215 protein-coding genes, 2 tRNA genes, 6 pseudogenes and 1 riboswitch (2 of these 224 running past the window's edge) are annotated in these 225,205 nt (G+C 63.1%); of the genes and pseudogenes, 96 read left to right on the forward strand and 127 right to left on the reverse strand.

Going from position 1 to position 225,205, the window contains the following annotated elements; all coding sequences use genetic code 11:
- The 4 genes in view from ACZ89F_RS16555 to ACZ89F_RS16570 are tightly spaced (at most 2 nt apart) and all read right to left on the reverse strand, a layout consistent with a single transcriptional unit that may run on beyond the window.
- A protein-coding gene (locus ACZ89F_RS16555; protein ID WP_476093004.1) for a GNAT family N-acetyltransferase crosses the window boundary here: on the reverse strand, positions 1-49 show its 5' portion. The gene continues 716 nt to the left of window position 1, outside the view; 49 of the gene's 765 nt are visible here — the first part of the coding sequence; its start codon is at positions 47-49; its stop codon lies beyond the left edge, outside the window.
- The gene (locus ACZ89F_RS16560) at positions 46-828 is read right to left on the reverse strand and encodes an AAA family ATPase (protein WP_476093005.1); all 783 of its coding nucleotides are present in this window, start codon (positions 826-828) and stop codon (positions 46-48) included. The genes ACZ89F_RS16555 and ACZ89F_RS16560 overlap by 4 nt, the downstream gene beginning before the upstream one ends.
- The gene (locus tag ACZ89F_RS16565) at positions 828-1,250 is read right to left on the reverse strand and encodes a VOC family protein (RefSeq protein ID WP_476093006.1); all 423 of its coding nucleotides are present in this window, start codon (positions 1,248-1,250) and stop codon (positions 828-830) included. Before ACZ89F_RS16565 ends, ACZ89F_RS16560 begins: the two co-directional genes overlap by 1 nt.
- A 2-nt stretch (positions 1,251-1,252) precedes the next feature.
- Entirely contained in the window at positions 1,253-2,074 is an 822-nt protein-coding gene (locus tag ACZ89F_RS16570; protein ID WP_476093007.1) for an enoyl-CoA hydratase, read from the reverse strand.
- Positions 2,075-2,226: 152 nt separating this feature from the next.
- Here ACZ89F_RS16570 and ACZ89F_RS16575 point away from each other — a divergent pair, with 152 nt between their 5' ends.
- From ACZ89F_RS16575 to rpsI, 5 genes are all read left to right on the forward strand, one after another.
- Positions 2,227-2,676 carry a PaaI family thioesterase gene (locus tag ACZ89F_RS16575; protein WP_476093008.1) on the forward strand — a complete coding sequence of 150 codons (450 nt, stop codon included), beginning with the start codon at positions 2,227-2,229 and terminating at the stop codon, positions 2,674-2,676.
- Between the two features lie 47 nt (positions 2,677-2,723).
- On the forward strand, positions 2,724-2,912 hold the full coding sequence (locus tag ACZ89F_RS16580) for a type II toxin-antitoxin system HicA family toxin (RefSeq protein WP_476093009.1): 189 nt from the start codon (positions 2,724-2,726) through the stop codon (positions 2,910-2,912).
- Positions 2,913-2,934: 22 nt separating this feature from the next.
- Positions 2,935-3,333: a type II toxin-antitoxin system HicB family antitoxin gene (locus ACZ89F_RS16585; protein ID WP_476093010.1), complete on the forward strand. Its 399-nt coding sequence runs from the start codon at positions 2,935-2,937 to the stop codon at positions 3,331-3,333.
- A 259-nt stretch (positions 3,334-3,592) separates the two neighbouring features.
- Complete coding sequence (gene rplM / locus ACZ89F_RS16590) at positions 3,593-4,057, forward strand: 50S ribosomal protein L13 (protein WP_013532205.1); 465 nt, start codon at positions 3,593-3,595, stop codon at positions 4,055-4,057.
- Position 4,058: 1 nt separating this feature from the next.
- Positions 4,059-4,541 carry a 30S ribosomal protein S9 gene (gene rpsI / locus ACZ89F_RS16595; RefSeq protein WP_023810272.1) on the forward strand — a complete coding sequence of 161 codons (483 nt, stop codon included), beginning with the start codon at positions 4,059-4,061 and terminating at the stop codon, positions 4,539-4,541.
- A 98-nt stretch (positions 4,542-4,639) separates the two neighbouring features.
- On the opposite strand, the gene ACZ89F_RS16600 is transcribed toward rpsI, so the two are convergent.
- The gene (locus tag ACZ89F_RS16600) at positions 4,640-5,539 is read right to left on the reverse strand and encodes a LysR family transcriptional regulator (RefSeq protein ID WP_476093011.1); all 900 of its coding nucleotides are present in this window, start codon (positions 5,537-5,539) and stop codon (positions 4,640-4,642) included.
- A 91-nt stretch (positions 5,540-5,630) separates the two neighbouring features.
- Between ACZ89F_RS16600 and ACZ89F_RS16605 the strand changes: the two genes are divergently transcribed.
- Positions 5,631-6,503, forward strand: a complete 873-nt coding sequence (locus tag ACZ89F_RS16605) for an aldo/keto reductase family oxidoreductase (protein ID WP_476093012.1) — start codon at positions 5,631-5,633, stop codon at positions 6,501-6,503.
- 51 nt (positions 6,504-6,554) lie between these two features.
- On the opposite strand, the gene ACZ89F_RS16610 is transcribed toward ACZ89F_RS16605, so the two are convergent.
- On the reverse strand, positions 6,555-7,613 hold the full coding sequence (locus tag ACZ89F_RS16610; protein WP_476093013.1) for a glycerophosphodiester phosphodiesterase family protein: 1,059 nt from the start codon (positions 7,611-7,613) through the stop codon (positions 6,555-6,557).
- A gap of 96 nt (positions 7,614-7,709) precedes the next feature.
- Positions 7,710-8,918, reverse strand: coding sequence for an acyltransferase family protein (locus ACZ89F_RS16615; protein ID WP_476093014.1), 1,209 nt, complete (start codon positions 8,916-8,918; stop codon positions 7,710-7,712).
- A gap of 124 nt (positions 8,919-9,042) precedes the next feature.
- On the opposite strand from ACZ89F_RS16615, the gene speB reads away from it, so the two are divergent.
- From speB to ACZ89F_RS16635, 4 genes are all read left to right on the forward strand, one after another.
- Complete coding sequence (gene speB / locus ACZ89F_RS16620) at positions 9,043-10,050, forward strand: agmatinase (protein ID WP_109669467.1); 1,008 nt, start codon at positions 9,043-9,045, stop codon at positions 10,048-10,050.
- A 30-nt stretch (positions 10,051-10,080) separates the two neighbouring features.
- Complete coding sequence (gene argC / locus ACZ89F_RS16625) at positions 10,081-11,007, forward strand: N-acetyl-gamma-glutamyl-phosphate reductase (protein ID WP_476093015.1); 927 nt, start codon at positions 10,081-10,083, stop codon at positions 11,005-11,007.
- Positions 11,007-11,846, forward strand: a complete 840-nt coding sequence (locus ACZ89F_RS16630; RefSeq protein WP_476093016.1) for an aminoglycoside phosphotransferase family protein — start codon at positions 11,007-11,009, stop codon at positions 11,844-11,846. Before argC ends, ACZ89F_RS16630 begins: the two co-directional genes overlap by 1 nt.
- An 81-nt stretch (positions 11,847-11,927) precedes the next feature.
- Positions 11,928-12,245, forward strand: coding sequence for a hypothetical protein (locus ACZ89F_RS16635; protein WP_476093017.1), 318 nt, complete (start codon positions 11,928-11,930; stop codon positions 12,243-12,245).
- A 19-nt stretch (positions 12,246-12,264) separates the two neighbouring features.
- On the opposite strand, the gene ACZ89F_RS16640 is transcribed toward ACZ89F_RS16635, so the two are convergent.
- Complete coding sequence (locus ACZ89F_RS16640; protein ID WP_476093018.1) at positions 12,265-13,356, reverse strand: COX15/CtaA family protein; 1,092 nt, start codon at positions 13,354-13,356, stop codon at positions 12,265-12,267.
- 198 nt (positions 13,357-13,554) lie between these two features.
- Between ACZ89F_RS16640 and ACZ89F_RS16645 the strand changes: the two genes are divergently transcribed.
- Positions 13,555-13,770: a DUF2842 domain-containing protein gene (locus ACZ89F_RS16645; RefSeq protein ID WP_013532215.1), complete on the forward strand. Its 216-nt coding sequence runs from the start codon at positions 13,555-13,557 to the stop codon at positions 13,768-13,770.
- Between the two features lie 16 nt (positions 13,771-13,786).
- Here the strand turns inward: ACZ89F_RS16645 and ACZ89F_RS16650 are convergent, their stop codons facing one another.
- Positions 13,787-14,845: a polysaccharide deacetylase family protein gene (locus ACZ89F_RS16650; RefSeq protein WP_476093019.1), complete on the reverse strand. Its 1,059-nt coding sequence runs from the start codon at positions 14,843-14,845 to the stop codon at positions 13,787-13,789.
- A 91-nt stretch (positions 14,846-14,936) separates the two neighbouring features.
- On the opposite strand from ACZ89F_RS16650, the gene ACZ89F_RS16655 reads away from it, so the two are divergent.
- Positions 14,937-16,166: a GNAT family N-acetyltransferase gene (locus ACZ89F_RS16655; RefSeq protein ID WP_476093020.1), complete on the forward strand. Its 1,230-nt coding sequence runs from the start codon at positions 14,937-14,939 to the stop codon at positions 16,164-16,166.
- A gap of 3 nt (positions 16,167-16,169) precedes the next feature.
- Here the strand turns inward: ACZ89F_RS16655 and ACZ89F_RS16660 are convergent.
- A pseudogene (locus tag ACZ89F_RS16660) lies at positions 16,170-16,884 on the reverse strand (GntR family transcriptional regulator).
- A gap of 263 nt (positions 16,885-17,147) precedes the next feature.
- Here ACZ89F_RS16660 and ACZ89F_RS16665 point away from each other — a divergent pair.
- The 6 genes and pseudogenes from ACZ89F_RS16665 (at position 17,148) to ACZ89F_RS16690 (ending at position 22,971) form a co-directional block, all read left to right on the forward strand.
- Positions 17,148-18,236, forward strand: a complete 1,089-nt coding sequence (locus ACZ89F_RS16665; protein WP_476093021.1) for an ABC transporter ATP-binding protein — start codon at positions 17,148-17,150, stop codon at positions 18,234-18,236.
- 34 nt (positions 18,237-18,270) lie between these two features.
- The gene (locus ACZ89F_RS16670; protein WP_476093022.1) at positions 18,271-19,560 is read left to right on the forward strand and encodes an ABC transporter substrate-binding protein; all 1,290 of its coding nucleotides are present in this window, start codon (positions 18,271-18,273) and stop codon (positions 19,558-19,560) included.
- 153 nt (positions 19,561-19,713) lie between these two features.
- Positions 19,714-20,559 carry an ABC transporter permease gene (locus ACZ89F_RS16675; protein ID WP_476097296.1) on the forward strand — a complete coding sequence of 282 codons (846 nt, stop codon included), beginning with the start codon at positions 19,714-19,716 and terminating at the stop codon, positions 20,557-20,559.
- A gap of 1 nt (position 20,560) precedes the next feature.
- Positions 20,561-21,379: an ABC transporter permease gene (locus ACZ89F_RS16680; RefSeq protein ID WP_476093023.1), complete on the forward strand. Its 819-nt coding sequence runs from the start codon at positions 20,561-20,563 to the stop codon at positions 21,377-21,379.
- A gap of 2 nt (positions 21,380-21,381) precedes the next feature.
- A pseudogene (locus ACZ89F_RS16685) lies at positions 21,382-22,129 on the forward strand (aspartate/glutamate racemase family protein).
- A 5-nt stretch (positions 22,130-22,134) separates the two neighbouring features.
- A complete protein-coding gene (locus ACZ89F_RS16690) occupies positions 22,135-22,971 on the forward strand; it encodes a GNAT family N-acetyltransferase (protein ID WP_476093024.1) in 837 nt (278 codons plus the stop codon).
- A 49-nt stretch (positions 22,972-23,020) separates the two neighbouring features.
- Here ACZ89F_RS16690 and ACZ89F_RS16695 read toward each other — a convergent pair whose 3' ends face one another.
- Positions 23,021-25,294 (reverse strand): GumC family protein, encoded by a 2,274-nt coding sequence (locus tag ACZ89F_RS16695; RefSeq protein WP_476093025.1) that lies wholly within the window; start codon positions 25,292-25,294, stop codon positions 23,021-23,023.
- A 258-nt stretch (positions 25,295-25,552) separates the two neighbouring features.
- Between ACZ89F_RS16695 and ACZ89F_RS16700 the strand changes: the two genes are divergently transcribed.
- From ACZ89F_RS16700 to ACZ89F_RS16720, 5 genes are all read left to right on the forward strand, one after another.
- Positions 25,553-26,116, forward strand: a complete 564-nt coding sequence (locus ACZ89F_RS16700) for a polysaccharide biosynthesis/export family protein (protein ID WP_109669803.1) — start codon at positions 25,553-25,555, stop codon at positions 26,114-26,116.
- Positions 26,117-26,126: 10 nt separating this feature from the next.
- On the forward strand, positions 26,127-27,257 hold the full coding sequence (locus tag ACZ89F_RS16705) for a glycosyltransferase (protein WP_476093026.1): 1,131 nt from the start codon (positions 26,127-26,129) through the stop codon (positions 27,255-27,257).
- A 94-nt stretch (positions 27,258-27,351) separates the two neighbouring features.
- Positions 27,352-28,887 carry an undecaprenyl-phosphate glucose phosphotransferase gene (locus ACZ89F_RS16710; protein ID WP_476093027.1) on the forward strand — a complete coding sequence of 512 codons (1,536 nt, stop codon included), beginning with the start codon at positions 27,352-27,354 and terminating at the stop codon, positions 28,885-28,887.
- Positions 28,884-30,152, forward strand: a complete 1,269-nt coding sequence (locus ACZ89F_RS16715) for an O-antigen ligase family protein (RefSeq protein ID WP_476093028.1) — start codon at positions 28,884-28,886, stop codon at positions 30,150-30,152. Before ACZ89F_RS16710 ends, ACZ89F_RS16715 begins: the two co-directional genes overlap by 4 nt.
- 56 nt (positions 30,153-30,208) lie before the next feature.
- Positions 30,209-30,285 (forward strand) — tRNA-Pro (locus tag ACZ89F_RS16720).
- A gap of 124 nt (positions 30,286-30,409) precedes the next feature.
- Here the strand turns inward: ACZ89F_RS16720 and ACZ89F_RS16725 are convergent.
- Positions 30,410-30,871, reverse strand: coding sequence for a YbaK/EbsC family protein (locus ACZ89F_RS16725; protein ID WP_476093029.1), 462 nt, complete (start codon positions 30,869-30,871; stop codon positions 30,410-30,412).
- Positions 30,872-31,056: 185 nt separating this feature from the next.
- Positions 31,057-31,476 carry a helix-turn-helix domain-containing protein gene (locus ACZ89F_RS16730; RefSeq protein ID WP_476093030.1) on the reverse strand — a complete coding sequence of 140 codons (420 nt, stop codon included), beginning with the start codon at positions 31,474-31,476 and terminating at the stop codon, positions 31,057-31,059.
- 136 nt (positions 31,477-31,612) lie between these two features.
- Between ACZ89F_RS16730 and ACZ89F_RS16735 the strand changes: the two genes are divergently transcribed.
- From ACZ89F_RS16735 to ACZ89F_RS16745, 3 genes are all read left to right on the forward strand, one after another.
- Positions 31,613-32,227 (forward strand): hypothetical protein, encoded by a 615-nt coding sequence (locus ACZ89F_RS16735; RefSeq protein WP_476093031.1) that lies wholly within the window; start codon positions 31,613-31,615, stop codon positions 32,225-32,227.
- A 199-nt stretch (positions 32,228-32,426) separates the two neighbouring features.
- Complete coding sequence (locus ACZ89F_RS16740) at positions 32,427-32,621, forward strand: hypothetical protein (protein ID WP_476093032.1); 195 nt, start codon at positions 32,427-32,429, stop codon at positions 32,619-32,621.
- Between the two features lie 224 nt (positions 32,622-32,845).
- A complete protein-coding gene (locus tag ACZ89F_RS16745; protein ID WP_476093033.1) occupies positions 32,846-33,808 on the forward strand; it encodes an ATP-grasp fold amidoligase family protein in 963 nt (320 codons plus the stop codon).
- A 92-nt stretch (positions 33,809-33,900) separates the two neighbouring features.
- Here ACZ89F_RS16745 and ACZ89F_RS16750 read toward each other — a convergent pair whose 3' ends face one another.
- The 7 genes from ACZ89F_RS16750 to ACZ89F_RS16780 form a co-directional block, all read right to left on the reverse strand.
- On the reverse strand, positions 33,901-34,203 hold the full coding sequence (locus ACZ89F_RS16750; RefSeq protein WP_476093034.1) for a hypothetical protein: 303 nt from the start codon (positions 34,201-34,203) through the stop codon (positions 33,901-33,903).
- Positions 34,204-34,288: 85 nt separating this feature from the next.
- Complete coding sequence (locus ACZ89F_RS16755) at positions 34,289-34,828, reverse strand: MerR family transcriptional regulator (RefSeq protein ID WP_023810244.1); 540 nt, start codon at positions 34,826-34,828, stop codon at positions 34,289-34,291.
- 126 nt (positions 34,829-34,954) lie between these two features.
- Positions 34,955-35,278: an integration host factor subunit alpha gene (locus ACZ89F_RS16760; protein WP_013532231.1), complete on the reverse strand. Its 324-nt coding sequence runs from the start codon at positions 35,276-35,278 to the stop codon at positions 34,955-34,957.
- A gap of 103 nt (positions 35,279-35,381) precedes the next feature.
- Positions 35,382-36,353, reverse strand: a complete 972-nt coding sequence (locus tag ACZ89F_RS16765; protein ID WP_183453277.1) for a beta-ketoacyl-ACP synthase III — start codon at positions 36,351-36,353, stop codon at positions 35,382-35,384.
- A 9-nt stretch (positions 36,354-36,362) separates the two neighbouring features.
- Positions 36,363-37,433 carry a phosphate acyltransferase PlsX gene (plsX, locus tag ACZ89F_RS16770; protein WP_476093035.1) on the reverse strand — a complete coding sequence of 357 codons (1,071 nt, stop codon included), beginning with the start codon at positions 37,431-37,433 and terminating at the stop codon, positions 36,363-36,365.
- A 114-nt stretch (positions 37,434-37,547) separates the two neighbouring features.
- The gene (locus tag ACZ89F_RS16775) at positions 37,548-38,096 is read right to left on the reverse strand and encodes a YceD family protein (protein ID WP_476093036.1); all 549 of its coding nucleotides are present in this window, start codon (positions 38,094-38,096) and stop codon (positions 37,548-37,550) included.
- Complete coding sequence (locus ACZ89F_RS16780; RefSeq protein WP_476097297.1) at positions 38,093-38,641, reverse strand: ubiquinol-cytochrome C chaperone family protein; 549 nt, start codon at positions 38,639-38,641, stop codon at positions 38,093-38,095. The genes ACZ89F_RS16775 and ACZ89F_RS16780 overlap by 4 nt, the downstream gene beginning before the upstream one ends.
- 114 nt (positions 38,642-38,755) lie before the next feature.
- On the opposite strand from ACZ89F_RS16780, the gene ACZ89F_RS16785 reads away from it, so the two are divergent.
- Complete coding sequence (locus ACZ89F_RS16785; protein WP_109668931.1) at positions 38,756-39,271, forward strand: outer membrane protein assembly factor BamE; 516 nt, start codon at positions 38,756-38,758, stop codon at positions 39,269-39,271.
- Positions 39,272-39,546: 275 nt separating this feature from the next.
- On the opposite strand, the gene ACZ89F_RS16790 is transcribed toward ACZ89F_RS16785, so the two are convergent.
- Positions 39,547-41,688, reverse strand: coding sequence for a sodium-translocating pyrophosphatase (locus ACZ89F_RS16790; protein WP_476093037.1), 2,142 nt, complete (start codon positions 41,686-41,688; stop codon positions 39,547-39,549).
- A gap of 710 nt (positions 41,689-42,398) precedes the next feature.
- Here ACZ89F_RS16790 and ACZ89F_RS16795 point away from each other — a divergent pair.
- Positions 42,399-42,884, forward strand: coding sequence for a CatB-related O-acetyltransferase (locus tag ACZ89F_RS16795; RefSeq protein ID WP_476093038.1), 486 nt, complete (start codon positions 42,399-42,401; stop codon positions 42,882-42,884).
- 14 nt (positions 42,885-42,898) lie between these two features.
- Here the strand turns inward: ACZ89F_RS16795 and ACZ89F_RS16800 are convergent, their stop codons facing one another.
- The 20 genes from ACZ89F_RS16800 to ACZ89F_RS16895 all read right to left on the reverse strand — a co-directional run bounded on the left by ACZ89F_RS16800 (position 42,899) and on the right by ACZ89F_RS16895 (position 60,405).
- Positions 42,899-43,126 (reverse strand): hypothetical protein, encoded by a 228-nt coding sequence (locus tag ACZ89F_RS16800; protein ID WP_476093039.1) that lies wholly within the window; start codon positions 43,124-43,126, stop codon positions 42,899-42,901.
- A 39-nt stretch (positions 43,127-43,165) separates the two neighbouring features.
- Positions 43,166-43,915, reverse strand: coding sequence for an ABC transporter permease (locus tag ACZ89F_RS16805; protein WP_023810236.1), 750 nt, complete (start codon positions 43,913-43,915; stop codon positions 43,166-43,168).
- On the reverse strand, positions 43,912-44,850 hold the full coding sequence (locus tag ACZ89F_RS16810; RefSeq protein WP_378979243.1) for an ABC transporter ATP-binding protein: 939 nt from the start codon (positions 44,848-44,850) through the stop codon (positions 43,912-43,914). The genes ACZ89F_RS16805 and ACZ89F_RS16810 overlap by 4 nt, the downstream gene beginning before the upstream one ends.
- A complete protein-coding gene (locus tag ACZ89F_RS16815) occupies positions 44,847-46,010 on the reverse strand; it encodes an ABC transporter permease (protein ID WP_476093040.1) in 1,164 nt (387 codons plus the stop codon). Before ACZ89F_RS16815 ends, ACZ89F_RS16810 begins: the two co-directional genes overlap by 4 nt.
- A gap of 56 nt (positions 46,011-46,066) precedes the next feature.
- Positions 46,067-46,978 (reverse strand): glycine betaine ABC transporter substrate-binding protein OsmF, encoded by a 912-nt coding sequence (osmF, locus tag ACZ89F_RS16820; protein WP_476093041.1) that lies wholly within the window; start codon positions 46,976-46,978, stop codon positions 46,067-46,069.
- Positions 46,979-47,156: 178 nt separating this feature from the next.
- Positions 47,157-48,374, reverse strand: coding sequence for an MFS transporter (locus tag ACZ89F_RS16825; protein ID WP_476093042.1), 1,218 nt, complete (start codon positions 48,372-48,374; stop codon positions 47,157-47,159).
- Positions 48,371-48,871 carry a transcription antitermination factor NusB gene (gene nusB / locus ACZ89F_RS16830; RefSeq protein WP_476093043.1) on the reverse strand — a complete coding sequence of 167 codons (501 nt, stop codon included), beginning with the start codon at positions 48,869-48,871 and terminating at the stop codon, positions 48,371-48,373. Before nusB ends, ACZ89F_RS16825 begins: the two co-directional genes overlap by 4 nt.
- Complete coding sequence (gene ribH, locus ACZ89F_RS16835; RefSeq protein ID WP_476093044.1) at positions 48,868-49,359, reverse strand: 6,7-dimethyl-8-ribityllumazine synthase; 492 nt, start codon at positions 49,357-49,359, stop codon at positions 48,868-48,870. Before ribH ends, nusB begins: the two co-directional genes overlap by 4 nt.
- Before the next feature lie 81 nt (positions 49,360-49,440).
- A complete protein-coding gene (locus ACZ89F_RS16840; protein WP_476093045.1) occupies positions 49,441-49,716 on the reverse strand; it encodes a type II toxin-antitoxin system RelE/ParE family toxin in 276 nt (91 codons plus the stop codon).
- Complete coding sequence (locus ACZ89F_RS16845) at positions 49,716-49,976, reverse strand: CopG family ribbon-helix-helix protein (RefSeq protein WP_128308812.1); 261 nt, start codon at positions 49,974-49,976, stop codon at positions 49,716-49,718. The genes ACZ89F_RS16840 and ACZ89F_RS16845 overlap by 1 nt, the downstream gene beginning before the upstream one ends.
- Positions 49,977-50,046: 70 nt before the next feature.
- A complete protein-coding gene (locus ACZ89F_RS16850) occupies positions 50,047-50,664 on the reverse strand; it encodes a riboflavin synthase (protein ID WP_476093046.1) in 618 nt (205 codons plus the stop codon).
- Positions 50,665-50,675: 11 nt separating this feature from the next.
- Positions 50,676-51,791 carry a bifunctional diaminohydroxyphosphoribosylaminopyrimidine deaminase/5-amino-6-(5-phosphoribosylamino)uracil reductase RibD gene (ribD, locus tag ACZ89F_RS16855; protein WP_476093047.1) on the reverse strand — a complete coding sequence of 372 codons (1,116 nt, stop codon included), beginning with the start codon at positions 51,789-51,791 and terminating at the stop codon, positions 50,676-50,678.
- 2 nt (positions 51,792-51,793) lie between these two features.
- On the reverse strand, positions 51,794-52,273 hold the full coding sequence (gene nrdR / locus ACZ89F_RS16860) for a transcriptional regulator NrdR (RefSeq protein ID WP_056594062.1): 480 nt from the start codon (positions 52,271-52,273) through the stop codon (positions 51,794-51,796).
- 163 nt (positions 52,274-52,436) lie between these two features.
- The gene (locus tag ACZ89F_RS16865) at positions 52,437-53,090 is read right to left on the reverse strand and encodes a hypothetical protein (protein ID WP_476093048.1); all 654 of its coding nucleotides are present in this window, start codon (positions 53,088-53,090) and stop codon (positions 52,437-52,439) included.
- A gap of 76 nt (positions 53,091-53,166) precedes the next feature.
- Positions 53,167-54,480: a serine hydroxymethyltransferase gene (glyA, locus tag ACZ89F_RS16870; protein WP_476093049.1), complete on the reverse strand. Its 1,314-nt coding sequence runs from the start codon at positions 54,478-54,480 to the stop codon at positions 53,167-53,169.
- Between the two features lie 179 nt (positions 54,481-54,659).
- Positions 54,660-56,306: a Na+/H+ antiporter gene (locus tag ACZ89F_RS16875; protein WP_476097298.1), complete on the reverse strand. Its 1,647-nt coding sequence runs from the start codon at positions 56,304-56,306 to the stop codon at positions 54,660-54,662.
- Positions 56,307-56,449: 143 nt separating this feature from the next.
- The gene (locus ACZ89F_RS16880; protein WP_476093050.1) at positions 56,450-57,703 is read right to left on the reverse strand and encodes a L,D-transpeptidase family protein; all 1,254 of its coding nucleotides are present in this window, start codon (positions 57,701-57,703) and stop codon (positions 56,450-56,452) included.
- Positions 57,704-58,188: 485 nt separating this feature from the next.
- The gene (gene ldtR / locus ACZ89F_RS16885) at positions 58,189-58,704 is read right to left on the reverse strand and encodes a transcriptional regulator LdtR (RefSeq protein WP_008875359.1); all 516 of its coding nucleotides are present in this window, start codon (positions 58,702-58,704) and stop codon (positions 58,189-58,191) included.
- Between the two features lie 238 nt (positions 58,705-58,942).
- Complete coding sequence (locus ACZ89F_RS16890; RefSeq protein WP_476093051.1) at positions 58,943-59,365, reverse strand: DUF6163 family protein; 423 nt, start codon at positions 59,363-59,365, stop codon at positions 58,943-58,945.
- Positions 59,362-60,405 (reverse strand): enoyl-CoA hydratase/isomerase family protein, encoded by a 1,044-nt coding sequence (locus ACZ89F_RS16895; RefSeq protein ID WP_476093052.1) that lies wholly within the window; start codon positions 60,403-60,405, stop codon positions 59,362-59,364. Before ACZ89F_RS16895 ends, ACZ89F_RS16890 begins: the two co-directional genes overlap by 4 nt.
- 148 nt (positions 60,406-60,553) lie before the next feature.
- Between ACZ89F_RS16895 and ACZ89F_RS16900 the strand changes: the two genes are divergently transcribed.
- The 5 genes from ACZ89F_RS16900 (at position 60,554) to ACZ89F_RS16920 (ending at position 64,951) form a co-directional block, all read left to right on the forward strand.
- Entirely contained in the window at positions 60,554-61,411 is an 858-nt protein-coding gene (locus ACZ89F_RS16900) for an NAD(P)H-binding protein (RefSeq protein ID WP_476093053.1), read from the forward strand.
- Positions 61,412-61,429: 18 nt separating this feature from the next.
- On the forward strand, positions 61,430-62,047 hold the full coding sequence (locus ACZ89F_RS16905; RefSeq protein ID WP_476093054.1) for a hypothetical protein: 618 nt from the start codon (positions 61,430-61,432) through the stop codon (positions 62,045-62,047).
- Positions 62,048-62,136: 89 nt separating this feature from the next.
- Positions 62,137-62,958, forward strand: coding sequence for a DUF2066 domain-containing protein (locus tag ACZ89F_RS16910; protein WP_476093055.1), 822 nt, complete (start codon positions 62,137-62,139; stop codon positions 62,956-62,958).
- A gap of 99 nt (positions 62,959-63,057) precedes the next feature.
- The gene (gene hemB, locus ACZ89F_RS16915; protein ID WP_476093056.1) at positions 63,058-64,089 is read left to right on the forward strand and encodes a porphobilinogen synthase; all 1,032 of its coding nucleotides are present in this window, start codon (positions 63,058-63,060) and stop codon (positions 64,087-64,089) included.
- A 217-nt stretch (positions 64,090-64,306) separates the two neighbouring features.
- Entirely contained in the window at positions 64,307-64,951 is a 645-nt protein-coding gene (locus ACZ89F_RS16920) for a dihydrofolate reductase family protein (protein ID WP_476093057.1), read from the forward strand.
- A 195-nt stretch (positions 64,952-65,146) separates the two neighbouring features.
- On the opposite strand, the gene ppk2 is transcribed toward ACZ89F_RS16920, so the two are convergent.
- Positions 65,147-66,067 carry a polyphosphate kinase 2 gene (gene ppk2, locus ACZ89F_RS16925; protein WP_056594030.1) on the reverse strand — a complete coding sequence of 307 codons (921 nt, stop codon included), beginning with the start codon at positions 66,065-66,067 and terminating at the stop codon, positions 65,147-65,149.
- 278 nt (positions 66,068-66,345) lie between these two features.
- Here ppk2 and ACZ89F_RS16930 point away from each other — a divergent pair, with 278 nt between their 5' ends.
- The gene (locus ACZ89F_RS16930) at positions 66,346-67,389 is read left to right on the forward strand and encodes an aldo/keto reductase (RefSeq protein ID WP_476093058.1); all 1,044 of its coding nucleotides are present in this window, start codon (positions 66,346-66,348) and stop codon (positions 67,387-67,389) included.
- Between the two features lie 129 nt (positions 67,390-67,518).
- Here ACZ89F_RS16930 and ACZ89F_RS16935 read toward each other — a convergent pair whose 3' ends face one another.
- On the reverse strand, positions 67,519-68,490 hold the full coding sequence (locus ACZ89F_RS16935; protein WP_476093059.1) for a glycosyl transferase family 90: 972 nt from the start codon (positions 68,488-68,490) through the stop codon (positions 67,519-67,521).
- A 204-nt stretch (positions 68,491-68,694) separates the two neighbouring features.
- Between ACZ89F_RS16935 and ACZ89F_RS16940 the strand changes: the two genes are divergently transcribed.
- Positions 68,695-68,847 (forward strand): hypothetical protein, encoded by a 153-nt coding sequence (locus tag ACZ89F_RS16940; RefSeq protein WP_081738829.1) that lies wholly within the window; start codon positions 68,695-68,697, stop codon positions 68,845-68,847.
- Positions 68,848-68,913: 66 nt separating this feature from the next.
- On the opposite strand, the gene ACZ89F_RS16945 is transcribed toward ACZ89F_RS16940, so the two are convergent.
- Positions 68,914-69,108 carry a DUF982 domain-containing protein gene (locus ACZ89F_RS16945; RefSeq protein ID WP_244497772.1) on the reverse strand — a complete coding sequence of 65 codons (195 nt, stop codon included), beginning with the start codon at positions 69,106-69,108 and terminating at the stop codon, positions 68,914-68,916.
- A gap of 255 nt (positions 69,109-69,363) precedes the next feature.
- On the reverse strand, positions 69,364-70,029 hold the full coding sequence (locus ACZ89F_RS16950; protein WP_476093060.1) for a GntR family transcriptional regulator: 666 nt from the start codon (positions 70,027-70,029) through the stop codon (positions 69,364-69,366).
- A 179-nt stretch (positions 70,030-70,208) separates the two neighbouring features.
- On the opposite strand from ACZ89F_RS16950, the gene ACZ89F_RS16955 reads away from it, so the two are divergent.
- Together ACZ89F_RS16955 and ACZ89F_RS16960 are read left to right on the forward strand one after the other, a co-directional pair.
- Positions 70,209-71,468 (forward strand): multidrug efflux MFS transporter, encoded by a 1,260-nt coding sequence (locus ACZ89F_RS16955; protein WP_476093061.1) that lies wholly within the window; start codon positions 70,209-70,211, stop codon positions 71,466-71,468.
- A gap of 41 nt (positions 71,469-71,509) precedes the next feature.
- Positions 71,510-71,884, forward strand: coding sequence for a DUF423 domain-containing protein (locus ACZ89F_RS16960; protein ID WP_476093062.1), 375 nt, complete (start codon positions 71,510-71,512; stop codon positions 71,882-71,884).
- A gap of 61 nt (positions 71,885-71,945) precedes the next feature.
- On the opposite strand, the gene ACZ89F_RS16965 is transcribed toward ACZ89F_RS16960, so the two are convergent.
- Both ACZ89F_RS16965 and ACZ89F_RS16970 read right to left on the reverse strand, forming a co-directional pair.
- The gene (locus ACZ89F_RS16965; RefSeq protein WP_476093063.1) at positions 71,946-72,092 is read right to left on the reverse strand and encodes a hypothetical protein; all 147 of its coding nucleotides are present in this window, start codon (positions 72,090-72,092) and stop codon (positions 71,946-71,948) included.
- A 61-nt stretch (positions 72,093-72,153) separates the two neighbouring features.
- Positions 72,154-72,297 (reverse strand): hypothetical protein, encoded by a 144-nt coding sequence (locus ACZ89F_RS16970; RefSeq protein WP_136622053.1) that lies wholly within the window; start codon positions 72,295-72,297, stop codon positions 72,154-72,156.
- A gap of 155 nt (positions 72,298-72,452) precedes the next feature.
- On the opposite strand from ACZ89F_RS16970, the gene ACZ89F_RS16975 reads away from it, so the two are divergent.
- Positions 72,453-73,532 (forward strand): LacI family DNA-binding transcriptional regulator, encoded by a 1,080-nt coding sequence (locus ACZ89F_RS16975; RefSeq protein ID WP_476093064.1) that lies wholly within the window; start codon positions 72,453-72,455, stop codon positions 73,530-73,532.
- Between the two features lie 13 nt (positions 73,533-73,545).
- On the opposite strand, the gene ACZ89F_RS16980 is transcribed toward ACZ89F_RS16975, so the two are convergent.
- Positions 73,546-74,769: an OpgC family protein gene (locus ACZ89F_RS16980; protein WP_476093065.1), complete on the reverse strand. Its 1,224-nt coding sequence runs from the start codon at positions 74,767-74,769 to the stop codon at positions 73,546-73,548.
- A gap of 203 nt (positions 74,770-74,972) precedes the next feature.
- Between ACZ89F_RS16980 and ACZ89F_RS16985 the strand changes: the two genes are divergently transcribed.
- Complete coding sequence (locus ACZ89F_RS16985; RefSeq protein WP_476093066.1) at positions 74,973-75,641, forward strand: alpha/beta hydrolase; 669 nt, start codon at positions 74,973-74,975, stop codon at positions 75,639-75,641.
- A gap of 45 nt (positions 75,642-75,686) precedes the next feature.
- On the opposite strand, the gene sthA is transcribed toward ACZ89F_RS16985, so the two are convergent.
- On the reverse strand, positions 75,687-77,075 hold the full coding sequence (gene sthA / locus ACZ89F_RS16990; protein ID WP_476093067.1) for a Si-specific NAD(P)(+) transhydrogenase: 1,389 nt from the start codon (positions 77,073-77,075) through the stop codon (positions 75,687-75,689).
- A gap of 227 nt (positions 77,076-77,302) precedes the next feature.
- On the opposite strand from sthA, the gene ACZ89F_RS16995 reads away from it, so the two are divergent.
- From ACZ89F_RS16995 to ACZ89F_RS17005, 3 genes are all read left to right on the forward strand, one after another.
- Positions 77,303-77,773: an RDD family protein gene (locus ACZ89F_RS16995; RefSeq protein WP_183453364.1), complete on the forward strand. Its 471-nt coding sequence runs from the start codon at positions 77,303-77,305 to the stop codon at positions 77,771-77,773.
- A 139-nt stretch (positions 77,774-77,912) separates the two neighbouring features.
- Entirely contained in the window at positions 77,913-78,677 is a 765-nt protein-coding gene (locus ACZ89F_RS17000; RefSeq protein WP_109668555.1) for an arginyltransferase, read from the forward strand.
- A 129-nt stretch (positions 78,678-78,806) separates the two neighbouring features.
- Positions 78,807-79,706: a DMT family transporter gene (locus tag ACZ89F_RS17005; RefSeq protein WP_476093068.1), complete on the forward strand. Its 900-nt coding sequence runs from the start codon at positions 78,807-78,809 to the stop codon at positions 79,704-79,706.
- Between the two features lie 18 nt (positions 79,707-79,724).
- Here the strand turns inward: ACZ89F_RS17005 and ACZ89F_RS17010 are convergent, their stop codons facing one another.
- From ACZ89F_RS17010 to parC, 3 genes are all read right to left on the reverse strand, one after another.
- Positions 79,725-80,939: an AI-2E family transporter gene (locus ACZ89F_RS17010; RefSeq protein WP_476093069.1), complete on the reverse strand. Its 1,215-nt coding sequence runs from the start codon at positions 80,937-80,939 to the stop codon at positions 79,725-79,727.
- 412 nt (positions 80,940-81,351) lie between these two features.
- Positions 81,352-82,434, reverse strand: coding sequence for a transposase (locus tag ACZ89F_RS17015; protein ID WP_123150424.1), 1,083 nt, complete (start codon positions 82,432-82,434; stop codon positions 81,352-81,354).
- Positions 82,435-82,509: 75 nt separating this feature from the next.
- Positions 82,510-84,762, reverse strand: coding sequence for a DNA topoisomerase IV subunit A (parC, locus tag ACZ89F_RS17020; RefSeq protein WP_476093070.1), 2,253 nt, complete (start codon positions 84,760-84,762; stop codon positions 82,510-82,512).
- On the opposite strand from parC, the gene ACZ89F_RS17025 reads away from it, so the two are divergent.
- Positions 84,718-84,987: a hypothetical protein gene (locus ACZ89F_RS17025; RefSeq protein WP_476097472.1), complete on the forward strand. Its 270-nt coding sequence runs from the start codon at positions 84,718-84,720 to the stop codon at positions 84,985-84,987. The genes parC and ACZ89F_RS17025 overlap by 45 nt on opposite strands.
- Positions 84,988-85,089: 102 nt before the next feature.
- On the forward strand, positions 85,090-86,280 hold the full coding sequence (locus tag ACZ89F_RS17030; RefSeq protein ID WP_476093071.1) for a hypothetical protein: 1,191 nt from the start codon (positions 85,090-85,092) through the stop codon (positions 86,278-86,280).
- 113 nt (positions 86,281-86,393) lie between these two features.
- Here the strand turns inward: ACZ89F_RS17030 and aspS are convergent, their stop codons facing one another.
- The 3 genes from aspS to ACZ89F_RS17045 all read right to left on the reverse strand — a co-directional run bounded on the left by aspS (position 86,394) and on the right by ACZ89F_RS17045 (position 90,047).
- Positions 86,394-88,184: an aspartate--tRNA ligase gene (aspS, locus tag ACZ89F_RS17035; protein ID WP_476097299.1), complete on the reverse strand. Its 1,791-nt coding sequence runs from the start codon at positions 88,182-88,184 to the stop codon at positions 86,394-86,396.
- Positions 88,185-88,545: 361 nt separating this feature from the next.
- A complete protein-coding gene (locus ACZ89F_RS17040) occupies positions 88,546-88,968 on the reverse strand; it encodes a hypothetical protein (RefSeq protein WP_476093072.1) in 423 nt (140 codons plus the stop codon).
- A gap of 74 nt (positions 88,969-89,042) precedes the next feature.
- Positions 89,043-90,047: an NADP-dependent oxidoreductase gene (locus ACZ89F_RS17045; RefSeq protein ID WP_476097300.1), complete on the reverse strand. Its 1,005-nt coding sequence runs from the start codon at positions 90,045-90,047 to the stop codon at positions 89,043-89,045.
- Positions 90,048-90,150: 103 nt separating this feature from the next.
- Here ACZ89F_RS17045 and ACZ89F_RS17050 point away from each other — a divergent pair, with 103 nt between their 5' ends.
- The 3 genes from ACZ89F_RS17050 (at position 90,151) to rnd (ending at position 93,707) form a co-directional block, all read left to right on the forward strand.
- Entirely contained in the window at positions 90,151-91,089 is a 939-nt protein-coding gene (locus tag ACZ89F_RS17050; RefSeq protein WP_476093073.1) for a LysR family transcriptional regulator, read from the forward strand.
- Positions 91,090-91,235: 146 nt separating this feature from the next.
- Complete coding sequence (locus ACZ89F_RS17055) at positions 91,236-92,480, forward strand: MFS transporter (RefSeq protein ID WP_476093074.1); 1,245 nt, start codon at positions 91,236-91,238, stop codon at positions 92,478-92,480.
- A 75-nt stretch (positions 92,481-92,555) separates the two neighbouring features.
- Positions 92,556-93,707 carry a ribonuclease D gene (gene rnd, locus ACZ89F_RS17060; RefSeq protein WP_476093075.1) on the forward strand — a complete coding sequence of 384 codons (1,152 nt, stop codon included), beginning with the start codon at positions 92,556-92,558 and terminating at the stop codon, positions 93,705-93,707.
- A 64-nt stretch (positions 93,708-93,771) separates the two neighbouring features.
- On the opposite strand, the gene ACZ89F_RS17065 is transcribed toward rnd, so the two are convergent.
- The 3 genes from ACZ89F_RS17065 to guaB are packed head-to-tail and all read right to left on the reverse strand — an operon-like array spanning position 93,772 to position 96,305.
- Entirely contained in the window at positions 93,772-94,191 is a 420-nt protein-coding gene (locus tag ACZ89F_RS17065) for an MAPEG family protein (RefSeq protein ID WP_476093076.1), read from the reverse strand.
- A gap of 37 nt (positions 94,192-94,228) precedes the next feature.
- A complete protein-coding gene (locus ACZ89F_RS17070) occupies positions 94,229-94,852 on the reverse strand; it encodes a hypothetical protein (protein WP_476093077.1) in 624 nt (207 codons plus the stop codon).
- Positions 94,803-96,305 carry an IMP dehydrogenase gene (gene guaB / locus ACZ89F_RS17075; protein ID WP_476093078.1) on the reverse strand — a complete coding sequence of 501 codons (1,503 nt, stop codon included), beginning with the start codon at positions 96,303-96,305 and terminating at the stop codon, positions 94,803-94,805. The genes ACZ89F_RS17070 and guaB overlap by 50 nt, the downstream gene beginning before the upstream one ends.
- 288 nt (positions 96,306-96,593) lie before the next feature.
- Here guaB and ACZ89F_RS17080 point away from each other — a divergent pair, with 288 nt between their 5' ends.
- Complete coding sequence (locus ACZ89F_RS17080) at positions 96,594-98,015, forward strand: MFS transporter (RefSeq protein ID WP_476093079.1); 1,422 nt, start codon at positions 96,594-96,596, stop codon at positions 98,013-98,015.
- 139 nt (positions 98,016-98,154) lie between these two features.
- Here the strand turns inward: ACZ89F_RS17080 and ACZ89F_RS17085 are convergent, their stop codons facing one another.
- Together ACZ89F_RS17085 and ACZ89F_RS17090 are read right to left on the reverse strand one after the other, a co-directional pair.
- Entirely contained in the window at positions 98,155-98,952 is a 798-nt protein-coding gene (locus ACZ89F_RS17085) for an RlmE family RNA methyltransferase (protein ID WP_476093080.1), read from the reverse strand.
- Between the two features lie 237 nt (positions 98,953-99,189).
- A complete protein-coding gene (locus ACZ89F_RS17090) occupies positions 99,190-100,626 on the reverse strand; it encodes a Ppx/GppA phosphatase family protein (RefSeq protein ID WP_476097301.1) in 1,437 nt (478 codons plus the stop codon).
- A gap of 302 nt (positions 100,627-100,928) precedes the next feature.
- On the opposite strand from ACZ89F_RS17090, the gene ACZ89F_RS17095 reads away from it, so the two are divergent.
- The 4 genes from ACZ89F_RS17095 to ACZ89F_RS17110 all read left to right on the forward strand — a co-directional run bounded on the left by ACZ89F_RS17095 (position 100,929) and on the right by ACZ89F_RS17110 (position 104,923).
- Positions 100,929-101,861: a lysylphosphatidylglycerol synthase domain-containing protein gene (locus ACZ89F_RS17095; RefSeq protein ID WP_476093081.1), complete on the forward strand. Its 933-nt coding sequence runs from the start codon at positions 100,929-100,931 to the stop codon at positions 101,859-101,861.
- Positions 101,862-102,037: 176 nt separating this feature from the next.
- Positions 102,038-102,111: transfer RNA gene (locus ACZ89F_RS17100), tRNA-Gln, on the forward strand.
- 387 nt (positions 102,112-102,498) lie between these two features.
- Complete coding sequence (locus tag ACZ89F_RS17105; protein WP_476093082.1) at positions 102,499-103,128, forward strand: hypothetical protein; 630 nt, start codon at positions 102,499-102,501, stop codon at positions 103,126-103,128.
- Positions 103,129-103,237: 109 nt separating this feature from the next.
- Complete coding sequence (locus ACZ89F_RS17110) at positions 103,238-104,923, forward strand: hypothetical protein (protein WP_476093083.1); 1,686 nt, start codon at positions 103,238-103,240, stop codon at positions 104,921-104,923.
- 28 nt (positions 104,924-104,951) lie between these two features.
- On the opposite strand, the gene ACZ89F_RS17115 is transcribed toward ACZ89F_RS17110, so the two are convergent.
- The gene (locus ACZ89F_RS17115; RefSeq protein ID WP_476093084.1) at positions 104,952-105,638 is read right to left on the reverse strand and encodes a D-lyxose/D-mannose family sugar isomerase; all 687 of its coding nucleotides are present in this window, start codon (positions 105,636-105,638) and stop codon (positions 104,952-104,954) included.
- A gap of 188 nt (positions 105,639-105,826) precedes the next feature.
- Between ACZ89F_RS17115 and ACZ89F_RS17120 the strand changes: the two genes are divergently transcribed.
- The gene (locus tag ACZ89F_RS17120; RefSeq protein ID WP_476093085.1) at positions 105,827-106,885 is read left to right on the forward strand and encodes a D-TA family PLP-dependent enzyme; all 1,059 of its coding nucleotides are present in this window, start codon (positions 105,827-105,829) and stop codon (positions 106,883-106,885) included.
- Positions 106,886-106,912: 27 nt separating this feature from the next.
- Here ACZ89F_RS17120 and ACZ89F_RS17125 read toward each other — a convergent pair whose 3' ends face one another.
- From ACZ89F_RS17125 to hutI, 8 genes and pseudogenes are all read right to left on the reverse strand, one after another.
- Positions 106,913-107,677 (reverse strand): heme ABC transporter permease, encoded by a 765-nt coding sequence (locus tag ACZ89F_RS17125; protein WP_476093086.1) that lies wholly within the window; start codon positions 107,675-107,677, stop codon positions 106,913-106,915.
- 280 nt (positions 107,678-107,957) lie between these two features.
- On the reverse strand, positions 107,958-109,739 hold the full coding sequence (locus ACZ89F_RS17130; RefSeq protein ID WP_476093087.1) for a glucan ABC transporter ATP-binding protein/ permease: 1,782 nt from the start codon (positions 109,737-109,739) through the stop codon (positions 107,958-107,960).
- A 517-nt stretch (positions 109,740-110,256) separates the two neighbouring features.
- Positions 110,257-118,863, reverse strand: coding sequence for a glycoside hydrolase family 94 protein (locus ACZ89F_RS17135; RefSeq protein WP_476093088.1), 8,607 nt, complete (start codon positions 118,861-118,863; stop codon positions 110,257-110,259).
- Positions 118,864-119,131: 268 nt separating this feature from the next.
- A complete protein-coding gene (locus ACZ89F_RS17140; protein ID WP_476093089.1) occupies positions 119,132-119,719 on the reverse strand; it encodes a HutD/Ves family protein in 588 nt (195 codons plus the stop codon).
- 12 nt (positions 119,720-119,731) lie between these two features.
- Positions 119,732-121,402 carry a urocanate hydratase gene (gene hutU, locus ACZ89F_RS17145; RefSeq protein WP_476093090.1) on the reverse strand — a complete coding sequence of 557 codons (1,671 nt, stop codon included), beginning with the start codon at positions 121,400-121,402 and terminating at the stop codon, positions 119,732-119,734.
- Between the two features lie 27 nt (positions 121,403-121,429).
- Positions 121,430-122,249, reverse strand: a pseudogene (gene hutG / locus ACZ89F_RS17150) (N-formylglutamate deformylase).
- Positions 122,249-123,790, reverse strand: a complete 1,542-nt coding sequence (hutH, locus tag ACZ89F_RS17155) for a histidine ammonia-lyase (RefSeq protein WP_476093091.1) — start codon at positions 123,788-123,790, stop codon at positions 122,249-122,251. The pseudogene hutG and the gene hutH overlap by 1 nt, the downstream one beginning before the upstream one ends.
- Positions 123,787-125,022, reverse strand: a complete 1,236-nt coding sequence (hutI, locus tag ACZ89F_RS17160) for an imidazolonepropionase (RefSeq protein WP_476093092.1) — start codon at positions 125,020-125,022, stop codon at positions 123,787-123,789. Before hutI ends, hutH begins: the two co-directional genes overlap by 4 nt.
- A 98-nt stretch (positions 125,023-125,120) precedes the next feature.
- Here hutI and ACZ89F_RS17165 point away from each other — a divergent pair, with 98 nt between their 5' ends.
- Together ACZ89F_RS17165 and hutC are read left to right on the forward strand one after the other, a co-directional pair.
- Positions 125,121-126,473: a formimidoylglutamate deiminase gene (locus tag ACZ89F_RS17165; protein ID WP_476093093.1), complete on the forward strand. Its 1,353-nt coding sequence runs from the start codon at positions 125,121-125,123 to the stop codon at positions 126,471-126,473.
- Positions 126,470-127,210: a histidine utilization repressor gene (hutC, locus tag ACZ89F_RS17170; RefSeq protein ID WP_476093094.1), complete on the forward strand. Its 741-nt coding sequence runs from the start codon at positions 126,470-126,472 to the stop codon at positions 127,208-127,210. The genes ACZ89F_RS17165 and hutC overlap by 4 nt, the downstream gene beginning before the upstream one ends.
- A gap of 145 nt (positions 127,211-127,355) precedes the next feature.
- Here hutC and ACZ89F_RS17175 read toward each other — a convergent pair whose 3' ends face one another.
- Positions 127,356-127,700, reverse strand: coding sequence for a RidA family protein (locus ACZ89F_RS17175; RefSeq protein ID WP_056593903.1), 345 nt, complete (start codon positions 127,698-127,700; stop codon positions 127,356-127,358).
- 228 nt (positions 127,701-127,928) lie between these two features.
- Here ACZ89F_RS17175 and aztA point away from each other — a divergent pair, with 228 nt between their 5' ends.
- The 6 genes from aztA (at position 127,929) to ACZ89F_RS17205 (ending at position 131,992) form a co-directional block, all read left to right on the forward strand.
- Positions 127,929-128,723, forward strand: coding sequence for a zinc ABC transporter ATP-binding protein AztA (aztA, locus tag ACZ89F_RS17180; protein WP_476093095.1), 795 nt, complete (start codon positions 127,929-127,931; stop codon positions 128,721-128,723).
- Complete coding sequence (aztB, locus tag ACZ89F_RS17185) at positions 128,723-129,598, forward strand: zinc ABC transporter permease AztB (protein ID WP_476093096.1); 876 nt, start codon at positions 128,723-128,725, stop codon at positions 129,596-129,598. Before aztA ends, aztB begins: the two co-directional genes overlap by 1 nt.
- A 26-nt stretch (positions 129,599-129,624) precedes the next feature.
- Entirely contained in the window at positions 129,625-130,566 is a 942-nt protein-coding gene (gene aztC, locus ACZ89F_RS17190) for a zinc ABC transporter substrate-binding protein AztC (RefSeq protein ID WP_476093097.1), read from the forward strand.
- 154 nt (positions 130,567-130,720) lie between these two features.
- Positions 130,721-131,143: a YeeE/YedE family protein gene (locus tag ACZ89F_RS17195; protein ID WP_476093098.1), complete on the forward strand. Its 423-nt coding sequence runs from the start codon at positions 130,721-130,723 to the stop codon at positions 131,141-131,143.
- 4 nt (positions 131,144-131,147) lie between these two features.
- On the forward strand, positions 131,148-131,585 hold the full coding sequence (locus ACZ89F_RS17200) for a DUF6691 family protein (protein ID WP_476093099.1): 438 nt from the start codon (positions 131,148-131,150) through the stop codon (positions 131,583-131,585).
- Positions 131,586-131,653: 68 nt separating this feature from the next.
- Entirely contained in the window at positions 131,654-131,992 is a 339-nt protein-coding gene (locus tag ACZ89F_RS17205; protein ID WP_476093100.1) for a protein tyrosine phosphatase family protein, read from the forward strand.
- A 26-nt stretch (positions 131,993-132,018) separates the two neighbouring features.
- Here the strand turns inward: ACZ89F_RS17205 and ACZ89F_RS17210 are convergent, their stop codons facing one another.
- Positions 132,019-132,486 carry an Lrp/AsnC family transcriptional regulator gene (locus ACZ89F_RS17210; RefSeq protein ID WP_476093101.1) on the reverse strand — a complete coding sequence of 156 codons (468 nt, stop codon included), beginning with the start codon at positions 132,484-132,486 and terminating at the stop codon, positions 132,019-132,021.
- A 139-nt stretch (positions 132,487-132,625) separates the two neighbouring features.
- Here ACZ89F_RS17210 and hppD point away from each other — a divergent pair, with 139 nt between their 5' ends.
- A complete protein-coding gene (gene hppD, locus ACZ89F_RS17215; RefSeq protein WP_476093102.1) occupies positions 132,626-133,738 on the forward strand; it encodes a 4-hydroxyphenylpyruvate dioxygenase in 1,113 nt (370 codons plus the stop codon).
- A 24-nt stretch (positions 133,739-133,762) separates the two neighbouring features.
- On the opposite strand, the gene ACZ89F_RS17220 is transcribed toward hppD, so the two are convergent.
- The 7 genes and pseudogenes from ACZ89F_RS17220 to hmgA all read right to left on the reverse strand — a co-directional run bounded on the left by ACZ89F_RS17220 (position 133,763) and on the right by hmgA (position 138,457).
- The gene (locus ACZ89F_RS17220) at positions 133,763-134,089 is read right to left on the reverse strand and encodes a BrnA antitoxin family protein (protein WP_476093103.1); all 327 of its coding nucleotides are present in this window, start codon (positions 134,087-134,089) and stop codon (positions 133,763-133,765) included.
- Positions 134,076-134,333: a BrnT family toxin gene (locus tag ACZ89F_RS17225; protein WP_476093104.1), complete on the reverse strand. Its 258-nt coding sequence runs from the start codon at positions 134,331-134,333 to the stop codon at positions 134,076-134,078. The genes ACZ89F_RS17220 and ACZ89F_RS17225 overlap by 14 nt, the downstream gene beginning before the upstream one ends.
- Positions 134,334-134,386: 53 nt before the next feature.
- Positions 134,387-134,935 (reverse strand): DinB family protein, encoded by a 549-nt coding sequence (locus tag ACZ89F_RS17230; protein WP_476093105.1) that lies wholly within the window; start codon positions 134,933-134,935, stop codon positions 134,387-134,389.
- Positions 134,932-135,228, reverse strand: coding sequence for a hypothetical protein (locus ACZ89F_RS17235; protein WP_476093106.1), 297 nt, complete (start codon positions 135,226-135,228; stop codon positions 134,932-134,934). Before ACZ89F_RS17235 ends, ACZ89F_RS17230 begins: the two co-directional genes overlap by 4 nt.
- Before the next feature lie 4 nt (positions 135,229-135,232).
- Positions 135,233-136,248, reverse strand: a pseudogene (locus tag ACZ89F_RS17240) (fumarylacetoacetate hydrolase family protein).
- Positions 136,245-137,132: an MBL fold metallo-hydrolase gene (locus ACZ89F_RS17245; RefSeq protein WP_476097302.1), complete on the reverse strand. Its 888-nt coding sequence runs from the start codon at positions 137,130-137,132 to the stop codon at positions 136,245-136,247. Before ACZ89F_RS17245 ends, ACZ89F_RS17240 begins: the two are co-directional and overlap by 4 nt.
- Positions 137,133-137,143: 11 nt before the next feature.
- Positions 137,144-138,457, reverse strand: a complete 1,314-nt coding sequence (gene hmgA, locus ACZ89F_RS17250) for a homogentisate 1,2-dioxygenase (RefSeq protein WP_476093107.1) — start codon at positions 138,455-138,457, stop codon at positions 137,144-137,146.
- Positions 138,458-138,482: 25 nt separating this feature from the next.
- Between hmgA and ACZ89F_RS17255 the strand changes: the two genes are divergently transcribed.
- From ACZ89F_RS17255 to ACZ89F_RS17265, 3 genes are all read left to right on the forward strand, one after another.
- Complete coding sequence (locus ACZ89F_RS17255) at positions 138,483-138,680, forward strand: hypothetical protein (RefSeq protein ID WP_476097473.1); 198 nt, start codon at positions 138,483-138,485, stop codon at positions 138,678-138,680.
- Positions 138,602-139,015, forward strand: a complete 414-nt coding sequence (locus ACZ89F_RS17260) for a MarR family winged helix-turn-helix transcriptional regulator (RefSeq protein WP_476097303.1) — start codon at positions 138,602-138,604, stop codon at positions 139,013-139,015. Before ACZ89F_RS17255 ends, ACZ89F_RS17260 begins: the two co-directional genes overlap by 79 nt.
- 173 nt (positions 139,016-139,188) lie before the next feature.
- The gene (locus ACZ89F_RS17265) at positions 139,189-139,986 is read left to right on the forward strand and encodes a hypothetical protein (protein WP_476093108.1); all 798 of its coding nucleotides are present in this window, start codon (positions 139,189-139,191) and stop codon (positions 139,984-139,986) included.
- 27 nt (positions 139,987-140,013) lie between these two features.
- Here ACZ89F_RS17265 and tdh read toward each other — a convergent pair whose 3' ends face one another.
- A complete protein-coding gene (gene tdh, locus ACZ89F_RS17270; protein ID WP_109672387.1) occupies positions 140,014-141,048 on the reverse strand; it encodes an L-threonine 3-dehydrogenase in 1,035 nt (344 codons plus the stop codon).
- Between the two features lie 52 nt (positions 141,049-141,100).
- A complete protein-coding gene (locus ACZ89F_RS17275; protein WP_476093109.1) occupies positions 141,101-142,288 on the reverse strand; it encodes a glycine C-acetyltransferase in 1,188 nt (395 codons plus the stop codon).
- Positions 142,289-142,606: 318 nt separating this feature from the next.
- On the opposite strand from ACZ89F_RS17275, the gene ACZ89F_RS17280 reads away from it, so the two are divergent.
- Positions 142,607-144,670, forward strand: a complete 2,064-nt coding sequence (locus tag ACZ89F_RS17280) for a putative bifunctional diguanylate cyclase/phosphodiesterase (RefSeq protein WP_476093110.1) — start codon at positions 142,607-142,609, stop codon at positions 144,668-144,670.
- A 134-nt stretch (positions 144,671-144,804) separates the two neighbouring features.
- A complete protein-coding gene (locus tag ACZ89F_RS17285; RefSeq protein WP_476093111.1) occupies positions 144,805-145,545 on the forward strand; it encodes a polysaccharide deacetylase family protein in 741 nt (246 codons plus the stop codon).
- A gap of 21 nt (positions 145,546-145,566) precedes the next feature.
- On the opposite strand, the gene ACZ89F_RS17290 is transcribed toward ACZ89F_RS17285, so the two are convergent.
- Positions 145,567-145,995 carry a MarR family winged helix-turn-helix transcriptional regulator gene (locus ACZ89F_RS17290; RefSeq protein WP_476093112.1) on the reverse strand — a complete coding sequence of 143 codons (429 nt, stop codon included), beginning with the start codon at positions 145,993-145,995 and terminating at the stop codon, positions 145,567-145,569.
- A gap of 117 nt (positions 145,996-146,112) precedes the next feature.
- Here ACZ89F_RS17290 and ACZ89F_RS17295 point away from each other — a divergent pair, with 117 nt between their 5' ends.
- Positions 146,113-146,520: a hypothetical protein gene (locus tag ACZ89F_RS17295; protein ID WP_127258021.1), complete on the forward strand. Its 408-nt coding sequence runs from the start codon at positions 146,113-146,115 to the stop codon at positions 146,518-146,520.
- A gap of 143 nt (positions 146,521-146,663) precedes the next feature.
- On the opposite strand, the gene ACZ89F_RS17300 is transcribed toward ACZ89F_RS17295, so the two are convergent.
- The gene (locus ACZ89F_RS17300; protein ID WP_476093113.1) at positions 146,664-148,706 is read right to left on the reverse strand and encodes an oxidoreductase; all 2,043 of its coding nucleotides are present in this window, start codon (positions 148,704-148,706) and stop codon (positions 146,664-146,666) included.
- 141 nt (positions 148,707-148,847) lie between these two features.
- Between ACZ89F_RS17300 and queF the strand changes: the two genes are divergently transcribed.
- A complete protein-coding gene (gene queF / locus ACZ89F_RS17305) occupies positions 148,848-149,309 on the forward strand; it encodes a preQ(1) synthase (protein ID WP_476093114.1) in 462 nt (153 codons plus the stop codon).
- Positions 149,310-149,317: 8 nt separating this feature from the next.
- Here queF and ACZ89F_RS17310 read toward each other — a convergent pair whose 3' ends face one another.
- The 4 genes from ACZ89F_RS17310 to ACZ89F_RS17325 form a co-directional block, all read right to left on the reverse strand.
- The gene (locus tag ACZ89F_RS17310) at positions 149,318-149,932 is read right to left on the reverse strand and encodes a YqhG/Tai3 family protein (protein ID WP_476093115.1); all 615 of its coding nucleotides are present in this window, start codon (positions 149,930-149,932) and stop codon (positions 149,318-149,320) included.
- A gap of 4 nt (positions 149,933-149,936) precedes the next feature.
- Positions 149,937-150,416 carry a DUF3828 domain-containing protein gene (locus ACZ89F_RS17315; RefSeq protein WP_476093116.1) on the reverse strand — a complete coding sequence of 160 codons (480 nt, stop codon included), beginning with the start codon at positions 150,414-150,416 and terminating at the stop codon, positions 149,937-149,939.
- Between the two features lie 97 nt (positions 150,417-150,513).
- The gene (locus ACZ89F_RS17320; protein ID WP_476093117.1) at positions 150,514-152,163 is read right to left on the reverse strand and encodes an ABC transporter substrate-binding protein; all 1,650 of its coding nucleotides are present in this window, start codon (positions 152,161-152,163) and stop codon (positions 150,514-150,516) included.
- A gap of 60 nt (positions 152,164-152,223) precedes the next feature.
- Entirely contained in the window at positions 152,224-153,792 is a 1,569-nt protein-coding gene (locus ACZ89F_RS17325) for a trimethylamine methyltransferase family protein (protein ID WP_476093118.1), read from the reverse strand.
- A gap of 92 nt (positions 153,793-153,884) precedes the next feature.
- On the opposite strand from ACZ89F_RS17325, the gene ACZ89F_RS17330 reads away from it, so the two are divergent.
- Both ACZ89F_RS17330 and mutL read left to right on the forward strand, forming a co-directional pair.
- Positions 153,885-154,787: a LysR substrate-binding domain-containing protein gene (locus tag ACZ89F_RS17330; protein ID WP_476093119.1), complete on the forward strand. Its 903-nt coding sequence runs from the start codon at positions 153,885-153,887 to the stop codon at positions 154,785-154,787.
- A gap of 74 nt (positions 154,788-154,861) precedes the next feature.
- Positions 154,862-156,730 (forward strand): DNA mismatch repair endonuclease MutL, encoded by a 1,869-nt coding sequence (gene mutL / locus ACZ89F_RS17335; protein WP_476093120.1) that lies wholly within the window; start codon positions 154,862-154,864, stop codon positions 156,728-156,730.
- 23 nt (positions 156,731-156,753) lie between these two features.
- On the opposite strand, the gene ACZ89F_RS17340 is transcribed toward mutL, so the two are convergent.
- Positions 156,754-157,179: a hypothetical protein gene (locus tag ACZ89F_RS17340; protein ID WP_476093121.1), complete on the reverse strand. Its 426-nt coding sequence runs from the start codon at positions 157,177-157,179 to the stop codon at positions 156,754-156,756.
- Positions 157,180-157,625: 446 nt separating this feature from the next.
- Positions 157,626-158,519, reverse strand: a complete 894-nt coding sequence (locus ACZ89F_RS17345) for a DMT family transporter (protein ID WP_476093122.1) — start codon at positions 158,517-158,519, stop codon at positions 157,626-157,628.
- A gap of 91 nt (positions 158,520-158,610) precedes the next feature.
- Here ACZ89F_RS17345 and ACZ89F_RS17350 point away from each other — a divergent pair, with 91 nt between their 5' ends.
- Positions 158,611-159,537 (forward strand): LysR family transcriptional regulator, encoded by a 927-nt coding sequence (locus ACZ89F_RS17350; RefSeq protein WP_476093123.1) that lies wholly within the window; start codon positions 158,611-158,613, stop codon positions 159,535-159,537.
- Between the two features lie 40 nt (positions 159,538-159,577).
- Here ACZ89F_RS17350 and ACZ89F_RS17355 read toward each other — a convergent pair whose 3' ends face one another.
- On the reverse strand, positions 159,578-160,168 hold the full coding sequence (locus ACZ89F_RS17355; protein WP_476093124.1) for a hypothetical protein: 591 nt from the start codon (positions 160,166-160,168) through the stop codon (positions 159,578-159,580).
- A 125-nt stretch (positions 160,169-160,293) separates the two neighbouring features.
- Between ACZ89F_RS17355 and ACZ89F_RS17360 the strand changes: the two genes are divergently transcribed.
- On the forward strand, positions 160,294-160,527 hold the full coding sequence (locus ACZ89F_RS17360) for a DUF2093 domain-containing protein (protein WP_476093125.1): 234 nt from the start codon (positions 160,294-160,296) through the stop codon (positions 160,525-160,527).
- Here the strand turns inward: ACZ89F_RS17360 and lpxK are convergent.
- The 6 genes and pseudogenes from lpxK to ACZ89F_RS17390 all read right to left on the reverse strand — a co-directional run bounded on the left by lpxK (position 160,524) and on the right by ACZ89F_RS17390 (position 166,161).
- Positions 160,524-161,549 (reverse strand): tetraacyldisaccharide 4'-kinase, encoded by a 1,026-nt coding sequence (gene lpxK, locus ACZ89F_RS17365; protein ID WP_476093126.1) that lies wholly within the window; start codon positions 161,547-161,549, stop codon positions 160,524-160,526. The two genes, ACZ89F_RS17360 and lpxK, sit on opposite strands and share 4 nt — an antisense overlap.
- Before the next feature lies 1 nt (position 161,550).
- A complete protein-coding gene (waaA, locus tag ACZ89F_RS17370; RefSeq protein WP_476093127.1) occupies positions 161,551-162,867 on the reverse strand; it encodes a lipid IV(A) 3-deoxy-D-manno-octulosonic acid transferase in 1,317 nt (438 codons plus the stop codon).
- Positions 162,864-163,655 carry a lysophospholipid acyltransferase family protein gene (locus ACZ89F_RS17375; protein WP_476093128.1) on the reverse strand — a complete coding sequence of 264 codons (792 nt, stop codon included), beginning with the start codon at positions 163,653-163,655 and terminating at the stop codon, positions 162,864-162,866. The genes waaA and ACZ89F_RS17375 overlap by 4 nt, the downstream gene beginning before the upstream one ends.
- Positions 163,656-163,660: 5 nt before the next feature.
- Positions 163,661-163,906, reverse strand: coding sequence for a DUF4170 domain-containing protein (locus tag ACZ89F_RS17380; RefSeq protein WP_127257990.1), 246 nt, complete (start codon positions 163,904-163,906; stop codon positions 163,661-163,663).
- A gap of 120 nt (positions 163,907-164,026) precedes the next feature.
- Positions 164,027-164,831 (reverse strand): annotated as a pseudogene (locus ACZ89F_RS17385) (3'(2'),5'-bisphosphate nucleotidase CysQ).
- A complete protein-coding gene (locus tag ACZ89F_RS17390; protein WP_476093129.1) occupies positions 164,818-166,161 on the reverse strand; it encodes a TldD/PmbA family protein in 1,344 nt (447 codons plus the stop codon). Before ACZ89F_RS17390 ends, ACZ89F_RS17385 begins: the two are co-directional and overlap by 14 nt.
- Before the next feature lie 167 nt (positions 166,162-166,328).
- Between ACZ89F_RS17390 and ACZ89F_RS17395 the strand changes: the two genes are divergently transcribed.
- Positions 166,329-166,745: a VOC family protein gene (locus tag ACZ89F_RS17395; RefSeq protein WP_476093130.1), complete on the forward strand. Its 417-nt coding sequence runs from the start codon at positions 166,329-166,331 to the stop codon at positions 166,743-166,745.
- A 22-nt stretch (positions 166,746-166,767) separates the two neighbouring features.
- On the opposite strand, the gene ACZ89F_RS17400 is transcribed toward ACZ89F_RS17395, so the two are convergent.
- Positions 166,768-168,042 carry an NAD(P)/FAD-dependent oxidoreductase gene (locus tag ACZ89F_RS17400; protein WP_476093131.1) on the reverse strand — a complete coding sequence of 425 codons (1,275 nt, stop codon included), beginning with the start codon at positions 168,040-168,042 and terminating at the stop codon, positions 166,768-166,770.
- 105 nt (positions 168,043-168,147) lie between these two features.
- Positions 168,148-169,188 carry an EF-P lysine aminoacylase EpmA gene (epmA, locus tag ACZ89F_RS17405; RefSeq protein WP_476093132.1) on the reverse strand — a complete coding sequence of 347 codons (1,041 nt, stop codon included), beginning with the start codon at positions 169,186-169,188 and terminating at the stop codon, positions 168,148-168,150.
- Positions 169,189-169,305: 117 nt separating this feature from the next.
- Here epmA and efp point away from each other — a divergent pair, with 117 nt between their 5' ends.
- The 3 genes from efp (at position 169,306) to ACZ89F_RS17420 (ending at position 172,489) form a co-directional block, all read left to right on the forward strand.
- Positions 169,306-169,875: an elongation factor P gene (efp, locus tag ACZ89F_RS17410; protein WP_027038615.1), complete on the forward strand. Its 570-nt coding sequence runs from the start codon at positions 169,306-169,308 to the stop codon at positions 169,873-169,875.
- 249 nt (positions 169,876-170,124) lie between these two features.
- Entirely contained in the window at positions 170,125-171,282 is a 1,158-nt protein-coding gene (locus ACZ89F_RS17415) for a helix-turn-helix transcriptional regulator (protein WP_476093133.1), read from the forward strand.
- A 172-nt stretch (positions 171,283-171,454) separates the two neighbouring features.
- Positions 171,455-172,489 (forward strand): hypothetical protein, encoded by a 1,035-nt coding sequence (locus tag ACZ89F_RS17420; protein ID WP_476093134.1) that lies wholly within the window; start codon positions 171,455-171,457, stop codon positions 172,487-172,489.
- 138 nt (positions 172,490-172,627) lie between these two features.
- On the opposite strand, the gene ACZ89F_RS17425 is transcribed toward ACZ89F_RS17420, so the two are convergent.
- The 5 genes from ACZ89F_RS17425 to ACZ89F_RS17445 all read right to left on the reverse strand — a co-directional run bounded on the left by ACZ89F_RS17425 (position 172,628) and on the right by ACZ89F_RS17445 (position 179,203).
- Positions 172,628-173,491 carry a patatin-like phospholipase family protein gene (locus tag ACZ89F_RS17425; protein WP_476093135.1) on the reverse strand — a complete coding sequence of 288 codons (864 nt, stop codon included), beginning with the start codon at positions 173,489-173,491 and terminating at the stop codon, positions 172,628-172,630.
- Positions 173,488-174,834 carry a M16 family metallopeptidase gene (locus tag ACZ89F_RS17430; protein WP_476093136.1) on the reverse strand — a complete coding sequence of 449 codons (1,347 nt, stop codon included), beginning with the start codon at positions 174,832-174,834 and terminating at the stop codon, positions 173,488-173,490. Before ACZ89F_RS17430 ends, ACZ89F_RS17425 begins: the two co-directional genes overlap by 4 nt.
- Before the next feature lie 2 nt (positions 174,835-174,836).
- A complete protein-coding gene (locus tag ACZ89F_RS17435; RefSeq protein ID WP_476093137.1) occupies positions 174,837-176,207 on the reverse strand; it encodes a M16 family metallopeptidase in 1,371 nt (456 codons plus the stop codon).
- A 235-nt stretch (positions 176,208-176,442) separates the two neighbouring features.
- Positions 176,443-176,997: a 16S rRNA (guanine(966)-N(2))-methyltransferase RsmD gene (gene rsmD, locus ACZ89F_RS17440; RefSeq protein ID WP_476093138.1), complete on the reverse strand. Its 555-nt coding sequence runs from the start codon at positions 176,995-176,997 to the stop codon at positions 176,443-176,445.
- 13 nt (positions 176,998-177,010) lie between these two features.
- Positions 177,011-179,203: a pseudouridine synthase gene (locus ACZ89F_RS17445; RefSeq protein WP_476093139.1), complete on the reverse strand. Its 2,193-nt coding sequence runs from the start codon at positions 179,201-179,203 to the stop codon at positions 177,011-177,013.
- 182 nt (positions 179,204-179,385) lie between these two features.
- Here ACZ89F_RS17445 and ACZ89F_RS17450 point away from each other — a divergent pair, with 182 nt between their 5' ends.
- The gene (locus tag ACZ89F_RS17450; RefSeq protein WP_476093140.1) at positions 179,386-179,835 is read left to right on the forward strand and encodes a nucleoside deaminase; all 450 of its coding nucleotides are present in this window, start codon (positions 179,386-179,388) and stop codon (positions 179,833-179,835) included.
- Between the two features lie 40 nt (positions 179,836-179,875).
- On the opposite strand, the gene ACZ89F_RS17455 is transcribed toward ACZ89F_RS17450, so the two are convergent.
- The 3 genes from ACZ89F_RS17455 to ACZ89F_RS17465 form a co-directional block, all read right to left on the reverse strand.
- On the reverse strand, positions 179,876-180,556 hold the full coding sequence (locus ACZ89F_RS17455; protein ID WP_476093141.1) for a hypothetical protein: 681 nt from the start codon (positions 180,554-180,556) through the stop codon (positions 179,876-179,878).
- Between the two features lie 211 nt (positions 180,557-180,767).
- Entirely contained in the window at positions 180,768-183,746 is a 2,979-nt protein-coding gene (ileS, locus tag ACZ89F_RS17460) for an isoleucine--tRNA ligase (protein ID WP_476093142.1), read from the reverse strand.
- Between the two features lie 459 nt (positions 183,747-184,205).
- Positions 184,206-185,012, reverse strand: a complete 807-nt coding sequence (locus ACZ89F_RS17465) for a MipA/OmpV family protein (RefSeq protein ID WP_476093143.1) — start codon at positions 185,010-185,012, stop codon at positions 184,206-184,208.
- 195 nt (positions 185,013-185,207) lie between these two features.
- Between ACZ89F_RS17465 and ACZ89F_RS17470 the strand changes: the two genes are divergently transcribed.
- Positions 185,208-185,762, forward strand: a complete 555-nt coding sequence (locus ACZ89F_RS17470; RefSeq protein ID WP_126068689.1) for an HdeD family acid-resistance protein — start codon at positions 185,208-185,210, stop codon at positions 185,760-185,762.
- On the opposite strand, the gene ACZ89F_RS17475 is transcribed toward ACZ89F_RS17470, so the two are convergent.
- The 3 genes from ACZ89F_RS17475 to ACZ89F_RS17485 all read right to left on the reverse strand — a co-directional run bounded on the left by ACZ89F_RS17475 (position 185,763) and on the right by ACZ89F_RS17485 (position 188,011).
- The gene (locus ACZ89F_RS17475) at positions 185,763-186,089 is read right to left on the reverse strand and encodes a hypothetical protein (RefSeq protein ID WP_476093144.1); all 327 of its coding nucleotides are present in this window, start codon (positions 186,087-186,089) and stop codon (positions 185,763-185,765) included. It lies immediately after the preceding gene.
- A gap of 74 nt (positions 186,090-186,163) precedes the next feature.
- Entirely contained in the window at positions 186,164-187,144 is a 981-nt protein-coding gene (locus tag ACZ89F_RS17480) for a bifunctional riboflavin kinase/FAD synthetase (RefSeq protein ID WP_476097304.1), read from the reverse strand.
- Between the two features lie 6 nt (positions 187,145-187,150).
- Complete coding sequence (locus ACZ89F_RS17485; RefSeq protein WP_476093145.1) at positions 187,151-188,011, reverse strand: TIGR01459 family HAD-type hydrolase; 861 nt, start codon at positions 188,009-188,011, stop codon at positions 187,151-187,153.
- Positions 188,012-188,317: 306 nt separating this feature from the next.
- Between ACZ89F_RS17485 and ACZ89F_RS17490 the strand changes: the two genes are divergently transcribed.
- Positions 188,318-190,303, forward strand: a complete 1,986-nt coding sequence (locus ACZ89F_RS17490) for a TadE/TadG family type IV pilus assembly protein (protein ID WP_476093146.1) — start codon at positions 188,318-188,320, stop codon at positions 190,301-190,303.
- Positions 190,304-190,537: 234 nt separating this feature from the next.
- Entirely contained in the window at positions 190,538-191,170 is a 633-nt protein-coding gene (locus ACZ89F_RS17495; RefSeq protein WP_476093147.1) for a LysE family translocator, read from the forward strand.
- A gap of 10 nt (positions 191,171-191,180) precedes the next feature.
- On the opposite strand, the gene ACZ89F_RS17500 is transcribed toward ACZ89F_RS17495, so the two are convergent.
- The gene (locus ACZ89F_RS17500) at positions 191,181-192,005 is read right to left on the reverse strand and encodes a DUF2189 domain-containing protein (RefSeq protein WP_476093148.1); all 825 of its coding nucleotides are present in this window, start codon (positions 192,003-192,005) and stop codon (positions 191,181-191,183) included.
- A 190-nt stretch (positions 192,006-192,195) separates the two neighbouring features.
- On the opposite strand from ACZ89F_RS17500, the pseudogene ACZ89F_RS17505 reads away from it, so the two are divergent.
- A pseudogene (locus tag ACZ89F_RS17505) lies at positions 192,196-192,468 on the forward strand (winged helix-turn-helix transcriptional regulator); the annotation flags it as partial.
- Here the strand turns inward: ACZ89F_RS17505 and ACZ89F_RS17510 are convergent.
- Together ACZ89F_RS17510 and ACZ89F_RS17515 are read right to left on the reverse strand one after the other, a co-directional pair.
- Positions 192,452-192,850 carry a VOC family protein gene (locus tag ACZ89F_RS17510; protein WP_476093149.1) on the reverse strand — a complete coding sequence of 133 codons (399 nt, stop codon included), beginning with the start codon at positions 192,848-192,850 and terminating at the stop codon, positions 192,452-192,454. The pseudogene ACZ89F_RS17505 and the gene ACZ89F_RS17510 overlap by 17 nt on opposite strands.
- A 57-nt stretch (positions 192,851-192,907) precedes the next feature.
- Entirely contained in the window at positions 192,908-193,471 is a 564-nt protein-coding gene (locus tag ACZ89F_RS17515; protein ID WP_476093150.1) for a GNAT family N-acetyltransferase, read from the reverse strand.
- 218 nt (positions 193,472-193,689) lie between these two features.
- On the opposite strand from ACZ89F_RS17515, the gene ACZ89F_RS17520 reads away from it, so the two are divergent.
- Positions 193,690-194,148 carry a CAP domain-containing protein gene (locus tag ACZ89F_RS17520; RefSeq protein WP_476093151.1) on the forward strand — a complete coding sequence of 153 codons (459 nt, stop codon included), beginning with the start codon at positions 193,690-193,692 and terminating at the stop codon, positions 194,146-194,148.
- A 30-nt stretch (positions 194,149-194,178) separates the two neighbouring features.
- Here ACZ89F_RS17520 and ACZ89F_RS17525 read toward each other — a convergent pair whose 3' ends face one another.
- From ACZ89F_RS17525 to ACZ89F_RS17540, 4 genes are all read right to left on the reverse strand, one after another.
- Positions 194,179-195,156, reverse strand: coding sequence for an isopenicillin N synthase family dioxygenase (locus tag ACZ89F_RS17525; protein ID WP_476093152.1), 978 nt, complete (start codon positions 195,154-195,156; stop codon positions 194,179-194,181).
- Positions 195,157-195,213: 57 nt separating this feature from the next.
- On the reverse strand, positions 195,214-196,746 hold the full coding sequence (locus ACZ89F_RS17530) for a DHA2 family efflux MFS transporter permease subunit (protein ID WP_476093153.1): 1,533 nt from the start codon (positions 196,744-196,746) through the stop codon (positions 195,214-195,216).
- A gap of 309 nt (positions 196,747-197,055) precedes the next feature.
- A complete protein-coding gene (locus ACZ89F_RS17535; protein WP_476093154.1) occupies positions 197,056-198,231 on the reverse strand; it encodes an HlyD family secretion protein in 1,176 nt (391 codons plus the stop codon).
- Complete coding sequence (locus tag ACZ89F_RS17540; RefSeq protein WP_476093155.1) at positions 198,228-198,707, reverse strand: MarR family winged helix-turn-helix transcriptional regulator; 480 nt, start codon at positions 198,705-198,707, stop codon at positions 198,228-198,230. Before ACZ89F_RS17540 ends, ACZ89F_RS17535 begins: the two co-directional genes overlap by 4 nt.
- Positions 198,708-198,923: 216 nt before the next feature.
- Between ACZ89F_RS17540 and ACZ89F_RS17545 the strand changes: the two genes are divergently transcribed.
- From ACZ89F_RS17545 to ACZ89F_RS17570, 6 genes are read left to right on the forward strand one after another with little or no spacing between them, the layout of a single operon-like run.
- Positions 198,924-199,532 carry a CDP-alcohol phosphatidyltransferase family protein gene (locus tag ACZ89F_RS17545; protein ID WP_476093156.1) on the forward strand — a complete coding sequence of 203 codons (609 nt, stop codon included), beginning with the start codon at positions 198,924-198,926 and terminating at the stop codon, positions 199,530-199,532.
- 39 nt (positions 199,533-199,571) lie between these two features.
- Entirely contained in the window at positions 199,572-201,356 is a 1,785-nt protein-coding gene (locus ACZ89F_RS17550) for a bifunctional alpha/beta hydrolase/class I SAM-dependent methyltransferase (RefSeq protein WP_476097305.1), read from the forward strand.
- Between the two features lie 5 nt (positions 201,357-201,361).
- A complete protein-coding gene (locus tag ACZ89F_RS17555; RefSeq protein WP_476093157.1) occupies positions 201,362-202,687 on the forward strand; it encodes a phosphatase PAP2/dual specificity phosphatase family protein in 1,326 nt (441 codons plus the stop codon).
- On the forward strand, positions 202,684-203,127 hold the full coding sequence (locus tag ACZ89F_RS17560) for a hypothetical protein (RefSeq protein WP_109663079.1): 444 nt from the start codon (positions 202,684-202,686) through the stop codon (positions 203,125-203,127). The genes ACZ89F_RS17555 and ACZ89F_RS17560 overlap by 4 nt, the downstream gene beginning before the upstream one ends.
- Entirely contained in the window at positions 203,124-203,786 is a 663-nt protein-coding gene (locus ACZ89F_RS17565; protein WP_476093158.1) for a lysophospholipid acyltransferase family protein, read from the forward strand. Before ACZ89F_RS17560 ends, ACZ89F_RS17565 begins: the two co-directional genes overlap by 4 nt.
- Complete coding sequence (locus ACZ89F_RS17570) at positions 203,786-204,721, forward strand: phosphatidate cytidylyltransferase (RefSeq protein WP_476093159.1); 936 nt, start codon at positions 203,786-203,788, stop codon at positions 204,719-204,721. Before ACZ89F_RS17565 ends, ACZ89F_RS17570 begins: the two co-directional genes overlap by 1 nt.
- A gap of 22 nt (positions 204,722-204,743) precedes the next feature.
- On the opposite strand, the gene ACZ89F_RS17575 is transcribed toward ACZ89F_RS17570, so the two are convergent.
- The 5 genes from ACZ89F_RS17575 to ACZ89F_RS17595 form a co-directional block, all read right to left on the reverse strand.
- On the reverse strand, positions 204,744-205,730 hold the full coding sequence (locus ACZ89F_RS17575; protein ID WP_352629816.1) for a FecCD family ABC transporter permease: 987 nt from the start codon (positions 205,728-205,730) through the stop codon (positions 204,744-204,746).
- Positions 205,731-205,759: 29 nt separating this feature from the next.
- Positions 205,760-206,707: an ABC transporter substrate-binding protein gene (locus tag ACZ89F_RS17580; RefSeq protein ID WP_476093160.1), complete on the reverse strand. Its 948-nt coding sequence runs from the start codon at positions 206,705-206,707 to the stop codon at positions 205,760-205,762.
- A gap of 42 nt (positions 206,708-206,749) precedes the next feature.
- The gene (locus tag ACZ89F_RS17585) at positions 206,750-207,541 is read right to left on the reverse strand and encodes an ABC transporter ATP-binding protein (protein WP_476093161.1); all 792 of its coding nucleotides are present in this window, start codon (positions 207,539-207,541) and stop codon (positions 206,750-206,752) included.
- On the reverse strand, positions 207,538-208,017 hold the full coding sequence (locus ACZ89F_RS17590; RefSeq protein ID WP_476093162.1) for a DUF1636 family protein: 480 nt from the start codon (positions 208,015-208,017) through the stop codon (positions 207,538-207,540). The genes ACZ89F_RS17585 and ACZ89F_RS17590 overlap by 4 nt, the downstream gene beginning before the upstream one ends.
- A gap of 7 nt (positions 208,018-208,024) precedes the next feature.
- Positions 208,025-208,231: riboswitch (cobalamin riboswitch) on the reverse strand.
- 228 nt (positions 208,232-208,459) lie between these two features.
- Positions 208,460-213,394, reverse strand: a complete 4,935-nt coding sequence (locus tag ACZ89F_RS17595; RefSeq protein WP_476093163.1) for an HYR domain-containing protein — start codon at positions 213,392-213,394, stop codon at positions 208,460-208,462.
- Positions 213,395-213,797: 403 nt separating this feature from the next.
- Here ACZ89F_RS17595 and ACZ89F_RS17600 point away from each other — a divergent pair, with 403 nt between their 5' ends.
- On the forward strand, positions 213,798-214,631 hold the full coding sequence (locus ACZ89F_RS17600) for an AraC family transcriptional regulator (RefSeq protein WP_476093164.1): 834 nt from the start codon (positions 213,798-213,800) through the stop codon (positions 214,629-214,631).
- 4 nt (positions 214,632-214,635) lie between these two features.
- Here ACZ89F_RS17600 and ACZ89F_RS17605 read toward each other — a convergent pair whose 3' ends face one another.
- From ACZ89F_RS17605 to ACZ89F_RS17615, 3 genes are all read right to left on the reverse strand, one after another.
- Positions 214,636-215,781, reverse strand: a complete 1,146-nt coding sequence (locus tag ACZ89F_RS17605) for a DSD1 family PLP-dependent enzyme (protein WP_476093165.1) — start codon at positions 215,779-215,781, stop codon at positions 214,636-214,638.
- The gene (locus ACZ89F_RS17610; RefSeq protein WP_476093166.1) at positions 215,778-217,058 is read right to left on the reverse strand and encodes a D-arabinono-1,4-lactone oxidase; all 1,281 of its coding nucleotides are present in this window, start codon (positions 217,056-217,058) and stop codon (positions 215,778-215,780) included. The genes ACZ89F_RS17605 and ACZ89F_RS17610 overlap by 4 nt, the downstream gene beginning before the upstream one ends.
- Positions 217,059-217,127: 69 nt before the next feature.
- Positions 217,128-218,315, reverse strand: a complete 1,188-nt coding sequence (locus tag ACZ89F_RS17615; RefSeq protein ID WP_476093167.1) for an MFS transporter — start codon at positions 218,313-218,315, stop codon at positions 217,128-217,130.
- A 124-nt stretch (positions 218,316-218,439) separates the two neighbouring features.
- Here ACZ89F_RS17615 and ACZ89F_RS17620 point away from each other — a divergent pair, with 124 nt between their 5' ends.
- The 5 genes from ACZ89F_RS17620 to ACZ89F_RS17640 all read left to right on the forward strand — a co-directional run bounded on the left by ACZ89F_RS17620 (position 218,440) and on the right by ACZ89F_RS17640 (position 222,117).
- Entirely contained in the window at positions 218,440-219,066 is a 627-nt protein-coding gene (locus ACZ89F_RS17620; RefSeq protein WP_476093168.1) for a TetR family transcriptional regulator, read from the forward strand.
- A gap of 176 nt (positions 219,067-219,242) precedes the next feature.
- On the forward strand, positions 219,243-219,539 hold the full coding sequence (groES, locus tag ACZ89F_RS17625; RefSeq protein WP_006203049.1) for a co-chaperone GroES: 297 nt from the start codon (positions 219,243-219,245) through the stop codon (positions 219,537-219,539).
- A 62-nt stretch (positions 219,540-219,601) separates the two neighbouring features.
- A complete protein-coding gene (gene groL / locus ACZ89F_RS17630; protein ID WP_136620452.1) occupies positions 219,602-221,257 on the forward strand; it encodes a chaperonin GroEL in 1,656 nt (551 codons plus the stop codon).
- 255 nt (positions 221,258-221,512) lie between these two features.
- A complete protein-coding gene (locus tag ACZ89F_RS17635) occupies positions 221,513-221,710 on the forward strand; it encodes a type II toxin-antitoxin system HicA family toxin (RefSeq protein WP_183453634.1) in 198 nt (65 codons plus the stop codon).
- Positions 221,707-222,117, forward strand: a complete 411-nt coding sequence (locus ACZ89F_RS17640; RefSeq protein WP_476093169.1) for a type II toxin-antitoxin system HicB family antitoxin — start codon at positions 221,707-221,709, stop codon at positions 222,115-222,117. The genes ACZ89F_RS17635 and ACZ89F_RS17640 overlap by 4 nt, the downstream gene beginning before the upstream one ends.
- Before the next feature lie 62 nt (positions 222,118-222,179).
- Here the strand turns inward: ACZ89F_RS17640 and ACZ89F_RS17645 are convergent, their stop codons facing one another.
- Complete coding sequence (locus ACZ89F_RS17645; RefSeq protein WP_476093170.1) at positions 222,180-222,332, reverse strand: hypothetical protein; 153 nt, start codon at positions 222,330-222,332, stop codon at positions 222,180-222,182.
- Positions 222,333-222,540: 208 nt separating this feature from the next.
- A complete protein-coding gene (locus ACZ89F_RS17650) occupies positions 222,541-223,335 on the reverse strand; it encodes a GNAT family N-acetyltransferase (protein WP_476093171.1) in 795 nt (264 codons plus the stop codon).
- Positions 223,336-223,598: 263 nt separating this feature from the next.
- Between ACZ89F_RS17650 and ACZ89F_RS17655 the strand changes: the two genes are divergently transcribed.
- Positions 223,599-223,877, forward strand: a complete 279-nt coding sequence (locus tag ACZ89F_RS17655) for a hypothetical protein (protein ID WP_476093172.1) — start codon at positions 223,599-223,601, stop codon at positions 223,875-223,877.
- 212 nt (positions 223,878-224,089) lie between these two features.
- On the opposite strand, the gene ACZ89F_RS17660 is transcribed toward ACZ89F_RS17655, so the two are convergent.
- Positions 224,090-224,701 carry a LysE family translocator gene (locus ACZ89F_RS17660; RefSeq protein ID WP_457150662.1) on the reverse strand — a complete coding sequence of 204 codons (612 nt, stop codon included), beginning with the start codon at positions 224,699-224,701 and terminating at the stop codon, positions 224,090-224,092.
- A gap of 215 nt (positions 224,702-224,916) precedes the next feature.
- Positions 224,917-225,205, reverse strand: partial view of a YkgJ family cysteine cluster protein gene (locus ACZ89F_RS17665; RefSeq protein ID WP_476093173.1) — the 3' portion only. Its footprint extends 107 nt past the window's final position; only the last 289 of its 396 coding nucleotides appear in the window; its start codon lies off the right edge, out of view; the stop codon is at positions 224,917-224,919.

A 225,205-nucleotide genomic window follows, 5' to 3' on the forward strand; every position in this document is an offset into this window, starting at 1 on the left:
GGCACGCCTGCTCGATACGCCAGTTGAGATCATCGGTGGCGGCGCTCACGCGTCATCCTCCCGCAGCGCTTCCTCGATAAAGGCCTGCGGATCGGTGCAGAAGTCGCGCATCATGCGAAAATGATCGGTATCGCTGAAATCGGTGGGATCGAGTCCGAAGCGGCTGATCCGGAACAGCCGCGCTCCGGGACAAGCCATCAGCAGCGGCGAATGCGTCGCCATGATCACCTGCGCGGTGCCCGACTGGTCCATGCGGCGCAGCATCTTGAGCAGTTCGATCTGGCGCGACGGAGACAGTGCGCTCTCGGGTTCGTCGAGGATGTAGATGCCTTGCCTGCGGCAGCGCTCCTCGAAAAAGCGAATAAATCCCTCGCCATGCGACCAGGACAGGAAGTCCGGCGGTGGCGGCCTGAAGGGGTCTTCCAGCGCCGCCTGATCGAGATAGCGAGCCACGGAGTAGAAGGATTCGGCGCGAAAGAACCAGCCGGCGGTGACTTTTGGCAACCAGTGGCCACGGAATGTGTTTGCCAATGCGGCGCCACTTTTGTCGATGGCGCTGGAATGGTCGACCGGCCGGTAGCCCTTGCCGCCGCCGGCTTCGTCGTAGCCGGCCAGTGCGCCGATGGCCTCGAGCAGCGTCGATTTGCCGGTGCCGTTCTCGCCGACAATGATGGTGATCGGCGTGGTGAACTCGAGTTCGAACTCGTGGCCGCGAAACAGCGGCAGGTTCCAGGGATATTTTTCCCAATCCTCGACCCGCGCCGGATCAAGCAGGATGCGCTTGAGATAGGGGGCCTTGAGCCGCGTCAGCTGCTTGCGATGGGCCATCAGCCAGGTAGCGAAATCGTGCCGTCTTCCGCGATCGGAAAGGCCGGATTGTGCGCCACTTCCCAGACATGCCCGTCCGCATCGGCGAAATAGCCGTACCAGCCGCCCCAGAAGGCACGGCCGGCCGGCTTGACGATGCGGCCGCCGGCCTTTTCCGCCATGGCGAGCAGCTCGTCGACCTCGGCGTCGGAGCGGGTGTTGTAGGCGAGGTAGACAGCCGACGGCGCCCCAGCGAAAGCAATGCCGGAATCCTCCTCGGCGCTGGGGCGCGGAAACAGGCCGAGAATGACGCCGCCCATCTGGAAGAAGGCGACACCGTCGGTTATGCCGGCATGACGTGTCAGGCCCATCGCCTTATAGAAGCGCACGGCGCGGTCGAGATCGTCGGTGGCGATCGTTATGATGGAGATGCGTGGTTCCACGATTACTCGTCCATCCATTCCGGCTTGCGCTTGCCGATGAAGGCGCCGATGCCTTCCTCGGCGTCACGCGCCAGCATGTTTTCAACCATGATGTTGCCGGTATAGGCATAGGCGTCCGCCAGGCTCATTTCGGCCTGTGCGTAAAAGGCCTCCTTGCCGGTCTTGATCACCAAAGATGATTTGGAAGCAATGGTTTGCGCGTATTTGGTGACGATCTGATTCAGGTATTCGCGCGGCACGACGCGGTTGACCAGGCCGAACTCCTTGGCGGTTGCCGCATCGATCGTCTCGCCGGTCAACAGCATCTCCATCGCATGCTTGCGCGAGACGTTGCGCGACAGCGCCACCATCGGCGTCGAACAGAACAGGCCGATGTTGACGCCCGGCGTGCAGAAGGTCGCCTCGTGCGAGGCGATCGCCAGATCGCAGCTGGCGACCAGTTGCAGCCCGGCGGCGGTGGCCAGGCCGTCGACCTCGGCGATGATAGGCAAGGGATGACGCACGATCGCCGGCATCAGCGTCGCACAAGCCGCGAACGTCTCTGCAAAAAAGGCCTTGCCACGATCGTCGTCAGCACGGCGCGCTGTCATTTCCTTGAGGTCGTGGCCGGCGCAGAACACCTTGCCGGCCGCCGACAAAACGATGACGCGAACGGCCTTGTTGGTCTTGGCGCCCTCGAGTTCCGCCGTCAGCGCCGCCATAACCGCCAGCGACAGGGCGTTGGCGGGCGGATTGGCGAGCGTGAGGCGCAGCACGCCCTTGTCCAGTTGTGCGACAACCGGACCTTCAATGGCGGCAGGCTTGATGGCAAGGATTTCGGCCATGGATAAGGTCTCCGCGATTCCGCTCGGGGCTGCCAGAGTATCTAATACCGGATCGGGTTCCGTCCAACACCCCATCGCTTGCGCCAGGGGACGAAGGTTGCCAGAAATGCCGCGCTGCGCCCATACAGCTACGCATAAAACGAGAGACCCACATGCCCGCCCAGACCAATTTGAAGCCGGTGCTGACCGCCCAACAAGTCAATGCGCTGATGGAAACCGTCTATCCGCAGCTTAATGAGCAGTTCAAATATTTCGAGGCGATCGACGTGTTCCCTGGCGGCTGCACCGTGCGGCTCAATGCCGGTGAACGGCATCTGCGTCCCGGCGGTACCGTATCCGGCCCGTCGCTGTTCACGCTGGCCGACATCGGCGGATACGTCTGCGTGCTCAGCCATGCCGGGCCGGATGCGCTTTCCGTCACCGTCAACCTCGACATCAACTTCGTCCGCAAGGCCGAGGCTGGACCGATCGACGGCCATTGCCGCATCCTGAAGCTGGGGAGGAGCCTGATGGTGTTCGACATCGACATCGTCGCCGGCCCGGACGGACACACGGTGGCGCACGCCACCGGCACCTATTCGATCCCGCCGAAACGATCCTGACGATTGAATTTTCGCTCGATGTGTATATATATGCGCACAGGTGACTTTTGCTCGAACGTGACAGCCGTAAGATCGTAAAGCGTCTCAAGGAGGATGGGTTCGAGCTGATTTCCGTACGCGGCTCGCACCACAAATTCCGGAAGGGCGAGATCGTGTTGATTGTTCCGCATCCCGAGAAAGATCTACCAACCGGCACCGCTCGCGCGATCGCCAAGCAAGCTGGTTGGATCAGGTAGGCTGACGTGCCTGGAGGCCGTAATGAAGAACTATTTCGCCTTGGTCGACAAAGATTCCGACAGCGCGTTTGGTATCCGCTTTCCGGACATTCCCGGCTGCTTTTCGGCTGCGGACGCGGCGGAAGATATCGTGCCCAATGCCGTTGAGGCCTTGCAATTGTGGGCAGAGGACATGCCCGTTCCCGAACCGTCCAGCCACGAAGCAATTGTCACCCTCCCCGACATACGCAACGCACTTGCCGAAGGTGGCTATCTGGTCTCCGTGCCGCTCATCGACAATGACAGTGCCGTCGTCAGGGCGAACGTCACTTTCGAGCGAGGTGTTTTGCGGGCGATCGACGCCGCCGCCCGCGAGCGCGGAATTACGCGATCAGCGTTCCTTTCGAGCGCCGCACGCAGAGAAATCGAGGCGAAGCACTGAGGCTGCCCCAGGCAAGCGGTCGCGGATCGGTGCGGTAAAATAATACCGTTTATCTAAGGCATTGTTTTCAATGAACTTTACCTACTATCAGCCTTTTCGCGTGTCTTGACGCCACAACCGCCCTCGCCTATAAGCCCCTCACAAAGCAGCGGCCCGCAAAGGCCGCCGTTTTGTTATTGGCTGCGGGCAAGCGCTTTTCGCCAATCCAAGCAACAAGAAACGCCTTCCCTTATGAAGGTCACAACCGAGAGCAGAAAACATGACAACCTTTTCGCAGAAGCCTGCGGATGTGGTGAAGAAGTGGATCCTGATCGACGCCGAGGGTCTCGTCGTCGGCCGTCTCGCCACTGTCATCGCCAATCATCTTCGCGGCAAGCACAAGCCGACCTTCACCCCGCATGTCGACGACGGCGACAACGTCATCGTCATCAATGCCGACAAGGTGGTGTTCACCGGCAAGAAATTCACCGACAAGGTCTATTACTGGCACACCGGCCACCCAGGCGGCATCAAGGAGCGCACCGCGCGCCAGCTGCTCGAGGGTCGTTTCCCCGAGCGTGTCGTCGAGAAGGCCGTTGAGCGCATGGTCCCGCGTGGCCCGCTCGGCCGTCGCCAGATGAAGAACCTGCGCGTCTATGCAGGCGCCGAGCATCCGCATGTCGCCCAGCAGCCAGTCGTGCTCGACGTGGCCAAGCTGAACGCCAAGAACAAGAAGGTCGCATAAGATGGCTGAGCTTTCCTCGCTCGCAGAACTGGGCGCCGCCACCGGCAACACCAACACGCAGCCGGCAGCCCCCGTCCACGTCCAGAAGCTCGACAAGTCGGGCCGCGCCTATGCCACCGGCAAGCGCAAGAACGCCATTGCGCGCGTCTGGGTGAAGCCGGGTTCCGGCAAGATCATCGTCAACGACAAGGAATTCGCGACCTATTTCGCGCGTCCGGTCCTGCAGATGATCCTCAACCAGCCGATCATCGCCTCCAACCGCGCCGGCCAGTACGACATCGTCGCGACCGTTGTCGGCGGCGGTCTCTCCGGCCAGGCGGGCGCCGTGCGTCACGGCATCTCCAAGGCGCTGACCTACTACGAGCCGACGCTGCGCGCCGTGCTCAAGAAGGGCGGCTTCCTGACCCGCGACAGCCGCGTCGTCGAGCGCAAGAAGTACGGCAAGGCGAAGGCCCGTCGTTCGTTCCAGTTCTCGAAGCGCTAAGCGTTCCGAAACTTCAGACAATCGAAAAGGCCGCCTCCGGGCGGCCTTTTTTGCTTGTGGGGTGACGGCTCCGGGGTGGCAATGCCTGGCGGCAGACCTCAGGACCTGCCGGCCTTGATGAAATCAATAAACGCCCGCAGCGGGGCTGGCACCAGGCGCCGGCCGGGATAATAGAGAAACGGCCCGGGAAAACTCGGCCACCACGGTTCGAGAATGGGCTCAAGCGCGCCGCTGTCGAAGTAAGGGCGAAGCCAGCCCTCGAAGAGGCCGATGATGCCGGTGCCGGCGATAGCCGCGTCGACGGCAAGATCGGTTGCCCCACCGATCCGCACGATCAGCGGCCCCGTCGGATCGACCCGCACCACCTCGCCGTCGCGCTCGAATTCCCAAGGCAGCATCGCACCGCTGGCAAAGCGTCCACGCACGCAAGAGTGGCCAAGCAGGTCGCTCGGGTGTTCCGGGCGCCCATGGCGTTCGAGATAGGCTGGGCTGGCGGCGGTGGCGAAATGCTGAACGCGCGGCCCGATCGGCACCGCGATCATGTCCTGTTCCAGCCGCTCGTCATAGCGGATGCCGGCGTCGCAGCCGGCTGCCAGCACGTCGACAAAGTTCTCGTCGGCGATCACCTCCAGCCGGATACCGGGATAGGCGGCGAGGAACCCCGGGACGATATCGGGCAATATCAATCGCGCGGCGCTGACCGGCACATTGAGACGCAACGAGCCCGCCGGCCTGTCGCGAAAGCCGTTCACCACGTCCAGCGCCGCCTCCACCTCCGACAGCGCCGGGCCGAGCCGTTCCAGCAGGCTGAGGCCCGCCTCGGTCGGGACGACGCTGCGCGTCGTGCGGTTGAACAGCCTGACACCGAGCTGCACTTCCAGGCGACGCACTGCCTCGCTCAAGCCGGAGGCGCTGCCGCCGCTCGCACGCGCGCCGTCGCGGAAGCCGCCGGCGCGCGCCACCGCCACGAAAGCGTTCAGATCACTGAGGTCCATCATTGTTCGTAATTCCGCACAGCCTGTGTGGATTGTACCTGATTATCACGAGGTTGAGCAGCGCCTATCTCTGTCTCCTCAAAGGAGATCAATCATGTCCAATATTCAACAGGCCGGCACCTTCACCCTTGGCAGCCACACCGTGAAGCGGCTCGGCTACGGTGCCATGCAGCTCGCCGGACCCGGCGTGTTCGGGCCACCCAAAGACCATGACGCGGCCTTGGCCGTGCTGCGCGAGGCCGTTGCGCAGGGGATCGACCACATCGACACCAGCGACTTCTACGGTCCGCACGTCACCAACAGGCTGATCCGCGAGGCGCTGGCGCCCTACAAGGACGATCTGGTCATCGTCACCAAGATCGGCGCCCGCCGCGGCACGGATGGATCGTGGTTGCCGGCCTTTTCTCCCCAAGCGCTGACCCAGGCGGTGCATGACAATCTGAACAATCTCGGCCTCGAAGTGCTCGATGTGGTCAATTTGCGCATCATGTTCGATACCCATGGTCCCGCCGAAGGGTCGATCGAAGCGCCGCTCGCCGTGCTGGCCGGACTTCAACAACAGGGTCTGATCAGGCACATCGGGCTGAGCAATGTGACACCGGTGCAGATCGCTGAAGGGCGCCGGATCACCGAGATCGTCTGCGTGCAGAACCAGTACAATCTGGCGCATCGCGGCGACGACGCCCTGATCGACGACCTTGCCCGCGACGGCATCGCCTATGTGCCGTTCTTCCCGCTCGGCGGCTTCAATCCGCTGCAATCCTCCACCCTGTTGGACGTCGCAGCGCGACTCGGCGCCACCCCTATGCAGGTCGCGCTCGCCTGGCTGCTGCGCCGCGCGCCCAATATCCTGCTGATCCCCGGCACATCGTCGGTCGGGCATCTGCGGGAGAACCTCGCCTCTGCCGAACTCGCGCTTTCGGACGATGTGCTCAGGGAACTAGAGGGCGTGGCGATGGCCGCTTGAGATTAGCCAATCTCCCCCCTCGTGGGGGAGATTGGCTGCTGCAGCGGCCGCTTAGTTGATGCTTGCCGTGTTGGCAGGCTCAGTCGGCCGCGTCTCGTCGGCATATGGCACGCGAAAACCATTCGCCGCCAGCCAGTCGATGGCCGCCTTCGGCTCGTCGGTCTGAATGATGGTGGCGCCGCGATCGGCCCAGAAACCCCAGCTTTCGCGTGGCAGGCTGGCCTGCACCGCCAGTTCGTCGCCGCGGCCGCCAGCAAGGAAGCCGCCCGGCTTGTTGACGATGGCATAGGTGTCGGCCCAGATGTGCCAGTCGCCCCGCACCGCAGCCGCTCGCATGCGCGTGCTGAACAACGGTCCGCCGGTCTCGGTCAATTTCTCGGCGCCTGCCCGCCAGTTGATCAACTCGATCGCCCGCGGCGAGAACGCGTGGTCGACGGTCTCGGCGAAACCGGCATCATGGACCGCGTCATCGGCGATGATCGGCATGAACTGGAAGCCGCCGCCGATGACATCCATGGCGGCCTTCACCGTGGAAATCCGGGTAGAGTTCCACAGGTTCTCCTTGACGATGACCTGCTCGGCCATGCCGAGATCGCGGGCAACCGCGATCATGCCTGGGAGATCGCCGACGTCGAGTTTGTTGTCGAGGTTGATGAGGATCCTGTCCCTGGTCGCCATCAGCATCTCGCGCAGCGTCGAGACCTTTTCACCTGTCACCGCACCGGTGCCTTCGACCACCAGGCTGCAGGTCTTCAGTTCGGCCAGCGTGTATTTGACCACCTCGCCCTTGCAGGTCGTGGTGCGGTCGAGCCAACTGTCATGCATGACGACGAACTCGCCGTCCTTCGAGCGCCTTATGTCGACCTCGATGATTTCGGCGCCCATGGCGACCGAGCCTTCGACAGCAGCAATCGAATTTTCCGCATAGAGCGTCTTGCCGGCCTGCATGCTGCCGGCGCGATGCGCGGCCACCATCACGTGGTCGCGCCATTGGTTAGCATGCTCGAAGCGGTCGAGGATCTGTCTGGCGCGGCTTTCGCCGGCCAAGGCTTGGCCAGAGGCAGCCGCCAGGGCCGTGGAAAGCAGAAGGCTCAGCCAGATGGTCCGCATCGAGAATCGCTCCTTGCCGGATCGAAACCCGGATAGGCGATGCCCGTGACATCTGGGTGAACGAAGCCGGCTAGCAGCTTTCGCAAAATGCTCGCGTCAGATGCGTTTCGAGAGCCGGCGGAACCACGCCATGGCCGGCATCTCAATGAGGCGCCACGTGATCCAGGAGGCGGCGATGGTGGCGGCGAGCATGACGACGATCGCTACCGATCCCGTCCAGCCGGCACCGAAGCCGGTGGCAGGCTGGCCGCGCAACATGAAGTCGCCGATCAGACCGAGACCGAGCTTGCGCTCGACGAGCCCCGCAACGTTGATCAGCCGCGCCTGGACGAAGATGTGGACCATGTAGATCGAGTAGGACAGCGCGCCGAGCGTCAGCATGAACGGCATCTTGAGCAAGGCGCTGATCCAGCCGCCCTCATGGGCGAACAGAAACAGCGCCAGCGCGAACACCAGGGGTGCCGCGATGCCGAAATCATTGCCGCCGGCCAGCGAAACGAAAAGCACGATGACGGCCACCATGACGATCTCGGCGAGGGTCCAGTCCATCCGCGGGCCGCTCCTGGCGAGGGCCTGTCGTGCCCCTGCAATGGAATCATGCTGAAACCAGGCCAGCAAGGCGCCGAGCGAGAAGCCGTACAGGCAGCGGATGAAGCCGAAATCGAAGGACACATCCATATGATGGGTCGAGAAGCCGAGCAGGAACAGCGGCGCGGTGACGGCGGCCGCAACGAACCATATCCAGGCGCGTGCGCCAGCGACGAAGACCACGCCAGCGAACAGGAGATAGGCGAAGAACTCGGCCGAAATGCTCCAGCTTGGCGCATTCCAGGTCAATTGATCCTCGAAGCCGACACCCTGCAGCAGGAGAAGATTGGCAAGCAGACTCCTAGGGTCGAAGCCGCCGGTGAAGGGAGCAGCCCCGGTGCCGTGCAGTTGCGGCAACATCAGCCGCAGCAGCTCGAAGCCGGCAAAGGCGGCAAGCATGAGCAGATGCAGCGGGTAGATGCGGCCGAAACGGACCAGGGCGAAACGAGCGACCTGTTCCGGCTGATTGAGCCGATCGCCGTAGCTGCTGGCAATGACGAAGCCGGACAGAACGAAGAAGAAATCGACGAAAAGGTAGGACGAACCGATGAAGGCGCTTTGCGAAACCGTCGAACCGGTCGGGAAGTGAAACAGCGCCACCAGAAGCGCGCAGATGCCGCGCCACGAATCGAGGACCAGGAAGCGTTCACCGGCGATCGTACCGGTGTGGGTCGACACCGCCGCTCGGGGAGGATTGAGAAACGCGACCTGCGTCATGATGATACAAATCCTGTCTTGCCGTGGCACTCGCGCAGCGCCATCCCGTCTCGCCAAGCTGTGACTGGCATCTTCCGTGCCGGTTCTGTAGTTGTTGCACCCCGACGAAAAACGAGGATCCGTAATGGCGAACAACAACATCGACAACGCCTTCACCGCCCGTTCCAAAACGGGCGCCGCGTTCGAGCCGACCTATTCCGGCGCGCTGTCGTTCATGCGGCGCAAATACACCAAGGACGTGAAGGGCGCGGATGCGGTGGTGTGGGGTATTCCCTTCGATGCCGCCGTCACCAACCGGCCCGGCGCTCGATTCGGGCCGCAGGCTATACGCCGCGCCTCGGCGATCCTCGACAACGACCCGCAATATCCGTTCTCGCGTGATCTGTTCGAACATCTGGCGGTCGTCGACTATGGCGATTGCCTGCTCGACTCGGGCAACCACCAGAAGACGCCCGGAACGATCGAGCGCGAAGCGGCCAAGATCCTCAAATCCGGTGCCTTCCTGCTGACGCTCGGCGGCGACCATTTCGTCACCTGGCCGCTGCTCAAGGCGCATGCCGCCATCCATGGACCGCTTGCCCTGGTGCAGTTCGATGCGCATCAGGATACCTGGCCGGACGACGGCAAGCGCATCGACCACGGATCCTTCGTCGGCCGCGCCGTCAAGGAAGGCATCATCGATCCCGACCGTTCGATCCAGATCGGCATCCGCACCCATGCCCCCGACACGTTCGGCATCAAGATCCTCTACGGCCATGAAATCGAGGAGATGCGGGCGTCCGATATCGCCTACGCCATCGTCGACCGCACCGGCGGCAAGAAGACCTATCTCACCTTCGACATCGACTGCCTCGATCCGGCCTATGCGCCGGGAACCGGCACGCCGGTTGCCGGCGGACCGTCCTCGGCGAAGATACTGTCGACGCTGCGCCAACTCAACCAGATCGATATTGTCGGCGCCGATGTCGTAGAGGTTGCGCCGGCCTATGATCACGCCGATATAACGGCGATCGCCGGCTCGATGGTGGCCATGCAGTATCTCGGCCTGCTGGCGGAGCGAAAGGCACGGCTTGAAGAGCTGAACAACGGCCATCACAACGGTGCCGCAGTGAATCACGGCAACGGCATATAGTCCTAGAATATCAGGGAATTTGATCAATCCATGAAACCGAAAATCTTCATCGACGGCGAACACGGCACCACCGGCCTGCAGATCCGGGCGTTGCTGGCCGAGCGCGGCGACCTGGAAATCATCTCGGTTCCCGCCGAGCGCCGCAAGGAAACGGCTGCGCGCGCCGAGTTCCTCAATGCCGCCGATGTCGCTATCCTGTGCCTGCCCGACGATGCGGCGAAGGAAAGCGTCTCGCTGATCGCCAACGACACCACCAAGGTCATCGATGCGTCGACCGCGCATCGCGTGGCGGAAGGCTGGGCCTATGGTTTCGCCGAGATGGACAAGAGGCAGGCGAAGACAATTGCCTCGGCAAAACGCGTCGCCAACCCCGGCTGCTGGCCGCAGGGACCGATCGCAACGCTGCGGCCGCTGGTCACATCAGGCTTGTTGCCTGCCGATTTCCCGATCACCGTCAACGGCATTTCGGGCTATTCGGGCGGCGGACGGCCGATGATCGAGGACTATGTCGCCAAGGGCGAGGACGCCTCGGAATTCCTGCCCTACGGCCTCACTCTGCAGCACAAGCACGTGCCGGAACTGAGGGCCTATGCCAGGCTGTCGCATGATCCGATCATGCAGCCGGCGGTCGGCAATTTCGCGCAGGGCATGATCACGGTGGTGCCGCTGCAGCTTGGCGGCCTCGACCATGTGCCGACGGGTGCGGAGCTGCATGCGGCAATTGCCGACCATTTCGCCGCGATCAAGGGCGGCGTGGTCGAGGTGGCGCCCTATGCGCATTCAGAGCGCATGCCGGAGATCGATCCGGAGATCTACAACGGCACCAACCGGATGAAGGTCTACGTCTTCGCCAACGACAAACGGGCGCAGGCCCTGCTGCTGGCGGTCTATGACAATCTCGGCAAGGGCGCCTCGGGTGCCGCTGTCCAGAACATGGACCTGATGCTCGGCCTCTGATGGACGCGCCAGCCTTTCCACCGCGCTGGAAGGTCAGCGCGCCCGAACTCATTGCCGAGACCTTTTCGAGCCGCATCTGGAAGGTTTTGCGCGAAGACGGCTCTCCAGCGATCGTCAAGGCACTCAAGCCTTTCGATGATGTCGCCGACGAGTTGCGCGGCGAGCATTTCCTTGCCTGGCGGCGTGGCGAAGGCGCGGTGCGCCTGCTCGGCCGCGACGGCCACAACATGCTGCTCGAATATGCCGGTGAAACCCTTCTGCAGCAGGTTCTTGACGAACAGGGCGACTTAGCGGCGACCGCAATTGTGGCCGACGTGATGGCAAAACTGTTTTCGCCTGGGAAAGACCCCTTCCCGCCCGAGCTTCAGCCGCTGAGGGAGCGTTTTTCAAGCCTGTTCAAGAAGGCCAATACCGACCGAGACGCCGGCCATGACAGCCTCTATGTCGAGGCCGCCGTCATCGCCGATCGGTTGCTGGCCAATCCGCACGATATCAGGCCCCTGCATGGCGACCTGCATCACGAAAACATCCTGCACGGGCCGCGCGGCTGGCTGGCCATCGATCCCAAGGGCGTTCTCGGCGATCCCGGCTTCGACGCCGCGAACATGTTCTACAACCCGCTCGACCGCGATGAGCTCTGCCTCGATCCGGAACGGATCGCGCATATGGCGGAAGTCTTTGCCAAGACGCTTGGCCAGACACCGCCAGCCATCCTCGATCATGCCATCGCCTATGGGTGCCTGTCGGCATCCTGGCATCATGAAGACGACAATGCCGTCGAGGAGAACCGCGAATTGTCGATCGCCGAGGTGATCCGGGCGGTGCAGGCAAGCTTCTGATCGCACAGGCAACGGCGCGGTAACCGCTTCTTCACCACGATAGGCTACTAACTGATCTTCGGCTCCACTTCGGGATTTGTCATGGTCAGCGCGATTTCGGGTTCCTCGCAGGCAACCCAGTATTCCTCGTCCAGTTCGTCGAGCAATGCAGCCCAGGAGGCCGCGCTCGAAAAGCAGATCCAGGACCTGAAAGACCAGGCCAAGGCGATCACGGATCAGGTCAAGGCCGCCCAGGTACAGCAGGATATCGCCGTGGCCCAGGCCAAGCTTGATGCGCTCAAGGCCGCCGACAAGGCAGCCAAAGCCGATCAGGGCCAGTCCGCACAATCCGCCGCGGCGTTGCGCCAGGCGGAATTCGACGGCGAGAAGACGACATCTTCAAACGAATTCTGGATGTGACTGGCCGATCGGCTCGGGATCAGTTCCTGAGCGCGATATCGTGCGGCAAGGGATAGGCGCCCTTGGTGCCGCGCCAATGGGCTGTTGCAAAGCCCAGCACGATGAGCGCAAATCCCTGATGGGTCAGCGCCATATGCAGCGGCACATGCATCAGCAGCGTGCCGATGCCGATCGAGGCCTGCACCAGCACCAGCAGAAACAGCAACGTCGCGCGCCGCGCATGCGTTGAGCCCGGCAGCCGCCGGCGCGTGGCGATCATGTGCCACAAGGCCATGATGAACACCATGTAGGCACCGAGCCGATGGATGAACTGCACCGTCTTCGGATTCTCGAAGAAGTTACGCCATGCCGGCTCGAGGATCAGCAGATCGCCCGGGATGATCTTGCCATCCATCAATGGCCAGGTGTTGTAGCTCAGGCCCGCGTCGAGCCCGGCAACCAGGCCGCCGAGATAGATCTGGACCAGCGCCAGAAGCACGATGAAGCCGGCCAGCCTCTGCGTCGACCGATCGGCGGCGGGCTCGGAATGCGGCGCCAGCCCACGCGCGACCACCATGGTCGCGGTGAAGATCAGCGCGGCGAGCGTCAGGTGGGTCGCCAGCCGGTACTGGCTGACGGAGACCCGGTCGACCAGGCCGGAGGCCACCATCCACCAGCCAATGGCGCCTTGCAGGCCGCCGAGCAGGAGAATGCCCACGAGTTTCGGACCCAGGCCGCGCTCGATGCGGCGCGTCGCCCAGAAAAACAGCAGCGGCAAGGCAAAGACCAGGCCGACGCTGCGCGCCAGGATGCGGTGCGCCCATTCCCACCAGAAGATCGACTTGAAGGCCTCGATGGTCATGCCCTTGTTAAGCTCGGCATATTGCGGGATCTGCTGATAGAGCTGGAATTCCTCCTGCCACTCGACGTCGTTGAGCGGCGGGATCACGCCGTGGAGCGGCTTCCACTCCGTGATCGACAGGCCGGAATCGGTGAGCCTGGTGGCGCCGCCGACCAGCACCAGCGCAAACAGCACCAGAAGCACCACATAGAGCCAGCCGCGCAGCAGCGCCCGGTTATGCAGGTCGCGGTCGCGGGCGACGTATGGCGCGGCAGCTGATATGGCAGCCATGATCTTGTCCCGGCAGGTTGGTTTGGCGGATTGGTGGACCATCGCACCCGCGCTGGCAAGGCCATGCGGCGCGGCACGCCGTCGCGCCGCGCCTCACCGGTTGCACAGCCTCGCGCCAAGGCCTATGCGAAGCCAACACCCTTGAGCCTGCCAGGCCGTCTGTGCGAATTGCCGGCATGCTCTACCAGGAGACCAACCATGCCCCTGCGCCTGAAAAAGCTGATCGGAATGTTTCTGCTGGTGGCGCTGGTCATCATCTATGCGCTGGTCGCATCGATCTTCGCGGTGGCCCGGCTGTCGGAATCGGGCCCGTGGGTGCATTTCCTGTTCTTCCTGCTCAGCGGCCTGCTCTGGGTGCTGCCGGCGATGGGCATCATCAAATGGCTGATGCTGGAGCCGAGGGCCAAGCGCTGAGCGAAACCTGCCACCGTCAGATGGTAACGACCATCTTGCCGGCATTGGCGAGCGGCGTCGTCACGCCCGACAGCATGGTGCGGATGTGGGCGAGGCTCTGGTAGCGGCCATTGACTGAAATGCGCGGCAAGGCATGCAGGAACCCGGCATGCTCGGCGCGCAGCACACCGTGGCGCGTGGTCACGGCAGAGGTGTAGCCGGCGTCGCGGACAAAGCCGACTTCGCGGCAGCCGACAGCACTTGCATAGCCATACGGGTAGGCGAAATGGCTGGACTTTTCGCCCAGTTCGGCCTGCAAGATGGCGCGCACGGCGCCGATCTCGTGCCGGGCATCGGCCTCGGAAAGCCGCTTCAGATTGCTGTGGTTGATCGTATGGGCGCCGATCGTCACCAGCGGATGCGCGGCGATACGGCGGATTTCGTCCCAGTTCATCAATGTCCGCAGGCGCGGGCCGTCGGCGTCGACGCCATTTGTGCGAGCCAGATCGCGCAACACCGCCTGCAGATCCTCTTCGCGGACTTCGGAGGTGAGATAGGCGTGCAGGCGTGCATTGGCCTGCAGTTTCTTCGCAGGTGTCGAGCAATCGATCGTTAGGGGACCATTCGGTCGCGTCAGAGTGAGGCTATCGCGAGCTTTGACGATATCCTCGACCACATCCCACCACAGGTCGGCCGTGCCGTTGATCAGCCCCGGCGCGACATAGATGGTGATCGGCGCGCCGTGCTTCGCCAGCACCGGCAGCGCCTCGGTCATGTTGTCGCGATAAGCGTCGTCGGCGGTGATGGTGGCAAACTCGCCGCCCTTGCCGCCTGCCTTGATGCGTTCAACGGCTTCGTCCATGGAGACAAAGGCATAACCATGCGCCTTCATGTCGGCGATCATGGCATCGAGGAACCCGGGCGCGATGTTGAGATGCCGGTTGACGCTGTCCGGCTTTTCCGGCGTCGCGGTAACGCGGTGCAGCATCAAGATGGCGCCAATGCCGCCGATGAACGGTTTGGCCAGCGGTGCGAGACCGGTATAGCGGGCGACGTTCAGCGCCAGTTTCCGGATTGTCTCCCCGCCGTCGATCATTCATTCACCTTTTGCGCCTAGGCTGATCCAAGCACGGAATGCGCCTACGCGAACCCCCAAATCGCGATCAATACGCCCTAAGGATTGAGGTATGGTTGACGCTGCAGCGTCATTTGACGGCAATCGGCTTGCGGCGACCGAGGCGTCGTCGCGCGCCTTGCCACGGGACCATGCCGGCCTGTCGATTTCAGTGGCATCCAAGGACGGACTCACGGCCTATGCCGAGTTCTGCCGCTCGGCCCTGTTTGCGCCGCCACAGAGTGCCGCCTGGATCCTGAACTGGGCGGCTGAGGTCGAACCGGATCTGCTTGTCGCGACGCTGAGCGCCGAAGGCAAGCCGGTCTTTTCGCTGGCCCTGGAGGTCACCGCCAGCGGTCCGTTCCGCGTCGCCCGCTTCATGGGTGGCCGCCACGCCAATGGTAACTTCGTCGCCGCGCATCCGCACTGGCTGGCAAGAGCGGATATCCCGGCCATCCGAGCAATGCTGGCGGCCATCGCCAAGGCACGTCGCGACATCGATCTCGTCGCGCTCGAGCGATTGCTGCCCGATCTCGATGGCATCGCCAATCCCCTCGCCTCGCTTGACCATTTTGCCAGCCCCAATCTGTCGCTGGCCGTCGACCTCGCCGGCGGCTTCGATGCGCTGCTTTCTCGCGCCAGCGGCAAACGCAAGCGCAAGAAGCACCGTTCGCAGATCCGGAAATTCGAGGCCGTCGGCAGCCATCGGCGCATCGAGGCTCGCACCGCAGACGAGGTGGACAGGCTGCTCGACGCCTTTTTTGAGATGAAGGAACTCCGCTTCCGCAAGATGGGCATCGCCAACGTCTTCGGCGACGGGCAGGTACGCGGCTTCTTCCGCGCGCTGTTTTCGCAAGCACTTAGGGAGGACAAGCCTCCCTTCGTGCTGCACGGACTCGAGGTTGCCGGCAAGCTGCGCGCCATCACCGGGTCGAGCCGCTCGGGCAAGCGGCTGATCTGCGAGTTCGGCGCGATCGCCGAGGACGATCTCGGCCACACCAGCCCCGGCGATTTCCTGTTCTTCGACAACATCCAGGAAGCCTGCGAGACCGGCTTCGAAGTCTATGATTTCTCCGTCGGTGACGAGCCTTACAAGCGGCTGTGGTGCGATCTCGAAACCCGGCATTTCGAGGTGCTGATCCCATTGACGCTTAAGGGCCGCGCGCTGGCGCTGATGCTTCGGCAAGGTGCATGGCTCAAGGCCTTCATCAAGAACAGCCCGACGATATGGAAGCTGACCAAGATGCTGCGCCGCAAGGCGGTCGGACAGGCGGCATCCACTGCCGGCGAAGACGACAGCTAGCTCTCAGAAATTGAGGGCTTCCCGGAGCGCCGGACCGGCCCTGACACGCAGATCGAGATCGGCCTCGATATGATCGATGTGGTGCAGCATCAACCGGCTCGCCAGCCCGCAATCGCCGCTGCCCAGTGCGCCGACAATTTCCGTGTGCTCGCTGTGCCCACAGGCCGATATGCCAGACCGCCCGTAAAGGGCGATGACCAATGACGAGCGCGCCACCAGTTCCTCCATGAAGCGCTGCAGGATGGCGTTGCCGGCAACGGCGGCGAGCAGCAGGTGGAAGTCGCCCGACGCCTTGATTTCGGAACGCCGCGCGGTCGGGCCGCGCTCAGCGATGAAGCGGCCCTCCTCGTCGAGCTGCGCCTTGAAGGCAGCGATGTCGGCGGCGGTGACGCGCCCGCAGGCGGCGATGGCAATGCCCGGCTCGATCAGCCTGCGCGAGGCGAACACCTGGCGCGCTTCCTCTGGCGACGGGTTGGCCACGAAGGCGCCACGGTTGCGCTCGGTGCGCACAAGGCCCTCAAAAGGACAGCATCTGCAACGCCGCGCGCGCCACCGTGCGGCTGACGTCGAACAGCGTGCCGACCTCGCCTTCCGACAGTTTGGTGCCCGGAGCCAGCCGGCGGTCGACGATGGCGTCGCGCAACTGGTCGCGGATCGCTTGCGCGCGGTCCTGCGTGGCGCTGTCGGTAGCGGAATAGATCTGGTCGGCGATGTTCATGGCGGCAATTCTTTCCGTCCCCTTCTAACGCGACTCCCGACGCCAGGACGAGAGGCAAAGTGGACACGAAGGTAAAAAAGATTGCATACGATTTATGTGCATATCGCGGACAATCGCCCATAATTTGTGCAATGCACAAAACAGCTCACCTGATAGGCGTCGCCCAAAAATCCTGATTTTCCCGACGATTCAAGCGCTTGGCCGGTCATCTCGCGATTGGCACGCATGATGCATTGGTTAGTGCGACTAAACGGGGAAGCCTGATGTCCAAAGCCGCCGAAATCGACATTGTGTCCGTTTCGAAAGTCTATGGAACGACGACCGCCGTCGAGGATATCAGCCTGAAGATCCCGGCGGGAACCTATTGCTGCCTGCTCGGCCCTTCCGGCTGCGGCAAGACATCGACGCTGCGCATGATCGCCGGCCACGAGAGCATTTCATCAGGCGATGTCCGCCTCGGCAATGTGGTGGTGACGGACCTGCCGCCGGCCAGGCGCGGCACGGCGATGATGTTCCAATCCTATGCGCTATTCCCGCATCTCGACCTCATCGACAATGTTGCCTTCAGCCTGAAGATGAAGGGCGTCGACAAGGAAAAGCGCCGTACCAAGGCGCTGGACATGCTGAAGCTGATGCAGATGGAGGCCTATGCCACGCGCCGGCCCGCGCAGCTTTCCGGCGGCCAGCAGCAGCGCGTCGCGCTGGCGCGTGCGCTGATCACCGATCCCGAGGCGCTGCTGCTCGACGAACCGCTGTCGGCGCTCGACCCGTTCCTGAAGATCCGCATGCGCGCCGAGCTGAAGAAGCTGCAGACCTCGCTTGGCATCACCTTCGTCCACGTCACCCACAGCCAGGAGGAGGCGATGGCGCTCGCCGACCTGATCGTGGTGATGAATGACGGCCGCATCGAACAGGCGGCCCCGCCGCGCGATGTGTTCGAGCGGCCGGCGACAGCCTTCGTCGCGCGTTTCATGGGCGACCACAACGTCATCTCCGGCCGGGTCACCGGTGAGCGCAACGGCATGGTCGTCTTCGACATCAATGGCGGCGCCTCGCTTGCCGCCAGCGGCCAGCCACAGGAAGTGGGGGCGCCGATCGACATCGCCATCCGCACCGACCATGTGCGCATCGGCGAGCCGCCCTCGCCCGGCCTCGGCTTCACCGGCATCGTCTCCAACATCGAATATCGCGGCGCCACGGTAAAGCTCTCCGTCACCGGCGCCGGCATCGACGATTTCACCGTCATTGTCGACGATTCCGACTTCTTCGCCAGACCCGTCGCCATTGGCGACGCCGTACCGCTGGCCTGGGATTGCGAGGACGCCATCGTTCTCGGCCGCCTTCATTCATGACGTCAACGAAGCACAACAAGACAGGGGAATAGGCATGACAAACACTGCGCAAACCAAGACCGGCATTTCGCGCCGTTCGCTGCTCAAGACGGGTGCCGCTGCCGTCGGCCTGGCCGCCGGCTCAGGTGCCATAACAGGTTTTCCGACCATCTGGGCCCAGTCCAACATCACGCTGCGCCAGTTCGGCACCGGCGTGTCGAACCTCAACGCCATCGCCGACAAGTGCAAGGCCGACCTTGGCATCACGCTGGAAATGACCGCGACCGATTCAGATGCGGCCGCCCAGCGCGCCGTCACCCAGCCCGACAGCTACGACATCGCCGACATCGAATATTGGATCTGCAAGAAAGTGTTCCCGAGCGGCGTGCTGCAGCCGATGGATGTCAGCAAGCTGAAATATTACGACGAGCTGGTGCCGCTGTTCAAAACCGGCAAGCTGACGCCCGACAGCGTCATCGCCCAGGGCACCGCGCCGCACACGGTCGGCTTTGTCGAGGCGCAGGACTCGAAGGTCTTCGCCAAGGCGCCGACCAACTGGTTCACCATGGTGCCGACCATCTACAACGCCGACACGCTGGGCATCCGCCCCGACCTCGTCGGCCGCGACATCACCACCTGGGCCGACATCATGGATCCGGCCTTCAAGGGCAAGACCGCGATCCTCAACATCCCCTCCATCGGCATCATGGACGCGGCGATGATCATGGAAGCCATGGGCAACATCAAATATGCCGACAAGGGCAACATGACCAAGGAGGAGATCGACAAGACGATCGACTTCCTGATCAAGGCCAAGCAGGACGGCCAGTTCCGCGCCTTCTGGAAGTCCTTCGACGAGAGCGTCAACCTGATGGCGTCGGGCGAAGTCGTCATCCAGTCGATGTGGTCACCGGCCGTCGCCGCCGTCCGTTCCAAGGGCATCGCCTGCCGCTTCCAGCCGCTCAAGGAAGGCTACCGCTCATGGGGCGGCGGCCTCGGCCTTGCGGCACATCTCTCGGGCGCGCAGCTCGATGCGGCCTATGAGTACATCAACTGGTACACGTCGGGCTGGGTCGGCGGTTATCTCAACCGCCAAGGCTACTATTCGGCCAACATGGTCTCGGCCAAGAAGTTCATGACCGAGGACGAATGGGGCTACTGGATCGAAGGCAAGCCTGCCAAGGGCGACATCAAGGCGCCCGACGGCACGGTCATGGAAAAGGCCGGTGCCTTGCGTGACGGCGGCTCGTTCGAAGAGCGCATGGGCCATGTCGCCTGCTGGAACTCGGTCATGGACGAAGACCGCTACATGGTGAAGCGCTGGAACGAGTTCATCGCGGCGTAAGGCAAAGCCAGCGCCTCCTTCTTCCCTTCTCCCTTGCGGGAGAAGGGAACGCAGTTCAAGCCGCATCGCCAAATCCGAGAATATTGATGACAGTCGCGCTCGAACGCCCCGCAATAGCGACCGCCAAAACCGACCAGGCGCCGCCGCTTCTCCATCGGCGCCGTCACGCCCTACCTGCAATCCGCACCGCTGGCCCTTATCCTCGGTGCGTTCCTGCTCCTGCCCATCATCATGATCGTCGTCGTCTCCTTTTGGGACTACGACTTCGCCGCCATGTATCCGGATTTCCTGACCACCAACTATTCCGACGTGCTGGGCTCCTGGGTCACCTGGAAGACCTATCTCAACACACTGAAATTCGCGGCCATCGTCTGGGCGCTGACCTTGTTCATCGGCTTCTGGGTCGCCTATTTCCTCGCCTTCCACATCCGCACCACGGCCATGCAGATGGTGCTGTTCCTGGTCTGCACGGTGCCGTTCCTGACCTCCAACATCATCCGCATGATCTCGTGGATCCCGGTGCTCGGTCGCAACGGGCTGATCAACTCGACGCTGGTGCATCTGGGCCTGGTGCCGAAGCCGATCGAATGGTTGCTCTATTCGGAATTCGCGGTGGTGCTGGCCATGGTGCATCTCTACACGCTGTTCATGGTGACGCCGATCTTCAACACGCTGATGCGCATCGACCGCTCGCTGGTCGAGGCCGCGCGCGACGCCGGCGCTTCCGGCTGGCAGGTGCTGTGGAACGTCATCCTTCCGCTGGCAAAACCAGGCATGGCGATCGGCACCATCTTCGTCGTCACCCTGGTCATGGCCGACTTCTCCACCGTGCAAGTGATGTCGGGCGGGCAGAGCGCGTCCGTCGCGCTGATGATGAAGAACCAGATGTCGCTGCTGCAATATCCGGCCGCCGCCGCCAACGCGGTTGTCCTTTTGGTGCTGGTGCTTTTGATGGTCGCCGGCATCCTGCGCATCGTCGACATCCGCAAGGAGCTGTGACGTGAACCACGAAAAGCGCAGCTTCGAATTCTACGTGCTGGCGGTGTTCTTCACGCTCTTCGTGCTGTTCCTCTACGGCCCGCTGTCGGCGATCCTGATCCTGTCCTTCCAGGGCGAAACCGGCGGCCTCACCTTCCCGCTCAACGGCGTGTCGCTGCACTGGTTCGCCAACCTGTTCGAGCGCCAGGCGGTCGGCGATTTCGGCGGCAGCTTCAAGCGCTCGCTGGTGCTGGGCGTCATGGTGATGATCGTTACCGTCGCTGTCTCGCTGCTTGCCGGCCTCGCCTTCCGCCGGAAATTCCGCGGCGCCACCGCGCTGTTCTACCTGGCGGTGGCCAGCCTCGTCGTGCCCTCGATCATCATTTCACTGGGCATCGGCGTCGTCTTCCAGCAGATCGGCTTCCGCCCGGCCTGGTACACGTCGGCCTTTGGCGCGCATCTGACCTGGACGCTGCCCTTCGGCGTGCTGATCATGTTCGCCGTCTTCAACCGCTTCTCGCCAGCCTATGAGGAAGCCGCACGTGACCTCGGCGCCACCTCCTGGCAGACCTTCGCCCATGTCGTGCTGCCGATGATCGCGCCGAGCCTGATCGGCGTCGGCCTGTTCGGCTTCACGCTCTCCTACGACGAGTTTGCCCGCACGCTAATGACCTCAGGGACCTTCAACACGCTGCCACTCGAGATCTACGGCATGACCACCAATGTGACGACACCGGTGCTGTACGCGCTGGGCACGGTGACGACCGTGTTCTCGTTCCTGGTGATCCTGGCAACGCTGGGCGCCATCCTCTATGTCGGCCGTCGCAGGGTCCGGGCCTGATCGTGCAGATATTGATAGTGAACCCCAACACGACGGCCAGCATGACCGAGACCATAGGTGCTGCGGCGCGCGGCGTCGCCGGCGCCTGGACGGAGGTCATCGCCGTCACCTCGTCCATGGGACCGGTCTCGATCGAAGGCTATTATGACGAGGCGCTGGCCGTGCCCGGCCTTTTGATGGAGATCGCCGCTGGTGAACGGCGCGGCGCGCAGGCTGCCATCATCGCCTGTTTCGATGATACCGGTCTGGATGCCGCGCGCGCGATGGCCAATATCCCCATCATCGGCATCTGCGAGGCAGCGCTCACCCATGGCTGCCTTCATCGCCCAGCGCTTCACAGTCGTGACCACCACAGAACGCTCGCGTGTCCCTGTCGAAGGACTGGTGCAGCGCTACGGCATGTCGGGACGCGCCCGTGTGCGCGCCGCCGACATTCCGGTGCTTGCGCTCGAAGATCCTGCATCGGGCGCGGTCGGCAAACTGCGCGACGAAATCGCCCGGGCCATCGACGAGGACCGCGCTGAGGCCATCGTGCTCGGCTGCGCCGGCATGGCCGATCTTGCACACCGGCTGCGAGCGGAATTCGGACTGCCGGTCATCGACGGCGTCGGCGCCGCACTCAAGCAGGCCGAAGCGCTGATCGCACTCGGCCTGTCGACGTCGAAGCGCGGCGCCTATGCGAGCCCGCTGGCCAAGCCCTATCGCGGTGTGCTGAAATCCTTCTCACCTGGAGCCGTTGCCGCGGAGTGAGCGCCATGAAGCCGACCATCCGCACATTGTCGCTGCAGGAGCTGGCTGTTCTTGTCGACTGGGCGGCCGCAGAAGGCTGGAACCCAGGCCTTGAAGACGCGGCGATGTTCCAGACCGCGGACCCCGAAGGCTTCATCGGCGCCTTTGTCGGCAACGAAATGGTCGCCGCAATCTCGGCCGTGGCCTATGGAAGCGAGTTCGGTTTCATAGGCCTCTACATCTGCCGGCCGGACATGCGCGGCAAAGGCTATGGCAAGGCGGTGTGGAACGCTGGAATGACGAGACTTGCCGGTCGCACCATCGGCCTCGACGGCGTCGCCGAGCAGCAGGCCAATTACCGGAGCAAGGGCTTCAGGCCGGCTTACGAGACCATCCGCTTCAGTGGGCGCAAGGCAGGCCCGGCGGTCAGGGCCGATGGGTTGCGCATGATAACGACGCAGCTCGTGCCCGACATCATTGCCTATGACTCATCTTGTTTTCCGGCGCCGCGGCGGGCCTTCCTGCAGCGATGGCTGCAGGCACCGCATCACGGGCTGGCGGCGATCAGTTCGCGCGGCACCACCGGCTACGCCGTGGCGCGGCCGTGCCGCTCCGGCTTCAAGATCGGCCCGCTGTTTGCCGACGACCTGGAAATCGCCCTGCAGTTGCTGGACGGACTGGCTGGTGCCTGCGGGGGCGGCGACCTGCATATCGACGTCCCCGCCGACAACATCGGTTTCATAGCTGCACTCGAGGCGGACGGCTTTGCGCCGACCTTCACCACCACCCGCATGTACAAAGGCCCGGCTCCCAAGCTCGGGTTGCAGCGGCTGTTCTGCGTAACGACCCTGGAACTGGGATGAAATCAGACGGCCCCCTGAACAGGCCTGCGCCAAGCGATCCGCGGCTCTCTCAGGCGGCGGCGGTGCGCCGTCCCGGCACCGGATTGCCGGGCGGTTCGTGGCCGAGCGGCGTCACCAGCGTCAGGTCGGGATAGCCGTTCTCGATCAGCTTGACCGCGGCCTGCGTCACCTCGTCGTCCGGCTCCAGCATGGACAGGAACACCTCGGTGGCATCGCCGGCCAGACGGCCGATGCCTTGCGTGTCGGCCGGCCCGCACTCGACCACGACCAGATCATAGGCTGTTGTCAGCGACTGCATGATGATCGGCAGCCGGTCTGCGGCACGCATGGCGCGGACCGGATCGGCGGTGCCGACCGGGATGACGTGACAGTCCGAATAGAGATCAGCGTGGATGACGTCGCTGAACTGCGCTTCCGAAGCGAGCAGGTTGGTGATGCCGGGGAAAAGGCCGCTGTCCAGCATCGGCCGCGAGGCCGCTCCCGAAGCGGTGAGGTCCAGCAACAGGACGCGCAGGCCGGCGTCCGCGACCTCGCGCGCCACCAGGATCGCGGACGCAGCTGCCTCGTCGCCCTCCGGCGAGACGAATATGGCGCGCGCCGCACCGCTGGCGATCAGCTTTTCGGCGGCCTTCTCGACGTCGATCTCGCCCAGGGTGGAACGCACCGGTTCGGGCTCGGCAGCCGTCTGTTCGGCCGCGGCCTCTGGCATCGCGACCATATCAGGCGCCTCGGCCCTATAGGGCATCGCGGCCATGTAGGGCTCGGCCTCCGCTTCAGCCAGACGGTCCCCCATTTCCTGACGAACGACAGAATCCTGAAGGATGGCAGGTTCCTGGCGGACAACCGGCATTGCGACCCCACCAGGCGCCTGCGCCACATGGGGCATCGCGACCTCATCGATCCGTTCGAAGCGGGAACCGGTGGCCGGGCGCATCGCTCGGCCGGAAAACAGCTCCCGCAGAAGCGTCACGATGGCCATGATCAGCAGCGATGCGGCGAAAGCGGCGCCAACGATCGGCCCGACCTTCGGGAAATAGGCCTCCGAGGGAACCGAAGCCTTCGAGGCGATCCGGGCATCGACCGGCAGATAGTTGCGATCCTGGCGCGAAGCCGCTTCGCGGTAGTTGGTGAGATAGAGTTCGAGCTGCTGCCGTTTGGCGGTCGCGTCGCGCTGCAGCGCGTCGAGATCGACCTGCTGCTCACCGGCCTGCGCCGACGCCGCCTTCAACGTGTTGACGTCGGCGACAAGCTGGTTCTCGCGGGCCTTTGCCGTCTCGGCCTGCATCAACAGGCCTTTCATGATCTTCTGGGCCTCGCTGCGGATCTGCGCGTCGAGATCGGCCAGTTGCGATTTCAGCGCCCGAATACGCGGATGATTGCCAAGCAGCGTCGTCGACAGATCGGCGATGTTGGAGCGCAATTCGACCTGGCGCTCGCGCAAGCGCTGGATCAGGTCCGATGACAGAACCTCCGGCACGGCATCCAGCGAACCGCCATTCTGCAGCGCCCTGCGCACACCGTCAGCCGTCGCTTCGGCCGCGGCGCGATTGGCGCGCACTTTCGACAGTTCGCTCGACAGCTCCGAAAGCTGCTGGGTGGCCAGCACCGAATTGTTGCCACCCATCAGAAGATCGGACTGTGAGCGGTAGGCGGCGACCTTCGCCTCGGCAGCCTTGACCTGCTGCTGCAGGTCGGCGATCTCGGGTGCCAGAAAGTCGGCGGCGGCGTTGTTCGATTCGAGCTTTGCCGCTCCTTGCCCTGCTATATAGGCGGCGGCAATGGCGTCCGGTATGGCGGCCGCCAGCTTGGGATCTTCCGATGAGAACTCGATGGCAATGATGCGGGTCTTCTCGACGCCATAGACGTTGAGCTTCTCGTGCATTTTCTTGAGGACGCGCTCTTCCGTCGGAATTTCCATCGGGTCGCTTTTCAAGCCGACGAGAACCAGAGCGCGGCTCAACGGTGACATATCGAGCGCATCGTCGAACTCGGGCAGTTTTTCCAGACCAAGCTTTTGCGCGACCTGCTTGAGGATTTCGTTGGAGGAAATGATCTGGACCTGGGTGGCGACGCCTTGTTCGTCGAGAATTGGCTTGTCGGTGTCGTTGTTGTTGCTGGCCGGCCGCGTATAGACGGATTCACGCGGAGCGATCTCCACTTGCGTCTCGGCCTTGTAGTGCCGGGTTGCCAGCGAGGCGAAGGCGAAGGCCAGCCCCGTCGCCACCAGGACGACGACGACTATGCGCAGCCAGTTCCTTGCCAGGCTGGCGAAGAGCTGCCTGAGATCGACGTCGACATCTGCGGCCGCGGACTGAACGGACATGCATCCCTACTCCGATACTGGGTCAGCACGCACCGTAAACAACTATGGTAACTCAGCCGTTAAGATCGCGGTAAGTTTCCGTTAGGGTTTACTGGCAGGCGATAAACAAAACCGCCAAAAATCGTAAAACTCTTGCCGATGCACCGCGTGTCGGCCGCTCCCTTTACCGGCCATTAACCCTAACAGGATGATAACGGACCTCGATCCCTGATGTTTGCTGCGACGCCGCAGCGGCCAGTCGAAGGTACCTGTCCGGTCATGAAAAGCACTGCTTCCCTGTTTCGCGCTCTGCTTGCCGTATCGATGCTTGCTGGCTGTTCCAGTTACCGGCCGACACCGGCGGCCTTCCATGAGGTGCTCGATCAGCCCTATCGCCTTGGCGCCGGCGACCGCGTCCGCGTCACCGTGTTCGAGCAAGACGGGCTGACCAACACCTATAGCGTCGACCAATCCGGCTACCTCTCCTTCCCGCTTGTCGGCGCCATACCCGCGCGCGGCCACACCGCCCAGCAGATGGAAAAGGCAATCGCCGACAAATTGCGGCAAGGCTACCTGCGCGATCCCGACGTTTCGGTCGAGATCGACCGCTACCGGCCGATCTTCGTCATGGGCGAAGTCGGAGCCGCGGGCCAATACTCTTACGTCCCCGGCCTGACGGTGCAGAAGGCAATCGCCATTGCCGGCGGTTTCTCGCCGCGCGCCAATCAGGAAAGCGTCGACATCACCCGCGACATCAACGGCAAGGTGATGACCGGCCGCGTGGTCACCTCCGACCCGCTGCTGCCCGGCGACACCGTCTACGTCCGCGAACGTCTGTTCTGACAGATACCAAGTGGCGGACACACTCAGGATCGTCCATTGCTTTCGTTCACCCGTCGGAGGAATCTTCCGGCATGTGCGCGATCTGACCGAGGCGCAGGTCGCCGCCGGGCATTCCGTCGGCATCGTCTGCGATTCGACGACGGGCGGCGAGTTCGAGGAACGCCTGTTCGAGCAGATGAAGGACATGCTGGCGCTCGGCATCCATCGCACGCCGATGCAGCGTCATGTCGGTCCGGGCGATCTTGCCTCGGCCTGGCGCACCTACAGGATCATCAAGGAATTGAGGCCGGACGTGTTGCACGGGCACGGCGCCAAGGGTGGCGCCTATGCCCGTCTGTTCGGCTCATTGTTGCGGGTATCAAGGTCTCGCGTAGCCCGCCTTTATTCACCGCATGGTGGCTCTCTCCACTATGACGAGAACACGACCACCGGAAAGCTGTTCTTCGCGCTCGAGCGCTTCATGGCCCGCTTCACCGACTGCCTGCTGTTTGTCTCCGACTATGAACGGCAAACCTATCGCAGGAAGGTCGGCGAGCCACCCATTCCCAACGCCCTGGTCTATAACGGCCTGCGCGCCATTGAATTCGAACCGGTGGTCACCGAGCCCGACGCGGCCGATCTGCTCTATATAGGCATGATGCGCGACCTGAAGGGACCGGACATCTTCATTGATGCACTGGCCCTCGCCGGCCCCCAGTTCGGCCGCGCACTGACCGCGGTGATGGTCGGCGACGGCGACGACCTGCCGCGTTACCACGCGCAAGTGAAGCGTCTAGGGCTTGAGCGCCATGTCCGCTTCCTGCCGCCGATGCCGGCCAGGGAGGCCTTTGCGCTGGCGGCGCTCGTCATCGTTCCCTCGCGCGCCGAGGCCATGCCCTATATCGTGCTGGAAACACTTGCCGCGGGAAAGCCGATGATCGCCACCGCGGTCGGCGGCATTCCGGAGATCTTCGGCACCGGTTCCCCCGCCCTGATCCGGCCCGACCCGGTCGAGCTTGCCGACAAGATGAGCCAGGCGCTGGCCGACCCCGCCGCCTATCGCGACCTGATGCCCGATGACGCCGACCTCAAGGCGCGCTTCGGCGCCGATGTGATGGCCGCCGACATCGAGAAGGCCTACTTCGCCGCGCTCGGCAAATAGACGCAAGGCCAAGCCGTTTCAAAGCCACGGGTTGTTTCAAGGGTTTCTTAGCTCTCTTTTGCTATTCACCGTAGGGAAGCTTGCGGAAAGCCCCATGAACGAGATCGACCCCGCGCGCCGCTTTTCACCAGAGGCGGTGCGTAAATTCGACGGCCCGGCCGATGGCGACACGCCCGGCGGCATGAACGATGTCGCCCGCCAGGTCGCTTCGCAGTACAGGCGCGATACCATGTCGCCGATCATGGTCAGCGGCGTCCTGCGCATGGTCGAATTCGGGTTGTTGCTGCTGTCCGGGCTCGCCGTCTATTTCCATTATGTCGGGTTCTTCAACTATCTCGCCTGGCAATATCCGCTGACGATCGCGGCCGCGTCGTTCCTTGCCGTTGTGCTGCTCGACGTCACCGACTGCTACCAGATCGTCGCCCTGATGCGGCCCATCGCCAATTTCAGCCGCGTGCTGCTGGCCTGGGCTGGCGCCTTCGCGCTGATGGCGTTGACCGCGTTCGCCATGAAAATGTCGGAAGACTATTCGCGCCTTTTGTTCGGCACCTGGTTCGTCATCGGCTTCGTTCTCATCTTCGGCCTCAGGCTGGTGATGTCGAAGCTGATCCGGGCCTGGGCGCGCGATGGCCGCATGGAGCGGCGCGCCGTCATCGTCGGCGGCGGCAAGGCGGCGGAAATCCTGATCCGCTCGGTCGAAAAGCAGCCTTACAACGACATTCGCATCTGCGGCATCTTCGATGATCGCGGCGACAAGCGCTCGCCGCCGATTGTCGCCGGTTATCCCAAGCTCGGCACCATTTCGGAACTGATCGAATTCGCCCGCATCGCCCGCATCGACATGCTGATCGTGTCGCTGCCGCTGACCGCCGAATCGCGCGTGCTGCAGTTGCTGAAGAAGCTGTGGGTGCTGCCGGTCGACATCCGGCTGTCGGCGCATTCCAACGCGCTGCAGTTTCGCCCGCGCGCCTATTCCTACATCGGCTCGGTGCCGATGCTCGACATCTTCGACAAGCCGATCAACGACTGGGATTCGGTCGCCAAGCGCGCCTTCGACATCGTCTTCAGTCTCATCGGCATCGTGGTGTTCTCGCCGGTGATGCTGGCGACCGCCATCGCCATCAAGCTCGACAGCAAGGGGCCGGTGCTGTTTCACCAGAAGCGGCACGGTTTCAACAACGAGATCATCGAGGTCTACAAATTCCGTTCGATGTATACGGACAAGGCCGACCCGACCGCCAAGCAGACGGTGACCAAGAACGATCCGCGCGTCACCCGCGTCGGCCGCTTCATCCGCAAGACCTCGATCGACGAGCTGCCGCAGTTCTTCAACTCGCTCTTTGGTTCGCTGTCGCTGGTCGGTCCGCGCCCGCATGCCATCGCCGCGCAATCGCATAATTTGCTCTACAACGAAGTGGTCGACGGCTATTTCGCCCGCCACAAGGTCAAGCCCGGCGTCACCGGCTGGGCGCAGATCAATGGCTGGCGCGGCGAGATGGACACCAACGAGAAGATCCGCATGCGGACGGAGTATGACCTCTACTACATCGAGAACTGGTCGCTGCTGTTCGATTTGCGGATCCTGTTCCTGACGCCGCTCCGGCTCTTGAACACGGAAAACGCCTATTGAGCGCGATCAGCCATGATGTGCCGCGCGCGGCGGTCAACGCCAAGCTGATCGCGCTGATTTCCTCGGGCGCGGTCTTCCTCGGCATTCTGCTGTCCGGCTTCGTCATCAGCGAGCCGGCGCCCTATGAACTCTACATGGCCGGGCTGATCGCCATCTGGGCGCTTTTCGGATTGCGGATTTCCCGCGCGGCCACCCCACTCCTGGTGCTGCTGGTGACGATGAACATTGGCGGCATGATCTCGATGACGCAGATGGCGGATCTCGCCAACACGCCGCTCTATCTCGCCGTGTCGCTGTTTCTCGCCTTCAGCGCGGTGTTCTTCGCATCGATCACCGCCGTGCAGCCTAACCTCTACCGGCTGATCTTCATTGCCTATGTGGTTTCTGCCGTGGCGACCTCGCTGCTTGGCATTGCCGGCTACTTCCACGCCTTTCCGGGCGCGGAGATGTTCACCAAATACGACCGCGCCGCCGGCGCCTTCCAGGACCCGAACGTGTTCGGCCCGTTCCTGGTTCTGCCCGGCATCTATCTGCTCTATCTGCTTTTGACCGGACCGGTGACGCGCATGCCGCTTTTGGCGGTGCCGCTGCTGATCATCACGGCGGGCATTTTCTTCTCATTCTCGCGCGGCGCCTGGGGCATGTTCGCGGTCTCGGCCGTCCTGCTCACCGGCTGCCTGTTCCTGCAAAGCGCCAGCGGAAAATTCCGGCTGCGCGTGGTGGTGATGACGATCGCGGCGCTGGCGCTGCTGGTCGTCGCCATGATCGTCATCCTGCAGCTGCCCGGCGTGTCGGAGATGTTTTCCAACCGCGCCCATCTCGAGCAGAGCTATGACACCGCCCGCCTCGGCCGCTTCGCCCGCTACGGGATCGGCTTCCAGATGGCGATGGAGCATCCGTTCGGCATCGGCCCGCTGGTCTTCGGCACGATCTTCGGCGAAGACACCCACGACATCTGGCTGAAGATGCTGATGGACTATGGCTGGCTCGGCTTCGTGTCGTTCCTGGCGCTCATCGCCTGGACGATGGCAGCCGGATTCCGCATCCTGCTGCGCGACCGGCCGTGGCAGCCCTACCTCCTGTGCGCCTATGTCGCCTTCATCGGCAATATCGGGCTCGGCACCTTCATCGATATCGACCACTGGCGCCACGTCTACCTGCTGCTCGGGCTGATCTGGGGTGCCATCGCGCTGGAATACAGGCACCAGCGGCTGTTGCGGCCCGCCTTGCAGGACTCGCCGGCACCCGCAATCGCAGCAGGATAAAAGTCGCGGAATTCGGTTGACCCGCACGGGGTTATCACGATACATCGCGACCGGTCCGGAGTGTAGCGCAGCCCGGTAGCGCACTTGACTGGGGGTCAAGGGGTCGTCGGTTCGAATCCGGCCACTCCGACCAATTTAAGCAGGACTTTCCCCCAAAGTCCGCCTCTCCAGATACGCCGGTCAGACCGGCCAAATCGGATCAGGACAAAATCCCGGAACGTGTCCTCTCAGGCTTGAGCTCGGGGTTGGGTCCTGACCTAACCTTGGCAGACATCCACCCATTCGGCGCCGGTGAGGTTAACCATGCGCTGTGGCGCAATCCGAACGGCAGCATTGGTAGCGCCTGCCGCAGGCACCACCTCTTCGAATTCGCGCAGCGATACGTCGCAATAGACCGGCAGCGGCGCCGGCAGGCCGAACGGGCAGACACCGCCGACCGGGTGGCTCGTGGCTTCGACAACCTCCGCGGCGTCGAGCATGCGCGGCTTGCCGCCGAACTGGTCCTTGAACTTGCGGTTGTCCAGCCTGGCGATGCCGCTGGTCACCACCAGCATGGTGCGGTCGCCGACGCGCAGGCAGATCGTCTTGGCGATCTGTGCCGGCAGCACGCCATGCGCCTCAGCCGCCAATGCCACGGTAGCCGAGCTCGCCTCGGTCACGATGACATCGATGTCGGGTGCGTGGGCGGCGAAGAAGGCACGAACGGAGTCCAGGCTCATATCGAAAAACCCATGGTTCAAAACTTGATGGACGGCAGATTACGGTTCAGCAGCCGAGGCCGCAGCGTGCATAAGCACGTGCGATACACAGATCGGCAAGCGCCAGGCTGAAGCAGAACGCTGCGGCAGGTACAAGAAACCCGCCAAGGGGCCTTGGCGGGTTCTCTGAAATGCCTGGTGCTGATTTATGCCAGGGATCGACCTTGCGCCGCCGGCGTCGGCACAGCCGGGGTGATCAGAGCCTCCTGGGGAAGTCGAAGCGCGGACACAATACGACGCAGCTTCGACGGATCCGTTATCCTGCCGTTCTCGATATCCTCAATCTCGTCGACCGCCAGACCGCATGTCAGGGAAAGCTTTTCCACGCTGTAGCCGCGGGTCTCCCGCATCGCTCTGAGGGTGCTGTAGTCTGGCCCGCTCCCGTTGGTTGCCGGTTCGGAGAGGGCTTCGCTTCTTGCATTATGGGGCATTGGCAACTCCATGACTGAAAGAGTTTGATCAAATGAGGAGTGTTGCCTGAGACGATCGGGAAGATGCCCGCTCGGCAGCGATTTGCCAAGAGCCAAACGGACCGTCACGGGATCGTGAACCACGGGATCGCGCACACGTCGCGATCAAGTTGTTTTGACCGTCCAATCGCCCTGTGCCCCGGCAGTTTCGCCCCGCTCGTTCGTTATCCCCAAGTCGCTGGCGTGAAAACCATCCGGTTCCAGCCAGCTCGTTCCCGGAAGGATCTCTGCAATGAACTTGAAGACACTCATGGTCGTGCTCGGCACGATCTCCAGCCTTTCCATTGCCGGTATGGGCAGCGCTCAAGCGGCGGACGCGCAGCGGGTGCGCGGCACTGTGGTCAGTTTCGAGCCATCGCTGCTGACCGTGAAAACCCGCCAGGGCGATACTTCAGCGATCAAGCTCAATGCCGACTGGAAGATCTCGGGCGTCGCCAACGCATCCGTAAAAGACATCAAGCAGGGCGATTTCCTCGGCATTGCCTCCGTGTCGAAAGCGGATGGCGGCAGCGGTGCCCTGGAGGTGGTGGTTTTCCCGGCCGCGTTGAAAGGCACTGGCGAGGGTGACCGTCCCTGGGACCTGCAGCCAAACAGCCGGATGACAAACGGTACCGTCGCCGACGTCACCGACATAAGCGGGCGAGCGGTCACGCTGACCTATGACAATGGCCAGACCAAGAAGATTTCGATCCCCGACAACACGCCTGTCGTCACCTTCGCGCCGGCCACGCCGACCGATCTCAAGCCGGGCGCTACGGTCTTCGTTACCGCTCAGCGGGACAGCGACGGCACGCTGAGCAGCAGTCGCGTCGTGGTCGGAAACAATGGTGTCGTTCCGCCGATGTAGTCAAAACAGGCGGCCAAGTCGCCGCCCTTCGACCTTGCCGCGGATGGTGGTGGCAGCCCGGATTCCCCAGAAACAGTCCAGAAACAAAATTCTACAATCGGGAAATACTGACGAAAAAATTCGGGAGCGTAATCCCATTCGCGGCGGCCGGGCTATCGCCCCGATTCATAGACGCCCGCGAAAGAAAAGGAAACGATCCATGAAGAAGTCCCTCCTCTCGGCCCTCGGGCTTGCAGTCGCATTGGCTTTCACGGTGCCGGTGATCGGCGCAACGAGCGCGGATGCGGCCCCGATGGCCAAGCATCATCGTCATCATCGTCATCATCACCACTACGTTCGCCATCACCACCACCATCATCATCACCACGTGAAGAAGATGAGCCACAAGGCCTAAATACCGCTGACTACCAACGAGAAGACCGGCCTTGGCTTGTTGTTCGGGCCGGCCTTCTCTGATCCTTGAGGCTCGATCGCGGACTGGATCGATAATTCACGCAAATCCGACGCCGCGGCGCCTGCGAAACCTTTTGCGAAAGCGCAAATCGCGATACGGATGGGATATATCTGACCGGCGATCTCCCCGGATCGGACTCAGCCAATAACGGCCGGGTATCCCTGATGACGGCCAAGGCCAATTCTTCCTGGACAGGACGGATTATTCTGTCGGTCGCGCGGCTGTTGCTGACCGTTCGCCATCCCGCGCTTACGGTGCGGTTCGTGAAAAAACTCGGTTACCTGCCCAATCCGGCCGTGCCCGAAACATACCATGAAATGTTGCTCTGGCGAAAAATCCTCGATCGCAATCCACTGTTCGTAACACTGACCGACAAGCTCGCTGCCAAGGCTCATATAAGCAGCGCCTGCCCCGAACTTGCCTTGCCACGAACGCTCTGGTCCGGGCGCGACCCTGCCGACATTCCTCTCGACCTGCTGGCCGGCGATGTCGTCGTCAAGACAAACCACGGCTGCGCGATGAACATATTCGTTGCCAGTGGCGACCCCAATCGCGGCCACATCATCGCCAAGGCGAGGCACTGGCTGAGAAAACGTTATGGCCGCCGCGATGGCGAATGGGCCTATTGGCCTGTCGTTCGCACCGTTTTCGTGGAAGAGCGGCTGGCGCTTTCCGGCACAAGGATCGCAACCGACATCAAGGTGCATGTTTGCGGCGGCGTGGTCACGCATGCCTGGGTCGAGGACAAGACCGCGCAGCGTTCGCTGCTTTTGGATCGGGAAGCCAATCCACTGCCCGGGCGCGATCCGGACTATCCTCGCGAGGATCAGGCGGTGCCCGTCAATGCGCGACTTCTCGACTATGTCCGCCAGGCGGTATCGATCGTCCCTGCCATCGCCGGCAACCTCGACTACATCCGCATCGACTTCCTGGTCACCGACAATTGTCTCTACGCTGGCGAGATCGTCGTCTATCCCGGCGCTGGCTATGGCACCTGCACCAATCCGGCGTTCGCCGGCGAAATCGAGCGGCTCTGGCGGCTCGACCAATCCGACTTCCTGCGCCGGCAGCACAAGGGGGCTGTGCGCCTCTATGCCGACGCGCTTCGCGCCAAGCTCGCGAACTAGGCAGAACCCGATAAAGATGACAGCGACCGCTCCGAAGGGCGGCCGCTATCTTCTTCCGTCATTGTTCCGGAAAGGATACCAAGGGTCGCAGCTCAGCGCCGGCTGAACAGCAGGCTGGCAACAAGACCGAGCACCACAAGACCGACCGCGGCGGCGGCCGCCGGATGGTCGCGGGCCGACTTCTCAATCACCCTGCCCTGTTTGCGGATTGCCGGCATGGCATCGCGCAAATGCCCGGCAAGATCGGAATAGGTGTCGAGCGCGGCATCGCGGCCGTCTTCGTAGTAGGCGCCGCCTCGCTTGGCCACAGCCCTCTTCAAGCTGGCCAGTTCCTTGGTGAGAGCCGCGACCTGCCTGTCGAGATCGATGTCCGAGAGGGTCGAAAATGATGCCATGATGTGTTTCCTTCACTTGCAGAAGGAAACGTAACGCCTCACCGGAAAACGGGTTCCGGTTTTCGAAATATCGATGCCGCTTCTGTCAGCGCACCTGGTCGAGCAGGCGCTTGCATTCCAGGAGATCGAACAGCGCCTCCTGCAGCAACGCTCGATTGTCGCGCGAGAGTTTCGATGCGTCCGGTTGCACCGGACCGTCCTCGTCGCTCTTGCCCAGGCCGAAAAAGCGGCGGCTGGGTTTGACCCGCGGCTGGCCAACCAGTTCGTCGTCCATGCCGCGCGGCTGGGCTGCAGGCGTCAGCGGCACCTGATCGGCCTGCCTGCGCTGCGAGATCGCCTCGACGGCGGCCATGTCGCCATTGCCGATGGCGACCAGGAAATGATTGCCGTTCTCGCGCAACAGCTTCTGCACGCCCTTGATGGTGTAACCCTGGTCGTAAAGCATGTGGCGGATGCCCTTGATCAGTTCGACATCCTGCGGCCGGTAGTAACGACGGCCGCCGCCGCGCTTCATCGGCTTGATCTGATTGAAACGCGTTTCCCAGAAGCGCAGCACATGCTGCGGCAGATCGAGATCTTCGGCGACCTCGCTGATGGTTCGAAAGGCGTCCGGGCTCTTGTCCATGGGCGAATCCTCACGCTGGACGATGATCCGGCTTACCCTGCCGAATCGGGCCTTATTTCAGCGGTTTATGAAGCAATATTCAAGCCCGGCGTCATGGCGGCGGCGGTTTTCAACCGCGCAGTGGCGTTACTTGCCGCTTTTGGCCTTGCCGCTTTGGTGCGAGCGAAGAATACGGCTCTTCAGCACGTTCGACGACTTGAAGGTCATCACCCGGCGCGGCAGGATCGGCACTTCTTCGCCGGTCTTGGGGTTGCGGCCGATGCGCTCGTTCTTGGAGCGGACGTGGAATGTCGCGAAGGACGACAGCTTCACAGTCTCGCCGCGGACGATCGCTTCACAGATTTCGTCCAGCACCGCTTCGACGAGTTCGGCCGATTCAGTGCGCGACAGGCCGACCTTCCGGTAAACTGCCTCGGCAAGGTCGGCGCGCGTAAGTGTCTTTCCCCCCATGCGACCGTCCCATCAGCTCAAAACATAAAATTCTGCACAACAGCGGCAGAGCCTAAGTAATTGATCCGGCAAGGTCAAGGACCGAAACCGGACCGTTCGGCACTTACCAGCGAACCAGAACAGCGCCCCAGGTGAAGCCGCCGCCCATCGCTTCCAGAAGGACGAGATCGCCCTTCTTGATGCGGCCGTCGGCGACGGCCACCGAAAGCGCCAGCGGCACGGAAGCTGCCGAGGTGTTACCGTGCAAATCGACCGTAACCACCACCTTTTGCTCAGCTATCCCGAGCTTCTTGGCGGAAGCGTCAATAATTCGTTTATTGGCCTGGTGCGGCACGAACCAGTCGAGATCATCGGCCGATATGCCGGCTTGCGAGAACGTCGCCTCGATGACGTCGGTGATCATGCCTACCGCATGCTTGAAGACTTCGCGGCCCTCCATCCGGAGGTGGCCGACCGTGCCCGTGGTCGACGGCCCGCCGTCGACGAAAAGCTTGTCCTTGTGCGTACCGTCGGAGCGCAGGCTGGCCGCCAGGACGCCATGGTCGGCGATCGTGCCAGCGCCCTCGCCTGCTTCCAGGATCAAGGCACCGGCGCCGTCGCCGAACAACACGCAGGTCGAGCGGTCGCTCCAGTCGAGGATGCGCGAGAATGTTTCCGAGCCGATCACCAGGACGCGCTTGGCCTGGCCGCCGCGGATGTAGAGATCGGCGGTGGCCACGGCATAGACGAAGCCGGAGCAGACCGCCTGCATGTCGAAGGCAAAGCCGTGATGCATGCCGAGCCGGTTCTGGATCTCGACAGCGGTGGCCGGAAATGTGTTGTTGGGCGTCGAGGTCGCCAGCACGATCAGATCGATGTCGGCGGGCGTAAGACCCGCATTGGCAAGTGCGGCACGCGCCGCCGCTTCTCCCAGCGAAGCCGTCGTCTCGTCATCGGCTGCGATATGGCGCTGGCGAATACCGGTGCGCTGGGCGATCCACTCGTCGGAGGTTTCGACCATGCCTTCGAAATCGGCATTCTTCATGATTCGGCGGGGCAGCGCGGCGCCCGTGCCGCGCACGACTGATCTGATCAAGGTTCTTTCCTATTCCTTTGCGTCGGTGACGACGTCGGATTTCCTAGCTGTCAGGGCATGCGGGTTGCGCGCATGGAACAGGTCGAGGTCGGCTTCGATGCGGTCGAGCAGATTGTTGCGCACCATGTCGTAGCCGAGTTCGATCGCCGCGGCGAAACCGTCCGAGTCGGCGCCACCATGGCTTTTCACCACGATGCCGTTCAGCCCCAGGAAGACGCCGCCATTGGAGCGACCGACGTCCATTTTTTCGCGCAGGCGATCGAAGGCGCCCTTGGCGAAGATATAGCCGATCCTGGCCATCAGGGTCCGGCTCATTGCCGCGCGCAGATAGCCGGAGATCTGACGCACCGTGCCTTCCGCCGTCTTCAGCGCGATGTTGCCGGCAAAGCCTTCAGTCACGACAACGTCGACCACGCCCTTGCCGATGTCGTCGCCCTCGACGAAACCATGATAGTTCATCGAGGCCATATTGGCTTCGCGCAGCATGCGCCCGGCCTCCTTGACCTCTTCCTGGCCCTTGATCTCCTCGACGCCGACATTGAGCAGGCCGACGCTGGGCCGGGCAATGCCGAAGACCGAGCGCGCCATGCCGGTGCCGAGAATGGCAAAATCGATCAGCTGGTGCGCATCGGCGCCGATGGTGGCGCCGACGTCCAGCACCACGCTCTCGCCGCGCAATGTCGGCCAAAGTGCCGCGATCGCCGGGCGATCGATGGTGGCCATGGTACGCAGGCAGAATTTAGACATCGCCATCAGCGCGCCGGTGTTGCCGGCCGAGATGCAGGCGTCCGCCGTGCCCGCCTTGACCGCTTCGACGGCCTTCCACATCGACGACTTCCAGCGGCCGTGGCGCAGCGCCTGGCTCGGCTTGTCGTCCATCCTGACCGCTATCTCGCAATGGACGAACTCGCTGACCTCGGCGAGCTTGGGAAACTTGGCGAGTTCGGGGCGTACCACTTCCTCACGCCCGAAGATGACGAAGCGGATATCGGGACGGCGGGTCGCGACCGTCATGAGCGCTGGAATGACCACGGCTGGTCCGTGATCGCCGCCCATGGCATCGATGGAAATCCTGATCACGCGGTTATTTATCTCACGGTTAGGCGGCAGGTCGCTTTAGCGACCGCGAAGGTTCGGCGAAAATAACGGTTTTGGGCTGCCGCACAACCGACTTTTCCGTCGCGGGCGAGGTTTTCAGGATTTTCCCAGCAAGGATCGCAGTTTTTGCTGGAATTCATTCTCCGCCGGTTCGGTCTCGCTGCCGGCATTCAGCGAGGCGCCCTGCTTGCGCGGATAAGGGTCGATGGCCAGTCCGAAGTACTGTTCGGCAAGTGCCCCGACATCGATCGTGTCACCGGAAAATGTTTCGGGACTGTCAGGGCCTTCCGCGTCGAGCAGGATCTCGCCACCACCATCGAAACCCTGCCGTCCAAGCTTGGAGTCCTCGGGCAGCAACAGAGCTTCGACCGGTTCGTCGATATGCGCTTCGACAGGCTCGAGCGTGACGATGCAGGCCTGGGTGATGTCGGCTTCGATGCGACCGCTGATCTTCACGCCATTGCGCTTCCATGACGCCACCAGAAGCTCGGCGCGATAGGATTCGACCGAAATCAGCCCGTGCTCCTCGGCCAGCGCCGCACGCTGTGCGGCATCGGCCTCGATAACCACCGGCAGACCCTTCTGCGGCAGGCGAGTGACATTAGCGCGGAAGGATACCGGGCTTTGCGGGTCAACGTGCTTCATTGTTCACCTCCCTTGGCGACGGGAAAGGCCAACGTGCCGGAGACAATCGATTCGGGTGTCTGAGCGGCCAGCTGGTTGCAGGCGTCGGTGACATAGTCAGCCAGCAGCGATGCTTCCGGCCAGACGCCGGCGTCGGGCCTGACATTACGGGCAAGGGCTGCGGTGAGCCCATCATGGTCGTTTCTTTCCAGGGCATCGTCATAGGCGGCGGTTCGGCCATAAAACATCTTTGCCAGCTTTTTCATGCGTTTGGGCACACCAACGTCGCCAATTCCCAACTCCCGCAGCGAATGATCGACGTCGAGGAAGAACTCGTCGATCAGCACCTGAGCGACCTCTTGCGCCACGCCGCCCTCACCGCGCAACCGATGCTGGAACAGGAACATGTGTAGCGACAGCATCTCGAAACGGCCGAGCGGCGTGTCGGGCACATTCCAGTGGGAATAAAACACGGTCTGCCGCGCCGCCGCCACGATTTGTGCGTAAAGCGCCTCGGTGATAGCGCGGTTGGCGTGGCGTTCGCGGCCAAAAAAGCGCTGGAACATTGGGGATGGTCTCCTGGGGACCGTTTGTTGAAGTGGCCTTGTTGCATCGGCAAGCAAGCTGGTTTACCGGTTTCGCGGCCCAGCGCAAGTTGCGGCCAGCTAATGGAGTTGTTGTTGCGCGCGCTGAATTTCAAGTCGACCTTCTCGTCCAGGCCCGCTGGCGCAATCTCGCTGCTGGTGATTGTTTCGGCGCTGTCCGCCTGCCACACCAACAAGATGATCGGTGACCTCAGCCCCAGCGAGACGCTGACGCAGGGTTACGTCATCGACCAGCAGGCAATCGATTCGGTGCCCGTCGGTTCCAGCCGCGAGCAAGTGCTTCTGGCGCTCGGCACGCCATCGACGACGGCGACCTTCGACAACGAGGCCTTCTATTACATTTCGCAAACGCGCAAGCGCTACGTCGCCTTCGACAAGCCGCGGCTCATCGATCAGAAGGTGCTGGCGGTCTATTTCGGCGCCGACGGTCGCGTCACCCAGATAGCCAATTACGGGCTGAAGGACGGCAAGATGTTCGACTTCGTCTCGCGCACCACCCCAACCGGCGGCAAGGACCAGAACTTCCTCAGCCAGATCATCAACGGCGCCAGCAAGCTGGCCCCCGGCATTCCCGGCGGCGGCACTCCCTGATCTCAGGCCTGCCTCCCCTTTGAGGAGGGCAGCATTATCTCAGGCGACCAAAAACCCGCGGGAGCGATCCTGTGGGTTTTTGTTTTGGCCCACGGTCAAGGCAAGGCCATGCCTGCCAGTGTGCCTCCAGTCGCCAAAACACGAGACCTGGATGAGATGCCGGCGTATCACCGCACGCACTGCGAAGGTCGAAATGAATCGTCGACGTCGGCTTCGCTCAACGAAAAACCCGCGGGATCGCTCCCGCGGGTTTTGTCTCGACCAATGCTCCGTGATCAGCCGTGTGCGAGCACGGCCAGCAGCAGGAGCGCCACGATGTTGGTGATCTTGATCGCCGGGTTGACGGCCGGACCGGCGGTGTCCTTGTAGGGATCGCCGACCGTGTCGCCGGTCACCGAGGCCTTGTGCGCCTCGGAACCCTTGAGATGCTTGACGCCGTCCTTGTCGACAAAGCCGTCTTCGAAGGACTTCTTGGCGTTGTCCCAGGCGCCGCCGCCCGAGGTCATCGAGATGGCGACGAACAGGCCATTGACGATGACGCCGAGCAGCGAGGCGCCAAGGGCCGCAAAGGCGGACGCCTTCGAGCCCGAGATCAGCAGCACGCCGAAATAGACGACGAGCGGTGCCAGCACCGGCAGCAGCGACGGGATGATCATCTCGCGGATGGCCGCCTTGGTCAGCAGATCGACCGCACGGGCGTAGTTCGGCTTCGAGGTGCCGGCCATGATGCCCGGATCCTCGCGGAACTGCTTGCGCACTTCCTCGACGATGGCGCCCGCCGCACGGCCGACAGCCGTCATGGCGATGCCGCCGAACAGATACGGGATGAGGCCGCCGAAGATCAGGCCGGCGACGACGTAAGGGTTGGAGAGATCGAAGGAGATCTCGCCCATGCCCTGGAAGTATGGATATTTGTCGCCGTTGGCGGCAAAGAACTTCAGGTCGTTCGAGTAGGCGGCAAACAGCACCAATGCGCCGAGACCGGCCGAACCGATGGCGTAACCCTTGGTCACCGCCTTGGTGGTGTTGCCGACCGCGTCGAGCGCGTCGGTGGACTGACGCACTTCCTTGGGCAGGCCGGCCATTTCGGCAATGCCGCCGGCATTGTCGGTGACCGGGCCGAAGGCGTCGAGCGCAACGATCATGCCGGCAAGCCCGAGCATCGTCGTGACCGCGATCGCCGTGCCGAAGAGGCCGGCGAGCTGATAGGTCGAGATGATACCGCCGACGATGACGATCGCCGGCAGCGCCGTCGATTCCAGCGAGACCGCAAGGCCCTGGATGACGTTGGTGCCGTGACCGGTGACCGACGCCTGGGCGATGGAGTTGACCGGGCGCTTGTTGGTGCCGGTGTAGTACTCGGTGATCACGACGATGAGACCGGTCACCACGAGGCCGATCAGGCCGCAGATGAACAGGTTCTTGCCGGTGATGGCCATGCCGGCGACGGTGCCGATCTCGCCCCAGCCGAGGCACACCGAGGTGGCGACGCCGAGACCGACGATGGACAAGAGGCCGGTGACGATCAGGCCCTTGTAGAGTGCGCCCATGATCGAGCCGTTGGAGCCGAGCTTGACGAAGAAGGTGCCGACGATCGAGGTCAGGATGCAGGCGCCGCAGATCGCGAGCGGATAGAGCATGACGGCACCCAGAACGGCGGTGCCACCGAAGAAGATGGCGCCGAGAACCATGGTGGCGACGACCGTCACCGCATAGGTTTCGAACAGGTCGGCGGCCATGCCGGCGCAGTCGCCGACATTGTCGCCGACATTGTCGGCGATGGTGGCCGGGTTGCGCGGATCATCTTCGGGAATACCGGCTTCAACCTTGCCGACGAGATCGCCGCCGACATCCGCACCCTTGGTGAAGATGCCGCCGCCGAGACGGGCGAAGATCGAGATCAGCGATGCGCCGAAGCCGAGCGAGACCAGCGAGTCGATGACGATGCGGTCATTGGGCTGAAGGCCCATGAAGTGGGTCAGGACGAGGTAGTAGATCGAGACGCCGAGCAGGGCCAGGCCAGCAACCAGCATACCGGTGATGGCGCCCGATTTGAACGCGATGTCGAGGCCGGCGGCGAGGCTGTTCGATGCGGCCTGCGCCGTGCGAACGTTGGCGCGAACGGAGACATGCATGCCGATGAAGCCGGCGGCGCCCGAAAGCACGGCGCCGATCAGGAAGCCGATCGCGGCGGTGATGGACAGCAACCACCAGGCGAGCACGAGGACGACGACGCCAACGATGGCGATGGTGGTGTACTGACGCGCCAGATAGGCTTGTGCGCCCTCGCGGATAGCCGCGGAGATTTCCTGCATGCGTGCATTGCCCTGATCGGCCGCAAGGACCGAACGTGTCGCCCAGATGGCGTAAAGGATTGAAAGCAGGCCGCAGGCGATGACGGCGGAAATAATTGTCATTGCCGGATTTTCCTCGATTGATGGCCCAAAAGAACCCCTCCCTGGGCCGTTGAGACAGAGACCGGATTCCTCAGACGGAATCCGACCCTTCGCAGCGGTGTATGCGAAACGGGGCTGCGAACGTCAAGATATTGTTCGGTTTTTGCCCGGCTTTCGCCGTAATGCCTTCTTGCAAACCGATTGAATTTATTCAGGTCGGACCATGCCCGGCACTGAAGGGCTTGTGGCGGCCCTGAAAGCGCAGTCCGCTGAGTCCAGCCAGTTGCTCGTTCGTTGGTTAGGTCAGAACAGGTGCAACACGACCAATGCCCGCGCTCTGCGGCCAGGCCCAGCTCGCTTCTGAGAGCAACGGCCCTGCGAACTTGATCCAATTCGCTCGGTCGCCCACAGAAAGTAGCGGGTCACTGACAGAATCCAGGCAGAGACGACTCGCGTCTTCGGATATCTTCGAAATAGAAACTTCTTGGCGACGAACAAGGTCGACGCCGTGCCGTTGCGTTTCCGTTGGCGGTGTAGGGCCAAATAGGTGCCGCGACGTGTCCGCTTCGTGTAGAAACGTTGAGCGCATGAACGAAGTCAAACCTCCAACCAAAATGGCTTAGGCACAAATGGGATTTGCAAGAGAACTTATGACCAAGCTTGGGCTTAGACGAGTTCCAAATCCGGAAGCTCTGCCGCAACATGCATCAGTTGGGCGCAGGACATACAGCGTGAAGACCAGCAATATCTATTGGTGCGATGAAACCTCGCCGCTAAGAATAGGAGCATTCTGCTCTATAGCGGAGGAAGTCCTATTCCTTGGTCGCGCTAATCATCCGACGCACTTTGTCTCAACTTTCCCGTTCCGAGCTCTCATGACAAAGTCGATGGTTGCCTATAGTGATCTGGTGGTCAACGGACCGACCGAAATCGGCAACGATGTATGGATCGGACGACGCGCAATCATCATGCCAGGAATAACGATTGGTGATGGTGCCGTTGTCGGAGCAGGCTCGATCGTAACGAAGGACGTAGCACCCTACGCGATCGTCGCCGGAAATCCTGCTAAGTTCATCCGGAACAGGTTTACTGACGACCAGATTGCGAGATTGCTTGCTATCCGCTGGTGGGAATGGAGCGACGAGAAGATCATAGCAGAACAGCCGAGGTTCTTTGGCCCGATTGACGCCTTCATTGCCGCGAGTAGCGCGCCATAGCGCATCAGCTTCAATCAGAGGTCGATCTGATCACTCAACTGCATGACTGCAGCCATGACGAGCACCCAAGGAGTGTCCCAATAGTACTCACTCGAGCCGAGAAGCTGCATCTTCGCTTCCCATTTTGCTGCCTCGTTGGACATACCATCCACGATGCCCTGAAGAGACGATGGCAGTGAGCCAACGGCCACGGCGGCAAGAGTTTCCTCTTTCGCACCCATACCGACATTGGCCGCATGCATATAGAACTGCTTCCTGCGAACGCCAGGTGAGTTCGCGAACTACTCTGCCTCCCGGCCCATGCGGCGCGCCGTGTAGCGCTCGATCGCCGACAGACCGTCATAGATCAGCACGGCAAGGGCTGCCACGATCAGGCCACCCTGCAGGATGAAGGCGAGATTATTCGACAACAGCCCGGCGATGATCACTTCGCCGAGCGTCTTGGCCGCCACGGTCGAGCCGATGGTGGCAGTGGCAAGGCTGATCACCACCGACAGCCTGATGCCGCCCAGGATGATCGGGGCGCTGAGCGGCAGCTCGACCTTGGTGAGCCTTTGCCAACCGGTCATGCCCGCACCGCGCGCCGCCTCGACGACATTGGCAGGCAGCGTCGTCAGGCCGGTCAGCGCATTCTCGAAGATCGGCAGCAGGCCGTAGAGAAACAGCGCGATAAGCGTCGGCTTCTCGCCAAAGCCTACGGCCGGCACCGCGAGCGCCAGCACCGCCACCGGCGGAAAGGTCTGGCCGATGTTGACCAGGCTGCGCGACAGCGGCAGGAATTCGGCGCCGGCGGGCCTGGTGACCAGAATGGCAAGCGCGACCGCTACGATGGTCGCGGCCACGGTGGCGATCAGAACGGTGCGCAGATGCAGCAATGTCAACGTCAGCAGGCTGCCCTGGTTGTAGATCACCGGCGCATTGTTCTCGGTCAGCGGCTTCAGCAGCGGCTCGAACCAGCCGGGATTGGTGACGAAGGCGACGAGCAGCACCACCAGGGCAAGCCTGAGCAGCGATGGAAGCCAGGCTTTCATGCCGGCCTCGCCGCGCGTTTCACCAAACCGTCGACCGTGACGCGGCCAAGCGGCTTGCCGTCGGCCCCTTTGACCGGCAGGGCCGGCCGGCCCGACCATAGCAGTTCGGCCAGCGCGTCGCGCTGGCTGGCGTCGCCGGGGATCGCCTCGCCTTCGGCTGAGCCCTTCTCCACGGCATCGCGGACGCGGCCGAGCGAAAGCAACCGGAATGGCCTTTCGCTGGCGCCTACAAGGGTCTCGACGAAGGCGCTTGCCGGCTTTGCCAGGATCTCGGCGGGTTTGGCGTATTGCACCAGCTTGCCGGCATCCATCACCGCGATCTTGTCACCCATATGCACGGCCTCTTCCATGTCGTGGGTGACGAGGATGATGGTGGTGCCGAAGCGCTTCTGGATCGCCAGCAGATCCTCCTGCGCCTTGGTGCGGATGATCGGGTCTAACGCGCCGAACGGTTCGTCCATCAACAGCACGTTGGGCTCGGCGGCGAGCGCGCGGGCAACGCCGACGCGCTGCTGTTGGCCGCCGGACAGTTCGTGCGGGTAGCGCGGCCCGAACGCTTCGGGATCAAGCTGATAGAGGGTCATCAGTTCGTCGACCCGGGCCTTGATGCGGGCCTTGTCCCAGCCGAGCAACACCGGCACGGTGGCAATGTTCTGCGCCACCGTGCGATGCGGAAACAGGCCGTGGCCCTGGATGGCGTAGCCGATGCTGCGGCGCAGTTCGTAACCGGGCAGCGAACGATTGTCGGCGCCGTCGAGCTTGATGATGCCCGAGGTCGGCTCGACCAGCCGGTTGATCATGCGCAGCAGCGTCGTCTTGCCGGAACCGGACGTGCCGACAATGACGGCGATGGTGCGCGGCTCGATGACCATCGAAACGTCATCGACCACCGTTGTCGCGTCATAGCGCTTGGTAATGCCTTCGATCTCGATCATGCCGTTTCAACCCTGCGCTTGGTGGCAGTCATTTCGATCACCGCATCGAGGATGATGGCGGCGGCAAAGGCGAGTGCGACCGTCGGCACCGCGCCGAGCAGCACCAGGTCCATCGCCGTCTGGCCGACGCCCTGGAAAACGAAAACGCCGAACCCGCCACCACCGATCAGCGCGGCAATGGTGGCAAGGCCGATGTTCTGAACCAAAACGATGCGGATGCCGGTGAGGATGACAGGAAAAGCCAGCGGAAACTCGACGCCGAACAGGCGCTGCCTGTCGGTCATGCCCATGCCGCGCGCCGCGTCGTTGGCGGCCCGTGGCACGCCGGCGAGACCGACCACGGTGTTGGCCACCACCGGCAGCAGCGAATAAAGAAACAGCGCGACGAAAGCCGGTGCCGTGCCGATGCCGCGAATGCCGAGCGCGGCAGCCCCCGGCACATGCGTGGCAACCCAGCCGAGCGGCGCGATCAGCAGGCCGAACAGCGCGATCGAGGGAATGGTCTGGATGATGTTGAGCACGTTGAGCACGCCGGCGCGCAGCCTTTCGACGCGATGGCACAGGATTCCGAGCGGCAGACCGACGATCACCGCGGCAGCCAGCGAACCGAGCGCCAGCGTCACGTGCTTGGAGCCTTCGGCCCAGAAACTGTCGGCGCGGTTGGCGTATTCCTTCAGGATGGAAAGGTCGTTCCAGCTGCCCGAAATCAGCAAAAGACCGATCGCCGCGCTGGCCGCGACCAGCACGCCAACCCGTGCCAATGGCGACAGGTTCAGCCTTGTCAGCACGTCGGCCAGCAAAAGCGTGAAAGCAAAGATGAGAATCCAGAAACCGGAGGCCGGCGAAATTCTCGCAAAGGTGTTGCCCGCCGGCGTGAGAAATGTACCGGCGACGCCGATCAGCAGCGCGAGCGCGGCAAGCGCCACCACGCTGGCGGCAAGGCGCAGCACAAGCGGTGTCTTGAACAGAGCAATGAGTGCGGCAACGACAATGATGGCGAGCAGCAGCATCCCGGTCGTTGCCGGCAGCGCGTCGAGAATCGAGCGCGCCTGGCCGGGGACGATGCGGTTGGCGCGGAATGTGGCAAAGGGCGCGGCAAAAGTCGCGTAGGCCGATATCGCGGCAATGACCACGCCGAGCTTGTCGAAGCGGATGTTCACGCCCTCCCCCCGTCAGTCGATCCGGCGCGCCACGAAAGCGCCGCGCCGGAATCGTCCTACTTCAGGAAGCCGTTCTTCTTCAGGAAGTCTTCGGCGACGCCCTTGACCGGCTCGCCGCCGACCTGCACGCGGCCGTTCAGTTCCTGCAGCGTGACGAGGTCGAGCTTGGCGAAGACCGGCTTCAGCAGCGTCTCGATCTCGGGATGTTCCTTCAGCACCGCTTCGCGGATGATCGGCGCCGGCTGGTAGACCGGCTGCACGCCCTTGTCGTCGTCGAGCACGACGAGCCCGGACGGTGCGATGCCGCCATCGGTGCCGTAGACCATGGCTGCATTGGCGCCATTGGTCTGGTTGGCGGCTGCGGCGATGGTTGCCGCCGTGTCGCCGCCCGAGAGGGTGATCAGCTGCTCAGGCTTCAGTGTGAAGCCATAGGTGGTCTGGAAGGCCGGCAGGGCGGCAGCCGAGTTGACGAACTCAGCGGAAGCCGCCAGCACCACCTGACCGCCGCCCGCGACATATTTGCCGAAGTCGGTGAGCGTGGCGAGCTTGTTGGTTTCGGCGACTTCCTTTCGCAGCGCGATCGCCCAGGTGTTGTTGGCGGGCGACGGCGACAGCCAGACGATCTTGTTGGCGTCGTAGTCGAGCTTCTTGGCTGTCTCATAGGCCTTGGCGGCATCTTTCCAGACCGGGTCGTCGGCCTTCTCGAAGAAGAAGGCGGCGTTGCCTGTGTATTCGGGATAGATGTCGATCTCACCGGCGGTGATCGCCTTGCGCACCACCGGCGTGCCGCCGAGCTGGATACGGTCTGATGTCTTGATGTTGTTGGCGTTGAGAACGAGCTGGATGATGTTGCCGAGCACGCCGCCCTCGGTGTCGATCTTGGAAGAGACAACCACCTGGGCACTGGCGGAAACCGCCGTGATGCCGAGCGCCAATGCCGCGCCGGCCAGAACCTTGACTGAAAACATCGTGAAAACCCCTTGCTATGAACCGAAATGCGGTGGCCGCATATGAGCATGGCTTCAACGGCCAGTCGGGGCACACGGTTTCATAACAATAGGCACAGACGCAATATTTTTGTTCCGGCGCGGGAAATTCGGCCGGGATCATGCTGACAGCGCCGTGTCAGGTGAAGCGGCGGAGGGATCAGGCGTCGGCTTTGCGCAAGCCCGTCAGCTTGAGTGCGCCGAGCGCCACGAAGCACAAAACGGTGACCGGGAAGACCATCCAGTTCAGCATTTCCCAACCCCAGGCGTTGTACACCATGCCCGACATCAGCGAGGCGCAGGCGACGGAGCCAAACAGGACGAAGTCGTGGAAGCCTTGCACCTTGCCCTTTTCCGACGGCCGGTAACTGGCCGCCACCATCGCCGTGGCGCCGATGAAGCCAAAATTCCAGCCAAGGCCGAGCAGGATCAGCGACGTCCAGAATTGCCACAGCGCCAGGCCCGACAGAGCGACAATGGCGCAGCCGATGAGCAGGACCAGGCCGGTAGCCACAATGCGTTCGGCGCCGAAGCGATGGATCAGCGAGCCGGTGAAGAAGCTTGGCGCGAACATCGCCATGACGTGCCAGGAGATGCCGAGCGTCGCATCGGTCTCCGACAGGCCGCAACCGACCATGGCCAGCGGAGCGCCGGTCATGACGAAGCTCATCAGCGCGTAGCTGCCGACGGCGCAGAAAAGCGCGGCGACGAAACGCGGCTGCGTGACGATTTCGGCCAATGGCCTGGCGTCGCCTTCGGCGATCTCCACCTTGCCGGATACTTTCGCCGGCAGCCGCAGGAACGACAGGATGATGGCGCCGACCGCGGCCAGCGGCAGGATGGAGACGAACGAACCGGCAAACATCACCGGCGCCAACAATTCGCGGGTGAAGATGACGATCTGCGGCCCGAGGATGGCAGTGATGATACCACCGGCCAGCACGAAGGAGATTGCGCGCGCCTTGAACTCCGGCGGCGCGTTGTCGGCGGCGGCGAAGCGGAACTGCTGGACGAAGGCGCCACCCAGACCGATCGTGAGCAGGCCAAAGGCAAACAGCCAGAAGCTGCCTTGAAAAAGCGCCAGAGTGGCAACGAGCCCGCCAAGCGCCGTGACGATCGTGCCGGTCATGAAGCCGCCGCGCTGGCCCATCCTGCGGATGATGGCCGCCGCAGGCAGCGCGCCGAGCGCCACGCCGATGTTGAAGCCGGTGATCGGCGCCGTCGCCAATGATTTGTCGGGACCAAGCAGGTATTGCCCGGCCAGCGCGCCCATGGAGATTGCGATGGGGGCTGCCGAGCCGATGATCGCCTGCGAGGCGGCGAGGATCAGCGCGGTGCGACGCGCCTCCTTGCCTGCCTCGACGGCGATTGCCGTCATGATGCGTCCTTGCCGCGCCCCTCGCCACGCACCCGGCGTGACACACGGTCGAGCACGGCATTGACCAGCTTCGGCTCGTCTTCTTCGTAGAAAGCCTTGGCGATGTCGACATATTCGGAGACGATAACCGCGACGGGAACATCCTCGCGCTTCATCAGCTCATAGACGCCGGCGCGCAGAATCGCGCGCAGCGTCGAGTCGAGCCTCGACAGCGGCCAGTCCTCGGTCAGCGCCTGGCGAATGACCGGATCGATGGTCGTCTGGTTCTCGACGACACCCGCCAGGATGGCGCGAAACCATTGCGCATCGGCCTCGCGGTAGAGCGCGCCATCGACTTCCTTGCCAAGGCGAAACGCCTCGTATTCGGCGGTGATCTCGAAGACGCCGCTGCCGGCGACATCCATCTGGTAGAGCGCCTGCACGGCGGCCAGACGGGCAGCGCCGCGCTTGTTGGCGTGGCGCACCGCGGGCTGGCCGGGCGAAGCGGGTTCGCTCACGATCGCGCTCCCAGTTGTTCCTTGAGGGCAATCATGGTCAGCGCCGCACGCGCGGCAAAACCGCCCTTGTCGCCTTCCGAGCGCTTTGCGCGAGTCCAGGCCTGAGCATCATTCTCGGTGGTCAGGATGCCGTTGCCGATGCAGATCGAGTCCTGCACGCTCAGGTCCATGAGCGCGCGGCTGGATTCATTGGCGACAATGTCGAAATGATAGGTGTCACCGCGGATGATGGTGCCGAGCGCAACAAAGCCGTCATAGTGTGTGCCGCCTTCCGCACCGTCCAGCGCGAAGGTAATCACCGCGGGAATCTCGAGCGAACCTGGAACGGTGACGACGTCGTAAGTCGCGCCCGCTTCATCGAGCGCGCTTGTCGCGCCGTCGAGCAGCGCGTCGGCAAGGTCGTCATGAAAGCGCGCTTCGACAATGAGCAGATGCGCTTTCGTCTTCGGGCGAATGAAGGCTTTGCCGTGTTGGGATGTGCCAGCCATAAAAGTCTCCGGGGATCGCCGGTGACTTAGGCCGAAGCCGGGTTGACCGCAAGCGGAAGATTGCTGAAGGCGAAGCCCGCCCTATCGATCCTCTCGCGTGTGCCATAGGCGCAGCACAGAAATCGTATCATTTCGTATTTCGTAGCGAATTTCGTAGTTGCCTACCAAAATGCGTCGCACTTCGCTCGGCTCGAACTCTTCCAGTCTCTCACCGATGCGCGGATACTCGACTAGCCGTGCGGGCGCAGCAGTGAGTGCCTGCACAGTACGTGCGGCTGCCTGGCTATTTGCTGGCGCGAGAAAATCATGAAGCCTGACCAGGTCGGACAAAGCCTTGCTGGTCCACTTCAACTCCATCAACGTGGCACAGGCAGCGGCTTTTCAGTGCCAAGACTGTCAGCCCATGCCTGCACCGCTTGATGATCGATAACTCGCCCGGCATCCACATCGGCCAGCGCTTCGAGCGTCAGCCGCCGGCGCTCTTCCTCCAAATCGACCCAGGCGGAAAGGGCCTGTTTGACAATCCAACCGCGTGGGCGCTCAAGGCGAGCAGCTAGCTGATCTACCTTTTCTGCAAGTGGAAGCGGAACATGAGCGGTGATCACCTTTGTGTCCATTTGAACCTCACAATCAGATTTAATCATAACGATTAAGGTTGATTAAGTCGAGGTTCGATTGGCTAGTGGCTCAAAACCCCTTTTTCGCGGCCTCCACCAGCCGCGCCGCGTAGCGGGCCATGGTGTCGATCTCGAGATTGACACGGTCGCCGACCTTGCGCTCGCCCCAGGTGGTCACGGTCAGCGAATGATGGATCAGCAGCACGTCGAATCGCGTGCCTTCCACCTTGTTGACGGTGAGCGAGGTGCCGTCGAGCGCGACGGAGCCCTTGGGCGCAATGAACTTCGCCAGGTCGCGCGGCGCCTCCAGCGTGAAGCGCACCGCGTCGCCCTCGTCCTTGCGCTCGATGATCTCGGCCATGCCGTCGACATGGCCCGAAACGATGTGGCCGCCAAGTTCGTCGCCGATCTTCAGCGCCCGCTCCAGATTGATCCGCGTGCCCGACATCCAGCCCATCGCCGTCGTCAGCCTGAGCGCCTCTTCCCAGGCCTCGACCTCGAACCAGCGCGCGTTCGAGCCGCTGTCGGGCAAGGCGGTAACCGTTAGGCAGACGCCGCCGCAGGAGATCGAGGCACCAATCGCGATGGTCTGCGGATCATAGGCGGTGTCGATGCGCAACCCCACCCCTTCCCGCAGTGGCTTGACGGACGCGACAGTGCCGACATCGGTGACAATTCCGGTAAACATGGGGGTTGATCCTAAATGTCTCTTATCCACTCGGCGTAACTATCTTCGCCAAAGCGCATCTCGCGCAGCTTGCGAAATCCTGCCGGGATATGGTCAGCGTCGATCGGCGATGCAATGCCGTCATTGCCGATCGCTTCCGGCCCCCGGAACAGCACGATGCGGTCGACCAGCCCATCGGCCAGGAAGGCGCTTGCCACCTTGGCGCCGCCCTCGACCAGCACGCTTGCCATGCCGAGCGCGGCCAGATCCTCGAGCAGTTCCGGCAGCGCGACGCCGCCTTCATGCGTCTCGGTGCCGATGAAACGCACGCCGGCGCGTTCGAGTGCTGCCCGCCGCAGCGGATCGGCCTCCAGGCAAGCGGCGACATAGAGCGGTACCCGGTCGACGCCCGAAACCAGTTTCGAGTCCTCCGGCAACCTGATCTGGCGGTCGAGCACAATGCGTGCAGGCGAACGGTTCTCCAGCCCCGGCAAGCGCACCGTCAGGGCCGGATCATCCTCAAGGGCCGTGCCGATACCAACCAGTATGCCGTCGGCCTCGGCCCGCATCAGATACACTTCACGGCGCGCGATATCGCCGGTGATCGACACCTGTCCCCCGCCTTCCCGACCGATCTTGCCGTCGCTGGAAAGTGCAAGCTTGAGAATCACTTCAGGGCGTTTTCTCAATGATCGGATCAAATAGCCGGCCATCTGCTCGGCGGCTTCCGCCGCCAGCACCTTCTCGACCACCTCGACACCGGCGGCACGCAGGATCGCGTAACCCTTGCCGGACACGCGCGAATCGGGATCGCTGGCGGCGCCGACGACGCGCGCGACGCCGGCATTGACCAGCGCGTTGGCGCAAGGCGGCGTGCGGCCGTGATGGGCGCAAGGTTCGAGAGTGACATACGCGGTGGCGCCGCGGGCGAGCGCGCCGGCCTCGGCCAGGGCCTCGGTCTCGGCATGCGGACGGCCGCCGACAGCGGTGACGCCGGTGCCGACGATCATCGGACCGTTGCCGTCATCGCGCACGATCAGCGTGCCGACAGACGGGTTGGTCGCGGTACGCCCGGCATTTTTTCGCGACAGTCTGAGTGCCGCCGCCATGAAGCGGCGATCAAGGGCGGCCTGTTCGCTTGCAGTCATGCTCAACTGGCGTCCTCTTCACCCTTGATTTCGTCTCCCTTGAGCTCGCCCAGCAATTCGTGGAAATCCTTGGCCTCGCGAAAATTGCGGTAGACCGAGGCGAAACGGACATAGGCGACATCGTCGAGCGATTTCAGCGCTTCCATGACCAGCCGGCCGACCTCTCCGGAGGCGACTTCGGTCTCGCCGGAGCTTTCGAGCTGGCGCACGATGCCGGTCACCGCGCGATCGATGCGCTCGGGATCGACATTGCGCTTGCGCACGGCGATCTCCACCGAGCGCAACAGCTTGTCGCGGTCGAACGGCACTTTGCGGCCCGATTTCTTGACCACGACAAGGTCACGCAACTGCACACGCTCGAAGGTGGTGAAGCGGCCGCCGCAATCGGGGCAGACGCGCCGTCGGCGGATCGCCGCGCCATCCTCGGCGGGGCGCGAATCCTTCACCTGCGTATCTTCTGACTGGCAATAGGGACAGCGCATGGAGGAGCCTTTGGTTGGCGAATCTGGTGAAGCGAAAGGCTTAGAGGTTTTTGCAACGATGGCAAAGTATCGCCACCAACCCCTCGCCTCTCAGCCACAGAGATAGCGAGGCGCACGCAAGATTGCCAGCCTCGCCAAGCAGCCAGACTGCGTGCCGATGTCGTCAGGGCGCGACGTCGGTGGTCGGAAATCCGCACGATGCACCGAGGCTGCGATAGGCCTTGGTGAAGCCGTCCATGGATATGCTTCCAACCGGCGCATCGCCAAAGGAGACTTCAAGCACCGATGCCCGGCGCATGGCGCGCAAGAGCGCCAGGCTGGTCTTGGCCTGGTTGTCCACCGTCCAGCTGAGCCGGCCGTTGACGGCGCCATCGGAATGGAGCTTGGCAGTGACGCGGCCCTTGTCATCGCCGAAGGTGGCGGCGACGGACTTGCCGGCCGGCAGATCCTTGTTGTCGACGGCGATCGTTACGGACGGGTAGGCATCCGGCGGCAGTGCATCGCCGTTCGTGATGACGAGCGTCAGGGTACCGGGCGCGCCACCGGCGCCGATAAAGGCGGTCGAGGCCGCGCAGGTCTTGCGGAGATCCTCACCGGTGTCGACCTCGTCGACCAGGGTCGACCACCTGCCGAAGGTTTCGAGCTTGGGTGCCGCCTGGGCGGGCGAAGCGGGTGCGGCCTGGGCAGGAGCGGGTTGCGCGGGCGCGGCTTGAGCAGGGGCAGTTTGCGCCAAGGCGATGCTGGAGAGCGGCAAAGCCATCAAAGCGGCCAGAGCGCCAACGGCGCCAAGGTCGGCGAAACGAAATGGTCGCATCATCAAGGCTCCTGCCGGTCGCCCCGGCCTGCTGAAACGACGCTTGTCGTTGCAGCAGGCGGCAAGACTTCCTATCGCGTCAGCCGAGATAGGGATAGAGCGGGAAACGGTCGGTCAGCGCCACGACCTTGGCCTTGACCGCTGCTTCGACAGCGGCATTGCCGTCGTCGGAGTTGGCGACCTTGAGACCATCCAGCACTTCGGCGATCAGCTTGCCGATCTCGCGAAACTCGGCCTGGCCGAAGCCGCGCGTGGTGCCGGCCGGGGTGCCGAGACGCACGCCCGAAGTGACGAAAGGCTTTTCCGGATCGAACGGGATGCCGTTCTTGTTGCAGGTGATGTTGGCACGGCCGAGCGCCGCCTCGGCGCGCTTGCCGGTGGCGTTCTTGGGCCTGAGGTCGACCAGCATCAGATGGTTGTCGGTGCCGCCGGAGACGATGTCGAGCCCGGTTTCCTTGAGACTGGAGGCAAGCGCCTTGGCATTGGCGGCGACGCTCTCTGCATAGACCTTGAAGCTCGGCTTCAGCGCTTCGCCGAAGGCAACAGCCTTGGCGGCGATGACATGCATCAGCGGGCCGCCCTGCAAGCCGGGGAACACCGCCGAATTCATCTTCTTGGCGATGTCCTCGTCATTGCACAGGATCATGCCGCCGCGCGGGCCGCGCAGCGACTTGTGCGTCGTGGTGGTCACGACATGGGCATGCGGCAGCGGCGACGGATGCACGCCGCCGGCGACCAGGCCAGCGATGTGCGCCATGTCGACCATCAGATAGGCGCCGACCGCATCGGCGATCTCGCGAAACCGCTTCCAGTCCCAGACGCGCGAATAGGCGGTGCCGCCGGCCAGGATCAGCTTCGGCTTGGTCTCATGCGCTGTCTTCTCGATGGCGTCCATGTCGAGCAGATGGTCGTCCTGGCGTACGCCATAGGAGACGACCTTGAACCATTTGCCGCTCATGTTTACCGGCGAACCGTGGGTCAGATGGCCGCCGGAATTGAGATCGAGGCCCATGAAAGTGTCGCCTGGCTGCAAGAGCGCCAGGAACACTGCCTGGTTCATCTGGCTGCCGGAATTCGGCTGAACGTTGGCGAAGTTGCAGCCGAACAGCTTCTTGGCCCGCTCGATGGCCAGTTCCTCGGCCACGTCGACGAACTGGCAGCCGCCGTAGTAGCGCTTGCCCGGATAGCCCTCGGCGTATTTGTTGGTCATGATCGAGCCCTGCGCTTCAAGCACGGCACGGGACACAATGTTTTCCGAGGCGATCAGCTCGATCTCGTGGCGCTGGCGGCCGAGTTCGTTGCGGATGGCGCCGAAAATCTCCGGATCGGCGTCGGCCAGCGTGGTTTCGAAGAAGGATTCGAATTTGTTCGACACTGCCGCTGCTGTTGCCATGGCCTGAAATCCTCGGGGTTCGGGGGCAATTTTTGATTTATGAAGGCCGTTGTCCCAAAACCGCTGCACACTTTTGGGCGACCTGCATTCGCCGCGCCATTAACACAGTTGTTTTCGCCCCGCCACGTTTGCGGCGCGAAATTTGCTGGCCGGATTGCGCCAGCGGAGCCCGCCGGTCGCTATTTCCTGGCCTTGCGGCCTTTCAGCAAGGCCTCGGTGAGCGTGATCTCGGTAAACAGCGCCCGAGACGTATGGTCGTTGATCTCGCCCCGGCGAAACATGGCGCGCACGGCCTCGCGCTCGGCTTCGATGCCTGCAAATCTGAGTTCAAGTTCCAGCCTTCCGGCTTCGCGAGCCTCGGCGCGGGCCTCATCGGCTTCATCGGAGGCGGCGATGCGGCGCCGGTAACCGGCGACAATGCTGTCGGCGGCGGCAAGCCTGGCGCCAGGCACCTCGCCTCCCTCATCATCAGCAGTTCCGGCGATGCTCTCGATGCGCGCGATCGCGGCCTTGGCGGCGCCGACACGCGCCAGGCGCTCCTCGGCGGCACCGACATCCTCACCGGGCTCGACCAGCCCCCTGGCGATCGTCGGCAGAGCGAGACTGGCAAAGACCAGCGAGCAGATGATGACGCCGGCGGCGAGGAAAATGACCAGGTCGCGCGCCGGAAACGGCGAGCCGTCCGGCATGGCGAGCGGCAGCGACAATATGCCGGCCAGCGTGATCGCACCACGTACACCGGCCACCGAACCGGCGAGCCGCACGCGCAGCCCGAACGGCTCCACCTTGCGCTTGCCCAGACGCGCGGCAATGCCGGCAGCGATATCGCCGACCCATATCCACAGGAAGCGCAGCGCGATCAGGCACAGCGTCAGCGCGATGACGGTCGCGATGGGCTGGATGATCGGATGCAGGCTCATCAGTTCCGGCGGCACGTGGCGGATGATGTCGGGAAGCTGCAGCCCGAGCACGATGAAGAGAGCGCCGTTGAAAACAAAGGAAAGCGTCGTCCATAGCGACATCGTCTGCATGCGCGCCGAAACGCCGAGGAAGCGGAACACGCCGGAGCCACCAGTGAGCAGGCCGGCGGTGACCGCCGCCAGGATGCCGGACGCTCCGACGTGCTCGGCGCCGAGATAGGCGATGAAGGGCAGCAGGATCATCACCAGCACCTGCGCCTCGGCCGGCACGCCGCCGATGCGGTTGAGCAATTGCAGCAGCTTGGCGGCGACGAACAGCGCCGCCACGCCGATCAGGATGCCGGCGGCGACAGCATAGAGGAAACTGAGCGAAGCCGCGGCGAAGGAAAAGCTCCCGGTCAGCACTGCTGCCACGGCAAAGCGGAACATGACGAGGCCCGACGCATCGTTGAGCAGCGACTCGCCTTCCAGAATGTGCATCAGCCGCGCCGGAACGACATTCTTGTCGACGATCGAGGATACTGCCACCGCGTCGGTCGGCGACAGCACCGCGGCGAGCGCGAAGGCGACGACCAGCGGGATGCTCGGTACAAGCCAGTGCAAGGCGTAGCCGAAGCCGACGATGGTGAAGAACACGAGCCCGATGGCAAGATCCAGGATCGGTCCGCGCAGCGCCATCAATTCACGCTTCGGTGCGCCATAGGCATCGGCAAACAGCAGCGGCGGAATGAACACCAGCAGGAACAGTTCCGGATCAATCTCGACATGGATGCCGCGCACCGGCCAGGCGAGTGCGGCACCTATTGCAATCTGCAGCACCGGCAGTGGCACCCGCACTAGACGCACCAGCGCGCCGGAAAGCGCGACGAAGACGAGCACGACCAGAATGAAGACGGCGACTTCCATGGTCCGGTTCCAGACTTTCCTGCCGACCATGCGCAAAGCCAGCCGATCCGTCCAGCCGCCCCTCCAGCGAAAATCGCAGCGGCACCCGAGCAACGAAAAAGGCCGCCCTGAACGACGGCCTTTTTTATAAAGAAATCAGCTGCTTAAAGCGATGACGTAATCTGCAGCTCGTTGTTGCCATCGAGCGCGTAGACGTCGTCGCGGAACTGTACGACGCCCGGGCCCGTCGACCAGGCCGAGAGATAGAGGAAATGGACCGGCACCGGGTTGGTGACCTGGATCGGCGTGTTTTGGCCGGTCTTGATCGCCGCCTCGAAATGCTGGCGGTCCCAGCCGGGCGTGTCGCGCAGGATCCAGGTGACGAGGTCGCGCACATTCTGCACGCGCACGCAGCCCGAGGAATCGAAGCGCATCATCTTGCCGAACAGGCTCTGCTGCGGCGTGTCGTGCATGTAGACACCGTCCGGGCTCGGGAAGTTGATCTTGACCGACGCCATGGCGTTTTCCGAGCCGGGGTCCTGGCGGAAACGGTACTTCTCCGCGTCGTCGGTCGACCAGTCCACATTCATCGGATCGACTTCGCTGCCATCCGGCGCGAACAGGCGGATATGGCTGTCCTTCAGATAATCGGGATTCTTCCGCATCAACGGAATGATGTCCTTGCGCACGATCGAGACAGGCGCATTCCAGTACGGATTGACGATGATCTCGTTGATCTTGGAATTGACGATCGGCGTCTGGCGATCGATCTTGCCGACGATCGCGGTGTGGCGAAGCACGACGCGGTCGTTTTCGACCGCTTCGATCTGCGCCGCTGGAATGTCGACCAGCACATAACGACTGCCCAGCGTGCCGGCCTTCTCGCGCAGCCGCTGCAGATTGGTCTGCAACTGGCCAAGCCTTATCTGCGCCGACACATTCATCGCCGCGTAGGTGTATTTGCCCAAGGCGCCGTCGGCAGGCAGGCCGTGACGCAACTGGAAGCGCTTGACCGCCGAGTCGACGTAGGAGTCGAAAGCTGTCGAAATGCCGGCGCTCTGCGACAGGTCGCCAGAAACCATCAGCCGCTTGCGCAACGGCACCACATCGGGATCATCGACGCCGAGCTGCAGTTTCTTGGTCGCGGGAACCTCTACCCAACCGCCCTGCCCGGCGATGTTCTGATATTGCGCGACCGCCTGTTCGGTGAAAGCAACGGTCTGTGGGCTGAAGATCGGCAGCGTCGAGGCCACCTTGCCGCCCTCGCTGGCGCGGGCGTCGAACTGGTCGTCCCAATTGCCGCGCGTCGAGGATTTCAGGATGTCACCGATCACGTCCTGCGCATTGGCGCCGCCAGCGACCACCGCAGCAGCGAGCGCGGAGGCTCCGGAAAGGAAAAAACGGCGGCTGGTTTTCATGGACGTTCCAGACATTCTTCTAGCAGTTCGATCACTTGCTGCGTTGATCACCGGGCGATCTCGCCCGCACTCTAAAATTGGCAATCTTAACAATTAGCCAACCATGGTCCGTATCACCTTGGTGTGACAACGCACAGGCGCGATACGGGTTGCGGGTGAACGCATGGTCTTCACCACAGCATCACTGCCACTCTCGGTTCCATTGGAATATGGCGGCAACGTGGCTTTCGGCCGAATTTGGCCCGGCTGGCGCAGCGAAGTGAAAAGACCCGTGCTTTTTCGGCACCGATCCGCGATCGCCCGCCAATATTGACCGGTGAACCACAAGCACTTGATAATACACCGACAGCTCACCCAACGCGAGGAACGAGGGCCATGCTGTGGGATCAGGAAAAGAAAAGGCCGGTGCTTTCGGCACCGGCCCTGACTGAAGGTCGACATTTCGGCCGCGTTTCTGTGACGCGGGCCGGATTCGATGCTGCGCCTTACATCCGGTAGGCGATGGTGTCGTTCCAGAAGCGGTCGAGCCGCTGCAAAGCGCGGTTCATCTGCTTGAACTCGTCGGTGTTGATGCCGCCGACCTGCTCGATCGAGCCTACATGACGCTCGTAAAGGCCGGCGACGACCTCCGCCACCTCGTTGCCCTTCGGCGTCAGCGAGACGCGGACCGAACGGCGGTCGATGCGCGAGCGCTGGTGGTTGATGAAGCCGAGATCGACCAGCTTCTTCAGATTGTAGGAGACGTTGGAGCCGAGATAGTAGCCACGCGAGCGCAGCTCGCCCGCGGTCAGCTCGGAATTGCCGATGTTGAACAGCAGCAGCGCCTGGATGGCATTGATGTCGGAACGGCCGTTGCGGTCGAATTCGTCCTTGATCACATCAAGCAGGCGGCGGTGCAGCCGCTCAACAAGCTGCAGCGATTCCATGTACAGGGAACGGATAGCCTCGCGGCGATCGTCTGAAACGTTGGCGGTCTTCGCCGCCGGACGCGAATTGATCATTGTCTTTGCCTCTCGTTTGTCGCCCTGGTGATTTTTTGTTTTTCACCTTGATCGCGACACTATCGAATACTCATAAAATTCGACTTAAACGCTAGGGCTAACAAGAGCTTACCGGTAACAGGTTTCGAAAGAGGCTTAACGAACGGTCACCCGAGCAAGGATAATTAACCTAAAGATTTCGGCAACAATTTGGGGGCCAAATCCAGGCAGAAGCCAGGTCGCCAATGTGCTCAATGGCTTAGTGGCGGACAGGGCGCTTCTGCAGGTAGATGACGACGCGAAAGACGATGTAGAGCACCGCCACCGCGGCATGCGAGATAACAATCAGCAGGCGGTGGCCGAAAAGCTCGGGAAAGCCAGCATACATGACTGTCTCGGTCACCGCGCAAATGAACCAGATCACCGGCCCCCAGGATGCCAGCATCCACAGGCCGGCAGCGGCGAAGGGAAAGAACACGGCCAGCACCACCGCCGCGACCTGCCAGTGCACGGGCATCAGGTCGAAACGCCACAGCGAGCCCGGATAGAAGCCGATCAGCTTGATCCAGTAGAGAATGCCGAACAGCAGGCAGTAGCCTGATATGACGCGCTGGAACCAGGCGAAGATCACCTCCACCCCCGAGGGCTGCAGCACGACGCGTCTCGAAGTGACCTCGCTCACAGCTCGAGCTCCCGTTCGCCGAGAGGAGCGAAATAGGCGTCGACATCGGCCTCACTGACCGCATCGAGGCTCGCCGGCCGCCATTGCGGCTTCGAGCCCTTGTCGATGATGGCGGCGCGGATGCCTTCGTAGAAATCATGGCCGGCCAGCATCCGGTTGAGGATGCGGAACTCCATCTTCATGCAGGCGTCCATGGACAGTGTCAGCCCGGCGCTGATCTGGCGCCAGGCGACGCGCAGGCTGGTCGGCGAGCGGGTGCGGATCGTTGCCAGCGTCTTTGCCGCGAACTCGTCGGCATCCGCCGCGCGCTCCAGGCTGTCGATGACACGTTTCAGGGACGGTTGCGAAAAATGGCTGGATATCGCCTCCAGCGTCGGCCTGTCGGTCTCTCGCCTTGCCTGGACGAAGAAACCGCGCAGCACCGATTCCGGGTCGCCGGTCAGGGTCAGCCGGTCGAGGAAGCCGCCCTGGTCCTCGGCCTTGATGGTATGGGTGGCAAGGCCCGACCACAGCGCATCGCCATAGCGGATGCGGTTGCCGGTCAGCGCCAGATACATGCCGAAGGAGCCGCCGAGATCGGGCAGCAGGTGGCTGGCGCCGACATCCGGAAAAAAGCCGATGCCGACCTCCGGCATGGCGAACTGGGCATTCTCGGTCATGACCCGGTGCGAGCCGTGGAAGGAAATGCCGACGCCACCACCCATGACGATGCCGTCGATCAAGGCGACATAGGGTTTCCTAGAGCTGTTGATGCGAGCGTTGAGCCGGTATTCGTCGGCGAAGAACTCGACCGGCGGCTTTCCCGCACGTCCGGTCTCATAGACATGCAGGATGTCGCCGCCGGCCGAAAAGGCCCTGCCTTCGGCCTTGACGACGACGACATCGACACCTTGGTCAATCTCCCAGGCGCAGAGAGCAGCGTCGAGCGCCCTGATCATGCGGTGCGTCAAGGCATTGAGCGCCTGCGGCCGCGTCAACGTGACGACGCCGGCCCGGCCCAGATGTTCGAAGCGGATCTCGTCGCCGCCGCCAAAATCCATCGTGAAAGAATCCCCTCCCCCGCGCCGGCGGGACTGAAGTGCTAAAGCGTGGCGCATGGGTGCGTCAATGCCAAGCCCGGCCGCTATCCTTTGCGTCCCGGCCAAATGGGTGCAACTTTATCCGTCTGTATGGCTCAAGAGCGAATGCATGATCCTTGTAACCGGGGCGTCGGGATATGTCGGGGGTAAGGCGCTTGCCGCACTATCGCGCCAGAGCTTTCCGGCAGCGGGGATGGTCAGGACCACCGGAAAGCGTGTAGCGGGCCTGCCTGCCGAAACACCGTTGCGGATCGCGGACTACGACGATCCCAGGAGTTTGTTGCGCGCATTCGAAGGCGTCTCGGCGCTGCTGTTCGTCTCGAGCGACGGAGACGGCCGCGATCTCCTTCGTCACCATGCCAATGCCATAAAAGCTGCCGCTTCCCGGAAAGTGTCTTCAATCGTCTTTACCAGCATCATCGATATCGACGCGGACTCGCCGTTCTATTTCACGCCTGTCCACCGGGATGCGGAGCGCAGGTTGCGCGAGAGCGGGCTGGCTTGGACGATCCTGAGATGCGGCCTGTATTCGGATCTCGTTCTGGACAGCTGGATCAAGCCTGCCTTTCCGTCGGGAACGCTTTCGCTTCCCACGGGCGCTGGAGAGGTTGCGCCAATATCGCGACAGGATGTTGCCCTGGCCGCAGCGGCAGTGGTCGCGTCGCCAATGAAGCACGCAGGAAAGATCTATGAGCTGACGGGGCCACGGAAGCTGTCGTTTCACGAAATGGCCGCGGCCGCAGGTTCGGCCTTCGGCCGTCGTCTTGAGTTCGCTCCCTGTTCGCCCGCGGACTACCTTCAACGCGCATGGGCGGAAATGCAGGATCCTTGGCCGCATGCCTTTTCGACCTTGTGCCGATCCATAGAAGAGGGCCGCTATCAACGGGTTACGGACGCCTGCGAGCATTTGGTCGGGCACCCGCCAACCGACTTCACGAGATTTGTTCAGGACGCGGCCGCGACTTAGAATGCAAGGGGACGGAGGGTGGCGAAGATGATTGCAAAACAGTTTCTTGCGACAGGTTTTTTGACAGCCGCTCTGGCCATAGGATGCTCGCCCGCAGAACCGGCATCAGGCGAAACGTGGGATACCGTCAACGCCAAGCTGTCAAAATTCAACGAAATCAACGACTGCGACGGGGCTTGGCATTTGTTTTGGTCGACCCGGGAAAACAATGAGACATATTCGTATCTTATGCTCTCGGCTCTCGCGGCCAGAGGAGAGCATCCTTGGCAACCAGCAGACGCACAGCAAAATGACGACATTGCTTTTTCCCTGGCGGCTCTGGCTCACCGCTACGGGCAAATTCCTAAATTGGAAGAATTAGGTGAAGGCTATAAGGCTGACTCTTTGCTTGTCCCTCTAACTCTTGTTCAAGCCCTCATTATGCGCGTTTCCTCCAGCGAGAACGCAAAATACCATGATGCACAATTTGTTTCTTGCTTTGAATCCGCAATCGAACTCAACACCGATAAATTTGACGAGTGCTTTGGGCCCTTATTGGAAGATCTGGCGAAAAGAGACGCCATAACAACCCTTCCACCAATCCCAGCGGGTGCTCATGTACAGTGTGTCGAATCTAAAGGATTTGACTTTAGATAAGGCTGACATGCCTTGTACCTGCCGCCGTCGCTGCTGGATGCAGAGTGATCCAGCATATGGATGACAGGCCTCAAACCGAGCGGAGAGCCATGCGGTATCTTTTGCGCGTAGCCCTTGTTCTGGCTGGAGTTCTCTTAGCCGCCAATAGTCCGGCCAGGGCGGCTGATATCGAGGACCTCTACAGCTCTCAGACCATCGTCACCGGCCAGGGCGAGCCAAACCGCCAGGCAGGTTTCAAGATCTGCCTCGATGCGGTTCTGGTCCGGGTTTCCGGCGACCAACGCCTGCTGGAAAAACCGGAGATGACGGCACTGCGCGACAAGGCCGGCGGCTTCGTCACTGGCTTCCGTTACCGCGACCGCATGGAAGGCATTCCGGTTCATGACGAGCAAGGTACGCATGACCGGCCGCATGACCTTTATTGCCAGTACACGCCGGCGACGATCGACCCGGTGCTGGCTTCGCTCGGCAGCAAGCCCTGGCTGGCCGAACGGCCGACGCTCTCGGTCGTCCTAGCTGTGGATGACTCGCGCCGACATTTCGTCCTTACCCGTGACGGGGACGAAAACCCGTACATGATAGAGTCTTTTCAATCGGCCGCAGGCCCCATGGCGATGTCGATTGTCGTTCCGAACAGGGCCGCGCTCGCCAAGGCCGGACTCACTTTCGACGAGGTGGGGCCTATCTCACCCGAACTGCTAGGCAGTGTTGCAAGAAGTATTGGCAGCCGCCAAGTCTTGGCCGGCAGCCTCGTGTGGAGCGACAAGGAACTGGGCTGGATCGCCGATTGGCGGCTTAAAGAGGACGGGAAGACCTATCATTGGCAAGTGCGCGGCGTTAGTTTCGACGAAGCGTTTCGTGTCGCCATGCGCGGTGCTGCTCAGGTCCTTTCGGGCAATGGATCGCCTTGACAGGCCGTGCTGCCCTCAGGGCGATTTGCTGGCACAAACGTGTCGCATTGGTCAGCGGCAAGGGCTCGTGATAAAAGCCGCCGATCTGGAGTTTTGGCGATGAACAAATTCACCCCGACAAAGCCAGCCGGCGCGCGCAGCGTCGACGACATCACCGGCAGCCGCCGCTTGCGCCGCATGCGCAAGGCCGACTGGTCGCGCCGTCTGGTGCAAGAGAACAGGCTTTCGGTTGACGACCTGATCTGGCCGATCTTCGTCGTTGACGGCAAGAATATCCGCGAGCCGATCGCCGCTATGCCGGGCGTCTTCCGCCTGTCGATCGATCTCGCCGTCAAGGAGGCCGAACGCGCGGCAAAACTCGGCATTCCCGCCCTCGCCACCTTCCCCAATGTCGACATCTCGCTGCGCGACCAGACCGGTTCGCACATCCTCGACCCCAACAACGTCATCAACCGCGCCACCCGCGCGATCAAGGATGCGGTGCCGGAGATCGGCATCATCACCGACGCCGCGCTCGACCCGTTCACCAGCCACGGCCATGACGGCATCCTGCGCGACGGCATCATCGTCAATGACGAGACGGTGGAACAGGTGACCGCCGCGGCCGTCATCCAGGCGGCGGCCGGCGCCGACATCATTGCGCCGTCCGACATGATGGACGGCCGCATCGGCGCCATCCGCGACGCGCTCGACGCCAACGGTTTCCAGGATGTGGCGATCATGTCCTATGCGACCAAATTCGCCTCGGCCTTCTACGGCCCCTATCGCGAGGCGGTGGGCACCGCCGGCCTGCTCAAGGGCGACAAGAAGACCTACTACATCGACCACGCCAATTCCGACGAGGCGGTGCGCGAAGCCGAGCAGGATATCGCCGAAGGCGCCGACATGCTGATGGTCAAGCCCGGCCTGCCCTATCTCGACATCATCCGGCGGCTCAAGGACGAATTCCAGATGCCGACCTTCGCCTATCAGGTGTCGGGCGAGTATTCGATGATCAAGGCTGCCGGTGCCAATGGCTGGATCGATGGCGAGAAGGCGATGCTGGAATCACTGCTCGCCTTCAAGCGCGCCGGCTGCGACGGCATCTTGACCTATTTCGCGCCCGAAGTGGCGGAACTGCTGAAGGGATAATTTCTCTTCCGACGAAGGCCGGTCGCGGCGACCGATGTCGGCGAATCCGCTTCGACATCCCTAACAATTTCCGGCTCCTGGCCGGGGAATCCACAGGAGGGTCGCTTGACCCATAGCCTGGGCTTCGTTCGAACTTGAAAATACCGCTTGCAATTCACAATCAGTTTGCTACAAAACAACTGCTTGCAAAATACAACTGGTTATCGAGGAGACTCGCATGTCCAAACTTCGCGTCAACGCTTTCAGCCTGTCGCTCGACGGCTACGGCGCCGGTCCCGATCAAGATCTGACCAATCCGCTCGGCGTCGGCGGGGAATCCCTGCACAAATGGGCTTTCGGCACCCGCACCTTCCGAAAGATGTTCGGCGAGGAAGGCGGCGCGGACGGCATTGACGAGGACTTTGCCGCGCGCAGCTTCGAGAATGTCGGCGCTTGGATCCTCGGCCGCAACATGTTCGGGCCGATCCGCGGCGAATGGCCTGACGATAGCTGGAAGGGCTGGTGGGGCGACAACCCGCCATACCACGTGCCGGTTTTCGTGCTGACCCACCACAAGCGCGAACCGATCGTCATGGAGGGCGGCACGACCTTTTATTTCATCACCGACGGCATCCATTCGGCGCTTGAACAGGCAAAAGCAGCGGCTGATAGCAAGGACGTGCGGGTGGGCGGCGGCGTCGCCACCATCCAGCAATACCTTCAGGAGAAGCTGATCGACGAGATGCATCTGGCGATCGCGCCGGTGCTGCTCGGCGCGGGCGAGAACCTTTTTGCCGGCCTCGACATGCTCAAGCTCGGTTATGTCTGCAGCGAGCAGGTGGCGACGCCGCTCGCCACGCATGTGGTCATCAAGCGGGTTTAGGTGGAGAGCCAATCTCCCCCCGTGTGGGGGAGATGGCCGGCAGGCCAGAGGGGGGCGCTGTCCCTCCAGCGCTTCAATCCATAGCGGCTTTGCGTTTGGCCTGTTTTCGACAGGCTGTGGAGAGGCTGGCGATCCTGCACGCCCCCCTCTGCCCTGCCGGGCATCTCCCCCACGGGGATCGCAGCTTCGTCTATCTCAATACTTCTCCGGCACGTAGAGCTCGCGCGGCAGCGTCTGGCGCTCGTATTCGGGATTGAAAACGCGTTCCGGCAACGTGATCTCTTCGTGTGGGACCTCTTCATAGGGCATCTGCTTGAGCAGGTGGTCGATGCAGTTCAGCCGCGCCCGCTTCTTGTCGTTGCCTTCGACGATGAACCAGGGGGCTTCCGGGATGTTGGTGCGCACGAAGGTCTCTTCCTTGGCCTTGGTGTACTGCTCCCAGCGCACGCGCGACTGCAGGTCCATCGGCGACAGTTTCCACTGCTTCATCGGATCGTGGATGCGCATCAGGAAGCGCATCTGCTGTTCCTCGTCGGTGATCGAGAACCAGTATTTGACCACGGTGATGCCCGAGCGGACCAGCATGCGCTCGAACTCCGGCACGTCGCGAAAGAACTCTTCCACCTGATCAGGCTGGGCAAAACCCATCACCCGCTCGACGCCCGAGCGGTTGTACCAGGAGCGGTCGAACAGCACGATCTCGCCGCCAGCCGGCAGATGCGGCACGTAGCGCTGGAAATACCATTGCGATTTCTCGCGCTCGGTCGGCGCCGGCAGTGCCACGACACGGCAGATGCGCGGGTTGAGCCGCTGGGTGATCCGCTTGATGACGCCGCCCTTGCCGGCCGAGTCGCGCCCCTCGAAGATCACCACCAGCTTCTTCTTGTGGTAGGCGACCCAGGACTGCAGCTTGATCAATTCGGACTGCAAGGTGATCAACTCGCGAAAATACTGCATGCGATCGATCGAAGGCGGATGCGCGTTCTTGTAGATCTTGGCGATCTCCATCGACAGCGCCGGCTCCGACATTTCGAGCTCATAGTCCTCGTCGAGCGTGTCGGCGAGCTCGGCTTCAAGCCAGTCCTTGGCAGGAGAATTCTGTTTTAGCTCGGTCATATCAGCTGCTCCGCTTGCACGCTCTGTCGATCCACGTCCGGCGCCCCAAACTCCCGGCTTATGGCCGGAACGGCAACACCCTGAGCCGACTTCAATATAGGCCGGCAATGACGGTTTTATTGCAGCCCGAGCGCGATCACGGCGGCCGCCAATCCGTCGAGACATGATCGATCCGTCGTCGTGGCATGGAGACAAGCCGCCCAAATTGTCCTACAAATAGCGGCCACATTCGGGGCACCCTCCCCAGCCCCCTTCCCAACGCAATCGCGAGGACTGACATGGAATACCGCACCCTCGGCCGTTCCGGCCTGAAAGTTTCGACACTGACCATGGGCACCATGACCTTCGGCGGCGCCGGCGCGTTTTCGGCGGTCGGCAAGACCGACCTCGACGAGGCGCGCCGGATGATCGACCTCTGTATCGATGCCGGCATCAACGTCATCGACACCGCCAATGTCTATTCGAACGGCATTTCGGAAGAGATCATCGGTGAAGCGCTCGGCGGCAAGCGCAAGGGCGACGTGCTGATCGCCTCCAAGGCGCGGATGCGGATCGGCAAAGGTCCGAACGATGAAGGCCTGTCGCGCCACCATCTGATCCGCGAATGCGAGAAGAGCCTGAAGCGGCTTAGGACCGACGTCATCGACATCTACTTCCTGCACGAATGGGATGGCGTGACACCGCTGGAGGAAACCATCGCCGCGCTCGATACTTTGGTTGCCCAAGGCAAGATCCGCTATGTCGGCTGCTCCAACTATTCCGGCTGGCAGGTGATGAAGGCGCTCGGCATCAGCGACAGCCATCACCAGCCGCGCTTCGTCACCCAGCAGATCCACTACACGCTGGAAGCGCGCGAGGCGGAGTATGAATTGCTGCCGATTTCCGTCGACCAGGGGCTGGGCGTTCTGGTCTGGAGCCCGCTTGCCGGCGGATTGCTGTCCGGCAAATACCGCCGCGACAGCCCCACCGCCCGCCAGCTCGCCGGCTGGTCGGAACCGCCGATCCGCGACGAGGACCGGCTGTGGCGGATCGTCGATGTGCTTGTCGAGATCGGCACCCAGCGCGGCGTGTCGGCGGCGCAGGTGGCACTGGCCTGGCTGCTTGGCCGGCCGGCCGTCAGTTCACTGGTGATCGGCGGCAGGACCGAAACGCAGTTCCGGGACAATATCGCGGCGGCAAGCCTGGTGCTCGCCGACGACGAACGCAGCCGCCTCGACGCGGTCAGCCGGCCACCCCTGCTCTATCCCTACTGGCACCAGCAACTGACCGCAAAGGACCGCTTCGGCCCCGCTGATCTCGTTCTTGACCGCAGCGGCATCTGACGAGCGGGTGCCGAGGCACGCGGCGTTCTAAAGCGCGGCGCGGTTGAACGGATTTAGGCACCGCGCTTTAGGTTTCTGTTGTCATACACGTCGTCCTCCCAAAACCGGCGCCACTTTTGGGCGCATGCATTAACCCTGGATGAAACGCCAGACCTCGGGATCAGGGTCGATCTGGCCGCTGAGCACGAAATATTTGTAGAGCACGAGCAGGGAGATCGCCTGCTCGTCCTGCTCGTTGGAGAATTGGCGGCAATAGGCATTGGCCGCGGCGATGATGCGTTGCGCCTCGGCCGGGTGGTGTTCGAAATAGCGCACCTTGTCCGCGACATCGGCGAAATCCGGCTCGAGCGGCACATAGTGGACACCGGCCTCGAGTTGCTTTTCCGCAAACCATGTCTCGTATGTCGGCAACGGCATCAGGCAGAGCGAATTGGAATTCAGGATCCATTTGAGATTGGTCGCCACGTCGTTGCCTTCGAGCGAGACGATGTAGCGGCAACGCAGCTGTTGGCTGATGCTGAGAAAAGGTTTGCTGTACTCGGCCGGCGCATACGGCTTGTGTGAGCCAGCGTCGCAGAACGGCAGATCGCGCACGGCGTCCAGGAACCTCGTCCGTATCGGATTGTTGAGATCGCCGCGCCAGACTACGACCGGGCGTTTGTCGGCGAATGCAGCTGCGTCGGCCGGCATGTGAAAATGCCGGAACTTGTTGAATTTCATGATCACCGCATTGCTGTCGTCCGCGCGGATCGGCCGATCCTTGACGAGCGTCGGCACCTTCGGCACCTCGATGACGTCGCCGAATTCGACGTCGACGAGCAATGCCGGGTCGAAATAGCGGGCAAACTCCCTGAGGTCGTAATAGTACATGGTCGGCGTGGAGGGCAGCTCGTCGAGACGCACCGCAGCCGGGCTGGGCGAAAACGCATGCTGCAGCTTGTTGTAGTAGTTCAGCCGCCGCCGCACCGCCTCATCCGAGAGCCTGGCCTGTTCGAGGCGGCTCGCCAGCCGGCGACGGAAGAGTGCCTGCGGGGCGATGTCGCGCAAGACGTTGCGCGCATAGTAGAAAACCCTTGCCGTCGTTCGTTGTATGGTGGCCATGGTTCACTTGATCAAAACAAACGGGCAGATCGCTGCGCAGTGTGTTGGCGCCCCTGTTCTCCCCTACACCATTGTGCCGCCGATCTTGCAAGCCCCGGACCATCATCGACGCGAACCGCAGGGGACCATCGCTTCAGCTGTTGTGTTTGACGGCTAATGCTCCTAGGCAGGACCATAGCCGCGAGGCAGTGAAAAGGAGCCGATATGGCGCGACCACCAAATTACGATCAGGAACGCAAGGAACGCGACCGCCAGAAAGCGGCCAAAAAGGCCGAGAAGCTGGCAGCCAAGGTTGCGGCGCGGGAACGTTCGAAGCCCGAGGACGAGACCGAAGGCGAAACCGAAACGGCGAAGTGACGGCAAAAGGCCCGCAGATGCGGGCCATGCCTCAATCCAGATCGCCGCCCAGATCGCCGCCTTGTATCAGGCGGGCGCCTTGTCGCTGACAAACACGTCCACTTCGCGCGCTGCCGCAATGAAGGCGCGCCTGGCATTCATCGCCGGCTTGTCGCCGGCCAGCGCGTCATGGCAGGCCTGCAGCGCCGCGCGATGCTTGGGGCTGCGCTTGCCGGGCCAGCTGTTGAGGAGGTAGTCGGAAGCCTCACGCGCCGTACGCAAGAGCTGAGTGCTTCCCGCCGCGACTGACTTCACAGTCACAGGTGTTTCAAATCGGTTGTTTTCCATCGCCGCTCCTTACGCCATCGGCGTCTGCGAAGCGAGGCCGAAAGTGCGCATACGTCCCGAGGCCGCCCTTTGCGCGGCGCGTACCCTGCCCTGCACTGATCGTTTGGAGCACTTTTCCTGGAATTGCCCTGTCCCTTTGTTGACGCAATTCCGGACGGAAAACCGTTTCACACTTTTCCTGTAATTGCTCTAAGCGGCGACCACGGCAAAGCCTCTGGCACGAAGACCACGGCGATCGTTGGCGAGCGACGTCACCAGCCGGTCGCGGCTGCCGACGATGTGGCCCGAAAGCAGGCGCACGGCTTCATCGGCATCGCCAAGGCGTGCGGCCGCCAGAATGGCGCGATGTTCAGCCCAGGCGCGAGCAAGGGCCGCTTCGTCGCGAACCTCCAGCCAGCGCGCCCGCGACAGGCGCGTCATGGCATCGCGGACCGCCCGGAACAGGAATTCGTTGCCCGACAGCCGCGCCAGTTCGATGTGAAAATCCATGCCAACACGATGCCATTCCTCGCGCGGCGTGTCGTTGTCGCAGGACTCGAGCATCGCCTCGATGACATCGACGGCGCTCCGGTCCGCCAAGCCGCATGTCAAGCGAAGTGCCGCAACCTCGACCGCCTCCCTGTAGACGGCGATCTGCTCGAGTTCAGCCAGATTGATGGGCGACACCGTCCAGCCACGTCCTTCCCTGCCGACAAGGCCCTCGGTCTCGAGCCGCAGAAGTGCCGCCCTGACCGGGGTTCGCGACGCACCGAAGCGGCTTTCGATCCAGCGCTCGGTCAGCTTCTCGCCGGGACCGATCTCGAGGCCCAGGATCATCTGCCGAAGCTGTTTTTCGACGCTCTGCATCTGCGACATGGTCGTTTCCGTTTTCCGGCTGTTTGCTGGCGATCGGCCTGTCGGCCGCGTTTCCCGATCACGTTTGACAGGTCGCATTGACAGCGGCCAGGCTTGCGTCCATGACGGGCGCCATCTTGGTATCCCAAATTGGTATCCGCAGCAAGCATCGATAAAGTTGCTCGGACAGGACATATGACATGCCGCAAAACACACCCCCGGCGACCGACAGCACCTACAACATCCATTGGCGGCGCAATCTGTTCGTGTGCTTTGCCGGTTCGTTCTCGACGCTTGTCGCCATGACGCTGCTCTTGCCCTTCCTGCCGCTCTACATCGAGCAGCTCGGCGCCGAGGGCCACGCGGCGATCGTGCAATGGTCGGGGATCGCCTATGGCGCGACCTTCTTCGCGGCAGCGCTGGTGGCGCCGCTCTGGGGACGTCTCGGGGACCGTTACGGCCGCAAGGTCATGCTGGTTCGCGCCAGCTTCGGCATGGCCATATGCATGTCGCTGACCGGCATGGTGCAGACCGTCTGGCAGCTGGTGCTGCTGCGGCTGCTGATCGGTTTTGCCGGCGGCTATTCCTCGGGATCGACCATCCTCGTCGCCATGCAGACGCCAAAGGAACGTTCCGGCTGGGCGCTCGGCCTGCTGTCTGCCGGCATCACGGCTGGGGCATTGGTCGGCCCACTGGTTGGCGGTATCTTGCCGCCGCTGATCGGCATCCGCGCCACCTTCCTCTTGTCCGGCGGCGTCATCTTCCTGGCGTTCCTGGCGACCACGTTTCTCATCAAGGAAAATCCCCGGCCGAAAACAGCGGAAGCCGCGTCCAAGCAGAAGCCGAAAGGCGGCTGGGCACAAATCCCCGACAAACGGCCTGTTGTCGCCATGCTGGCGACCGGCATGCTGTTGAGTTTCGCCACCATGTCGATCGAGCCGATCATCACCGTCTATGTGCAGCAGCTCATCGAAGACCAGAGCCGCGTCACGCTGATATCAGGCGTCGTCATGTCGGCGGCGGCCCTTGGCGCCATCCTGTCGGCCTCGCGCCTCGGCAAGCTCGCCGACCGGGTCGGCCATTGGAACGTCATCATCGGCGCGCTTGCCGTCTCCGCGCTGCTGCTGATCCCGCAGGCCTTCGTCACGCAGAGCTGGCAACTCATCGGCCTGCGCTTCCTGATGGGCCTGGCGCTGGGCGGTCTCCTGCCCTGCATCACCAGCGTGATCCGTCATAATGTGCCTGATGGCGTCGGCGGCAACGTGCTCGGGCTGTCGATCTCCGCCCAGTATGTCGGGCAGGTCGCCGGCCCCTTGCTTGGCGGCTTTGCCGGTGGCCATTTCGGCATGCGTTCTGTGTTTCTGGGCACATCCGTCTTGATGGCCGGGGGCGCGGTGTATAACTGGCTGGCACAGTCACGCCGCGAGCAGGACATGCTCGCCAACGCCGGCAAGCCCTGACGGGGTTGGGCGTATCCCTCTGATATCACGGAGCCACGGACATGAGTACGGCCGAGCAATTTTCCGGCAACATCGGCCGCATCCTCGTCCTGGCAGGCGGCCTCTGTGGCGCCGCCGGCGTGGCGCTGTCGGCCGCGGCGGCACATCTGGGCGGCGCCTTTGTTGGCACCGCCGCATCCTTCCTGCTCATGCATGCGCCGGTCTTCCTCGCAGCCGGATTGCTTGGCGCGAACCGGATCCTGCACATCGGCAGCCTCGTGCTGCTGGTTGGGCTTCTGTTATTCTGCGGCGATCTGCTGGCCCGCGATTTTATCGGTTCGCGGCTGTTCCCGCTGTCGGCGCCGATCGGCGGCACCTTGCTTATCGCCGGCTGGCTGGCGATCGCTGCTTCGGCGCTGGTGCGCGTGCGTTCCTGACGCCTCTGGGCGCCCTGCCCGATACCAGGCCTGCGCCCGTCAAGCGTCGTTTGCGGAGCAGTCAATCCTGCCGGCGCTCGGGCTGGACAAGCGATTCGCGATTGCGTCGCCGCAACCTCGCCAACCGACGGCCCTCCGGCCGTTCGGTCGGCGCGATGCCCCAGTAGTTGCGGTAGATGTCTTCGAAGAGATAGCTCACGGGATGCATGATGGGCACTCCTTTCAGCGCTTGAATCGATCCAATCGGCGGATGTCAAAGACAACCCCGATCAGATCCGCTTGCGCTCCACAAGGAATCGCAGATCGCGGACCCATGGACTGGCCTTGCCGCGGCGCCTCTGCGTCGTGGTGTTCGACGAGATGCTCCAGTCGTTGCGATAGATGTCTTCGAACAGAAAATTGACGGGGTGCATGACACATCTCCCTTTCCAAGGCTTGAATCGATCCAATCAAAAGATCAGATACGGATTGGATCGATTCAAATATACACTTCGCCGATCCCATGATCAAGCCAAAATTTGAACCGATCCAACGAAAGTGTTAGAGGGGAATAATTCAGGAGACGAAGATGGCGCCACTGACCTCTGGAAAGACCAGGCCGATCCGGCTGGCAGACATTGCCAAAGCGGCCGGCGTGTCGCACGGCACCGCGTCCAACGTGTTCGCCCGCCCGGAGATCGTGCGCGAGGAGGTCCGCGAACGGGTCAAGGCGGCAGCCGAGGCCATGGGATATGGCGGGCCTGACCCCAAGGGCCGGCTGCTGCGTGCCGGCAAGGTCAACGCCATCGGTGTCGCGACCGCGGAGCCGTTATCCTATTTCTTCGACGACCCTTTCGCCCGGGTGATGATGGCCAGCATCTCGCAGGCTTGTGATGCGACCGGTGCGGGGATCTCGCTGGTCTCGGCCGCCAACAATGAGCAACTCGCCTGGAACATCCAGAGCGCGCTTGTCGATGGCTTCATCGTGTTCTGCGTCGATGGCGGTTCAAAGCTGGTCGAGCTGGCGCGTGAACGCAAGCTGCCCTTTGTGGCGCTGGATCTCGATTCAGACGATGACGAGGCGGTCGCCGCCATCGGTGTCGACAACATCGCCGGGGCCGGCCTGGCGGCCCGACATCTGACCGAGCTCGGGCATCGTCGCTTTGCAGTGCTTGCCCTGCCCGTCGCGGACTCCGGCTTCGGCCCCACCACACAGGAGCAAGTGGAGAAGGCCCTCTATTCCGGGACGCGCGACCGCCTGCGTGGCTACTTCGCGGAACTCTCCCGCGTCGACATCGACGTCTCGCGTGTGCCGATCTACGAAACGGTCAACGACGAGGAGAGCGTATGGGCCGGTCTAGACCATATTTTCGCAGGCGCCGAGACACCGACCGCCATCCTGGCCATGTCGGACAGGATCGCCTTGCATACATTGGACTGGCTGCGGCAGCGTGACATCGCGGTACCGGGCGACGTTTCGATCATCGGCTTCGACGGTGTTCCGGAGGGAGCGGTTTCCAAGCCGCCGCTGACCACAATCGTCCAGCCGATCGCCGAGATGGGCCGCCTTGCCGTCAAGGCGATCCTCGAGAATGACGGCTCGTTCAGCCGGCAATCGCTGCCCGTCAACCTCTTGGTGCGGGCTTCATCCGGCCCCTCGCCCGCCTGAGCCGCCTGACGCTTCAGCGCCCCATTCTTGTCGCCATCGACGACATGCCGAAGGACGCATAGACGGGCGGTGCCGCGTTGTGAACCGGCCTGCTTTTCCCGGACCAGCCGAGACCCGAAAGCCATTCGAGATAATAGGCGAGCGCGAACTGCATGACGATGCCAGCCGATATCAACAGGCTGTCATAGGCAAATCCGCCCGGATTGATCAGCTTCAGCACCTGCGCCGCCATTGCGAGCACCGTGCCGGCAATGAAGACCGGCAGCGAGCGTTTGCCCAAGATGGCAAGCGGATGATCGCGTCCGGTGCGAAACAGGTTCGAAATGGCGGGGAATGCCACGATCAGGTAACTCACCGCCAATATATGCAGCAGCCTCGGCAGTGACAGGAACGTCTTGTCGAAGCCGGTCAGAACCGCAGGCAGGCCAAACCAGGAGATCTGGCCCCAGAGCGGGCTGTGCACCCAGACCAGAGCCGTGGCGGTGTAGACCAACGCCGCGCCAACCAGCCAGCGATTGACCGGGATGGTGCCGCCGCGACGCACACGCAGCGTGCCTGCCAGGCCGATGTTGAAAAGGAACTGCCACGACAACGGATTGAGAAACCAGAAGCCGGGCTCGGGATAGTTGGGCGGAGCAATCTGGTAGATCCCCGCGACCAGCCACAGTGCGCCGGACGCGACCAGTGCCAGGACCGGCCGATAGCTGACGAAGAGCAGGAAGACCGGCGTCAGCAACAGCAGCACTGCATAGACCGGCAGGATGTTGTTGTAGCCGAGCTGGTGGCCGAGCGTCACGATGCCGATCAGCACTTGCGGCGTGTTCTTGATCAACGGCTCGATGTTGATCATCGTCAAAAGCTCCGGCCGCCTCGCGAACACCGCGGCGGCGCAGAAGATGGCCATCACCACCATGGTGGTGACAATGTGGGCGGCATAGAGCACACCGGCGCGACGCCACATCTTCAACGTTGCCAGCAGCCGGTTTCCAGGCTGGAATTTCTTGCCGTAAGCGAGCGCAACCGAGATGCCGGAGATCAGCACGAAGACCTCCGCGGCGTCCGAAAAGCCCAAGTTCTTGTAGGTCAGAGACTCGAAGGCGGTGCCCGGCACATGGTCGACAAAGATGGTCAGCAGAGCGAGAGCGCGCAACACATCTATGCGCGTGTCACGATCCGAGACACGCACATCGCGGTCTTGGACACGCGAATGGCGGTCCGGGGAAATCTGGGTGGTCATCGACAAAAAGGCCTCAAAGCTGGTTGTTCATGCCGGCAATGCGACCCCCGGCGCACCGCTTCGATTCCTCCCGAAGGAATGGTATCGGCGAAGAAACGGACTGTAATGCGCCCGGTTCAATCAACTTTCGCGGAGCTTGAAAATATTGCGTTTTGAAGCCGGCAAACTGATGGGAATCATCATGGAATCAAAAGGATGAGGCCATGACCGAAAGGACCTCACAAGATGGTACGCTGCTGCGTGATCTCGCGTTCAGCTACCGCCTTTACAATCCCGGGGATTCAACCGGCGAATGCTTCTTCCTGCTGCATGGATCGGGCGTCGACGAGACGACATTGATGCCGCTGGCAAGAGAGATCGCGCCACATGCCGTGCTGATCGCCGTGCGCGGCCGCATCGTCCAGGAAGACGGTTTCCGCTGGTTCGCGCGCATCACGCCGACGCGCTTCGAGCAGCAGAGCATCCGCACCGAAACCGAGGCCTTTGCGGGCTTCGTCGCTGACGCGGCCGCACGCCATCATCTCGACCTCTCCCGCACGACGTTCCTCGGCTATTCGAACGGCGCCAATCTGGTTTCGAGCCTGATGCTGCTGCATCCGGGCCTGGTCGAACGCGCCGCGCTACTGCGACCGATGCCGGTGCTCGATGATGTGCCGGCGACGGATTTGTCAAAGGTGCGAGCGCTGATCGTCGCCGGCGCCGCAGATCTTACCTACGCGCCCTTCGCGCCGGCTCTGGTGACATTGCTCAGCCAGCACGGCGCGGAGATCGACGCCCGGATTGTTGCATCGGGTCATGAATTCGGCAGCGCCGACGCCGCGATCGTCAGGCAATGGCTGACGGGATCGGCGGCATTGGCGCAGGCAGGCTGAGGGGCCCTTCGATACTCGGCCTGCTTCTCCATCACTGCAGCCCTGCTACCCCCGTCCCATCCTGTTCCAGGCATCCAGCCCGGCGATCTTGTAGGCTTCGGCAAGTGTCGGATAGTTGAAGGTGTTGTTGACGAAGAAGTCGACGGTGCCGCCGAGATTGATCACCGCCTGGCCGATGTGGATGAGTTCGGTGGCGCCCTCGCCGATGATGTGCGCGCCGAGCAGACGGCGCGTTTCGATCGAGAACAAGAGCTTCAGGAAGCCGGTGTTGACGCCCATGATGTGGCCGCGCGAGGTCTCGCGAAAACGAGCCACGCCGACCTCATAGGCCGCGCCGCTCTCGCGCACCTGTTCCTCGGACTGGCCGACCGTCGAGATTTCCGGCACCGCGTAGATGCCGTAGGGAAAGGTTTCCGGCGGCGGCGGCAAGGGCACGCCGAAAGCATGGCAGGCCGCCACCCTGCCCTGCTCCATCGAAGTCGAGGCCAGGCTCGGAAAGCCAATGACGTCGCCTGCGGCATAGATGTTGGGCACGCTGGTCTGGAAGGATTGCGGATCGACCTTGATACGCCCTCTGGAGTCGGCGTCGATGCCGACGACATCCAGGCCCAGGCTGCCGACATTGCCGGTGCGGCCGGCGGCGTAGAGCACGACCTCGGAACGGATGGTGCGGCCATCGGCCAGTTCGACCTCGGCGGCGTCCGGCTTGGAGCGGATTTCCTTCACCGAGCTGCCCAGCCGGATGGTCATGCCGCGATCGCGCATCTGGTGGATGAAATCGTCGACGATTTCGCGGTCGACGAAATCGAGGATGGAGTTGCGCGGCTCGACCAGCGTCACCGGCACGTCGAGCGCGGAAAAGATCGTCGCATATTCGACCCCGATGACGCCGGCGCCGATCACGGTCAGCGTGCGCGGCAGCCGGTCGAGTTCCAGCATCTCGTCGCTGTCGAAGATGCGGGTCTTGTCGAAAGGCACATCGCGCGGCCGATGCGGCCTGGTGCCGACCGCGATCAACGCGTTGGCAAAACCAACCTCGCTGTAGTCGCCGGTGTCGGTGGTCAGGCTGACCTTGTTGGGGCCGAGAAACTTCACCGCGGCGCGGGCGCTCTTGACCGTGTTGCGCATGAACTGGTGCTGCAGGACCTCGACCTCGTGGTCGAGCGTCTTGTGCAGGCGCTCGACCAGATCGCCGACCGAGATATCCTGCTTGACCCGGTAACCGCGCCCGTAAAAGCCGCGCTCGCGCCAGCCCGAGAGGTTGAGCACGGTTTCGCGCAGCGTTTTCGATGGAATGGTGCCGGTATGCACCGAGACACCGCCCAGACGCCGGCCGCGGTCGACCACCAGCACCGATTTGCCGAGCTTGGCCGACTGCACCGCGGCACGGCGACCGGAAGGGCCGCTGCCGATGACCAGCATGTCGTAGTCCATCTTGCCCCGTCCCCTACCCTGAGCGCTGTTGCGCCACCTGAGCGCTTTGTTGCGCCGCAGCAAGCTAATGCCATCCGCGCCGCAAATTCAACCGGTTCAGATTGCATCCCGCGCTGTTTGAGCTTGCGCGCCGCAAAAAGCCCGATCTTGATTCCGCGACAGGCCCTCACCATTTCATGCTCAAGCGGCCCGCACCCTATGCAGGGTCCCTGTTACGAGGAAATGACATGAACGCGCGCGTTCTCGACGGCGAAATCATCACCAGCAGGCTTGACGATGTCAGGGCCTATGACGGCGTGCGCACGAAGCGCATCCTGGCCTTCGTGATCGACTACATCATCGTCGCGCTGCTCACCATTCCGTTTGCCATACTGGTGTTCTTTCTCGGGCTTTTGACCCTCGGCCTTGGTTGGATGCTGTTCGGTATCCTGGTGCCGGCCGTCGCCATCCTCTACATCTGGAACACTCTGGGCAGCACCGACCAAGCCACCACGGGCATGAAGATGATGGGCATCCGCCTCGACCGGCTGGATGGCAGGCCGATCGACGGCCTCACCGCGGTCGTCCATTCGGTGCTGTTCTGGGCCGGCAACGTCATCCTGTCGCCGCTCGTGCTGCTGGTGACGCTGTTTTCCGACCGCAAGCGCACCTTGCACGACCTTTTGCTTGGCACGGTCGTCAGCCGCACCGACCGCTGAAACGGCCTTCTAAGAGCAGCCGAAACCGATTGAGCGCAAATATGAAGGCGTCCGGTCAACCACGCCTCCACAATCCTGTTGAATTTTTCGCCGTCCGAGCCAAAGGTAGAGCGATTCGAAGGAGTGTTTCCAAGGCTCGATGACGCAGCATCCGACCCAGTCGCCGCAATTCTTCCTGACCGCGCCGTCGCCGTGTCCCTATCTCGACGGCCAGTTCGAGCGCAAGGTGTTCACGCACCTGGTCGGCGACAAGGCGGCGGAGATGAATGACCTCCTGACGCAAGGTGGTTTCCGGCGCTCGCAGAACATCGCCTACAGGCCGGCATGTGAGACCTGCCGCGCCTGCGTTTCGGTACGCATCCTGGCCCAGGAATTCGTCGCCAGCCGCAACATGAAGCGCGTGCTGCAGCACAATTCCGACCTCGTCGGCCACATGCACAATGCCGAACCCTCGACCGAACAATATTCCTTGTTCCGCAGCTACCTCGATGCCCGCCACCGCCGTGGCGGCATGTCCGACATGACGGTGCTCGACTACGCGATGATGGTCGAGGACACCCATGTCGACACCAAGGTGATCGAGTATCGGCGGCGCGGGCCTGACACCTTCATCACCGGCAAGGGACAGGGCGAGCTGATCGCGGTGGCGCTCACCGACAAGATGGCCGATGGCCTGTCGATGGTCTATTCCTACTTCAATCCCGATTTCGAGGAGCGGTCGCTCGGCACGTTCATGATCCTCGACCACATCGCCCGCGCCAGGGCGATGGGCCTGCCCCATGTCTACCTCGGCTACTGGGTCAACGGCTCGCGCAAGATGAATTATAAGATGCGCTTCATGCCGCAGGAGCATCTCGGCCCGAAAGGCTGGGAGCGCTACACCAACGAAGCGGTCACGCGCTAACTATCCTTTCCCAAGTCCGGGCCTAAACATTTTCAACTGAGATGATGCTGGTCTTTCCGCTGGTTGGCGGAGAGTGTGCGATTGCGCCAATCCGCCGTCCTCTCCCGAATTCATTGCGAAAGCCGCTGCATGTCGTCTCACGATGCACACACCAAAGGACTTATGCTCACCGCACTTGGCGGGCTGACGCTGACCGTGGATATCCCGCTGATCCGGCTCGCCCATGGCGAGGCGTGGACGATCTTGCTGCTGCGCACTGGCTGCACCTTGGCTGCGGCACTGATCATGTGGACCGTCTGGCGCTCGTTCAGCAAAAATGCGCCGCAGCTCATTCCGGGCTGGTCTGGCCTGATCGTTGCCGCGATCTACGGGCTGGGCGCGATTGCCTTCATCACCGGCGTCTACAACACCTCGACCGCCAACCTGGTTTTCATCCTGGCCTTCACCACCATGTTCGCCGCGCTGCTGTCGTGGGTATTCCTGAAGGAGCGGCCGCGGCCGCTGACCCTTGCGGCAATGGCAACGATGATCGTCGGCGTCGTCATCATCGTCGGCGATTCCGTCGGAACCGGATATCTGTTCGGCGACCTGATGGCATTGTGTTCGGCCTTCCTGATCGCTTGCGCCATCACCATCTCGCGCGCCAGCGGCAAGGACATGGGCTTTACCGCGCTGATCGGCGTCATCCTGCCTTTTGGGCTGGCGGCGTTTATGGTCTCCAAGACCGGCTTTCAGGTGGAGGCGCCAGGGTGGATCATCCTCAACGGCGCCGTCATCATGCCGATAGCGTTCTTCTGCCTCGCCAACGGACCGAAATACATTTCGGGCCCTGAAGTGGCGATGTTCTACCTGCTCGAAACCGTGCTGGCGCCGGTCTGGGTGTGGATAATCTTTGCCGAGACGCCGACGCGCAACAGCCTGATCGGCGGCGCGATCCTGATCGTCACGCTGATTGCGCATTCGCTGTGGCAACTGCACGAGGGGCGCAAGCGCCGCAGCGACGACCTTGCGGTGCATCATCCGGTGTAGCGCAAGCGGCTTTCGAGATCAGGCGTTGGCCTTCTTCGCCACGTCAGGTTCCGGCACGACTTCGATTTGCGGACCGGCTTCGATTTCGGCAGGCGAGCCAGGGACGATTTCTTCGGTCAGTTCCACCTCGCGCAGCCATTCGCGCCAGATCGCGACCAGCAGGGCCATCAGCACCGGGCCGATGAACAGGCCGAGAAAACCCATGGTCTTGACGCCGCCGATCAGACCGAAAAAGGTCGGCAGGAAGGGCAGCTTTATCGGCCCGCCGACAAGCTTCGGACGCAAAGTCTTGTCGACGATGAACAGCTCGACCGCCCCCCAGAGGAACAGCGCCAGCCCGGCCATCGGCGATCCGCTGGCGGCGAGGTAGATCGAGACCAGCGTGAAGGACAGTGGTGCACCGCCGGGGATCAGCGCCATGACGCCGGTCAAGGCGCCGAGTGTTACCGGCGACGGTACGCCGGCCAGCCAGTAGGCAATGCCCAGCACCAGCCCCTCGCCGATAGCGATGACCGTCATGCCGGTCACGGTCGAAGAGATCGTCGCCGGCACGACGCGCGAGATCCGTTCCCATCTGGTCGGCAGGATGCGTTCGCCAAGGCGGTCGACCTGGCCGGCAAAATGCTCGCCGTCGCGATAGGCGAAGAACAGCGCGATCATCATGAACAGCAGCGTCAGGAGCAGACCGAAAGCACTGCCGCCGGCGGCCAGCACGCCGCGATAGATGCTGCCGATGTTGGCGCCGCTGACCAGCTGGATCAGCTCGCCAATGCCGCCGGGATGGCCAAAATTGGTCGTCCACTGCTCGTTCAACCACTCGCCCACGACAGGCATGGTGGCGATCCAGTGCGGTGTCACCGCACCGTGACGGTTGGTCTCGATCGCCCAGGCGACCCACTCGCGAACCTCGTTGATCGCGTAGGTGCCGGCCAGCGCGATCGGTATCACCAGGAAGGCGAGGATGAACAATATGGCAAAGGTCGCGGCGATGGTGCGATTGCCGCTGACTGCTACAAGCAGTCGCCGGTAGAGCGGCCAGCTGGCGAAGGCGATGACGAGCGCCGCCAGCACAGGAAACAGGAAGCCGTGGAAGAAATAGACGCCGGCGGCGACGATCAGCACCAGCAGCCAGCGCGCCGCCGACAGCGGCGGAATGACGGCTGCCCGCAGCGGCGTCGACAGGCCGAACAGGCGCTGCTGCCGTTCCGGTTTCTGGATTCTGGATTCCTTCAAACGCCTGGCTCTCCCAAACACCCCTCCCGCTTATGCACCGATATAGTGCAGCAATCGTGACGATAGTCCAAATGATTGGGGATCTCCCCCCTTGAGGGGGAGATGGCCGGCAGGCCAGAGGGGGTCGCCGCGCATGAAGCGCTGACCCTCCTTATGTCTGCAAAGAGAGGTCGCGTCCCGTCGTTCCGACCCCCTCTGTCGCCTCTGGCGACATCTCCCCCTCGAGGGCATATGCGCTAAGATAGTTTTGGCATGGACTGAAATTTGCGCTTTCGTGGTGGCTCACGCCATCGATGTCGCAAGGCAGGGAGATTTTGGCGCAGGATTGCCAAGGGAGGTTGAGCAAAGATCGCTGCGATCAGAGAGGCGACGATCTGGCGGGTGGCGCGCCACAGTAGCGGGCGCCCGTCGCTCAAGGGGGAGAGACACCAAACTCCTGCGAGAGGGGTTCGGTCACAAGCGCGATGAGGAAGTGGGCAAGAATCCAAGGCTTTGCGATCCTTGGGTCTTTGGCGGGGGGAGCGCGCAGTCCGATCAGGCTCTTCAGACGTTTGAAGGCGAGCTCGATGCGCCAGCGCATGCGATAGAGCTTGAGAACTGTGTCGGCGTCAAACTCATCCTGGTCGAGCGAGGTCACAAGGATCACGAAGCCGGCAGCAATCAGCGTCTCCTGTCGAACCTGCGTGCCCTTGGCCTTGGCTTCCTTGTTGATCTTGCGTCGTGCTTCTTGTGCCGCGGCCTCGGATTTGCGCAAGGCGATCAGGCGCATCTTCAGGGGATCGCCCTTCTTGAGGCCCAGCCAGACAGGCGTTTCGATGACCTCCTCGCGGCAGCTCTTCAGGTGGCCGATGAGATCGAACGCCGTGCCGCTGGCGTCGAGCCATCGCACATTCTTCCACGCCGCGCGCACGAGAACGTCGCCGCCTTGCGCCAGGACCTTTGCGATCCGCTCGGCCTGCAGATAGGCGCGGTCGCCGATGCGGATCTCGCCCGGTATCACCGGCACGCGGTCGATCAGCTCGGCCTCGCTCTGGTCGGTGATCTCGATGAAATCGAACTGCTCGCGCTCAAGCTCGAAGGCGCAGTGCATCCGCCAAAGGCCATTGTTCTTCTTCTCATGCACACCGGCCTTGGCAACCGCCGTCGCATCGAGGATGCGGATCAGCCGGCCTTTGGCCAGGCCTTTCTCCTCGCGCTTCAAAAGATACCCAATCAACTGCTGCAGCCACGGCCCTGCATTGCGCAGCCGGCCGAGCAACGCCACATCCGAGATGTCGGCGATCCCGCTTGCCGCCGCCCAGGCCACGACGCCCCGCATGCCCACCTTGCCAAGGCAATAAGCCAGCGTCAGGCGCAACAGATCAGTAGCCGACCTGACACCCCGCGGCCGCAGGAACGCCCTCGTCTCGCGAGCACTCCCTGTGATCAACTCTTCACCGCCGAGGAGTTCAATCGTCTCGGCCCAGCCGTCATCTACAAGCGATTCGTGAGTCATCGCAGCGTAGAATCACAACCGATTCCCCGCTGCAACACCTATCTTAGCGCATATGCCCTCGAGGGGGGAGATCAGCTACCCAAACTTCCCCGTCCTTGGGAATCCCTTCGGCACCATGCGGCCAGCCGATGCACGGGCGCCGATCCATTCGGCCAGTTCCTCGCGCGACCGGGTGAAGGTGCGGTCGGCTGAATCCTGCCAGGAAAGGCCGCTCTCCAGCGTGAACGGCTTGAGGTCGAGAAGGCCGCCGTCCTTGTATTTCTGCAGCCGCACGCCCTTGCCGCGGCCCATCTCCGGAATCTCGGAGAGCGCGAACACCAGCATCTTGCGGTTCTCGCCGACGATGGCGAGATGGTCGCCGGTGACCGGGATGCAGCGCTTGGCTTCGTCCGGCGCCTTGACGTTCATCACCTGCTTGCCCTTGCGGGTGTTGGCGACGACTTCCTCCTCCGACACGATGAAACCATTGGCGTCATGCGAGGCCAGCAGCAGCTTGCGCTTCGGGTCGTGAACGAAGGCGGTGACGATGTCCTGATCATTGTCCATGTCGACGATGATGCGGATCGGCTCGCCATGGCCGCGGCCACCGGGCAGCCGGTCGGCGCCGATGGTGTAGAACTTGCCACCGGTGGTGAAGACCAGCACCTTGTCGGTGGTCTGGGCATGGAAGGCGAGCTTGAGGCTGTCGCCCTCCTTGAAGGTCAGCGTCGAAAGGTCGGCCAGATGTCCCTTCATCGCCCGCAGCCAGCCCTTTTCCGAGACGACCACGGTGACCGGCTCGCGCTCGATCATGGCGTGGGCGATGTCGGTCAGATCATGCTCGGGCGCGTCGGCGAATTGCGTGCGGCGCTTGCCGAGCTCGGTCTCCGGACCGAATTTGTCGCGGATGTTGGTAACTTCCCACTTGATCGTCGCCCACTGCTTCTCGTTTGAAGCAAGCAGCGCCTCGATCTGCTTCTTCTCGGCGCTCAGGCCGTCGAATTCCTTGCGGATCTCGAATTCTTCAAGCTTGCGCAGAGCGCGCAGCCGCATATTGAGGATGGCTTCGGCCTGGGTGTCGGTGAGCGACCAGCGGGCCATCATGACCTGCTTTGGCTCATCCTCCTCGCGGATGATCCTGATCACCTCGTCGATGTTGAGGTAAGCGATCAGATAGCCGGCAAGAATCTCCAGCCGTCTTTCGATCTCGCCAAGCCGGTGTTTCGAGCGGCGGACCAAAACCTCACGACGGTGATCGAGCCATTCCTGCAGCACGCCCTTCAGCGACAGCACGTTCGGCACCTTGCCGCGCGACAGGACGTTCATGTTGAGCGGGAAGCGGCTTTCGAGCTCGGTAAGCTTGAACAGCGATTCCATCAGGATGCCGGGGTCGACCGACCGGCTCTTCGGCACCAGCACGACGCGGACGTCCTCGGCGCTCTCGTCCCTGATATCCTCAAGCAGCGGCAGCTTGCGCGCCATCAGCAGCTCGGCGATCTTCTCGATCAGCCGCGCCTTCTGCACGCCATAAGGGATTTCGGTGACGACGATGCTCCAGGTGCCCCTGCCCTGGTCCTCCTGGATCCACTTCGACCGCACGCGGAAGCCGCCACGGCCGGTTTCATAGGCTTCGAGGATAGAGGCACGGCTGTCGACGATGATGCCGCCGGTCGGGAAATCCGGCCCCTGGACGAAATCCATCAGCTTCGCCACCGGCGCGTCGCGATGCTCGATCAGGTGAAGCGCCGCGTCGCACAGCTCGGCCGCATTATGGGGCGGAATCGATGTCGCCATGCCCACCGCAATACCGGACGAGCCGTTGGCCAGCAGGTTCGGGAAGGCGCCGGGCAAAACCACCGGCTCTTCGTCTTCTTCATTATAGGTCGGCCGATAGTCGACGGCGTCCTCGGTGATGCCGGACAACAATTCGGTCGCCACATCGGTCATGCGCGCTTCGGTGTAGCGCATGGCGGCAGCATTATCGCCGTCGATGTTGCCGAAATTGCCTTGCCCGTCGACCAAGGGGTAGCGCATCGAAAAGTCCTGCGCCAACCGCACCAGCGCGTCATAGATCGACTGGTCGCCATGTGGGTGGAACTTGCCCATCACCTCGCCGACGATGCGGGCGCATTTGGCAAAGCCCTGGTCCGGATTGAGCCGCAGCAGGCGCATGGCGTGCATGATGCGGCGATGGACCGGCTTCAGTCCGTCGCGCACGTCGGGCAGCGCCCGGTGCATGATGGTCGACAGCGCATAGGCAAGATAGCGCTCTTCCAGCGCCTTCTTCAGATCGACCGGCTCGATATGATCGCCACCGCCATTTTCAGGCGGCAAAAGCCTTTTTCCCATGGGCTGGGACTAGCCGAGCGGGTGATTCGCGGCAAGAGGCAGACAGCCATGCCGACCCTTCTGCAACATGAAACCATACGCCAGGGCATGTCGACCAACATCAGCCTGTTACATGCGGGTTCTAAGGCCAAGCACGATGATATCAGGCAACCGGCTCTTCATGACAAATTCACCGGTTTGCGCAAAGACGGTGGGATCGAGTTTGCCTTTCACCGTGATTTTTGACCATTGTGCCGGGACACGCCTTTTTCCCGTCCAGTTCGTCACGGAATGGTGACGGCGCAAAGAATTGAAAAACAATTTCAGGACACTCTCAGGGACCTTGCGATGACAATCAAACGCTCAACTCTTAGGAAATTCGCTCTTTCGACCTTTTTGCTCACCCTGCCGCTGAATGCGGCCCTCGCACAGGATGCGGCGGTTGCCGACCGGCTGAAGGCGGCACTTTCCGCCCAGGGCGTCGACATCACCTGGACCGGCGTGACCGGCGACAACACCAGCATGGTGCTGCAGGGCGTTGCCATCAAGCCGGCTGCGGAAAAGGAAGCGCTCACCATCGGCGACGTCAAGCTGGAAGGCGTCACCGAGGCAAATGGCGGCTATGACATTGCCACCGTGTCGACGGCTGCCTTCGCGCACAGCAAGGACGGCGTCACCCTCGATCTCAGCCCCTTCGTCATCCATGACATGACCGTTCCGGCCGACGGCGCCACCGGCCCGCTCGGCTCGCTGATGATGTACAAGTCCGCCGAGCTCTCGAACATGACCGTCAAGGTCGCCGACAAGACCGCCTTCTCGATGGACGGCCTTGCCATCGAGATCACGCCGCCGGCGGACGGCAAGGCGATGGAATTCACCGCCACCACGGAAAAGTTCAACGCTGACCTGACGCTGGTCGACGATCCCAAGTCCAAGGAAGTCATCAACGCGCTCGGCTACCAGAATATCGCGGGCAATCTCGAGATGGCCGGCACCTGGCAGCCTTCGGACGGCAAGATGGAACTGTCGAAATACGACATCTCCGTCGAGAATGCCGGCACGCTCGGCATGACCTTCGATCTCGGCGGCTACACGATGGACTTCATCAAGTCGCTGCAGGAAACCCAGAAGAAGATGGCGGCACAGCCTGAAGGCGCCGACAATTCGGCGCAAGGCATGGCGATGCTCGGCCTGTTGCAGCAGCTTTCGTTCAACAGCGCCTCGATCCGCTTCGACGACGATTCGCTGACCAACAAGGTGCTGGACTATGTCGGCAAGCAGCAAGGCATGTCCGGTAAGGACATCGCCAATCAGGCCAAGGCGATCGTGCCGTTCGGCATGGCGCAGCTCAACAATCCCGAGCTGACGGCACAGGTCACGGCCGCTGTCAGCAAGTATCTCGACGATCCGAAGAGCCTCGAAGTCTCGGCCGAGCCGCCGGCATCGGTGCCGTTCGCGCTGATCATGGCGGGCGCCATGTCCAACCCGCTCGACCTGCCGAAGACGCTCGGCGTCACCGTCAAGGCCAACGAAGACTGATCGAAGCGATCCCGATATGCGAAAAGCCCGGCAGCGATGCCGGGCTTTTTTATGGGATTAGCGAATCGAAAGAATCGGTTCGGGCGGTTCTTTAAAGCATCGCCAGAGCGCGATCAGGCGTCCCTCTTGGGCACCGCGACGCGCAGTGCCAGGTCGCGAAGCTGCTGCGGGCTCGCTTCCGAGGGCGCGTTCATCAACAAGTCATAGGCCTGCTGGTTCATCGGGAACATGGTGATCTCGCGCAGGTTCTTCGCCCCGAGCAGCAGCATGACGACGCGGTCGACGCCGGCAGCCATGCCGCCATGCGGCGGCGCGCCATATTGGAAGGCGCGGTAGAGGCCGCCAAAGCGCTCCTCGACCGTGGCGCGATCCAGTCCGACCGTCTCGAATGCCTTGACCATGGTTTCAGGCAGATGGTTGCGGATACCGCCGCTGGCGATCTCGAAGCCGTTGCAGACCATGTCGTACTGGAAAGCCTTGATGCCGAGCAGATCCTCGCCATTGAGCGCGTCGATACCACCTTGCGGCATCGAGAACGGGTTGTGGGCGAAGTCGATCTTCTTCTCCTCCTCGTTCCATTCGAAGAACGGGAAGTCGACGATCCAGCACAGCTCGAAACGCTCGCGGTCGACAAGGTTCAGCTCCTCGCCGGCGCGGGTGCGCGCAGCCCCTGCAAAGGAGACGAACTTCTTCGGATCGCCGGCGACGAAGAAGGCGGCGTCGCCATCGGCAAGGCCGAGCTGAAGGCGGAGCGCCTCGGTGCGCTCCTCGCCGATGTTCTTGGCGAGCGGGCCGGCGCCTTCGAGCTTGTCGCCCTCCTTGCGCCAGAAGATGTAACCCAGCCCCGGCTGGCCCTCGCCCTGCGCCCAGGAATTCATGCGGTCGCAGAAAGCACGGCTGCCGCCGGTCTTGGCCGGAATGCCCCATACCTCGGCCTTCGGGTCGTTGGCCAGGATGTTGGCGAACACCTTGAAGCCGGAATCGCGAAAATGCTCGGAGACGGCCTGCATTTCGATCGGGTTGCGCAGGTCCGGCTTGTCGGAACCGTATTTGCGCATGGAGACATCATAGGGAATGCGCTGGAACTTCTGCGTCACCGGCTTGCCATTGGCGAAGGTCTCGAAGACCCCGCGCATGACCGGTTCCATGGTCGACAGCACGTCGTCCTGCTCGACGAAGCTCATTTCGAGGTCGAGCTGGTAGAATTCGCCGGGCAGACGGTCGGCGCGCGGATCCTCGTCGCGGAAACATGGCGCGATCTGGAAGTAGCGGTCAAAGCCCGACACCATGATCAGCTGCTTGTACTGCTGCGGTGCCTGCGGCAGCGCGTAGAAGGTGCCGGGGTGGATGCGCGACGGCACCAGGAAGTCGCGCGCGCCTTCCGGCGACGACGCAGTGAGAATCGGCGTCGAGAATTCGGTGAAGCCGACATCCGTCATGCGCCTGCGCATCTCGGCGATGATTTTTGTCCGCGCAATGATGTTCTTGTGCAGCGTCTCGCGGCGCAGGTCGAGGAAGCGGTATTTCAGGCGGATATCCTCGGGATAGTCCGGCTCACCGAACACCGGCAGCGGCAATTCCTTGGCCGCCGACAACACCTCGATCTCGCGGGCGAAAATCTCGATCTCGCCGGTCGGCAAATTGGCGTTGGTGGTCTCGGGCAAGCGCGCCTTGACCTCGCCGTCGACACGAATGACCCACTCGCCGCGCACGGTCTCGGCAACCTTGAAGGCCGGCGAGTCCGGATCGGCGACGATTTGGGTCAGGCCATAATTGTCGCGCAGGTCGATGAAGAGCAGGCCGCCATGATCGCGCACGCGATGCACCCAGCCCGACAGGCGAACGGTCGAGCCGACGTCGCTCTTCCTCAACTGGGCACAGGTATGGCTGCGGTAACGGTGCATTGTCATTGGTAAAGTCCGGGGTGCTGGGTTACGGGGCCGACGGGCCGGCTCGAAATTTGCGCGAAAAGCGCATGAGAGGCCGCCTTTGTCAAGGCAAGCGGTCTTGGGCAGCATCTCAGTTTGAACTTCGGATTTCGACCCCCAGTCGGCGTTCCGCACGGATGGGAGGTAATCCGAAAGCGGCCGTCGTTCAGCGCCAGTGCCCGGATCAAAGTGATCGTTGCAAGACGGTCGCCTTCCGAGAACAAGATTGCAAAGGGAGCACGCCTCCACGTTGCTCTCCTCTACTCCCTCCAGTCTTCCTGGTGAGGATAATCCGCGATCAGCAGTTCAGGCAGAAGTTCCGTCCCCATCTCGCGCGCTAAATTGTACGCTTCACGATCCGATCGTGCACCGCGTTCAGCCAGCCACCCATGCGCGAAGGGTCGCCCTGCACCCGCATCTCACCCGTGCTCAAAAAGCCTTCGAGCGCGGCGGTATAGTTCGGATCGGCGCTGCGTAGCCTGTTCAACTTCCGCGCCGCCGCGGCCGTTATCCCGATCATCACGTCCGCCCACTCGTCCCGCCGCGCCCCAACCCTGAACGACGGCTTGCCGCTGAGGATGTCGAAGCGAAGGCCTTGAACAAGGCCTTCGGACAGTTCGACTCCGTCAGTGTAGCGCTCAACCAGCGAAAGATTGAGTTCTGGCGAAAGTCCGGACTGCGAAGCCATCTCGCTCATCAACGTTCCCACCATCTCAAACCAAGCCGTCGTTCCTTGGCAGATCTTTGCGTCCGTGGTCATCAAGCTGCTTCTTCCATAGCTGTCACTTTCGCGACGAGGCGCCAGCGAAAGGACGATCCTTCAAGCTTCGGCCTTCAATCCACGTTGAGCACGATCTTGCCTTGAATGTGCCCTTGGGCTGCCCGCGCGTGGGCCTTGCGAGCGTCGGCAAGCGGATAGACGCTGTCCAGGACGACGCGGATCGTCCCGTCATCGAGCAAGCGGGCGACTTCCCTCAACTGAGCCCCGCTCGAACGGACCTGGGTGGCTGAAACCGTGACGCCCAGCTTCTCGGCCTCCTCCGCAGCGGAGAAGCCCAGGGGGAACACTGGGAACAATGCACCGCCGCGCTTCAGCGTGCGCAGGAAACGACCGGTGCTCGGTCCGCCAAGGGCATCGACGACAAGGTCGATGTCATGCGCCGCGTCCTCGGGCGGCGTTTTGGTGTAGTCGATGAACTCGTCGGCGCCGAGATCGCGTAGCAGCGACTCATGTTTGCCCGATGCCACGGCGATGACGTGCGTACCTTTCAGTTTTGCTATTTGCACGGCGAAGTGCCCCACACCGCCTGCGGCGCCGTTTACCAGGACGGTCTTCCCCTTGAGTGGCACCGGCTCATGCTGGTTCGGCTGAAGCGGGTTCGGTTCATTGTGCCCCAACTCGATCAGGAACTGCCACGCGGTGAGCAGCGACATCGGCGCTCCGGCGGCATGCACATGATCAATGCCGGCCGGCTTGAGCGCAAGTTCCAACGCCGGCACGCTGACATACTCGGCATAAGCCTTGCTGCCCCCCGCAAGGCCCACGGGGAAGCGAACCATCGAGTACACTTCGTCTCCGACGGAGAAGATCTCAACATCCTTGGCGACCGCTACGACAACCCCCGATATGTCCGTTCCCGGAATGATGGGAAACGACACCTGCGGTTGCCACTCGGGAGGAAGCATCTTGTACCCGTCGCGCAGGTACCAGTCGGGAGGATTGATACCGATGGCGTGAACGCGGACGAGCACCTCGCCCGAATCTAGCTCAGGTTTCGGCGCATCTTCATAGCGCAGCACCTCGGGACCGCCGAATACGTGTAGCCGGACCGCCTTCATTATATCGCTCACAGGAACCTCCATGGGACAGCATCATTGCTGAAGGCACATATGTCCAAGGCGCAAGGTTGTTAATTGCTGCGGAATTCGTTTCAATAGTCCCATGAAGGAACATATCGCTTTGGATCGATTGACTGGCTTGGTCGCATTCGCCCGTGCTGGGTCGACCGGGAGCTACACCGCTGCTGCCCGTTCCCTGTCGATCTCGCCCTCGGCCGTCAGCAAGAGCGTGCAGCGGCTCGAACAGCATTTGGGGATTTCGCTCTTCACACGCACGACCCGCTCGCTGACCCTCACGCCAGAGGGCCGCGAGCTGCATGAGCGCGCGCTCAGACTGCTGCGCGATGTGGAAGAGATAGAGCAGGTCGCAATGACGGCGCGCTCCGAGCCTTCAGGCACCTTGCGGATAGCAGCGCCGCTGCCGATCGGCCTCCATGTGATAGCGCCCGCGCTGCCGGCGTTCCGCAAGCTCTATCCCAAGGTGACGGTAGATCTGCGGCTGAACGACCAGATCGTAGATATCATCGAGCAAGGGATCGACATCGCGGTACGCATTGGCGACCTCGCAGACTCGCGGCTGTTGTCGCGCAGGCTCGCACCGCATCGGCTCTGCGCCTTCGCATCGCCAGCCTATCTGGCAGCGCGTGGCGCCCCGATGCACCCGGACGAACTGGAGGGGCACGACACCGTCAACCTCCGCTACCAGAGCACGGGCCAGGCTTTGCGCTGGCCTTTTCGGATCGGCGATCGAATGATCGAGATCGTGCCGCCGTCCGGCATCGTTGTCGACATGAGCGATGCGCTGGTCGCGACACTCGCGGCCGGCGGCGGGATCGGCATCAGCGCGACCTTTATTGCAGCGCCCTATGTGGCGCGTGGCGAGCTAGTACCGGTGCTGTCCGAATTCGCTGTGGAGCGGCACAATATCACCGCACTCTGGCCGGAAAGCCGCCGCACCAACCCGGCCGTGCGGGCCTTCCTCACTCGGTTGCATGAGGTCTTTCAAGAGCGGATGGAGGCCGTGGCCAGATTGCGGGTCTGACCGCGCCCGCGAACCAACCACCCCAAGGCCGAAATCCAAACTGAGGCGCCGATAACCCTTGTTGGGCCCCATACCGCCGGGAATTGCCGCTGGCATTGGCCAAGGCGATGGTCCAAGAAGGGATCACCGACACGTGATCACCCTTCATGTCCTCCATCCGCCCATTGATCCCGCTCCTTCTCGCCGCCGGCATCCTGCTTGGCGGCAACGGGCTGCAGAGCACGCTGATCGCGCTGCGTGGCGCGCAGGAAGGGTTTTCGGCCTCCGACATCGGCCTGATGGGCACCTTCTATTTCGCCGGCTTCCTGCTCGGCTGCCTGGCCATCACCCGCATCATGAAGGCGGTCGGCCATATCAGGGCATTTTCGGCGCTGGCGGCGATCGCCTCGGTCGGCACCTTGCTGCTGGTGCTGGTTCTCGATCCGGTGATGTGGTGCGCGGTACGCTTTGCCGGCGGTTTCTGCTTCGCCGGGCTGTTCACCATCGTCGAAAGCTGGCTGAATTCCGGCGTCGCCAACAAGGATCGCGCCCGTGTGCTGGCGATCTACCGGATGGTCGACACCGGGTCCGTGACCGGCGCCCAGTTCCTGATCCCGGTCTTCGGCGCCGGCGGTTTCGCCATCTTCGCCATCATGTCGATGATGATCACGCTGTCGCTGGTGCCGGTCTCGCTCGGCGACCGCTCCAACCCGACGCCGCCCGAGGACGTCAAGCTCGACCTGGCGCGCGTCTGGCGGATTTCGCCGCTGGGCTGCTTCGGCTGCATCGCCGTCGGCGTCACCAACAGCGCCTTTCGCACATTGTCGCCGGTCTATGCCGAGCAGATCGGCATGTCGGTCGCCGATGTCGTCACCTTCGTCAGCGTCGGCATCTTCGGCGGCGCCATCATCCAGTATCCGCTCGGCTACCTCTCCGACCGCTGGGACCGGCGCCGGGTGCTGCTGATAACGACCTGCTGCGCGATGGTTTCAGCGCTGGCGCTTGTTTTCATTGCCGGCAGCAATCCGCTGCTCAACTTCGTCATCATCTTCATCTTCGGCTGTTTCGCCATGCCGCTCTATTCGCTGTCGGCGGCGCATTCCAACGATCGTGCCGACACGGGCGAGTTCGTGCTGATCAATGCGGCCTTGATGCTGTTCTATTCCTTCGGCGCCATTGGCGGGCCGTTCGCCGCCTCGACGGCGATGCAATATTTCGGACCGAGCGCTTTGTTCATGTTCAGCGCCGTGGTCTATGCGATCTTCATCGCCGTCATCCTCTACCGGATGCAGGCCCGATCGAGCGTGCCGGCAGGCAGGCGCAGCCGCTTCACCGCGCTGTTGCGCACCTCGACGGTTTTCGCACGGCTGGCCAGGAGAAACAGCGATTCCGACGGGCCTACGGAGTCGTGACGATGGCGCCAAAGCTTGACGAAAGCCCCGCCGGCTGAAATCTAGGAAGACCTTACTCCTGCCAAAAGCGATTTGATGAACGTCATCACCACCCAGAAAGAACTCGAGACCGTTCTCGCCGCTTTCGAAAAGTCGGATTTCGTCACCGTCGACACCGAATTCATTCGAGAAACGACCTTTTGGCCGATCCTGTGCCTTATCCAGATGGCCGCACCCGGCGTAACGGCGCTGATCGATCCGCTGGCGCCCGACATCGACCTGAAGCCGTTCTTCAAGCTGATGGCCAATGAAGCGGTGGTCAAAGTCTTCCACGCCGCCAGGCAGGACATCGAAATCATCGTCCACCTTGGCGATCTGGTTCCACATCCGGTGTTCGACACGCAAGTTGCGGCGATGGTCTGCGGCTTCGGCGACAGTGTTTCCTACGATCAGCTCGTGCAGCGGATCACCGGCGCGCGGCTCGACAAGTCATCGCGCTTCACCGACTGGCGCCACCGGCCGCTTTCCGACAAGCAGCTCGACTACGCGCTGGCCGACGTCACCCATCTGATCGAGGTCTACCAGCACCTCAACGCCGAACTGGAGCGGGAAAACCGCGCCCATTGGCTCAACGAGGAAATGGAGGTCCTGACCTCGCGCGAGACCTATGATCCGCACCCCGAGGACGCCTGGAAGCGGCTGAAGATGCGGTTGCGCAAGCCACAGGAACTGGCGATCGTGCAGGGCGTGGCGGCGTGGCGCGAGCGCGAGGCGCGTGAACGCGACGTGCCGCGCGGCCGCGTGCTCAAGGACGACGCGATCTACGAGGTGGCGCAGCAGGCGCCGCGCGACGCGGCAGCCCTTGGCAAGCTGCGCACGACGCCGAAGGGCTGGGAGCGCTCCTCGACGGCGACGGCGCTGCTCGGCGCGGTCAACACCGCACTTGCCTTGCCCAAGGAGCAGATGCCGAAACTGCCGAAGAATTTCCAGCCGCCCGAGGGCTCGAGCGCCGCGGCGGAACTGTTGAAGGTGCTGCTGCGGATCATCGCCGAAAAGGAAGGCGTCGCCTCGAAAGTGCTGGCCTCCAGCGACGACATCGACCGTATCGCCGCCGAAGGCGAGGATGCCGACGTGCCGGCCCTGCAGGGCTGGCGGCGCGCGGTGTTCGGCGAGGCGGCGCTCAAGCTGGTGCGCGGCGAGATCGGCATCAAGTTCGACAAGCGCAAGATCGCCGTGTTTGATCTTTAGGCGCCTGTCGGCGCGCGGCCTTCCCTTCTCCCACCAGGGTGAAGGCTAGCGAAGGCGGCGCGGTTCAAACCACGCCGAGCAGATGCAGCGCGAACCAGATCCATCCCAGCAAGAGAATCACCGCGCCGACGAAGAAAGAGCGGCTGCGCAGCAGCAGATTGTTGCTGGTCAGGTGAACCCAGGCATGGAAATAGCGCGACGCGACAAAAATCCACATCAGCGCCAGTGTCAGATAGTTGACGCCGTTGGTGACGTGCAGCGTCAGGCACAGCACATAGAAAAGCACCGGTAGTTCGAACTGGTTGCTTAGATTGGCAGCGACGGTGGTGCTGGAAGCCGGCTCGGTCGAGCGCACCTTGTATTGGCCGGGCTTGGCTTCGCCTGACCTGATTGCACCGTATCTGCGCCGACCCAGGACGCCGTAGACGATGTAGATCAGTAGTACATGCGCCAGAACGGGCCAGAAGATCGTGGTCTGGTTCATGAAGTGCCCCCTGCCCGGTCGGGCTTTGCGTGCGGCATCAAGCCTGGCGTTTCTGGCCTGCCAGCCAGAAGGCGGCAATGACGATCGCCGGGATGGCTAGAAGCGCGAATTTGGTGACGATCAGCGACGAGGCGAAAGACAGCGAGTCCGGGTTCGCCGACAGGAAATCGGACAGAAGGCGCGCTACCGCGATGTTCTGGACGTAGTCGGCAAGCGTGTAGGGCAGCACCAGAATCAGCGCGAAGATCGACTGCAACTGCCCCGGCAGCACTCGGAAAGCCTTCAATCGCCGACCGGTGGCCAGGATCAGGCTCACCAGCGTCACCGACAGCAGCGCCGGGAACAGCAGATCGAAGGTCAGATAGTGCCAGACCAGTATGATCTCGCCACCGCGTCGGCCGAGCGCCGTCAGCCAGGCCATGCCTTCGTCCGGCGTGAACCCGAAAATACGCATATCGAGTGACGGCAAGCCACCGCTCAACTGGCGGAAGTAGACGAATTCCAGCGCCGTCATGGCGATGAAAACCACCGCCGACAGGAAACAGAGCGCGCCCACATGGCGCGACAGCCGCAGGATCGTCGCCGTCAGGCTCCGCCCGAGCCCGTACTGGTCAGACTCCGCCGGGATAGTTCGGGCTTTCGCGGGTAATCGTGACGTCATGGGCGTGGCTTTCACGAAGTCCGGCATTGGATATGCGCACAAAAGTGGCGCGCTCGCGGAAATCTGCAAGGTCGCGGCCACCAACATAACCCATAGCGGCTTTCAGCCCGCCTGCAAGCTGGTGCAGCACGCCAGACACAGGTCCTTTATAGGGAACCTGCCCTTCGATGCCTTCCGGGACCAGTTTCAGCGTGTCGCGAACCTCGGCCTGGAAGTAGCGATCGGCGGAGCCGCGGGCCATGGCGCCGACCGAGCCCATGCCGCGATACGCCTTGAAGGAGCGGCCCTGATGCAGATAGACCTCGCCCGGGCTTTCGTCGGTTCCGGCCAGCAACGAGCCGATCATGGCGGCACTTGCGCCGGCGGCGAGAGCCTTGGCCAGATCGCCGGAATATTTGATGCCGCCATCGGCGATCACCGAGACGCCTGATTTGTGCGCCGTCTCGACCGCCGACATGATGGCCGAGAGCTGCGGCACGCCGACGCCGGCAACGATGCGGGTGGTGCAGATGGAACCTGGACCGATGCCGACCTTGACGGCGTCGGCGCCGGCGTCGATCAGCGCCTGCGTGCCCGCGGCGGTGGCGACGTTGCCGGCCAGGATGCGGACCGAATTGGAGAGTTTCTTGGCGCGCGTCACCGCGTCCAGCACGCGCTGCGAGTGGCCATGCGCGGTGTCGATCACCAGAAGGTCGACGCCGGCATCGATGAGGCGTTCGGCGCGCTCGAAACCGTCATCGCCGACGCTGGTGGCGGCGGCGGCGCGCAAGCGGCCCTGCGCGTCCTTGGTGGCGTGCGGGTTGAGCTGCGACTTCTCGATGTCCTTGACGGTGATCAGCCCGACGCAATTGCCCTGCCTGTCGACAACGACCAGCTTTTCGATCCTGTGCTGATGGAGAAGCCGTTTGGCTTCATCCTGGTCGACGTTCTCCTTGACCGTGATCAGGTTGTCACGGGTCATCAGTTCATGGACCTTCTGTGCCGGATCGGACGCAAAGCGCACGTCGCGATTGGTCAGGATGCCGATAAGCCGTCCGATCTTGTGGCCGCCGCTGCCGCCGTTCTCGACCACCGGAATGCCCGAGATCGAATAGCTGCGCATCAGGCCCAGTGCGTCGGCGAGCGTCGCGTCGGGGCCGATGGTGACGGGATTGACCACCATGCCGGATTCGAATTTCTTGACCTGCCGCACCTGCTCGGCCTGTTCGGCCGGCGAGAAATTGCGGTGGATGACGCCAATGCCGCCAGCCTGGGCCATGGCGATGGCAAGCCGCGCCTCGGTGACGGTGTCCATCGCCGCAGAGAGGATCGGCACGTTGAGGTCGATGTCGCCGGCGATGCGGGTGCGGACATCGGTCTCGCCGGGCATGACCTCGGAATGACCCGGCTGCAACAGCACGTCATCAAAGGTCAGCGCCAATGCGCCGGTGGATGTTTCGATGATTTTTGCCATGGCCAGCCCTCGGAATACAAAAAAGCGCTGGACCGGAATGGACAGCGCCGACTCGTTTCTTCCCTTTCAGGATTGGCGCTGGCTGGTACCACGTCCAGGCGCCGATGAAAAGCCGATGATTTCACACTCCCGGAAAGGTGACTTTTCGGCGAAGAGATGCCACCTGTGGTTGCCGGTCGCACAAAAGTGACAGCAAATTAATGCGACATCCCGGCGAAGGCATGGTAACCGCCCGCCTCAAGGCCGACATGCAACCGGCAACGCAACATTCAAGTCTGGACGCGTTCCTTGAACCGCACCATCCCGCTCATACTGGCGGTCGCCCTTTTCATGGAAAACATGGATTCGACCGTTATCGCCACATCGCTGCCGGCGATTGCAATCGACATCCACACCAGCCCGATCGCGCTCAAGCTCGCGCTGACTGCCTATCTGGTATCGCTGGCGATCTTCATTCCGATCAGCGGCTGGATGGCCGACCGTTTCGGCGCCAAGAATATCTTTCGTGCCGCGATCGCGGTCTTCATCGTCGGCTCGATCGCCTGCGCGCTTTCCGGTTCGCTGCCGGCTTTCGTGGTGTCGCGCTTCCTGCAAGGCATTGGCGGCGCCATGATGACACCGGTCGGACGGCTGGTGCTGGTGCGTGCGACACCGAAAAGCGAACTCGTCGCGGCAATGTCCTGGCTGACCGTTCCGGCGCTGGTCGGGCCGTTGGTCGGGCCGCCCGTCGGCGGCTTCATCACCACCTATTTCACCTGGCACTGGATTTTCCTGATCAATGTGCCGATCGGCCTGGTCGGCATCTGGCTGGCGACGCGTTTCCTGCCGGAGACCGAACCCGCGCAGACCCCGCCACTTGATTTCATCGGCTTCGTGCTGAGTGGGCTGGCGGCATCCGGCGTGGTGTTCGGCCTGTCGGTGGTCAGCTTGCCCTATCTGCCGCCAATCGTCGGTGTCATCACCGTAGCCGTTGGCCTGCTGTCGGGCGCGCTCTATCTGCTGCATGCGCGCCACGCCAAAAACCCGCTGCTGGCGCTCGATCTGTTTCGCAACCAGGTGTTCCGCTCCTCGGTGCTCGGCGGCGGGCTGTTCCGCATCGGCATTGGCGCCGTGCCCTTCCTGCTGCCGCTGATGTTCCAGATCGGCTTCGGGCTGACGCCATTCCAATCCGGCATGATCACCTTCGTCTCTGCGATCGGCGCCATCGGCATGAAATTCGTCACCGCGCTGATCTTCCGCGTCGCCGGCTTCCGCCGCGTGCTGGTTGTCGGTTCGCTGGTCGCCGCGGCCTCGATCGCCATCAACGGCCTGTTCACACCCGACACACCCTATCTGCTCATGCTGGCCATGCTGCTCGTCGGCGGCTTCATCCGCTCGATGTTCTTCACCGGCGTCAATGCGCTCGCCTATGCCGAGGTTTCGGCTGAAGACACCAGCAAGGCGACGCCGATTACCGCGGTCTTCCAGCAGCTGTCGATCGCGCTCGGCGTGGCGCTGGCCGGCGGAATCCTGGAAGTGTCGACGTCAGTCCATGGCGGCCCGCTGTCGCTGGACGACTTCCACATTGCCTTCTTCATCGTTGCAGTGGTCTCGGCGGCGGCATCGCTGTCCTTCATCCGGCTGGCGCCCGATGCCGGCAACGCTGTATCCGGGCATGGCCGGCTGACCACACCCAAGACATTGCAAGCGGCGAGATCGCCGGGGGAGTGAGGCGGCCGTCGCACTAGCTAGGCAGATCAGTCTTCGGCGTCCTCCGGCCCTTCGCTAAGGCTCCGGGCGCTCGAGTCCTTCGGAACGTCCACTGGACGTTCCGATCCGCCTGGCGGCGGACCGGCGGTGGGTTGACTTGTCAGTCTTCGTATTCCCCCGGCCCTTCGCCATGGCTCCGGGCGCTCGAGTCCTTCGGAACGTCCACCGGACGTTCCGATCCGCCTGGCGGCGGACCGGACTCTCGCCCCTTGAAGTCCTTAGCCAGCAGGTAGAGCTCGACCGATTCGTCGCGTGACGCCGGTGGCTTGACGTGATGGACGGAACGGAAGTTCTTCTTGAGCATGGACAGCAGCTCGTTTTCGGCGCCGCCCTGGAAGGTCTTGGCCAGGAAATGCCCGCCCGGCTTCAGCACCGATAGCGCGAAGTCGGCCGCCACCTCGCACAGATGCATGGTGCGGATATGGTCGGTCCGCTTGTGGCCGGTGGTGGGTGCCGCCATGTCGGACAGCACGATGTCCGGATCGCCACCCAGCGCCTCGGCAAGCTTTTGCGGCGCCAGCGGATCGAGGAAATCCATCAACAGCACCGGCGCGCCGGGCACGGCGTCCATTTCGAGATAATCGATGCCGATGACATGCGGCTTGTCGGCCGTCGATTTCGTGCGGGCGGCGGCGACCTGGCACCAGCCGCCGGGGGCGGCGCCCAGATCGATCACCTTCATGCCGGGTTTCAGGAGATGGTGCTTGTCGTCGATCTCGATCAGCTTGTAGGCCGCGCGCGAGCGATAGCCGTCAGCCTTGGAGCGCTGGACATAGGGATCGTTGATGTGGCGCTGCAGCCAGCGGCGCGACGATTCCTTCAGGCCGCTCTTCTTCTTGATCCGCGTCTTCAGCACGCGAATGCTGGCAGACCCTGGTTTTTCCGGTTTCTTGGTCATTGCCTGATTTCTTGTCCGAGTTTTCTCGCTCGCCGAGTTGTGGTCGTTTTTCCACGTCTGCGCGTTTCGTGAACGGTTTCCCCCACTCCGTCGCTGCTTCGCAGCGCCACCGCTCCCCCCTCCGGAGGGAGAGGAAGGGTGCCAGCCCGCATAAGCCCGCGCCTTTCCTCTCCCCCGTCGATCGGGGGAGAGGTGTCGAGCGAAGCTTGACGGAGTGGGGGTCGACTGTTCACTGAATCATGCCCTGACACGTCCATCATTGCGCCAGACGCCGTCATCGGCCATCAGTTCGCTCAATATGCCTTCGCGCAGGCCACGATCGGCGACGCGCAATCGCTCCGACGGCCACACGGCGCGGATCGCTTCGAGGATCGCGCAGCCGGCCAGCACCAGATCGGCGCGATCGGCACCGATGCAAGGATTGGCGCAGCGCTGCTGGAAATCCCAGCCAACCAGCTTTTCGACCATGCGGTCGACGCTGTCGCGGTCCATCCACAGCCCGTCGACACGACGGCGGTCGTAGCGTTCCAGGTCAAGGTGCACTCCGGCCAGCGTCGTCACCGTTCCGGACGTGCCCAGCAGATGGAAATTTGGGCTCGCCTTGAGATGGCTCAGCCGGTCGCGACCGTCGAAATTGGCCAGCCGGCCGGCGACATCGTCGACCATGGCGGCGAAGATCTCGCGCGTCACCGTGCGGCCACCGAAACGCTCGGCCAGCGAGACGACGCCGACGGGCAGCGAGGTCCACGACACGATATGGTTGGCGAGCCTTGGCGAGCGGCGGCCGGCGAGATCGATCAGTGCGATTTCGGAGGAGCCGCCGCCGATGTCGAACAGCACGACGCCTTGCGTGTCGCGCTCGACCAGCGAGCCGCAGCCGGAAACCGCCAGCCGCGCTTCGGTCTGGCGATCGATGATCTCAAGCTTCAGGCCGGCCTCGCGTTCGACGCGGTCGAGGAACTCGACGCCATTGTCGGCCGTGCGACAGGCTTCGGTGGCGATCAATCGGGCTTTTCGGATCTTGCGGTTGCGCAGCTTGTCGCCGCAGATCTTCAACGCCTCGACCGCGCGGTCCATCGCCGGCTGGCCGAGCCGGCCATTGGCGGTGAGCCCCTCGCCCAGCCGGACGATGCGCGAAAAGGCGTCGATGACGCGGAACTGGCCATGCCGCGTCGGCACGGCGACCAGCAGCCGGCAGTTGTTGGTGCCGAGGTCAAGCGCCGCAAACACCGGAAGCTCGTACACTGGCGGCCGACGGGTGCCCTGTTCGGGACGCGCCACCACAGCGGCGGGCGAGGCCACCGATTCCGCCGGCCTGTGCGCTTCCGCCGCCGGGGCACCGGTTTTGCCTGGTGCCGGCGATCGATTCTCCGGACGCGCGTCGTCGCGCGCAAAAACCTTGCGCCCGCGCCTTCGCTTGCGCCGCTTCTTGGGCTTGCCCTTCTGGGGCGCGTCGCCCGCCTGCCCGTCTGCGGAGCGGGGCTCCGTCGGGCGGCGTTGCTGCCAGCTGGCGGTCCCCGGGCCAGATGGCCCCCGGGAAGTGCTGGACACGCCCACCTCCGGCGCGCCGGCGCCGGTGTCGTGGTCTTCCACTGTCGTTCCTTCCGGCGCCGCGCGAACCGATGACGGACGCAGCAGGCGCTTCAGTGTTTTAAGTTGCCGCCAGACTAACAGTGCCGCGCCGGATCACCAAGAGCCGCGTGCCGAATTTTGCCGGCTGGGCCAGCAAACCATCGTTTCGGCAGCATTGCGTAATGTATCCGCAAGCCTGGATTGGTACGCGCAACGTCTGCCGGCTCCCTTTCAGCTTGCAACACGGACAAATCCTGCCGGTTGTCGCGGCGAAAAACGTTCGCGGTTGAATAGCCGGCTTCAATGAGGCATTTCTGAAATGGGCGGAAGAATCCGGCGGTAGCCGGCCTCCTCCCATCACCAACAGAAAAGAAAGCGGATCCGCAACGCATGGCAGTCAGGCAATGAACTGGAGACGCTATTTCTGGCCGGTCGTCGGCATCGCGGCGGTGATCTTCTCGCTGCTGCTGCTCTGGCACGAACTGCGCGGCATTTCGCTCGACGATGTCTGGGACGGCATCACTGCTATCCCTGCCCGCGGCTGGATCCTTGCGGCCGTGAGTTCGGTCATCGCCTATGCCTCGCTCGCCGGATACGACCACATCGCGCTCCTGCACATCGGCAAGAAAGTGTCGTGGCTGTTCGTCACGCTCTGCTCCTTCACCACCTATGCGCTGTCGCACAACATCGGCGGTTCGGTGTTTTCCGGCGCCGTCATCCGATACCGCGCCTATGGCACTAGGGGCCTGACCGGCCAGGATGTCGGCGTGCTGGTGGCGGTCTGCTGGATCACCTTCGTGCTGTCGACGATTCTCGCCTCCGGCCTCGTGCTGGTGTTCGAGCCTGAGATCATCGACCGCTTTTCGGGAATTGCGCACCATGGCCTGTCGGAGGCGGCCGGCATCGCCATGCTGCTGCTCGTCGCCGCCTACATATTCGGCAGCTGGCTGCATCTGCGCCCGCTGAAGATCGCCGGCTTTCAGCTGCACTATCCGGCGCTGCCGATCGTCGCACGGCAATTGCTGATTGGCCCGATCGAACTGCTGGCGGCGGCCGCGATCATCTTCTTTGCCCTGCCCGAAACCCACAATCCCGGCTATTTCGTCGTGCTCGGCGTCTTCCTCGTCTCCTTCTCGATCGCCCAGATCTCACACGCGCCGGGCGGGCTCGGCGTCTTCGAGGTGGTGTTCCTCGCCGGCCTTTCCGACATGGACCCGGTCGGCGTGCTGGCGGCGCTATTGGTGTTCCGGCTGTTCTACCTGATCATCCCGCTGATTCTGGGCCTGGGCGTGGTGTTGTTCTTCGAGCGCTCACAGTTCGGCCGGACGGAGACTTGAGGCGTGGGATTGGACTTGGAGCCCCGCGCAGCGTTTGAAACCTGACGCCTGAACCCCGCAGACAAAACGTGGCGATTGAACTGTCGAGCAGGCTTGACTATTTTCCTCTGGCGGCTACAAGGCAGCGCTCACAGCGGCTCGGCCGCTCGGCCCGCACGGTCCATGATCGTGCCTGCTGGGGAATAGGTTAACGGTAGACCCACGGACTCTGACTCCGTTAGTCCTGGTTCGAATCCAGGTTCCCCAGCCAGACATCTGTCGAAAACAGCCGATTTACTCATCGCGGAAATTCTGCGGCGTTTCAGGGCGCAAGTGACCGTTGTGACGCGCGCCGTCCAATCTGGCCTGGGAAAACGGAACAATGGTCCTTTAATTAAATTAGCAGCAATGCATAAAAGGGCTTATAATTCGGGACAGCCGGCACTCCCCCAAGCCGGTCAGGCTCGGCGCCAGTCCCCTCGATACCCCCCGACGCCGGGCCGCTGCTCCTAAGCCGCTGGTCAGGATGAGCGCGTGAGCGCGAGCGATATGACGCGTCATCGGCGTCTATGCGACGGAATCATGGAAGACGAGATTGCCCGGTCGTTGCATGCGCCTTGGCGAAGCTTCATGAAGGGTTCCCGCACGAGGCCGCAAAATGCCAACTGACAGCCAGTACATTCTCGAACGCATCAGCCAAGGCTGCGCGGCGCTCTCCGACGACGAGTTCGTCATCGACAGGCTGGTGAAGTATTTCGGCAACGGGAGGATCCGATGGCACGTCGAATTCCGTGGGCATCGCATCGAGCTGACGACAGGCCAGCTCAAGAAGCAGCCTACCTTCCGCAGGAAGATACTCGAACAGGCTGGTGTGCTGCCGCCCCAGCGTGCGGGGACCAGCTACAGGCGATGGGCTCTCGATCTGAGGAAGAATGCCATCGAGCTTCCTTGGCGGGACAGGCCAGTCGATGTCGGTTTCGCCATCGACAGGCTCACCAGCCATGGGGATGAGCGCTGGACGGTCGAATACCAGGGCAAGGCAATCAAATTCACGACGACCAAACTCCGCAGGCAGGTTAGTTTCCGCAAACGCATGCTGGCCAAGGCCAAGGTGTTGCCGCCTCAGTTGGACCCGGTTGCCTATCGGAAGTGGATGGACTGGCTCATTCAAAACGCCGCCGAAGCTGCCCCGCAGGCCAGCGATGCCCTGACAGAAAAAAGTTGGCTGGACGACCTTCCTGAGCTAGCCGGCTGGCAAAATGAAGCACCGCCCCAAGGGACCAGCTAAGGGCGGTACGCGTTGCGTTTGCCATGCCTGGAGATTTCGTCACACACTGATGACGAAGGAATCTGACCAGAGCCTGGCTCGCTGGCGATCAGAATTGAAATGAGACCCCATGGACCGCTTCAACCTCGGCACCTATCGCCGCCCCATCTCCACTCGCTCAACCGAAACGCAGCGCTGGTTCGATATCGGCCTCAACTGGTGCTACGGCTTCAACCATGAGGAAGGCATCAAGTGCTTTGAGAAGGCGCTGGACACGGACCCTCACTGTTCGATGGTGCATTGGGGCATCGCCTATGCCGCCGGGCCTTTCTACAATCTGACCTGGAAGGAACATGGCGAGGCCGAGGCCAACAGCGCGACCAAGCGCTGCTTCGAGCATGTCCAGCTTGCGCGCGCCAACGCGGCTTCCGCCAGCGAGGTCGAAAGGCGCCTGATCGAGGCGCTGGCGTGCCGTTTCCAGAAACCGCACCGGGTGACGCCGCAGGAATTCGAGCAGTGGGATGACGCCTATGCCGCGGCGATGCGGCTTGTGTACCGGGACTTTCCGGACGACCACGATGTGATGGCGCTTTTCGTCGAGGCGCTGATGATGCGCACGGTGCGGCGGCTATGGAACCTCAAGACCGGCGCGCCGGCGCCGAATTCGGATGTCGTCGAGGCGCTCGACGTTTGCGAGCGGTCGATCCGGCTTGCAGACGAGACTGGCGCGGCGCAACACCCGGCGATCGTCCACTTGCACATCCACCTCCTGGAAATGTCCACGATGCCGGAACGTGGCATGCGCTCGGCGGATCTGCTGGGCGCAATGTGCCCCGATGCCGGGCATATGAACCATATGCCGGGACACATCTATGTGCTGTGCGGCGAATACGAGAAGGCCAGGCTTGCCAGTGAGAAGGCGGTCCGCGCCAACGACCTCTATCTCGCCTATGCGGACGAGCCGACCTACTATTTGCTCGGCTGCTGCCACGACCTGCATCTGATGATGTTCACCTGCATGTTGTCAGGCCAGTACCAGCCGGCGCTGTGGGCCGCCGAGAAGGTGCGCAGCCTGGTCGCGCGCGACGTGGTCGCCATCCAGGACCGGCCCAAGCTCACCCAGACGGTGGAAGGCTACCATGCGATGAAATCGCATGTGCAGGTGCGCTTCGGCCGCTGGCAGGAGATCGTCGACGAGCCGATGACCGCGGAGCCGGGCCTCTATGTGCTGACGGCGGCCATGCAGCACTATGCCAAGGGTGTCGCACATGCGACGCTGGGCCAATTCGCCGAAGCCGAGCGCCAGCGCAATCAATTCCACCGGCATCTGGCGGGCATTCCAGCCGAGCGGCGCTTCCTCAGCAACCCGACGCGGGCTTCTCTGGCTGTCGGGGCGGCGCTGCTGGATGGTGAGCTTGCCTACCACCAGGGCCGGCATGACGAGGCCTACGGCCATTTGCGGCAAGCGGTCCAGCTTGACGACAATCTGTCCTACACCGAGCCATGGGCATGGATGCACCCGCCGCGCCATGCGCTGGCGGCACTGCTTCTCGACCAGGGTCATGCCCAGGAAGCAGAACAGGTCTATCGCGATGATCTCGGCCTCAGCGGCAAGGTGCAGCGCTGCGCCCAGCATCCGAACAATGTCTGGGCGCTGCACGGGCTGGTGGAATGCCTGAGACGGCGCGGCGAGAGCGAAGAACTGCCGGCACTCCAGGCAAAGCTTGCCCTGGCGCTGGCCAAGGCGGACGTGCCGATCAGTTCGTCATGCCTGTGCAGGACGAGCGTGCAGCCAGCCTCAAGCTGCTGTCATTGAGGCTGCCGGCCCGGCGCCCGCGTTGCCCTCAGCCCAGCCACTTCTCATAGTCGGACACCAGCAGGTGCACCGGGGCGACATCCTCGTCGATGTTGGAAAAGCGGCCGATCGGCTCGCGGAAGACATTGTCGGTAAGATCGTCATTGACGGTCGACACCTCACCGATCAGCACGTCCTTGCCCTCGGCCCAGAAGGCATGCCAGACGCCGGGCAAGAGCGTAACGCTTTGGCCCGGGTCGAGTTTCAACAACCCGCCCGCCGGCAGCCTGTGGATGGTTCCGTCGACCGGCACCGATACCTCGGCCTTGGGATCGATGCCGCCGTCGCGATCGTGCATGAACAGTTCCAGCACCAGCTTGCCGCCACCACGGTTGATGATGTCCTCGGCCTTGATGTTGTGGCGGTGCATCGGCGACAGCTGGTCCTTGCGCGAGATCATGATCTTCTCCGCATAGAGCATGCCCATGCCCTTCTTCATGTCCTCGTAGCGACCGTTGCGAACGGTGAACAGGAACAGGCCGAGCTCCTTGAACTTCTCCTGGCCGTAATCGGTGATGTCCCAGCCGAGCCGCGAGGTAAATACGGCTGCGGAGTCGACCTGGCGCGCCTTCGCCTCCTCGGGCGACCAGTAGGCGAAGGGCGGCATGATGTAGCCGAACGAGCGGATGAAAGCGTCGGCTTCGCGGATGATGTCGTTGATGGCGGAGCGTTTCATGATCATGATCCCTTCATATGGATTTGTCTGGCAAATCGCATAGCTGAACGTCGATACAGTGTCGATCCATCTTGCCACCGGGTGCCGCCTTCTGCCTTGGCATGGACTACAGATCCGCTCCGCTGGCTGCGTGACATCACGCTCTTTCAGGGTCATAACCCCTGCGGATTTCCACAGGGTGACAGCTGATGCCGACCGTCCACGACCTCGATACGCCATCGATCCTGATCGACGCCGCGCGCGCCGAAGCCAACATTGCCCGCGCCCAGGCCCATGCCGACAGGAACGGGCTGACGCTCAGGCCGCATATCAAGACGCACAAACTGCCCTATTGGGCGAAGAAGCAGGTCGCGGCCGGCGCCGTCGGCATTACTTGCCAGAAGATCGGCGAGGCCGAGGTGATGGCCGACGCCGGGCTGACTGACATTTTTCTCCCTTACAACATTCTCGGGCGCGCCAAGCTGGAGCGGCTTCTGGCGCTGCACCGCCGTGTGACGCTGTCGGTTACAGCTGACAGCAGGGAGACGCTCGAAGGGCTGGCCGCCACCTTCACCGATGCCGGCCATCGTCTGCCAGTGCTGGTCGAATGCGACACCGGCATGGGCCGCTGCGGCGTGCAGACGGCTGACGAAGCGGTTGCGCTGGCAAGACAGATCGACAAAGCCGGTGGCCTCGCCTTTGGCGGGTTGATGACCTACCCGGCCGCCGGCCGCGCCGCCGAGGCCGAAGCCTGGCTCACTGAGGCCAAGCAGGCGCTGGCCGCGTCGGGCCTCGCTTGCGAACGCATCTCCAGCGGCGGCACGCCGGATATGTGGCGCTCGAGCGAGGCATCTGTTGTCACCGAGTATCGTCCAGGCACCTACATCTATCTCGACCGCTATCAGGTCGCCAAAGGCGTCGGCACTCTAGACGACTGCGCACTGACGGTGCTGTCGACGGTGGTCAGCCACCCCACAGCGACGCGCGCCATCCTCGATGCCGGCAGCAAGGCGCTGTCCAGCGACACGTTGGGGCTCGCCGATTTCGGCGAACTGCTCGGCATTCCGGGAGCGCGGGTGACGGGCTTGAGCGAGGAGCACGGCACCGTCACGCTTTCGGGCGACGCCAAATTGCGCATCGGCGATCGCGTGCGTGTCGTGCCCGACCATTGCTGCGTCGTCACCAATTTGTTCAACGAGGTCAATCTGATCGACGGCGACAAGGTGCTGGAAACGCTGCCGGTGGCGGCGCGCGGAAGGATGGCCTGACCCGTTTCGGCAGGCAATAGAGTTGAGCTAAGCCGGCTGCCGCTCCGCCTGCCGTGCCGCGACGCGGCGCATGGCGATGACGCGGCGGCGGCGGATTTCGGTGCGCATTGCCATCAGGTGCAGCGCAAAGAACAGCACGGTGAAGCCGAGCGCCATAACCAGCAGCGGCCATAGCAGGCTGGAGTCGATGGTCGAGCCGCCCATGCGGAACACAGAAGCCGGCTGATGCAGCGTGTTCCACCAGTCGACCGAGAACTTGATGATCGGAATGTTGATGAAGCCGACCAGCGTCATGATGGCGGCGGCCCAGGCCGCGCGTCCGGCATCGTCGAGCGCACGGGTCAGCGCGATGATGCCGAGATACATCAGGAACAGCACGAAGACCGAGGTCAGCCGCGCATCCCAGACCCACCAGGTGCCCCACATCGGCTTGCCCCAGATCGAGCCGGTGACCAGCGCCAGCGCGGTGAAGACGGCGCCGATGGGTGCGGCGGATTTCAGCGCGACATCGGCCAGCGGATGCCGCCAGACGAGCGTGCCGAGCGCAGAGATCGCCATCAGCGTGTAGCACATCATGGCGAGCCAGGCGAAAGGCACATGGATATACATGATGCGGACGGTGATGCCTTGCTGGAAATCCTCAGGCGCGGCAAAGCTCATATAGAGCCCGACGGCGAGGATGAGCGCGGCGATGGACGCCAGCCACGGCACGAGCCGGTCGGCCAGCCCGACGAAGCGGGTCGGGTTGGCAAGATCCATCCAGCCGGCCAAGCGTGAAGTCGTGTCGCTCATGCGGCTCTACATAGACCGCCAGTGCGTTTGGGGCAATCGAGCGGTGATGTCGCAGTGTGAGAAGCGGTCCGCGTGGCGGACGAAAAGCCAATTGCTTGGCTTTTCGAGCTTCGAACGCCCTGAGCCTGCGAAGGGCTGGGTGGTGACCCCCCTACCGGGGTCCCCGCTGCTTCGCAGCGTCCCGGCGTTCGCCGGCCTTTCATCGTGCCACTGGCACGATGAATTCGCTTCGCGAACCGGCTGCTCACCCCACAAGGGGAGAAGGCAGAGACGCCCCTGATCAGGCAGCCGCTTCTTGCTGTTGCTGCACGGTGCGGCTGAGGCGGCGAACCTCCTCGTCGTTGAGCAGGCCGCCGGCGCGCAACAGGCTGGCGAAGCGGCCGTTGCGCAGCGACAGTTCGGCGAAGCCGCCCATCTCGACCACCCTGCCCTTGTCCATGAACACGACCAGATCGGCGTCGCGGACGGTGGTCAGGCGGTGGGCGATGATGAAGGTGGTGCGGTCGCGCCGCAATTCGTCGATCGCGTCCTTGACGCGGTCCTCGGTCTCGACGTCGAGCGCGCTGGTCGCCTCGTCGAGCACCAGGATCGGGGCATCCTTCAGCACGGCGCGGGCAATGGCGATGCGCTGACGCTCGCCACCCGACAGCTGGCCGCCACGTTCGCCGACCACCGTGTCATAGCCATTGCTCTTGGACAGGATGAAATCCTGCGCCGCGGCCGCGTTGGCGGCGGCATGGATCTCGTCATTGGTCGCATCTGCGCGGCCGACGCGAATGTTGTCCTCGATCGAGCGGTTGAGCAGCCCGGCATCCTGGAACACGGTGGCGATCGAATGACGCAGCGACTTTCGGGTCACGGTGCGGGTGTCGACGCCGTCGATCAGGATACGGCCATGGGACGGCGAGAAGACACGCTGCAGCAGATTGATGAGCGTGGTCTTGCCGGCGCCGGTCGGCCCGACGATGGCAACGGTCTGACCGGCCTGGACTTCGAACGACACGTCGTCGATGCCCTGGCCCGAATTGGCGAATTCGAAGCCGACATTCTCGAAGCGGACATGCCCGGTAATGTTAGCGAGATCGCGCAACCCATCCGGCTCGGCGGCGTCGGCCGCGGAGTCCTCGAGCTGGTAGAAATCTTCAAGCTTGGCGCGCGCCTCGGAAATCTGGTTGGCGAAAGCCGACATCTGGTCGAGGCGAGCGATCAGCATCGTGGCAAAACCGGTGAAGGCGATGACGTCGCCGATACCCAACTGACCATGAGTCACGAGATAGGAGCCGATCGACAAGACGATCAGCATCGAGATTGCCGATGACAGACGGTGCAAGGCATTGGCCAGCGCCCACCAGTCGAGCACAGGGTTCTGTGCATCGAGCAGGTTCTTGACGTAGCGGCGCAGCGTATCGGCCTCGTGGCCGAGGCGATTGTAGCTCTGCAGCACCGCAACGTTGCTGACCGAGTCGGTCACGTGCGCGAATACCTTGTGGTAGTGGCGCTCGACCGCGGCCTGGCCCGCCTTGGTGCGGCGCATTACCATCCGACCGATGCCGACATAGAGCAGTCCAAGGCCAAGCAGCACCAGCGACATGCGCAGGTCCATGCTGATCGCGGTAGGCACCAGAAGTACGAGGGCGACGGCCGTGGACAGATGCTGGCGCATGAATTCAAGCCAAAGGCTGAACAGGGTTTCGACGGCGCGCAGCATCGTGTGCAACGCATTGGAGGTGCCGTGCTGATGGTGCCAGGCGAGCGGCATGGTGATCACGCGCTCGAAGGACTGGCACAGAACTTCGCTGCGCCGCGCATGGGCAAAGCGGTCGGCGCCGCGCGCCACCATGACGAAAGCAACGATATTGAAGGCGCCGAGACCGGCCCACATGACCAGCGTGGTGAAGACAGAGCCGCGCTCGGAGATGGCGCCGATGACGCGCCCGAACATAATCGGCTCGAGAAGCGCTACGATGGCGAGAGCCACGTTGGCCGAACAGATCAACGCGACGCGTTTCCTGTCCGCGGCCAGATATCCGAGTGCTCGCCAGTAGATTTGCAGAAGGGTCACCCCAGTTACTCCGCCACGCTGTTTATTGTGCACTGCATCATTTGACTCGTACCGGTTGATACGTCGCAAAACAATGGCCGTGTACCTCTTCAGTTCCCTCAGAGCGAACAAAAGATGGCGACGTTCCGAAATCTGCCGTGATCATCTAACGGTTTGAGAAGACAGGTAAAATGTCAGGCATGCGGCGAAATCATGGCAGTTGGAGCGTGCTGCCACAATTTTAATCAGCTACAATGTCGGGCGGATGACTAAGACCGAAATCGCCGTCTGCACAGTATAGGTCAAAACTAAGCGGCTTTGCGCGCGCCCGAGAATACGGGACGCCGAGCCTCGCCGTCTAGCGCTAGCCCTGCGATGCGCATCAAGCCTTTGATTTTATGGGCCTCTCAGCCGCATGCCATTCGGCGGGCCGATGGCAGGACGGGGCGGCATGCCGCCCTTTCATCCTGTCGTGAGCCCGACAACCGCTTCCTCCCCGGGGCTTGAGCCCGAGGGGAATGCTGTTGGGTGAAGTGCCTCAGGCGGGGATCCTGATGAGGATTTCGGCAACTTCGCCGTCCTTCAGTTCGACTGCCGAAACCTTGGTCTTGGCCCCATTCACCTCCAGCGACACGGCCTTGGCCTTATTGTCGCGGATGACACGAACCTTGAGTTCCGCCCCCAGCATCTTGAGATTTGCCGAATAGCCATCCCAATGGCTTGGCAGCCTCGGCTTGAACTGGATGCGCTTGCCGCGCCGTTCGATGCCCAGAATGCCTTCGACCGCGGCCCTGTAGAGCCAGCCGGCGGAGCCGGTGTACCAGGTCCAGCCGCCACGGCCGCCCTTGCTGTTGCCGGCATTGTCGTCCCCGGCATAGATATCGGCCGCCACGACATACGGTTCGACACGATAGTGCTCGGCCGACGCCTCGTCGGTCGCATGGTTGACCGGGTTGAGCATCGAGAAGCAGCGATAGGCCTCGTCGACCTGCCCCATCTCCGCGAGCGCGATGACGAACCATGTGGCGGCATGGGTATATTGACCGCCATTCTCGCGCACGCCGGGCGGATAGCTCTTGATGTAACCCGGGTCCTTCTCCGTCTTCGAGAAGGGCGGCGTGAACAGCTTGACGATCTTGAGCTTGTCGTCGACGAGCAGCTTCGTCGCCTGCTCCATCGCCGTCGTCGAACGCGCCGGATCACCCTCTCCCGAAAGCACGCTCCAGGACTGGGCAATGGAGTCGATCTTGCACTCCTGCGAGTTGCGAGACCCCAGAGGGGTGCCGTCGTCGAAGCTGCCGCGCCGGTACCATTCGCCGTCCCATGCCGTGCTCTCAAGCGCCCGCTTCAAAACATCGGCATGTTTTGCCCAGGCCTGCGCACGCTTGGCATCGCCCTCGGTCCTGGCGACGGGGGCGAAGTCGCCCAGCGTCCTCAGCAGGAACCAGCCGAGCCAGACGCTCTCGCCCTTGCCGTGCTCGCCGACGCGGTTCATGCCGTCGTTCCAGTCGCCGCCGAGGATCAGCGGCAGGCCCGCGGGGCTGCTGCGCTTGATGGCGAGGTCCAACGCACGCGCGCAATGGTCGTAGAGCGACGCCGTCTTCTTCGAAATCTCCGGGGTGAAGAAGGCATCGTGCTCGCCCTCGCCCAGCTCCTGCCCGTCGATGAAGGGCAATTGCTCCTTGAGGATGGTGGCGTCACCGGTGACCAGCAGGTAGCGCGCCGTGGCGTGGGCCAGCCAGACCACATCGTCCGAGATCAGCGTGCGCACGCCGGCGCCGGTGCGCGGCAGCCACCAATGCTGCACGTCGCCTTCGGGAAACTGCCGCCGCGCCGCGTTGAGGATCTGGTCGCGCGCCAGTTGCGGATCATGCGCCAGCAACGCCAGCGTATCCTGCAACTGGTCGCGAAAGCCGAAGGCACCGCTGGCCTGATAGAAGGCGGAGCGGGCACGGATGCGGCAGGCCAGGCTCTGGTAAGGCAGCCAATGATTGACCATCGCGTCGAGCGCCTTGTCCGGCGTCTCGACCTGGATGGTGTCGAGGAAGCCGCGCCACACGCGCTCATTGTCGGCCAGCCGCTGGTCGAAATCCTTGACCCGGTGCTCCTGCACCAGGGCGCTGGCCTCCTCGGCGGACTCGGCGTCGCCGAGCAGCCACAGCATCGTCACGTCGCCGCCGGCCGGAATCTCGATGTCACGAGCGATCGCCGCGCACGGATCGTCGCCGGCCTCGACACGGCCCGAAAGTGCTGCACCGCTCAGCACCGCCTGTGGAAGCTCGCTGGAGCCATGCCGGCCGAGGAACTCCGAGCGGTCTGATGTCACCGAATGCACGCCGCCGTCGGCGGCAAGGAAGGCCACCCGCTCGCTGAAATCGAGTCCGTAAGGGTTTTGTGCCAGCAACGCCCCGGTGGCGGCGTCCCGCGACGGGACGATGGTTGCCGCCGTGCGCGATCGATGCCCGCCGAGCACCCATTCGGCATAGGCATAGACACGCAACCGCGCCGGCACCGAGCCGGAATTCTGGATACGCAGCCGCGAGATCTTCACCGGGTCGACCGGATCGACGACATGGGTGAGGTCCATAGACAACGGCCCGCGCTTCGAGCGGAAGGTCGAGAAACCCTGGCCGTGCCAGGCCTCGTAGGTCATCGAGGGATCGCGCACCATGGCTGCGAGCGGCGAAAACGCCTTGCCGCTGGCCTGATCGTAGATGTAGAGGCCCTCGCCCGGCCGGTTCGAGACCGGATCATTCGACCACGGCGTCAACTGGTAGTCGCGGCTGTTGCGGCTCCAGGTGAAGGCAGCCCCCTCGGCGGAGGTGTGGAAGCCGAACGAGGCGCTGGAGACGACGTTGATCCACGGCTGCGGCGTCGTGCGCCGGCCGGCCAGGCGCACCACATAGTGCCGCCCATCGCCGTCGAAACCGCCGAAGCCGTTCCACTGGCGGAGCCCGCTTCCATCGGCGCTGACATTCGCCACCGCCTGCGAGGCATATGCATGCGTCGTGGGTGTCAGCGATGGTAGTTCACGCAGAACCGGCAGTGCGGCCGGCAGCAAGGCGTCGCGCGCCTGCAGGGCCGCCGCCTCGGCCCGCTCGATCTGGTCGAAGATGGTGCCGTTGCGCGTGTGCAGGACCACCCGGGCGACGGCGAGCAGCGTCTTGTAGGTCGTCTCGTCCATGAGATCGCGGCGCACCGCGAAAATGTGCTGGCGAGGTCCAAGCTCCTTGCCCCGCAAACGGCTGTTTTCGCACAGCGTCTCGACCGCCCGCTGCAGATCCTGGACATAGGAGGATGCCTGCTCGTTGACGACGACGAAGTCGATCATCATGCCACGGGTGCGCATATATTCCTGGAAACGCAGAGCCTGGGCGACGATTTCGAGATCGGCGACGTCGCCGATCCTGACCAGGAAGATCGGGAAATCGCCGGAAATGCTGGTCGGCCACAGGCTCGACTGCTTGCCCAGCCCCGAGGCGATGGATTCGGCGGGAAGACGCAGGAACGGATCCGGATAGATCAGATAGCGCGCCAGCTTCTGCACATTGGCGGCATCGGTCAGGCTGAGGCCCATATGGCGGGTCTGCACCTGGCTGCGCGTCCAGGCGAGCATGGCCTGGCGGGCAAAGCTCTCCGGGTGGTCTAGCCGGGCGATGGCCTCGTCCAGCTCGGTGCGGCTGACGCCGACGACGGTCCAGAAGGTCAGCGATATCTTCTTGTTGGCCGGCACACGCACCTGGCGGCGCAGCGAGGCGACGGGATCGAGCGTGAAGCCCGAATGGCCGCCAAGCCTGGCGCCCGGATCGAAGGCGGCCGCGTCGACAATAGTACGGCCACGGCCGATGAAGGCGCGCCTGTCGGTCTCGGCCTCGGCATCGCGCGCCGACCCGGACGGATCGGTGACGAAATGCACCATGGCGACATCGGGCTCGCTGGTCTCGCGCTTGCGTCGCGTGGCGAAGATCGCCGCGTTATTCGATGCGATCTCGGTTTCCACGAACATCTTCGAGAAGGCTGGATGCGCGTTGTCGGACGCTTCCAGACCGAGCACCAGTTCGGCAAAGGAGGTCACTTCAATGTGACGGTCGGACGGACCGTCATTGTAGAGCGTGACCCGACGGCCCTCGCCATTGCCTTCCGAGATGACGATGCATTCGACCTCGGAGCGCAACGTGCCCACCGATTTGACGAAGCTCGCCTTGTCGTCGGAGAACAAGGTCTGGGCCTTTTCCTCGGCCGCACGCTTCGGCTCTGCCGTCGCCGACCACCATTCGCCGGTGCCGGCGTCACGCAGGAAGATGTAGGAGCCGAGCCGATCCTCGGTCGGATCCGGCTGCCAGCGGGTGACGGAGAGATCACCCCAGCGGCTGTAGCCCGAGCCGGTCGCGGTGACCATCACCGAATAGCGGCCGTTCGACATGACGCTGGTCGACCGCAGCGACTGCAGCGGGTTGAGCACGATGCGGGTGTCGGGGCTATCGACTTCGGTCTCGTCCTTGGCGCGTTCGTCGGCCTCGGTCCTGACGGTCGCGGTCGGGATGTCGCGCGGCGCCCTCTCCTGCAGCAACAGTTCGGCCGATTCGATGACCGGATCGCTGTGGAAGCGATCGCGCATGCGGCCTTCGAAGATGGCGTCGGCAACCGCCACGATCGACATGCCCGAATGGTGGGCCATGTAGTTCTGCACGACGACATGATCGGTGCCTTCCGGCACGCGCTGCGGCGTGAAGTCGACGGCGTCGTAGTAACCGTGGCGGCCAAGCGCGCCGATCTCCCGCAATCGGGCGAGGTTCTGCACGGCTTCGCGCGGGTTGAACTGGGCCGCCAATATGGTGGCGTAAGGCGCGATCACCGTGTTCTGGCCAAGGCCGCGCTTCAGCCCGAGCCCGGGCACGCCGAAATTGGTGTACTGGTAGGTCAGTTCACGGTCGCGAGCGTTGTAGGCCGCTTCCGAAATGCCCCACGGCACGTTCTTCTGGCGGCCGTACTGGATCTGGCGCTTGATGATCAGCTTGCTGGTCTGGTTGAGGATCGAGCCCTGTGGCTCCTTCATCACCAGCGGCGGCATCAAATATTCGAACATCGAACCGGACCAGGACATCAGCGCACCCTGGAACCCGATCTCGACGATCGGCCGGCCCAGCCGGAACCAGTGCTCGGTCGGCAGGTCACCCTTGGCAATAGCGAAAAGGCTGGTCAGCCGCGCCTCTGAAGCCAAAAGGTCGTAGCAGCTTTCATCGAGCTGGTGTTCCTCGACCCGGTAGCCGATCGACAGCAGCTTGCGCTCCGGCCGCATCAGGAAGGAGAAATCCATCTCGAAAGCGAAGCGGCGCGTGCGCTCGCGCAAGGTGAGCAGCTTGGCACGCAGAGCCTCGACGGCATTGTCGTCGCTGTGCGCGTCATGCACATGCGCTTCGCAGGTGGCTTCCAACCTTGCCGCCCAGTCGACGATGACGTCGCTCTGCGGCGGCGACGCCGCCTCGGTGTGGATGGCGGTGGCCAATTTGCGGATCTCGCCGGCCAGCACGGCCAGGTTGATGGTGCGGATCGACGCCATTTCCGGCTGCGCCTTGATGGTGTCGACAGCGCGCCGCATGCCGTCGAGACGGTCGGCAAGGCGCTGGCGCAGGGGGCGCAGCTGACGGCGGTCGTCGGGCAGTTCGTCGAGGCTTTCGCTGAGGATCGTGACGGTGTCGAGAATGCCTTCGAAGTCGCCCTGGAGATAGACGGAGGGCGCTTCGGCCCATTCGGCGCAAGCTGCCGCCACAGCCACCAGATGGCCGGCGAGATTGCCGCTGTCGACAGCCGAGATGTAAAGTGGATAGAGCGGCTTCAGAGTCGTCGTGTCATACCAGTTGAAGAGGTGACCGCGATCGCGCGGCATGCCCTCGATCGTCGTCATGGTGGCGTCGATGCGGGTGATGGCGTCGGACAGGCTGATCCAGCCGAAGTCGCGGGCAGAGACGACGGACAGCAGGTAGACGCCGATATTGGTCGGCGAGGTGCGTGGCGCCACGACCGGCGCCGGGTTTTCCTGGAAATTGTCCGGCGGCAGATGGTGATGCTCTGCGGTCACGAAGCTTTCGAAATAGTGCCATGTGCGCCGCGCCACCGTGCGCAAAGTATGGATATCAGCCTGCGATATGCGCAAGCGATCCTCGGTTTCAGCCGAACGGCTGATCCAGCTGGCGATGGCGGGCGAGCCAATCCAGAACAGGGCGAAGAAGAAGGCAACGAAGGCGCCGGTCGAATCGGCCAGCACCGGAATGGCAAGGCCGACGAAGCCGATGATCACGGCGCCATACATCATACCGTAGTAGGAACCGATGTCGTTGTCGCCGCTCTTGTGCGCCTGCGAGGCGGTGCGCCATTCCAAAAGGTTCTGGCGGCTGACGAACAGCCGGTAGAGCGTGCGGACGATGGCATCGCCCATCATCCAGGCGTTATGTGCCATCAGCACGATCTTCAGCGCCACCATGGCGGTGCCGAAGGCGACGTCGCGCGCCAGGGCAGAGAAATGGCCGCGCGGCGTCTGGTCGCCGCTCTTGGGCAAGATGGCGTTGACGATGTCGAATGTCGGCGCCATGAACAGGCTGAGGATCAGCAGAGCCTGCCATTGCGCGGCCTGCGTGAAGGGCAGCAGCGTCCAGCCTGCGATCGCCGCCATCACCCAGAAGATCGGCGTCAGCGAGCGGCGCAGATTGTCGATCATCTTCCAGCGCGACAGAGCCGGCACGCCGGAGCGCGGATCGAGCATGAAGCCGAGCAGCTGCCAGTCGCCGCGTGCCCAGCGATGATGGCGCGAGGCGTCGACCGAGTAGCGGGTCGGATAATCCTCGACCAGTTCGACGTCGGTAACCAGCGCCGAGCGCGCCAGCGCGCCTTCCAGCAGATCATGGCTGAGGATGGTGTTCTCCTCGATGCGGCCCTGCAGCGCGGCCTCGAAGGCATCGACGTGATAGAGACCCTTGCCGGTGAAGGAACCGTCGCCGAAGACGTCCTGATAGAGATCGGACACGGCAAAGACATAGGGGTCGAGGCCGCGATTGGCCGAAAAGACCCGCTGGAAAAACGACGCATCGTCGCCGCTGGTGAGCGACGCGGTGATACGCGGCTGCAAGATCGCATAGCCGGCCGTGACGACGCGCTTGCTGGCATCGAAATGCGGGCGGTTGAGCGGGTGGCAAAGCTTGCCGACGAGGGTCGCGACCGCGTCGCGGGTGGTGCGCGTGTCGGCATCGAGCGTCATCACATGGACGACGTTCTCCGGCAGCGGCACGTCGAGTGGCAGGAATGTGGTGTCGCTGTCGCCGCGCAGCAGAAGGTCGAGCTCATGCAGCTTGCCACGCTTGCGCTCCCAGCCCATCCAGGACCCCTGAGCCGCATTGAACAGCCGGCGCCGGTGCAGGATGTAGAAACGCGGCGCGCCCTCGGACGGATAGCGGGCGTTGAGACGGGCGATCTCGGCGCGGGCGAATTCGAGGATTTCGGTATCCGCAGCATCGATCTCGGTCTTGCTGTCGGGCCAGTCCGACAGCAGCGCGAAATGGATTTCATCGGCCGTGTTGGCGAGATGATGCACTTCGATATTGCGGATGTTTTCCTCGACGTCGTCGCGCGAGCCGATCAGCGACGGCACCACAACAAGCGTGCGCGCCTCGGGCGGTACGCCGTGCCTGTAATCGTAGCCGACGAGGCGGGTCGGTTTGAGGAACAGCGACACGACAGTGTTGAAGAAAGCGAGCGCACCCTCGCTGGCCGGAACGGCAAACAGCGCCAGCATCAGCACGATCGACGGCACCGACAGGCCGAGATTGGCGAGTGCATTGCCGGAGAGGACGAGCAGCAGGGCCGTCAGCGCAAACACCGGTACGACGATGCCAAGCCACCCGGTCTTGCGAAAGGCGCGCTTGATCGTCTGGCTGATGGTGGGCCGATAGCCGATAGCCTTCTCCAGCTCCAGCCGGCGCGGGCCGACGAGAAAGAAACCGACATCGGTGTGGGCGGATAAGATTGGACCCGCATCGCTTTCACCATCGCCTAGCATGGTCTCGCTGGCGACGTGACCGGCCAGCTCGATGGCTTTTTCGGCGACGCGATATTCCGACAGGTCCGAGCGGCGCGCCAGTTCCTCGATCGCGGTCCGGTACTGGTCACGCGAGAAGAAGTCGAGCGCGGCGAAATCGGTGCGCTCGCGCAGCACGGTATCGATGCGGCTGACGCCTTCGAACCACACGGTCCAGTCGACGTCGTTGATGAGGCGCAGGCCGCGAATGATGTTGCCCGTCGTCACATTGCCGCTGGACAGCGTGTGATGTTCGGAAATGATGATTTCCTCGGCATCGGAACCGGTCTTTTCGAGTTCGCCTTCCAGCCATTCCAGGGCCTTGCCGGCATTCTGCGATCCATCGCGCAAGCGGTAGAGCAGCTGGGTGGCGAAGGTGGTGTCCTGCGCGTGGGCGCCGAAGTTGGACAGGATCGACTGCCGGTCGGCGCTGTCGTCGGTCGCCAGAACCTTGTCCGCCACATCATTGGCGATCTGGCGCATCTGACGGGTGCGGTTGACCCTGACCGCCAGTCGGCGGAGGTTTTCGATCAGGACGAAGCGCAACAGCGATGGCAGCGCCCAGAGTTCGCCGATCTTCAGCGGCTCGACCGACTGGAAGCCCTGGACGATGGACTTGAACATCGTCGCCGAGACGGAACTGTCCGAATGCGCCACATAGGTCCAGGCCAGCGCCAGCGCGCGCGGCACACTGCCGCCGTCAGGCAGCTTCAGGGTCGGCAGTTGGCGATAGAAGCGGCGCGGCAGATCTCGCTTGACCTGGAAAATGGTCTCTTCGACCAGATAATTGTTGTCGAGCAGCCATTGTGCCGCCGGCGTGATCGTCTCGCCTCTCGCCTGCGCCGCATTGGTGGACCGGTAGACTTCCAGGATCTTCTTGGCGCTGTCGCGGACACGCGCCTGAAAATCGAAGGCCGTCAGGCCGAACAGATCGGTGAGATCGCCTTTTGCCAGGCTTTCACCGAGCAGCCGAAGGCGCTCTTCGGGCAGGTAATTGGAGCGGATCGGCTCTTCGGTGATGGCCGGGAAGCTCGCGCTTGTCTTCTCGATTTGGGCAGGGTTCGTCTGAATATTCATTGAAAATTCCGTAAGCGGGCACTCAGCGGCGTCACCGCCACGGCAATGGCCCTAAAACCGATTCAAATGCAATTGGTTGCATAAACCCCATTTGCCGAAAGTTTGTTTCCGCACCACGACAGGGCGTCATCTCTCAGCGAAAAACAACGACGAGCGCCCCTCCTCCCGACGAGATCGATCGACGGGGAGGATTCGGGCTTTTTCGTGATGCCCGCCGTCAGCTTACGCTATAATTCGCCGGCGTCGCGATCATGTTTGGAAACAAGCGTTAATCGTTGCCCGAGATGCCGCCGATCCGGATCACGAACAGCGTTGCCTCATGGACGGGATGGACAAGCAAGCCGCTGCTGTCCGGATCGGCCAGCAGCGTGTCGAGCGGCCCGAGGTGAACCGGTTCGGCGGCGGGCACGATGACTTCGCCGTTCAAGCACAGGATGAGGGTTGTGCCGGCTTCGGTCCAGATTTCCACGGGAGCCGAAATCACCAGGCGTTCGACCGAATGCGTCATCCGGCTTCTGCGGGTCATGACATTGAGATCGGTGATCGGGCCGCCGATCAGCGTGGCCGAGGTTTGCACGTCGGCCGGGAAGGAAAACAGGGCATTCGCCCTGTTTATGGATGTCGGCGGGTAGCCGGCAATGTCGAGGACAATGCCCTCGCCTTCGAGCACGGCAAGGGTCCGATCGATCCCGGCAAACTGCGAGAACGGGCCGCTACCTTGGACGTGCGCCATCGAGACGCGCCAGTCGAAATCGTCGAGCCCGGCACCGGTAGGCGAGATGGCGATTTCAGTCGTCACGCCGCCGCCGTTCTTCCACGGCATCGACCGGTATTCGGCTGCCCGCAAGATGCGCATGAGATCAGTCCGTTACCCGAGAATGCCGGGTAGGTTGAGCTGGTGCTCCTTGGCGCATTCGATGGCGATGTCGTAGCCGGCGTCGGCGTGGCGCATGACACCGGTCGCCGGGTCGTTCCACAACACCCGCTCCAGGCGCCTGGCTGCGTCCCGCGTGCCGTCGGCGACGATGACCATGCCGGCGTGCTGCGAGAAGCCCATGCCGACGCCGCCGCCATGGTGCAGCGACACCCAGGTGGCGCCCGACGCGGTGTTGAGCAGCGCGTTAAGCAGCGGCCAGTCGGACACCGCGTCCGAGCCATCCTTCATCGATTCCGTTTCGCGGTTCGGCGAGGCGACCGATCCGGAATCGAGGTGATCGCGACCAATGACGACAGGCGCCTTGAGCTCGCCCTTGGCCACCATCTCGTTGAAGGCGAGGCCAAGCCGATGCCGGTCGCCGAGGCCGACCCAGCAGATGCGCGCCGGCAGGCCCTGGAAAGCGATGCGCTCGCGCGCCATGTCCAGCCAGTTGTGCAGATGGGTGTTGCCGGGCGTCAGCTCGCGCACCTTGGCGTCGGTCTTGTAGATGTCCTCCGGATCGCCCGACAGGGCTGCCCAGCGGAACGGGCCGATGCCACGGCAAAACAGCGGGCGGATATAGGCCGGCACGAAGCCTGGGAAGGCAAAGGCGTTCTCGAAGCCTTCTTCCTTGGCCACCTGGCGGATGTTGTTGCCGTAGTCGAGCGTCGGCACGCCGGCGTTCCAGAACGCCACCATCGCCTCGACATGTTCACGCATCGAGGCGCGTGCCGCCTTCTCGACCGCCTTGGGGTCGCTGACGCGCTTCTCGCGCCACTCGGCCATCGTCCAGCCCTTCGGCAGATAGCCGTTGATGGGATCATGCGCCGAGGTCTGGTCGGTGACCATATCGGGGCGAATACCACGCCTGAATATTTCCGGGACGATCTCGGCCGTATTGCCAAGCAGGCCGACCGACTTCGCCTCGCCGGCCTTGGTCCAGCGTTCGATCTTTTCCAGCGCCTCGTCGAGCGTGTCGGCGCGCTCGTCGACGTAGCGGGTGCGCAGCCGAAAATCGATCGAGTCCGGGTTGCATTCGATCGCCAGGCAGCAGGCGCCGGCCATGACGGCGGCGAGTGGCTGGGCGCCGCCCATGCCGCCGAGCCCGCCGGTCAGGATCCATTTTCCCTTGAGATTGCCGCCATAATGCTGGCGGCCGGCCTCGACGAAGGTCTCGTAGGTGCCCTGCACGATGCCTTGCGTGCCGATGTAGATCCACGAGCCAGCCGTCATCTGGCCGTACATCATCAGGCCTTTCTTATCGAGCTCGTTGAACTTTTCCCAGGTCGCCCAGTGCGGCACCAAATTGGAATTGGCGATCAGCACGCGCGGTGCGTCGGTATGGGTGCGGAACACGCCGACCGGCTTGCCCGACTGCACCAGCAAAGTCTCGTCATCGGCCAGCGTCCTCAACGAGGCGACGATGCGGTCGAAATCGTTCCAGGTCCGCGCCGCCCGGCCGATACCGCCATAGACGACAAGCTCGTTGGGATTTTCGGCGACGTCCGGGTCGAGATTGTTCATCAGCATGCGCAGCGGCGCTTCCGTCAGCCAGGAGCGGGCGCTGATTTCCGTGCCGCGCGGGCTGCGGACTTCACGGATGTTGTGGCGAGGATTGTTCATGGCGTCACTCCATAAAAGGACCTGATGTCAGCCGCGCGCCCAGGATGTCGCGGTCTCGAGGATTTTCCGCAGCGTGGCGCGGATCGGTGCTGCAAACTCGGCATCGTAGGGAACCGGCCAATTGTCGGGCGCGCCCTTACCTTCCGGCTCGCGCATGTAGCCGCGGTTGGACAGTTCCATCTGCAGCGCATGCACGCCATCTTGAGGTTGTCCGAAATGGCGCGTGATCCAGCCGCCCTTGAAACGGCCATTGACGATAGAGGTCTCCCCGGTCTCGGCCATGATCTGGCCGACCATCGCCTGCAACGTCGGATCGGCGCTTTTGCCGTCATTGGTGCCGAGATTGAACACTGGCAGCGTGCCTTCAAACAGACGCGGCAACACTGAGCGGATCGAGTGGCAGTCGTAGAGAACGATCTTCTCGTGCAGGCCACGCAAGCGGTCGATCTCGGCCTGCAAGGCGGCGTGATAGGGCGCGAAATAAGTCTCTCGACGTTCGTCGACTTCCGAAGGTCCCGGCTCCTCCCCTTCGCGATAGAGCGGATCGCCATCGAAAGTCTCGGTCGGGCAAAGGCCGGTCGTCGCCTGGCCGGGGTAAAGCGAGGCGCCGGATGGATCACGGTTAACGTCGATGACGGTGCGCGAGATCGCGGTGTGCACGACAGTCGCGCCGAGGCTGCCGGCGAAATCATAGAGCTTGTCGATCCACCAGTCGCAGTCGCGGCGGCCGAGCCAGGGCGACACCAGCCGGTTCTCCAGGCCGGCGAGATCGATTCCGGTGTGCGGAAATCGACACCAGCAGCGGGGCGGTACCGGGCGTGACGGTGAGCCAGGGCGTGCTTGCCATCATGCCGCTCCGGAAATCGACGGCAGCGCTATCGCGGCGGCTGCCTTGATGGTCGCGCCGCTGCGCACCATGGCGATGGCCTTTTCCATGTCGGGGTGGAAATGCCGGTCATTGTCGAGATGCGGCACCTCGGCCCGGACCAGCTTGCGCACGGCCTCCAGGGCATCGCTCGACGCCAGCGGCGCATGGAAGTCGCAGCCTTGCGCGGCGGCAAGCAATTCGATGCCGATGACCGCGGTGGCGTTCTCGACCATACCGATCAGCCGGCGCGCGCCATGCGCGGCCATCGAGACGTGGTCCTCCTGGTTGGCGGAGGTGGGAATGGAATCGACGCTGGCCGGATAGGCTTTCTGCTTGTTTTCCGAGACAAGGGCCGCCGCCGTCACCTGCGGGATCATGAAGCCGGAATTCAGGCCGGGCTTTGGCGTCAGGAAGGCCGGCATGCCGGACAGTGCGGGGTCGACCAGCATGGCGATGCGGCGTTCCGACAGAGAACCGATTTCGCAGACGGCGAGCGCGATCATGTCGGCGGCGAAGGCCACCGGCTCGGCGTGGAAATTGCCGCCGGAAAGTGCCGTGTCATCCTCGGCGAAGATCAGCGGATTGTCGGTGACGCCATTGGCTTCGGTGCCCAGCGTGTCGGCCGCCTGGCGCAGCACGGTGAGTGCCGCGCCCATGACCTGCGGCTGGCAGCGCAAGCAATAGGGATCCTGCACACGTTCATCGCCAACCCGGTGCGATTCACGGATGGCGCTGCCGGCCATCAGATTGCGCAGCGCGTCCGCCGTCTCGATCTGGCCGGGATGCTTTCTCAGCGCATGGATGCGCGGATCGAAAGGGGCGTCCGAGCCTTTTGCCGCGTCGGTCGACAAGGCACCGGCGACCAGCGCCGACTGGTAAAGTACTTCGGCCTCAAACAGGGCGGCCAGCGCGTAGGCCGTCGAAAACTGCGTGCCATTGAGCAGTGCCAGGCCTTCCTTGGCGCCCAAGGTCACCGGCTCCAGCCCGTGCGAGACAAAGGCTACCTTGGCCGGGAAGCGGCCATGGGGGGTAAAGCATTCGCCAACACCGATCATCACCGCCGTCATGTGCGACAGCGGGGCAAGGTCGCCGGAGGCGCCGACCGAACCTTGCGCCGGCACCACCGGGATGACGTCGTTGGCCAGCATCGCTTCGAGCAACTCGATGGTCTGCGGCCGCACGCCGGAGGCGCCCTGCGCCAGGCTGGCCAGCTTCAGCGCCATCATCAGCCGGCAGACGGCAACCGGCATCGGCTCGCCAACGCCGGCGGCATGCGACAGCACGATGTTGCGCTGTAAGGTCTCCAGGTCTTCGGCGGGGATACGGACGCTGGCCAGTTTGCCGAAGCCGGTGTTGATGCCATAGACCGGCTCGCCCTTCGCAACAATCCTGGCGACGGCCTCGGCGCTCGCCTTGATTTTCGGCCGGCAGGCATCGTCCAGCCTCAGTGCGGCGCCACGATAGATGGCGCGCCAGTCGGCCAGCGTCGCATTGCCGGGCTTCAGGGTCAGTTCGGTCATTGTCCTCTCCAGATGCGGGCATGCAGCGGGTTGAAGCCCATGCGGTAGACGAGTTCGGCGGGGCGCTCGATGCTCCAGATCGCCAGGTCGGCGGATTTTCCGACTTCGAGCGTGCCGGTTTCTTCAAGCAAACCAAGCGCGCGGGCGGCTTCGCGGGTAACGCCGGCAAGGCATTCGTCGACGGTCAGGCCGAACAAGGTCGCGGCCATGTTCATGGTCAGAAGCAGCGAGGTCAGTGGCGAGGTGCCGGGATTGTTGTCGGTGGCGACAGCCATCTTGACGCCATGCTGGCGAAACAGGCCGATCGGCGGCTTCTTGGTTTCGCGAATGAAATAGTAAGCGCCGGGCAGGATCGTCGCCACGGTTCCGGCCTTCGCCATCGCCGCCGCACCCGCCTCATCCGTGTATTCGAGATGATCCGCCGACAGCGCACCGTAGCGGGCGGCGAGTTCGGCGCCATGCAGGTTGGACAGTTGGTCGGCATGGAGCTTGACCGGCAGACCAGACGTCTTGGCGGCATCGAAGACGCGCGCCATCTGCTCCGGCGAAAAGGCGATGCCCTCGCAAAACCCGTCGACGGCATCGGCCAGCCCCTCGGCGGCAACCGCCGGGAGAATTTCCTTGGCGACCAGATCGATGAAAGCGTCCTTGTCGCCCTTGGCTTCCGGCGGCAATGCGTGAGCGCCGAGAAAAGTGGTGCGGATCGTCACCGGCCGCTGGTTGCCCAACTGCCGTGCCGCACGCAGCGACTTCTTCTCGTTTTCGAGGTCGAGCCCATAGCCCGATTTGATTTCGACCGTGGTAGCACCCTCGGCGATCAGCGCATCGAGGCGTGGCAGCGATTGCGCGACCAGATCGTCTTCGCTGGCGGCCCGCAAGGATTTGACCGAGGAGACAATGCCGCCGCCGGCTCTGGCGACTTCTTCATAGGTGGCGCCGGCCAGCCGCATCTCGAACTCGTTGGCGCGGTTGCCGGCATGGACCAGATGAGTGTGGCAGTCGATCAGGCCAGGCGTGATCCAGCGGCCCTCGCAATCGACTGTCGCCGCGCCCTGGGCAAGCGTTGAGGGCAGTTCCGACTCGGGACCGGCATAGACGATGCGCCCGTCACGCGCAGCGACCGCGCCATGTTCGACAATGCCTAGTCCAGCAGAACCTTCGGCCATCGTCGCCAGGCGCGCATTGCGCCACAGACGAAGACCCCCTGCCCGGCTTTTGCTCTCTGCAGCCATCATCTTTTCCGTTTCAATCGATGGCGATTATGTATATACATATTGAAACGCACTGCAAGTGCCATCATCGCATGAGAGACAGAGAACCGGAGAGAAAAGTGGCAGCGATCTTTGCGGAACAGGCACTCCTTCCCAATGGTTGGCACGACAATGTGCGGATCGCCTTGGCCGAGGGACGCATTACAGCCGTTCAGCCTGGTGCCACAGCGGCAGCTGGCGACGAACGCCACGCGATCCTGCTGCCCGGCATGCCCAACCTGCACAGCCACGCCTTCCAGCGCGGCATGGCCGGCCTTGCCGAGCTGCGCGGTCCCTCCGCCGACAGTTTCTGGAGCTGGCGCGAGGTGATGTACCGCTTCGCCCTGTCGATGACGCCCGATCAGGTCGAGGCGGTTGCCGCACAACTCTATGTCGAGATGCTGGAGGCCGGCTTTTCACGGGTCGGCGAATTTCACTATCTGCATCACGACCGCGATGGAAACTCCTACGCCAACCCAGCCGAGATGGCCGAGCGCATAGCGGCCGCGGCCGGCGAGACGGGTATCGGCCTGACGCTGCTGCCGGTCTTTTATGCACATTCGTCCTTCGGGGGTGCGGCGCCAAACGAAGGCCAGCGTCGATTCATCAACGATGTGAATCGGTTCTCGCGGCTTGTTGAGAAAAGCCGGGAATGCGTTCGCACTTTGAATCAAGGGGTCGTCGGCGTCGCGCCACACAGCTTGCGCGCGGCGACGACGGAAGAACTGATTAAGGTGGCCGAGATGGTGCCGGATGGGCCTATCCACATCCACATTGCCGAGCAGGTGAAGGAAGTCGAGGATTGCCTTGCCTGGTCGGGCGCGCGGCCGGTTCAATTTCTCCTGGCCAACGCCAAGGTCGACAAGCGCTGGTGCCTGATCCACGCCACGCATATGACCGATGCGGAAACCATTGCCATGGCCAAGAGCGGCGCCATTGCCGGTCTTTGCCCGATCACCGAGGCCAATCTTGGTGACGGCACCTTTGCAGCGCCGCTGTTCGGAGACCATGGCGGCCGCTTTGGCGTCGGCTCCGATTCCAACGTGCTGATCGGCCTGCCCGACGAGTTGCGCCAGCTCGAATATTCGCAGCGCCTCGCCCACCGCGCCCGCAATGTGCTGGCCGTCGCCGGCGGCTCGACCGGCCGCGCGCTGTTCGACGCCGCGCTCGACGGCGGCAGCGTCGCCCTTGGCGCCGGCGCCTCCACAATCGCCGCCGGCGCATCCGCCGATCTCGTCTCGCTCGACGCCAGCAATCCTTCGCTGGCCGGCAAGAGCGGCGACGCGATCCTCGACGCCTGGATCTTTGCCAATGGCAGCAAGGTCGATTGCGTCTGGGTGCATGGCCGCAAACAGGTCAGTGGCGGCAGGCATGTCAAGCGCGAGGCCATCACCGAGCGGTTTCGCAGCGTGATGACGGCGCTTTCAGCATGAGCATTGTCGAGACTGCAGATGTGGAAGGTAGCGTCTCGCTCCACCAGCGCATCCTGTCCGACATCAGCGAACGCATCATGTCCGGTGCCTGGGCGCCCGGTCATCGCATCCCGTTCGAGCACGAACTGAGCACGCAGTACAATTGCTCGCGCATGACGGTGAACAAGGCGCTGTCGCAGCTTGCCAAGGCCGGGCTGATCGAGCGGCGCCGCCGCTCAGGCAGCTTTGTGCGCCGGCCGCAGTCGCAAGCGGCGGTGCTGGAGATCCACGACATCCGCATCGAGGTCGAAGCACTCGGCCTGCTTTACCGCTACGAGCGCGTCGCGCGACACAAAAGGCGCAGCAGCGCCGAGGATCGCGCCCTGCTGGAGCTGGGCGTGGCCGGACCGGTGCTGGCGCTGGAGTGTCGGCATTTCGCCGGCGAGCGGCCGTTCGCGCATGAACAGCGGCTGATCAATCTCACCGCCGTGCCCGAAGCAGCCGACGAGGAATTCGTGGCCATCGCACCAGGACCATGGTTGATTGGCCGCGTGCCGTGGAGCGAAGCCGAACACCGGATTCGCGCCGTCGCCGCCGACAGGCATATCGCGGCCGCGCTCGACATCGCAGCCGGCGCGCCGTGCCTTGTGGTCGAGCGACGGACATGGAGCGCCGATCACCCGGTCACCCATGTGCGCTTTACCTACGCGGCCGAGAGCCACACGCTGGTGGCAAGATTCACGCCGTCGCAGGGGTGAGGCGTGTCCAGCCGAAGGCTGGCGAAAAGCCAACGATTTGGCTTTTCGAACGCCGAACGCGCGGAGCCATAGCGAAGGGCCGTTGCGCCGACCCCCACCCCGCTGCTTCGCAGCGACCCTCCCCACAAGGGGGAGGGTAAAAAACTCAAATCGCAGCGGTGATAATGATCTCGACCAGATATTCCGGGCCGGCGAGCTTTGCTTCGCCGGTGGCGCGGGCTGGCGTGTTGCCTTGCGGCACCCACTTGTCCCATTCCGCATTCATCTCGGCAAACGTGCTCATGTCCGCCAGCCAGATGATCGCCTGCAGGATCTTGGTCTTGTCGGAACCGGCCTTGGCCAGCAGCTCATCGACAGCCGCCAGGATGTCCCTGGTCTGCGAAGCGACGTTGCCGGTCGGCTTACCGACCTGACCGGCCAGATAGACGGTATCTCCGTGAATGACGATCTGGCTCATGCGCGGGCCAACATCGATGCGACGAATGCTCATTGGATGGTTCCTTCCTGTGGCGGTTGCGCCTCTTTAGAGTTGCGGCCGGCTTCGGGCAAGGTCGCAAGGTCGAATCCCCTTGGGCCAAGGGCATATGATATCCACACACGGCAAGTTGACCCGCCAGCCGCAATTCCGCCGGATTGGCTTGTTGACTAATGTAATAACATCACATATCCAATCGGCCGCTGCCTGCAGCCGGATTTCGCCGCCCTCACGGATCGCAGAATGACAAACACCTGCCTGACATTCCGCGACCTGACGCTTGGCTACGGCAGCCATCCGGCAATCCATCATCTCGACGGCACCATCCGCAAGGGCTCGCTGACGGCTGTCGTCGGCGCCAACGGCTCCGGCAAATCGACGCTGATGAAAGGTATCGTCGGCGTCCTGAAGCCGATGGCCGGCGAAGTTATCCGCGCGCCCGGCGTTCGCGCCGCCTATCTGCCGCAGCAATCGGAGCTCGACCGCTCCTTTCCGGCGCGGGTGGTGGATCTGGTTTCGCTCGGCCTGTGGCCACGGCGCGGTCTGCTTGGCCGCTACACCAGGCAAGATCGCGATGACGTCAGCAAGGCGCTGATGGCGGTCGGCCTCGGCGGCTTCGAGAAGCGGCCGATCGACACGCTGTCGGGCGGCCAGCTGCAGCGCACGCTGTTTGCGCGTGTCCTGCTGCAGGACGCCGACCTCATCCTGCTAGACGAACCCTTCAATGCCGTCGACGCCAAGACGGTCGGCGACCTTATTGCCCTGATCAAGCACTGGCATGGCGAGGAACGCACCATCATGGTGGTTGTCCACGATCTCGATCTTGTGCGGCAGAATTTCCCCGAAACACTGCTTCTCGCCCGCCAGCCGATCGCCTGGGGCGAAACCAGGGAAACGCTGAAGCCTGAAAACCTGTTGCGCGCCCGCCGTTTCCACGAAGCCTGGGAAGAGAATGCGCCCTGGTGCGAGCCAGACGAACACCCTCATGATCACGACCATCATGACCATCACCACGGCGTCGGACCGAGGGCTGCCTGATGGACGCGCTTTACGGTCTTTTCATCGCGCCTTTCGCCGATTTCGGCTTCATGCAGCGGGCCCTGATCGGTTCGCTGATGCTGTCGCTCGGGGCCTGCCCGATCGGCGTCTTCCTGATGCTGCGGCGGATGAGCCTGTCAGGCGACGCCATGGCGCATGCCATCCTGCCGGGTGCTGCCGCCGGCTTCCTGTTCTATGGGCTGGAAATCCTGCCGATGACCGTCGGCGGCCTGATCGCCGGCGTCATCGTCGCGCTCGGCGCCGGCGCCGTCTCGCGCTTCACCATCCAGCGCGAGGACGCCTCGATGGCGGCCTTCTATCTGATTTCGCTCGCCATCGGCGTGCTGATGGTGTCGATCCGGGGCTCCAGCGTCGATCTCATGCATGTGCTGTTCGGCACCGTGCTGGCGCTCAACGATGAAGCCCTGACGCTGATCGGTGGCATCGTTACGGTGACGCTGGTCAGCCTTGCCATCTTCTGGCGGGCACTGGTCGCCGAGTGCCTCGACCCGCTGTTCCTGCGCTCGGTCAGCCGGCTCGGCAGTCCGGTGCATTTCATCTTTCTCGGCCTCGTCGTGCTCAACCTCGTCGGCGGCTTCCAGGCGCTGGGCACGCTTCTGTCAGTCGGACTGATGATGCTGCCGGCCGCCGCCGCCCGTTTCTGGACGGTGCGCGTCGAGCCGATGTGCGTGCTGGCGGTGCTGATCGGCTTTGCCTCCTGCGTCGCCGGGCTGCTGTTGTCCTATCACGCGTCGCTGCCGTCCGGCCCGGCGATCATCCTGTCGGCCGGCGTCGTTTATTTCGCCTCGATCCTGTTTGGCACGCGCGGCATTCTGCGCGCGCGCATCATCCACCACCGTCACAGAACGGCCTGATCCCCCGCCCCTAAAAGGAGACCTTCATGCTGAAATCGATCCATGCCGCCCTGGCGATGAGTGTTATAACATTAACCGCCTTTGGCGCATCGTCGGCCTACGCGGCACCGCTGAAAGTGGTCGCCAGCTTCACCGTCATTGCCGATTTCGCCAGGAATGTCGGCGGCGACCGTATCGACATCACCACCATCGTCGGGCCGGATGGCGACGCCCATGTCTACGAGCCGAGCCCGGCCGATGCGGTGGCCATGGCCAAGGCCGATATCGTGCTGGTCAACGGCCTGCATTTCGAGGGTTTCTTGCAGCGGCTGGTCGACGCCAGCGCCACCAAGGCCTCGATCATCACCTTGACCCAGGGTGTGACGCCAATCGATTTCAAGCCTGAATTCGCCGATGCCGACGCAGCCGAAGGTGCCGGCACCGGCGGCGGCAAGACGGTCACCGATCCGCACGCCTTCCAGTCGATCGCCAATGCCAGGATCTACGTGAAGAACATCGCCGAAGCCTTCTGCGCGGCCGATTCAGAAGGCTGCGTCAGCTACCAGACCAATGCCGCCGCCTACACCAAGAAGCTCGACGCGGTCGAAGGTGAAGTGAAGGTGGCGATCGCCTCGATCCCGGAGAGCAAGCGCGTGGTCATCACCTCGCACGACGCCTTCGGCTATTTCGAACACGCATACGGCCTGACCTTCCTCGCCCCGCAAGGCATCTCGACCGATTCCGAACCGTCCGCCGCCGACGTCGCCAAGTTGGTTACCCAGGTGAAGCAGGACAAGGCGGCTGCGATCTTCGTCGAGAACATCACCAACCCGCGCCTGATCGAGCAGATCGCCAGCGAGACCGGGATCAAGGTCGGCGGTACGCTCTATTCGGATGCGCTGTCGCAGCCCGACGGCCCGGCTGCTACCTATATCGACATGATGCACAACAATATCCGTCAGATCAAAGGCGCCATTCTCGGTAGCTGATCGAAGCTCTTCTCGGAAAGGCGGAGCCAGTCTCCGCCTTCCGTTTCCGTTTTGGGCAGCGTGAGTTGGATTCTTCGCCGGAAATGTCTATCTGCGCTATGGTGTCGAGCCGCGCGAAGACGCGGATCGACCACAGATCGAAAGCCGGCTCTCCATGACGAACTTCACGCCTCTCCAGTCGCTGCTTGGCGGCGCTCTCATCGGCCTGTCGGCAGTGTTCTTGATGGCACTGCATGGACGGATTGCCGGGATGACCGGCATCCTCACCGGGGTCATCCCGCCGCTTTCTCCCGAATGGCGCTGGCGGGCCGCCTTTCTCGCCGGCGCGGTGGCGGCGCCGCTTCTCTATCAGGCTATCGGCGGGCAGATCGGCTTCAGCGTGCCGGTGCCAACGCTGGCACTTATCGTCGGCGGGTTCCTGGTCGGCATCGGCGTGCATTTCGGCGGCGGCTGCCCGAGCGGGCACGGCATTTGCGGCATGGCGCGGCTGTCGCCACGCTCGATCGTCGCCGTCGTGACCTTCATGATTGCCGCCTTCGCCACCGTCTTCATCATCCGCCACGTGATCGGAGGCTGAGCCGATGAACAAGCTCGTCTCGGCGTTCCTGATCGGCGGGGTTTTCGGCCTTGGCATCGCCATTTCCGGCATGATCAATCCGGCAAAAGTGCTGAACTTCTTCGATATTGCCGGTACATGGGACCCAAGCCTGATTTTTGTGATGGCTGGCGGCCTGGCGGTCGCCTTCGTCGGCTATCGCCTCGTATTCGCTCGGCGCAAGACGCCGGTGTTCGAAACCGCCTTCGCACTGCCGACGAAGCGCGCCATCGACACGGAGCTGGTTGGCGGCGCCGCTGTCTTCGGCATCGGCTGGGGCATTGCCGGCTTCTGTCCCGGCGGAGCCATCCCTGCCCTTGGCCTTGGCTATTCGGCGACAGCGATCTTCGTCGCGGCTGTGATTGCCGGCATCGTCGTGGCGCGTTTCGCCAGGGCAAGGCTCGCTCAACCGGCTGCGGCATAGGATTCGAGTTGCCCGCCACGTCAGGGAGTGGCAAGACTCCAGCCAAATCAGATTGCGAGGACATCGTCATGGAATATCGTGAGATCAGCGAGGACTATTCGGTCTCGGGCCAGATCCAGCCGGAAGACGTCGCCGCCATCAAGGAAGCCGGCTTCAAGAGCGTCATCTGCAACCGGCCGGATGATGAGCAGCCCGGCCAGCCTTCTGCCGATGCCGTCAAGGCGGCGGTCGAAGCCGCGGGCCTCGCCTTCCGCTACATCCCCGTCATCAGCGGCCAGATCACGGCCGAGAATGTCGAGGATCAGGCCGAGGCGCTCAATGAACTCGACGGCCCGGTCTTCGCCTATTGCCGCTCCGGCGCCCGCTGCACCAACCTCTACGGGTTGATCCAGCAATCGAAGGGATAAGCGGCCCGCGGCTTAATCGGCCCAGCCTAAATCGGCAATGCGCCTGTTTCCTTCAGCGTTTCAAGCACGATCGCCGTTTTCACATGCTGCACGGATTCGTGCGGCAGGAGCACGCCGTTGACGAATTCCGACAGCGACTTCAAATCGGGCGTCACCACTTTCAGGATATAGTCCATCTCACCGGTCAGCGCGTGCGCCTCCTGCACTTCCGGCAGCCGCGCCACCAGTTCGCCGAAGCGCCGTGCATTGTCGCGATTGTGGGTGGCCAACGTCACCGAGATGACATTGACCAAGGAAAAACCGAGCTTGTCGCGGTCGAGAATCGCGCGATAGCCCTTGATAAAGCCGTCCTCCTCCAGCCGCTGGCGGCGGCGCGAGCATTGCGACGCCGACAAGTTCACCCGTTCCGAAAGATCGTTGTTGGTCAGCCGTGCATCACCCTGCAATAGTGCCATTATCTTGCGGTCGAACTGATCAATGCGCGTCTCATCCATGGTTTTGTCTCTTATCATGCACGATTCACGCATCAGATGATCATTTCAAGCGCTTGAATGCAAGCACCATGCACCCCGTTCGCGTTATGATGGGCGTCAGATGGCCTTTTCAGGCCAGCCCAGCTTTCGGAGGAATATCATGGGTCCCTTCCCGCACGACGCCCCGCCCGCCAGAATCAGCAAGGACAATCCGGCCGGCACCGACGGTTTCGAGTTCGTCGAGTTCGCGCATGCGGAGCCGGAAAAACTGGCGGAACTGTTCACCCGGATGGGCTATGTCGCGGTGGCCAAGCACCGCACGAAAAACATCACCATCTGGCGCCAAGGCGACATCAACTATGTCGTCAATGCCGAGCCCGGCTCGCATGCGATGAAGTTCGTCGACAAGCATGGCCCCTGCGCCGCCTCAATGGCCTGGCGGGTGGTCGATGCCAAGCACGCTTTCGAGCATGCCGTTGCCAAGGGCGCCACGCCTTACGAAGGCGCCGACAAGGCGCTCGACGTGCCGGCGATCGTCGGCATTGGCGGCTCGCTGCTCTATTTCATCGAGACCTACGGCAAGAAGGGTTCGGCCTATGATGCCGAGTTCGAGTGGCTGGGTGCGCGCGACCCACGGCCGGAAGGCGTCGGCTTCTATTATCTCGATCACCTGACCCACAATGTCTATCGCGGCCAGATGGACAAATGGTGGGATTTCTACCGCAATCTGTTCGGCTTCAAGCAGATCCATTTCTTCGACATCGACGGCAAGATCACCGGACTGGTCAGCCGCGCCATCACCTCGCCCTGCGGCAAGATCCGCATTCCGCTGAACGAGTCCAAGGACGAGACCAGCCAGATCGCCGAATATCTGAAGAAGTACAATGGCGAAGGCATCCAGCACATCGCGGTGGGCACCGACGAGATTTACGCCGCCACCGACAGGCTGGCCGAGAACGGGCTGAAGTTCATGCCCGGCCCGCCGGAAACCTACTACGACATGTCGTATGACCGCGTGAACGGCCATGACGAGCCTATCGGGCGGATGAAGAAGCACGGCATCCTGATCGATGGCGAAGGCGTCGTCGATGGCGGCATGACCAAGGTCCTTTTGCAGATTTTTTCGAAAACCGTGATCGGTCCGATCTTCTTCGAATTCATCCAGCGCAAGGGCGACGAAGGTTTTGGCGAGGGCAATTTCCGCGCACTGTTCGAATCGATCGAGCAGGACCAGATCAAGCGTGGGGTGATCAAGGTTCAGGCGGCGGAGTAGATCCACCGCGCGAGGCGCAAGCGCCTATTTGGCGAGGCCTACTGCCTTGCGCAGAATATCGTTGATCCGGCTTTGCCAACCGGGACCGCCGGCACGAAACTGGGCGACCACATCGCTGTCCAGCCGGAGCGTCACCTGCTTCTTCGGATTGTCGAGAGCTGGCCGTCCGCGCGAACGACGAATGCTTTCGGCGAGCTCCGGGAACACTTCGGCAAAAGGACGGGCATTTCGAAAGTCCTCCTCGGTCCATTCGGGGTTGTCCGAGACGGCGTCCCAGTCTTCTTTGGTAAAGCCCTTGCCAGGCTGGAACTCCCCGTCACGCTTCGTACCTTTGACCTTAAGTTTTGCCATCGAACAATCTCCTTTCCGCCTGGTTGGCCGGCCGCATCGAAATAATCGAAATACCCTCCGAGCCAAGCCGGGCAAAGATCACCGCAACGACGCCGTCAATCATCCGACCAATTGCCATAAACCTACCGGCCTTGGCCGTTCGGATCGTCGAGCCCAGGAAAAATTCGCCATCCAGTGCGGCAAAATCCAAGCCGTGCTTTTCGATGTTGGCTAACCGCTTTGGTTCGTCCCAAACGATCTTCATGGGAATTTATGTACCTACAACAATTAAGTCAATAATTTTCGTAACTACAATAATTAATCGCCACCACCAAGTGCAAGCCGCTCGACCTCTTTCTCCCTCAGCTTCACATCATAATCGAGCAGGAACTCGTCCAGTTGCGGCGGCTTGACCGAGGTGCCGGACAGCATGGCGTGCACCTGGCCGCGATGGTGGATGTCGTGCAGGAAGACGTGGGCGAGGATGTCGCCGATCCGCTCGGGGATCATGCCGTCCTCGCGCCGGTCGGTGATGACGCGGCGGTCGAGATCGTCGGCCGACAACCTTTCGCAAAAGGCGATCAGCCGCCGGTCGGCTGCGCTCTGGGCGGCAAAGAGCGCCTGCGGCTCGTCGAACGGCACGTAGTCGTCATGGGCGGCCGCGCCGACGCCCCCCTCTTCGAGAAAATCGAGATAGAGATGATCGACCGCGAGGATGTGGTTGAGCGTCGCCTTGATCGACGGGAAGAAACTGGTGCGTTCGGCCTCGAACTCGCCCGGCTGGAGCGACAATACCGCACGATAGAGCCGGTCGTTCGACCATAGATTGTTGCCGGCCATGCGGCGCAGGTGATCCAGCAGGTTCATGGTCCCGCAGATCGGACCAGAGACAAGCCCGCCCCCATGATCACGAATCCCGCGAGAACGATCAGCAGCAGCCGGTTCATACGCTGCCGGATGGCTTGCGTCTCCTCGTCGCGCGCGACGTTCATGTTGGTGATGGTGTGGAACATCATCGCCTTGCGCGCAAAGCCGCTGTGGTTGGTCAACTCCGGCGAGCGCGCCTCGATGCGGTAGCTCAGCCGGATCGCCTGGATGAAGACCGCCAGTATGGCGAGTGCCCAGACACCGGCCAGCAGATAGAATGCGTCCCCCGTCATGCCCTTACCTCTCGTATTTCTCGACCTTCTGCTCGATGGCGCCGAAAATCGAATGCCCAGCTTTGTCCTTCATCTCGATGCGCACCGTGTCGCCGAAGCGCAGGAACGGCGTTTTGGGTTCGCCTGACGCAATGGTCTCGATCATGCGCAGTTCGGCGATGCAGGAATAGCCGGCGCCGCCGGCCGAGACAGGTTTGCCCGGCCCGCCGTCGAGCTTGTTGGAAACAGTCCCCGAGCCGATGATGGTGCCGGCGGCCAATGGCCGTGTCCTTGCCGCGTGAACGATCAGCGCCGGAAAATCGAAGGTCATGTCGATACCGGCATTGGCCCGGCCGAACGGCTTGCAGTTGAGATCCGCGAGCAGCGGCAGGTTGACCTTGCCGCCATCCCAGGCGCCACCCAGTTCGTCCGGCGTCACCGCGACCGGCGAAAACGCGGAGGACGGTTTTGACTGGAAAAACCCAAATCCCTTGGCCAGTTCCGGCCCGGTGAGAGCGCGCAGCGTGACGTCGTTGACCAGCATCACCAGCCGGATCGCGGCGCGCGCTTCCTTGAGGCTTGCGCCCATTGGCACGTCGTCGACGATGACAGCGACCTCCGCCTCCATATCGATGCCGAAGGCCTCGTCAGCCATGCGGATCGGATCACGCGGCGGGATGAAGGCGTCCGCGCCGCCCTGGTAGATCAGCGGGTCGGTCCAGAAGCTCGCCGGCATCTCGGCGCCGCGCGCTTTGCGCACCAGCTCGACATGGTTCACATAGGCCGAGCCATCAGCCCATTGATAGGCACGCGGCAGCGGCGAATGGGCGTCATGCTCGTGAAAGCGCTCCGCCGGCACCGCATTGTTCTCCAGCGACTCCGCTATTGTCGCGAGGTGCGGGGCGATGCGCCGCCAGTCGTCGAGCGCCGCCTGCAGCGTGCGTACCAGGAACGAGGCGTCGGTAAAGCGTGTCAGGTCGCGCGCGAGACGACGACGAGTTTTCCGTCGCGCGTCCCGTCCTTCAATGTGGCAAGCTTCATGCGGTTTCCTCTCCTGCTGCAGCTTTGGCGCTGCTTAACCCCACAACAAGGCCGTCGCGGGCGATCGTCAAGTCGCCAGCCCATGTTTTCCTGGCAGCGGCAGTCCAGTCGGCCTCGCCGATCCCGGGATCGTCGGCCGGAATGAGATGATTGAGCACCAATCGCTTGACGCCGGCATCGCTGGCGATGCGCCCGGCCTCTTCGGCAAAGCTGTGGCTGGCAAGCAGATGGTCTTTCAGCCGCGCGCCATTGCCGGTCTTGGCCACCAGCCGCTCGATGCCTTCTTCCAGCATGGCTTCGTGGACGAGGATATCCGCGCTCCGGGCAAAATCGGCGAGCGGCGGACAGAAGGCCGTATCGCCGGAGAACACCACGCTTTTGGGGCCACGCTGGAAGCGCAGCGCAAAACAATCGGTCACCGGCGGATGCTCGACGCGCAGCGCCGAAACCGTCAAGCCGCCCTGATCGAGCACTTGGCCTTCGCCGAATTCGACGATCGAAACCAGTTCGCGAACATCCGGCCGGCCCTCATCGACGATGCGGATCTCGATGTCGAACTCCATCGCCTGACAGAAGCGCCGCCAGTAATGACCCGTGCCAGGCGGACCGAACACGCCGACGGGCGTCGCCAGGCCCGCCGTCCACGCGGTGTGGATCAGCGGCCCCAGTTCCAGCACATGGTCGGAATGCAGATGCGTGATGAAGACCAGGTCGAGCGCCTTCAGACTGATGCCGGCATCGACCAGACCACGCGTCACGCCAAGCCCGCAATCGACGACGATGCTGCGGCCGCCGATCTCAAGCAGCGACGAACTCGGCCATGGACCACCTGGCCGCAGTGCCGGGCCGCCCTTCGAGCCCAAAATCACCAGCCGACCCGGCATTGGTTCGATGCTCAAGACCAGTCGCCCTCGGGCGTGCCGTTGAAACGCTTCTTCAGGTCGGCCCAGCAGTCGATGTAATTGTCCTGCCGGGTTTCGAGTTCGGCGCCGTAGCGGGTCAGCATCTGAGGGTATCGGGTCTCGAACATGAAGGCCATGGTGTTGTCGAGCTTGACCGGTTTAAGATCCGCGCGCGAGGCCTTTTCAAAGCCAGGCGCGTCCGGCCCATGGGCCAGCATCAGATTATGCAGGCTGATGCCACCGGGGACAAAACCCTCTTCCTTGGCGTCGTACTGGCCGTGGATCAGGCCCATGAACTCGCTCATGATGTTGCGGTGATACCAGGGCGGCCGGAACGTATCTTCGGCCACCAGCCAGCGCGGCGGGAAGATGACGAAGTCGATGTTGGCGGTGCCCTCCTCGCCGCTCGGTGCGGTCAGCACCGTGAAGATCGACGGATCGGGATGGTCGAACAGCAGCGCTCCAACCGGCGAAAAGGTCGCCAGATCATATTTGTAGGGCGCGTAATTGCCGTGCCAGGCAACGACATCCAGCGGCGAATGGCCGATCTCGGTGACATGGAAATTGCCGCACCATTTCACCGTCAGCCGACAAGGCGTTTCCTTCTCCTCGAACCAGGCGCAAGGCGTCTTGAAATCGCGCGGATTGGCCAGGCAATTGGCGCCGATCGGACCGCGATCGGGCAGTGTCAGCTTGGCGCCATAGTTCTCGCAGACATAGCCGCGCACTTCGGCATCGACGAGTTCCACCTTGAAGACCAGACCGCGTGGCAGCACCGCGATCTCGCCGGGCCGCAGCTCAATGACGCCCATCTCGGTGACGAAGCGCAAAGCGCCGACCTGCGGCACGATCAGTAATTCACCGTCGGCGTTGAAGAAATGGTCGTCGACCATCGAGGTGTTGGCGACATAGACATGTGCTGCCATGCCCGTCTGCCCGAGCACGTCGCCGGCGGTGGTGATGCTGCGCATGCCCTGAATGAAATCGGTCGGCTCCTTCGGCATCGGCACCGGATTCCAGCGATATTGGCCAAGCGCCAGTTCATGATCGCCGACATTGGGCGCGCTCTTCCACAAGGGATAGCTCGCCGCCTTGAAGCGGCCAGTGTGCTTGACGCTCGGCCGGATGCGATAGAGCCAGGAGCGCTCATTGGTGCCGCGCGGCGCGGTGAAGGGCGAGCCGGAAAGCTGTTCGGCATAGAGCCCGTAGGCCGGCCGCTGCGGGGAGTTCCGTCCTTGCGGCAGCGAACCGGGCAGCGTCTCGGTTTCGAAATCGTTGCCGAAACCCGGCATGTAGGAAAAGGCCATTGCTTCCTCCCGGAATGGATCTCAATTGACCAAACTGGTTTCATTCGTAACCATCGAAAATGTAACCATCAATGGCGGCTTTGAAAAATGGCGATCAAGAGCGAAGCGTCCGACGCGCCTGACATTCTCAATCTGGAAAATTTCCTGCCCTATCGGCTTTACCGGCTTGCCGATTCCGTCAGCCGCGAATTTTCGCGAATATACAAGGACAGCCATGGCCTGAACCGGCCGGAATGGCGCACCCTTTCGGGGCTTGGTCAGCATGGAACGATGACGGCGTCTGCAATCGGCGAGCAATCGGCCATGCACAAGACCAAGGTGTCGCGCGCTGTCGCTGAACTCGAACGGCGGCGGTGGCTGGTCAGAAGCCCCGACGAGAACGATCGCCGCGTTGAACATCTGTCGCTGACCAAGGCCGGCCTTGCCGCCTATCGCGAAATGGTGCCGCTGGCGAAGGCGTTCGAGCGGGAACTAATCAAGCGTATGAAGTCACATCAACTAGCTATTCTTTTCGACGCGCTCGACAATATGGAAAACGAAAAAAGACATCGTTATTGATCTCTACCAAAACGCGGCGAACCATCCATTCGGACAGCATGAGGATGATCAAGGCTTGAGGCGGTGGCAAGCGAGAACGAGACACTCTCAATCCATTTGCTCCGGAAATAGCGACTTGCAAAACATTACATTTTATTTAAATTGTAAATACTTACTCATTGGAGGGGGACCCAATGGCTTCGTATCTGAAATTGTTTTGTCTATTTGCATCTGCATCGACACTTTTGACCGGGTGTGGGAATTTGGCTCCCTATGCACTCAATCAACCGAGCGTCGACGTCGAAAAAGTTCTGGCGGAAATACAGTGCGCGTTGGATTACTCAGTCTCACGGTACGAGAACTCCGGAGAAAATAACAAATGGATTCGAGGATGGAGCGCTTCATTTGAGCTGACCTCTGACTTAACTAATACCGGCGAGATTGGTGTCAGCACTTTGGATTGGACCATCCCTTATTCCCCCTACCCATTCTCCCTCGGGGCGTCTGGAAAATTTGCTCGCGCCAACCAAGACAAAATTGTCTATAAATATACTATTAAATTAAAAGATATAAAATGCCCAACCTACTACTATGAATATAGCACGAATGCATCTCTTCAGAAATCAGTTTCCGCACTTGGATTTGATCGAATCTTCGGTGCAGCCCAGTGGGTGAGAGAAAACAGTGGAGGAGGTAAACTCCCGGTCTTTTCTTATAGAAGGCAATTTACACTTACAGCGGAAGGGGCTGCCAAGCCCGGCTTCCATATCACCAACCTTTCAGGCTCGCTGAACGGACGTCTTGCACGCGCCAACATCAACACTCTGGACATGGCATTTGCAGCACCTCCACCTGACGTCGTCGCTCACGTTATTGTCGACAACCTCCCCGGCGGAGGTGGCAAGAAGAAGCAACCTGCGGTCGCTTCGGAAAGGCTTCAAGACCTTCTTGACAACGGCCTAAACAGCCTCAAAAACGAAAGCCGCCAATGAGTAGATGGTTTTGATGGATTTTGGATATCACCAGTCCATCACCACCTTGCCGGAACTGCCGCTGCGCATCGCATCGAAACCGGCCTGGAAGTCGTCGATGCCGATGCGGTGCGTGATAAGCCCGGAAACATCGAGCGGACCCTGCACGAGCGCGATCATCTTGTACCAGGTCTCGAACATTTCGCGGCCGTAGATGCCCTTGAGATGCAGCATCTTGAAGATGACCTTGTTCCAGTCGATCTCGAAGCCGGTCGGCGCGATGCCCAGAATGGCGATCTTCCCGCCATTGTTCATGGTGTCGATCATGTCGCGGAAGGCGGGGGCGGCGCCCGACATTTCGAGGCCGACGTCGAAACCCTCGGTCATGCCGAGCGCTGGCATGATTTCGCGCAGCTTTTCCTTCGAGGCGTCGACGACATGCTGGACGCCGAGCTTTTTGGCCAGCGCCAGCCGTACCGGGTTGATGTCGGTGATGACCACTTTGCGCGCGCCGACGCATTGCGCGACGAGCGCGCCCATGATGCCGATCGGCCCGGCGCCGGTCACCAGCACATCCTCGCCGACCAGATCGAAGGACAATGCGGTGTGGACGGCATTGCCCAGGGGATCGAAGATGGCGGCGATCTCGTCCGGCACGTCGTCGGGGATCGGGACGACATTGTGTTGCGGGATCGCCAGATACTCGCCGAAGGCGCCCGGACGGTTGACGCCGACACCGAGCGTGTTGCGGCACAGATGCCCTCGCCCGGCGCGGCAGTTGCGGCAATGACCACAGACGATGTGGCCCTCGCCGGAAACGCGCTGACCGACCTTGTATTCGGTGACGGCAGCGCCGAAATCGGCGACCGTGCCGACGAATTCATGGCCGGTCACCATCGGCACCGGCACCGTCTTCTGCGCCCACTGGTCCCAATTGTAGATATGCACGTCGGTGCCGCAGATCGCCGTCTTCTTGATCTTGATCAGCACGTCGTTGGGGCCGATTTCCGGCACCGGCACCTCTTCCATCCAGATGCCCGGCTCGGCCTTGGCCTTCACCAGCGCCTTCATCATGTTCGACATGCGTTTGTCCCTTGAATCTCTTGATCCGGAATCGCTTTTCGATTCCGGCCTGTCAGGAAATGACCCCGAGTTCGCGCCCGACGGCGGCAAACGCTTCCACCGCGCGGTCGATATCGGCGCTGGAATGCGCCGCCGACATCTGCGTGCGGATACGCGCCTGGCCCTTCGGCACCACCGGGAAGGAAAAGCCGATGACATAGATGCCGCGCTTCAGCATGCGTGCTGCCATCTCCTGCGCCAGCGTCGCATCACCCAGCATCACCGGAATGATCGGATGGTCGGCGCCGGCCAGCGTGAAGCCGAGCTTGCCCATCTGCGATCGAAAGCGCGCTGCATTGTCGTAGAGCTTCTTGCGCAACCCACCGCCGTCTTTGATCAGCTCGAACACCTTGATCGAAGCGCCGGCAATCGCCGGCATCAGCGTGTTGGAGAAGAGATAAGGCCGTGAGCGCTGGCGCAGCCAGTCGACCACCTGCCTCTTGCCCGAGGTGTAACCGCCGGACGCGCCGCCGAGCGCCTTGCCGAGCGTCCCGGTGATGATGTCGATCCTGCCTTCGACGCCGCAATGCTCGGCCGAGCCGCGGCCGTTCTGGCCGACAAAGCCGACCGCATGGCTGTCGTCGACCATCACCATGGCGTCGTATTTCTCGGCGAGATCGCAGACACCCCGGAGATTGGCGATGATGCCATCCATCGAAAATACCCCGTCGGTGGCGATCAGCCGAAAGCGGCAGTCCTTGGCTTCCTTCAGGCGCGCCTCGAGATCGGCCATGTCGTTGTTGGCGTAGCGGAAGCGTTTGGCCTTCGACAGCCGCACGCCGTCGATGATCGAGGCGTGGTTCAGCGCATCGGAAATGATCGCGTCGTCGTCACCGAGCAATGTCTCGAACAGGCCGCCATTGGCGTCGAAGCAAGAGCCGTAGAGGATGGTGTCTTCCAGGCCGAGGAAGGATGAAATCGTGGATTCGAGCTGTTTGTGCTCCTCTTGCGTGCCGCAGATGAAACGCACCGATGCCATGCCGTAGCCATAGCGGTCGAGCGCCTGGCTGGCCGCCGCACGCAGGTCGGCGCTGTCGGCGAGGCCGAGATAGTTGTTGGCACAGAAATTGAGCACTTTCTGCCCGCCGACCTCGATCTCGGCCGACTGGGTCGAAGAGATCACCCGCTCGGATTTGTAGAGGCCTGCCGATTTGAGCCCCGCGAGCTCGCTGTCGATGTGGGAGAGGAATGCTGCGGTCATGATCGAGCCTCGTTTGATGTGGGCCGACTGTCGTCCCGCTCGCACGAAAAATCCATCGCAAAAACGACCGGATCCGTGGCAAGCGGCCGGATGTGGCCCCTATGCGGATAGTCATGTGGCCGCGGAAGCGAGCCCACCACAAATGGTACTGGCCGATGACCGCTCAAATGCCGGCACGGAGCTAAACGAGCCGATAACCATTTCGCGATCTTTCCACGGCCCCGCTTGCCGGCCGGCTGTCCATTTCCAGTCCTGTTAACGTTTGCAGTTCAATGGTGCTCATACAGGAATCCGTTGGCGAGAGGGCCGCCCCCAAAAATGTCGCAGCCGGTGCAAACCGTTTCAGGCAAGCTCATACTGCTGATCAAGGCTGGCTATTGGCTGGCTCTGGTGATCATTGCAGCCATGGTGATAGCCTCCTTCATCCTGCTGCAGCAGATGATGGCCACCCAACAGCACAACCACACCTTGCTCGACATTGTCAGCACGCAAAAGACGCTGTCACAGCGCATCGTCTTCCTTGCCAGTGCAACGGGTGCTGGTTCGCGCGACAAGCAGCCGGCGCTGGTCAGCGCGCTCAAGCAGGCAACGGCTGAGTTCGAGACGAACTACGATCTGCTGCTCGAGCAGACAGGAGCCGATCCGCAATCGCCGGCCAAACTCGACCCGAAGTCGATCGAGAGCGTGCTTTTCGCCAAGCCCTTCCACCTCGACTATTTCTCGGTCGGGCTGATCGCCAATGGCGACCGCCTGATCTCGGCCTATGAATCGCAATTCACCGGCAATGGCGGCTACAAGGGTAGCGACGAACGCGTCAATCTCGATGCTTCTGTCGCCAATGCGACCTTGTCGGGCTACGCCGCGCTTGGCCAGCGCATCAGCGCCGACGCCGACGAGCGCTCCGAGAAGCTGCTCGCCCTCCACCGCACGCTGTTCTACGCCACAATCGGCGTCATCATATTGGTGGCGCTCTTCATCTTCAGGCCGATGTCGAACGCCATCCTGCGCAAGACGCATGAGCTGATCGATGCGCGCAATTCCATGGCCTTCATCGCTGTGCATGATGGCCTCACCGGCCTGCACAACCGCACCTTCCTGACCGATCATTTCGACACGCTGATCAAGGGCACGCACCGGCGTCGCGAACGTCTTGCCGTCGTCCAGCTCGACCTCGACCGATTCAAGCAGATCAACGATACGCTCGGCCACGCCGCCGGCGACTATGTGCTGGTCGTGACGGCGCAGCGCATGCGCGATTCCTGCCGGGCGTCGGATCTGTGCGTGCGCCTGGGCGGCGACGAGTTCGTCATGATCCTCGGCGGTGCCGGCGGCACCGAAGACATCAACATGCTGGCGCGGCGCATCCTGGCGCACATCAACGAGCCGATCGTCTTCCAGGGCACGACCATTCTTCCGGGCGCCAGCGCCGGCATCGCCGTCTATCCGATCGACGCGGACAATGCCCGGGATCTGCTGGTGCACGCCGATCTGGCGCTCTACTCCGCCAAGAAGCTGGGCGGCGGCAACTTCTCCTTCTTCTCCGAAGAGTTGCGGCGCGAACTCGACTATCGCAAGCAGCTCGAGCACGACATCAAGGTCGCCATCGCGGAGCGGGCCTTCCAGGTCTATTTCCAGCCGCAGGTTTCGCTGACCAACGGCACGATCAGCGGCATCGAGGCGCTGGTGCGCTGGAACCATGCAGAGCGCGGCATGATCCCACCCGGCGAATTCATTCCGGTCGCCGAAAAATGCGGCTTCATGCCCGAGATCGGCCGCATCGTCATCAGCAAGGCGATCAACGAGGCGGCCGAATGGAACCGCGCCGGGATTGCCTTCGGGCGACTTGCCGTCAATGTTTCCGGCACCGAACTGCGCGAACCCGATTTCGATGCATTTTTGTTCGAGACGCTGGAAAAGGCCGGGCTGCCGCCGCAGAAACTGTCGCTGGAAATCGTCGAATCCGTCATTCTCGACGACGAGAAAACGGGCATCGCCGCAAAGCTGCGCCACATCAGGGCGGCCGGCGTGCATCTTGAGTTAGACGATTTCGGCACCGGCTATGCTTCGCTCAGCCATGTCAATCCGAACGAGATCGACCGGCTGAAGATAGATCGCCGCTTCGTCCAGAACATCCATGAGAATGGCGACAACTCGAAGATCGTGCGCGCCATCACCGAGCTGGCGCGTGGCCTTGGTATCTCGATTGTCGCTGAGGGCGCCGAAACCGAGGCCGAGCTCGATTCGCTGATGGCGATCGGCTGCGACCAGGTGCAGGGTTATTCCATCGCCTTCCCGATGCCGCACGACAAGGCGCTGGAATGGCTGACCGCCCGCATGCCGAAGAAGGCCAAGCTGACGGTGCTGCAAGGAAGCCTGGCGTAGGCTTGCCTTTTTTTGTTTGTGCATGTCGTTGTCCCAAAACCGCTGCGCACTTTTGGGCGACATGCACCAGCCCGCCTTGACAAGCCGTTGTGGACATGGCCGCCTGTCGTGATCGCAACCGGATATTGCGGGTGATGACACCGTTTCGGTTTGTCCTGGCGGTGCTGTTGATTCTTGCGGCCCCCGCCCATGGGGCCGATCGCACCATCTATCTTACCTTCGACGATGGGCCGCTGAACGGCACAAGCAACATCCTCGATGTGCTGGAAGCCGAGCAGGTTCCGGCGACCATGTTCATGGTCGGCATGCATGCGCAGGCGAGCGCCGGCAACAAGGCGCTCGTCCAACGCGCCAAGCAGCTTGCGCTGGTGACGGTCGGCAACCACAGCTACAGCCACGCCAACAACCGCTACCAGCATTTCTACGCCGACACCGAAGGCGTTGTCGCCGATATGATGCGGGCAAACGCGGTACTCGGGCTCAAGCCCGTGGTGCATGCACGGCTGCCGGGGCGCGACGTGTTCAGGCTGCCTTCAATGTCGAAGAACGACACCTCGCTTGGTCTGGCTCAGGAAGGCCGAGAAGAGCCCGACTACGAGTTTGTCGCGGCCTCAGGTTTCTATCTCTACGGCTGGGACCATGAATGGGTGCACAAGGACAGCGGCGAGCCGGTGCAGAGCGTCGACCATCTGGTTAGCGAGATTGATCACCTGTTCGGCTATGGCCGCTTCGTCAAGCCCGGCAAGCTGATCCTGTTGATGCATGACGAGATGTTCCAGGACGTCTTCGACGGCAAGACGAAGCTGACCAATTTGATCGCCGCGCTGAAGCTGCGCCATTACACCTTTGGGACAATCCAGGGCTACGACGACTGAGCCGATCGGGCGCGCGCGCTCCTATCCCCCGACATTCGCTCGCAACGCCGCCAGCACCTGCGCGAACTCCGCCAGCCGCTCGTCGGACAGTCCCACTCGCAGCCGCCTGTCAAAGGAAAGCGCGGCCTTGCGCAATGTCTCGAACATCGCTTCTCCGGCCGCGGTCAGTTCGACCAGATGAACCCGGCGGTTGACCGGATCGCGACGGCGCGTCAGCAGGCCCTGCGCCTCCATTGCGTTGAGATGGTGGGTCAGCGTCGCCCCCTGGATGCCGATCATGCCGGCAAGTTCGCGCTGATTGGCAAGCTTGCTCGACTTGACCGACAGCAAGGTAAGCCAGACCGGCAACGTACCGCCGGCCTCGACCAGGGCAGCGTCGAAAGCATGGGCAACCAGCTTGGCGGTCCGGCCGAGATTCATGCCGACTGGCGGGCGTTCGAAGGGTGTCATTGCAGGACACTAGACGGTGTTTTCCGCAGAGGGAACTGGCTGTCTTTTATGCATTGACATCTAATCATTCGATATCTGACTGTATATGCAATGGCGGACGCGAGAGGAGATCGGGTCATGCAGTATGTCTACATCGTCGTTATCGGCCTTCATGTCATGGCAGGCGTATTCTGGGCGGGTACGACCATCGCGGTCGGCCGTGACCCGGACATCCGGGCGGAACGGTTCTTCCGGCCGCAAATGGGCGCTGCCGGCCTGGTTTTCCTGACCGGCATACTGCTCTGGTATTTCTTTCATGAGGGCGTTTTCGGCTCGATGGAGAAGGTGCTGGCGCTGGGCATCGTGACGGCCCTGATCGCCGCCGGCGTGCAAGGCGCGCTGGTGGGCTCAGCCAGCAGGCAGCTTGCCGGTGCTGATGCGGCAACGGAAAGCCAGTTGCGCGCGAAGATGACAAGAGGCGAGCGCATCGCCGGGGGGCTGCTGGTGCTGACCGTGCTGTGCATGGCCACCGCCAGAATGTTTTGAGCGCCGCCACGCAGCACAAGCTCACAGAATCGTACGTTGTCTGGCGACGAGCCAATGACGTGCGGGCGCGCGGCCAGACCGAAGTACACGGGCTCTCGTACGCAGGTCCGACCGCGCGCTACCGACCCTCGAGATACCTAATTTCAGATCCGCAAGCCGAACCTGATGCCGTCATAAATGGCGGCATGGATGTTACGCGAGGCGACCGCGTCGCCAATGCGGAACATCACGAAGCCGCCTTGCGGATTACGGGCCGGAAAGATGTCGCCGCCGCTCACCAGACGCTCGTAATCCACCGCGCCGCCATTCTTCGATAGTGGCTTCAGCGAGAGATAGAGTTCGTCGAGCGGCAGCGTGCCATGCTCGACCACCACCTGGTCGACCCTGCGCTCGCCGCGCCAGCCATCGGCGAAATCCGAGGCCAGTTCAGCGACCAGCTGGTTGCCCTCGCGCCGCACCGAACGCAGCCCTGTGTTGATGGTGATGGTGACGCCCTTTTCCTGGAAGGCGCGCATGTAAGGCACGTGGTTCATGCCGCCCATTTCCGGGGCAAAGAAGCGCTCCGGCGAAACAAGTTCGAGTTTCGAGCCGGCATTGGCGATCAGCTCGGCCGCGCCCATACCCTGATGGCCGCCATTGTCGTCATAGAGCAGCACATTTTCGGCCGGCTTGACGCTGCCGGCCATGATGTCCCAGCTTGAGGTGACAAGGTTATCGCCCTCCGTCAGCGGGGGGTTCTGCGGCAGACCGCCGGTGGCGACCACCACCACGTCGGGCGACAGCGCCAGAACATCGTCCTTCTCCGCCCAGGTGTCGTAGCGGATCTCGACGCCGAGCCGGTCGAGTTCGGCCAGCCGCCAGTCGATGATGCCGATCAATTCCTTGCGGCGCGGGTTCTGCGTCGCCAGCCGAATTTGGCCGCCGGCCTGGCTCGACGCTTCAAGCACCGTCACCTGGTGGCCTCTCTCGGCTGCGACCCGCGCGACCTCCAGCCCGCCAGCGCCGGCGCCGACGACAACGATTTTCTGCTTCGGTCCTTCTGTCTTGACGATGATGTGCGGAATATCGGCCTCGCGACCGGTCGCCGCATTGTGCACGCACAACGCTTCGCCGCCTTCGTAAATGCGGTCAAGACAATAGGTGGCGCCCACACATGGGCGTATCTCATGCTCGCGGCCCTCCATCACCTTTTTCATGATGTGCGGATCGGCGATGTGGGCGCGGGTCATGCCGACCATGTCGAGCTTGCCCGTGGCGATGGCGTGGCGCGCGGTGGCCACATCGGAAATGCGCGCCGCATGAAAGGTCGGGAACTTTGTCGCCGCCCTCACCTCGCCGGCGAAATCGAGATGCGGCGAAGAACGCATGCCGGTCACCGGGATAACCTTGGTCAGTGCCGCGTCGCTCTCGATCGAGCCGCGGATGATGTTGAGGAAATCGACCTTGCCGGAGCCGGCCAGCCGCTTCGCGATCTCGATGCCCTCCGCCTTCGACAGGCCTTTTTCGAAATCTTCGTCGGCGACCATGCGGATGCCGACGACGAATTTATCGCCGACCGCGGCCCTCACGGCGTCGAGCACCATGTTGGTGAAGCGCAGGCGGTTGTCGAGCGAGCCGCCGAACTCGTCGTCGCGATGGTTGGTGGCCGGCGACCAGAAGCCGTCGATCAGATGGCCGTAGGCCTCGAACTCGATGCCGTCGAGGCCGGCGGCATGGCAGCGCTGCGCGGCCGAAGCATAGTCGGCAATGATGCGCTCGATGTCCCAGTCCTCGATGGTCTTGGGAAAAGCACGATGCGCCGGCTCGCGCACCGGCGAGGCGGAGAGCACCGGCAGCCAGTCGGCCTTGTTCCAGCCGGTGCGGCGGCCGAGATGGGTGATCTGGATCATCACCTTGCAGTCGTGCTCGTGGCAGGCCTCGGCGAGCTCGGCCAGCCACGGCACGATCCTGTCGTCATAGACATGCAGATTGCCGAAGGCGGCCGGACTGTCGCGCGAGACGATCGCCGATCCGGCGGTCATGGTCAGCGCCATACCGCCCTTGGCCTTCTCGGCATGGTAGAGCCGGTAGCGCTGTTTCGGCATGCCGTCCTCGGAATAGGCCGGCTCATGGCTGGTCGACATGACCCGGTTCTTCAGCGTCAGATGTTTGAGCTGATAGGGCTGGAGAAGCGGATCGTTGGTCATCGTCTTCCTGCTGATACAATTTGTGCTGAAGCAGCGTGCGCTGCTTCAGAGCCTATTTTAATCATCGGATTCATCCGAAAACCGCTGCGCACTTTTCGGTCCGATGCTAATGAGCGGCAAAATCGAACGAGGCCACCGCCCATGACCATGACAAAAGACCTTACCCAACTCGGCACAAGGGTCGAGACGCCACAGAGCCCCGAAGCAGCGGTCCTGGAAACCGTGCCGTTTGCGCGCGGCGACGGGCCGCCGGCGATCGTGCGCTTCGTCTGCCCGGAATTCACCTCGCTGTGCCCGGTCACCGGCCAGCCGGATTTCGCCCATATCGTCATCGACTACGCACCTGACACGGCTCTGGTGGAATCGAAGTCGCTCAAGCTGTTCATGACCTCGTTTCGCAATCACGGCGCTTTCCATGAAGAATGCACCGTCATGATCGGCCGCCGCATTGTGGCGGCGACCAAGCCCTTGTGGTTGCGCATAGGCGGCTATTGGTATCCACGCGGCGGCATTCCGATCGACGTGTTCTGGCAGACAGGCGCTCCGCCGGAAGGCAGCTGGCTGCCCGACACCGGCGTCGCGCCCTATCGCGGGCGCGGCTAGCTCGCCCATCATTCGCACTGATATTGGCTGAGTGCCCATTCGCCGGTCACCGACAACAGGTCCGTTATCTTCCAGTCGCCGTCGACCTTCTTGAATTTCCACTCCAGACGGTGCGGATTGCCTGATATGACGAAGGCGACGATGACCTTGGCCTGGTCGCCGTTGATCGCCTCCAGCGTCTTCAGGCTCTTGTCGATCTCGGCCTTGTCATAGTCCGCATTGTCCAGCGCCATGTTGGGGTCGAGGCACTCGCCCTGCCCGGACTTGCGCAAGGCGTCGCTCTTGTCGAGCACAGTTTTCGCCGGATTGATGAAATGGCTGCGCTCTGACGGATCGATCTCCAGCCCGACCTGATCGTAAAACGGCCGCACCACCGCTGTCGGCGAGCCAGGCTGGATCGGTGCGGCTGGCGCGGCTTCGGCTGGCGACCATCCAACCGGGGGCGTTGCCGGTTCCACCCCGGTTCCGGGCGCATTTGCAGGCGGCGCCCCGCTGTCGCCCGGCGCGGTGTCAGCCGGGGCGTTTGCCGGCGGCGCACCCAACAAACCTTGGGCGTCGGCACCGCTCAGACCCACCGCCAGCAGGCACATGGTCGACAGTGCCAGGAACGGGCGACGGGCCATCGCATTACTCCGGTGTCTGGCCGGCCATGCATTCCAGGGCGCTGAGCGTCCAGTCGCTGGTCTTGGAGGCGATGTCCGATATCTTCCACTTGCCGTCGATCTTCTTGAGCGACCAGACCATTTCACGTTTGGAATCGTCGCCTTCCGAAAAAAGGCTGAAGGTCGCGGTAACCTCTGCGTTGTCGCCATCCAGCTTCTCAGACAGTTTCAGCGTTTTCGAGACGGTCTTCTGATCGAAATCCTGGGCGTCGAGACCAGGATCGAAATCGATGCAGGCAACCTGGTCCGGGTTCTTTTTCGTTGCCTGGTCGTTCAGGTCGAACAGTTTCGTCACCGGCTCGGTGAACCGATCCCGATATTGTTCGTCGGCCTCGAACTTGACCGCCGGCACATAGAAGAACTTCACGGCGTTGGACGCCGGTCCGGCGACGGCGGCCGCCGGCAAGGCTATCGAAAGGGCGGCAGCGAGCACTGTCAGTCTCATGCAGAATCTCCGGCTTTTGATGGCTTGAGCCCATCAATACCACGTATCCTGCATATCGGCTTTTTTGCGGCTCATGAAGTCCTGCAGTGCCTTGTTTTCAGCCGTCCAGCCAGACGTTCTGGAGATCCATCTCGAAGGTCTGGTGGACACCGTAGTTCTTCACCTTCTTGTTCATGTGGGTGAAGAGCTTCTGCCAGAACGGCTGAACAATGACGCCCGAATCCTGCAGGATCTGCTCGACATCCTTCATCACCTCCTTGCGCTTGGCCACGTCGATCAGCGAAAGAGCCTGCTTGAGCTTGGCGTCGAAATCGGGATTCGAGTATGCCGATTCATTCCACGCCTCGCCGGTGCGGTAGCCGAGCGCCAGCACCTGGACGCCGAGTGGGCGCATGTACCAGATGGTCATCGAATAGGGATATTTCGTCCAGTCGTTCCAGAAGGTCGAACCCGGCAGCACTGTGCGCTTCACCTTGATGCCGGCATCGCGCAACTGGCCGGCGATGGCGTCGCCGGTGTTCTTCTGCCAATCGTCCTCGACGGTGATCAGTTCATGCTCGAAGTCGGCCTGCCCGGCTTCCGCCATCAGCTTCTTGGCGCCGGCCGCGTCGCGTGTCTTCTTGGGCAGCGGGTAGTATTCCGGGTGGATCGGGGCGACGTGGTGGTTTTCACCAGGAGTGCCTCGCCCGGCATAGCCAAGTTCGAGAACCGCATTGTTGTCGACGGCCATTTGCAGGGCATTACGCACCCGCTGGTCGTCATAGGGCTTGTGGGTGATGTTGGTGCGGGCAACCAGCGTCGTCGCCGTCGCGACCTCAGATTTCACCAGACCCATCTTGTCGAGGATGTCGATGAAGTCGGCGGGCGTCTCGAAATTGAGGTCGATCTCGCCGGAGTCGAATGCATTGATCGAGGCATTGAAATCCGTGCCGTAGTCGATGAATTCGACGCTGTCGAGCGGCGCTTCACCACCCCACCATTTGCCGTTCTCACGGCGCTTGACGACCGCCTTCTGGCCGACATCGTAGGAGACCAGTTCGAACGGTCCCGTGCCGGTCGGCTTCTTGATCGGATCGGCACCGTCGGCATCGAAGTTGCGGTGCACGACGAGCGCCGGATAGTCGGTGAAATTCGGGATCAGCGAAATGTCGGGTTCGTTCAGTTTCAGCTTGACCGTGTTGTCGTCGACCTTGGTGATCGCGCCGTCCCTGGCTTTGCCGGTCTTTGCGTCGATCAGCGCGCCGACACGTGCGGCCATCGAATTGCCGGCGACATTCTTCTCGCACCAGCGCGCCAGATTATAGGCGACGTCGTCGGCGTTGAAAGCGTCGCCGTTGTTCCATGTGATGCCCTTGCGCACATGCAGCACATATTCGGTGGCGTCGTCGTTGATATCCCAGCTTTCGAGCAGGACCGGCTCGAATGTGAATTGCCTGGTGTAGCGGACAAGCGGCTCCAGCCAGCAGCGCGAAATGTTCGCCAGTTCCACCCAGTCGTAGGTGCGCGGATCCTTCTGTCCCTTCACCGACATCGAGACGCGCAGCGTTCCGCCTTTCTTCGGCTCTTCGGCCAAGGCCCGATCCGGCACGGCAAGGCCGATCATGCCATAGGCAAGTGCCGTCGATGCGCCGAAGGCGCTTGCCAGCGCCAGGAACTCGCGCCGGTCCATATGACCCGCACGGGCGTCTTGCGCCATCGCCTCGATGGTATCAGGCACGCGATCGCCACTGCTTCTGAAGAATGTCATTTTTTCCTCCGCTTCTTTCGCATTGTTCGATGCGTGGCGTTGATCGCCCTTCTCGGATGTTCAGTACCAGGCGTCCGCCATCTCAAGCTTCTTACGGCCCATGAAGTCCTGCAGTGCCTCGTCTATGTCAGGGTCCAGCGGCGGCGGCTGGTATTCGGCCAGCGCCTTCTTCCAGCGCCGGTTGGCGCGAATGGCGGCATCTTCCGATCCGGCAGCCTCCCACTTCTCGTAAGGTTCGTTGTCGGCGATCTCGGAATCCCAGAAGGCCGTCTCGTAGTTGGCCAAGGTATGGGCCGAACCGAAGAAATGGCTGCCGGGACCAACTTCCCTGAAGGCGTCGAGCGCCAACTGGTTGTCGTCGATCTTTACCCCGTCGAGATAGGTGTGCAGCGCGCCGCAGAAATCGGCGTCCATGACGAATTTTTCGTAGGACATCGACAGGAGGCCGTCGAGGAAGCCGGCCGAATGCAGAATGAAGTTGGCGCCGCAATGCACAGCCGCCAGCATCGACATGGTGCCTTCGTTCATGGCGTGCGCGTCGGGCAGCTTCGAGGTGGTGAAATTGCCGGAGCAGCGCAATGGCAGGTTCAGCCGCCGCGCCAGTTGCCCGATGACCATCGAGCCGATCGCCGGCTCCGGTGTGCCAAAGGTGGGCGAGCCCGAACGCAGCGACATCGACGATAGGAAATTGCCGAAAATGACCGGCGCGCCGGGCCGTTCGAGCTGGGTCAGCGCGCAGCCGGCCATGGTTTCGGCGAGCGACTGGGCGATGGCGCCGGCATTGGTCACCGGGCCCATGGCGCCGCCAAGGATGAACGGCACGATGACAGCCGCCTGGTTGGCGCGAGCGTAGGCACGCAGCGCCGTCGTCATCGTCGCGTCCCAGACCAGCGGCGAGTTGACGTTGACATTGCCGAGGATGACGCAGTTTTTGTCGACAAAATCACGGCCGAAGACGATGCGCGCCATGTCGATCGAATCCTCGGCGCGGCTCTCTGCCGTCACCGAGCCCATGAAGCCGCGATCGGAATATTTGATGTGGCTGTAGACCATGTCGAGATGGCGCTTGTTGACCGGCACGTCGACCGGCTCGCAGATGGTGCCGCCGGAATGGTGCAGCCAGGGCGAGGACTGCGCCAGCTTCACGAAGTTGCGGAAATCCTCGATCGTGCCGTAGCGTCGGCCCTTGTCGATATCCATGACGAAGGGCGAGCCATAGGCCGGCGAGAAGACGACGCTTTTGCCACCGATCTCGACCGAATTGGCCGGATTGCGCGCATGCTGGGTGAAGCTCGCGGGCGCCGTCTTGAGAATCTCCCGCAGCATGCCCGGCTCGAACTTGACCAGAGCGCCATCGATATCGGCCCCTGCCCGCTTCCAGTGTGCCAGGGCCACTGGATCGTCGCGGAACTCGATCCCGATCTCGGCCAGGATCCGGTCGGCGGTCGCCTCGATACGCAGAAGGTTCTCTTCCGACAGTATGTCGTAGGTCGGGATGTTGCGCACGATGTAGGGCCGGCTGAGCCCTTCCGAGCCGTGCGAACGCAGTTCACGCCGGGCGATGCGGCCACCGCCGCGCTCACGGCGCTTGGCGGGTTCGATTGTCGTCTCGGCGGCCGGTGCGTTCATGGAGCCTCCCATCTTGTTCCCGAGGACAATCTACGCAGACAAAATGGCGATGTGACGCTGGAAAATCCTGATCTCTTGTATAAGCTGGGCTTATGCGAAGCCTGCGCCACCTCTTGCCCTCGGCCGGCAGCCTGATCGTCTTCGAGGCGGCCGGGCGGCTGTCGAGCTTCACCGCCGCCGGGCGCGAGCTCGGCATGACGCAGGCCGCCGTCTCCTATGCCGTGCGAGGCCTGGAAGAACAGCTTGGCGCCAAGCTGTTCCAGCGCCGCCACCGCCAGGTCATCCTGACCGAGGCCGGCGAGCGCTTCCACGCCGACGTTTCGCTCGGCCTGTCGCATATCCGCAAATCGGCGGAGGATCTGCGCCTGCAGGCGACCGGCGGCCATGTGACGCTTGCCGCGTCGACCGCCTTCGGCTCCTTCTGGATGATGCCGCGCCTGCAGCAGTTCCGCGACGAACTGCCGGGCATCGACCTGCGCATTCAGACCGCCGACCGCGACCTCGACATCATCGCGGAAGGCATCCCGCTCGGCGTGCGCGGCGGCGAGCCGCGGGACTGGCCGGACTATCACTCGTTGCCGCTGGCCGACGAGGAGATATTTCCCGTCGCCGGCACCAGTTATGCGGCAAAGTTCGGCCTGCCCAAATCCGCTGCAGAACTGGCCACGCACCGGCTCATCCATCTGGAAGAGCCGTATCGCGAGGCCGCCAGTTGGGACGAATGGTTCCAGTCGGCCGGCGCCAATCTCAGCGATACCGCACGCGGCCTGCGCATCAACGACTACGGCCTGGTGATCCAGGGGGTCATGGAAGGGCAAGGCATCGCGCTCGGCTGGCGGCACCTTGCCGAACGGCTGCTGGCGTCGGGCCTGCTGGTGCCGGTGACCGATCATGTGCTGAGGACCGGCAAGGCGTTCTATGTCGTCTGGCCGAAGAACCGTGAGCTCAGCGACAACGCCCGCAAGGTGCGCGACTGGCTGGCGGCGCAGGCATAGGTCGTTTTCCACTGATCCACCGCTAGCACGATTCTGCCCCTCCCGCGCGAGCCGAATCCGCCTATAGTGCCGCCATGCCCATTCGCCAGCTTTCCGACACGATGATCAACCAGATCGCCGCCGGCGAAGTCATCGAGCGTCCGGCAAGCGTGGTCAAGGAACTGGTCGAGAATGCGCTCGACGCCGGTGCTTCGCGCGTCGAGATCGTCACCGCCGGCGGCGGGCTGAACCTGATTCGCGTCACCGATGATGGCTCCGGCATCCCTGAATCGGAACTGGCGCTTGCGATCGCGCGTCACTGCACCTCCAAGCTCACCGAGGATATCAACGACATCCGCTCGCTCGGCTTCCGCGGCGAAGCGCTGCCGTCGATCGGCTCGGTGTCGCGGCTGTCGATCCGTTCACGTACGGCCGCCGGCGACAGTGCAGCCGAAATAGGCATCGACGGTGGCCGCGTCCTGCCCGTCAGGCCGGCGGCGGCCAATCGCGGCACCACGGTGGAGGTGCGCGACCTGTTCTTCGCAACGCCGGCCCGACTGAAATTCATGAAGGGCGAGCGCGCCGAGAGTTCGGCGACCAGTGACGTGATCAAGCGCATCGCCATCGCCTTCCCGACCGTGCGCTTCACGCTGGCCGGTTCCGACCGCTCGACACTGGAATTGCCGGCGACGGACGACAGCGCGTCGGGCAGCCTGCGTCGCGTCGCCCAGGTGATGGGTGCCGATTTTCCCGACAATTCGATTGCCATCGAGGCGATGCGCGAAGGCGTGCACCTGACCGGCCACGTGTCGATCCCGTCCTTCACCCGCGCCAACGCGCTGCAGCAATATGCCTACGTCAACGGAAGGCCGGTGCGCGACAAGCTGATCGCCGGCGCCATTCGCGGTGCCTATGCCGACGTCCTGCCGCGCGACCGCCATGCGGTGACGGTGCTGTTCCTGTCGCTCGATCCAGCCATCGTCGACGTCAATGTCCATCCGGCCAAGGCCGATGTGCGCTTCCGCGATCCCGGCCTGGTGCGCGGGCTGATCGTCGGCGCCATCCGCCAGGCGCTTGCCGATTCCGGCATCCGCGCCGCCACCACGGGTGCTGCCGGCATGATGGCGGCCTTCCGGCCCGGCGCCGCATCCTACGGCCACGGCGGCCCGGCAAACGGCCATCGCAGCTATGAAGCAGCGTACCACGCCTCCGGCCCAGTCGGTTTCGATCCGGCCCGGTCGCCGCAGCGGCCGCTCGACATGGGTTTCGAGGGCGCGGGCTTCGAGCATCGCGGTTTGCGCGAAAACGAGCAGGCGGCATTCGATGCCGGCGCCAGCGCCGATGCGCGCGCCGGGCAGGATGAGGCGGCCGAGACGTTGCTCGGCGCGGTGCTGGGTGCGGCGCGTGCGCAGGTGCATGAGAACTACATCGTCGCCCAGACCAGGGATTCGCTTGTCATTGTCGACCAGCATGCGGCGCATGAGCGTCTGGTCTACGAAGCGCTGAAGAATGCGCTGCATTCGCGGCCGGTGCCCTCGCAGATGCTGCTTCTGCCTGAAATCATCGACTTGCCTGAAGAGGACGCCGAGCGGCTTGCTCTGCATTCGGAAACACTGGCCCGCTTCGGCCTCGGCATCGAGCGCTTTGGCCCGGGCGCCGTCGCGGTGCGCGAGACGCCGTCGATGCTCGGCGAGACGAATGTCGGGCAATTGGTGCGCGACCTCGCCGACGAGATCGCCGACAACGATACGGTCGACACGCTGAAGGAACGGCTGGACAAGATCGCCGCGACCATGGCCTGCCACGGCTCGGTGCGTTCAGGCCGGCTGCTCAAGGCCGAGGAGATGAACGCGCTGCTGCGCCAGATGGAGGCGACCCCCGGCTCCGGCACCTGCAACCACGGCCGCCCGACCTATATCGAGCTCAAGCTGGCGGATATCGAAAGGCTATTCGGGCGGCGTTGAGGTCTTGTCATCGGCGTCCCGCTTCATTTCCTCTGGCGGTACTTTTTGGTCTTGTGGTCAAAGGCATAGTCGATCGTATATCCGGCGCCGCCACCTCGAAAATTCACCGAAATGATGTCCTTGCCTCGCTCGGCCCACTTCTGGACGTTCGCATAGATGGACGTCATCAGCATGCCGGCGTTGCAGCCATCATCGTCGAAGGCGATCTCCTGAACGACCTTCCTGCTGCTCTTCTTGATGACCTGCATCTTTACCATGCAAGTGCCTGAGTCGGTGTTCGCATAAACACCGGCAAACCTGTGGGCGGCTGTTTCGGCCCAGAAGGGAATCTCGACGGTCCCGTCGATCTTTGGGTCGCCAGTATCGTCCAGACCCGCGACCTTCTTGAGCGTGACGGCATACGTGTCTGCGCCCTTGCTCCAGGTGCCCGTCGCGCCGCTTTCAGCCATGTCGAGGGGGAAAACGGGCATCCGGTGGTGTCGACGGGGATCTTTGATCCAACCACCAATATCCGGTCGAATTCCTTGTCGTTCGAGATCTCGCAGAGCGCGAGCCTGGTGCCGTTGAGTTTGCCGAACACCGCTATCGGGCTTTGCTTGGCGTCGTAGAAATAGCTTCCCTCGACGGTGATGCCGCTGCCGAAGCCGTCATATGTCTGAAGCGAGACATGAACGGGCCGGGAGCCGATGGACCCTTCGTAATTCTCTACGTGATACCAACCCGCGGCGGCTTTTCCGGTCAGCAGCAAAACGCAAAAGATTGCCGATATGAACAGTCTTCCCATTCCGTCCCCCAGTGAAGGCAGCTCACCATAGCTGCCCTTCTCCCGGGTGTCTGCATGCGGGTAGATACGGTTCTCGGGATTTGAGTCCGGAAACAGCTCCAGCCTTTTGTTTCAACGCTTCAAATTCACCACGATGACGCCGCCCAGCGCCAGCGCGCCGCCGATTATGCCGAGCAGTGTCGGCACTTCGCCGAGCCAGAAGAAGCCGATCAGGGCAGACATGGGCGAGACAAGGTAGAGGAAGTTCGATGCACGCGCGGCCGGCAGACGCGACAGCGCGGTCGCCCAGGCGGCATAGGCGATGAGGCTGGGCACGATGCCGAGAAAGATCACAGCGCCGAGACCGGCGGTGTTGGCAACCGCTGCCTGCGCAAAGCCGCTCGGCAGGAAGGGCGACAGGCAAAGCGCGCCGAGCACCATATTGGAGGCCGAAATGGTCAACGGATGATGGCGGGCAAACAGCGGCTTCTGGACGATGGTGTTGACGGCCGAGCACAGCGCGGAGCCAAGAACCAGTAGCGCGCCGGTGTCGAAATGCAGGCCATTCCCGTCGGCGACCGCAATGATGCCGATGCCGGCGAAAGAAATGGCCGTGCCGAACCAGGCCCACGTTGAGAAGCGTTCGCCGAGCAGCGCCATTGCCATGATGGCGGTGAAGATCGGGCTGACATTGATGATGAAGCCGGCGGCACCGGCCGAGACGGTCAGTTCGCCGAAATTGAGCATGACCGTGTAGAGCGCGACGAAGATGGCGCCGCCAAAGACCAGGCGCCACACTTCGTCGAGTCTGGGCAGCGCCGGACGCTTGACGGCGAGGAAGATCGCAGCCGGCACGGCGGCAATGGCAAAGCGCAACGCACCCAGTTCCAGCGGTCCGAAGGCGGCGAGACCGGCGCGGATCGCCGGAAAGGCCGATGCCCAGCCAACCACCGTCAGTGCCACCGCGATGGCTGCCGTGGTGTCCATCCGCTGTGTCGGATTCAACGTACTGGTCATTGCGCTCATCTCACTGCCCTCGTCTTCTTCGGTCCTGAAAGGCAGGAAACGCCTTTTCGGGCCGGTTGACAAACGACCAAATCGAGGATCACCTGTGACTATGGATCACAGCTCGGACACAATGGTACCGCTCGAAACGCTGCGCGCCTTCGACGCCGCGGCGCGAACGGGCAGCTTTTCGGCGGCGGCAGAAAAGCTCAACATCACCCACGGTGCCGTCAGCCGGCAGATCGCCAAGCTCGAGGACTGGCTGGGATTGAAAGTGTTCGATCGGGGCGCGCGCGGCGTCTCGCTGACCATCGAGGGCAACCGGCTGCATCTGCGCACGGCCGAAGCCTTTGCGCTGATATCGACCCATTCCGACCGCTGGGTCGAGCCGCGTGGCACCGCCGTGGTGCGGCTGACCTCTATCCCCTCCGTCAGCGGGCTGTGGCTGATGCCGCGCATGGCGGCACTGGAGAACGATCCCTCCAAGCTGCGCATCGTGCTCGATGTCGACATCCGCCAGGCCGACCTTGCCGATGAGGGCATCGACCTGTCGATCCGCTGCGGCCGCGGCGGCATTCCGGGCCGCATTTCGGTGCAGCTTTTCGAGGAACATGTCTTCCCGGTCGCGTCACCCGAGCTTGCCCGCGAGATCGGGCGCGGCGACCCTGCCCGGTTGCTCAAATATCCGCTGATCAACGATTCCGACGCGTCGGCCTGGCGCGCCTGGTTTGCCGCGCAAGGCATGGACTACCGCCCGCGCCCGCAGGACCGTCGCTTCGAGGACTACAATCTGGTGCTCGACGCCGCCGCCTATGGGCTCGGCATCGCGCTTGCGCGCCCACCGCTGACCGGACATCAATTGAAGTCAGGCCGCATCACTCCCGTCGACGAGCGCACCGCGCTCAATCCGGTATCCTACTGGCTCGACCGGCCGATGGGACGGCCGCGTGCCGCCGCGGCAGAACTGGCGCGCCGTATTGCGGTGCAGGCAGGGCTGGCGCCGGAAAAGATGGAAGCCTTCATCGAGGCCGAGGGGTAGGCCCCCGCCCGGCTATCCCGAGACCCAGCCGATTCGAAACTCAGCGAAGCAACAACAGCACGAACCCTAGGATCACGGCTCCCAACAAACCGGCCATTGTCGAAACGAAGCCGATCTTCACCAGCAGACGCTCGGAGTTCGGCGCCGCAGCACCACGGGATTGCTTGGCCGGCCTTTGCCGGCCCGCCGGCGTATCCCGGGCGGCAGCGCTGCGCGGGACCGGAGCCTGCGGCGGGATAAGCGACAGCAATGACAACCCCGCAACCCTGGCGGGAGCATTGTCATTGGCCGTTGCCGAAGGCGGCAAGACGGCTCGCTGCGTTTCGGCTTCAGGCGCTGCCTTTCTCGCCACGACCGTTGCCAATACCGCTTCTTCCCCCGTCTCGAGCTGGGCAAGATAGGCCTCGACGATACCAGCCGACGCGATCTGCTGCGATTTGACGATCATCGGCGCCGCCGGCAAAGCCAACAGCGCCGGTGCTGCCTGTTGCGCAAGCATGGACGGCGCAGGCGGTTGGACCAGCGCTTTGACCAGTGCCGTCATGGCTGGGTCGGCCTTTGCCGACGGCACGGCCTGCGGCGTCATCGTTTCCCGAAGCAAGGCGGCAAGGCGGGCGGAGGAAATGTCCATAGTGCCCCGACATCAGCGTTTTTCTCCCCAACAATAGGGGGTCAGCATTGTCTCAGGCTTGTCACATGCTTGACCTCGCCGGGAATTTATGGCGATGAAATCCCCATGAACCTCGGCGTCCCCGCATGATGAACCGTTTCGAAGGCCCCGGCGGCAAGGAAGCCCGCATCCGCTACCTCGATGGCGACTTCCAGGTCACCAGCCCCGGCGCATTCGTGCGCTGTGCAGTGACAGGCGAAAGCATTCCGCTCGACGAGTTGAAATACTGGAGCGTCGCCAGGCAAGAGCCTTACGTCAACGCCACCGTATCGCTGCGCCGCGAAATCGAGATGCATCCGGAACTGCGTAAGCGGCGCTAGCCCTTCAGCTTGCGCTGGCGCCAGGCATCGAGCGTTTCGCCGATGATCCGCTCTGGAACATTGTCGAGTTCGAAAACCGTGTCGATCTCCAGCACCTCGAGCCGGTCGAGAAAGTCTTGTGAGGCGCCATGGCGCAGCCGGGCGGCGTCCTTGGCGGTGGTGATGAGGCCGAGCCCCTCGGCGCGTGCGGTCGCCGCCAGTTCGGCAAGTTCGTCCTCGGCATAGAAATGATGGTCCGGAAACGGCCGCGTCAACGCCAGCTCGCCGCCGGCCTCGCGCACCGTGTCGAAGAATTTCTCGGGATGGCCGATACCGGCGAAGGCCAGGAACCGCTTGCCGGCGAGCCCTGCCTTACCGTTTGGCTCGGTGTGGGCCTCGAAGATCGGCCGGCCGGCGCGTGCGGCCTGGCGGACCACGGCGTCGGCCGCGGTGCCCTCGCCCATCTTCAACAGCCCGCTGGTGAAGACCAGTTGGTCGACGATCCTGGCCCGGAGCGGACCGCCCGGAATGACGCGGCCATTGCCGATCCCGTAGCGCGCATCGACGACGACCAGCGCGTAGTCGATGTGGATGCGGGCGCTCTGGAATCCATCGTCCATGATCAGGAAATCGCAGCCGTGCCGTTCCAGCAGCAGCCGGGCGCCGGCGGCGCGGTTCGGCGTCACCGCCACCGGCGCGTGTTCGGCCAGCAGCAGCGGCTCGTCGCCGACATGCCTGGCGCTGTCGTGATCGATGTCAACGACATGCGGCTCGGCGAAGGAGCCGCCATGGCCGCGCGACAGGAAGCCGGGTTTCAGATGCATGCGCTTGGCCTGCCCGGCGAGCGCGATGGCCACGGGGGTCTTGCCGGTGCCGCCGACGGTGAAATTGCCGATGCACAGAACCGGTGCCTCGATCTTCTCGCGCCTGGCCCGCCGCATGCCGCGGCCGGCGGCGGCGGCGTAGATGGCCGATAGCGGCGACAGTGCCAGGACCCGCCAGTCCGGCTCTTCCCACCAGAATGGTGGTGCTTCGGAAGCCACGCTAGCGCCCGTTCGCGCCCTTCAGGCGCGACTTGACGACCAGCGGCTGGATGTAGGGCTCAAGCGATTTCAGCGTGCGCGCCAGCGCACCGCGCATCTCGTCGACGGTCGCAACGCCCGCCGCCATCATCTCGTGGCGCGCCACTTCGTTGGTCAGGAGGAAATTGACGGCGCCGGCCAGCATGTCGCGATCGCGCACCAGCTTGGCGCCGCCGCTGTCGAGCAGACGCTGGTAGGCCTCGCGAAAATTCTGCACATTGCGCCCGGCAAGGACCGCCGTGTCGAGCATGGCCGGCTCCAGCGGGTTCTGGCCGCCCTCGGATGTCAGCGAGCGGCCGACGAAGGCGATCTCGGTCAGCCTGAGATAGAGCCCCATCTCGCCGATCGTGTCGCCGAGCAATATGTCGGTGTCGGCTGTGATCCTGTCGCCCTTGCTGCGCCGCGCGACCTTCAGGCCCATGCCGGAAATCTGCGTCGCCAGCGCCTCGGCGCGGTCAGGGTGGCGTGGAACGACGATCGTCAAAAGACCGTGGTGACGTTTGTGCAGTGTCGCGTGGACCTCGGCAGCGACCACCTCCTCGCCGTCATGGGTCGAGATCGCCGCCCAGGTCGGGCGCGGGCCGATCTGCCGCCGCAGCGTCGCCAGCACCCGTTCGTCAACCGGAGGCGGCGACGTGTCGACCTTGAGGTTGCCCGACACGGTGACCGGCCGCGCGCCGAGCGCCAGAAACCGCTCGCCATCGACATCCGACTGCGCCACCACATGAGCCAGGTTCTCGAACAACGCCTCGGCGATGTTGGCCCGTTTCTTCCACGACTTGAACGAGCGGTCGGACAGCCTGCCATTGACCAGCACCTGCGGCACGCGACGCGCGCCAAGCTCGAGGATGGTCATCGGCCAGATCTCGGATTCGGCGATGATCGCCAGATCCGGCTGCCAGTGATCGAGGAACCGGCTGACCGCCGGCTTGAGATCGAGCGGCACATACTGGTGGATGATGCGGTCGCCGAGCCGCTCGTCGGCGACCTGCGCCGAGGTGACGGTGCCGGTCGTCAGCACGATGTTGACGCCATAGTCGAGAATGCTTTCGACCAGCGGCACCACGGCTATTGTCTCACCCACGCTCGCGGCATGAATCCAGATCACCGGCCCGTCGGGGCGCGCGCGGCCGGCGACACCATAGCGCTCACGGCGACGGTTGCGGTCTTCCTTGCCCTGCGAGGTGCGCCAGGCGACATAGGGTCCGACCAGCGGATAGGCGGCCGCACCGGCAAAACGATATGCCGACAGCATGGTTCGCGCCCACAGACCGCTCATCGCGGGCCATCCACGAGACGGTAGGCCTCGGCGGTCGCGGCATTGAGCGCGACTGTCACTTCCTGGCGCTTGCGCTCCATTTCGGCTTCATCGGCGCCGGCCGCCACGAAGATCGGCGGGCCGATGACGATCGACGAGCGGCCGAACGGCAGGTTGATGGTGGTCTTGTCCCAGCTCTTCTCCAGCACCTTGCGGCGGCTGGTGGTGATGGCGACAGGCAGGAGTGGCCGACCGGAGAGCCGCGCCAGGAGAACGATACCAAGCCCTGCGTCTCGTGGCGTACCGTGCGGAATGTCTGCTATCATGGCGACGTTCTTGCCGGCACTGAGCGACTTTTTCAGGGCGATAAGTGCTTTTGCCCCGCCCTTGTCGAGATGCCTGGCATTTTCACGCCCACCCGACCCGCGCACCGCCTCGATGCCGAATTTCTCCAGCATCAGCGCGTTGAGCTCGGCATCGGCGCTGCGCGAGACCATGGCGACCAGCGGCTTGCGCTTGGGGTAGTAGGCTGGCGTCAGCAGATGCTGGCCGTGCCACAGGGCGATGATGCCGGGCTCGAATTCGGTATAGGCCCCGCCCGAAAACCGCGCCGATCCCTCGACGACGCGATTGGTGAGGCGCACGAACCGGACGAACTGGGCGAACAGGCTGGCGATGGCGTTCTTGACGAATCGCGACTGCGCCAGCGGTTGGCGAATCTTGCGCCAGAAGGCCTTGGTCGTGCGGCTGCGTCCCCTGCCCGTCGGTGCGGCGTCGCGCGCTGGCCCTTTCGCCAGATCATGCTCCATCGAAGTCAACCGGCAGCCTTGTTGTCGGGGTCGAGCAGCCGATGCAGATGAACGACGAAATAACGCATGTGGGCGTTGTCCACGCTGGCTTGCGCCTTGGCTTTCCACGCCGTGTGCGCGGATTGATAGTCCGGATAGATGCCGACGATGTCGAGCCCTTCGAGATCGCGAAATTCAGTGCCGCCAAGCTTCTTCAGTTCGCCGCCGAACACCAGATGCAAAAGCTGTTTCTTTCCGTCTTCCGCGGCCATGTCGGTCCTTCACATATCGTGAGTTTGTGACAGGTCTAGACCAAAGCCGCCGACTTTGGAACCTTTAGAGCGAGATGAATTCTAGAGCGAGATGAATTCATCGCGCTCGGGAAAACGCTTTCACGCATCCAGCCCGGCGATGACGCCGGCGAGCACGGCCAGCAATTCACCGCTGCCGGCGGCAAGCGCGCCGTGGCGGGTCACCTCGCCGGCATAGAGCGGGGCGCGGCCGTGCTGGTCGAGCAACTGGCCGCCGGCCTCGCGCAGGATGAGATCGGCCGCCCGCAATGTCCCAGTCATGCGCGTTCGGTTTGACGAAAGTGGCATCCAGCGCGCCATTGGCGATCATCGCCAACCGATAGGCGAGCGAAGGGCTGTAGGGCGCCCGCTTCAGCCGCGCCTGCCATTCGGCAGGCATCAGGTCGGTCAATTGCTTCAGCCCGGAAATCTCGGCCGTATCCGCCAGTTCGCGCACCGCAATGCGCTTGCCGTTGCGGAAGGCGCCCTGGCCGGGCAACGCCCAATAGGTCTCCTCCATCGCCGGACATTCCAGCACGCCGGCCAGCGTGCGGCCATGCTCGACGACGGCAACGCTGACGCACCAGGTGCGCAGGCCTTCCAGGAAACCGCGCGTGCCGTCGATCGGGTCGACGACGAAGGTGCGGCGTGCCGAAAGCCGAACCGGATCGTCGACTGTTTCCTCCGACAGCCAGCCATAGTCCGGTCGCGCTGCCAGCAGCGTTTCGCGCAGATAGGCGTCGGCGGCATGGTCTGCCTCGCTCACCGGCGATGTGCCGCCCTTCATCCAGACTTGCGGTTTGTTGCCAAAGTAGCGCATGGCGATGACCCCCGCCTCGCGGGCGGCATCGCGCAGCAGCGGCAAGTCTTCGGTAGCCCCGGCTATGGTCAGGTCATGCTCCGGCAAGGGTCATGCCTTCGATCAGGAGCGTCGGGGCCGCGGTGCCGAAATTGCGGTCGAGATCGCTTGCCGGCACCATGTTGAGGAACATGGTCTTCAGGTTCGAGGCGATGGTGACCTCGGCGACCGGATAGGCCAGCTCGCCATTCTCGATCCAGAAGCCCGAGGCGCCACGGCTGTATTCGCCGGTGACCATGTCGACGCCCTGGCCGAACACCTCGGTGACGTAGAAGCCGGTCTTGAGCGATTTGATCATCTCTTCCGGCGATCGCTCGCCAGGCTCGATGGCGAGATTGGTGGAGGATGGCGTCACGGAAGAGCCACCGCGCGCGCCGCGCCCATTGGTGACGAGACCCAGCTCGCGCGCGGCCGAGGTCGACAGGAACCAGTGGTTGAGCACGCCCTTCTCGACCATCAACAGCTTTTCGCCCTCGACGCCTTCGCCGTCGAACGGACGCGAGGCCTGGCCACGCCGCCTGAGCGGCTCGTCGGTCACCGTGATGGCGGACGCGGCCACCTGCTTGCCCATCATGTCGCGCAGGAACGACGTCTTGCGCGCGACCGAGGCACCGTTGATGGCGCCGGCAAGATGCCCGGCGATGCCACGCGCGACGCGCGGGTCGAACACCACGTCGATCGGCCCGGTCGCCGCCTGGCGCGCGCCAATGCGCCGCACGGCGCGTTCGCCGGCCTTGCGGCCGATGTCTTCGGGCGCATCGAGATCGGCAAAATGCTGGCGCGAGGAGAATTCATAGTCGCGCTCCATGCCGGTGCCCTCGCCGGCGATGACGCTGGCAGAGCGCGAGAAACGTGAGCCGACATAGTGGCCGAGGAAGCCATGCGAGGTGGCCAACACCAGGCCGCCAAGACCGGCACCGGCGCTGGCGCCGGCCGAATTGGTCACGCCCTTGACGGCAAGGGCCGCCGCTTCCGCCGCAAGGGCTGCTTCCTTCAACTGGTCGGCCGACACTTCGGTGGCGTCGAACAGGTCGAGATCGCGCGTCTGTTTGGCGAGCAATGCCGGGTCGGCCAGCCCCTGATAGGGATCCTGGGGCGACACTTTCGCCATCGCCAAGGCGCGCTCGGCCAGCACCTTCGGATCCGAAGCCGCTGTCGCCGAGACACTCGCCACCCGACCGCCGACGAAAACGCGCAGCGCGACATCCTCGCTCTCGGACGATTCGGTGCCCTCGACCTTGCCGAGACGCACCGACACGCCGGTCGAGCGACCGCGTACGGCCACCGCGTCGGCGGCATCGGCGCCGGCCTTCTTGGCAGCCTCGACCAGAGCCGCGACGCGGTCGGTCAATTTTGCTGCGTCTGATATATCGGTCATGCCTGAAATCCTGCTGGGGCGGCCGGTGTCTGGCCGCTGCCCACCCATCTATTGTTCCGGTCCGGCTTGTGCAATGGCATAGGCTTCAATCAAAATGCGGGGTTGACGGTTCAAATCGCGAACCCTGTGACGCAAAATCGGTCCCCAGCCTGCTCGGAGCATTTTCGATGACACCCTTCCATCTCGCCTTTCCGGTCCGTGATCTCGATGAAACCCGCGTTTTCTATGGCGAGGTGCTGGGCTGTGCGATCGGGCGTTCGTCAACGACCTGGGTGGACTTCGACCTGTTCGGCCACCAGATGTCGGCGCATCTGCGGCCGCAGGCCGCACAGGCTCCCAGCGACGGCAAGGTCGACGGCATTGTCGTGCCGATCCCGCATTTCGGCGCCGTGCTGCTGATGGACGACTGGCAGCGCCTGGCGACGCGGCTGGAGGCGCGCGACGACATCGACTGGCTGGAACGGCCGATGGTCCGCTTCAAGGGCGAGCCCGGCGAACAGGCGACGCTGTTCATCCGCGACCCCTCGGGCAATGCGCTGGAATTCAAGGGCTTTCGCTCGCTGGAGCAGGTTTTCGCGCACTAGATCAGGACGCAGGCACGGTCGATCAGCGACCGAAGCGACCCGCCGCAAAGGCTGCGAGGCGCGCGGGATCGCCGCGTCCGCCGATCAGGTCTGCGACCAGACGCGCCGTGATCGGGGCCAGCGTCAGGCCGAGATGGCCATGACCGAAAGCATGGATCACCCGGGAACTGCCGTGTGAAGGGCCGATGACCGGTCTGGAATCCGGCAGGGACGGCCGGAAGCCGAGCCATTGCGACGACGGTGAGCCTAACCTGGGAAAGATTTGCCTGACGCCACGGTCGAGCAGCGCCAGCCGGCGCGGGTTTGGCGGCGCGGTGAGCCCGCCGAGCTCGACGGTGCCGGCGATCCTCAGCCGTCCGGCCATCGGCGTCATGTAGAAACCGAGATCGACCGGACAGACCGGCCGGGTCAGCAGCGGAGCGTCGGTCTGGAATTCCAGGTGATAGCCGCGCTCGGTCTCGAGTGGAATCCTGTCGCCGGCCTGCGCGGCCAGGGCGCGCGACCGTGCACCGGCGGCAATCACGACCGTGCCCGCCTTGATGCTGAAGCCGGGGCCGCTGAGCCGGACACCGCCTGCCTCGACCTGCAGGCCGGTAATCTCGGCTTGTCTCACTGACACACCACGGGCGGTGGCTGCGCCCAGCAGTCTCTGCATCACCGCCTTCGGGTCGGTGACATTCATCGAATCCGGGAAGTACAGCCCACGCGTCCCACTTGCCGGCAGGCCCGGCTCAAGAGTTGCCACCTCGTCAGACGTCAGAATCTCCTGATGAATGCCGAATCCGGCGCGCATTGTCCGGCCGGCGGCGGCGGCGGCAAAATCGCTTTCGCGGCGATAGAGATAGAGGCAGCCATTGCGACGCAGCAGGTCTTCCAGGCCGGCTTCCCCAGCCATGTCCTCCCAGGCCGGCAAGGCATCTGCCAATAGCCCGGCCAGTGCCAGCGCGTTGGCGCGGGTGGCCGCCGGCAGCGATTGCCGCATGAATTGGACCAACCAGGGCGCAAGCTGCAACAGCGCCGGCCAGCGCAGCGAAAACGGGCTGTCGGGATCGAGCAGCAGCTTTGGCAGCGCACGCAGCACGGAAGGCGTGCCAACCGGCATACAGGCGTATTCGGCGATCGTTCCGGCATTGCCTGATGAGGCGCCGGAGCCTGGCTCATTGGGGTCGATGAGCAACACTTCGCGCCCATCCGCGGCAAGGCGGAGCGCCGTCGCCAGCCCGACCACGCCAGCACCGACAATGGCGATTTCAACGGTTTCAGAAGCTGCCGCTGTCGGATCTTCGTGTTTGACCATGATCTTTTGAACTCTCGGTCCCGCGTGCCGCTTATGTGGTCGCTTGGTTCGGGGTCACGGTCCAGTCTTCATCCCTCAAATCGAATGGGCCAGGCTTTCTCGCCTTCAGGCGACAGGCGTCCAGATGACATCCTCGACCTTCTGCGCGCCGGTGGCCAGCATGACCAGCCGATCGAAGCCGAGCGCGATGCCGCTGGCCGGCGGCATGATGGCAAGGGCGGCGAGAAAATCCTCGTCCAGCGGATAGCGCTCGCCATAGATGCGCTGTTTCTCATCCATCTCGATGACGAAGCGCCGGCGCTGCTCCTCGGCGTCGGTCAGCTCGCCAAAACCGTTGGCGAGTTCGACGCCGCAGCAATAGAGCTCGAAGCGCTCGGCGACGCGCGGGTCGCTCGGGCTCGGCCGAGCCAGTGCGGCCTCCGCCACCGGATACTCGCACAGGATGGTCGCCCGCCCCTGTCCGAGGAACGGTTCGATCTTTTCCACCATCACCCGGCTGAACAGGTCGGCCCAACTATCGTCGGGCGCGGTGCGCAGGCCGGCCCGAACCAAGGCGGCGTAAAGCGTATCGCGGTCGGTGGTGCCGTTGGCGGCGACCGTGGCCAGCAGGTCGATGCCGGCATGGCGGGTGAAGGCCTCCGCGACGCTCAGCCGTTCCGGCTCGGCAAACGGATCGCAGTCGCGGCCCCGGAAGAAAAAGCGCGTCGCCCCTGCCCTTGTCGCGGCCAGCGCCAGAAAGGCGGCGCAATCCAGCATCAGGCTCTCATAGGCCTCGCCCACCCGGTACCATTCCAGCATCGTGAATTCGGGATGGTGCAAGGGACCGCGCTCGCGGTTGCGATAGACCGGACCGAGGCTGAAAATGCGCTGCTCGCCGGCGGCAAGCAACTTCTTGCAGGCGAATTCCGGCGAGGTGTGGAGATAGAGCGGCGACCGCGCGCCGTCCGGCCCGACCGCTTGCGTGGCGAAAGCCGCCAGATGCGCCTCGTTGCCGGGCGAGACCTGTAGCGCGGCCGTTTCCACCTCGACGAAATCATGGGCAGCGAACCAGTCTCGCAGGCTGGCGGCGATGGCGTTGCGCAGCATCAGCCGCGGGCGGCGGTCGGCATGGACATGCGGCGTCCACCAGGGCGAAGCTTCGGTCATGGGGCTCAGATCATGGTGGAATGGGGCTGGCGGCGGCGGCCAAGATGCGCTAGGCCCCCATCCAGCGCCGCACTAGCCGGCAAACGCCAGTCAACTCTTCTTGCAGGATTTAAAACCGTGGTGAAAGTCATCGCCAGTTCGCTCCGCAAAGGCAATGTCGTCGACAAGGACGGCAAGCTTTATGTGATCCTCTTTGCTGAAAACATCCACCCAGGCAAGGGCACGCCGGTAACGCAGCTCGACATGCGCCGCATCGGCGACGGGGTGAAGGTTTCGGAGCGCTACCGCACCACCGAACAGGTGGAGCGCGCCTATGTGGAAGAGCGCGAGCACACGTTCCTGTATCGCGACGGCGAAGGCTTTCATTTCATGAACCCGGAAAGCTACGACCAGGTCGCGGTGTCGGAAGCCGTGGTCGGCGACATGGCGCCTTACCTGCTGGAAGGCATGGCCGTGCAGGTGTCGCAGTTCAACGGCATCGCCATCTCCCTGGTGCTGCCGCAGCGCGCCACCTTCGAAGTGGTGGAAACCGAGCCGACGACCAAGGGCCAGACGGCCTCGTCCTCCTACAAGCCGGCCGTGCTGTCCAACGGCGTGCGCACGCTGGTCCCCCCGCATATTGCGCCAGGCACCCGCGTGGTGGTGATGACGGCCGACGGGGCCTATGTGGAGCGGGCTAAGGACTGAACCATACTCCCGGCGCTTGGCGGTTTGGGATAACGGCACGCACAAGCAAAGGTCCGGAGCGCGTGGTGTCACGCTTCAGGGATAGTTTGCAGCGTGAGCCTTGCCGCACGAGCGAAAAGCACAGCTGCAATCGGTGTGACAGCAGTCCGATTGGCGGGTGCTAGACCATGATCTTCATCAGTTGCGAACAAACTTAAACACTGTCAATAATCAGAGGTACTCGCCCGGTTCTTATGGTTACATGTCAAAATGGGGTTTGGCGCACAGCTCTCAAATTTTGACAAGCTAGGCAATGAAATTGCCAGCCTCGTTGACGGCGTTTGTGTTGGCAGGTCGACATGGAGTGAGGTCGTTGCTGCTGTAGCGGATGCTGTTCCTGGCTCTTTTGCGGCGATCCACAACAAGAATTTCTCTACGCTTCAGCTCAATTCGTTCGTAACGCACAATCTTCAGCCGGGTTTTTTTCAATCCTATATGGATCACTACGCGGCGGTGAACCCCTGGATCGAATACTGGTCGAAAACTCCAGCTGGAAAGGTCGCTGCCAGCGAAGCAGTGGCGCCAAGCGCCCTCTATCGCGACACCGAATTCTATAATGACTGGATGGTACCGCAGAACGGCATCGAAGCCGCCGCCGGGGTAAAGATCGAAGCCGACAGCGGCGAGACGGTACAGATGTTGCTGCACTATCCCATAGGACACGCGCCCACATACGACGTCCTTGCTGTTCGCCTGTTGGAGCGCTTGCGAGGCAATCTCAACCGATCGGTCGAATTTGGACGCGCCGTGCGTTCTGCAACCGAGAAGGCGATGAGTTCGGCCGCCCTCGTGGGGGCAAGCACTCGTCCAGCGTTCGTCGTTGCTGCCGGCTGCCTGCTGATGGAGGCCAACAGGGCGGCAGAGCGTGTTTTTCGATCCGGCAACGCAGTCATGGTCACCGGGCGCAGAATTCGTCTGACAAACCCGCTTGCCAACACCGCGTTCATGCAAGCCATCACTCTTCTATGCCAGGGAACTCCAACGGACATCTCGAGCATATCGTTCGGAACTGCCGACAGCAGGTGGCACATTTCACTCACCGCGATCGAACCTGAAGCCGCCGTTTGCAGTTTGGCGCCGCTTTTGCCGACCCGGCGAACGGTTCTGGTGCGCATAGCCGACCTCAATGCGCATGAGACCAGGCAGCTCGACATGCCGGCGGCGCAGACACTGTTTGGACTGACGCCCTCCGAGAGGCTGCTGTGTGAACGGCTGTTAAACGGAGACAGCCTCTCCGAAGCTGCGGACGGCCTTGTCATCGAAAGAGAAACTGCGCGAACTCGCTTGAAGTCGATTTTCGACAAAACCTCCACTTCGCGCCAAACCGAACTCATCCTGCTCCTGACAAGAATAGCGCGATACTGCTGACCCCACTCGCGCAACCCCCGTTTGGGGCGTGCGGCGTTGCCGATTCCCATGTTGTCTGCCCCTCAGGCATGGGCTGCAAGGAACGCAGTCCAAGTGAGGGCCACCTCCGAAGTCCAGTTCAATTCGTTACCGGAAGCCTCGGAGCGCAAACATGTTTCCTGGGAGATGCTACATGTCCGCAAAAACGAACACTGCTCTGATAATTCTGACCCTTTTGTCAGCGCCAGCGAACGCCCGAGATCAATCGGATTGCCAGGGTGCGCTCATTCAAAACACAAAAAACGTGCAGCATGACGTTGCCCAGAATTTGGCAATTCTACACACAATCAAGAAGTCCGATTTCGAGCAGGCAAAACGCTCACTCGATATGTCAGGATCGGCATTGATCGGCGGCATCCCGTTGACAAGCGCGATGTCCTGGGACCAGTTCGATGAAACGAGGCAACAATATTTCTCCGAATACAGATCGGACTTCAGTGAGCAGGACAACCTGTCTTGGAACGAGGTCTATCTCGCCCCGGCCGCCGCACAGGCATACAGCGAGTGCCTTCGATCGTTAAGGCCCGTTGGCACGCATATATGGGTGGTCGACAGCCGACCGGGCTCGGATATCGTAACGGTGCGCGTTGCTTTTTACACCGACGGCAACGATCCTCGGAAAAGAACATTGAGCATCAACAACATCGGAGGCACTTTGGCGATCGATGACTTTCAACGCAAATTGATGGTCGACTTCCGGGGTCCAAAGGAGTTCGACATTCTGTTTCAGCGTAGCGACGTAAAGAAAGACGCGCGTTTGGTCGTTTCAGTAAGTGACACACCCCAAGGAAACGCCAGCCTCACGGTTCCTCGCGATCCGTCGATCTCAAAAAGTGTGGTGGATAGAAAGAGATATGTAACCTCGAGGATCGTATCCGTCGCTAATTCCAACGAACAAAGTCCAGGCGAGCTCTGCTTTCCAGCGACACCAGCCGATTTCGAGCAAGTGGCGGGGTACTTGCTCGTTCCATCAACCGCCACAACAGGCAGACAAGTCCTCGGCGGTGTGGGTGACGAGAACATTGGCATTTCGAAAACCGAGACCGACCAGGTTTGTGCACAATACAATGTCGGTGGCGACAGTTGGGGGCACGGTCGATCCGTGCTTTTCACCCTCTGGGTGGCTGGCGAGCGTCGCTTTTGGAAACCTTATACATCGGAGGACTAGCTAGGGCTGCGCGGCCGCGTTCAATGCGCAGCTAAGATAAAGTTGTTCAGCGCTGGCGATTCAGATTCCTCGTATCAACGAGACGTGGCGGCGGCTTGGTGTACCAAACCCCCGCCAGTACCACACTCCAAATTACCTTCACCCAGCAACCCGCTTCCCGCGCTTGCCCTTCCCGCCCCTCGCCTCCAGCACCCTCTCCACCTGGCGCTTCAGCTCGTCCTTGATGTCCACCGTCTCGCTCATCAGGGCGTCGATCTTCAGGAAATCGAGGACGCGGTATTTCGACACCGCCGGTCGGACCAGGATGTCGGGGCGGCACTGCTTCAGCTTGTTGGCGATGATCGACTGCATCATCAGCTGTGTGGCGCCGAACATCAGGTCGACGGAGGTCGGCTGTTTGCGGTCGGCCTCTTCCGGCGCGCCGACGACGTCGACGCCGATGATGATGTCGGCATCGTTCTCGAGCAGGTCGAATGGCACGGGGTTGTAGATGCCGCCGTCGATCAGCAGGCGGCCGTCGCGGGTCACCGGGCGGAACACGGCGGGTATGGCCGCAGAGGCCGCAAGCGCGGAGTGCAGGTCACCATCGTCGAAGACGGCGAGCTTGTGGCCGAAATAGTCGGTCGCCGTGACCTTGAGCGGGATTTTCAACTCAGCAAAGGTCTCGGGAATGGCTTCGGGCAAAAATGCTTTCAGGATGCGCTCGACATTGAACTGGCTGACGCGGATGCCGTTCTGCATGGCTTCGGCGATCGTGCCCGGCCGCGCCCGCCACATGCGGCTCGCCACTTCGGCGCGGCGGCCGAGGATCGAGCGGGCATAGTCGTGGATCTCCTTGCCGGTCATGCCTGATGCCATGCCGGCGCCCATGATGGCGCCGATCGACGAGCCGGCTATGGCCACCGGCTTGATGCCCAACTCGTCCAGCGCCTCGATGACATGGATATGCGCCAGCCCGCGCGCGCCGCCGCCGCCGAAGGCTATGCCGAAGGTCGGGCTCATCCCTTGCCGGCTCCGGCCAGTTTCGGTCCTATGACCATGATGGTCGGCTCGGCCGACAGCAGCTTTTTCGCCGCCGCCTTGACCTGATCCAGCGTCACCGCGCTGATGTAGCCGGCGCGGCGCTGCATGTAGTCGATGCCGAGATCGTCGAGCTGCAGCTCGACCAGCGTCGCGGCGATGGAACTCGACGAGTCCAGATTGTTGATGGCGTAGGCACCGATCATGTATTTCTTGGTCGCCGCCAGCTCCGCCTCGGTCGGGCCTTGCTCGGCCAGTTGCTTGACCACGTCGCGGACGATGCCCAGCGTCTCGGCCGCCCGGTCCGACCGGGTGCCGGTGCTGACGATCAGCGCATTTGCGTGGTCCTGGTTGATCAGCGAGGAGTTGACGCTGTAGGCCAGCCCCCGCTTTTCGCGCACCTCCTGGAACAGGCGCGAGGTGAAGGTACCGCCGCCGAGGATCTCGTTCATCAGCACTGCGGGAAAGAAATCCGCCGCCTTGCGCTTCACGCCGGGAAAAGCGAGCTGCAGGGAGGTCTGCGGCAGGTCATAGTCGACCTCGACATGCTGGGCCAGCTTGGGGTCGATATCGGCCACCGGCCGTAGCGCCTGGTTTTGCGGCAGATCGCCGAACACCATGTCGAGCTTCTTCTTCAGCGTCTCGGGGTCGATGGCGCCGACGACGGCGATATGCAGGCCGCCGCGCGCGAAAATCGCCTTGTGAAAGGCTTTCAGGTCATCCGGCGTGATGGTGGCGATGCTTTCCTTGGTGCCCTGGTCGGACCGGGAATAGGGATGGTCGCCATAGAGGGCGCGCGCCCATTTGCTCTGTGCGACCGTGTCGGGATCGTTCTCGCCGGCGATGATGCCGGACAGGATCTGGGAGCGGATGCGGTCGATCGGCATCTGGTCGAAGCGCGGCTCGTTGACCGCCAGCCGCAACAGATCGAAGGCCTCGTCGCGCTGCTCGGCCAGCATGCGCATCGAGCCGTAGATGCCGTCGCGGCTTTCGTCGAAACTCATCTCGGCACCGGCATCGTCGAGCTTGATCTGGAAGCCTTCACTGTCGAGCGGGCCGGCGCCTTCGTCGAACAGGCCGGTCATCAGGTTGGCCAAACCCTCCTTGCCCGGCGGATCCTGCGTCGAGCCACCGCCGAAGACAAAGCGGATGGCAACGATCGGCACGGAATAGTCCTCCACCAGCCAGGCGGTGATGCCCTTTGGCGAGGTGACGGACTGGATGTCCATGGCGCGCGCGGTGAGCGTGGGCAGGATCAGGAAGAGAATGGAGAGGAAAAGGGTTGCAAGCGGCGCGCGTGCGCGTATCGCGTTCGTGCTCATCATCGTCAATTCCCCGCCTGTTGCTGCGGCAAGAGATAGCCGGTCGTCGACCGGGCGAGCATCAGATAGCGCGCGGCAACGGCCTTGACCTCGTCTGATGTGACCTTGCGGATGCGGTCCGGCCATTGCTGGACGTCCTGCACATTGCCGCCGGTGGCCAGTGTCGAGCCGTAGATGTTGGCCATCGAATCCTGCTTGTCGCGGGCAAAGATCATCGACCTGACATAGCGGTCCTTGGCCTTTTCCAGCTCCGATGGCGTGACGCCATCCTTGACGATGCGTGCCACTTCCGCATCGACCGCCGCTTCGACATCGGCGAGTTTGGCATCGCCACGCGGTGCGCCGTAGATAGTGAAATTGGTGTCGTCGAGCATCGTGCCCTGGAAAAAGGCGCCGGCGCTGGAAGCGATGCCTTGCTGGACGACGAGGGCCTGGTAGAGCCGGCTGCGATTGCCGCCGCCGAGGATTTCCGCCAGCAAGTCGAGCGCTTCCGCTTCACCCGGCTTGCCGGAATGGTAGGACGGCACCACCCATTGGGTGGAAAAACTCGGCACGCTGACACGGGCATCGGAGAGCGTGACCGTGCGCTTGGTGTTCTGCTCCGGTTCGACCGGGCGGATGCGGGGCGGCAGATCGGGGCCGCGCGCCACCTTGCCATAGGTCTTTTCGGCCAGCGCCCGCACCGTGTCCGGCTCGACATCGCCGGCGACGATCAGCACGGCGTTGTTGGGCCGGTAGTATTTGTCATAGAAGGCGGTCGCGTCGGTGCGGTTCAGTTGCTGCATCTCCTGCATCCAGCCGATGACCGGAATGCGATAGGGCTGGTTCTGCCACAGCGTGGCGTCCACCTCCTCGTCCAGAACCGCCTCCGGATTGTTGTCGATGCGCGAGCGGCGCTCCTCGAGGATGACGTCGCGCTCGGGCTTGATGACGTCGTCGGTGAGGATGAGATTGCGCATGCGGTCGGCCTCGAAGCTCATCATCAGCTCGAGCGCCGACGGCGCCACCGTCTCGTGGAAGGCGGTGTAGTCGTAAGAGGTGAAGGCGTTGTTGGAGCCGCCGATGTCGGAGATGGCGCGATCGAACTCGCCCGCCGCATGGTGGGTCGTCGCCTTGAACATCAGATGCTCGAAGAAATGCGCGATGCCCGATTTGCCGGGCGGCTCGTCGGCGCTGCCGATCTTGTACCAGACCATATGGGTGACGATCGGCGCGCGATGGTCGGGAATGACGACGACCTCCATGCCGTTATCGAGCAGGAAGTCCGTCACCTTGAACGCGTCCGGCGCACTATCGGCCAGCGCCGGGCCGGTCATGACAAAAGCCAACGAGGTCGTCAGCAGTGTTGTGCGCAGCCATTCAGCCTTGGATGTCATCAATGGCTCCGGTTTCGTAGAGCGGTTCATCGTTTCACGGAAACGTTGACCGCTCTATCTCTTTGTTTTGACGCAATTCCGGACGGAAAACCGCTTCGCACTTTTCCTGGAATTGCTCTTGGCAGGACGATAGGCAGGGTGTTGGCGACAAGCAAAGTGAATTGTTGGTCATGTTGCCGGCAAAGGCGGCGGCAAAGAGGCCGGCCGTGGATGCCGGCTATGGATGCAAGTCGGATCAGGCCGCCTCGATGAAGCGGATGACGGTCTCGCCATAGCTGCGTTCGTCCAGCACGGAAAAGCCGGGGCCTGGCTCGAAGGGCGCCACCGCGGCCTCCTCGACCACGCACAGCGCGCCGGGGCGGAGCCAGCCGCCGGCTTTCGCCGACTGCAGGGCGCGCTCGCCAAGGCCCTTGCCATAGGGCGGGTCGGCGAAGACGAGGCCGAACGGCGCCAGCGTGCCGGCCTCACCGAGGCCGGTGGCGTCGCGGCGGAAGATCTTGGTGCGGCCGGTCAGGCCGAAGGCTTCGACATTGTCTCGGATCAGGCCACGGCCTTCCGCCGATTCCTCGATGAAGACGCCGTAGGAGGCACCGCGCGACAGCGCTTCGAGCCCAAGCGCGCCGGTGCCGGCGAACAGGTCGAGCACGCGCGCGCCGTCCAATTGATCGGCAAAACGATGCGCCAGCACGTTGAAGACGGCCTCGCGGGTGCGATCGGTCGTCGGACGGATGGCGCTCGAGCGCGGCGTCGCCAGGGGACGCCCACGAAACTCACCGCCGACGATTCTCATCGTGGCCCAGGCCTCATTTCGTCCTGGGCCCCTTGGGACCGCCGCGCGGACGCTCGCCGCCGCCCGGCTCGCCTCTAGGCTTGCTGAACGGCTTTGCACCGGCGGGTTTGCCATAAGACGGCTTGAATGACGCCTTGCGCGCCTTGGCGTCAGCCGCCTTGGCGGCGTCGGCCTCAGCCCTGCCCTTGCCGATCGGCCGCGCGCCCGGCGCCATCCAGACATTGGCCTTGCGCTGGCCGGGCGGCTCGATCGGCCGCTGCTCGCGCTCGGACTTCTTGCCGCCGCCCGGCTTGCCGCCAAAAGCACCACGCGGTTTGTCACCAAAGCCGCCACGCGGCTTGTCGCCAAAATTGCCGCGGGGTTTGTCGCCAAAGCTGCGTTCGGGCCGCGGACCGCGCTCGCCAAAGCTCTTCTCGGACCCTGCGCTCCTGTCGGGGCTTGTCGACAGTTTACCCAGCGCCTCGTCGCGGCTGCCTTCGCGGCGTTTGCGGTTCTTGATCAAGCCGCCCTCGCCGATCGGACGGCGCTCGCCGTCGCGGGTGAATTTCGGCCTTTCCGGCTCCGGCTCGCGGATTTCGGTGCGCCGCACCGGCTTGTTGGAAAACGGTTTGGTGACGTCGGCGTCGAAATTGGCGCCTGATTCCTCGACCAGGCGCTCGCCAAGCTGGTCACGCAACACCCTGCCCTTGATCTCCAGCACATGGCCCTCGGCGAGGTCATCGAGCTGGAACGGGCCGTAGGAAATGCGGATCAGCCGCGTCACATCGAGGCCGAGCGAACCCAGGATGTTCCTGACTTCGCGGTTCTTGCCCTCGCGCAGGCCGATCGTCAGCCAGGCATTGGTGCCTTGCTCACGGTCGAGCGTCGCTTCGATGGCGCCGTAAAAGACGCCGTCGACGGCAATGCCTTCACGCAGGCCGGCAAGGGCGCTCTCCTCGACCTTGCCGTGGACGCGCACGCGGTAGCGCCGCAGCCAGCCGGTGGCCGGCAGTTCGAGCACGCGCGACAGGCCGCCATCGTTGGTGAGCAGCAGCAGGCCTTCGGTGTTGATGTCCAGCCGGCCGATGGTCATCAGTCGCGGCAATTCAGCCGGCAGCACGTCGAAGACGGTCTTGCGGCCCTCGGGATCGCGGTTGGTGGTGACGACGCCGGCCGGCTTGTGGAACAGGAACAGCCGGGTGCGCTCGATCGGCGGGATTTCCATGCCGTCGAGATGGATGATGTCATCAGGCATGACGTTGAAGGCCGGCGAGGTCAGGGCGCGGCCATTGACCTTGACGCGACCGGCAGCGATCAGCTCCTCGGCATCGCGGCGCGAGGCCAGGCCGGCACGCGCCAGCCGCTTGGCGATGCGTTCGCCTGCCTCTTCCGCAGCGTCAGCGGGACGCGGGCGCGGCTTGAAGGTGCCGCCTGATGCGCCTTGCGGCCGATCGCCAAAGTCACGCTTGGGACGATCGCCGAAATCACGCTTGGGGCGGTCAGCGAAGTCACGCTTCGGTCGATCGCCGGCGTCGCGCGACGCGCGGTCGCCAAAATCACGCTTGGGACGGTCGAAGCGTTTTTCGCCGCCCTCCGCCGCCGCAGCCGGCCGGTCGCCACGTGGTGCATAGGGTTTGCGCGGCCCTTCGCGCTTCTCGTACGGCTTGCGTTCGCCTTCGGCGGCCATCGGCCGATCGCCGCGTGGCGCATAGGGTTTGCGCGGCCCTTCACGCTTCTCATACGGCTTGCGTTCGCCTTCGGCGGCCATTGGCCGGTCGCCGCGCGGTGCGTAGGGCTTGCGTGGGCCTTCGCGCTTCTCATAGGGCTTGCGCTCACCTTCAGCAGCCACTGGGCGGTCGCCGCGCGGTGCGTAGGGTTTGCGTGGCCCTTCGCGCTTTTCATACGGCTTGCGCTCGCCTTCAGCGGCCACCGGGCGGTCGCCGCGCGGTGCGTAAGGCTTGCGTGGCCCCTCACGCTTCTCAAAAGGCTTGCCTTCGGGACGCGGACCTTTGCTGAATGGCTTGTCGCCGCCCTTGAAATCGCGCCTCGGCCGCTCGCCCTCAGCCGCCATCGGACGGTCGCCGCGCGGTGCGTAAGGTTTCTTGGCGCCAAAGGACGGCTTGCCGCCCTTGCCGGCCGCGCCATCACGGCCGCGCGACCCCGCGGCTTTCGAGCCGCTTCTGACCGGACCCTTCTTGGGTCGGAATTTCTTGTCGTTGTCGTCCATGTGGCCTTTATCCGTTTGCGCTGCTACAGCGTGGCGCATCCTTTCGGGCGCGCAACGAACGCTGTAGCACTTTTGATGTGGCGCATGATCATTTTCGAAAACCGAGTCCCGATTTTCGAGGTCATGCGCTCAATAACAGGATCACCGTCAGGTGGCGAGGAGATAATCGGAATGGAAATCGCGTGAAGCGGCCCGATTTCATGGCGCTGGCGCTGAAGGAGGCCGAAGCTGCCGCCTTGCGTGGCGAAGTGCCGGTCGGCGCCGTCATCGCCAACGGCGATGGCGTTGTCGCCAGCGCCGGTAACCGCACACGCGAACTTGCCGACCCGACGGCGCATGCCGAGATGCTGGTCATCCGCGACGCCTGCCGCAAGCTGTCAGCCGAGCGGCTGACCGGCCACGATCTCTATGTGACGCTGGAGCCGTGCGCCATGTGCGCCGGCGCCATTTCCTTCGCCCGGCTGCGCCGGCTCTATTTCGGCGCCGCCGACGACAAGGGCGGTGCCGTGGTCAATGGTGTACGCTTCTTCGCCTCGCCGACCTGCCACCACGCGCCCGACATCTATCCGGGCTTGGGCGAGACCGAAGCGGCCGTGCTGCTCAAAGGATTTTTCCGGGAACGGCGCGGCTGAACCGAGCGCCCTTTGGCAAGAAACAACAAAGAGGCGGTTTTTACAGGGACGGCATCCAGTCGAACCAGCCACTGCCCTTCTTGCCTTCCGCCTCTTTCTTGAGACGGCGTTCCTTCTTGTACTCGTCCTCGCCAAGCTCGCCCTGCGGCGCCGTGCCGGCCGCGACACGATACTGCACTGGCGGTTCGCTCAGATATTTGCGGGTGTTCGGATCGCCCTGCTTGCTATCGGCAAGGCGGCGCTGGATCTCGGCGGCGCGACCCTTGTCGGAATCGGCTGGTGTCCACGCCGGCGGGTGGCTCGAACCTGAATCCGCCATCGCCTTCTTCACCGAGGCCGGATCGGTCTGCACGTCGTCGATGATCTCCGACTGATAAGCCGGATCGTTCTGGTGGGCGGTGGCGTCGGCGCGCAGGCGGGCGCGGCGCTGCTCGGGCGATTCGGGCCATTCGGCGCTCGCCGTCTCGATGCTGTCCTGCGGCGCCGGCAGCGCTTCCTTCCGGCCCGGCGCCGGCTTCACCAGCGTTGGGCGCGGCTTGTAATCGATCTGTTCCTTGCGCTTGGGCGCGAATGAAAAGGCGCCCGAAATATCGCCGGCCAGCTGTTCGCCGGCGGTCTTGTCGGTGCCATAGGTCGGAGACCCCATGCAGCCGGACAAAGCCAGGCCCGATGCGACAAGCGGCGCCAGCAGCGCCAGGCGCGCATTATATCTCTCGGTCATGCCAAAAAGTCCCACTGTAGACAGCCTCTCGATTGCCACCGGCCTTATGACCGGTCCCCATCGTCCAAGCACTTGCGACGGAAATCCGGCGACAATTTGTCTTCCGGAGTTTCGCGTGTTTACCTCAACCACTCGTTAAGGGCAACGCGCGGGCGGTTTTCGCCCGCCCGGCGTGGCATTTGTGCACCGTTCAAGCTGGCCGGTCGGCCTGTCAAAGCCGGCCGAGCGCCTTCAATTCGTGCAGCACCGCCGCATCCCTAGCCGAAACATCCGGGAATTCCGGATCCTCGCCGACATCGGCGGTGTAGCGCCAGGACCGTGCGCATTTCACCAGGCCGCGATCCTCGGCCTTTTCGACCACCACGGCGACACCCCTGACGTCGTCAAGCGTGAAGGCACCCGCGGGCGCTTCGCCATGAGCGATCACCAGATCGCTGGTGATGGCCATCTCGGCCATGTCGACATCGGCTATCGCCGCTTCGAGCGCGGCATCGTTGATGGTGACGACCGGTACTGCTTCCAGCGACGACCCGATCACCTTCTGGGCACGTGCGATCTCCAGCGCGCCGGTGACGACACGCCGCACCTGCCGTACCTGCCGCCACTTTTCCGCCAGCGCCTCGTTCTTCCAGTCCGCCGGAATTTGCGGGAACTGGTCGAGATGCACCGAGACGGCGTCGGGATGACGATCGAGCCAGGCCTCTTCCATGGTGAAGGGCAGCATCGGCGCCAGCCATTTCACCAGGCAATCGAACAGATGGCGCACCACCTGCACCGAAGCCTTGCGTTTCACGCTCGACGGCGCGTCGCAGTAGAGCGCGTCCTTGCGGATGTCGAAATAGAACGCCGACAGCTCGACCACCATGAAATCGAGCAGCATGCGGGTGATGCGCTTGAATTCGAAGGCGTCGTAGCCCGAGCGCACGACCTCATCGAGTTCGGAGAGCCGGTGCAGCATCAGCCGCTCCAGCTCCGGCATCTTCTCCAGCGGCACCTCTTCACCATCGTCATGGGCGAGCGTGCCCAGCATCCAGCGGATGGTGTTGCGCAGCTTGCGGTAGGCGTCGATGTTGGTCTGCAGCACGTTCTTGCCGAGCCGCTGGTCCTCCCAGTAGTCGGTCGTCACCACCCAAAGCCGCAGGATGTCGGCGCCTGACTGCTTGATGACGTCCTGCGGCACGACGGTGTTGCCGAGCGACTTCGACATCTTGCGGCCATCCTCGTCCATGGTGAAACCATGGGTGACGACGGTGTCGTAGGGCGCCCTGCCCCTGGTGCCGCAGCTTTCCAGCAGCGAGGAATGGAACCAGCCGCGATGCTGGTCGGAGCCTTCGAGATAGACGTCGGCCGGCCATTTCAGGTCAGGACGATCCTCCAGCGTGAAGGCGTGCGTCGAGCCCGAATCGAACCAGACGTCGAGGATGTCCATCACCTGCTTCCATTTGGAGGCATCGTGATTGCCGAGGAAACGTTCCTTGGCGCCGGCGGCGAACCAGGCGTCGGCGCCCTCCTGTTCGAAGGCGTCCATGATGCGCTGGTTGACCGCCTCGTCCTTCAGCACGTTGCCGTCGGCATCCGCGAAGACGGCGATCGGCACGCCCCAGGCGCGCTGGCGCGACAGCACCCAGTCCGGACGCTCCTCGATCATGGCGCGGATGCGGTTCTGGCCGGCGGCGGGCACGAAACGGGTGTCGTCGATCGCCTTCAGCGCGCGGCTGCGCAGCGTCGAGCCGTCGCCGAGGTCCTTGTCCATATAGACAAACCACTGCGGCGTGTTGCGGAAGATGATCGGTTTCTTCGACCGCCAGGAATGCGGATAGCTGTGCTTCAGGCGGCCGCGCGCAAACAGCGCGTTGCGCTTGATCAGTTCGTCGATGACCGCCTGGTTGGCGTTGCCCTTCTTGCCGTTGTCGTCGATGACACGCGCCGGCCCACCCTCGCGGTCCGGGCCGAAACCCGGTGCATCCTTGGTGAAGAAGCCGCCATCGTCGACGGTGAACGGGATGGCGCTGTCGATGCCGCGTGCGCGCAGGTCCGCCGCCGCATCCATCCAAGCGTCGAAATCCTCGCGACCGTGGCCGGGCGCGGTGTGGACGAAGCCGGTGCCGGCATCGTCGGTGACATGGTCGCCGGCGAGCATCGGAACGGCAAATTCGTAGCCGCCGCCAAAGCCCTTGAACGGATGCGAAAGCGTAAGGCTTCCAAGCTCTTGCGCCGAAACGCCGCGGAGACGATTCAAGGTGACCTTGGCCTTGGCCGAGGCGTCTTCGGCCAGTGCGTCGGCAAAGATCAGCTTTTCGCCCGGCTGCGGGCCGAACGCGTTCTCGGCCGCCGTGACCTCGTAGAGGCCGTAGCTGATGCGCGGCGAATAGTTGACCGCCCGGTTGCCCGGGATCGTCCATGGCGTCGTCGTCCAGATGACGACGTGGGCCTGCAGCAGATCGAGCGCTCCCTCCGTCAGCTTGGTCTCACCATCATCGATGGGACGGACCAGGCTAGCGACCGGAAACTTCGCCCAGATCGTGTCGGACTCATAGTCCTGGTACTCGACCTCGGCCTCGGCCAGTGCCGTGCGCTCGACCACGCTCCACATCACCGGCTTGGAGCCGCGATAGAGCTGGCCCGACATGGCGAATTTCAACAGCTCGCCGGCGATCCGCGCCTCGGCATGGAAAGCCATCGTCGTATAGGGATTCTTGAAGTCGCCGATGACGCCGAGCCGCTGGAACTCAGCCCCCTGCACCGTGATCCAGTGCGCGGCGAACTCACGGCATTCCTTGCGGAATTCGTTGACCGGCACCTCGTCCTTGTTCTTGCCCTTGGCGCGGTACTGCTCCTCGATCTTCCATTCGATCGGCAGGCCATGGCAGTCCCAGCCGGGCACATAGTTCGAGTCATAGCCGCGCATCTGGAACGAGCGGGTGATGACGTCCTTGAGTATCTTGTTCAGCGCATGGCCGATATGGATGTTGCCGTTGGCGTAGGGCGGGCCGTCATGCAGCACGTATTTCGTGCGACCGGCCGCGCTTTCGCGCAGCTTGCGGTAGAGGTCCATGTCCTGCCAGCGCTTGACCAGCAGCGGTTCCTTCTCCGGCAAGCCGGCGCGCATCGGAAAATCCGTCTGCGGCAGGTAAAGCGTCTTGGAATAATCGATCGTTTCTTTGGTGTCGGTCTTTGGGGTATCGGTCATTGGTCTGCCATGTGCATTGCCCGGCGGCAAAGGCGCTCGGGCGTTGAACTATACTTTTTGCGCATGTCGTTTTCCCAAAACCGGGGCCACTTTTGGGCGACATGCCTGTGATCTGGAAAAAGCGCGAGAGGCCGCGCGCAAGATTCCCGGCGGCTCCGGCGACCCTCAGGCCGCCCGGAACACCGGGCTTATAATTCGTATCGTCAGCGCGTGAAGGCGCGAAAAGCTCGTCATTGGTGGGCTTTTAGCGGAGATGGGCGCAGGAATAAAGCGTCTCTCGTTCGATTCACTTAGAGACCGTTTCGAAATCGCTCTGGCGAGTCATATGGTGGTGGTTTCGAGAACCGGAGCGCAGCGGACGTTTGGGTCCGTGAGCACAGTTCTACTGCACGCAGTAGAACGGGGAAGCACAGAAAACGCCATCAGATGGCCGCCAGGGTAGAGTTTCCAAACGGTCTCTTACATCGTGAAATCGAAGCGATATGTGGTCGACACGCCGATCATGAACTGATTGCGGTCGCCGCGTTCCTTGACCAGGCTGGAATCGGCCGCCGGTCCCATCAGGCGCGAATACTCGCCAAACAGGCTGGCGGTCATCGGCTCCGTCACCTTCCAGGTTATGGCGCCACCAAGACCGGTCGACTTCAACCCACCACCGGGATGATATTCGCTCAAGCCCGAGGCCACCGCTTCCTGCGCGTTGACGCCATAATAGGCGTCGAAATAGTTGCCCGAGGCGAATGAAACACGCGGTCCGCCCGAAATCCGTACGGTTGGCGTCACATCGTAGAAGGCGTCGGCAGCGATGTCGGCGACAAAGCCGTTGTGGGCGCGAATGCCGTGGCGCAGCTCGGCGCGGGCGCGCAGCCAATCGGTCGGATAGAATTCGAAGAAGCCGCCGACCTCGCCGCCCCAGCGCACCGGATCGAGACCCTTCAGCTCATCGGCATTGTCATCGTCACGGGAAAACAGGAACTTGCCGGTCAAGCCGGCGCGGACACCGCCATCGTCGACCAGCGCCAGCGAGATGTTGTCGTTGCGCGAGGTGAAGCGGGCCGCCGGTCCGGCCTTGCCCAGCGAAATGATCGGCGAGGCGCTGAGCAGGTACTTCTTGCCGCCCTCGAAATTCGGCGCGACCATGCCGGTGGCGCCAACGGTCAGGTACCAGTCACCGGACAGCCAACTGCCCTCGCCCGCATTGGCGGTACCCGCGCCGCTCAGCACCGCAGCGGCCAACACCAGAGAGATTCTTCCGACCGGACTCATGGCCACTCCACTAACACAACACACACGGTTACCGATGACAGCTTTGACGGCCGTTTGGTAAAATTTGATTTAAACCGGAGACATCCGCTCGCGGTTTGCCGCGATCCCGCTGCCGGTCATCGACTGGACGTTGGCCGGCGCCGGGACTAACTTCCATCCGGCAGTATCCCGTAGCCCTTGATGGAGACCGCGACAATGACCCTGCACGGCGACGCCTTGAAAATCGCGATCGAACAGACACGGACAAAATGGGGGTGGTTTGTCGCGCTCGGCGTGCTGCTGCTCATCTTCGGCGGCATTGCCTTCGCCAATCTGTTCATCGCCACGGTGGCTTCTGTCTATGTCGTGGGATGGCTGATGCTGATGGCCGGTGTAATCGAGATCGTACATGCGTTCGGCGTCAAGACCTGGAGCCGCTTCTTCTACTGGCTGCTCAGCGGATTGCTCTACGCCGTTGCCGGCTTCTTCGCTTTCGACAACCCGCTGCTCGCTTCAGCGGTCCTGACGTTCCTGCTGGCGATCGCGCTGGTCGCGTCAGGGGTGCTCCGGGCCTGGGTCGGCTACAGCCACCGGCCGGAACGCGGCTGGGGCTGGGTCGTCGCGGCAGGCGTCATCAGCGCGCTTGCCGGCCTGATCATCGCCATGGGCTGGCCGGTCAACAGCCTGTGGGTGCTGGGTCTCTTCCTGGCGATCGACCTGATCTTCCAGGGCTGGACCTTCATCGCCGTCGGCCTGGCACTGAAGAAATAGTCACGTCAGATTGAGCAGCGTCACCGAAACCAGCGCCAGCGCAATTCCAAGATATTGCGTCGAGGACAGCTCTTCGCCAAAGACAAGGGTGCCGACCAGCACGGCGCCGGCCACGACGATGGTGTTGACCAGCGCCCCGGTCACGGCGAGGTTCAGCTTTGTGTTGATAAAAGCGAATACTGAGTAGGACAGCGGCGACAGCAGCATGACGTATGCCAGGCTGCGGCCGTTGCCGGTCTTGCCCCAATGCGCGCTCAGCCCATCGCAGAGGATAAACAGTCCGGCGCAAACCAGCACCACGCTCCAGACAAACAGGTCGATTTTCATCGAGGAGTGTTGGACGTTTTGGCGGCCACCTTCGATGAACTTCTTCACAGTTCGCCGCAGTTTCGGCGATTCCGTCAGAAGGCGATGGCGCGATCCAGGTCCGAGAGCGGCTTGACGCCGGCAAGCAGCGCGCGTGCCTCGACTTCATCGCGCTTCATCTGCGCGACCAGCGCGTCGAGCCCTTCGAACTTCACCTCCGGGCGCAGGAAACCGAAGAAGGAAACCTGGCAGACCTCGCCATAGAGGTCACCGGAGAAATCAAAGACGAAGGTTTCCAGCAGCGGCGCGCCGTTGTCGTCAACGGTCGGGCGACGGCCGAAGCTTGCGACACCATCGTGAAGCGTGCCGTCGGCGCGGCGAAAGCGGACGGCATAGATGCCCTCCTTGAGTGCGGCTTCGGGTGAAAGCCTCATATTCGCGGTTGGAAAGCCAAGCGTGCGGCCGAGCTGCTGTCCGCCGACCACTTCACTTTCGACAGTGAAGCGATAGCCGAGCAGTCCGGCGGCCTCGGTCACCTCGCCCTCGCTCAGCAACCCGCGGATGCGGCTCGACGACACCACCTCGGCGCCCTCGTCACGGAAAGCGTCGACGAGCGTGACGCCGAAGCCGTGACGCTCGCCGGCCGCCATCAGGTAGGCCGGGCCGCCTTGACGATCCTTGCCGAAATGGAAATCGAACCCGGTCACGGCATGGGTAATGCCAAGATTCCTTTCCAGCACATCCGTCACGAATGCTTCCGCCGACAGCGAGGCGAAGTCGCGCGTGAACGGCTGCTCGACGAGCGCGGCAAAGCCCAGCAGCGACAGGAGCCGCGCCTTCATGGGCGGCGGCGTCAGCACGAACAACGGGATATCAGGCCTGAAAATCTTGCGCGGATGCGGTTCGAATGTCAGCACCAGGGCCGGCACTCCGCGCCGTCCGGCCTCGGCCGAGGCCCGCTCGAGCACCGCCTGATGGCCGCGATGGACACCATCGAAATTGCCGATCGCCACCACGCCGCCGCGCAGGTCTGCGAGCAATGGTGCGGTCGCCAGAATGCGCTGGAAGGCTGCCATCGTCACCTACCGCAGCCTGGGAATGACGGCCACCGGACGATACCCATGCTGTTCCAGGAAGGTCGCCAACCTTGCCGGATCCGGTTGCAGTGCATCGCCATAGTCGCGGGCATGGATACCACCGGAGACATAGAGGACATCGAAGCCATTGTCGGCGGCGCCCTTCACATCGGTCATCATGCCGTCTCCGATGGCCAGCACCTGGCCGCGCTCGACCGGCCGACCTAGAATCTCGGCGACTTCCTTCATCGCGAGATTATAGATCGGCGCGTAAGGTTTTCCGGCGATCAATGTGCGGCCACCGAGCTGGGCATAGTCGCGTGCCAATGCGCCGGCACACCAGATGATGCGCTCTCCGCGCTCGACCACGATGTCGGGATTTGCGCAGATGAAGGGCAGGTTCCGGGCGCGCAGCCGCCGCAGAAGCTCGGTGTAATCCTCGGGCTTCTCGACCTCGTCGTCGAACAGGCCGGTGCAGACGACGCCGGACGCCTCGAACTCCTCGACAAGCTCGACGTCGAGACCGTCATAGAGTGTGAAATCGCGCTCAGCGCCGATATGGAAAATCTTGCGCGGACCTTCGGCGATCAAATCCCGGGTCACGTCGCCTGAGGTGACCACCCGGTCGTAGGCTGATGGTGGAACACCGATCGCATTCATCTGCGCCACGACATCGGCACTTCGGCGCGGCGAATTGGTGATCAGGACAACGGGGATTTTCGCCTCTCGAGCCCTGGCAAGCGCCGAGGCCGCCACGGGGAAATGCCTCTCGCCATTATGCACCACGCCCCAGACATCGCACAGGATTGCCGAATAGGCTTTCGCCACGTCTTCGAGCGAGCCGATGATTTCAGGCGAATCCGCCATGCCGTTTCCTTCAGTCATGATCATTACGAGCGCCACGGCCGACGGTTCGCCGCAGCCGGTTCGGATTAGCCGAACCGCTCCGGCCTGTCACCAGCTTTCGCCTTGTATCCGCGCCGCGTCAGTTGATCGACGCTTCCGATGCCAGATGACCCATCGGCCGGCGAGGACGATCAGCGAGAGTGCCCATTGGTTAGCGGTTGGTGAAGCGCTGACACGGCAATCGAGCGATTTCCCAAACGCCGCCTTCAGCGTTTTGTGGAAAGCTGGCATCAATCGAGAATCCGCCGGCGGGGGCCGCTGCAAGACATGCATGAACTTTGGCGTCAGTTCTGCCGCGACAGGCGCGGCAACTATGCTCTTATGACGGTCGTTGCGATGGTTCCGCTGATGGGCGGCCTGGCGATGGCGGTCGATTTCACCGAGATGAGCCGTGAAAAGCAGACGGTGTCGAATGCGCTCGATGCCGCCAACTTCGCCACGGCGCGCCGGCTGACGGAAGGTGCGACCGACGACCAGTTGAGAGCCTACGCGCTCGACTTCTTCAATGCCAACCTCAACAAGGTCGATCCCGCCAACACGACGCTCAGCGTCACCTTGCCAAGCAACACCGCCGGCGGAGGCTTGCTCAAGATGAGCGCGCGGCTTGACTACAAGCCCTATTTCTATCCTGTCTTCGGCCAACTCGTCGGCAAATCCGAAACCGACGCAAACCAGAAGATCAGCTTCAACGTCACTTCGGAAGTGCGGCTTAAGAACACTCTGGAAGTTGCCCTGGTGCTCGACAATTCCGGATCGATGACCAAGACCGGGACGGGCTCTGGGCAAACGCGCATCGACCTTCTCAAGACCGCGGCCAAACAGCTGGTGGACACGCTGGCCCAGCAGGCAGCCATGATCAAGCAGATCGACAAGCCGGTGCAGTTCGGCCTCGTGCCGTTTGCCGCTTCGGTCAATGTCGGCCCCGGAAACGGCAATGCGTCCTGGATGGACACCGAAGGCCTGTCGCCGGTATCGAACGAGAATTTCGACTGGTCGACACTGAACGCGGCCGACAAATACGCCCAGCAGACCAATGGCATCTGGTACAAGCGCGGCTCCGGATGGGGGGCCGACGAAGGCCAGATGCTGACCCGGTTTTCGCTCTACCGCGATATGAAGGTCGTCACCAACCATGAGCGTGTCACCAACAGCAAGCGTGTGGTTTGCGACGAATACAACTCGAACAACACCTGCAAACGAAACCACGACGAATATGACTACATCGACTCCTATGGTCCATTCGCCAGTTGGCAGGGCTGCGTCGAGGCCCGGCCCTATCCCTACAATGTCAACGACGCCGCACCGTCCGGCGGCTCGGCGAACACCGGCATAGGGGTTGGCGATCCGGCAACGATGTTCGTGCCGATGTTCGCCCCCGACGAACCCGGCAATCACTGGAAGCTCACCCAGGACCCCGACGAGGCCGCGCCCACGACCTATGGCGCGGTGAACAGCTGGTGGAACGACGACCCGACAAGCAGCACCGGCCAATCCCGCCTACGCAACATGAGCAAATATTTTCAGCCACGCCCCATAAGCGCCCCGGCGCTGCCCGCGGGCAATGGTCCGAACTACAGCTGCACCACCAACCCGATCACGTCACTGACCGATGTCAGCGTCGCCGATGGGCTCACCGCCATCAAGGCGGCTATCGACCTGATGCAGCCGAATGGCGGCACCAATGTTCCCGAGGGCATGGCCTGGGGCTGGCGGGTGGTTTCGAGCGGCGAGCCGTTCACGCAAGGTCGCCCGGAAACAGAAAGAGGCAATGACAAGGTCGTGATCGTGCTGACCGACGGCGCCAACACCTATTATACGCCGTCCTCGCTGGGTTATTCCGACTCTGCCGGCTCGAAATCGACCTATGCGTCCTACGGCTATCTCCAGCCCGGCTATAACGGCACCTCGGTCGGCCGCCTGTTTCTGGGCACGTCGAGTGCCATCGGCCAGTTCGACTATTCGAACGGCAACTATACGAATGCACTCAACGAGCAGATGGCGACGCTTTGCAACAACGCCAAGGCGGCCAACATCATGGTGATGACGGTGGCGCTCGACCTGTCCACAACCAATACGTCCGACAAGCTGGCGATCGATGCGTTGAAAGCCTGCTCGTCGAACTCGCGCTTCCGCAAGGATCCGACGGACCCGAGCAAGCCGGCGAAGCTGTTCTGGAACGCCACTGGCGCCACATTGTCGAACGACTTCAAGGAAATCGGCAACGAATTGTCGAACCTTCGCGTCGTCGGCTGATCCGAAGGCACCAAGCGCGTCGCGTTTGAACGGATTCAGGCGACGCGCCTTAGGTTTTTTTGTTTTGATGCATGTCGCTCTCCAACAACCGGGGCGACTTTTGGGCGACATGCATTGGCAGCCAACTGGAGCAACGGCTGGCGCCGCCATGCCCTTGCGCACGCCTGCCGGGACAGGCACATCTTGGCCGCTCGCGGGATCGTGTATCCATGCGCGGCGCAGGGGAACGAACCGATGCCCGAAACCGCCAATCATCTCGCCTTCGCGCTGGTCTGCCTCGGCATGGTGCTGACGCCTGGCCCCAACATGATCTATCTGATCTCGCGTTCCCTGTCGCAAGGGCCGAAAGCGGGACTGATCTCGCTTGGCGGCGTGGCGCTCGGCTTTCTCTTCTATGTGCTGGCCGCGGCCTTCGGCATCACCGCGCTGCTGCTCGCCGTGCCCTACGCCTATGACACGCTGCGCTTTGCCGGTGTGCTCTATCTCCTGTGGCTGGCCTGGCAGGCGGTGAAGCCGGGCGGGCGTTCGCCATTCCAGGTGCGCGAACTGCCAAGGGACCGGCCGCGCAAGCTGTTCGCGATGGGCCTGATGACCAATCTGCTCAATCCGAAAGTGGCCGTGCTCTATCTGTCGCTGCTGCCGCAGTTCATCAGCCTGGGCAAGGGCCATGTCCTGTCGCAGCTTCTGGTGCTGGGCGCCACGCAGATCACGATCAGCCTCAGCGTCAATGCCATCATCGCGGTGACGGCCGGTTCGATCGCCACCTTCCTCGCCGGGCGGCCACTGTGGCTGGTTATCCAGCGCTGGATGATGGGCACGGTGCTTGCGACACTGGCGCTGAAGATGGCGACCGACGCGCAGCGCTGAGAGCGCTTCGTTACATCGGCCGCCTTATCTGCTGCGCCCGCTCCGGTTCGACCACCTTGCGGTAAAGATGCCAGGTGGCATGGCCGAGCACCGGCATGACCACGGCGAGCCCGGCAAACAGGGGGATCGAACCGATCACCAGAAGCACGGCGACCAGCAGGCCCCACAGCGCCATCTGCAGCGGGTTTGCCATCACCGCCCGCGCCGAGGTCTCGATGGCCGAAACGGCGCCGACGTCACGGTCGAGCAGCAGCGGGAAGGCAATCACGGTGGTGGCCAGCACGACCACGGCGAAGACAAAGCCAGCGGCATTGCCGGCAAGGATCAGAGTCCAGCCTTTGCTGGTCGTCAGCACCTCGCGGAGGAAACTACCGATCGATGCCGGCGGCTGATCGCCGAACAGGCCGGTGTAGATCGACTGCGCTGTGTACAGCCAGAGCAGGAATAGCGCGACCAGCATGATGCCGATCACCACGATCGACGGAACCGCCGGCGAGCGGCGCACATCGAGGGCATGCCGCCAGGAGGTGTTCATGCCGAGTTCGCGCCGGCGGCTGATCTCGTAAAGGCCGATCGCGGCAAACGGCCCAACCAGCGCGAAGCCCGACATCAGGGGGTAGATGAGCTGGATGGCATTGGCGCCGGAGGTCCACCGCGTCAGGATCAGGCCAACGATGGGATAGATCAGGCACAGGAACACGTAGTGCGAAGGTTTTGCCCAGAAATCCTCGGCACCGAGACGCAGCGCGTCCCAAAGGTCCGACGTGGTGATGCGGCGCACCGTGGGCTGCACATGCATTCCACGTGCGTCCGCCATGACATGAAAGCCGGCCATAACCTTCCTCCCGTGTGTCGGGGCGGTCACCGCCAGGATGGCCGCCCGCAGCTGCCATTTCTCGTACAACGCTATGCTAGTCGATTTAGGGCCGGTTGTCGCCAAGTCCATGGGTAACGTCTGGTTGAACCGGGTGGAATCGGGCTTGGCCGCGCGGCGCCATGCATTTTTGCGCCGCACGGCCGGGTGGAGCCGCGACAACCCAACCGTGTCGCACCGCATTCTGGCGCCGGAACTGCGCAAACTGGAGGACGCCGGCATCGTGCGGCGAACGGCGCGCTCGGGCTATCCGCTGCATGTCGACTACGATCTCACCGCGTCGGGTCGCCGGCTTGTACCGCTCATCGACGCGCTGGGCTCGTGGTGGGAACGGACCGAAGACGACCGGACCGGCCAGGTCTCACCAATGCTGGAAACCTATTCCGGCACGGCGAGAGTGGAGACAATCACTTCGGCAAGTTGAAAACCGCCTCGATGTGATGTCCATCCGGATCGACGACGAAGGCGGCATAATAATGCGGACCATAGTCGGGGCGCAGGCCGGGCGCACCGTTGTCACGGCCGCCATGTGCAAGCGCGGCCGCATGGAATTGCGCGATGCTCTGGCGATCCGGAGCGGCAAAAGCCAGATGAAAACCCGGACCGGGCGGACGCTGCCCTTTCGGGCGAAGTTTTATCGCCAGCTTGTCCCCGCCACCGGCAGGCCCATAGCCCACCGCCTGATCGGGCTCGCCGGGCCGGAGATCGTCCCAGACCCTGAAATAACCGAGCGGTCCCAGCACCGCGTCGTAGAAGGCAGTCGCGCGCTCGATATTCGAAACGCCGAAGGAAATGTGATGGAGCATCTGGGCAAAAAACCTTTTGAGGCATGTTCGAACGACTTCGAACAGCCAGCATGCTGTTCAGTTCTGGCCCGCGGGGTCGTTGGCCAGCCGTCCAAACATCCTGAAGTCGTGGTAGGCGCCCTTGAACCGGGCTTTCTGCCGTAGCGTCCCTTCGTAGCGGAACCCTGCTTTCTCCAGCACACGGTCCGATCCGGTATTGCCCGGCAGCGTCCACGCCTCGATGCGATTGAGCCCGAAAAACCGATGGCCGCAGAGAGCGACGGCAGCAGCGGCTTCGGTCATCAGACCTTTGCCCCAAAAATCCGGATGCAGTTCGTAGCCGATCTCGCCGCACTTCGATTTGTTGACGAACCAGTTGTACCGAATTGCACCGGCCATGGTCTTCGAAGCGCGATCCTCGATTATCCAGGCGCACCCTTTGCCAGTGGGAAAGGCCTTGCACATCCATCTCATCGCCCGTTCAGCCACCGCCTTGGCCGGCGCATCCGGCCAGTTCGAGAACCGGGTGACATCGGGGATCGACAGGATATCCCGGAAAGCGGCGGCATCTTCAGCGGTCGGAGCGCGCAGCAGCAGGCGGGTGGTGGAGAGCGTCGGGAAGGTGCGGGCAGTTTTTGGCATCGGATTCTCACGTCACATGGGCCGTCTGGACTATGCTGCCCGAAAGGAGGCGCTTCAACATCTCAACACGACGCGATGCATTTTGCGAAAACCAACGCATGGGTTCTCGCGCAATTTTCACCGCTTGCCCGTCAAAAGCCATGATCGCGACTATTCAGACAAGAATGGCCATTGATCATTCCCATTCCATCGAACCGCGTCCAATGCCGAGCAGGCGCATGCTGCTGACCAGCCTCGCAGCCCTGGCCGGTCTCGCCGCCTGCAGCACCGTTTCGCTGCCGACCGGCGACGGCGCCGGGGTCTCCTCATCCGCCACCGGCACGCTGGCCAGCATCCGCGCCTCGGCCGGGCTGGCGCCGCTGGTCCCCGACCGGCAGCTCGAGCAGGCCGCCCTGCAGCAGGCCGGCTACATGGCGCAGCGCCGCCGCATGAGCCACACCACCGGATGGGGCAAGGATTTCGCCTCGCGCGTCAAGGGCAACGGCATTGCGGGTGCGGCCGCCGAGAACATCGCCGAGGGCCGGTTCGACCTTGAGAAGCTGTTCGACATCTGGGTGCATTCATCAGGCCATCGCCGCAACATGCTCGACCCGCGCTTCACGCGCTTCGGCCTTGCCTATGTGCGCGACGGCAGCGACGGCAACCTCCGTTACTGGAGCCTCGTGCTCGGGAAATAAGAGGCGTCCCGATGCTGCGCGCGATCACTCCTACCTGGTCGTCGCCTTGAACTTTGCCATGAGGTAGGGGCCGGACAGAACCGGCTCGTATTTCGGCGCTTCTCCCTGCGTAAGACAAACGTCCAGAACCCTGATCTCGGCGTGCCAGTTCGGCTGGTGGAAGAAGGCCATGGACTGGCGCCGGTGCTTGCCCTCTTCCGCTGGTGGATTGACCACGCGATGGACGGTGGAAACCCAGCGATCGTTGGTCCAGCGCGCCATCAGGTCGCCGATGTTGATGACGAAGGCTCCCGGTATCGGCGGCACTTCGGTCCACGCGCCGTCCGGGGTGATGATCTCCAGGCCGCGCGACCCGGCCTGCGGCAACAGGATGGTCAGGCTGCCATAGTCGGTGTGAGCGCCGGCGCGGATCTGGCCGGGCTTCGGCGCGACATGCTGTTCGGGGTAATTGAGGGCCCGCAGCGCGCTGATCGGCGCATCGAGGACGCTGTCGAAATAGTCTTCGCGAAGACCGAGTGCGGTGGCGAAGACACGCATGATGCGCACCGCCAGGTCCTCAAGCGCCGCGTAGTAAGCCTTCCAGGCGTCGACGAAGCCGTCCGGCGCTTCCGGCCAGATCGTATCGGCATAGCAGAAGGCCAGTGCTTCCGGGTCGTTCATGCCTTGTGGCACGCGAAGCGGCCCGCCATTGAAGCTCTCCTTCAGGTCTGGAGGCGTGTCGACGTTGCGCGATTTGGCAAGCGCCTCCAGCTCAGGTCCGAGATAACCATAGGGATAGCCCTTGTAGGGCGCCTTCGAGCGTTGCTTCTGCTCCGGCGGCAGGTCGAAGAAAGCACGCGCTTTCGACCAGGCGGCGTCGATCACAGGTTGCGCAATGCCGTGGCTCTTCACAGCCAGAAAGCCGGTGCTGCGGCAAATGCGATCGACCTCGGCGCCGAGCGCCTTTTTCTCCTCGGCGCCGGCGCTTTCGAACCGCCCGAGATCGAACACCGGGAAGGCAGGCTGCATGGCGGTGGTCTCCTGACTCGTTGTCATGGAGACTTACAACCTCAAGGACGACGACATCTAGTCCATGTGCGCGGCTGGTGCGCCGCCAGCAGGCGCCTGCTTTGGTTTGCGCAGCAGGAAAACAAACGGGATGGCAAGCAGCGTCATCACCATGAGTATTTTAAAGTCATTGACGTAGGAGATCATCATCGCCTGGAGATTGACCATGCGATCGACCTGCGAAAGCGCCATTGGGTCGCCGCTTGCGGCGGCCGGAGAGACCGCCCACAGATTTGGGTTGAACGGGTTGATGAAGGCCGAAAGCTCGGTGTGATTGATCTGCGTGTTGCGCACCATCAGAACCGTCACGACCGACACACCGATGGACGAGCCAAGATTTCGAACCAGGCTGAACAAGGCCGTGGCATCGGTGCGGAAGCGCACGTCAAGCGTGGCGAAGGCGACGGTCGACAGCGGCACGAACACCATTCCCATCCCCAAGCCCTGGATGACGCCGGAGCTGATGATCAGCCAGTTGTCCATCTGCGGCGTGAAGCTGGACATGGTGTAGAGCGACTGCGCGGTCAGCAGGAAGCCGATGACGACAAGGATTCGGGCGTCGATCTTGCTCATGAGCCGCCCGACGACCAGCATCGAAATCATGGTGCCGACACCGCGTGGCCCTATGACGACGCCGATTGTGATGGTCGGATAGCCGAAGATGGTCGACAGCATTGGCGGCAGCAGCGACATGCTGGCCAGGATGAGCACACCCATGACAAAGATGAACGCCAGCCCGGTCACGAAATTGCGGTCGAGGAATATCTTGGGATCGATGAAAGGGTGTTCCGCCGTCATCGTGTGAATGATGAACACCCAGAAGCCGGTGAGGGAAAGACCAAGCTCGATCCAGATCTCGACCGACGAAAACCAGTCGACCTCGCCGCCGCGGTCGAGCAGCAGCTGAAGCGCGCCGACGCCGAGCGATATCATGGCGAAGCCGAAAAAATCGAAGCCGCGCACCCGCCGGGCAACGGCCGGCAAGTAGGCGGCCATGCCGAGAAACGCGACGATGCCGACCGGCAGGTTGATGAAGAACACCCAGCGCCAGTTGAAATTCTCGGTCAGCCAACCACCGAGCGTCGGGCCCAGAATCGGCCCCAGCATAATGCCGGCGCCCCAGATGGCCATCGCCTGGCCATGGCGTTCCCTGGGATTGATGTCGAGCAGGAAGGTCTGCGACAGAGGCACGATCGCCGCGCCGAACACACCCTGCATCAGCCGGAAGAATACTATGGACTCCAGGCTCCAGGCGATGCCGCACAGCATCGAGAATATGGTGAAGCCGACCACTGCCGTCAGGAACAGTTCCTTGCGGCCGAAGCGGTCGGCCAGCCAGCCGGTGACCGGTGTCATGATGGCGGCGGCAACGATGTAGGAGGTCAGCACCCAGTTGATGTTGTCCGGCGAGGCGCCGAGATCGCCCGTCATGGTCGGCAGCGCCACGTTGGCGATCGTCGTGTCGAGCGCCTGCATGACCGTCGCCAGCATCAGCGCGACCGTGATCAGGCCGCGATGCGGCACTTCTTTGAAGGGTTCGGGCGTGCTCATGACGTGGAACTTCCAGCAGGTAACAAAAACGTGTACAACGGGTTTCCGGGCGGCAAAGCCTTCCGTTGAGAGACCGTCATCGCGGTGGGACGCGATTTTCGATGTGGGGGTTACATCGACTGAAAGTCTCTGATGAGCGGATGCCTGCCGCCCGGAAACATGAGGACCGACGGGTCTGCGTCGAAGATTTCAGATTTTGATGGAGCCGCGATGCGGCCTGGCTCAAATTCTGATCCTTCCAGCTCCTCCCATCAGACCAATCCTGCCATTCACCTCCACCCGCCTGGTCCCAGCGGGATTCTGTTGATTTTACTGCGCGGCCTCGCCAGCCGTGGCGTGACCGAAGATCGACGGCAAGCCACGCGCCACGCCGGTGTCGACGGTAACGGTGGCGCTCATGCCGGTGCGCAATGCCATCTTGGCGTCTGCATCGGTCAGTTCGAGACGCACCGGAATGCGCTGCGTGACCTTGACCCAATTGCCGGTGGCATTCTGGGCCGGCAGCAGCGAGAACTCCGCTCCCGTGCCGGCGCCGATCGCCTTGACCGTCGCCTCGAAGGTGCGCCCCGGATAGGTGTCGACCATGATCTCGGCCTTCTGGCCGGGCTTCATGTGAGTGAGCTGCGTTTCCTTGAAATTGGCGTCGATCCAGGTGTCGCCGGTCTCGACCAGCGAAAACAGCGGCGTGCCGGAACCGACATACTGACCGACCTTGAACGACGAGGCCTGGCTGACGACGCCGTCGGCCGGCGCCTTGACCGTGGTCTGCGCCAGATCGTAAGCCGCCTTGTCGCGCGCGGCCAGCGCGGCCATCACGGTCGGGTGCTTGTCGGTCTCGATGTCGGGATTACCGCCAAGGGCTGCCTTGGCGCTGATGATGCCTTGTTCAGCAACGGCGAGCTGCTGCTTGGCCTTGTCGAGATCGTTCTTGGCTTCGTCCAGCGACGACTTGGCGTTGATGCCCTTCTGGGCAAGGTCGGCAGCGCGGTCGAACTGCGACTGGGCGAAGGCGACCTGGCTGGCATCGGACTTTTGCTGAGCCATCGACTGGCCATAAGCCGCGCGCAGTTGCTCGACATTGAGACGCGCGCCCGCCACCGCCGCGTCGGCCTGGGCCAGCGCGATCCGGTATGGCTCGGGGTCAATGGCAAACAGCTCGTCACCCTGTTTGACCAGCTGGTTATCGGAGATGTCGACCTTAACGATGCGGCCGGCCGTGTCGGAAGCGATCGACACCTTGGCCTGCTGCAGGTTGGCGTTCTCCGTCTCCTGGTAGCGGCCACCGGTAACCCAGACATAGCCGCCGCCGACAGCCAGTACCGCGGGCAGCGCGACCATCAGCAGAAGACGGCCCAGCCGACGCTTTTTCTTCACGGGCGCCGGGGCTGGCTGCACCGGAGGAGCAACCGGGGCCGCGGCCGGCTGCACCGGCGCTTCCATCTCCAGCTCGGTCACTTTGTCGTCTATCTTGGCTACCGCGTTCATGCTGCTGCGCCCTCTGTATTCTTTACTTTTTCAATGGACGGCGTCTCGTCGTCGGTCAGGTTGCGAACCATCGCCTCGAGCCCCTCGACAAGGACGCGACGGGCCTCCGGCTTCACGCCGACAAGCGATTCCTCATAGACTTCCCCGGCAATGCTCTTGATCACGGCGTAGGCGTCGCTCGCCTTGGGCGTCAGGAAAATCATGCGGACGCGACGATCGGCGGCGTCGGGACGACGCTCGATCCAGCCGCCCTCCTCCATGCGGTCGACCAGGCGCGAAACGCTGATCGGTTCGATTTCGAGAAGTTCGGCCAGCCGCGCCTGCGCGACACCGTCTTCCTTGGCAACGCGGACCAGAAGCCGCCATTGCGCCGAAGAAAGTCCCAAGCCACTGGCCCTCGCCTCGAAGCGCTTGCGCATCAAGCGCTGCACGTCGTGGATCAAGAAGCCCAATCTGTCGATACCATCGGAAACCATGAGCGGGATATATAATAAGCGTGCTCACTATTCAAGATGCCGTATTTCGCCAGAAGCCGGCAAATGTGCATGACAGCCATGCCGGGCAAATCATGGTTGGCAATTTGCGACCGCCGGGTGGCCAGCCGGTCGGATCGCGCCCCGCGCCTTTGGAGACGCTGGTCGCGTCTGACATATTGATGTACAGCCGCTGATCAGGATCGGGGGATCACGAAAATGCCGACGCTTTACGCTCTCAAGCCGGCCTTCCAGGGACGACTGCGGCCGCTGGTCAACCGGCTGGCGGCAATCGGGGTGACCGCAAACAGCATCACCATCCTGGCGGCAGTGATGTCGGTTGCGGCCGGGGCGGCGATCGCGATCCTGCATGAATGGCGCTGGCTGCTGTTGCTCATTCCCGCGGTCATGTTCGTGCGCATGGCGCTGAATGCCGTCGATGGCATGCTGGCGCGGGAACACGGGCAGGCCTCGACGCTCGGCATGTATCTGAACGAGTTATGCGACGTCGTTTCGGACCTCGCGCTGATTCTCCCTTTTGCCGTCTTTCCTGGATTTGACCCATGGGGCGTCGTCGCCTTCGCGATATCGGCCGTGCTGACCGAGTTCGCCGGCGTGCTCGGCATCGCCGCCAAGGTCGGACGAAACTATGCCGGGCCGTTCGGCAAGAGCGACAGGGCGCTGGCGCTCGGCGTGGTCGCCGTGCTGTGCGCCGCCGGACTCTGGCCGGCATCCATCGCCCCATTTGTGTTTCCGGTCATGGCAACGCTTTCGCTGTTGACCGCCATAAACCGGATACGCGCCGGCCTTATTGGCAGCGCCAGCTGAGCATCGAGGCTCGCCATGCCGCCAGAGGGAACGACCATGATGCACGAACCGATCGCCGCCGCGGCCACGGAACGCCTTGAACGGCAAGCGCAGGAGCGGGTCTTCCGCAGCTATGACGGGACGGAGATCTTCTACCGGTTCTGGCCGGCGGCGTCCGCCGGTGCCAAGGGCGCGGTGGTGCTGTTCCATCGCGGCCATGAGCATGGCGGCCGCATGGCCCATCTCGTCGACGAATTGCAGATGCCGGACCACGCCTTCTACGCCTGGGATGCCCGTGGCAATGGCCGTTCGTCCGGCGAGCGCGGCTATGCCCCGTCCTTCTCGGCGCTGGTGCGCGACATCGACTGCTTCATGCGCGAGATCGCCGCCAGGGATGGCTTCGCCACGCGGGATATCGCGCTGATCGCGCAATCCTTCGGCGCCGTGCTTGCCGCCGCCTGGGTGCACGACTATGCGCCCAAGTTGCGCGCCATGGTGCTGGCCTCACCGGCCTTCTCCGTAAAACTCTACGTGCCGTTCGCCAAGGAAGGCATCGCGTTCTGGCAGAAGATCAAGGGCCGCTTCTTCGTCAATTCCTACGTCAAGGCGAAATTCCTGACCCATGATCCGGTGCGCATCGCCTCCTTCGAGAGCGACCCGCTGATCACGCGGCCGATCGCCTCCAACATCCTGGTCGAACTCTACCATCATGCCGCCCGCATCGTCGCTGACGCCCGCGCCATCACCGTGCCGACGCAGCTTCTGCTCTCGGGCAGCGACTGGGTGGTGCGCCACGGCCCGCAGCACGAGTTCTTCGTCAATCTCGGCAGCCGCACCAAGGAACGCCATGTTTTGCCAGGCTTCTTCCACGACACGCTGGGCGAACGCGACCGGGCAAAGGCCCTCGACCTGATCCGGCCGTTCCTGGCAAAGCAGTTCGCCTCACCGGACGTGCCGGTCGACCTGAAGCAGGCGGATATTGCCGGCTACACCCGCGACGAGGCCGACAGGCTTGGCTCGCCGCTCGCTCTGTTGTCGCCCAAAGGCCTTTACTGGGCATTCAGCCGCGCCTCCATCCGCATGGGCGCCTGGGTCTCGAAGGGTATGAAGGCCGGCGTTACCACCGGTTTCGATTCCGGCTCGACGCTGGATTACGTCTACGAGAACGACGCGCGGGGTTTCACACCTCTTGGCCGCGTCGTCGACCGCATCTTCCTGGAGGCCATCGGCTGGCGCGGCATCCGCCAACGCAAGCTGCATCTCGAAGAACTCATCGGCTCTTGCCTGGCGACGCTCAAGGCCACTGGGCGGTCAGCGCACATTCTCGACATCGCCGCCGGCCACGGCCGCTATGTTCTCGATGCCATCGTGAAGAGCCCCGACCAGCCGGCGAGCGTGCGCCTGCAGGATTATTCCGACCTCAACGTCCAGCTTGGCCGCAAGCTGATCGCCGAGCGTCAATTGCCGGCCAGCGTCTCGTTCCAGCGCGCCGACGCCTTCGATGCCGACATGCTCGCCAACGCCGATCCGGCGCCCGACCTCGCCATCGTTTCCGGCCTCTACGAACTGTTCTCCGACAATGCGATGATTGCCCGCTCGCTCGGTGGGCTTGCCCGCGCCATGCAGCCGGACAGCCTGCTGCTCTACACCAACCAGCCCTGGCACCCTCAGCTCGAGATGATCGCCCGCAGCCTGACCTCGCATCGCGGCGGCGAGGCCTGGGTGATGCGCCGGCGCACGCAGGGCGAGATGGACCAGCTTGTCGAAGCCGCCGGTTTCGACAAGCTCGAGCAGCGTATCGACCAATGGGGCATCTTCACCGTCTCGGTCGCGCGGCGCCGCTGAGCAGCATGGTCTCATCGCTTGCATCCACCGCGCGCACTGAGCCCTATGGACGGGTGGTCGTCAGGGCAGCCCTCTGGCTGGCCTTGCTGGCGCCGTTCTTCTACCTCAGCTACGGCTTCGCCAACTGGCTGGCGTCGCGGCGCGACGACGTCGGCAGCATCGTGTTCTCCTGGGAACACAGCATTCCGTTTGTCGCCTGGACCATCGTGCCTTACTGGTCGATCAATCTGTTCTACGGCCTGTCGCTGCTGCTCAACGACACCAGGCAAGGGGTCGACCGCCTTGCCGGGCGCTATCTCACCGCGCAGATCGTCGCCGTTGCCTGCTTCATCCTGTTCCCGCTGACCGCAACGTTCGTGCGGCCCGCAACGACCGGCCTGCCCGGCTTCCTGTTTGCCGTGCTCGGCGGTTTCGACAAGCCGTTCAACCAGGCGCCGTCGCTGCACATCGCCCTTTTGGTGATCATCTGGGACCACTGGCGCCATCGGCTCGGCGGGTTTCTCCTGCCGCTCTGGCATGGTTGGTGCTTTCTGATCGGTGCCTCGGTGCTGACGACCTGGCAGCATCACTTCATCGACATCCCGACCGGCGCGCTGCTCGGTTTTTTCGCGCTGTGGCTGTTTCCGCCTAGCGGCGAGGTGCCGTTTTCAGGCTTCCGGCTGACCAGCGATGCGAAAGCGCGGCGGCTGGCGCTGTCCTATGCGCTGGGCGCCGCCCTTGCGCTGGCGGGTGCTGCGCTCGGCGCCTTCGTTTGCGCTGTCGCGCTCTTCCTGCTTTGGCCGGCGCTGGCGCTGGCCATCGTCGCCCTCGCCTATGCCGGGGCCGGCGCAAAAGTGTTCCAGAAATCCGCCGATGGCAGCATCACGCTGGCAAGCCGTATTCTGCTCCTGCCTTACCGTCTCGGCGCCAGGGCAAACATATGGGGCTGGACGCGCAACCTTGCTCCCCAGGTGGCGATTGCAGACGGCGTCTTTCTCGGACGCTTTCCCACGGCACGCGAAGCCAACAGCTTCGGCACGGTCATCGACCTCGCCGCCGAACTTGAAAAACCAGCGGGAGCCGATTGCCACTGGATCAGCTTTCCGATGATAGACCTGTTGCCGCCGCCGGTCGCAATACGGCAGCAGGCAGCCGGCGCGCTGGAAAGTGCACGCCGCGACGGCACTGTGCTGGTGTGCTGCGCGCTCGGCTTCCAGCGCAGCGCTGGCGTTGTTGCCGAATGGCTGGTGGCGACCGGCAGAGCCAGGACGCCGGCGCTTGCCCGCGAGATGCTGATGACGACCGGCCGGCCGGTTCATCTTGCCGAGGCTGCGGAGCGGGCAGCGTCATGACCGGCAATGCCTACCAGGAACGCGCCGGTCGTTTCGCCCGCATGCTGATGCGGCAGGCCGCATGGCCGGCGGCAATTGTGGTGGCCGCCAATATCCTTACGCCCTTGACTGCTTCGCCGCGCGGCGCCTTCGGGAGCCTACGCGCGGCCATCCCATTGTCGGTCTCAGCCGCGATCGCGGTTGTCGTGCTCGTGTTGTCGGCGTTGCTGGTGTTCGATGCGCTGCTGTTCCGGCTGATGGCCAGCCACAAGGACGAGGCTTCCGGCGGTGCGGCGGTGGATGACATATTGGCGCGCATGCGGCTAAAACCCTCCCCGTCCACGACACGCTCGCTCGACGACCGCATGGCCGGCACAAGCCGATTGCTGTTCAAGCAGCGCGCCGCCTTGGCCCTGTTTGCCGCAGCGCTTCTGGCGGCGGGGTTTTGGGCGCCGCGATGAACAAGCTTTCGCTCAAGACCTTCACCTTGCTGCAGACGGTAACCTCCGTCGGCCTGTCGGCGCTGGCCTGGATGGTGACCGGGGTGCGTCCGATCTGGAACGGCAGCCTGCCGTCCGACCGGCAGCGCATCTATTTCGCCAATCACACCAGCCATGGCGACTTCATCCTGCTGTCGGCCTGCCTCAGCGAAAGGGAGCGCGCGATCACCCATGCGGTGGCTGCCGGCGAATACTGGGGAAAGTCGCGGCTGCGCCGCTTCATCGCGCAGGACATGCTGTCGTCCGTGCTGATCAACCGGCAATGGACGAAGCCTGAGGAAAATCCCATCGAGATCATGCTGTCGGTTCTCGACCAGGGCCACTCGCTGATCCTGTTTCCCGAGGGCACCCGCAACATGACCGAGGAGCCGCTGCTGGCCTTCCGCTCGGGGCTCTACAATCTGTCGATGGCGCGGCCTGAGGTCGAGCTGATCCCGTGCTGGATCGAGAACATGTCGCGGGTGCTGCCCAAGGGCCAGTTCCTGCCGGTGCCGCTGCTGTGCCGCGTCGTTTTCGGCGCGCCGGTGGCGATTGGCCCGGGCGAAGAGCGCCGCGCCTTTCTCGAGCGCGCCCACGCCACGCTTCTGGCGCTCAACCCGCGTCCCGAGAGAGACGATTGATGCGCCACGAAATCTCCATTCTGATCATCGGCCTGCTGGCGGTTTTGACCACCGCAAGCATCGTCGCCGCCATCCTTTCGGCGCGGGCGCCGAAGCCGCTGAGCTCGACGCTGGTCAATCTCACCCAGCGCATCAACGCCTGGTGGGTGATGGTGGCGCTGATGACGGTTGCCTTCTTCTTCGGCCGCTACGGGATGACCATCCTGTTTGCGCTGATCTCCTTCGCCGCGCTGCGCGAATTCGTGACGCTGACGCATACGCGCCGCAGCGACCATTGGGTGCTGCTTGGCATGTTCGGCATCATCATACCGTTTCAATACTGGCTGGTGTGGACCGCCTGGTACGGGCTCTTCGTCATCTTCATTCCGGTCTACTGCTTCCTGCTGATGCCGGCCATCACCGCGCTGCATGGCGACACCGAACGCTTCCTCGAGCGCATCGCCGCGCAGCAATGGGCGGTGATGATCTCGGTCTATTGCGTCAGCCATGTCCCTGCCCTGCTGACACTCAACGTGCCGGGCTTCGAAGGCCGCACCCTGTTGCTGATCGCCTTCCTGATCATCGTCGTGCAAGGCAGCGACGTATTGCAGTACATCTTCGGCAAGCTGTTTGGAAAACACCGTTTTTCGCCGAACGTCTCGCCCTCGAAAACCTGGGAAGGCCTGATCGGCGGGCTGGTGTCGGCGAGCCTGCTCGGCGCGCTGTTGTCGTTCGTCACGCCCTTCTCGCCGCTGCAGGCAGCGGCCGTGGCCTTCGTCGCCTGCTCCATGGGATTTCTGGGCGGGCTGGTCGCCTCGGCCATCAAGCGCGACCAGGGCGTCAAGGACTGGGGCCATCTGATCGAAGGCCATGGCGGCATGATGGACCGCACCGACAGCCTGGTCTTCGCGGCCCCGGTGTTCTTTCACATAGTGCGCTATTTCTGGACGATTTGAGGCAAGCCATTTCCGACCGCAATCACAGCCGGTTGCGGATGAGCATGGTGACGACGAAGAACGCGCCGACCGAGCTGGTGATGATGCCGATCGGCAGTTCCTGCGGTGGCAGCAGCGTTCGGGCCAGAAGATCGCTGGCCAGCAGAAGCACCGCGCCGAAGACGGCACAGCTGGCAACCAGGCGCAGATGCAGTGGACCCGCCAGCGGTCGCGACAGATGCGGGATCATCAGGCCGACGAAGCCGATGACGCCGGCGACAGAGACAAGAATCGCCGTCGAGAAAGCCGCGACGAGAAAGGTCATCCTGCGCATGCGCGCCACCGGCACGCCAAGGCTTTCGGCGGCGTTTTCGCCGGCCAGGAAAGCATCGAGCCGGCGGTGGTTCCACAGCGCGTAAGCCAGGATGGTGCCCGCCCCTAGCGCGCCTAACCAGATATTGTCCCAGCGCGCCAGGCCAAGGCCGCCCATCGTCCAGAACAGCACTGAGTGGGCGGCGCGCTGGTCGCCGGCAAAGACCAGATAGTTGGTCAAGGCGGTAAACATGAACGAAACGGCAAGGCCGGCAAGGATCAGCCGCTCAGGGCCTTGCCCCCTCACCCGCGCGACCAGCAGCAGGACGACGCCGGCAGCCAGGATACCGCCGGTGAAGGCAGCGACCGGCAACGTCCAGATGCCAAAACTGTCGCCGAAGACCGTGATGACGGAAACCGCACCCGCGGCGGCTCCCGACGACAGGCCGAACAGGAACGGATCGGCAAGATCGTTGCGGGTCACGGTCTGCAGCAACGCGCCGACGACGCCCAGCCCGGCGCCGACGCAGATGGCCAGGATCGTGCGCGGCAGCCGCAGGTCGACGACGATCTTGCCGACCGGCCCGGCCACGTCGTGCCCACTGAAGCCAATTGCACGGCCAAGCGCGGCAACGACGTCGGTCAGCGGGATCAGCGTCGAACCATAGGCGATCGACAGCAGAGCGAGAGCGGCGATAGCCGCCGCGCCCACCAGCATGGCCAGTGCGAATGCCGGATGGCGCAAGCTCAAAACGCTTCCGGATGCATCGCCCTGGCAATCTTGCCGATCGCCTCGATATTGGCGGGTCCAGGCGTCAGCTCGGCATAGCGCAGCGCGACGAAGCGCTCGTTCTTGACCGCGTCGGTTTCTTTCATCGCCGGATGCGCCTTCAGGAAATCGAGCAGCTTCTTGTAGCCGCCACCGTCCTGGTAATCGAGCAGGATGAGGAATTGCGGATTGCGCGACGCCACGGTTTCCCAGTCCGTGTTGCCCCAGCTGGTTTCCATGTCGGCCATGATGTTGTCGCCGCCGGCCGCTGATATCATAGCGCTGGGGATGGCGAACTTGCCTGCGGTAAACGGCTTGTCTTCGCCGGAATCATAGAGGAATACCCGCGTACCCTTGCGGTCGCCGACCTTGGCGGTAATGTCGGCGAGCTGCGTCTTCCAGCCCGAAACGAGCTTTTCAGCCTCGGCCTCCTTGCCGAAGATCTTGCCCAGCTTTTCGACGTCGCCGTAGAGCAGGTCCATCGAGGCGGCGGGGCGGCCCTTGTCGAGATGGACGCAGCTTTCCGTCAGCACCAGCGTCTTGATGCCATGCGGGGCAAGCGTATCGGGTGTCACCTCGCCGCCCGGCTTCATGCCGTAATACCAGCCGGCGAAAAAGAAATCGGGCTCGACGGCGACGAGGTTTTCGAGCGTCGGATATTTGGGCGCCAGTTCCGGGATCGAACCCTGCTCGGCCTTGAATTCGGGACCGACCTTGTACCACCCGGTGATGCCGGTCAGGCCGACGATCGACGGCTGCAGTTTCAGCGCGAAGGCCATCTCGGCCATGTTGAGATCGTGGATGACGGCACGCTTCGGCGGCGCGTCGAAGGTCAGCGGCTTGCCGCAGCTGTCGACGGTGACCGGGAAGGCCAGGGCTGTCGAGGCCAGCAGCGAGAAGACGAGCGAAAAAGCGAGGCGTTTCACGGGTGTTGCTCCTTTGTTGAATGGGTCGAATGGGGATTGGCTTCAATCAGAATTGTTACCGGCGCGGTTCGGAACCTCGAACACCGTCAGTTCGCGGTCCTCGGTCGGATGGCGCAGACGCAGAACATCGATGCCGAAAATCTCGCGGATCAGTTGTTGGGTCAGCGCTTCGCGCGGCGCGGCGAGCGCTTGCAGACGGGCATGGTTCATCACCGCCACCCTGGTGGCGAACGGCGCGACCAGTGCCAGATCGTGCAGCACCGCGATCACGGTCATGCTGAAGCCGGCTACGAGTTCGAGCAGTTCGCCGCGGGCGCGCGGGTCGAGATGATTGGTCGGCTCGTCGAGGAACAGGATCTTTGGCTGCTGGGCGATGGCGCGCGCCAGTTGGGCGCGCTGGCGCTCGCCACCCGACAGCGAGCCAATGGTGCGGCCGAGCAGCGGCAGCAGACCGGTCCGGCGCAGCGCATCGACGACAATGTCGCGCTCCTCGCTCCTGCGCCGCAGTCCGGCGTGCGGGACGCGGCCAAGCTCGACATAGTCGATCACCGCCAGCCGTGGATCGGGCTGATCGGTCTGCCCGACCACGGCGATATTCAGTGCCCGTTCGGCAGCGGAAATCCTGTCCAGCCGGCGTCCGGAGAGCTTCACCTCGCCGGAGCTTGGCCGTAGCATGCCCGACAGCATGCGCAGCAGCGTCGTCTTGCCGGCGCCGTTGGGACCAATGATGGCGAGGCGGTCGCCAGCGGCCACCGACAGGCTGACCGCCTGAACCAGGTCCCGCCCATTCGCCACGACGCAGAGGTCACGTGCTTCGAGAAGCGCTACGGTCATCGGCTGCTGCCCGCCAGATTGCCCGAACGGGGGATGCGGGCCAGTGTCTTGCCGGCCAGTCCCGCCGGACGCTGACCGGAACTGCACCAGCCATCGGCGAGCGACGCGTAGAGTTTGGCGAATCGCACGAGGTCGCCGACATCGGCTCGTGCGTCGATGGAGCCGAAGAGATAGGCGGCCTTGCCTTGCGCCTGGAAGGCGACCGTCAGCGGCCGCGCGCAGCCTGCCATGCAGGCCACGCCTTCGACCGCGAAGCCCTGCGCCACCGCCGGCTCGTGCCGGGCCGCAAGCCGGGAGCGCAAGTCAGCACAAAGGTCTTCCCCGGACCTGACCCCGGTCACAAGGTCACGGCAAAGCGTGCACACGATGATGCGATGGATGGAGCTGTCCAACTTTCCGTCACTTTCCAAAACTGGCGACGGAAGGAAGCTGGCGAGCCGGCCGACAAGACCGAGATTCGCGTTTCCTCCCGGCACACCCCGTCCGGTCAACTCAGTGATGGCAGGTCTCCTGGCTCGCGGGTCGTTGCGCCATCCAGCCTTCCCAGCCTTGCCGGCCAGTGGCATTCACGGATTTTGCTCGCCGCTTACAGTTGCGGGGGCAGCCACGGCCTCGATCCCTGGGGATCTCACCGTGTTCCCTTTTCACCCCTCGCCTTTCGACTCGGGGACCATCACCGCCTCAGCGTAGATTTCCCCCAATCGCTTCGCAACGGATTTCTCGGACGGAGTGATGGGCCCCTCATGTGTCAGGGAAACAGACATAGCGCGCTCTCATTATGTAATAACATAACGCTTTAGAAGACGCCGCCTGACGCTGTCAAGCGAAAGCCCTGCCGAGGCCGATCTATCAGCGACAAGGGTTTGTCGATCAGGCGACATTGCTGTCGGCGTTCGATCTTGCGCGCGTGGTCCGGCCTCAGAACTTGTGGCTGAGGCCCAGCTTTCCACCCCAGGCGCTGTAGCTGCTACTGCCGAGGCCGTCATAGAAGGCCGAGGCGTTGACCGACATGCCGTTGCCGGCCGCCAGCTCAAATCCGGTCTCGGCGCGCCCGCGCAGGCCAGTCTCGGCCAGTCCGGGTGCCGCCGTGGCGGCCGTCGCGGTGCTATCCTGCATGAAGGTCCAGATGCCCTGCAGGTCGACGAAAGGCGTCAGCAACAGGCCGCCTTCCAGCTGCAGCGTGGTCGAGATGTTGGGACCGAAGGCGAACTGGCCGGTGCGCACGTCGACCGAGGGCACGTCGATGCCGAGGCCATCGACATAGGCGTCTGTCTTTTCCTCGAACATCGTCACCCGTGCCTCCGGCTTGATCCTCCAACGCTCGATGTCGAAGCTGCCGATCAAGGCCGCGGTGGCCAGCCAGCGTTTCCCGTCGAAACGGTCCTCGAAGGTGCCGAGCGGCGAGATCTGGTTGAACGATTGGCCCCAGCCGACGCGCGTGTCGAGGTAGAAATGGTCGGAGAGCCGCACCGTCGCATAGGGACCGACGAGATAGCCGATGCCCGAGACTGCGGCACCGTCTTTTCCATCCTGGTCCACCCAGTCGACCTGCAGGCCAAGGCCGACCAGCACGCTCGGGGTCAGCAGATAGTCGGCGCCGCTATGGGCGATGCCGAAGCTGCCGTCACCGCCGGCCGAGTTGAAACGGCCGATCGTGCCTTCCGTCCAGACGTCGAAGCGCCTGGCCAGCGGATCGCTCGCCTGCGGGTCGGCAGCGGGTGTGGCGCCGGCGGCGTCGGTCGGTCCGAAAGCGTGCTGGAAGGTCACGCCGGCTGGCGGCAACTGACCCGAGGCCGCATATGCGCTGAGCGGCAGCTGCGCACCCGGCGCGGCCATCATCTGTCGGGCACCAGTTCGCCGATCACTGGCGTCAGCTTGCTGACTGCCATCGTCGCTGCCAGCGGCCTGTGCTCGCTGCATGCTGTAGGCGAAGGTCGTGCGATCGGCCGATATCTGCAGGCCGACAGGCAACTGGCTGCCGCCGATCGGCATGCCAAAGGCCGTCATGCCGCCATTGCCGGTATAGGCGCCGGTCAGCCGCTCGATGCGGCGGTCGATGTCGGGCTGGTTGTTGATGATCACATCGGCCCGGCCCTCGAGGAACGAGCCGATCAGCGCCACCGCCTTGTCGGCGGAATCGCTGGTCGAGATGGTGCAGCTTACCGCGCCGCCCGAAACCACCGTCAGCGTGCCGGTGTGGCTGCCGGCATTGATGGTGGAGCCCGAGTCGGAGCACTGGGCCGAGGCTATGCCGGTACCGTTCGGCACCGTGAAGCTGAAGTTGTAAGCGCCCGGCGCCAGCGTGATGGCGCCGGAAGAGCCGTGGCCGCCACTGCTGTTGACGGCGACATTCAGCCCCGGTTCGGACGACGAGAAACCGAAGCTGCCGTCGGACGGCGCATTGACGACGAAGGTGACGTTGCCGGGCGGCGTCGCGCTGACAGTCACCGTGAACGAGGCGGTGGCGGTGTTGCCGGCGGCATCGGTGGCCTGGAAGGTGTTGGTCGTCGTGCCCAGCGGAAAGTTGGCGCCGGAGGCGAGGCCCGTAGTCTGGCTTATCGTGACACCAGGTGCGTTGTCGGTCGCCGTCGGTGCGGTCCAGGTCGCCGTGCTGGCGGTCTCGCCATAGGCGACGGCGATGCTGATGTTGGCGGGCACGGTCAGCACAGGCGGCTCGCCATCGGCGACGGTGACGGTGAACGACTGTTCGGCGCTGGCGTTGCCTTGCTTGTCCACGGCTTTCCAGGTCACCGTCGTGGTGCCCACGGGGAAGTCGCTGCCGGAAGCAAGGCCAGCGACGAGTTCCGGCTCAACGGCGCCGTCGACCAGATCGGTCGCCGATACGTCGTAGGTCACCTTGGCCGTTGCCTTTCCGGCATCGGTGGAAACGCTGATGTTGCCGGGTACGCTCAGCGCAGGCGCTCCATTGTCGGTAACCGTGACGGTAAAGGACTTTGGATCGCTGGCGTTGCCCTGGTTGTCGGTCGCCTGGTAGGTCACTGTCGTGACGCCCACCGGAAAATCACTGCCGGAGGCCAAGCCCGCAACCAGTTGCGGCGTCACCGTACTGTCGACCACGTCGGTGGCCGACACGGCGTAGGTGACATTGGCCGTCGCCTTGCCCGGATCGGTGCCGACACTGATGTTGGCGGGCACCGTCACTTCGGGCGCCTCGCCGTCGATGACCGTTACTGTAAAAGTTGCCGTATTGGAATTACCGGAGTTATCGGTTGCGCGGAATGTCAGAGTTGTCGTGCCGACCGGGAAGCTGGCGCCGGATGCAAGGCCTGCGATCTGCGTTACCGTTGGCGCTGGATCGACGGCATCGTGCACCGAAACGCCGCTGTAGGTTACCACCGCGTAGCTCTTGCCGGGATCGGTAGCGACACTGATGTTAGCGGGCGCGGTTACCACCGGCCCCTCATGGTCTTGCACTGTCACGGTGAACGACCCGGAACTGGAATTGCCCTGCTTGTCGGTGGCGGTGAAGGCGACGGTCGTGGTTCCAACCGGAAAATCCGCGCCGGACGCAAGGCCTTGCGTCTGATTGGCTGTGACGGCGCCATCGACAGCGTCGGTCGCCGAAATGGCGTAGATCACCCGGGCGGTGTTCTTTCCGGCATCGGTATCAACGACAATGTTGGCAGGCAGGTTGAGCGTCGGGGCTTCCGCATCGTTGACGGTCACCTTGAAGCTGCCATTGGCGGTGTTACCCGCGGCGTCGGTGGCGCTGCACGCTACCGTCGTCTCGCCAAAGGTGAAGCTGCTGCCCGAGGCCGGATTGCAGGTCACGCCGACGCTGCCATCGAGATTGTCGTTCACCGATGTGGTGAACGAGACAATCGCCGCGTCGGTGCCGGCCGCCGCCGTCGCGCCGATGTCGTCAGGCAGGCTCAGCACCGGCGCTTCCTTGTCCTCGACAAGGACTTTGAACGCTCCTTTGGCGATGTTGCCGGAGGCGTCCTGTGCCGTGCAGTCGACCGTCGTCTCGCCCACCGAAAAGGTCGAGCCGGCTGCCGGTGCGCAGCTGACCACGGGGTTCGTGTCGATGGCGTCGACGGCCGTGGCCGCCGGGTACGTGACGACCGCTGTGGTTGCGCCGGGATCGGTGCTGGCGACGACGTCCTGAGGCACCGTCAGCGTCGGCGCCTCACCATCGGTCACGGTCACCTTGAAGGTGGCCTTCGTCATGTTGGAGGCGGCATCCAAAGACCGGCAGTCGACAATGTGTTCGCCGAAATCAAAGCTTGAGCCCGGTGGCGGGCTGCAGGTCACTGTCGGGTTGGCGTCGACATTGTCGGTCGCGGTCGGCGTCACATAGGTGACGACGGCGCTTGCCGATCCTGGAGTGGCGCCCAAGGAAATGTCGACTGGCGCGGTGAAGACCGGCCCCTCGCGGTCCTCGACCGTCACCGTGAAGCTCGCTGTGCCAGTGTTGCCGGCGGCGTCGGTGGCGTTGAAGAAAACGGTGGTCGTGCCCAGCGGAAAGGCGCTGCCGGAAGGCAGACTGCCGGAGGCGACAACCGGCGTGATCGTGCCGTCGGCGTCGACATTGTCCCTGGCGGTGGCGGCGAAGGTGACAACGCGGGTCGAGAGGCCAGGATCGTTGCCAAGCCTGATGTTTGCAGGCGGCGTCACCACCGGCGCTTCATGGTCGATGACCCTCACCGTGAACGTCTTGGCCCCGCTGACATTGTGGCTGGCGTCGATGGCGGTGCAGGATACGGTGGTATCGCCGACGGTGAAATCGCTGCCGGGGGCGGGCAAGCAACTGACCACGGGCGCCGGGTCGCCGGCGTCGGTCGCGCTGGCGGCGTAGGTCACCTTGGCCGTCGCCTTGCCGAGATCGGTGTCGACGGCAATAGGGCCTGGCACCGTCAGGTCCGGCGCGGTCACGTCGTTGATGGTGACCTTGAACGTCTTGGCGTCACTGGTATTGCCCGCGGCATCCGTGGCGGTGCAACTCACCGTGGTGTCGCCGATGGCGAAGGTGCTGCCCGAGGCTGGCGCGCAAGAGACGACAGGGTTCGGGTCGGCATTGTCGACGGCTGTCGCCGCGAAGGTGACCGCTTTGCCCGATGCATTGTCAGGTGCATTGTCGCTGATGTCGCCAGGTACAGTCACAACCGGCGCTTCATGGTCCTCGACGGTGACGTTGAAGGAGCCCTCGGTGACATTGCCAGACGGATCGGTGGCCGAATAGCTGACCCTGGTGGTGCCCAGCGCGAAGGCGCTGTGCGATGCCGGGCCTTCGGTCAACAAGAGGTCGGCGACATCATCCTCGGGGTCGTGAGCGCTGACGGCATAGTCGACGACCGCCGTCGCCTTGCCGGTCTCCGTGTGGATGGTGATGTCGGAGGGCAAGGTCAGGTTCGGCGGGTTGGTGTCCGGCGGAGCCATGGGAACGATGACGTTGGCGCCGGTTTTGCTGCCGTTGGGTGCGGTCCATTTGAGGATCGGCGCCCCGGAAAACGAACCCGCCGCCATGTTGAGCGGGGTGACGGTATAGGTCGAGGTGCAGGTAAAGGTGGCGCCAGTCTGCGACGGGGGGCTATCGCAATCCGGCACGTTGGGACCGAAACCGCGTGGGTCGACCGTCGCGGTCGAGAACACCCTGTTGCCGGAATAGGCCGTGTAGGTCAGCTTCATCACCTGGCCGACAAAGCGGAATTGCGCCGGGCGCGACGCGACCGTGATCGATGGGGTGCTGGACTGGGCGCGACCGTCGACGATGGTTGTCATCCAGAGCAGACAGGCCAGCAGGCCGACGCAGAACCTGACGGTCACTGCCTTGCGGGCAAGTCCCGGAAACGGCGCACAAGGCGCGACATTTTCAGCAAAATTATACGTCACAACCACCCCCACGCCTGATCGGGGATCAGGCGCATCCCAAATTTCCCAGTGCTTTGCGGCCCCACTGACGCAAAGGCGCTACGCTGATGCAGCGTCCTGCAACCCGGCGGAACAGGATGTCGGCCGTGGCAGCAGCCGCTCACCGGCCTACCCGATCCCTGTCGCGCAGGTTCCTGCGGTACCTATGCCGGGCCTATCGCGGCGGTCAATTGAGCGAGCGAGCGCAGGCCCGACTATTATTGGGGGGAGTTTTCCGAATCGATGCAAGCGCTTAGCCGACTGGGTCATATCGGTGCGCGAACCATGACGGGCATCGCGTAGATTGCACAGGATGCGCAATTTCGATCAAACTGGCCTTGCGGAAAGGCGGCAAGATGATCCGGCCCATGCGAAAAGGAGCCCCATGAACCCGACCGAGAAAGCGCTGTGGTTCGTCGAGAGCCATCTGCCGGAGGCGATCTCGCTCGACGATGTCGCCCAAAGCAGCGGCGTGTCGCGTTTTCATGTGACGCGGTCGTTCGGTGCTGCCACCGGCCGCTCGGTGATGGGCTACATGCGCTCGCGCCGTTTGACCGAGGCGGCGCGCAAGCTGGCTGGCGGGGCGCCCGACATCCTCAGTGTTGCGCTCGATGCCGGCTACAACTCGCATGAGGCTTTCACCCGTGCCTTCCGCGATCAGTTCGGCACCACGCCCGAACTGGTGCGCGCGCAAGCCACTCTCGACAAGCTCGACCTCGTGGAGCCGATCCTGATGGACCAGTCCTTCCTTGCCAACCTTGAACCACCGCGTTTCGAGATCAGCCGACCATTTCTGATCGCCGGTCTCGGCGAACGCTACAGCTGCGAAACCAGCGCCGCTATCCCGATGCAGTGGCAGCGCTTTGGCCCCTATATCGGCAACATTCCGGGCGAGACCGGCAATTTCGCCTATGGCGTCTGCGTCAACGGCGACGATGCCGGCAATTTCGACTACATCGCCGGCGTCGAAGTGTCGGACTTTTCCGACCTGCCCAGGGAGTTCAGCCGGGTGCGCGTGCCGGCGCAGAAATATGCGGTTTTTGCCCACCGCGAACACATCTCGACCATCCGCCGTGCGGTCAACACGATCTGGAACAAATGGCTGCCGGCCTCCGGCCACGAAATTGCAGACGCACCGGAATTCGAGCGCTATGGGCCGGAGTTCGACCCGCGCAGCGGCAATGGCGGGCTGGAGATCTGGATACCGGTCAAGGGCTAGGCGATCACGCCATCGGCAGTGCCGGCCAGCGATCGGTGATCCTGCCGCCGGAAAACACGACGATCGATCCGAACTGCTGCAGCACGGCCTCGCTCTGCGTCGGGCGCAGGAAGGCGTAGTCGCCTGGCCTTGCGATAGCATCGGCCGGCAGGCCCATGAATTGCTGGTTCGAGGACAGGCCAAGCAGGTCGTTCGTCATCATGCCTTCGGGGAACACCGGCTCGGCCATCCATTTGCCGCCATAGATGTAGCAGCCCTTGCGCGGAAACCGGCCGACCGCCTGCAGCAGGCGCGTGACGACCGGCGGGCCGGGCAGCATCGGCTCGACCACTTTCAGCATCGGCGTCGCGATGAAGGCCGCCGGCTGGAAGCCGTCGAGACCTGATGTATCGAAGTCGCTGGGCAGCACGAAGGCCGAGCCCATCGACACTTCATTGACGACGCCGCCATGATGAAGCAGCGCGGTCTTGCTGCCGCCGATGTTCAGGATGCGGCGCTGGTCGGCGCCGAGACGAGCGACGAACGCCTTGGCCTGCGCCGACGCCTTTGCCAAGGCTTTCGCCGGCCCGCCGAACAGACCCGGAATAAGCGGCGCATGCGCCTCGTAGGCCATGACGCCTTCGCAATGCAGCCGTTTGTGGGCCTGGAGTGCATTCAATGCCCTCGACAAGGCTTCGGGATCGGCAAAGCCGCCGCGATGCAGCCCGACATCGATCTCGAAAGCAATGCGCAGTTCGATATCGAGTTCGGCTGCCAGCGCGCCATATTCCGCCAACCGCTCCTCACTGTCGATCAGCCAGCAGACACGCGACCAGTCGGCGTCCGCTGTCACCAGCGCCGCCCTTGCCGCGCCGATCGGCATCGGCTTGCCATACAAGAGATCGGCATCCGGAAACGCCTTCAGCACCGCCTCGCTGATCGGCGGATGAAAGGTCATGAAATGATTGGTGCCAAGCGCCTTGCCGATATGCGCAAGCAGCGGCAGGCAGGCGAGCGATTTGTCGACCAACCGCACGGCAAGGCCGGGATCCAGTCTCCCCTTAACCAGGGCAATGTTGCCGTCCAGCCGGTCGCGATCGAGCATCAGGCAGGGCTGGAAGATGCCGGCTTGCCTCAGCGCATCCGACAGGGTGGAAAAATAGGTGCTCATGTCTCGATGCCGAACAGGCCGGCCATGTAGGGGGAGATGAAGCGGTTTTGCGGATCGATGTCACGGCGCACCGCCATGGCATCGTCCCAGCGCGGGTAGAGCTTTTTCAGATCCGCCGCTTTCAGGCTGTGCATCTTGCCCCAATGCGGCCTGCCGCCGTATTTGCGGAAGATCGGCTCCGCCGCCCGCATGAACGGCAGCGGATCGTTCGCCGCGTCGTGGTGGATGGCGATCGAGCAGGTCAGCCTGTTGTAGAAGGGCGAAAGCCAGAACTGGTCCGATGCGACCGAGCGCACCTCCATCGGGAAATAGACCTCGGGAAAACGCTTCTCGGTCAGTTCGATGATCTCGGCCAGCGCCTTCGGCCCCTCCTCGAAGGGCAGATGATATTCCATCTCGTTGAACTTGGTCTGCCGGTCGCTGGCATAGACGTTGAGCCAGTCCTGCACATAGTCCTCGGCCGGCAATTTGGCGATGGCGCCCAGGATCAGCCGGCGGCGCAGCGATGGCAGCCAGGCAAGTGCGGTGCGCAGCCGGCGCAGCGTCCTCAAACCCGCCTCGTCTTGCTCCGGCGGCCGTGTGGTGGGTGCGGCGTCGCTGACGTCACTGGCAATGAACTGCGCATGGCCGGAAAACGGAATGTAGTAGAATTCGGCCGAGCGATGCGCGGCCATCATCGTCTCGAAATCGCGCAGCATCTCAGTGATCGGCAGCACCCATTTGCGGCGGCGCAACCGGTAGGTCGCAATGTTGTTCAGCGTCACTTCGCTCAGCACGCCGAAGGCGCCGAGCGCGACACCGATGGCGTGGATCATCTCCTGATCCCCTGCCCGCTTGAAGTCGCGGACCTTGCCAAGTCCGTCGACGATCTGCACCGTCTCCAGCTGCGTGTGATAGGCGCCGAGCGTCGGTCCCGAGCCGTGGGTGGCGGTGCCCAGCGCGCCGCCGATGGCCTGGCGGTCGATGTCGCCCATGTTGGGCAGGCCCTGGCCAATGCCCTGCAGGATGTGCATAAGCGGGCCGAGCCGGATCCCTGCCCGCACCCGCGCCTGATGTTTTTGCGCGTCGTGCGAGACCAGCCCTTCCAGCCTCTCCAGGGACAGGATCGTGCCTTCGGATTTCACCAGCGGCGTGAACGAATGACCGGCGCCGACGACGCGGACCGGGCCGGGTGCGGTATGAATGAGATCAGCCAGTTCGCCGACATCGGCGGGACTGGCGATCAGCCGCGGTTCGGCAGTGACAAAGCCCGACCAGTTGCTCCAGCTGTTCGACATGGCGCTCCCCGCTCAGACGTTTTTGTTGGACCATGATCTCTTCCGAAAACCGGCTTCCACTTTTCGGGATCATGGTCTGGCGCGGCGACGCCGCGACACCAGGACGAACAGACCAAGCAGAAGCACGCTGGCCACGGTACTGGCGGCAGCAAATTCCGGCACCGGCCGGAAATCCTTGCCATCGATCAGCAGCGACGCCGCAATCGGCCCGATCGCCAGGCCGAACAGCTGGGCCGCCGGCACCAGCAGCACGGCGGTGCGCGTCTCGTCGGCGGTGATCGCCAGCCGGATCTGGTAGGGCACGATGAACAAGAGGATGAAGCCCATGATCAGGGCTGCGATCCAGAATATCGTGAGGCCAGGTCCGCTGGCCAGAACCAGGGAGCAGACAAGCGCCACGACACCGATCGTGGCGATGGCAGCGCGATAATCGATGCGCGCCTCGAACACGGTGGCCGTCATCGCGCCCAGGACCTGCACCGCGAGGCTAGCCGAGACGATCAGGCCGACGGTGCGGCCATCGATGCCGTATTGGGCGCCAAGCGGTTCCAGAAAGGCCCAGACCGCTCCGAAGAACATGAAGTAGCAGAAGACCGACAGCAGCGCGGTGAGTGACGGAACCGTCAGCACACTGGCCAGATTCTCCTCCTTGGGCAGGTCGGCATAGTCACCGGGTACGGTGAAGGCGACCGCCAGCGACGCGACGCAGACGACGGCAAGAACGATGAAGCCGCCCGCCGACCCGGCGGCCGGAATGACATAAAGCGCCAGCAACAGGGCAAGCGCGCATTGCGCCAGCGTCTGCATGGTGACGAAAAAGCCGCCGATGCGCTCGGCCCGCCGCGAACGGGCGATCAATTCGGTGGCGACGGCGACCAGACCGCCCTCGGCGAGCCCGGCCAGGGCGCGGGCCGCAATTAGCGTGCCGGCGCTTGCGGCATAGGCTGTCCACACATTGGCCAGCGCCAACAGCAGAAGAAGGACGGCACTTTTCCAACGCATGTTGTGCGCCGAGAGCAGCATCGCCACCACGGCCGAACCGATGGCGATGGCGATCATCTCGGCTGTGGCGACCAGCGCCAGTTCATCGCCGCTGACATGGCCCTCGGTGTAGAGGGCGCCGAGCAGCACCGGCTGCAGGCCGAGAATGAGCAGACCGACCGAACCGATCCACAGGGCCGCGGCAAGCTGCCAGCCGGTCGGATTGCCAACCAGCCAATCGCCATTGCCTGCATGGACGGTATCTGTCGAAGTCAAAGGCGCCTCCCAACGTCCTTGCCGTGCCGCCAAAAAGCTGACAACCTGTCAGCATTTGAGAAACTGATACTTGATCATATTTCTTGTCAACCGGAATTTGGAAACCCGTGCGAAAGATCGGTGCATGACGGAAGTGAAGAGAATGGCGACCGAGCCCAGGCGCAGGCCCAAGCAGGAACGCAGCCGCGAGCGCATCGACGCGATCCTGTCGACAACCATGCGGCTGATCGGCGAAAAGGGCATCGACGCCGTCACCATGAAGGAAGTCGGCATGCTGGCGGGCGGGCCGATCGCCACCGTCTATCACTATTTTCCCAACAAATCGGCCATCCTGGCGATGCTCTATGAGCGGTTTTCAGAGGTCAGCCGCGCACGGTTGACCATGATCATCGCCGATGTCCGCGAGGCGAAGGACGTGATCGTGGCCGCCGACCGGCTGCTTGACGACTATCGCAGCCGCGTCGCCGGCGATCCGGCCATCCAGGATCTGCAGAACGCCATCCAGGCCGACAAGGCGCTCAAGAATCTCGACATCGCCGAGACCCGACATCAAGCCAAAATGTTCTGCGACCATGTCATCGCTCTCCTCGCGCCCGAGAAGCGCGAACAGTTCGAACGCATGGTTCTCCTGATCTTCCAGCTCGCCGGCGGCGTGGTGCGCCTGGCGCTTGCCGAGGGCGAAGCGGAAAGCCGCCGCACGATCGAAGATTATCGTTCGATCATTCACACGCAGTTGCAGTTGTTTTTGTAAACCTCGGTCCGTAGAAAAATTTCACACTCCCGGTCGGTGCCACGCGCCTTGACTCTGGCGGGTCGGCGGCCTATTTCAGCGCCACGTTAGCACTCGCCATTGGTGAGTGCTAACCACATGTCCGGCGCCGCCGGATGGAGGAACTGTTTCTCACCGTTCTCATCGAGGAAGAAAAAATGGCAAAGTCGAAGTTCCGCCCGCTTCATGACCGCGTGGTCGTTCGCCGGGTCGAATCCGAATCCAAGACCGCCGGCGGGATCATCATCCCGGACACGGCAAAGGAAAAGCCGCAGGAAGGCGAGATCATCGCTGTCGGCTCCGGCGCTCGTGACGAAGCTGGCAAGCTGGTCCCGCTGGACGTCAAGGCTGGCGACCGCATCCTGTTCGGCAAGTGGTCGGGCACCGAAGTCAAGCTCAATGGCGAAGACCTTCTGATCATGAAGGAATCCGACATCATGGGCATCATCGGCTGATTATCGGCCTCACCGTCAACTGAATTCCCGGGCTTACTCCAAGCCCTTGCCAGGAGCTAAAAATGGCTGCCAAAGACGTAAAATTCTCCCGTGATGCCCGCGAGCGCATGCTGCGCGGCGTCAACATCCTCGCCGACGCGGTGAAGGTCACGCTCGGCCCCAAGGGCCGCAACGTCGTCATCGACAAGTCGTTCGGCGCCCCGCGCATCACCAAGGACGGCGTCACCGTCGCCAAGGAAATCGAGCTTGAGGACAAGTTCGAGAACATGGGCGCGCAGATGGTCCGCGAAGTTGCTTCGAAGACCAACGACATCGCCGGCGACGGCACCACGACCGCAACCGTTCTGGCACAGTCGATCGTCCAGGAAGGCCACAAGGCCGTTGCCGCTGGCATGAACCCGATGGACCTGAAGCGCGGCATCGATCTGGCCGTGACCGAAGTCGTCGCGGCGCTCGGCAAGGCTGCCAAGAAGATCAAGACCTCCGAGGAAGTTGCCCAGGTCGGCACGATCTCGGCCAATGGCGACGAGTCGGTCGGCAAGATGATCGCGGAAGCGATGCAGAAGGTCGGCAACGAAGGCGTCATCACGGTTGAAGAAGCCAAGACCGCCGAGACCGAACTCGAAGTCGTCGAAGGCATGCAGTTCGACCGCGGCTACCTCTCGCCCTACTTCGTCACCAACGCCGACAAGATGGTTGCCGAGCTCGAGGACGTCTACATCCTCCTGCACGAGAAGAAGCTCTCCAACCTCCAGGCCATGCTGCCGGTTCTCGAAGCCGTCGTGCAGACCTCGAAGCCGCTGCTCATCATCTCGGAAGACGTCGAAGGCGAGGCTCTGGCCACGCTGGTTGTCAACAAGCTGCGTGGCGGCCTGAAGATCGCCGCCGTCAAGGCGCCGGGCTTCGGTGATCGCCGCAAGGCCATGCTGGAAGACATCGCCATCCTCACCGGTGGCCAGGTCATCTCGGAAGACCTCGGCATCAAGCTCGAGAACGTCGGCCTCAACATGCTCGGCCGCGCCAAGAAGGTGTCGATCTCCAAGGAGAACACCACCATCGTCGACGGCGCCGGCAAGAAGGCCGAGATCCAGGGCCGCGTTGCCCAGATCAAGCAGCAGATCGAAGAGACCACGTCGGACTACGACAAGGAGAAGCTGCAGGAACGTCTCGCCAAGCTCGCGGGCGGCGTTGCGGTGATCCGCGTCGGTGGCGCGACGGAAGTCGAAGTCAAGGAAAAGAAGGACCGCGTCGATGACGCCCTCAACGCGACCCGCGCGGCCGTCGAAGAAGGCATCGTTGCAGGCGGTGGCGTCGCTCTGCTGCGCGCTTCGGCCAACATCAAGGTCACCGGCGTCAATGCCGACCAGGCTGCTGGCATCAACATCGTTCGTCGTGCGCTGCAGGCTCCGGCCCGCCAGATCGCGGCCAACGCCGGTGCGGAAGCATCGATCGTTGCCGGCAAGATCCTTGAGAACAAGGGCGCGACCTTCGGCTACAACGCCCAGACCGGCGAATATGGCGACATGATCGCCATGGGTATCGTCGATCCGGTCAAGGTCGTTCGCACGGCTCTCCAGGACGCGGCCTCGGTCGCCGGCCTGCTGGTCACCACCGAAGCCATGATCGCGGAGGCTCCGAAGAAGGAGTCGGCTGGCGGCGGCATGCCTGGCGGCATGGGCGGCGGCGGCATGGGCGGCATGGGCGGCATGGACTTCTAATCCAGCCAATCTGGCTAAGCTTACGGAAAGGGCGGCAGAAATGCCGCCCTTTTTTATTCTACCAGGACGTTTACTTCACTAACAGCACTGCCAGGACTTGAATTGGAGCGACACACCGTGCGGAATGCTTGGCGCGACATCGAGCTAACATTTCCGCTGGCGTCAGAATGGGTGTTGGTTGATGTCCACAGGGCACGGGACTCGTAATGTTGATTTCAGTGGGCGTGTGTATTATCTTACACGGAGAATGCAGCTGTGGAGCGCGATAGCCGCGCCCTGATCAAATTGTTGGAGGCTGATGGCTGGTTCAGAATTGGTGTGACCGGTTCTCACCACCATTTCAAACACCCAACGAAGCCGGGCAAGGTTACGATTCCGCATCCGCGCAAGGACATGCCTACAGGAACCGTTCGCGCTTTGTTGAAGCAGGCGGGCCTCCTGAACCAAAAGTGAGAAGCTTGCGTTACATCGCCTTCATCCACAAAGACCCGGACAGCATCTACGGCGTAAGCTTCCCCGACATGCCCGGCTGCATCTCGGCAGGAGACACGATCGACGAAGCCGTGCGCAACGCTGTCGAGGCGCTCTCCGGCCATGTCCGCATGCTGGAAGCGGACGGCGATCCAGTTCCCCCGCCGCGTGACTTCGATGCCATCATGAGCGATCCCGAACTCGCGGAGGATCGCGACGGCGCCATGACGACTGTCATTCCGCTGATCCGTGATCGCGGATCAACGACGCGGATCAACGTATCGTTCGATCTTGGCCTGCTCGAAGCTATCGATGCGACGGCTCGTGAACGCGGACAGACACGCTCGGCCTTCCTTGCTTCAGCCGCTCGCAAAGACATTGTAGATTAGCTGCGCAAGGAAAGCCCGCCGCCTCTGGCGACCCGCATGACCACATCAGGCGCGTCGCGATATCAGGACCCCGGCGATGGCATCTCGGCCGCGGAAATCGCCGCGTCGCGATTGCGGCATCCTCCAGCCAGCACCGCGGCTTCGATCAGCGCGGCGACCTCGTCGGCCACGGCCTGTACCGGGGCGCGGTCGCGGGTGGCGCGGGCGATCACCATCAGCCCTTCCACTGGTGGGGAAGAGTGCGTGATCGAGAACACCACGCCGGCGCCGGACGGTGCCCGCCACGTCGACAAGGCCGCCTGTATCGAACTGTGGTCGGCGATAGCAACCTAGGCCGGCACGCCTTCGACCTCGAAGAGACCTTCGTCGCTGGCGACCGGGCGACGATCCGCTTCTATAATCGGATCCCGGATTCCGCAGCGCTTACCGGGTGAACCGTGCGCTGTCGTTGGGAGTTGCAATTCCGCAGATAAGGTCCTGCGCGTGATGAAGGCCGCATGAAGCAACCATGCGACGAGACGGCACGTTCGATGCCGATACGAGCTCATAGACGTGTGTCGCGCCGAGATCGTGGAAGACGCTGACGATCATGCGGGCATTGACGTAGTTGCCGAGCCCTTTGCCTCGCTGTGATTCCGACACCGCAACGAGCCCGCCCCAGGCGTATCGATGATAAGGGCTGTGGGCGTTGTGTGGGAGATAGCCATGTGCCGCCGCCACGATGGTTCCGTCGCCGTTACCGACTGCCACCGTAGTCGCCGGGCCAAGGCCTCCAACCAGCAGCGATCCGGAGAACGGCGCCACACCGGCCGCCCCCATGAGCGCCTGAATGCGGGCGGTGTATTCATGTTCCGGCTGGACCGGCCTATCCAGGTCAGTCAATTTACCTGGCAGGCCCTTGGATATGATCGCCTCGGAGGCAGCCAGGGCGCTTGCCCGGTCTCCCAAGAATACGTCCCAGGTATCGAAGCGAAAGTTCCGTTCCGCCAGACGAGACCTGAGTTTCTCGGCCTTACCGGCGGGGATCAGGCGGAAGCCGCAGACGCCGTCGCGGTCCAGGAACCCGTCGATGCGATCCCATCCCAGCCGATCCACATCGTCACAGCCCATCGTGCGACCGGTCTGACATGCGCCAGCCGTCGCATTGATGAAGCCGGTACTCGCTTCGGCCTGCGCTTGCAGGTGTTGCTGGACCTCTGTTCCGTAGTAACCCGACATGAGCGGTTCCCGCGCGCGGACGAAGCATAATCTGAGTATAGCACGAGCCTGGCGGCTCGGTCATTCAGGCGGCAATGCGGCCCTGACCGAGCCCGCCCTCGACGTTTCGGTCCATCTGGATAGCGATCACTCTGTCGGTCCGTCAGCGCCATCGGCAGGCCTCCTACCAATATTAGCTAATCCTAAGCTACTTTCATCTGTGCTAGGATTGGGCGCGACCGCCATTCGACGATCGAGAAAGACCACTAGGGAGGACTCGTGTGATGAACATTAGAACCGCCTGCTTTGGAGCACTCGCATTGGCTGTCTTCAGCGGCACGGCGTTTGCCGGGGCGCTCGACTCGCCCAAGATGATGGAGCCGTTCTTCACCGATTCGGGCATGAAGACGATGAAATCCGACGATGAAATGAAGGCGGCCTGGGCAGCGATGTCCAAGGACGATCAGGCCATGATGATGAAGGAATGCCAGGACGCTGCGATGAGCAAACCATACGCACCGTTCTGCGAAAAATTGAAAGCCCTCGGCGGCGCAAACAAATGATTGCCCTAAAGCGCGTCGCGGTTGAACGGATCCAGGCGACGCGCTTTAGGTCTTTGTTTTTTATGCATGTCGTTCTCCCAGAACCGAGATCACTTTTGGGCGACATGCATTAGCCTGGAGTTGAAAAGCGGATGAAGGCGGGCCCTGGGCTCGCCTTCTGACTATCTGGGCGGGGATTTTGCGCAAAAACGACAGGATCCACGAACCGATTTCTACCGATCCGCCAGCGCCAGTTTGGCACCGAGCATGACGAAGGCGCCGGCGAAGGTCCGGCGCATCCAGGTCAGAACCATTGGCCGCGACACGACATGGCTGCGGATCGAAGCGGCGAAGATGCCGTAACCGACGAAAACCACGAAGGTCAAAAGCATGAAGACGGAGCTGAGCTCCAGCATCTTCGACAGTGCATTGGGCTCGGTGGTGCTGACGAATTGCGGCAGGAAGGCGAAGAAGAAGATCGACAGTTTCGGATTGAGCACGTTGACGAGGACACCGGTGGCAATCACCTTGCCGGCCGAGCGTGGCGTCACGTCCTGCTCGACGCTGAGGCCACCCTTTTCCTTCAGCGTGTTCCAGGCCATGTAGAGCAGGTAGGCGACGCCGAGATATTTCAGCGTCTCGAAGGCGACCGCGCTGGTGTGTAGCAGCGCCGCAAGGCCAGTGATGGCGGCTGCCATATGCGGGATGATGCCGAGCGTGCAGCCGAAGGCGGCGATGATCGAGGCGCGCGCGCCGCGCGAAAGGCCGGCGCTCAGCGTGTAGAGAACGCCGGTGCCGGGCGAGGCCACGACGATCAGCGACGTCAACAGAAATTCGATGCTCATGGAATCCTCCGCTGCCCTGCCCGGCGCGGAAGGTATCGGGACGGATAATGGCGCACAAGCGGCGTTGAGCTTAATCTCCCCCCTCGAGGGGGAGATGTCGCCGAAGGCGACAGAGGGGGTCGCTTCGCATGAAGTGCCAGCGCCTCTTACGACGAGAGGACGCCGGCGCTCTATGTGAGGCGACCCCCTCTGACCGCTTCGCGGCCATCTCCCCCTCAAGGAGGGAGATTAGTGAGCGCCATACCGTGCGCCCGGCGCGCCATCAGGCAATCGTCGTCACCAGGCATGCAGGCGCGGCAGACATCCGGGCGGATGTCGTAAATGCCGCAAGCGGTCGACTTGCCGATCTCGCCGGACAGCGCCGAGCAGCGCACGCCCTCGCAACGCATGCCGGACAGATTGGCCGCCACATATTGTTCCGGGATACGGTCGAGTTGCGCATCGTCCTCGGTGGAAAAGCGCGGCCACTCGGCCGAATAGGAACAGCAGGCGCCGCAGCTCTGG

It is taken from the genome of Mesorhizobium sp. USDA 3734, assembly GCF_056279665.1.

Bases quoted from the DNA above. Each gene is read 5' to 3' on its own strand.
- ACZ89F_RS16735 (WP_476093031.1), top strand. From the start codon at position 31,613: ATGAACTTGAAGACACTCATGGTCGTGCTCGGCACGATCTCCAGCCTT.
- ACZ89F_RS16895 (WP_476093052.1), bottom strand. From the start codon at position 60,405: ATGGATTTTGGCGGCGGCGACGAGATCCGCTTCGAACATCTGGGCCGG.
- ACZ89F_RS17095 (WP_476093081.1), top strand. From the start codon at position 100,929: ATGAACTGGAGACGCTATTTCTGGCCGGTCGTCGGCATCGCGGCGGTG.
- ACZ89F_RS17455 (WP_476093141.1), bottom strand. From the start codon at position 180,556: ATGACCGAGAGATATAATGCGCGCCTGGCGCTGCTGGCGCCGCTTGTC.
- queF (WP_476093114.1), top strand. From the start codon at position 148,848: ATGACCATGACAAAAGACCTTACCCAACTCGGCACAAGGGTCGAGACG.
- ACZ89F_RS17660 (WP_457150662.1), bottom strand. From the start codon at position 224,701: ATGAGCATCGAATTTCTGTTGACGTCGCTGATCGTCGTGGCCTCGCCC.
- ACZ89F_RS17555 (WP_476093157.1), top strand. From the start codon at position 201,362: ATGGTCTCATCGCTTGCATCCACCGCGCGCACTGAGCCCTATGGACGG.
- sthA (WP_476093067.1), bottom strand. From the start codon at position 77,075: ATGGACTACGACATGCTGGTCATCGGCAGCGGCCCTTCCGGTCGCCGT.
- ACZ89F_RS16695 (WP_476093025.1), bottom strand. From the start codon at position 25,294: ATGTCCGTTCAGTCCGCGGCCGCAGATGTCGACGTCGATCTCAGGCAG.
- ACZ89F_RS17065 (WP_476093076.1), bottom strand. From the start codon at position 94,191: ATGAACCAGACCACGATCTTCTGGCCCGTTCTGGCGCATGTACTACTG.
- ACZ89F_RS17050 (WP_476093073.1), top strand. From the start codon at position 90,151: ATGAAGGAACATATCGCTTTGGATCGATTGACTGGCTTGGTCGCATTC.
- ACZ89F_RS17275 (WP_476093109.1), bottom strand. From the start codon at position 142,288: ATGACCGCAGCATTCCTCTCCCACATCGACAGCGAGCTCGCGGGGCTC.
- ileS (WP_476093142.1), bottom strand. From the start codon at position 183,746: ATGACCGATACCCCAAAGACCGACACCAAAGAAACGATCGATTATTCC.
- osmF (WP_476093041.1), bottom strand. From the start codon at position 46,978: ATGTTTTCAGTCAAGGTTCTGGCCGGCGCGGCATTGGCGCTCGGCATC.
- ACZ89F_RS17520 (WP_476093151.1), top strand. From the start codon at position 193,690: ATGCTGCTGACCAGCCTCGCAGCCCTGGCCGGTCTCGCCGCCTGCAGC.
- ACZ89F_RS17210 (WP_476093101.1), bottom strand. From the start codon at position 132,486: ATGGATGAGACGCGCATTGATCAGTTCGACCGCAAGATAATGGCACTA.
- ACZ89F_RS17315 (WP_476093116.1), bottom strand. From the start codon at position 150,416: ATGAGACTGACAGTGCTCGCTGCCGCCCTTTCGATAGCCTTGCCGGCG.
- ACZ89F_RS16570 (WP_476093007.1), bottom strand. From the start codon at position 2,074: ATGGCCGAAATCCTTGCCATCAAGCCTGCCGCCATTGAAGGTCCGGTT.
- ACZ89F_RS17515 (WP_476093150.1), bottom strand. From the start codon at position 193,471: ATGCCAAAAACTGCCCGCACCTTCCCGACGCTCTCCACCACCCGCCTG.
- ACZ89F_RS17525 (WP_476093152.1), bottom strand. From the start codon at position 195,156: ATGCAGCCTGCCTTCCCGGTGTTCGATCTCGGGCGGTTCGAAAGCGCC.
- ACZ89F_RS17000 (WP_109668555.1), top strand. From the start codon at position 77,913: ATGACGCAGCATCCGACCCAGTCGCCGCAATTCTTCCTGACCGCGCCG.
- ACZ89F_RS17135 (WP_476093088.1), bottom strand. From the start codon at position 118,863: ATGAATATTCAGACGAACCCTGCCCAAATCGAGAAGACAAGCGCGAGC.
- ACZ89F_RS16745 (WP_476093033.1), top strand. From the start codon at position 32,846: ATGACGGCCAAGGCCAATTCTTCCTGGACAGGACGGATTATTCTGTCG.
- ACZ89F_RS16960 (WP_476093062.1), top strand. From the start codon at position 71,510: ATGAGTACGGCCGAGCAATTTTCCGGCAACATCGGCCGCATCCTCGTC.
- rnd (WP_476093075.1), top strand. From the start codon at position 92,556: ATGAACGTCATCACCACCCAGAAAGAACTCGAGACCGTTCTCGCCGCT.
- ribH (WP_476093044.1), bottom strand. From the start codon at position 49,359: ATGGCTGGCACATCCCAACACGGCAAAGCCTTCATTCGCCCGAAGACG.
- ACZ89F_RS17040 (WP_476093072.1), bottom strand. From the start codon at position 88,968: ATGACCACGGACGCAAAGATCTGCCAAGGAACGACGGCTTGGTTTGAG.
- ACZ89F_RS17530 (WP_476093153.1), bottom strand. From the start codon at position 196,746: ATGAGCACGCCCGAACCCTTCAAAGAAGTGCCGCATCGCGGCCTGATC.
- ACZ89F_RS16975 (WP_476093064.1), top strand. From the start codon at position 72,453: ATGGCGCCACTGACCTCTGGAAAGACCAGGCCGATCCGGCTGGCAGAC.
- mutL (WP_476093120.1), top strand. From the start codon at position 154,862: ATGCCCATTCGCCAGCTTTCCGACACGATGATCAACCAGATCGCCGCC.
- ACZ89F_RS17390 (WP_476093129.1), bottom strand. From the start codon at position 166,161: ATGACCGATATATCAGACGCAGCAAAATTGACCGACCGCGTCGCGGCT.
- ACZ89F_RS16970 (WP_136622053.1), bottom strand. From the start codon at position 72,297: ATGCACCCCGTCAATTTTCTGTTCGAAGACATCTATCGCAACGACTGG.
- ACZ89F_RS16575 (WP_476093008.1), top strand. From the start codon at position 2,227: ATGCCCGCCCAGACCAATTTGAAGCCGGTGCTGACCGCCCAACAAGTC.
- ACZ89F_RS17325 (WP_476093118.1), bottom strand. From the start codon at position 153,792: ATGAACGCACCGGCCGCCGAGACGACAATCGAACCCGCCAAGCGCCGT.
- ACZ89F_RS17085 (WP_476093080.1), bottom strand. From the start codon at position 98,952: ATGACCAAGAAACCGGAAAAACCAGGGTCTGCCAGCATTCGCGTGCTG.
- ACZ89F_RS17200 (WP_476093099.1), top strand. From the start codon at position 131,148: ATGAACAAGCTCGTCTCGGCGTTCCTGATCGGCGGGGTTTTCGGCCTT.
- ACZ89F_RS16610 (WP_476093013.1), bottom strand. From the start codon at position 7,613: ATGCGGACCATCTGGCTGAGCCTTCTGCTTTCCACGGCCCTGGCGGCT.
- ACZ89F_RS17300 (WP_476093113.1), bottom strand. From the start codon at position 148,706: ATGACCAACGATCCGCTTCTCCAGCCCTATCAGCTCAAACATCTGACG.
- ACZ89F_RS16690 (WP_476093024.1), top strand. From the start codon at position 22,135: ATGAAGCCGACCATCCGCACATTGTCGCTGCAGGAGCTGGCTGTTCTT.
- ACZ89F_RS17605 (WP_476093165.1), bottom strand. From the start codon at position 215,781: ATGAGCACCTATTTTTCCACCCTGTCGGATGCGCTGAGGCAAGCCGGC.
- ACZ89F_RS17360 (WP_476093125.1), top strand. From the start codon at position 160,294: ATGATGAACCGTTTCGAAGGCCCCGGCGGCAAGGAAGCCCGCATCCGC.
- ACZ89F_RS17110 (WP_476093083.1), top strand. From the start codon at position 103,238: ATGGACCGCTTCAACCTCGGCACCTATCGCCGCCCCATCTCCACTCGC.
- ACZ89F_RS17645 (WP_476093170.1), bottom strand. From the start codon at position 222,332: ATGGTGATCGCCCGCGCCACCCGCGACCGCGCCCCGGTACAGGCCGTG.
- ACZ89F_RS16995 (WP_183453364.1), top strand. From the start codon at position 77,303: ATGAACGCGCGCGTTCTCGACGGCGAAATCATCACCAGCAGGCTTGAC.
- ACZ89F_RS17610 (WP_476093166.1), bottom strand. From the start codon at position 217,058: ATGTCGAACAGCTGGAGCAACTGGTCGGGCTTTGTCACTGCCGAACCG.
- aspS (WP_476097299.1), bottom strand. From the start codon at position 88,184: ATGCACCGTTACCGCAGCCATACCTGTGCCCAGTTGAGGAAGAGCGAC.
- ACZ89F_RS16670 (WP_476093022.1), top strand. From the start codon at position 18,271: ATGACAAACACTGCGCAAACCAAGACCGGCATTTCGCGCCGTTCGCTG.
- ACZ89F_RS16980 (WP_476093065.1), bottom strand. From the start codon at position 74,769: ATGACCACCCAGATTTCCCCGGACCGCCATTCGCGTGTCCAAGACCGC.
- ACZ89F_RS16640 (WP_476093018.1), bottom strand. From the start codon at position 13,356: ATGGCTGCCATATCAGCTGCCGCGCCATACGTCGCCCGCGACCGCGAC.
- ACZ89F_RS17355 (WP_476093124.1), bottom strand. From the start codon at position 160,168: ATGGACATTTCCTCCGCCCGCCTTGCCGCCTTGCTTCGGGAAACGATG.
- rpsI (WP_023810272.1), top strand. From the start codon at position 4,059: ATGGCTGAGCTTTCCTCGCTCGCAGAACTGGGCGCCGCCACCGGCAAC.
- ppk2 (WP_056594030.1), bottom strand. From the start codon at position 66,067: ATGACCGAGCTAAAACAGAATTCTCCTGCCAAGGACTGGCTTGAAGCC.
- ACZ89F_RS16655 (WP_476093020.1), top strand. From the start codon at position 14,937: ATGGTTGACGCTGCAGCGTCATTTGACGGCAATCGGCTTGCGGCGACC.
- ACZ89F_RS17550 (WP_476097305.1), top strand. From the start codon at position 199,572: ATGCACGAACCGATCGCCGCCGCGGCCACGGAACGCCTTGAACGGCAA.
- ACZ89F_RS17175 (WP_056593903.1), bottom strand. From the start codon at position 127,700: ATGAGCATTCGTCGCATCGATGTTGGCCCGCGCATGAGCCAGATCGTC.
- ACZ89F_RS17445 (WP_476093139.1), bottom strand. From the start codon at position 179,203: ATGGACGACAACGACAAGAAATTCCGACCCAAGAAGGGTCCGGTCAGA.
- ACZ89F_RS17420 (WP_476093134.1), top strand. From the start codon at position 171,455: ATGTCCGCAAAAACGAACACTGCTCTGATAATTCTGACCCTTTTGTCA.
- ACZ89F_RS16585 (WP_476093010.1), top strand. From the start codon at position 2,935: ATGAAGAACTATTTCGCCTTGGTCGACAAAGATTCCGACAGCGCGTTT.
- ACZ89F_RS17285 (WP_476093111.1), top strand. From the start codon at position 144,805: ATGACACCGTTTCGGTTTGTCCTGGCGGTGCTGTTGATTCTTGCGGCC.
- ACZ89F_RS17320 (WP_476093117.1), bottom strand. From the start codon at position 152,163: ATGACATTCTTCAGAAGCAGTGGCGATCGCGTGCCTGATACCATCGAG.
- ACZ89F_RS17535 (WP_476093154.1), bottom strand. From the start codon at position 198,231: ATGAACGCGGTAGCCAAGATAGACGACAAAGTGACCGAGCTGGAGATG.
- ACZ89F_RS16850 (WP_476093046.1), bottom strand. From the start codon at position 50,664: ATGTTTACCGGAATTGTCACCGATGTCGGCACTGTCGCGTCCGTCAAG.
- ACZ89F_RS16805 (WP_023810236.1), bottom strand. From the start codon at position 43,915: ATGAAAGCCTGGCTTCCATCGCTGCTCAGGCTTGCCCTGGTGGTGCTG.
- ACZ89F_RS17225 (WP_476093104.1), bottom strand. From the start codon at position 134,333: ATGAAGATCGTTTGGGACGAACCAAAGCGGTTAGCCAACATCGAAAAG.
- ACZ89F_RS17435 (WP_476093137.1), bottom strand. From the start codon at position 176,207: ATGACATCCAAGGCTGAATGGCTGCGCACAACACTGCTGACGACCTCG.
- ACZ89F_RS16940 (WP_081738829.1), top strand. From the start codon at position 68,695: ATGGCGCGACCACCAAATTACGATCAGGAACGCAAGGAACGCGACCGC.
- ACZ89F_RS16900 (WP_476093053.1), top strand. From the start codon at position 60,554: ATGATCCTTGTAACCGGGGCGTCGGGATATGTCGGGGGTAAGGCGCTT.
- ACZ89F_RS17005 (WP_476093068.1), top strand. From the start codon at position 78,807: ATGTCGTCTCACGATGCACACACCAAAGGACTTATGCTCACCGCACTT.
- ACZ89F_RS17245 (WP_476097302.1), bottom strand. From the start codon at position 137,132: ATGCCGGGTCGGCTGGTGATTTTGGGCTCGAAGGGCGGCCCGGCACTG.
- ACZ89F_RS17495 (WP_476093147.1), top strand. From the start codon at position 190,538: ATGCCCGAAACCGCCAATCATCTCGCCTTCGCGCTGGTCTGCCTCGGC.
- ACZ89F_RS17655 (WP_476093172.1), top strand. From the start codon at position 223,599: ATGAACATTAGAACCGCCTGCTTTGGAGCACTCGCATTGGCTGTCTTC.
- hutC (WP_476093094.1), top strand. From the start codon at position 126,470: ATGAGCATTGTCGAGACTGCAGATGTGGAAGGTAGCGTCTCGCTCCAC.
- ACZ89F_RS17465 (WP_476093143.1), bottom strand. From the start codon at position 185,012: ATGAGTCCGGTCGGAAGAATCTCTCTGGTGTTGGCCGCTGCGGTGCTG.
- groES (WP_006203049.1), top strand. From the start codon at position 219,243: ATGGCAAAGTCGAAGTTCCGCCCGCTTCATGACCGCGTGGTCGTTCGC.
- hutI (WP_476093092.1), bottom strand. From the start codon at position 125,022: ATGGCTGCAGAGAGCAAAAGCCGGGCAGGGGGTCTTCGTCTGTGGCGC.
- speB (WP_109669467.1), top strand. From the start codon at position 9,043: ATGGCGAACAACAACATCGACAACGCCTTCACCGCCCGTTCCAAAACG.
- ACZ89F_RS16605 (WP_476093012.1), top strand. From the start codon at position 5,631: ATGTCCAATATTCAACAGGCCGGCACCTTCACCCTTGGCAGCCACACC.
- hppD (WP_476093102.1), top strand. From the start codon at position 132,626: ATGGGTCCCTTCCCGCACGACGCCCCGCCCGCCAGAATCAGCAAGGAC.
- ACZ89F_RS16880 (WP_476093050.1), bottom strand. From the start codon at position 57,703: ATGAAAACCAGCCGCCGTTTTTTCCTTTCCGGAGCCTCCGCGCTCGCT.
- ACZ89F_RS17565 (WP_476093158.1), top strand. From the start codon at position 203,124: ATGAACAAGCTTTCGCTCAAGACCTTCACCTTGCTGCAGACGGTAACC.
- ACZ89F_RS16615 (WP_476093014.1), bottom strand. From the start codon at position 8,918: ATGACGCAGGTCGCGTTTCTCAATCCTCCCCGAGCGGCGGTGTCGACC.
- aztC (WP_476093097.1), top strand. From the start codon at position 129,625: ATGCTGAAATCGATCCATGCCGCCCTGGCGATGAGTGTTATAACATTA.
- ACZ89F_RS17575 (WP_352629816.1), bottom strand. From the start codon at position 205,730: ATGCTGGTGGGCGCGGCGGCTATCGCCGCTCTCGCTCTGCTGTCGATC.
- ACZ89F_RS17290 (WP_476093112.1), bottom strand. From the start codon at position 145,995: ATGACACCCTTCGAACGCCCGCCAGTCGGCATGAATCTCGGCCGGACC.
- hutU (WP_476093090.1), bottom strand. From the start codon at position 121,402: ATGAACAATCCTCGCCACAACATCCGTGAAGTCCGCAGCCCGCGCGGC.
- ldtR (WP_008875359.1), bottom strand. From the start codon at position 58,704: ATGATCAATTCGCGTCCGGCGGCGAAGACCGCCAACGTTTCAGACGAT.
- ACZ89F_RS16825 (WP_476093042.1), bottom strand. From the start codon at position 48,374: ATGACGGCAATCGCCGTCGAGGCAGGCAAGGAGGCGCGTCGCACCGCG.
- ACZ89F_RS17205 (WP_476093100.1), top strand. From the start codon at position 131,654: ATGGAATATCGTGAGATCAGCGAGGACTATTCGGTCTCGGGCCAGATC.
- ACZ89F_RS17115 (WP_476093084.1), bottom strand. From the start codon at position 105,638: ATGAAACGCTCCGCCATCAACGACATCATCCGCGAAGCCGACGCTTTC.
- ACZ89F_RS17195 (WP_476093098.1), top strand. From the start codon at position 130,721: ATGACGAACTTCACGCCTCTCCAGTCGCTGCTTGGCGGCGCTCTCATC.
- ACZ89F_RS17380 (WP_127257990.1), bottom strand. From the start codon at position 163,906: ATGGCCGCGGAAGACGGAAAGAAACAGCTTTTGCATCTGGTGTTCGGC.
- parC (WP_476093070.1), bottom strand. From the start codon at position 84,762: ATGGGAAAAAGGCTTTTGCCGCCTGAAAATGGCGGTGGCGATCATATC.
- ACZ89F_RS16800 (WP_476093039.1), bottom strand. From the start codon at position 43,126: ATGCATGCGGCCAATGTCGGTATGGGTGCGAAAGAGGAAACTCTTGCC.
- waaA (WP_476093127.1), bottom strand. From the start codon at position 162,867: ATGAGCGGTCTGTGGGCGCGAACCATGCTGTCGGCATATCGTTTTGCC.
- aztB (WP_476093096.1), top strand. From the start codon at position 128,723: ATGGACGCGCTTTACGGTCTTTTCATCGCGCCTTTCGCCGATTTCGGC.
- rplM (WP_013532205.1), top strand. From the start codon at position 3,593: ATGACAACCTTTTCGCAGAAGCCTGCGGATGTGGTGAAGAAGTGGATC.
- ACZ89F_RS16650 (WP_476093019.1), bottom strand. From the start codon at position 14,845: ATGATCGACGGCGGGGAGACAATCCGGAAACTGGCGCTGAACGTCGCC.
- ACZ89F_RS17375 (WP_476093128.1), bottom strand. From the start codon at position 163,655: ATGGAGCATGATCTGGCGAAAGGGCCAGCGCGCGACGCCGCACCGACG.
- ACZ89F_RS17120 (WP_476093085.1), top strand. From the start codon at position 105,827: ATGCCGACCGTCCACGACCTCGATACGCCATCGATCCTGATCGACGCC.
- ACZ89F_RS17140 (WP_476093089.1), bottom strand. From the start codon at position 119,719: ATGCGCATCTTGCGGGCAGCCGAATACCGGTCGATGCCGTGGAAGAAC.
- glyA (WP_476093049.1), bottom strand. From the start codon at position 54,480: ATGGCAACAGCAGCGGCAGTGTCGAACAAATTCGAATCCTTCTTCGAA.
- ACZ89F_RS16955 (WP_476093061.1), top strand. From the start codon at position 70,209: ATGCCGCAAAACACACCCCCGGCGACCGACAGCACCTACAACATCCAT.
- ACZ89F_RS16740 (WP_476093032.1), top strand. From the start codon at position 32,427: ATGAAGAAGTCCCTCCTCTCGGCCCTCGGGCTTGCAGTCGCATTGGCT.
- ACZ89F_RS16840 (WP_476093045.1), bottom strand. From the start codon at position 49,716: ATGGAGTTGAAGTGGACCAGCAAGGCTTTGTCCGACCTGGTCAGGCTT.
- ACZ89F_RS17650 (WP_476093171.1), bottom strand. From the start codon at position 223,335: ATGTCGGGTTACTACGGAACAGAGGTCCAGCAACACCTGCAAGCGCAG.
- ACZ89F_RS17620 (WP_476093168.1), top strand. From the start codon at position 218,440: ATGACGGAAGTGAAGAGAATGGCGACCGAGCCCAGGCGCAGGCCCAAG.
- nrdR (WP_056594062.1), bottom strand. From the start codon at position 52,273: ATGCGCTGTCCCTATTGCCAGTCAGAAGATACGCAGGTGAAGGATTCG.
- ACZ89F_RS16755 (WP_023810244.1), bottom strand. From the start codon at position 34,828: ATGGACAAGAGCCCGGACGCCTTTCGAACCATCAGCGAGGTCGCCGAA.
- ACZ89F_RS16935 (WP_476093059.1), bottom strand. From the start codon at position 68,490: ATGGCCACCATACAACGAACGACGGCAAGGGTTTTCTACTATGCGCGC.
- ACZ89F_RS16600 (WP_476093011.1), bottom strand. From the start codon at position 5,539: ATGATGGACCTCAGTGATCTGAACGCTTTCGTGGCGGTGGCGCGCGCC.
- hemB (WP_476093056.1), top strand. From the start codon at position 63,058: ATGAACAAATTCACCCCGACAAAGCCAGCCGGCGCGCGCAGCGTCGAC.
- guaB (WP_476093078.1), bottom strand. From the start codon at position 96,305: ATGGCAAAAATCATCGAAACATCCACCGGCGCATTGGCGCTGACCTTT.
- ACZ89F_RS17485 (WP_476093145.1), bottom strand. From the start codon at position 188,011: ATGGCGGATTCGCCTGAAATCATCGGCTCGCTCGAAGACGTGGCGAAA.
- ACZ89F_RS17430 (WP_476093136.1), bottom strand. From the start codon at position 174,834: ATGATGAGCACGAACGCGATACGCGCACGCGCGCCGCTTGCAACCCTT.
- ACZ89F_RS16645 (WP_013532215.1), top strand. From the start codon at position 13,555: ATGCCCCTGCGCCTGAAAAAGCTGATCGGAATGTTTCTGCTGGTGGCG.
- ACZ89F_RS17015 (WP_123150424.1), bottom strand. From the start codon at position 82,434: ATGACTCACGAATCGCTTGTAGATGACGGCTGGGCCGAGACGATTGAA.
- ACZ89F_RS16635 (WP_476093017.1), top strand. From the start codon at position 11,928: ATGGTCAGCGCGATTTCGGGTTCCTCGCAGGCAACCCAGTATTCCTCG.
- tdh (WP_109672387.1), bottom strand. From the start codon at position 141,048: ATGTCGAACATGATGAAGGCGCTGGTGAAGGCCAAGGCCGAGCCGGGC.
- ACZ89F_RS17280 (WP_476093110.1), top strand. From the start codon at position 142,607: ATGTCGCAGCCGGTGCAAACCGTTTCAGGCAAGCTCATACTGCTGATC.
- aztA (WP_476093095.1), top strand. From the start codon at position 127,929: ATGACAAACACCTGCCTGACATTCCGCGACCTGACGCTTGGCTACGGC.
- ACZ89F_RS16950 (WP_476093060.1), bottom strand. From the start codon at position 70,029: ATGTCGCAGATGCAGAGCGTCGAAAAACAGCTTCGGCAGATGATCCTG.
- ACZ89F_RS17600 (WP_476093164.1), top strand. From the start codon at position 213,798: ATGAACCCGACCGAGAAAGCGCTGTGGTTCGTCGAGAGCCATCTGCCG.
- ACZ89F_RS17510 (WP_476093149.1), bottom strand. From the start codon at position 192,850: ATGCTCCATCACATTTCCTTCGGCGTTTCGAATATCGAGCGCGCGACT.
- rsmD (WP_476093138.1), bottom strand. From the start codon at position 176,997: ATGAGAATCGTCGGCGGTGAGTTTCGTGGGCGTCCCCTGGCGACGCCG.
- ACZ89F_RS17340 (WP_476093121.1), bottom strand. From the start codon at position 157,179: ATGGCTGAAAGCGGCGCGACGGGCACCTGGAGCAAGGGCGCAGACACG.
- ACZ89F_RS17125 (WP_476093086.1), bottom strand. From the start codon at position 107,677: ATGAGCGACACGACTTCACGCTTGGCCGGCTGGATGGATCTTGCCAAC.
- epmA (WP_476093132.1), bottom strand. From the start codon at position 169,188: ATGACCGAAGCTTCGCCCTGGTGGACGCCGCATGTCCATGCCGACCGC.
- ACZ89F_RS17055 (WP_476093074.1), top strand. From the start codon at position 91,236: ATGTCCTCCATCCGCCCATTGATCCCGCTCCTTCTCGCCGCCGGCATC.
- ACZ89F_RS17475 (WP_476093144.1), bottom strand. From the start codon at position 186,089: ATGAAAATCGACCTGTTTGTCTGGAGCGTGGTGCTGGTTTGCGCCGGA.
- ACZ89F_RS16810 (WP_378979243.1), bottom strand. From the start codon at position 44,850: ATGATCGAGATCGAAGGCATTACCAAGCGCTATGACGCGACAACGGTG.
- ACZ89F_RS16710 (WP_476093027.1), top strand. From the start codon at position 27,352: ATGAACGAGATCGACCCCGCGCGCCGCTTTTCACCAGAGGCGGTGCGT.
- ACZ89F_RS17045 (WP_476097300.1), bottom strand. From the start codon at position 90,047: ATGAAGGCGGTCCGGCTACACGTATTCGGCGGTCCCGAGGTGCTGCGC.
- ACZ89F_RS16630 (WP_476093016.1), top strand. From the start codon at position 11,007: ATGGACGCGCCAGCCTTTCCACCGCGCTGGAAGGTCAGCGCGCCCGAA.
- ACZ89F_RS17540 (WP_476093155.1), bottom strand. From the start codon at position 198,707: ATGGTTTCCGATGGTATCGACAGATTGGGCTTCTTGATCCACGACGTG.
- ACZ89F_RS17105 (WP_476093082.1), top strand. From the start codon at position 102,499: ATGCCAACTGACAGCCAGTACATTCTCGAACGCATCAGCCAAGGCTGC.
- ACZ89F_RS17350 (WP_476093123.1), top strand. From the start codon at position 158,611: ATGGATCACAGCTCGGACACAATGGTACCGCTCGAAACGCTGCGCGCC.
- ACZ89F_RS17400 (WP_476093131.1), bottom strand. From the start codon at position 168,042: ATGGTCAAACACGAAGATCCGACAGCGGCAGCTTCTGAAACCGTTGAA.
- ACZ89F_RS16560 (WP_476093005.1), bottom strand. From the start codon at position 828: ATGGCCCATCGCAAGCAGCTGACGCGGCTCAAGGCCCCCTATCTCAAG.
- ACZ89F_RS16985 (WP_476093066.1), top strand. From the start codon at position 74,973: ATGACCGAAAGGACCTCACAAGATGGTACGCTGCTGCGTGATCTCGCG.
- ribD (WP_476093047.1), bottom strand. From the start codon at position 51,791: ATGACTGCAAGCGAACAGGCCGCCCTTGATCGCCGCTTCATGGCGGCG.
- ACZ89F_RS16865 (WP_476093048.1), bottom strand. From the start codon at position 53,090: ATGATGCGACCATTTCGTTTCGCCGACCTTGGCGCCGTTGGCGCTCTG.
- ACZ89F_RS16700 (WP_109669803.1), top strand. From the start codon at position 25,553: ATGAAAAGCACTGCTTCCCTGTTTCGCGCTCTGCTTGCCGTATCGATG.
- ACZ89F_RS17295 (WP_127258021.1), top strand. From the start codon at position 146,113: ATGCAGTATGTCTACATCGTCGTTATCGGCCTTCATGTCATGGCAGGC.
- ACZ89F_RS17345 (WP_476093122.1), bottom strand. From the start codon at position 158,519: ATGAGCGCAATGACCAGTACGTTGAATCCGACACAGCGGATGGACACC.
- ACZ89F_RS16845 (WP_128308812.1), bottom strand. From the start codon at position 49,976: ATGGACACAAAGGTGATCACCGCTCATGTTCCGCTTCCACTTGCAGAA.
- ACZ89F_RS17235 (WP_476093106.1), bottom strand. From the start codon at position 135,228: ATGACGGGGGACGCATTCTATCTGCTGGCCGGTGTCTGGGCACTCGCC.
- ACZ89F_RS17220 (WP_476093103.1), bottom strand. From the start codon at position 134,089: ATGGCAAAACTTAAGGTCAAAGGTACGAAGCGTGACGGGGAGTTCCAG.
- ACZ89F_RS17070 (WP_476093077.1), bottom strand. From the start codon at position 94,852: ATGACGTCACGATTACCCGCGAAAGCCCGAACTATCCCGGCGGAGTCT.
- ACZ89F_RS17545 (WP_476093156.1), top strand. From the start codon at position 198,924: ATGCCGACGCTTTACGCTCTCAAGCCGGCCTTCCAGGGACGACTGCGG.
- ACZ89F_RS17585 (WP_476093161.1), bottom strand. From the start codon at position 207,541: ATGACCGTAGCGCTTCTCGAAGCACGTGACCTCTGCGTCGTGGCGAAT.
- ACZ89F_RS16910 (WP_476093055.1), top strand. From the start codon at position 62,137: ATGCGGTATCTTTTGCGCGTAGCCCTTGTTCTGGCTGGAGTTCTCTTA.
- ACZ89F_RS16965 (WP_476093063.1), bottom strand. From the start codon at position 72,092: ATGCATCCCGTGAGCTATCTCTTCGAAGACATCTACCGCAACTACTGG.
- ACZ89F_RS17560 (WP_109663079.1), top strand. From the start codon at position 202,684: ATGACCGGCAATGCCTACCAGGAACGCGCCGGTCGTTTCGCCCGCATG.
- ACZ89F_RS17265 (WP_476093108.1), top strand. From the start codon at position 139,189: ATGGCTTCGTATCTGAAATTGTTTTGTCTATTTGCATCTGCATCGACA.
- groL (WP_136620452.1), top strand. From the start codon at position 219,602: ATGGCTGCCAAAGACGTAAAATTCTCCCGTGATGCCCGCGAGCGCATG.
- ACZ89F_RS16790 (WP_476093037.1), bottom strand. From the start codon at position 41,688: ATGACAATTATTTCCGCCGTCATCGCCTGCGGCCTGCTTTCAATCCTT.
- ACZ89F_RS16725 (WP_476093029.1), bottom strand. From the start codon at position 30,871: ATGAGCCTGGACTCCGTTCGTGCCTTCTTCGCCGCCCACGCACCCGAC.
- ACZ89F_RS16780 (WP_476097297.1), bottom strand. From the start codon at position 38,641: ATGTTCCAGCGCTTTTTTGGCCGCGAACGCCACGCCAACCGCGCTATC.
- ACZ89F_RS17500 (WP_476093148.1), bottom strand. From the start codon at position 192,005: ATGGCCGGCTTTCATGTCATGGCGGACGCACGTGGAATGCATGTGCAG.
- ACZ89F_RS17310 (WP_476093115.1), bottom strand. From the start codon at position 149,932: ATGGCCCGTCGCCCGTTCCTGGCACTGTCGACCATGTGCCTGCTGGCG.
- ACZ89F_RS17025 (WP_476097472.1), top strand. From the start codon at position 84,718: ATGATCGCCACCGCCATTTTCAGGCGGCAAAAGCCTTTTTCCCATGGG.
- argC (WP_476093015.1), top strand. From the start codon at position 10,081: ATGAAACCGAAAATCTTCATCGACGGCGAACACGGCACCACCGGCCTG.
- ACZ89F_RS16920 (WP_476093057.1), top strand. From the start codon at position 64,307: ATGTCCAAACTTCGCGTCAACGCTTTCAGCCTGTCGCTCGACGGCTAC.
- hutH (WP_476093091.1), bottom strand. From the start codon at position 123,790: ATGACCGAACTGACCCTGAAGCCCGGCAATGCGACGCTGGCCGACTGG.
- ACZ89F_RS16760 (WP_013532231.1), bottom strand. From the start codon at position 35,278: ATGGGGGGAAAGACACTTACGCGCGCCGACCTTGCCGAGGCAGTTTAC.
- hmgA (WP_476093107.1), bottom strand. From the start codon at position 138,457: ATGGCCTTTTCCTACATGCCGGGTTTCGGCAACGATTTCGAAACCGAG.
- ACZ89F_RS17230 (WP_476093105.1), bottom strand. From the start codon at position 134,935: ATGAACCTGCTGGATCACCTGCGCCGCATGGCCGGCAACAATCTATGG.
- ACZ89F_RS17395 (WP_476093130.1), top strand. From the start codon at position 166,329: ATGACACCCTTCCATCTCGCCTTTCCGGTCCGTGATCTCGATGAAACC.
- ACZ89F_RS16930 (WP_476093058.1), top strand. From the start codon at position 66,346: ATGGAATACCGCACCCTCGGCCGTTCCGGCCTGAAAGTTTCGACACTG.
- ACZ89F_RS17480 (WP_476097304.1), bottom strand. From the start codon at position 187,144: ATGGCAGCCTTCCAGCGCATTCTGGCGACCGCACCATTGCTCGCAGAC.
- ACZ89F_RS17470 (WP_126068689.1), top strand. From the start codon at position 185,208: ATGACCCTGCACGGCGACGCCTTGAAAATCGCGATCGAACAGACACGG.
- ACZ89F_RS17415 (WP_476093133.1), top strand. From the start codon at position 170,125: ATGGGGTTTGGCGCACAGCTCTCAAATTTTGACAAGCTAGGCAATGAA.
- ACZ89F_RS16875 (WP_476097298.1), bottom strand. From the start codon at position 56,306: ATGGAAGTCGCCGTCTTCATTCTGGTCGTGCTCGTCTTCGTCGCGCTT.
- ACZ89F_RS17570 (WP_476093159.1), top strand. From the start codon at position 203,786: ATGCGCCACGAAATCTCCATTCTGATCATCGGCCTGCTGGCGGTTTTG.
- ACZ89F_RS16665 (WP_476093021.1), top strand. From the start codon at position 17,148: ATGTCCAAAGCCGCCGAAATCGACATTGTGTCCGTTTCGAAAGTCTAT.
- ACZ89F_RS17330 (WP_476093119.1), top strand. From the start codon at position 153,885: ATGCGAAGCCTGCGCCACCTCTTGCCCTCGGCCGGCAGCCTGATCGTC.
- ACZ89F_RS16775 (WP_476093036.1), bottom strand. From the start codon at position 38,096: ATGAAGCACGTTGACCCGCAAAGCCCGGTATCCTTCCGCGCTAATGTC.
- ACZ89F_RS16750 (WP_476093034.1), bottom strand. From the start codon at position 34,203: ATGGCATCATTTTCGACCCTCTCGGACATCGATCTCGACAGGCAGGTC.
- ACZ89F_RS17425 (WP_476093135.1), bottom strand. From the start codon at position 173,491: ATGAGCCCGACCTTCGGCATAGCCTTCGGCGGCGGCGGCGCGCGCGGG.
- ACZ89F_RS17490 (WP_476093146.1), top strand. From the start codon at position 188,318: ATGCATGAACTTTGGCGTCAGTTCTGCCGCGACAGGCGCGGCAACTAT.
- ACZ89F_RS17030 (WP_476093071.1), top strand. From the start codon at position 85,090: ATGACAATCAAACGCTCAACTCTTAGGAAATTCGCTCTTTCGACCTTT.